The 224,652-nt window shown below is 69.0% G+C and carries 220 protein-coding genes, 1 tRNA gene and 1 riboswitch (1 of these 222 cut by a window edge); of the genes, 130 read left to right on the plus strand and 91 right to left on the minus strand.

The features are described 5' to 3' along the window. The 5 genes from ACZZZN_RS16630 to ACZZZN_RS16650 form a co-directional block, all read left to right on the plus strand. Positions 1–788, plus strand: the 3' portion of a protein-coding gene (locus ACZZZN_RS16630; RefSeq protein ID WP_431075175.1) for an ABC transporter permease. The gene continues 175 nt to the left of window position 1, outside the view; the window shows 788 of its 963 coding nt (coding positions 176–963); its start codon lies beyond the left edge, outside the window; its stop codon occupies positions 786–788. Beyond that, positions 785–2,359 (plus strand): ABC transporter substrate-binding protein, encoded by a 1,575-nt coding sequence (locus tag ACZZZN_RS16635; RefSeq protein WP_463506231.1) that lies wholly within the window; start codon positions 785–787, stop codon positions 2,357–2,359. Before ACZZZN_RS16630 ends, ACZZZN_RS16635 begins: the two co-directional genes overlap by 4 nt. Before the next feature lie 103 nt (positions 2,360–2,462). Beyond that, a complete protein-coding gene (locus ACZZZN_RS16640) occupies positions 2,463–3,332 on the plus strand; it encodes an ABC transporter ATP-binding protein (protein WP_463506232.1) in 870 nt (289 codons plus the stop codon). Then, positions 3,329–4,102 (plus strand): ATP-binding cassette domain-containing protein, encoded by a 774-nt coding sequence (locus tag ACZZZN_RS16645; protein WP_463506233.1) that lies wholly within the window; start codon positions 3,329–3,331, stop codon positions 4,100–4,102. Before ACZZZN_RS16640 ends, ACZZZN_RS16645 begins: the two co-directional genes overlap by 4 nt. A 4-nt stretch (positions 4,103–4,106) precedes the next feature. Further along, positions 4,107–4,553, plus strand: a complete 447-nt coding sequence (locus ACZZZN_RS16650; RefSeq protein WP_463506234.1) for a cupin domain-containing protein — start codon at positions 4,107–4,109, stop codon at positions 4,551–4,553. 16 nt (positions 4,554–4,569) lie between these two features. Here the strand turns inward: ACZZZN_RS16650 and ACZZZN_RS16655 are convergent, their stop codons facing one another. Together ACZZZN_RS16655 and ACZZZN_RS16660 are read right to left on the minus strand one after the other, a co-directional pair. Next, positions 4,570–6,471, minus strand: a complete 1,902-nt coding sequence (locus ACZZZN_RS16655; protein ID WP_463506235.1) for a helix-turn-helix domain-containing protein — start codon at positions 6,469–6,471, stop codon at positions 4,570–4,572. A gap of 97 nt (positions 6,472–6,568) precedes the next feature. After that, positions 6,569–7,417, minus strand: a complete 849-nt coding sequence (locus ACZZZN_RS16660; RefSeq protein ID WP_463506236.1) for an alpha/beta fold hydrolase — start codon at positions 7,415–7,417, stop codon at positions 6,569–6,571. A 208-nt stretch (positions 7,418–7,625) separates the two neighbouring features. Here ACZZZN_RS16660 and ACZZZN_RS16665 point away from each other — a divergent pair, with 208 nt between their 5' ends. The 9 genes from ACZZZN_RS16665 to ACZZZN_RS16705 are packed head-to-tail and all read left to right on the plus strand — an operon-like array spanning position 7,626 to position 17,900. Next, complete coding sequence (locus ACZZZN_RS16665; protein ID WP_463506237.1) at positions 7,626–8,906, plus strand: hydroxymethylglutaryl-CoA reductase, degradative; 1,281 nt, start codon at positions 7,626–7,628, stop codon at positions 8,904–8,906. Continuing rightward, positions 8,903–9,886 carry a hydroxymethylglutaryl-CoA lyase gene (locus tag ACZZZN_RS16670; RefSeq protein WP_463506238.1) on the plus strand — a complete coding sequence of 328 codons (984 nt, stop codon included), beginning with the start codon at positions 8,903–8,905 and terminating at the stop codon, positions 9,884–9,886. The genes ACZZZN_RS16665 and ACZZZN_RS16670 overlap by 4 nt, the downstream gene beginning before the upstream one ends. Then, complete coding sequence (locus ACZZZN_RS16675) at positions 9,883–11,112, plus strand: CaiB/BaiF CoA transferase family protein (RefSeq protein ID WP_463506239.1); 1,230 nt, start codon at positions 9,883–9,885, stop codon at positions 11,110–11,112. The genes ACZZZN_RS16670 and ACZZZN_RS16675 overlap by 4 nt, the downstream gene beginning before the upstream one ends. Next, on the plus strand, positions 11,109–11,939 hold the full coding sequence (locus tag ACZZZN_RS16680; RefSeq protein ID WP_463506240.1) for an FAS1-like dehydratase domain-containing protein: 831 nt from the start codon (positions 11,109–11,111) through the stop codon (positions 11,937–11,939). The genes ACZZZN_RS16675 and ACZZZN_RS16680 overlap by 4 nt, the downstream gene beginning before the upstream one ends. A 39-nt stretch (positions 11,940–11,978) precedes the next feature. Further along, the gene (locus ACZZZN_RS16685; protein ID WP_463506241.1) at positions 11,979–12,632 is read left to right on the plus strand and encodes an FMN-binding negative transcriptional regulator; all 654 of its coding nucleotides are present in this window, start codon (positions 11,979–11,981) and stop codon (positions 12,630–12,632) included. Continuing rightward, positions 12,629–13,657, plus strand: coding sequence for an ornithine cyclodeaminase (locus ACZZZN_RS16690; protein ID WP_463506242.1), 1,029 nt, complete (start codon positions 12,629–12,631; stop codon positions 13,655–13,657). Before ACZZZN_RS16685 ends, ACZZZN_RS16690 begins: the two co-directional genes overlap by 4 nt. 40 nt (positions 13,658–13,697) lie before the next feature. After that, a complete protein-coding gene (locus ACZZZN_RS16695; RefSeq protein ID WP_463506243.1) occupies positions 13,698–15,167 on the plus strand; it encodes an amidohydrolase in 1,470 nt (489 codons plus the stop codon). A 2-nt stretch (positions 15,168–15,169) separates the two neighbouring features. Further along, positions 15,170–16,753, plus strand: coding sequence for an amidohydrolase (locus tag ACZZZN_RS16700; protein ID WP_463506244.1), 1,584 nt, complete (start codon positions 15,170–15,172; stop codon positions 16,751–16,753). 10 nt (positions 16,754–16,763) lie between these two features. Next, the gene (locus ACZZZN_RS16705) at positions 16,764–17,900 is read left to right on the plus strand and encodes a CaiB/BaiF CoA transferase family protein (RefSeq protein ID WP_463506245.1); all 1,137 of its coding nucleotides are present in this window, start codon (positions 16,764–16,766) and stop codon (positions 17,898–17,900) included. Here ACZZZN_RS16705 and ACZZZN_RS16710 read toward each other — a convergent pair. Beyond that, on the minus strand, positions 17,897–19,375 hold the full coding sequence (locus tag ACZZZN_RS16710; protein WP_463506246.1) for a PucR family transcriptional regulator: 1,479 nt from the start codon (positions 19,373–19,375) through the stop codon (positions 17,897–17,899). The two genes, ACZZZN_RS16705 and ACZZZN_RS16710, sit on opposite strands and share 4 nt — an antisense overlap. Positions 19,376–19,449: 74 nt before the next feature. On the opposite strand from ACZZZN_RS16710, the gene ACZZZN_RS16715 reads away from it, so the two are divergent. From ACZZZN_RS16715 to ACZZZN_RS16765, 11 genes are all read left to right on the plus strand, one after another. Continuing rightward, positions 19,450–20,556: a DUF917 domain-containing protein gene (locus ACZZZN_RS16715; RefSeq protein WP_463506247.1), complete on the plus strand. Its 1,107-nt coding sequence runs from the start codon at positions 19,450–19,452 to the stop codon at positions 20,554–20,556. Next, positions 20,553–22,127 (plus strand): hydantoinase/oxoprolinase N-terminal domain-containing protein, encoded by a 1,575-nt coding sequence (locus ACZZZN_RS16720; RefSeq protein ID WP_463506248.1) that lies wholly within the window; start codon positions 20,553–20,555, stop codon positions 22,125–22,127. Before ACZZZN_RS16715 ends, ACZZZN_RS16720 begins: the two co-directional genes overlap by 4 nt. A 46-nt stretch (positions 22,128–22,173) precedes the next feature. After that, entirely contained in the window at positions 22,174–23,766 is a 1,593-nt protein-coding gene (locus tag ACZZZN_RS16725) for an ABC transporter substrate-binding protein (protein WP_463506249.1), read from the plus strand. A gap of 1 nt (position 23,767) precedes the next feature. Further along, positions 23,768–24,811 carry an ABC transporter permease gene (locus ACZZZN_RS16730; protein WP_463506250.1) on the plus strand — a complete coding sequence of 348 codons (1,044 nt, stop codon included), beginning with the start codon at positions 23,768–23,770 and terminating at the stop codon, positions 24,809–24,811. A 3-nt stretch (positions 24,812–24,814) separates the two neighbouring features. Beyond that, entirely contained in the window at positions 24,815–26,632 is a 1,818-nt protein-coding gene (locus tag ACZZZN_RS16735; protein WP_463506251.1) for a dipeptide/oligopeptide/nickel ABC transporter permease/ATP-binding protein, read from the plus strand. Beyond that, positions 26,629–27,396 (plus strand): ABC transporter ATP-binding protein, encoded by a 768-nt coding sequence (locus ACZZZN_RS16740; RefSeq protein WP_463506252.1) that lies wholly within the window; start codon positions 26,629–26,631, stop codon positions 27,394–27,396. The genes ACZZZN_RS16735 and ACZZZN_RS16740 overlap by 4 nt, the downstream gene beginning before the upstream one ends. Next, complete coding sequence (locus ACZZZN_RS16745; RefSeq protein WP_463506253.1) at positions 27,396–28,592, plus strand: M20 metallopeptidase family protein; 1,197 nt, start codon at positions 27,396–27,398, stop codon at positions 28,590–28,592. Before ACZZZN_RS16740 ends, ACZZZN_RS16745 begins: the two co-directional genes overlap by 1 nt. A 158-nt stretch (positions 28,593–28,750) precedes the next feature. After that, complete coding sequence (locus ACZZZN_RS16750) at positions 28,751–30,097, plus strand: MFS transporter (RefSeq protein WP_463506254.1); 1,347 nt, start codon at positions 28,751–28,753, stop codon at positions 30,095–30,097. After that, a complete protein-coding gene (locus tag ACZZZN_RS16755) occupies positions 30,094–31,359 on the plus strand; it encodes a CaiB/BaiF CoA transferase family protein (RefSeq protein WP_463506255.1) in 1,266 nt (421 codons plus the stop codon). The genes ACZZZN_RS16750 and ACZZZN_RS16755 overlap by 4 nt, the downstream gene beginning before the upstream one ends. Further along, positions 31,359–32,165, plus strand: coding sequence for an enoyl-CoA hydratase/isomerase family protein (locus ACZZZN_RS16760; protein ID WP_463506256.1), 807 nt, complete (start codon positions 31,359–31,361; stop codon positions 32,163–32,165). Before ACZZZN_RS16755 ends, ACZZZN_RS16760 begins: the two co-directional genes overlap by 1 nt. Before the next feature lie 39 nt (positions 32,166–32,204). Next, positions 32,205–34,118, plus strand: a complete 1,914-nt coding sequence (locus ACZZZN_RS16765) for a helix-turn-helix domain-containing protein (protein ID WP_463506257.1) — start codon at positions 32,205–32,207, stop codon at positions 34,116–34,118. On the opposite strand, the gene ACZZZN_RS16770 is transcribed toward ACZZZN_RS16765, so the two are convergent. The 3 genes from ACZZZN_RS16770 to ACZZZN_RS16780 all read right to left on the minus strand — a co-directional run bounded on the left by ACZZZN_RS16770 (position 34,115) and on the right by ACZZZN_RS16780 (position 36,541). After that, positions 34,115–35,467: an MFS transporter gene (locus ACZZZN_RS16770; protein ID WP_463506258.1), complete on the minus strand. Its 1,353-nt coding sequence runs from the start codon at positions 35,465–35,467 to the stop codon at positions 34,115–34,117. The genes ACZZZN_RS16765 and ACZZZN_RS16770 overlap by 4 nt on opposite strands. Before the next feature lie 142 nt (positions 35,468–35,609). Continuing rightward, the gene (locus tag ACZZZN_RS16775) at positions 35,610–36,179 is read right to left on the minus strand and encodes an SDR family NAD(P)-dependent oxidoreductase (protein WP_463506259.1); all 570 of its coding nucleotides are present in this window, start codon (positions 36,177–36,179) and stop codon (positions 35,610–35,612) included. Further along, a complete protein-coding gene (locus ACZZZN_RS16780) occupies positions 36,176–36,541 on the minus strand; it encodes an SDR family NAD(P)-dependent oxidoreductase (protein ID WP_463506260.1) in 366 nt (121 codons plus the stop codon). The genes ACZZZN_RS16775 and ACZZZN_RS16780 overlap by 4 nt, the downstream gene beginning before the upstream one ends. Positions 36,542–36,631: 90 nt before the next feature. On the opposite strand from ACZZZN_RS16780, the gene ACZZZN_RS16785 reads away from it, so the two are divergent. Continuing rightward, complete coding sequence (locus tag ACZZZN_RS16785) at positions 36,632–37,174, plus strand: TetR/AcrR family transcriptional regulator (RefSeq protein ID WP_463506261.1); 543 nt, start codon at positions 36,632–36,634, stop codon at positions 37,172–37,174. Here the strand turns inward: ACZZZN_RS16785 and ACZZZN_RS16790 are convergent. Next, a complete protein-coding gene (locus ACZZZN_RS16790; RefSeq protein ID WP_463506262.1) occupies positions 37,171–37,872 on the minus strand; it encodes a winged helix-turn-helix transcriptional regulator in 702 nt (233 codons plus the stop codon). The two genes, ACZZZN_RS16785 and ACZZZN_RS16790, sit on opposite strands and share 4 nt — an antisense overlap. Before the next feature lie 90 nt (positions 37,873–37,962). Between ACZZZN_RS16790 and ACZZZN_RS16795 the strand changes: the two genes are divergently transcribed. The 3 genes from ACZZZN_RS16795 to ACZZZN_RS16805 all read left to right on the plus strand — a co-directional run bounded on the left by ACZZZN_RS16795 (position 37,963) and on the right by ACZZZN_RS16805 (position 41,042). Further along, complete coding sequence (locus tag ACZZZN_RS16795) at positions 37,963–38,796, plus strand: class I SAM-dependent methyltransferase (protein WP_463506263.1); 834 nt, start codon at positions 37,963–37,965, stop codon at positions 38,794–38,796. A 41-nt stretch (positions 38,797–38,837) separates the two neighbouring features. Next, complete coding sequence (locus ACZZZN_RS16800) at positions 38,838–39,569, plus strand: alpha/beta fold hydrolase (RefSeq protein WP_463506264.1); 732 nt, start codon at positions 38,838–38,840, stop codon at positions 39,567–39,569. 186 nt (positions 39,570–39,755) lie between these two features. Beyond that, positions 39,756–41,042 (plus strand): ABC transporter substrate-binding protein, encoded by a 1,287-nt coding sequence (locus tag ACZZZN_RS16805; protein WP_463506265.1) that lies wholly within the window; start codon positions 39,756–39,758, stop codon positions 41,040–41,042. A 69-nt stretch (positions 41,043–41,111) separates the two neighbouring features. Here the strand turns inward: ACZZZN_RS16805 and ACZZZN_RS16810 are convergent, their stop codons facing one another. After that, complete coding sequence (locus tag ACZZZN_RS16810; RefSeq protein WP_463506266.1) at positions 41,112–42,119, minus strand: hydroxyacid dehydrogenase; 1,008 nt, start codon at positions 42,117–42,119, stop codon at positions 41,112–41,114. Continuing rightward, entirely contained in the window at positions 42,116–44,107 is a 1,992-nt protein-coding gene (locus ACZZZN_RS16815; protein WP_463506267.1) for a DUF2264 domain-containing protein, read from the minus strand. The genes ACZZZN_RS16810 and ACZZZN_RS16815 overlap by 4 nt, the downstream gene beginning before the upstream one ends. Positions 44,108–44,217: 110 nt before the next feature. On the opposite strand from ACZZZN_RS16815, the gene ACZZZN_RS16820 reads away from it, so the two are divergent. Beyond that, positions 44,218–45,288, plus strand: coding sequence for a substrate-binding domain-containing protein (locus ACZZZN_RS16820; RefSeq protein WP_463506268.1), 1,071 nt, complete (start codon positions 44,218–44,220; stop codon positions 45,286–45,288). 7 nt (positions 45,289–45,295) lie between these two features. Here ACZZZN_RS16820 and ACZZZN_RS16825 read toward each other — a convergent pair whose 3' ends face one another. Continuing rightward, entirely contained in the window at positions 45,296–45,913 is a 618-nt protein-coding gene (locus tag ACZZZN_RS16825) for a TetR/AcrR family transcriptional regulator (RefSeq protein WP_463506269.1), read from the minus strand. A 92-nt stretch (positions 45,914–46,005) separates the two neighbouring features. Between ACZZZN_RS16825 and ACZZZN_RS16830 the strand changes: the two genes are divergently transcribed. Continuing rightward, positions 46,006–46,632 (plus strand): hypothetical protein, encoded by a 627-nt coding sequence (locus ACZZZN_RS16830; protein ID WP_463506270.1) that lies wholly within the window; start codon positions 46,006–46,008, stop codon positions 46,630–46,632. Between the two features lie 7 nt (positions 46,633–46,639). Here the strand turns inward: ACZZZN_RS16830 and ACZZZN_RS16835 are convergent, their stop codons facing one another. Further along, the gene (locus ACZZZN_RS16835; protein ID WP_463506271.1) at positions 46,640–47,299 is read right to left on the minus strand and encodes a hypothetical protein; all 660 of its coding nucleotides are present in this window, start codon (positions 47,297–47,299) and stop codon (positions 46,640–46,642) included. A gap of 90 nt (positions 47,300–47,389) precedes the next feature. Here ACZZZN_RS16835 and ACZZZN_RS16840 point away from each other — a divergent pair, with 90 nt between their 5' ends. The 6 genes from ACZZZN_RS16840 to ACZZZN_RS16865 all read left to right on the plus strand — a co-directional run bounded on the left by ACZZZN_RS16840 (position 47,390) and on the right by ACZZZN_RS16865 (position 52,567). Then, positions 47,390–47,701, plus strand: a complete 312-nt coding sequence (locus ACZZZN_RS16840) for a DUF2277 domain-containing protein (RefSeq protein WP_463506272.1) — start codon at positions 47,390–47,392, stop codon at positions 47,699–47,701. Positions 47,702–47,805: 104 nt separating this feature from the next. Then, positions 47,806–48,744, plus strand: a complete 939-nt coding sequence (locus tag ACZZZN_RS16845; RefSeq protein WP_463506273.1) for an ABC transporter substrate-binding protein — start codon at positions 47,806–47,808, stop codon at positions 48,742–48,744. Continuing rightward, a complete protein-coding gene (locus ACZZZN_RS16850; protein ID WP_463506274.1) occupies positions 48,741–49,808 on the plus strand; it encodes an iron chelate uptake ABC transporter family permease subunit in 1,068 nt (355 codons plus the stop codon). Before ACZZZN_RS16845 ends, ACZZZN_RS16850 begins: the two co-directional genes overlap by 4 nt. Next, positions 49,805–50,869, plus strand: coding sequence for a FecCD family ABC transporter permease (locus tag ACZZZN_RS16855; protein ID WP_463506275.1), 1,065 nt, complete (start codon positions 49,805–49,807; stop codon positions 50,867–50,869). Before ACZZZN_RS16850 ends, ACZZZN_RS16855 begins: the two co-directional genes overlap by 4 nt. Continuing rightward, a complete protein-coding gene (locus tag ACZZZN_RS16860; RefSeq protein ID WP_463506276.1) occupies positions 50,862–51,716 on the plus strand; it encodes an ABC transporter ATP-binding protein in 855 nt (284 codons plus the stop codon). Before ACZZZN_RS16855 ends, ACZZZN_RS16860 begins: the two co-directional genes overlap by 8 nt. Next, the gene (locus ACZZZN_RS16865) at positions 51,713–52,567 is read left to right on the plus strand and encodes a siderophore-interacting protein (protein ID WP_463506277.1); all 855 of its coding nucleotides are present in this window, start codon (positions 51,713–51,715) and stop codon (positions 52,565–52,567) included. Before ACZZZN_RS16860 ends, ACZZZN_RS16865 begins: the two co-directional genes overlap by 4 nt. Positions 52,568–52,650: 83 nt before the next feature. Here ACZZZN_RS16865 and ACZZZN_RS16870 read toward each other — a convergent pair whose 3' ends face one another. From ACZZZN_RS16870 to ACZZZN_RS16885, 4 genes are read right to left on the minus strand one after another with little or no spacing between them, the layout of a single operon-like run. After that, positions 52,651–53,802 carry a Gfo/Idh/MocA family protein gene (locus tag ACZZZN_RS16870; RefSeq protein WP_463506278.1) on the minus strand — a complete coding sequence of 384 codons (1,152 nt, stop codon included), beginning with the start codon at positions 53,800–53,802 and terminating at the stop codon, positions 52,651–52,653. Then, entirely contained in the window at positions 53,799–54,740 is a 942-nt protein-coding gene (locus ACZZZN_RS16875) for a TolB family protein (RefSeq protein ID WP_463506279.1), read from the minus strand. Before ACZZZN_RS16875 ends, ACZZZN_RS16870 begins: the two co-directional genes overlap by 4 nt. Further along, a complete protein-coding gene (locus tag ACZZZN_RS16880) occupies positions 54,737–55,207 on the minus strand; it encodes a heme-degrading domain-containing protein (protein WP_463506280.1) in 471 nt (156 codons plus the stop codon). Before ACZZZN_RS16880 ends, ACZZZN_RS16875 begins: the two co-directional genes overlap by 4 nt. Before the next feature lie 28 nt (positions 55,208–55,235). Further along, positions 55,236–56,276: a Gfo/Idh/MocA family protein gene (locus ACZZZN_RS16885; RefSeq protein ID WP_463506281.1), complete on the minus strand. Its 1,041-nt coding sequence runs from the start codon at positions 56,274–56,276 to the stop codon at positions 55,236–55,238. Between the two features lie 139 nt (positions 56,277–56,415). Between ACZZZN_RS16885 and ACZZZN_RS16890 the strand changes: the two genes are divergently transcribed. Beyond that, the gene (locus ACZZZN_RS16890; protein WP_463506282.1) at positions 56,416–57,681 is read left to right on the plus strand and encodes an MFS transporter; all 1,266 of its coding nucleotides are present in this window, start codon (positions 56,416–56,418) and stop codon (positions 57,679–57,681) included. Positions 57,682–57,777: 96 nt separating this feature from the next. Here ACZZZN_RS16890 and ACZZZN_RS16895 read toward each other — a convergent pair whose 3' ends face one another. From ACZZZN_RS16895 to ACZZZN_RS16910, 4 genes are all read right to left on the minus strand, one after another. Next, complete coding sequence (locus ACZZZN_RS16895; protein ID WP_463506283.1) at positions 57,778–58,815, minus strand: LacI family DNA-binding transcriptional regulator; 1,038 nt, start codon at positions 58,813–58,815, stop codon at positions 57,778–57,780. Between the two features lie 68 nt (positions 58,816–58,883). Continuing rightward, positions 58,884–59,807: a DUF1295 domain-containing protein gene (locus tag ACZZZN_RS16900; RefSeq protein ID WP_463506284.1), complete on the minus strand. Its 924-nt coding sequence runs from the start codon at positions 59,805–59,807 to the stop codon at positions 58,884–58,886. A gap of 17 nt (positions 59,808–59,824) precedes the next feature. After that, complete coding sequence (locus ACZZZN_RS16905; RefSeq protein ID WP_463506285.1) at positions 59,825–61,678, minus strand: AMP-dependent synthetase/ligase; 1,854 nt, start codon at positions 61,676–61,678, stop codon at positions 59,825–59,827. 240 nt (positions 61,679–61,918) lie between these two features. Next, positions 61,919–62,233 (minus strand): hypothetical protein, encoded by a 315-nt coding sequence (locus ACZZZN_RS16910; RefSeq protein ID WP_463506286.1) that lies wholly within the window; start codon positions 62,231–62,233, stop codon positions 61,919–61,921. 66 nt (positions 62,234–62,299) lie between these two features. Here ACZZZN_RS16910 and ACZZZN_RS16915 point away from each other — a divergent pair, with 66 nt between their 5' ends. After that, positions 62,300–62,581: a hypothetical protein gene (locus tag ACZZZN_RS16915; RefSeq protein ID WP_463506287.1), complete on the plus strand. Its 282-nt coding sequence runs from the start codon at positions 62,300–62,302 to the stop codon at positions 62,579–62,581. Between the two features lie 25 nt (positions 62,582–62,606). On the opposite strand, the gene ACZZZN_RS16920 is transcribed toward ACZZZN_RS16915, so the two are convergent. After that, a tRNA-Gly gene (locus ACZZZN_RS16920) sits at positions 62,607–62,680 on the minus strand. A 93-nt stretch (positions 62,681–62,773) separates the two neighbouring features. On the opposite strand from ACZZZN_RS16920, the gene dcd reads away from it, so the two are divergent. From dcd to ACZZZN_RS16935, 3 genes are read left to right on the plus strand one after another with little or no spacing between them, the layout of a single operon-like run. Then, entirely contained in the window at positions 62,774–63,379 is a 606-nt protein-coding gene (gene dcd, locus ACZZZN_RS16925) for a dCTP deaminase (RefSeq protein ID WP_463506288.1), read from the plus strand. Between the two features lies 1 nt (position 63,380). Then, complete coding sequence (locus tag ACZZZN_RS16930; protein WP_463506290.1) at positions 63,381–63,839, plus strand: hypothetical protein; 459 nt, start codon at positions 63,381–63,383, stop codon at positions 63,837–63,839. Beyond that, complete coding sequence (locus ACZZZN_RS16935; RefSeq protein ID WP_463506291.1) at positions 63,827–64,045, plus strand: DUF2283 domain-containing protein; 219 nt, start codon at positions 63,827–63,829, stop codon at positions 64,043–64,045. The genes ACZZZN_RS16930 and ACZZZN_RS16935 overlap by 13 nt, the downstream gene beginning before the upstream one ends. A gap of 83 nt (positions 64,046–64,128) precedes the next feature. Here ACZZZN_RS16935 and ACZZZN_RS16940 read toward each other — a convergent pair whose 3' ends face one another. Next, entirely contained in the window at positions 64,129–64,926 is a 798-nt protein-coding gene (locus tag ACZZZN_RS16940) for a hypothetical protein (protein ID WP_463506292.1), read from the minus strand. Between the two features lie 105 nt (positions 64,927–65,031). Between ACZZZN_RS16940 and ACZZZN_RS16945 the strand changes: the two genes are divergently transcribed. Together ACZZZN_RS16945 and ACZZZN_RS16950 are read left to right on the plus strand one after the other, a co-directional pair. Next, a complete protein-coding gene (locus ACZZZN_RS16945) occupies positions 65,032–65,589 on the plus strand; it encodes a MarR family winged helix-turn-helix transcriptional regulator (protein WP_463506293.1) in 558 nt (185 codons plus the stop codon). Positions 65,590–65,776: 187 nt separating this feature from the next. Continuing rightward, complete coding sequence (locus tag ACZZZN_RS16950) at positions 65,777–67,141, plus strand: DUF222 domain-containing protein (RefSeq protein WP_463506294.1); 1,365 nt, start codon at positions 65,777–65,779, stop codon at positions 67,139–67,141. Between the two features lie 289 nt (positions 67,142–67,430). Here ACZZZN_RS16950 and ACZZZN_RS16955 read toward each other — a convergent pair whose 3' ends face one another. Both ACZZZN_RS16955 and ACZZZN_RS16960 read right to left on the minus strand, forming a co-directional pair. Then, entirely contained in the window at positions 67,431–68,351 is a 921-nt protein-coding gene (locus tag ACZZZN_RS16955) for a cation diffusion facilitator family transporter (protein WP_463506295.1), read from the minus strand. 45 nt (positions 68,352–68,396) lie between these two features. Beyond that, the gene (locus tag ACZZZN_RS16960) at positions 68,397–69,809 is read right to left on the minus strand and encodes an MFS transporter (RefSeq protein WP_463506296.1); all 1,413 of its coding nucleotides are present in this window, start codon (positions 69,807–69,809) and stop codon (positions 68,397–68,399) included. A gap of 81 nt (positions 69,810–69,890) precedes the next feature. Here ACZZZN_RS16960 and ACZZZN_RS16965 point away from each other — a divergent pair, with 81 nt between their 5' ends. Next, positions 69,891–70,463, plus strand: coding sequence for an ATP-dependent endonuclease (locus tag ACZZZN_RS16965; protein ID WP_463506297.1), 573 nt, complete (start codon positions 69,891–69,893; stop codon positions 70,461–70,463). A gap of 4 nt (positions 70,464–70,467) precedes the next feature. Here the strand turns inward: ACZZZN_RS16965 and ACZZZN_RS16970 are convergent, their stop codons facing one another. Further along, positions 70,468–71,358: a serine protein kinase RIO gene (locus ACZZZN_RS16970; RefSeq protein WP_463506298.1), complete on the minus strand. Its 891-nt coding sequence runs from the start codon at positions 71,356–71,358 to the stop codon at positions 70,468–70,470. Positions 71,359–71,637: 279 nt separating this feature from the next. On the opposite strand from ACZZZN_RS16970, the gene ACZZZN_RS16975 reads away from it, so the two are divergent. After that, positions 71,638–72,852 (plus strand): MFS transporter, encoded by a 1,215-nt coding sequence (locus tag ACZZZN_RS16975; protein WP_463506299.1) that lies wholly within the window; start codon positions 71,638–71,640, stop codon positions 72,850–72,852. Positions 72,853–72,889: 37 nt separating this feature from the next. Here the strand turns inward: ACZZZN_RS16975 and ACZZZN_RS16980 are convergent, their stop codons facing one another. After that, on the minus strand, positions 72,890–73,807 hold the full coding sequence (locus tag ACZZZN_RS16980; RefSeq protein ID WP_463506300.1) for a helix-turn-helix transcriptional regulator: 918 nt from the start codon (positions 73,805–73,807) through the stop codon (positions 72,890–72,892). A gap of 70 nt (positions 73,808–73,877) precedes the next feature. Between ACZZZN_RS16980 and ACZZZN_RS16985 the strand changes: the two genes are divergently transcribed. Continuing rightward, complete coding sequence (locus ACZZZN_RS16985) at positions 73,878–74,339, plus strand: DUF3817 domain-containing protein (RefSeq protein ID WP_463506301.1); 462 nt, start codon at positions 73,878–73,880, stop codon at positions 74,337–74,339. Between the two features lie 89 nt (positions 74,340–74,428). Here ACZZZN_RS16985 and ACZZZN_RS16990 read toward each other — a convergent pair whose 3' ends face one another. Together ACZZZN_RS16990 and ACZZZN_RS16995 are read right to left on the minus strand one after the other, a co-directional pair. After that, positions 74,429–75,130: a hypothetical protein gene (locus ACZZZN_RS16990; RefSeq protein ID WP_463506302.1), complete on the minus strand. Its 702-nt coding sequence runs from the start codon at positions 75,128–75,130 to the stop codon at positions 74,429–74,431. Between the two features lie 92 nt (positions 75,131–75,222). Next, entirely contained in the window at positions 75,223–76,065 is an 843-nt protein-coding gene (locus ACZZZN_RS16995) for an NAD(P)/FAD-dependent oxidoreductase (RefSeq protein ID WP_463506303.1), read from the minus strand. Between the two features lie 385 nt (positions 76,066–76,450). Here ACZZZN_RS16995 and dnaK point away from each other — a divergent pair, with 385 nt between their 5' ends. Genes dnaK through ACZZZN_RS17015 form a run of 4 tightly spaced genes read left to right on the plus strand, consistent with a single transcriptional unit; the run spans position 76,451 to position 80,443 of the window. Next, complete coding sequence (gene dnaK, locus ACZZZN_RS17000) at positions 76,451–78,313, plus strand: molecular chaperone DnaK (protein WP_463506304.1); 1,863 nt, start codon at positions 76,451–76,453, stop codon at positions 78,311–78,313. A gap of 2 nt (positions 78,314–78,315) precedes the next feature. Next, positions 78,316–78,972 (plus strand): nucleotide exchange factor GrpE, encoded by a 657-nt coding sequence (locus tag ACZZZN_RS17005; protein ID WP_463506305.1) that lies wholly within the window; start codon positions 78,316–78,318, stop codon positions 78,970–78,972. A 7-nt stretch (positions 78,973–78,979) separates the two neighbouring features. Beyond that, positions 78,980–79,969: a DnaJ C-terminal domain-containing protein gene (locus ACZZZN_RS17010; protein WP_463506306.1), complete on the plus strand. Its 990-nt coding sequence runs from the start codon at positions 78,980–78,982 to the stop codon at positions 79,967–79,969. 42 nt (positions 79,970–80,011) lie between these two features. Beyond that, positions 80,012–80,443, plus strand: coding sequence for a heat shock protein transcriptional repressor HspR (locus ACZZZN_RS17015; RefSeq protein WP_463506307.1), 432 nt, complete (start codon positions 80,012–80,014; stop codon positions 80,441–80,443). A gap of 32 nt (positions 80,444–80,475) precedes the next feature. On the opposite strand, the gene ACZZZN_RS17020 is transcribed toward ACZZZN_RS17015, so the two are convergent. After that, the gene (locus tag ACZZZN_RS17020) at positions 80,476–80,877 is read right to left on the minus strand and encodes a hypothetical protein (protein ID WP_463506308.1); all 402 of its coding nucleotides are present in this window, start codon (positions 80,875–80,877) and stop codon (positions 80,476–80,478) included. Between the two features lie 173 nt (positions 80,878–81,050). Here ACZZZN_RS17020 and ACZZZN_RS17025 point away from each other — a divergent pair, with 173 nt between their 5' ends. Beyond that, positions 81,051–82,478, plus strand: coding sequence for a flavin monoamine oxidase family protein (locus ACZZZN_RS17025; protein WP_463506309.1), 1,428 nt, complete (start codon positions 81,051–81,053; stop codon positions 82,476–82,478). A 25-nt stretch (positions 82,479–82,503) separates the two neighbouring features. On the opposite strand, the gene ACZZZN_RS17030 is transcribed toward ACZZZN_RS17025, so the two are convergent. Further along, positions 82,504–83,148 carry a Pr6Pr family membrane protein gene (locus ACZZZN_RS17030; protein WP_463506310.1) on the minus strand — a complete coding sequence of 215 codons (645 nt, stop codon included), beginning with the start codon at positions 83,146–83,148 and terminating at the stop codon, positions 82,504–82,506. Between the two features lie 223 nt (positions 83,149–83,371). Between ACZZZN_RS17030 and ACZZZN_RS17035 the strand changes: the two genes are divergently transcribed. Further along, positions 83,372–85,732: an arylsulfatase gene (locus ACZZZN_RS17035; protein ID WP_463506311.1), complete on the plus strand. Its 2,361-nt coding sequence runs from the start codon at positions 83,372–83,374 to the stop codon at positions 85,730–85,732. Between the two features lie 114 nt (positions 85,733–85,846). Continuing rightward, on the plus strand, positions 85,847–86,287 hold the full coding sequence (locus ACZZZN_RS17040; RefSeq protein WP_463506312.1) for a DoxX family protein: 441 nt from the start codon (positions 85,847–85,849) through the stop codon (positions 86,285–86,287). On the opposite strand, the gene ACZZZN_RS17045 is transcribed toward ACZZZN_RS17040, so the two are convergent. From ACZZZN_RS17045 to ACZZZN_RS17060, 4 genes are read right to left on the minus strand one after another with little or no spacing between them, the layout of a single operon-like run. Further along, the gene (locus tag ACZZZN_RS17045; protein ID WP_463506313.1) at positions 86,280–86,699 is read right to left on the minus strand and encodes an ATP-binding protein; all 420 of its coding nucleotides are present in this window, start codon (positions 86,697–86,699) and stop codon (positions 86,280–86,282) included. The genes ACZZZN_RS17040 and ACZZZN_RS17045 overlap by 8 nt on opposite strands. Further along, positions 86,689–87,021, minus strand: coding sequence for an STAS domain-containing protein (locus tag ACZZZN_RS17050; RefSeq protein ID WP_463506314.1), 333 nt, complete (start codon positions 87,019–87,021; stop codon positions 86,689–86,691). The genes ACZZZN_RS17045 and ACZZZN_RS17050 overlap by 11 nt, the downstream gene beginning before the upstream one ends. After that, positions 87,005–88,966 carry a glycosyltransferase family 2 protein gene (locus ACZZZN_RS17055; RefSeq protein WP_463506315.1) on the minus strand — a complete coding sequence of 654 codons (1,962 nt, stop codon included), beginning with the start codon at positions 88,964–88,966 and terminating at the stop codon, positions 87,005–87,007. The genes ACZZZN_RS17050 and ACZZZN_RS17055 overlap by 17 nt, the downstream gene beginning before the upstream one ends. Next, positions 88,963–90,123, minus strand: a complete 1,161-nt coding sequence (locus tag ACZZZN_RS17060) for a PP2C family protein-serine/threonine phosphatase (protein ID WP_463506316.1) — start codon at positions 90,121–90,123, stop codon at positions 88,963–88,965. Before ACZZZN_RS17060 ends, ACZZZN_RS17055 begins: the two co-directional genes overlap by 4 nt. 109 nt (positions 90,124–90,232) lie before the next feature. On the opposite strand from ACZZZN_RS17060, the gene ACZZZN_RS17065 reads away from it, so the two are divergent. From ACZZZN_RS17065 to ACZZZN_RS17085, 5 genes are all read left to right on the plus strand, one after another. Further along, complete coding sequence (locus ACZZZN_RS17065; RefSeq protein ID WP_463506317.1) at positions 90,233–91,258, plus strand: LacI family DNA-binding transcriptional regulator; 1,026 nt, start codon at positions 90,233–90,235, stop codon at positions 91,256–91,258. 96 nt (positions 91,259–91,354) lie between these two features. After that, entirely contained in the window at positions 91,355–91,693 is a 339-nt protein-coding gene (locus ACZZZN_RS17070; protein WP_463506318.1) for a WXG100 family type VII secretion target, read from the plus strand. A 32-nt stretch (positions 91,694–91,725) separates the two neighbouring features. Further along, positions 91,726–91,974: a WXG100 family type VII secretion target gene (locus ACZZZN_RS17075; RefSeq protein WP_463506319.1), complete on the plus strand. Its 249-nt coding sequence runs from the start codon at positions 91,726–91,728 to the stop codon at positions 91,972–91,974. A 4-nt stretch (positions 91,975–91,978) separates the two neighbouring features. Further along, positions 91,979–93,391: an endonuclease toxin domain-containing protein gene (locus ACZZZN_RS17080; RefSeq protein WP_463506320.1), complete on the plus strand. Its 1,413-nt coding sequence runs from the start codon at positions 91,979–91,981 to the stop codon at positions 93,389–93,391. Between the two features lie 11 nt (positions 93,392–93,402). After that, positions 93,403–93,852 carry a hypothetical protein gene (locus ACZZZN_RS17085; RefSeq protein WP_463506321.1) on the plus strand — a complete coding sequence of 150 codons (450 nt, stop codon included), beginning with the start codon at positions 93,403–93,405 and terminating at the stop codon, positions 93,850–93,852. Positions 93,853–93,891: 39 nt separating this feature from the next. On the opposite strand, the gene ACZZZN_RS17090 is transcribed toward ACZZZN_RS17085, so the two are convergent. Then, positions 93,892–95,178, minus strand: a complete 1,287-nt coding sequence (locus ACZZZN_RS17090; RefSeq protein ID WP_463506322.1) for a glycoside hydrolase 5 family protein — start codon at positions 95,176–95,178, stop codon at positions 93,892–93,894. A gap of 171 nt (positions 95,179–95,349) precedes the next feature. On the opposite strand from ACZZZN_RS17090, the gene ACZZZN_RS17095 reads away from it, so the two are divergent. Further along, the gene (locus tag ACZZZN_RS17095; RefSeq protein ID WP_463506323.1) at positions 95,350–98,343 is read left to right on the plus strand and encodes an alpha-mannosidase; all 2,994 of its coding nucleotides are present in this window, start codon (positions 95,350–95,352) and stop codon (positions 98,341–98,343) included. Between the two features lie 46 nt (positions 98,344–98,389). Here ACZZZN_RS17095 and ACZZZN_RS17100 read toward each other — a convergent pair whose 3' ends face one another. From ACZZZN_RS17100 to ACZZZN_RS17120, 5 genes are read right to left on the minus strand one after another with little or no spacing between them, the layout of a single operon-like run. After that, positions 98,390–99,178, minus strand: coding sequence for an SLC13 family permease (locus ACZZZN_RS17100; RefSeq protein ID WP_463506324.1), 789 nt, complete (start codon positions 99,176–99,178; stop codon positions 98,390–98,392). 23 nt (positions 99,179–99,201) lie between these two features. Continuing rightward, positions 99,202–99,951, minus strand: a complete 750-nt coding sequence (locus tag ACZZZN_RS17105) for an SLC13 family permease (RefSeq protein ID WP_463506325.1) — start codon at positions 99,949–99,951, stop codon at positions 99,202–99,204. Positions 99,952–99,983: 32 nt separating this feature from the next. Further along, on the minus strand, positions 99,984–101,492 hold the full coding sequence (locus ACZZZN_RS17110; RefSeq protein WP_463506326.1) for a leucyl aminopeptidase: 1,509 nt from the start codon (positions 101,490–101,492) through the stop codon (positions 99,984–99,986). Then, positions 101,489–102,172: a hypothetical protein gene (locus ACZZZN_RS17115; RefSeq protein ID WP_463506327.1), complete on the minus strand. Its 684-nt coding sequence runs from the start codon at positions 102,170–102,172 to the stop codon at positions 101,489–101,491. Before ACZZZN_RS17115 ends, ACZZZN_RS17110 begins: the two co-directional genes overlap by 4 nt. Next, positions 102,154–103,236: an MFS transporter gene (locus tag ACZZZN_RS17120; protein ID WP_463506328.1), complete on the minus strand. Its 1,083-nt coding sequence runs from the start codon at positions 103,234–103,236 to the stop codon at positions 102,154–102,156. Before ACZZZN_RS17120 ends, ACZZZN_RS17115 begins: the two co-directional genes overlap by 19 nt. A gap of 250 nt (positions 103,237–103,486) precedes the next feature. On the opposite strand from ACZZZN_RS17120, the gene ACZZZN_RS17125 reads away from it, so the two are divergent. Next, the gene (locus tag ACZZZN_RS17125) at positions 103,487–103,981 is read left to right on the plus strand and encodes a hypothetical protein (protein WP_463506329.1); all 495 of its coding nucleotides are present in this window, start codon (positions 103,487–103,489) and stop codon (positions 103,979–103,981) included. 122 nt (positions 103,982–104,103) lie between these two features. After that, the gene (locus ACZZZN_RS17130; RefSeq protein ID WP_463506330.1) at positions 104,104–104,514 is read left to right on the plus strand and encodes an MmcQ/YjbR family DNA-binding protein; all 411 of its coding nucleotides are present in this window, start codon (positions 104,104–104,106) and stop codon (positions 104,512–104,514) included. 11 nt (positions 104,515–104,525) lie between these two features. Here the strand turns inward: ACZZZN_RS17130 and ACZZZN_RS17135 are convergent, their stop codons facing one another. Both ACZZZN_RS17135 and ACZZZN_RS17140 read right to left on the minus strand, forming a co-directional pair. Then, positions 104,526–105,185: a hypothetical protein gene (locus ACZZZN_RS17135; protein WP_463506331.1), complete on the minus strand. Its 660-nt coding sequence runs from the start codon at positions 105,183–105,185 to the stop codon at positions 104,526–104,528. Continuing rightward, positions 105,182–105,640 (minus strand): MarR family winged helix-turn-helix transcriptional regulator, encoded by a 459-nt coding sequence (locus ACZZZN_RS17140; protein WP_463506332.1) that lies wholly within the window; start codon positions 105,638–105,640, stop codon positions 105,182–105,184. Before ACZZZN_RS17140 ends, ACZZZN_RS17135 begins: the two co-directional genes overlap by 4 nt. Before the next feature lie 165 nt (positions 105,641–105,805). Between ACZZZN_RS17140 and ACZZZN_RS17145 the strand changes: the two genes are divergently transcribed. Beyond that, a complete protein-coding gene (locus ACZZZN_RS17145; protein ID WP_463506333.1) occupies positions 105,806–107,446 on the plus strand; it encodes an HNH endonuclease signature motif containing protein in 1,641 nt (546 codons plus the stop codon). Positions 107,447–107,576: 130 nt separating this feature from the next. Here the strand turns inward: ACZZZN_RS17145 and ACZZZN_RS17150 are convergent, their stop codons facing one another. Then, the gene (locus ACZZZN_RS17150; RefSeq protein WP_463506334.1) at positions 107,577–108,167 is read right to left on the minus strand and encodes a hypothetical protein; all 591 of its coding nucleotides are present in this window, start codon (positions 108,165–108,167) and stop codon (positions 107,577–107,579) included. Positions 108,168–108,288: 121 nt separating this feature from the next. On the opposite strand from ACZZZN_RS17150, the gene ACZZZN_RS17155 reads away from it, so the two are divergent. Both ACZZZN_RS17155 and ACZZZN_RS17160 read left to right on the plus strand, forming a co-directional pair. Further along, complete coding sequence (locus ACZZZN_RS17155) at positions 108,289–109,503, plus strand: glycosyltransferase (RefSeq protein ID WP_463506335.1); 1,215 nt, start codon at positions 108,289–108,291, stop codon at positions 109,501–109,503. Next, positions 109,500–110,717 carry a glycosyltransferase gene (locus ACZZZN_RS17160; RefSeq protein WP_463506336.1) on the plus strand — a complete coding sequence of 406 codons (1,218 nt, stop codon included), beginning with the start codon at positions 109,500–109,502 and terminating at the stop codon, positions 110,715–110,717. Before ACZZZN_RS17155 ends, ACZZZN_RS17160 begins: the two co-directional genes overlap by 4 nt. Before the next feature lie 18 nt (positions 110,718–110,735). Here the strand turns inward: ACZZZN_RS17160 and ACZZZN_RS17165 are convergent, their stop codons facing one another. Together ACZZZN_RS17165 and ACZZZN_RS17170 are read right to left on the minus strand one after the other, a co-directional pair. After that, positions 110,736–111,260 carry a hypothetical protein gene (locus ACZZZN_RS17165; RefSeq protein ID WP_463506337.1) on the minus strand — a complete coding sequence of 175 codons (525 nt, stop codon included), beginning with the start codon at positions 111,258–111,260 and terminating at the stop codon, positions 110,736–110,738. Between the two features lie 52 nt (positions 111,261–111,312). Continuing rightward, the gene (locus ACZZZN_RS17170; RefSeq protein ID WP_463506338.1) at positions 111,313–111,474 is read right to left on the minus strand and encodes a hypothetical protein; all 162 of its coding nucleotides are present in this window, start codon (positions 111,472–111,474) and stop codon (positions 111,313–111,315) included. A gap of 91 nt (positions 111,475–111,565) precedes the next feature. On the opposite strand from ACZZZN_RS17170, the gene ACZZZN_RS17175 reads away from it, so the two are divergent. Further along, positions 111,566–112,540: a GlxA family transcriptional regulator gene (locus ACZZZN_RS17175; RefSeq protein ID WP_463506616.1), complete on the plus strand. Its 975-nt coding sequence runs from the start codon at positions 111,566–111,568 to the stop codon at positions 112,538–112,540. Between the two features lie 15 nt (positions 112,541–112,555). Here ACZZZN_RS17175 and ACZZZN_RS17180 read toward each other — a convergent pair whose 3' ends face one another. After that, positions 112,556–113,257, minus strand: coding sequence for an NRDE family protein (locus ACZZZN_RS17180; protein ID WP_463506339.1), 702 nt, complete (start codon positions 113,255–113,257; stop codon positions 112,556–112,558). Positions 113,258–113,326: 69 nt separating this feature from the next. On the opposite strand from ACZZZN_RS17180, the gene coaBC reads away from it, so the two are divergent. Continuing rightward, positions 113,327–114,541 (plus strand): bifunctional phosphopantothenoylcysteine decarboxylase/phosphopantothenate--cysteine ligase CoaBC, encoded by a 1,215-nt coding sequence (gene coaBC, locus ACZZZN_RS17185; protein WP_463506340.1) that lies wholly within the window; start codon positions 113,327–113,329, stop codon positions 114,539–114,541. Positions 114,542–114,618: 77 nt separating this feature from the next. Continuing rightward, positions 114,619–116,835, plus strand: a complete 2,217-nt coding sequence (locus tag ACZZZN_RS17190) for an ATP-dependent Clp protease ATP-binding subunit (protein WP_463506341.1) — start codon at positions 114,619–114,621, stop codon at positions 116,833–116,835. An 84-nt stretch (positions 116,836–116,919) separates the two neighbouring features. On the opposite strand, the gene ACZZZN_RS17195 is transcribed toward ACZZZN_RS17190, so the two are convergent. Continuing rightward, positions 116,920–117,507 (minus strand): nitroreductase family protein, encoded by a 588-nt coding sequence (locus ACZZZN_RS17195; protein ID WP_463506342.1) that lies wholly within the window; start codon positions 117,505–117,507, stop codon positions 116,920–116,922. A 150-nt stretch (positions 117,508–117,657) separates the two neighbouring features. On the opposite strand from ACZZZN_RS17195, the gene ACZZZN_RS17200 reads away from it, so the two are divergent. Further along, entirely contained in the window at positions 117,658–118,242 is a 585-nt protein-coding gene (locus ACZZZN_RS17200; protein WP_463506343.1) for a hypothetical protein, read from the plus strand. A gap of 71 nt (positions 118,243–118,313) precedes the next feature. On the opposite strand, the gene ACZZZN_RS17205 is transcribed toward ACZZZN_RS17200, so the two are convergent. After that, the gene (locus tag ACZZZN_RS17205) at positions 118,314–119,222 is read right to left on the minus strand and encodes a LysR substrate-binding domain-containing protein (RefSeq protein ID WP_463506344.1); all 909 of its coding nucleotides are present in this window, start codon (positions 119,220–119,222) and stop codon (positions 118,314–118,316) included. Between the two features lie 149 nt (positions 119,223–119,371). Here ACZZZN_RS17205 and ACZZZN_RS17210 point away from each other — a divergent pair, with 149 nt between their 5' ends. Next, a complete protein-coding gene (locus ACZZZN_RS17210) occupies positions 119,372–122,848 on the plus strand; it encodes a proline dehydrogenase family protein (protein ID WP_463506345.1) in 3,477 nt (1,158 codons plus the stop codon). An 85-nt stretch (positions 122,849–122,933) separates the two neighbouring features. Here the strand turns inward: ACZZZN_RS17210 and ACZZZN_RS17215 are convergent, their stop codons facing one another. The 4 genes from ACZZZN_RS17215 to ACZZZN_RS17230 form a co-directional block, all read right to left on the minus strand. Beyond that, a complete protein-coding gene (locus tag ACZZZN_RS17215; RefSeq protein ID WP_463506346.1) occupies positions 122,934–124,136 on the minus strand; it encodes a hypothetical protein in 1,203 nt (400 codons plus the stop codon). Between the two features lie 74 nt (positions 124,137–124,210). Further along, positions 124,211–125,350: a benzoate/H(+) symporter BenE family transporter gene (locus tag ACZZZN_RS17220; RefSeq protein WP_463506347.1), complete on the minus strand. Its 1,140-nt coding sequence runs from the start codon at positions 125,348–125,350 to the stop codon at positions 124,211–124,213. A gap of 82 nt (positions 125,351–125,432) precedes the next feature. Further along, positions 125,433–126,167, minus strand: coding sequence for a response regulator (locus tag ACZZZN_RS17225; protein ID WP_463506348.1), 735 nt, complete (start codon positions 126,165–126,167; stop codon positions 125,433–125,435). Further along, a complete protein-coding gene (locus ACZZZN_RS17230; protein ID WP_463506349.1) occupies positions 126,164–127,462 on the minus strand; it encodes a sensor histidine kinase in 1,299 nt (432 codons plus the stop codon). Before ACZZZN_RS17230 ends, ACZZZN_RS17225 begins: the two co-directional genes overlap by 4 nt. A 320-nt stretch (positions 127,463–127,782) precedes the next feature. On the opposite strand from ACZZZN_RS17230, the gene ACZZZN_RS17235 reads away from it, so the two are divergent. Genes ACZZZN_RS17235 through ACZZZN_RS17245 form a run of 3 tightly spaced genes read left to right on the plus strand, consistent with a single transcriptional unit; the run spans position 127,783 to position 129,159 of the window. Then, entirely contained in the window at positions 127,783–128,187 is a 405-nt protein-coding gene (locus tag ACZZZN_RS17235) for a VOC family protein (RefSeq protein WP_463506350.1), read from the plus strand. After that, on the plus strand, positions 128,184–128,480 hold the full coding sequence (locus ACZZZN_RS17240) for a winged helix-turn-helix transcriptional regulator (protein ID WP_463506351.1): 297 nt from the start codon (positions 128,184–128,186) through the stop codon (positions 128,478–128,480). The genes ACZZZN_RS17235 and ACZZZN_RS17240 overlap by 4 nt, the downstream gene beginning before the upstream one ends. Before the next feature lie 52 nt (positions 128,481–128,532). Further along, positions 128,533–129,159 carry a dihydrofolate reductase family protein gene (locus tag ACZZZN_RS17245; protein WP_463506352.1) on the plus strand — a complete coding sequence of 209 codons (627 nt, stop codon included), beginning with the start codon at positions 128,533–128,535 and terminating at the stop codon, positions 129,157–129,159. 14 nt (positions 129,160–129,173) lie between these two features. Here ACZZZN_RS17245 and ACZZZN_RS17250 read toward each other — a convergent pair whose 3' ends face one another. Both ACZZZN_RS17250 and ACZZZN_RS17255 read right to left on the minus strand, forming a co-directional pair. Then, on the minus strand, positions 129,174–129,983 hold the full coding sequence (locus ACZZZN_RS17250; RefSeq protein WP_463506353.1) for a Cof-type HAD-IIB family hydrolase: 810 nt from the start codon (positions 129,981–129,983) through the stop codon (positions 129,174–129,176). 38 nt (positions 129,984–130,021) lie between these two features. Continuing rightward, entirely contained in the window at positions 130,022–130,870 is an 849-nt protein-coding gene (locus ACZZZN_RS17255; RefSeq protein WP_463506354.1) for an exodeoxyribonuclease III, read from the minus strand. Between the two features lie 37 nt (positions 130,871–130,907). Here ACZZZN_RS17255 and pyrE point away from each other — a divergent pair, with 37 nt between their 5' ends. Both pyrE and ACZZZN_RS17265 read left to right on the plus strand, forming a co-directional pair. Next, on the plus strand, positions 130,908–131,468 hold the full coding sequence (gene pyrE / locus ACZZZN_RS17260) for an orotate phosphoribosyltransferase (protein WP_463506355.1): 561 nt from the start codon (positions 130,908–130,910) through the stop codon (positions 131,466–131,468). Next, positions 131,465–132,367, plus strand: coding sequence for an ROK family protein (locus ACZZZN_RS17265; protein WP_463506356.1), 903 nt, complete (start codon positions 131,465–131,467; stop codon positions 132,365–132,367). Before pyrE ends, ACZZZN_RS17265 begins: the two co-directional genes overlap by 4 nt. A 58-nt stretch (positions 132,368–132,425) precedes the next feature. Here the strand turns inward: ACZZZN_RS17265 and ACZZZN_RS17270 are convergent, their stop codons facing one another. Next, a complete protein-coding gene (locus tag ACZZZN_RS17270) occupies positions 132,426–132,731 on the minus strand; it encodes a hypothetical protein (protein ID WP_463506357.1) in 306 nt (101 codons plus the stop codon). Positions 132,732–132,932: 201 nt separating this feature from the next. Here ACZZZN_RS17270 and ACZZZN_RS17275 point away from each other — a divergent pair, with 201 nt between their 5' ends. Then, positions 132,933–134,090, plus strand: coding sequence for an anhydro-N-acetylmuramic acid kinase (locus ACZZZN_RS17275; RefSeq protein ID WP_463506358.1), 1,158 nt, complete (start codon positions 132,933–132,935; stop codon positions 134,088–134,090). A gap of 22 nt (positions 134,091–134,112) precedes the next feature. Here the strand turns inward: ACZZZN_RS17275 and ACZZZN_RS17280 are convergent, their stop codons facing one another. The 5 genes from ACZZZN_RS17280 to ACZZZN_RS17300 all read right to left on the minus strand — a co-directional run bounded on the left by ACZZZN_RS17280 (position 134,113) and on the right by ACZZZN_RS17300 (position 136,706). Further along, positions 134,113–134,283 (minus strand): hypothetical protein, encoded by a 171-nt coding sequence (locus ACZZZN_RS17280; protein ID WP_463506359.1) that lies wholly within the window; start codon positions 134,281–134,283, stop codon positions 134,113–134,115. Next, the gene (locus ACZZZN_RS17285) at positions 134,280–134,849 is read right to left on the minus strand and encodes a YdeI/OmpD-associated family protein (RefSeq protein WP_463506360.1); all 570 of its coding nucleotides are present in this window, start codon (positions 134,847–134,849) and stop codon (positions 134,280–134,282) included. Before ACZZZN_RS17285 ends, ACZZZN_RS17280 begins: the two co-directional genes overlap by 4 nt. Before the next feature lies 1 nt (position 134,850). Further along, on the minus strand, positions 134,851–135,660 hold the full coding sequence (locus tag ACZZZN_RS17290; RefSeq protein WP_463506361.1) for an HAD-IIA family hydrolase: 810 nt from the start codon (positions 135,658–135,660) through the stop codon (positions 134,851–134,853). Between the two features lie 79 nt (positions 135,661–135,739). Beyond that, complete coding sequence (locus ACZZZN_RS17295) at positions 135,740–136,372, minus strand: metal-dependent transcriptional regulator (RefSeq protein ID WP_463506362.1); 633 nt, start codon at positions 136,370–136,372, stop codon at positions 135,740–135,742. Positions 136,373–136,403: 31 nt separating this feature from the next. Next, complete coding sequence (locus ACZZZN_RS17300; RefSeq protein WP_463506363.1) at positions 136,404–136,706, minus strand: hypothetical protein; 303 nt, start codon at positions 136,704–136,706, stop codon at positions 136,404–136,406. 158 nt (positions 136,707–136,864) lie between these two features. On the opposite strand from ACZZZN_RS17300, the gene ACZZZN_RS17305 reads away from it, so the two are divergent. After that, the gene (locus tag ACZZZN_RS17305; protein ID WP_463506364.1) at positions 136,865–139,426 is read left to right on the plus strand and encodes a rhamnogalacturonan lyase; all 2,562 of its coding nucleotides are present in this window, start codon (positions 136,865–136,867) and stop codon (positions 139,424–139,426) included. Positions 139,427–139,518: 92 nt separating this feature from the next. Here ACZZZN_RS17305 and ACZZZN_RS17310 read toward each other — a convergent pair whose 3' ends face one another. Beyond that, the gene (locus tag ACZZZN_RS17310) at positions 139,519–140,823 is read right to left on the minus strand and encodes an Nramp family divalent metal transporter (RefSeq protein WP_463506365.1); all 1,305 of its coding nucleotides are present in this window, start codon (positions 140,821–140,823) and stop codon (positions 139,519–139,521) included. Between the two features lie 69 nt (positions 140,824–140,892). Here ACZZZN_RS17310 and ACZZZN_RS17315 point away from each other — a divergent pair, with 69 nt between their 5' ends. After that, a complete protein-coding gene (locus ACZZZN_RS17315; protein ID WP_463506366.1) occupies positions 140,893–141,552 on the plus strand; it encodes a TrmH family RNA methyltransferase in 660 nt (219 codons plus the stop codon). A gap of 9 nt (positions 141,553–141,561) precedes the next feature. On the opposite strand, the gene ACZZZN_RS17320 is transcribed toward ACZZZN_RS17315, so the two are convergent. Together ACZZZN_RS17320 and ACZZZN_RS17325 are read right to left on the minus strand one after the other, a co-directional pair. Beyond that, on the minus strand, positions 141,562–141,753 hold the full coding sequence (locus ACZZZN_RS17320; protein WP_463506367.1) for a hypothetical protein: 192 nt from the start codon (positions 141,751–141,753) through the stop codon (positions 141,562–141,564). A 116-nt stretch (positions 141,754–141,869) separates the two neighbouring features. Beyond that, entirely contained in the window at positions 141,870–143,189 is a 1,320-nt protein-coding gene (locus ACZZZN_RS17325) for an MATE family efflux transporter (protein WP_463506368.1), read from the minus strand. Positions 143,190–143,273: 84 nt separating this feature from the next. On the opposite strand from ACZZZN_RS17325, the gene ACZZZN_RS17330 reads away from it, so the two are divergent. The 4 genes from ACZZZN_RS17330 (at position 143,274) to ACZZZN_RS17345 (ending at position 147,391) form a co-directional block, all read left to right on the plus strand. After that, positions 143,274–143,831, plus strand: a complete 558-nt coding sequence (locus ACZZZN_RS17330) for a DnaJ family domain-containing protein (protein WP_463506369.1) — start codon at positions 143,274–143,276, stop codon at positions 143,829–143,831. Positions 143,832–143,894: 63 nt separating this feature from the next. Next, complete coding sequence (locus tag ACZZZN_RS17335) at positions 143,895–145,859, plus strand: M13 family metallopeptidase (protein ID WP_463506370.1); 1,965 nt, start codon at positions 143,895–143,897, stop codon at positions 145,857–145,859. A gap of 178 nt (positions 145,860–146,037) precedes the next feature. After that, positions 146,038–146,961, plus strand: a complete 924-nt coding sequence (locus ACZZZN_RS17340) for a serine hydrolase (protein ID WP_463506371.1) — start codon at positions 146,038–146,040, stop codon at positions 146,959–146,961. A gap of 34 nt (positions 146,962–146,995) precedes the next feature. After that, entirely contained in the window at positions 146,996–147,391 is a 396-nt protein-coding gene (locus ACZZZN_RS17345; protein ID WP_463506372.1) for a hypothetical protein, read from the plus strand. A gap of 19 nt (positions 147,392–147,410) precedes the next feature. Here ACZZZN_RS17345 and ACZZZN_RS17350 read toward each other — a convergent pair whose 3' ends face one another. Both ACZZZN_RS17350 and ACZZZN_RS17355 read right to left on the minus strand, forming a co-directional pair. Further along, on the minus strand, positions 147,411–148,853 hold the full coding sequence (locus tag ACZZZN_RS17350; RefSeq protein WP_463506373.1) for an MFS transporter: 1,443 nt from the start codon (positions 148,851–148,853) through the stop codon (positions 147,411–147,413). Positions 148,854–148,918: 65 nt separating this feature from the next. Next, positions 148,919–150,382, minus strand: coding sequence for a peptide MFS transporter (locus ACZZZN_RS17355; RefSeq protein WP_463506374.1), 1,464 nt, complete (start codon positions 150,380–150,382; stop codon positions 148,919–148,921). 91 nt (positions 150,383–150,473) lie between these two features. Here ACZZZN_RS17355 and ACZZZN_RS17360 point away from each other — a divergent pair, with 91 nt between their 5' ends. The 4 genes from ACZZZN_RS17360 to ACZZZN_RS17375 all read left to right on the plus strand — a co-directional run bounded on the left by ACZZZN_RS17360 (position 150,474) and on the right by ACZZZN_RS17375 (position 153,923). Next, a complete protein-coding gene (locus ACZZZN_RS17360; protein ID WP_463506375.1) occupies positions 150,474–151,163 on the plus strand; it encodes a GNAT family N-acetyltransferase in 690 nt (229 codons plus the stop codon). 80 nt (positions 151,164–151,243) lie between these two features. After that, on the plus strand, positions 151,244–152,629 hold the full coding sequence (locus ACZZZN_RS17365; protein WP_463506376.1) for a glycine--tRNA ligase: 1,386 nt from the start codon (positions 151,244–151,246) through the stop codon (positions 152,627–152,629). A 5-nt stretch (positions 152,630–152,634) separates the two neighbouring features. Continuing rightward, a complete protein-coding gene (locus tag ACZZZN_RS17370) occupies positions 152,635–153,387 on the plus strand; it encodes a hypothetical protein (RefSeq protein WP_463506377.1) in 753 nt (250 codons plus the stop codon). Between the two features lie 53 nt (positions 153,388–153,440). Beyond that, positions 153,441–153,923: a hypothetical protein gene (locus ACZZZN_RS17375; protein WP_463506378.1), complete on the plus strand. Its 483-nt coding sequence runs from the start codon at positions 153,441–153,443 to the stop codon at positions 153,921–153,923. A gap of 23 nt (positions 153,924–153,946) precedes the next feature. On the opposite strand, the gene ACZZZN_RS17380 is transcribed toward ACZZZN_RS17375, so the two are convergent. From ACZZZN_RS17380 to ACZZZN_RS17395, 4 genes are all read right to left on the minus strand, one after another. Continuing rightward, positions 153,947–154,372: a DUF1801 domain-containing protein gene (locus tag ACZZZN_RS17380; protein ID WP_463506379.1), complete on the minus strand. Its 426-nt coding sequence runs from the start codon at positions 154,370–154,372 to the stop codon at positions 153,947–153,949. Then, complete coding sequence (locus ACZZZN_RS17385) at positions 154,369–154,941, minus strand: HhH-GPD-type base excision DNA repair protein (protein ID WP_463506380.1); 573 nt, start codon at positions 154,939–154,941, stop codon at positions 154,369–154,371. The genes ACZZZN_RS17380 and ACZZZN_RS17385 overlap by 4 nt, the downstream gene beginning before the upstream one ends. A 38-nt stretch (positions 154,942–154,979) precedes the next feature. After that, entirely contained in the window at positions 154,980–155,369 is a 390-nt protein-coding gene (locus ACZZZN_RS17390; RefSeq protein WP_463506381.1) for a hypothetical protein, read from the minus strand. A 147-nt stretch (positions 155,370–155,516) separates the two neighbouring features. Further along, positions 155,517–156,824, minus strand: coding sequence for a glutamyl-tRNA reductase (locus ACZZZN_RS17395; RefSeq protein WP_463506382.1), 1,308 nt, complete (start codon positions 156,822–156,824; stop codon positions 155,517–155,519). A gap of 62 nt (positions 156,825–156,886) precedes the next feature. Between ACZZZN_RS17395 and hemE the strand changes: the two genes are divergently transcribed. The 10 genes from hemE to hemL all read left to right on the plus strand — a co-directional run bounded on the left by hemE (position 156,887) and on the right by hemL (position 165,717). Continuing rightward, positions 156,887–157,909, plus strand: coding sequence for a uroporphyrinogen decarboxylase (gene hemE / locus ACZZZN_RS17400; RefSeq protein WP_463506383.1), 1,023 nt, complete (start codon positions 156,887–156,889; stop codon positions 157,907–157,909). Positions 157,910–157,926: 17 nt separating this feature from the next. After that, positions 157,927–159,480 carry a protoporphyrinogen/coproporphyrinogen oxidase gene (locus tag ACZZZN_RS17405; protein ID WP_463506384.1) on the plus strand — a complete coding sequence of 518 codons (1,554 nt, stop codon included), beginning with the start codon at positions 157,927–157,929 and terminating at the stop codon, positions 159,478–159,480. 169 nt (positions 159,481–159,649) lie between these two features. Beyond that, the gene (locus ACZZZN_RS17410; RefSeq protein ID WP_463506385.1) at positions 159,650–160,087 is read left to right on the plus strand and encodes a hypothetical protein; all 438 of its coding nucleotides are present in this window, start codon (positions 159,650–159,652) and stop codon (positions 160,085–160,087) included. 1 nt (position 160,088) lies between these two features. Beyond that, entirely contained in the window at positions 160,089–160,496 is a 408-nt protein-coding gene (locus ACZZZN_RS17415) for a phage holin family protein (RefSeq protein ID WP_463506386.1), read from the plus strand. After that, a complete protein-coding gene (locus ACZZZN_RS17420) occupies positions 160,483–160,788 on the plus strand; it encodes a hypothetical protein (RefSeq protein ID WP_463506387.1) in 306 nt (101 codons plus the stop codon). The genes ACZZZN_RS17415 and ACZZZN_RS17420 overlap by 14 nt, the downstream gene beginning before the upstream one ends. Positions 160,789–160,897: 109 nt before the next feature. Next, complete coding sequence (gene hemQ / locus ACZZZN_RS17425) at positions 160,898–161,575, plus strand: hydrogen peroxide-dependent heme synthase (RefSeq protein WP_463506388.1); 678 nt, start codon at positions 160,898–160,900, stop codon at positions 161,573–161,575. Positions 161,576–161,583: 8 nt separating this feature from the next. Next, positions 161,584–162,597 carry a hydroxymethylbilane synthase gene (gene hemC, locus ACZZZN_RS17430; protein ID WP_463506389.1) on the plus strand — a complete coding sequence of 338 codons (1,014 nt, stop codon included), beginning with the start codon at positions 161,584–161,586 and terminating at the stop codon, positions 162,595–162,597. Then, the gene (locus ACZZZN_RS17435; protein WP_463506390.1) at positions 162,594–163,388 is read left to right on the plus strand and encodes a uroporphyrinogen-III synthase; all 795 of its coding nucleotides are present in this window, start codon (positions 162,594–162,596) and stop codon (positions 163,386–163,388) included. The genes hemC and ACZZZN_RS17435 overlap by 4 nt, the downstream gene beginning before the upstream one ends. Continuing rightward, on the plus strand, positions 163,385–164,362 hold the full coding sequence (hemB, locus tag ACZZZN_RS17440; protein WP_463506391.1) for a porphobilinogen synthase: 978 nt from the start codon (positions 163,385–163,387) through the stop codon (positions 164,360–164,362). The genes ACZZZN_RS17435 and hemB overlap by 4 nt, the downstream gene beginning before the upstream one ends. A gap of 32 nt (positions 164,363–164,394) precedes the next feature. Continuing rightward, positions 164,395–165,717 (plus strand): glutamate-1-semialdehyde 2,1-aminomutase, encoded by a 1,323-nt coding sequence (gene hemL / locus ACZZZN_RS17445; protein WP_463506392.1) that lies wholly within the window; start codon positions 164,395–164,397, stop codon positions 165,715–165,717. A 65-nt stretch (positions 165,718–165,782) separates the two neighbouring features. Here the strand turns inward: hemL and ACZZZN_RS17450 are convergent, their stop codons facing one another. Then, complete coding sequence (locus tag ACZZZN_RS17450; protein ID WP_463506393.1) at positions 165,783–167,090, minus strand: HNH endonuclease signature motif containing protein; 1,308 nt, start codon at positions 167,088–167,090, stop codon at positions 165,783–165,785. A 145-nt stretch (positions 167,091–167,235) separates the two neighbouring features. Between ACZZZN_RS17450 and ACZZZN_RS17455 the strand changes: the two genes are divergently transcribed. Next, complete coding sequence (locus ACZZZN_RS17455) at positions 167,236–167,685, plus strand: hypothetical protein (RefSeq protein WP_463506394.1); 450 nt, start codon at positions 167,236–167,238, stop codon at positions 167,683–167,685. Between the two features lie 83 nt (positions 167,686–167,768). Here the strand turns inward: ACZZZN_RS17455 and ACZZZN_RS17460 are convergent, their stop codons facing one another. After that, positions 167,769–169,436, minus strand: a complete 1,668-nt coding sequence (locus ACZZZN_RS17460) for an ATP-binding cassette domain-containing protein (protein ID WP_463506395.1) — start codon at positions 169,434–169,436, stop codon at positions 167,769–167,771. Positions 169,437–169,558: 122 nt separating this feature from the next. Between ACZZZN_RS17460 and ACZZZN_RS17465 the strand changes: the two genes are divergently transcribed. Next, positions 169,559–170,620 carry an enoyl-CoA hydratase/isomerase family protein gene (locus ACZZZN_RS17465; protein WP_463506396.1) on the plus strand — a complete coding sequence of 354 codons (1,062 nt, stop codon included), beginning with the start codon at positions 169,559–169,561 and terminating at the stop codon, positions 170,618–170,620. 20 nt (positions 170,621–170,640) lie between these two features. Here the strand turns inward: ACZZZN_RS17465 and ACZZZN_RS17470 are convergent, their stop codons facing one another. Together ACZZZN_RS17470 and ACZZZN_RS17475 are read right to left on the minus strand one after the other, a co-directional pair. Then, positions 170,641–171,090: a GntR family transcriptional regulator gene (locus ACZZZN_RS17470; protein ID WP_463506397.1), complete on the minus strand. Its 450-nt coding sequence runs from the start codon at positions 171,088–171,090 to the stop codon at positions 170,641–170,643. Next, entirely contained in the window at positions 171,087–172,148 is a 1,062-nt protein-coding gene (locus tag ACZZZN_RS17475) for a hypothetical protein (RefSeq protein ID WP_463506398.1), read from the minus strand. The genes ACZZZN_RS17470 and ACZZZN_RS17475 overlap by 4 nt, the downstream gene beginning before the upstream one ends. A gap of 266 nt (positions 172,149–172,414) precedes the next feature. On the opposite strand from ACZZZN_RS17475, the gene ACZZZN_RS17480 reads away from it, so the two are divergent. Continuing rightward, positions 172,415–174,142, plus strand: a complete 1,728-nt coding sequence (locus ACZZZN_RS17480; protein WP_463506399.1) for an ABC transporter ATP-binding protein — start codon at positions 172,415–172,417, stop codon at positions 174,140–174,142. Further along, positions 174,139–176,379, plus strand: a complete 2,241-nt coding sequence (locus ACZZZN_RS17485; protein WP_463506401.1) for an ABC transporter ATP-binding protein — start codon at positions 174,139–174,141, stop codon at positions 176,377–176,379. Before ACZZZN_RS17480 ends, ACZZZN_RS17485 begins: the two co-directional genes overlap by 4 nt. 83 nt (positions 176,380–176,462) lie before the next feature. On the opposite strand, the gene ACZZZN_RS17490 is transcribed toward ACZZZN_RS17485, so the two are convergent. Further along, the gene (locus tag ACZZZN_RS17490) at positions 176,463–177,974 is read right to left on the minus strand and encodes a D-alanyl-D-alanine carboxypeptidase family protein (RefSeq protein ID WP_463506402.1); all 1,512 of its coding nucleotides are present in this window, start codon (positions 177,972–177,974) and stop codon (positions 176,463–176,465) included. An 82-nt stretch (positions 177,975–178,056) separates the two neighbouring features. Next, a riboswitch (TPP riboswitch) is annotated at positions 178,057–178,166 on the plus strand. On the opposite strand from ACZZZN_RS17490, the gene ACZZZN_RS17495 reads away from it, so the two are divergent. From ACZZZN_RS17495 to ACZZZN_RS17525, 7 genes are all read left to right on the plus strand, one after another. Further along, positions 178,160–178,831, plus strand: a complete 672-nt coding sequence (locus ACZZZN_RS17495; protein WP_463506403.1) for an ECF transporter S component — start codon at positions 178,160–178,162, stop codon at positions 178,829–178,831. Its footprint overlaps the riboswitch before it by 7 nt. Next, on the plus strand, positions 178,828–180,288 hold the full coding sequence (locus ACZZZN_RS17500) for an ABC transporter ATP-binding protein (RefSeq protein ID WP_463506404.1): 1,461 nt from the start codon (positions 178,828–178,830) through the stop codon (positions 180,286–180,288). Before ACZZZN_RS17495 ends, ACZZZN_RS17500 begins: the two co-directional genes overlap by 4 nt. Then, positions 180,285–181,082, plus strand: coding sequence for an energy-coupling factor transporter transmembrane component T family protein (locus ACZZZN_RS17505; protein WP_463506405.1), 798 nt, complete (start codon positions 180,285–180,287; stop codon positions 181,080–181,082). Before ACZZZN_RS17500 ends, ACZZZN_RS17505 begins: the two co-directional genes overlap by 4 nt. A 211-nt stretch (positions 181,083–181,293) precedes the next feature. Then, positions 181,294–182,331, plus strand: a complete 1,038-nt coding sequence (locus ACZZZN_RS17510) for a TerC family protein (protein WP_463506406.1) — start codon at positions 181,294–181,296, stop codon at positions 182,329–182,331. A 94-nt stretch (positions 182,332–182,425) separates the two neighbouring features. Further along, entirely contained in the window at positions 182,426–183,724 is a 1,299-nt protein-coding gene (locus tag ACZZZN_RS17515; RefSeq protein ID WP_463506407.1) for a hemolysin family protein, read from the plus strand. Between the two features lie 67 nt (positions 183,725–183,791). Continuing rightward, positions 183,792–184,532 (plus strand): SDR family oxidoreductase, encoded by a 741-nt coding sequence (locus ACZZZN_RS17520; RefSeq protein ID WP_463506408.1) that lies wholly within the window; start codon positions 183,792–183,794, stop codon positions 184,530–184,532. Positions 184,533–184,537: 5 nt separating this feature from the next. Beyond that, positions 184,538–185,170, plus strand: coding sequence for a TetR-like C-terminal domain-containing protein (locus ACZZZN_RS17525; protein ID WP_463506409.1), 633 nt, complete (start codon positions 184,538–184,540; stop codon positions 185,168–185,170). A gap of 28 nt (positions 185,171–185,198) precedes the next feature. On the opposite strand, the gene ACZZZN_RS17530 is transcribed toward ACZZZN_RS17525, so the two are convergent. Continuing rightward, positions 185,199–185,939 carry a phosphotransferase gene (locus ACZZZN_RS17530; protein ID WP_463506410.1) on the minus strand — a complete coding sequence of 247 codons (741 nt, stop codon included), beginning with the start codon at positions 185,937–185,939 and terminating at the stop codon, positions 185,199–185,201. 138 nt (positions 185,940–186,077) lie between these two features. On the opposite strand from ACZZZN_RS17530, the gene ACZZZN_RS17535 reads away from it, so the two are divergent. The 3 genes from ACZZZN_RS17535 (at position 186,078) to ACZZZN_RS17545 (ending at position 188,533) form a co-directional block, all read left to right on the plus strand. Further along, positions 186,078–186,713, plus strand: a complete 636-nt coding sequence (locus ACZZZN_RS17535; RefSeq protein WP_463506411.1) for a roadblock/LC7 domain-containing protein — start codon at positions 186,078–186,080, stop codon at positions 186,711–186,713. A 196-nt stretch (positions 186,714–186,909) separates the two neighbouring features. Then, positions 186,910–187,671 carry an SDR family NAD(P)-dependent oxidoreductase gene (locus ACZZZN_RS17540; protein ID WP_463506412.1) on the plus strand — a complete coding sequence of 254 codons (762 nt, stop codon included), beginning with the start codon at positions 186,910–186,912 and terminating at the stop codon, positions 187,669–187,671. A 31-nt stretch (positions 187,672–187,702) separates the two neighbouring features. Continuing rightward, positions 187,703–188,533, plus strand: a complete 831-nt coding sequence (locus ACZZZN_RS17545; protein WP_463506413.1) for an SDR family oxidoreductase — start codon at positions 187,703–187,705, stop codon at positions 188,531–188,533. Positions 188,534–188,642: 109 nt separating this feature from the next. Here ACZZZN_RS17545 and ACZZZN_RS17550 read toward each other — a convergent pair whose 3' ends face one another. Genes ACZZZN_RS17550 through ACZZZN_RS17565 form a run of 4 tightly spaced genes read right to left on the minus strand, consistent with a single transcriptional unit; the run spans position 188,643 to position 191,243 of the window. Beyond that, a complete protein-coding gene (locus ACZZZN_RS17550) occupies positions 188,643–189,392 on the minus strand; it encodes a sulfite exporter TauE/SafE family protein (RefSeq protein ID WP_463506414.1) in 750 nt (249 codons plus the stop codon). 4 nt (positions 189,393–189,396) lie between these two features. Further along, positions 189,397–189,987 carry an ankyrin repeat domain-containing protein gene (locus ACZZZN_RS17555; RefSeq protein ID WP_463506415.1) on the minus strand — a complete coding sequence of 197 codons (591 nt, stop codon included), beginning with the start codon at positions 189,985–189,987 and terminating at the stop codon, positions 189,397–189,399. A 10-nt stretch (positions 189,988–189,997) separates the two neighbouring features. Next, positions 189,998–190,636: a bifunctional 4-hydroxy-2-oxoglutarate aldolase/2-dehydro-3-deoxy-phosphogluconate aldolase gene (locus tag ACZZZN_RS17560; RefSeq protein ID WP_463506416.1), complete on the minus strand. Its 639-nt coding sequence runs from the start codon at positions 190,634–190,636 to the stop codon at positions 189,998–190,000. A gap of 55 nt (positions 190,637–190,691) precedes the next feature. Then, the gene (locus ACZZZN_RS17565; protein WP_463506417.1) at positions 190,692–191,243 is read right to left on the minus strand and encodes a ribosomal protein L7/L12; all 552 of its coding nucleotides are present in this window, start codon (positions 191,241–191,243) and stop codon (positions 190,692–190,694) included. A 71-nt stretch (positions 191,244–191,314) separates the two neighbouring features. On the opposite strand from ACZZZN_RS17565, the gene rlmN reads away from it, so the two are divergent. After that, complete coding sequence (rlmN, locus tag ACZZZN_RS17570) at positions 191,315–192,604, plus strand: dual-specificity RNA methyltransferase RlmN (RefSeq protein ID WP_463506418.1); 1,290 nt, start codon at positions 191,315–191,317, stop codon at positions 192,602–192,604. On the opposite strand, the gene ACZZZN_RS17575 is transcribed toward rlmN, so the two are convergent. Further along, positions 192,553–193,233: an NAD(P)H-dependent oxidoreductase gene (locus ACZZZN_RS17575; protein WP_463506419.1), complete on the minus strand. Its 681-nt coding sequence runs from the start codon at positions 193,231–193,233 to the stop codon at positions 192,553–192,555. The two genes, rlmN and ACZZZN_RS17575, sit on opposite strands and share 52 nt — an antisense overlap. 66 nt (positions 193,234–193,299) lie before the next feature. Between ACZZZN_RS17575 and ACZZZN_RS17580 the strand changes: the two genes are divergently transcribed. The 3 genes from ACZZZN_RS17580 (at position 193,300) to ACZZZN_RS17590 (ending at position 196,668) form a co-directional block, all read left to right on the plus strand. Beyond that, entirely contained in the window at positions 193,300–193,866 is a 567-nt protein-coding gene (locus tag ACZZZN_RS17580; protein WP_463506420.1) for a TetR/AcrR family transcriptional regulator, read from the plus strand. A gap of 89 nt (positions 193,867–193,955) precedes the next feature. Beyond that, positions 193,956–195,593, plus strand: coding sequence for a DUF4407 domain-containing protein (locus ACZZZN_RS17585; RefSeq protein WP_463506421.1), 1,638 nt, complete (start codon positions 193,956–193,958; stop codon positions 195,591–195,593). Between the two features lie 61 nt (positions 195,594–195,654). Continuing rightward, positions 195,655–196,668 (plus strand): aldo/keto reductase family protein, encoded by a 1,014-nt coding sequence (locus tag ACZZZN_RS17590; protein WP_463506422.1) that lies wholly within the window; start codon positions 195,655–195,657, stop codon positions 196,666–196,668. 126 nt (positions 196,669–196,794) lie between these two features. Here ACZZZN_RS17590 and ACZZZN_RS17595 read toward each other — a convergent pair whose 3' ends face one another. Together ACZZZN_RS17595 and ACZZZN_RS17600 are read right to left on the minus strand one after the other, a co-directional pair. Further along, positions 196,795–197,451 carry a class I SAM-dependent methyltransferase gene (locus tag ACZZZN_RS17595; RefSeq protein WP_463506423.1) on the minus strand — a complete coding sequence of 219 codons (657 nt, stop codon included), beginning with the start codon at positions 197,449–197,451 and terminating at the stop codon, positions 196,795–196,797. A 25-nt stretch (positions 197,452–197,476) separates the two neighbouring features. Beyond that, a complete protein-coding gene (locus ACZZZN_RS17600) occupies positions 197,477–197,992 on the minus strand; it encodes a glycine cleavage system transcriptional repressor (protein WP_463506424.1) in 516 nt (171 codons plus the stop codon). A gap of 230 nt (positions 197,993–198,222) precedes the next feature. Here ACZZZN_RS17600 and ACZZZN_RS17605 point away from each other — a divergent pair, with 230 nt between their 5' ends. Both ACZZZN_RS17605 and ACZZZN_RS17610 read left to right on the plus strand, forming a co-directional pair. Further along, entirely contained in the window at positions 198,223–198,459 is a 237-nt protein-coding gene (locus ACZZZN_RS17605) for a hypothetical protein (RefSeq protein ID WP_463506425.1), read from the plus strand. Further along, positions 198,460–198,801, plus strand: a complete 342-nt coding sequence (locus tag ACZZZN_RS17610) for a hypothetical protein (RefSeq protein WP_463506426.1) — start codon at positions 198,460–198,462, stop codon at positions 198,799–198,801. A gap of 7 nt (positions 198,802–198,808) precedes the next feature. Here ACZZZN_RS17610 and ACZZZN_RS17615 read toward each other — a convergent pair whose 3' ends face one another. The 8 genes from ACZZZN_RS17615 to ACZZZN_RS17650 form a co-directional block, all read right to left on the minus strand. Further along, positions 198,809–199,867, minus strand: coding sequence for a PLP-dependent cysteine synthase family protein (locus ACZZZN_RS17615; protein ID WP_463506427.1), 1,059 nt, complete (start codon positions 199,865–199,867; stop codon positions 198,809–198,811). 20 nt (positions 199,868–199,887) lie between these two features. Then, positions 199,888–200,829 (minus strand): hypothetical protein, encoded by a 942-nt coding sequence (locus ACZZZN_RS17620; protein ID WP_463506428.1) that lies wholly within the window; start codon positions 200,827–200,829, stop codon positions 199,888–199,890. 16 nt (positions 200,830–200,845) lie between these two features. Further along, positions 200,846–201,310 carry a hypothetical protein gene (locus tag ACZZZN_RS17625; RefSeq protein WP_463506429.1) on the minus strand — a complete coding sequence of 155 codons (465 nt, stop codon included), beginning with the start codon at positions 201,308–201,310 and terminating at the stop codon, positions 200,846–200,848. Then, a complete protein-coding gene (locus tag ACZZZN_RS17630) occupies positions 201,307–201,588 on the minus strand; it encodes a WXG100 family type VII secretion target (RefSeq protein ID WP_463506430.1) in 282 nt (93 codons plus the stop codon). Before ACZZZN_RS17630 ends, ACZZZN_RS17625 begins: the two co-directional genes overlap by 4 nt. Beyond that, positions 201,585–201,926 (minus strand): hypothetical protein, encoded by a 342-nt coding sequence (locus tag ACZZZN_RS17635; protein WP_463506431.1) that lies wholly within the window; start codon positions 201,924–201,926, stop codon positions 201,585–201,587. The genes ACZZZN_RS17630 and ACZZZN_RS17635 overlap by 4 nt, the downstream gene beginning before the upstream one ends. Continuing rightward, complete coding sequence (locus ACZZZN_RS17640; RefSeq protein ID WP_463506432.1) at positions 201,923–203,050, minus strand: LXG domain-containing protein; 1,128 nt, start codon at positions 203,048–203,050, stop codon at positions 201,923–201,925. The genes ACZZZN_RS17635 and ACZZZN_RS17640 overlap by 4 nt, the downstream gene beginning before the upstream one ends. Before the next feature lie 66 nt (positions 203,051–203,116). Beyond that, on the minus strand, positions 203,117–204,118 hold the full coding sequence (locus tag ACZZZN_RS17645) for an acetylxylan esterase (RefSeq protein WP_463506433.1): 1,002 nt from the start codon (positions 204,116–204,118) through the stop codon (positions 203,117–203,119). Then, the gene (locus tag ACZZZN_RS17650; protein ID WP_463506434.1) at positions 204,115–204,663 is read right to left on the minus strand and encodes a CGNR zinc finger domain-containing protein; all 549 of its coding nucleotides are present in this window, start codon (positions 204,661–204,663) and stop codon (positions 204,115–204,117) included. The genes ACZZZN_RS17645 and ACZZZN_RS17650 overlap by 4 nt, the downstream gene beginning before the upstream one ends. Before the next feature lie 39 nt (positions 204,664–204,702). Here ACZZZN_RS17650 and ACZZZN_RS17655 point away from each other — a divergent pair, with 39 nt between their 5' ends. The 5 genes from ACZZZN_RS17655 to ACZZZN_RS17675 all read left to right on the plus strand — a co-directional run bounded on the left by ACZZZN_RS17655 (position 204,703) and on the right by ACZZZN_RS17675 (position 210,303). After that, entirely contained in the window at positions 204,703–205,683 is a 981-nt protein-coding gene (locus ACZZZN_RS17655; RefSeq protein WP_463506435.1) for an EamA family transporter, read from the plus strand. A gap of 73 nt (positions 205,684–205,756) precedes the next feature. Beyond that, complete coding sequence (locus ACZZZN_RS17660; RefSeq protein ID WP_463506436.1) at positions 205,757–206,425, plus strand: GntR family transcriptional regulator; 669 nt, start codon at positions 205,757–205,759, stop codon at positions 206,423–206,425. Continuing rightward, the gene (locus ACZZZN_RS17665; protein WP_463506437.1) at positions 206,422–207,948 is read left to right on the plus strand and encodes an MmgE/PrpD family protein; all 1,527 of its coding nucleotides are present in this window, start codon (positions 206,422–206,424) and stop codon (positions 207,946–207,948) included. Before ACZZZN_RS17660 ends, ACZZZN_RS17665 begins: the two co-directional genes overlap by 4 nt. Positions 207,949–208,264: 316 nt before the next feature. Beyond that, on the plus strand, positions 208,265–209,167 hold the full coding sequence (gene prpB / locus ACZZZN_RS17670; RefSeq protein WP_463506438.1) for a methylisocitrate lyase: 903 nt from the start codon (positions 208,265–208,267) through the stop codon (positions 209,165–209,167). 2 nt (positions 209,168–209,169) lie between these two features. Beyond that, positions 209,170–210,303, plus strand: a complete 1,134-nt coding sequence (locus ACZZZN_RS17675; RefSeq protein WP_463506439.1) for a bifunctional 2-methylcitrate synthase/citrate synthase — start codon at positions 209,170–209,172, stop codon at positions 210,301–210,303. Between the two features lie 584 nt (positions 210,304–210,887). On the opposite strand, the gene ACZZZN_RS17680 is transcribed toward ACZZZN_RS17675, so the two are convergent. Next, positions 210,888–211,319, minus strand: a complete 432-nt coding sequence (locus ACZZZN_RS17680; RefSeq protein ID WP_463506440.1) for an META domain-containing protein — start codon at positions 211,317–211,319, stop codon at positions 210,888–210,890. A 336-nt stretch (positions 211,320–211,655) separates the two neighbouring features. On the opposite strand from ACZZZN_RS17680, the gene ACZZZN_RS17685 reads away from it, so the two are divergent. The 9 genes from ACZZZN_RS17685 (at position 211,656) to ACZZZN_RS17725 (ending at position 223,013) form a co-directional block, all read left to right on the plus strand. Continuing rightward, positions 211,656–213,848: an Ig-like domain-containing protein gene (locus ACZZZN_RS17685; RefSeq protein ID WP_463506441.1), complete on the plus strand. Its 2,193-nt coding sequence runs from the start codon at positions 211,656–211,658 to the stop codon at positions 213,846–213,848. Between the two features lie 128 nt (positions 213,849–213,976). Then, a complete protein-coding gene (locus ACZZZN_RS17690) occupies positions 213,977–214,987 on the plus strand; it encodes a LacI family DNA-binding transcriptional regulator (protein ID WP_463506442.1) in 1,011 nt (336 codons plus the stop codon). Between the two features lie 175 nt (positions 214,988–215,162). Beyond that, a complete protein-coding gene (locus ACZZZN_RS17695; protein ID WP_463506443.1) occupies positions 215,163–216,485 on the plus strand; it encodes an ABC transporter substrate-binding protein in 1,323 nt (440 codons plus the stop codon). Between the two features lie 84 nt (positions 216,486–216,569). After that, on the plus strand, positions 216,570–217,475 hold the full coding sequence (locus ACZZZN_RS17700; protein ID WP_463506444.1) for a carbohydrate ABC transporter permease: 906 nt from the start codon (positions 216,570–216,572) through the stop codon (positions 217,473–217,475). 8 nt (positions 217,476–217,483) lie between these two features. Further along, positions 217,484–218,449 carry a carbohydrate ABC transporter permease gene (locus tag ACZZZN_RS17705; protein WP_463506445.1) on the plus strand — a complete coding sequence of 322 codons (966 nt, stop codon included), beginning with the start codon at positions 217,484–217,486 and terminating at the stop codon, positions 218,447–218,449. Between the two features lies 1 nt (position 218,450). Next, positions 218,451–219,767: an arabinan endo-1,5-alpha-L-arabinosidase gene (locus tag ACZZZN_RS17710; RefSeq protein ID WP_463506446.1), complete on the plus strand. Its 1,317-nt coding sequence runs from the start codon at positions 218,451–218,453 to the stop codon at positions 219,765–219,767. After that, positions 219,764–220,432 carry a YesL family protein gene (locus ACZZZN_RS17715; protein ID WP_463506447.1) on the plus strand — a complete coding sequence of 223 codons (669 nt, stop codon included), beginning with the start codon at positions 219,764–219,766 and terminating at the stop codon, positions 220,430–220,432. The genes ACZZZN_RS17710 and ACZZZN_RS17715 overlap by 4 nt, the downstream gene beginning before the upstream one ends. A gap of 62 nt (positions 220,433–220,494) precedes the next feature. Continuing rightward, positions 220,495–221,994 carry an arabinosylfuranosidase ArfA gene (arfA, locus tag ACZZZN_RS17720; RefSeq protein ID WP_463506448.1) on the plus strand — a complete coding sequence of 500 codons (1,500 nt, stop codon included), beginning with the start codon at positions 220,495–220,497 and terminating at the stop codon, positions 221,992–221,994. 5 nt (positions 221,995–221,999) lie between these two features. Then, complete coding sequence (locus ACZZZN_RS17725) at positions 222,000–223,013, plus strand: arabinan endo-1,5-alpha-L-arabinosidase (RefSeq protein ID WP_463506449.1); 1,014 nt, start codon at positions 222,000–222,002, stop codon at positions 223,011–223,013. Positions 223,014–223,103: 90 nt separating this feature from the next. Here the strand turns inward: ACZZZN_RS17725 and arfA (ACZZZN_RS17730) are convergent, their stop codons facing one another. Continuing rightward, entirely contained in the window at positions 223,104–224,627 is a 1,524-nt protein-coding gene (gene arfA, locus ACZZZN_RS17730; protein ID WP_463506450.1) for an arabinosylfuranosidase ArfA, read from the minus strand. Positions 224,628–224,652 lie beyond the last annotated feature (25 nt).

Raw genomic sequence — 224,652 nt, forward strand, 5'->3', positions numbered from 1 at the left:
TCGCGCCCCCGAGCCTCGAGCACCTTCTCGGCACCGACAACCTGGGCCGCGACACGTTCACCCGACTTGCGCTCGCCGCGCGGACCAGCCTCGTCATCTCGGGTGCGGCCGCCCTTCTCGGCGCGGTGATCGGCACCTTCTTCGGGCTGGTCGCCGGCTACGTCGGGGGATGGGTGGACTCCGTCATCATGCGCGTCGTCGATGCGATCCTCGCGCTGCCTGCGATCCTCGTCGCCCTCGTCGTCGGCGTCGTGATCGGCAACGGGCCCTGGCCGCTGATCCTCGCGCTCGGCCTCGTGTTCGCTCCCGGATTCGCCCGAGTGATGCGTGCTCCCGTCATCGCCCTCCGTGAGCGCGACTTCGTGCTCGCCGCCACCCTGAGCGGAGTCCGTCCGACCCGCGTGATCGTCGAGCACCTGCTGCCCAACGTGCTGACGCCGCTGTTCGTGCAGTTCGCGTCGGTCGCCTCGCAGGTCGTGCTGATCGAGGCTGCGCTGAGCTACCTCGGCCAGGGCGTGCAGGCACCCGAGCCGTCGGCCGGCCGGATGATCAGCGAGTTCACGCGCTTCATGCAGATGCAGCCTCTGCTGATCATCCTGCCGTCGCTCGTGATCATCCTCCTGTCCGCGGCCTGGAACCTTCTCGCCGACGGGATGCAGGACTACCTCGCCCCTCGCCGCGAACCCGCCTTCTCGCTGGGGCGGCGTGCGAAGCGCCGCGGCCCGGCGGCCCCCGAACGCACCACGACATCCACGCAGCACACCCGAACGGAGAAGAGGCCCTCATGAACAGACGACACTGGGCAGGGGCGGCGGCACTTGCCGTCGCGACCCTGGCGATCGCCGGATGCACGTCCGGCGGCACCACCGGCAGCGGAGAGCAGGACGCCGGTGAGCCGGTCGCGGGCGGAACCCTCACCTGGGGCGTTCCGGCAGAGCCCTCGGCAGGAGGCATCGACCCGATGGTCGCCTCGGCCATCGCGGCCGAGGTCATCGACTCGATCGCCTACGACACGCTGCTCACGCGCGACGACGACGGCACCGTCGAACCGGCGCTCGCGACCGAGTGGGATCAGCCGGACGAGCTCACCTGGGTGTTCCAGCTGCGCGATGACGTGACGTTCTCGGACGGGAGCCCCTTCGACGCGGGCGATGTCGTCTACTCCTTCGAGACCCGTGCAGACGGCGGCTCGAACGCCACCTACCTCAGCAGCATGGAGAGCGTGGAGGCCACCGGAGACCACGAGGTGACATTCCACTTCAGTCAGCCGGACGGCACCTTCCTAGACGCGGTCTCGGCCCGCCAGACCTTCTTCATCGTCAGTGAGGAGGGCTACGGCACCGCCACGGAGGAGGAACGCCAGACCACCACCGCCGGCACCGGGGCCTACCAGGTGACCGAGTGGAACCAGGGCGTCTCGATCACGATGGAGAAGAACGAGGACTACTGGGGCGAGGAGCCCTACCTCGACAAGATCGTGTTCGAGCTGTACCCCGACGAGAACACCCTTCTCGCGGCGGTGCAGCAGGGGAGCGTGCAGGCGGCGTCGTTCATCGACGGCAGCCTCGCACAGCAGGCCGCGAGCACGGGCTTCACCCTCGGAGACGCCGCGTTCCGTCAGAACCTGGCGATCTACATCAACCCCGAGGAGGGCCCGCTCGCGGACGTGAACGTGCGTCGCGCCTTCTCGCTGGCACTCGACCGGCAGGCCCTCGTCGACACCGCGATGCTCGGCAACGCCGGTGTCTCGTTCGTGCCGCCCGCCGGTGACCCGGGTGCTCCCGAGACCGCCGACCTGCCCTATTACACGCGCGACCTCGACGAGGCCAAGCGTCTCCTCGAAGAGGCCGGCGAGCCGAACCCCGAGATCACCCTCAGCTACATGGGCGACGTCGCCGCGGCTCATCACCCGGTGTACGAGATGATGCAGCAGCAGCTGGCCGAGGCGGGCATCACGCTGACGCTCAAGGCCACGCCGCTGGCCGAGATCTCGCCGATCTTCACGACCGGCGAATCGTGGACCGACCTCGTCGCGATCCCCGGCAGCCCCCGCGCCTCGGCCGTGTTCTACCTCGAACCGGTGCTGCTCGAAGGCGGCGTCTACAACCACTGGGACGGCAACCCCGACGCTGAGAAGGCGCGGGAGCTGCTCCAGCAGGCGAAGGCCGCCACGTCGCCCGAGGAGTACAACGACCTCGTCGATCAGCTCGCCACGGAGACCGCCGAGCAGGTGCTCGAGGTCGTGCCCGCGGCGGTTCCGGTCTACTTCGAGGTCTGGGACGCGAACAAGCTGCACGGCTACGAGAACGACGCGTTCTACTCGCGCTCGGCTCTCGACCGGGCCTGGCTCTCGCAGTGACACCCCGCCCGGGCGTCTTCGCGACGAGCACGCGCTCGCCGGAGGCGCCCGGGCACCCACCCCTCGCATCCCTCATCACTCTCCACAGAAAGCCGAGCCGCGCATGACCGACGCCACAGACGCCCTCCGCGTCGACGACCTCAGCATCGCCTACGGCACCGCGCCGCCCTCGGTGTCGGGAGTCTCGCTGCGGGTCCGCAAGGGCGAGATCGTCGGAGTGATCGGCGAATCCGGCAGCGGCAAGTCGAGCATCGCGTTGGCGATGATGGGACTCCTGCCCGACTCCGCACGCGTGACCGCGTCGACGATGGAGATCGCAGGGTCCGACATGAACGGCGCGACCGAGCGCGACTGGGGACAGGTGCGAGGGCTGAAGGCATCCATGGTCTTCCAGGAGCCGATGTCGGCCCTCAACCCCTGCATGCGCATCGGACCCCAGATCGCCGAGGTGCTGCAGATCCACGGCAAGGCCGACAAGAAGCAGGCGAGGGCGCGGGCGCTCGAGATCCTGCGGCTCGTGCAGATGCCGGATGCCGAGAAGCGACTCGACTACTACCCGCACCAGCTGTCCGGCGGTCAGCGGCAGCGCGTCGTGATCGCCATCGCCGTCGCCGCCGGCCCCGATCTGCTCGTCGCCGACGAGCCCACGACGGCGCTGGACGTGACGGTGCAGGCCCAGATCCTCGACCTGATCAAGGGCCTGCGCGACGAGACCGGCATGGGAGTGCTGTTCATCAGCCACGACCTCGGCGTGATCGGCCAGCTCTGCGAGCGCGTCGCCGTGATGTACCGGGGGAGGGTCGTCGAGACCGGCACCGCCCGACGCGTGCTGGAGGACCCGAAGCATCCGTACACGAGGGCTCTGCTCGAGAGCATCCCCCGCCCCTCCGTCCCCGTGCGCTCGCCGCTCGCGGTGATCCCCGCGGTGAACGACTTCGCCGAAGTGCCGGCCGTCCTCGAGGAGGCATCATGACCGACGACATGCTGCAGGTTCAGAACGTGACCCAGCGGTTCGGGCACGGCGACAACGCCATGACCGCCCTCGACGACGTGAGCCTGAGCGTGCCCCGGGGTGAGACCCTCGGCCTGGTCGGTGAATCCGGATCGGGGAAGAGCACGCTCGCTCGCGCGATCCTGCTCATGCGCAAGCCCACGCTCGGCACCATCGCCTTCGACGGGGCCGACGTCACCGGCTTGCGCGGCAGTGCGCTGCGTCGCCACCGCCGCCGCATCCAGATGGTCTTCCAGGACCCGAACGATTCTCTCGATCCGCGCTTCACCGTCGCGAGATCGATCGCGGAGCCGCTCGTCGCCGCCGGAATCGGCCAGAAGGAGCGTCGGCGCCGCATCGCGGACTCGCTCGATCGCGTCGGTCTGCCCATGGACTCGGCCGGCCGCTACCCGCACGAGTTCTCGGGCGGACAGCGCCAGCGCATCGCGATCGCGCGCGCCATGGCCGCAGAGCCCGAGTTCGTGGTGCTCGACGAGCCGACCTCGGCGCTCGACGTCTCGGTGCAGGCCCAGGTGCTGAACCTGCTCGTGCAGCTGCAGAAGGACACGGGCGTCACCTACCTCTTCATCACCCACAACCTGTCGGTCGTGCACCACATCGCCCATCGGGTCGCGGTGATGCATCAGGGCAAGGTCGTCGAGGAGGGGACCGGTGAGCAGGTCATGAACGCTCCGCAGCATGCGTACACGCAGAAGCTGCTCGAATCCATGCCGGTGCTGTACCGATCCTGACCCGGTGACCACGAGAGGCGAGACGATGCGCGTGCAGAGGCGGGGCGACAACGCCCACGACTGGGAGCTCTATCACGGTCAGGGGCGGATCGGCATCGAGTGGTACTTCCGGCAGACCACGGCGCTGCCGACCTCGGTGATGCTCTACCGCCTCGAGCCCGGCGCCGAAGAGGGCCAGCACCACCATCTCGACGGCGATCCCGACAGCTGCTCGCCGAACAGCTCCGATGAGATGTACATCGTCACGCGCGGCGAAGTGGTGGTCACGGCAGATGATGATCGTCGCGTGCTGGGCGTCGGCGACGCGTTCTACGCACCGGAGGGCATGCGGCACGGCGTGCGCAACGAGTCGGATGCCGTCGCAGAGCTCGTGCTCGTCTTCGGCCCGCGCGGCCCGCATCCGTTCGCCCAGACGGGCGCCGAGGAGTTCGACGCGGAGGCGGAGCGGTAGAGGACGGTGCGTCGCCCTATGCCCGCAGCCTTTCGCGCAGCTCGTCGAGGCGCACCGCGATGCCGATGCGGAACATGCGCTCGTCGTCACGCCACCCGGATCCGAGCACGTGGTCGAGTCGGTCCAGGCGCTGCAGGATCGTGTTGGTGTGGAAGTTGAGTGAGCGCGCGGTGCGGGTGGGACTGGCGTTGTTGCGCACGAACGCGCGCAGCGTGCCGAGCAGGTCGGCGTTGCGTTCGGCGTCGTACCGTCGCACGGCACCGATCGTGTCCGACAGGAATGTCGAGAGGCCCTGCGCGTCGGTGTCGAGAACCGCCGAGTACGGAAGGAAGTCCTCGACCCGTGCGGTGAGGTCAGTGAGCTCCAGGGCGGCGAGCAGCCGAGCCGTGCGTCGCGCGGCGAGGAACGACGAGGGCAGCGTGGCCTTCGCGAGCGGTGGCACGACGACGGTCACGGAGTCCTGCACCGCCGCCGCGATCTGCATCCGCAGACGTTCAGGGTCGATCTCGCGGCGCTGTCCTGAGACGGCGGCGACGACGAATCCGCGGTACTCGCCCACGAGTGCGCGATCGTCGAGCAGGCGCACGAGTGCCCGCGCCGCCGCGGTCTGCTGGTCGCCGGGCACCGAGAGCAGCAGGAGCGAGTCGAGAGCGTCGAGGTCGACACCGAGTCGTCGCGCTCGTCGCTCGACATCGGATCGCCGTTCGGGCACGTCGTCGAGCAGATCGGCGATGAGTTCGCTGCGCACGCGGTGGTCCGCTCCGGATGCTGCCTCCTGCTGCAGCTCGAGCAGTGCACCCACCTGTGCGGCGCGTTCGATCGTACGCAGGTCGACCGCACCGAGTTCGAACGCCCCGTCGCCGAGCAGGAGCGCACCGAAATGCCGGCTTCCCGCCGTGAGCGCCGAGACGGCACGCACACCGCGGCCGGCCACCGGCACGCAGTGACCGTGGCTGCGGCTCTCGGCCAGAGCCTCGCGCACCGGCTCGTCGAGTGACAGCATCCCCGGCGCGAGCGGCAGACCGGCTGCGGCGATCACGTTCTCCTGCGCGTCGATGATCGCGACGGCGCGTCCGAGCGCCGATGCGAGGGTCTCGGCGACGGGGCCGAAGCCGCCGCCTGCGAGCACGGCCTGCACGAGCTCCTGATGCACGGTGTTGGCGCGGTCCCGTTCGACGAGATGGGCCGTCAGGCTCTCGAGCGTGCGGCGGCTGGAGTCCTCCGAGACCTGCAGCTCGCGGAGCGTGTGGGTCGTCTGCAGGATGACCGACGCGTGATCGGCGAGGGCCGACAGCAGCGCGACCTCGTCGGGGGAGAACTCCTTCTTCTCGCGGTTGCCGACGAAGAGAACGCCGAGCACGTCGTCGCTCGAGAGCATCGGCACGCCCAGGAGCGACACGAGGCCCTCGGCCGAGACGGCGTCATCGATGCCGGCATCGTGTCGGTCGGCGGTGTAGGCGGTGTAGTCGGCCGCCCACTGGGCCGTGCGCGACTCGACGACGACGCTGGCGAGCCCGCGGCCGGGGGGAACCCGCAGCTGCTGGAAGGACGCGCTCACCGCACCGCTCGTCTCACGCACCCGGAGCTCGGACGTCTCGGGGTCGAACTCCGAGAGGTAGGCCAGGTCGACGCCCATCATCTCGCGTGCGCGCTGCACGAGACGGGCGAGCACCGCGTCGCTGTCGCGCAGCTCGGCGAGTTCGCGAGCGCTCGAGAACAGCGCGGTGAGCTCATGCTCCCGCCTGCGCAGTCGTGACAGCTCGCGCTGGGTGCGGGCGACGCGGTCGGCGAGCAGCGTCGCATCCGTCTCGCTCGCTCCGAGCTGACGCAGGGCGTCGCTGACACCGGTGGGGCCGACGAGATCGGGGTCGTAGGCCGCATCGAGGAGCGAGGCGATGGCCTCGTCGTGCTCGGGCATCTTCGTCCTTTCGGGAGAGGACGGCGCCGGCCGGCGCGTGACTTCAGTGTCGAGCATGAGCGCCACCGCCCTCAAATCGCGGATCTCGGCGCGGACCTCAGCGGAGCTCCTCGGCGCGCGCCGCGGTGCGCAGCAGCGCTGCGGCGAGGTCGGGCCAGAGCTCGTGCGGGATGAGGTGGCCCATGTCCGGGTGCACCTGCAGTTCGGCGCCGGGGATCGCCTCCGCGATGTCGACGGCCGATGCCCAGTGCAGCACATCGTCGTCGCGTCCGTGGAAGACGAGCGTCGGGGCGCTCACCGACCTCAGCGCCTCGAGTCGTTCGGGTGCGCGCCGCAGCGCCGCCCATTGGCGGGAGAAACCCTCGGGCGCGTACCCGCGGTCGTACGCCTCGCCGGCGGCGCGGATGTGCCAGTCGACCTGTGGATCGTAGCGACCCGGTTCGACGGACCGCACGGCCGCGGCGGCGAACGCGACCGCCTGCTCTCGGGAGATGCGCAGGGGCTTCTCGGCGAGTTCCGGCCGCTCGCCGTGCAGCACGTAGCGACGCGACTGTCCGGGGATGGTCGACAGCAGGCCGAGGCTGCGGATGCGCTCCGGATGCTCGATCGCGAGCATCTGCGCCATCATGCCGCCCATCGAATGCCCGGCGACGTGCGCCGAGTCGACTCCCAGATCGTCGAGCACGCGCAGGACGTCTTCGGCGAGGTCGATCAGGTCGTAGCCGCCCTCGACGTCGTCTTCTCCGCCGAAGCGCTGCGAGAATCCGGTGTCGCGGTTGTCGAAGCGCACGACGCGCAGGCCACCGGCGGTGATCAGGCCGATGAGTTCCTCGTCCCAGCTGAGCAGCTGTGCGCCGCCACCCGAGACGAGCACGAGGACAGGCGCCTCGGGGTCTCCGAAGACCTCGTAGTAGAGGCGCACATCGGCGTCGTCTGTGTAGGGCATCGGTTCTCCTCGCGCATCGGGGGCGGCCGCCGCGCTGCGGGCGTGCTGTGAGTCTAGGTTCGCTCGAGAGCCGGGGTGATGTGTCGACCACATACAGCAAGGCCTCTGCGATGAGTGTTCCACCCATCGTCCGCCCTGCCCGGCGCTCCTAGTGTCGTCCTTGACCACAGCGCCGATGATCCGGCCGCTGTCCTAAGGAAGGTGGCCGATGTCGATCAACAGCCGAATCTCCGGACTCCGTGACCACACCCCCGATGAGCGGCTCGCGCTCGTCGCGCAGGGTGCGGAGCTGGATGAGGATGCTCTGCACGCGCTGCGCCCGGACGGCGGTCTGTCGCTCGCGCAGGCGGATCACATGATCGAGAACGTCGTCGGCATGATCGGCGTTCCCGTCGGCGTCGCGACGAACTTCACGGTCGACGGGCAGGACCGCCTGATCCCGATGGCGACGGAGGAGCCCAGCGTGGTGGCTGCGGCATCGAACGCCGCACGGATGGCCCGCGGCCACGGGGGCTTCACCACCTCGTACACCGGCGATGTGATGATCGCCCAGATCCAGGTGCTCGACGCGGTCGAGCCGCACGGAACTCGTTTCGCGCTGCTCGAGGCCAAGGACGAGCTGCTGGCCCTCGCCAACGAGCAGGACCCGATGCTGGTGTCCCTCGGCGGCGGCGCCTTCGACATCTCCGTGCGGGTGCTCCCGACCCGCGCCGGGGTGCAGGTCATCGTGCACCTGCACGTCGACGTGCGCGACGCGATGGGGGCCAACGCGGTCAACACGATGGCCGAGGCGATCGCCCCGCGCATCGCGGAGCTCGCCGGCACCCGCACGCTGCTGCGCATCCTCACCAACAAGGCCGAGCTGCGGCTCACCCGCGCCCGTGCGGTGTTCGACGCCGAGATGCTCGGCGGCCCCCAGGTGGTCGACGACATCGTCGCGGCGAGCGCGTTCGCCGAGGCCGACCCGTACCGCGCGGCCACGCACAACAAGGGCATCATGAACGGCATCACCGCGGTGGTGCTCGCGACCGGCAACGACACACGCGCCGTCGAATCGGGCTGCCATTCGCACGCGGCTCGGTCCGGCGGGTACACCGCGCTGTCGCAGTTCGAGAAGGATGCCGACGGCAACCTCGTCGGCACGCTCGAGGTGCCGCTCGCTGTCGGGCTCGTCGGCGGAGCGACCCGCGCGCACCCGACCGCTCAGGCGGGTGTGAAGCTGCTGGGGGTGCAGACGGCGCGTGAGCTCGCCAGCGTGATCGCGGCGGTCGGGCTCGCCCAGAACCTCGCGGCCTGCCGGGCGCTGGCCGCGGAGGGCATCCAGCGCGGTCACATGACCCTGCATGCGCGCACGATCGCCGCGAGCGCCGGTGCAGACGTCGACGAGATCGGCGCGGTCGCCGCCCGGATCGTCGCAGACAGACGCATCCGCGTCGAGTACGCCCGCGAAGTGCTCGACGAGCTGCGCGGCGGCGGAGCGGACGCATGAGCACGGTGCTCCCGGCGCCGCGGGCCGTCGTCGAAGAGGGGCTGCCCGCCCGCGTCACGGTGTTCGAGGTCGGCCCGCGCGACGGACTGCAGGCCGAGACCGACATCATCCCGGCCCCGATCAAGACCCAGCTGTGCCGCCGACTGTTCGCCGCAGGCAGCCGTGATCTCGAGGTGACCAGCTTCGTCCCCCCGATGTGGATCCCCCAGCTCGCCGATGCCGAGGAGGTCGTCGCCGGCCTCGAGGTGCCCGAAGGCGCCAGGGCCGTCGGGCTCGTGCCGAACCTGCGTGGTCTGCAGCGCGCGATCGACGCAGGAATCCGCGAGGTGTCGGTGGTGGTCAGCGCCACGGAGTCGTTCGCGCAGGCCAACCTCAACACCACGCGCGCCGGTGCCATCGACCGTGCGGTCGAGGTCATCACCGCCGCGACCGCGCAGGGCATCCCCGTTCGCGGGTACGTGTCGATGGCGTTCGGGGATCCCTGGGAGGGCGGCGTCGACACGACGGCGGTCACCGAGGCCGCCGCCGCCCTCCACGCGGCCGGCAGTCGGACGATCGCCATCAGCGACACGATCGGCGTCGGCACGCCGGGGCACACGACGGCGATCATCGGCGAGACCCTCGCCGCAGGGATCCCCGTCGATGCGATCGCCCTGCACCTGCACGACACCTACGGGCAGTCGCTCGCGAACGTGCACGCGGCACTGCGTCTGGGCGTCTCGGAATTCGACTCGTCGGTGGGCGGCCTCGGCCGGTGCCCGTATGCCAAGGGCGCGACCGGTAATCTCGCGACAGAGGACCTCGTGTGGATGCTGCACGGCCTCGGTATCGAGACCGGACTCGACCTTCGAGCCCTGGCCGCCACCACGCTGTGGCTCTCGCGCATCCGCAACGTCCGCCCTGCCTCGAACGTGGCCCGCGCGTTCGCGGCAGCCGGACTCGACACCCCCGACACCGCACAGGAGGCCACGCTCGCATGATCGACACCACGCTCCCCGCACCCGGTGCGCTCGCCGGGGTCACCGTGATCGACCTCTCCCGTGTGCTCGCCGGTCCGTACGCGTCGCAGACGCTCGCCGACCTCGGCGCCACGGTCATCAAGGTCGAGAACCCGCGCGACCCTGACGTCTCACGCGGCTTCCCGCCGTATCTCACCCACGGCGACGAGGAGTTCAGCGCCTACTACGCCCAGTACAACCGGGGGAAGCTCGGAGTCGGCGTCGATCTCGCGACGCCGGAGGGCAAGGAGGTGCTCAAGGACCTGGTCCGCGGTGCCGACGTGCTGGTCGAGAACTTCCGTCCCGGCACGATGGAGAAGCTCGGCGTCGGCTACGAGGTGCTGCGCGAGATCAACCCACGCCTCGTCTACACCGCGATCTCGGGCTATGGCCGCACCGGCTCGCGCAGCAGGCGCCCCGCGTTCGACAACACGGCGCAGGCGGCCGGCGGCATCTGGTCGATGAACGGCTATGCCGAGCACCCGCCGGTGCGCGTCGGCGTCACGATCGGAGACCTCTCGGCCACGCTGTTCGCGGTCATCGGCACGCTCGCCGCCCTGCGGCACGCCGAGGCGACCGGCGTCGGTCAGGTCGTCGATGTGGCGCAGGTCGACAGCATCGTCGCGCTCACCGAGACTGCTGTCGTCGACTACACCGTGAACGGCACGGTCGCCTCGCCGCAGGGCAACGCCCACGCGTGGGTGCGCCCGTACGAACTGTTCGACTGCGCAGACGGGCAGGTGTTCTTCGGCGCGTACACCGACAAGCTCTGGAACGCGAGCTGCGACCTGTTCGGCACCCCCGAGCACAAGGACGATCCCGAGATCGACACCATGCGCAAGCGGTTCGAGACCGACGTGTACGAACGCCGGGTCAAGCCGATCGTCGCAGGTTGGCTCGCGTCGCGCACCAAGCAGGAGCTGGAGGATCTCGCCGGCGACGTCGTGCCCCTCACCGCGGTGAAGACGATCGGTGATGTGGTCGACGACCCCGGCACCGCCGAACGAGACATGATCGTCGAGGCCGACTACGGCGACCTGGGTGTGCTGCGCATGTTCGGTCAGCCCATCAAGCTCTCCGAGACCCCGGCCACCCCGGCCCGCACCGCGAACAGGTTCGCGGAGCACGCGGATCAGGTGCTCACCGAGTACGCCGGATACGACGCCGCACGCATCGCCGAGCTTCGCGCGGCCGGAGCACTGCCGTGAGCCCGGTGTCGCGAGTGGTGCGCACCGAGCGGATCACCGCATCCACCGTCGAGGCGTATCGCGGCACGTTCGCGGCCGACGATGCGGCGATCGTCGCCGATGCGACGCTGCCCCCCGCGTGGGAGGGCGTCTTCTTCCCCTTCGCGGTGCCGTTCGCCGACCTGCGCCCCGACGGCACGCCCGCTCGCGACGGCGTGGTGCCCGAGATCGACCTGCCCCGCCGTATGTATGCGGGGGAGACGACCGAGTTCCTCCGCCCGATCCGTCTGGGCGACGAGGTGACACAGACCACGACGCTCGGGGCGGTGGTCGAGAAGAACGGGTCGCGAGGCCGCCTGATGTTCGTCGATGTCGAACGCGAGTACGCGGTCGAGGGCGAGACGGCCGTGCGCAGCATCTGGCACGACGTGTTCCTCGAGGCGTCGGATCCGGATGCTCCCGCGCGCGCTCCGCGTCGCGATCCGTCGATCGCCGCCCACGCGGACTGGATCGAGGAGCTGACACCCGACGCACGGCAGTTGTTCCGCTTCTCGGCGCTCACGTTCAACACGCATCTCATCCACTACGACCGGGCGTGGGCGCGCGACGTCGAGGGGCTTCCCGATCTGCTCGTGCACGGTCCTCTCACGCGCATCCTCCTGATGGATGCCGCGCGACGCCATGTTCCCGACCGCACGCCCGTGCGACTCGACGTGCGCGCGATCGCACCGGTGCTGGTCGACCGACCGCTGCGCCTGGCGGGCGTGACCGACGGTGACCGCACCCGCGCGACGGCCGTCGACAGCGACGACGTGGTCCTCGCGACCGCCGACGTGACCTGGGCCTGACCCGACCGACCACTCCAGCCCCACCGACCAGGAGCCGCCATGAGGCACAATCCCGACTACGCCCTCGATGACGTCGAGACGGTGCGCGCCCTCGTGCGCGACAACCCCTGGGCCACCATCGTCAGCCATGTGCCGGGCGAGGGCCTCGTCGCGTCGCACTATCCGGTGCTGCTCGACGAGGATGCCGAGGGCGTCGTGCTGCTCAGTCACGTCGGGCGTCCGGACGAGCGTCTGCACCGGCTCGGCGAGCACGAGACGATGGTCATCGTCTACGGCCCGCAGGGATACGTGTCGCCCGGCTGGTATGAATCGTCACCGGCCGTGCCGACCTGGGACTTCGCCGTCGCGCACCTGCACGGCACCCCCGAGATCCTCTCCGACGCCGAGAACCTCGCGGTGTTGGATCGTCTGGTCTCGTGGTTCGAGAGCCCGCTGCCGAATCCGTTCCTCATGCACGGCACGCTCGAGAACACGGCCTACGCGGAGCGCATCGTGCACGGCACCGTCGGCTTCCGCCTGCGCGTCGACCGCATCGAGGCGAAGGAGAAGATGAGTCAGGACAAGTCGCCGGCGGTGATCTCGCGGGTGATCGATGCGCTGCGGCGTCCCGGCCCGTACGAGAACCCGAAGCTCGCCGACCGCATCGCCGCCGTGAACCATGAGGCGCTGCGCGCACAGGAGGAGACCGCATGACCGCCTTCGTCGGAGTGCAGGACATGATCGAGTGGATCGCGCGTCGTGGCGCCGAGACGATCATGACCGAGATGGCCGACACGATCGAGGCCGACTTCCGTCGCTGGGAGTCGTTCGACAAGAGCGAGCGGGTGGCCAATCACACGCCGTTCGGGGTGATCGAGCTCATGCCGATCAGCGACCCCGACGTGTACGCCTTCAAATACGTCAACGGTCATCCCTTCAACCCGGGGCGCGGCTATCAGACGGTGACCGCGTTCGGCGTGCTCGCCGACGTGCACAACGGGTATCCGGTGTTCCTCGCCGAGATGACGATGCTCACCGCGCTCCGCACCGCCGCGACCTCGGCGATGGTGGCACGACGCCTCGCACGCCCCGAGTCGACGACGATGGCGATGATCGGCGCCGGCAGTCAGGCGGAGTTCCAGGCACTCGCGTTCCGCGGTGTGCTCGGTGTCTCGCGGCTGCGCATCTACGACGTCGACCCCGCGGCATCCGCCAAGTTCGTGCGCAACCTCGGGTCGCGCGGGTTCGACATCACGGTGTGCGCATCGGCCGCGGAGGCCGCCGCCGGTGCCGACATCGTCACGACCTGCACGGCTGACAAGGCGGTGGCGCAGGTGCTGACCGATGCCGATGTCGCCCCGGGCATGCACATCAACACGATCGGCGGCGACTGCCCCGGCAAGACCGAGCTTGACCCGCGCATCCTCGAGCGAGGCCCGGTGTTCGTCGAGTACACGCCGCAGACCCGCGTCGAGGGCGAGATCCAGAACGTCGCCCCCGACTTTCCCGTGACCGAGTTCTGGCAGGTGCTCAGCGGCGCGGCTCCCGGTCGCGTCGCGCCCGAGCAGGTGACGATCTTCGACTCCGTCGGCTTCGCGATCGAGGACTTCTCGGCGCTGCGGCACCTGCGCGCCGACCTCGCCGGCACCGGGATCGACACGGAGATCGACCTCGTCGCCGCGCCGGAGGACCCGAAGGATCTGTTCGGGTTCGCGACATCCCCCGTACCCGTCGCCTGACCCCCGTCCCCGAGCGCCGACGGGCGCCGAGAGGAGCACCATGACCGAGTCCCTCACCCTTCGAGGCGTACGCCCGTACGACGGCGGCGTGCCGATCGATGTCGTCGTGCGCGACGGCCTGATCGCCGCGGTCGTACCGTCGGGCGCCGTCACCGCGCGCGGCGAAGTCGTCGAGGCGGACGGCCGCTGGATCGGCCCGGGGTTCTGGGACGCGCACGTGCACTTCACGCAGCACGTCATCCGCCGCCGTCGACTCGACCTGACCGAGACGAGCAGCGCCGATGACGTGCTGGCCATCGTGCGCCGCGCTCGCGCCGAGGGTGCACCGCTGACCGACGGGATGCTGATGGGCTACGGGTTCCGAGACGGGCTGTGGCCGGTCCCTGCCTCGCTGGCGGCTCTCGAGGCCACCGTCTCCGACATCCCGGTCGTGCTCGTGAGCGGTGACCTGCACTGCGGATGGATGAACCGCGCGGCCGCCGCCCGTCTCGGCGTCGAGACCGACGAGACGGGCCTGCTGCGGGAGGGGCCGTGGATCGGTCTGCTGCACTCGTTCGATGAGGCGTCTCAGCTGCCCGCCGGTGCCTATGCCGAGGCGGCGGACGCGGCAGCCGCGCGCGGAGTGGTCGGCATCGTCGAGTACGAGAAGACCGACAACGTCGCCGAGTGGTCTGCGCGCACGGCCGCAGGACTCACGAGCCTCCGCGCCGACATCGCGGTGTGGCCCGACCTCCTCGAATCCGCCGCCCTGGCGGGGCACCGCACCGGCGACATCGTCGACGACGCCGGCCTCATCACGTTCGGCCGCCTCAAGGTCGTCGTCGACGGATCCCTCAACACCCGCACCGCCTGGTGCTGGGATCCGTACCCCGGCATGGACCCCGGCCATCCGCACGCGTGCGGCATGGAGAGCGTGCCGATCCCCGAACTGCGGCGCCTGCTCGACCGCGCCCGCGGCGCCGGGATCGAGGCCGCGGTGCACGCGATCGGCGACCGGGCCAACACCGAGGTGCTCGACACCTTCGAGGAGCTCGGGATGAAGGGCGTGATCGAGCACGCGCAGCTCGTGCGCGACGACGACTTCGCCCGCTTCGCGCAGCTCGGACTCATCGCGAGCGTGCAGCCGGAGCACGCCATGGACGATCGCGATGTCGCCGACCACCACTGGGCCGGACGCACCGCACGCGCCTTCGCCTTCGGATCGCTGCACCGTTCGGGGGCGACGCTGCGGCTCGGCTCCGACGCCCCGGTGGCACCGCTCGACCCGTGGATCTCGCTCAGCGCCGCCACGGCCCGCAGCCGCGGCGACCGCGACGCGTGGCACCCCGAGCAGCGTCTTCCGCTCGATGTCGCGCTCGCCGCATCCGTACGCACCTCGCTCGAGGTCGGGCAGCCGGCCGACCTGGTGATCAGCGACCGCGACCCGTACGCGAGCGACCGGGATCAGTTGCGCAGCATGCCGGTCGCGGCGACTCTGCTCGGCGGGCGCTTCACCCACCGGGCTCTGTGATCGTGGGCGCCGTCACCTTCACCAACGCCCGGGTGTTCACGGGTGCCTCCGAGACGGCCTTCGCGTCGGCGTTCCGCATCGTCGACGGACTCGTCGACTGGGTGGGCGAGGCCGCGGACGTCACCGAGAACGACGCTGTCGACCTCGGCGGCCGCACGGTGCTTCCCGGACTCCTCGACAGCCACACGCATCCCGCGCTGCTCGCGGGCACGGCGGCGGCCGTGGAGTGCTTCCCGCCGGCGGTCACCAGCGCCGACGAGCTGGTCGAGACGCTGCAGCGACATGCGGCCACCGTCGCCGGCCCGGATGCCTGGGTGCTCGGGCGAGGCTTCGACGACACGAAGTTCCCCGAGGGGCGGATGCCGACGGCGTCCGACCTCGATCGCATCGACACCGATCGGCCGGTGCTGGTGTGGCGCTGCGACGCGCACTCTGCGGTCTGCAACAGCAGGGCTCTCGAGATCGCCGGCATCACGGCGTCGACGCCCGATCCCGACGGCGCGCGATTCGAGCGCGACGCCGACGGACGCCCCAACGGAGTGCTGACCGAGATCGCGGCCGTCAACGCCGTGGCCGCCTTCATCCCGGCGCCGAGCCGCGACGAGCAGATCGACGCGATCGTCGCGATCGGCGAGGAGCTGTCGTCGCGGGGCATCGTCGCCGTGTGCGACCTGCTGTCGTCGCGCATCGATCGTCCGCTCGAGACCTTCCGTGCCGCTGCCGAACGCGGACTGCGCACGCGGGTCGCCCTGTACCCCGGGTGGGACCCCGCCGCACCGCTCGCGGATCTCTCGGTCGACGACCGCGAGGGGCCGGTGCGCATCGCAGGGGTGAAGGTCGTGCTCGACGGCGCCTACTCGAACCGCACGGCCTGGGTGCACGAGGCCTACCCGGACTCGTGCGACCACGGCCTGCGGCTGGTCGACGACGCCGACGTGCTCGCGGCCGGCGACTGGGCGCGACGCAACGGCGTGCAGCTCGCCGTGCACGCGATGGGCGACAGGGCGCTCGACCGCGTCGTCGAGCTCTTCGAGGACGCGGAGCCCTGGCTCGACGGCATCCCGTCCGTGCGCATCGAGCACGCCACCATCGTGAGCGACGCCTATCTCGCGCGGTTGCGGTCGGCGCGCATGAGGTTCGGCATCGCGACGCACACGGTGTTCTTCTTCGCGGAGTACGACGGCTACGAGAGGGCGCTGCGGGTCGAGCAGGTGCCCGATGCCTACCCGATCGCTCGGCTCTACGCCGGGCTCGAACCGCTGGCGCTGTCATCCGACCGTCCCGCGACCGCCTGGAGCGGCGCCGACGATGTGATGCTGTCCGTCGAGGCCGCCGTGCGTCGCCGCACCTACAACGGCGTCGAGTTCGGCGCAGAGGCCGCGATCACCGTGCCGCAGGCTCTGCTGCTGTACACCTCTCGTGCCGCCCTGCTGTCTCCGCTGTCGGGAGTCGGTTCTCTGGCACCCGGCTTCGACGGCAGCTTCGCCGTGCTCGATCGCGATGTCTTCTCGGTGCCCGCCGATGAGATCGCCGCCGTGCGCGTCGCCGAGACGTGGATCCGCGGCGAGCGGGTCTTCCTCCGCTGAGGGACGGCTCATGACCGACACCGAGGAGTTCCGCCCGCTGCAGGGAGTGCGCGTCATCGACTTCACGCGCCTGCTCGCGGGGCCGTACGCGACGATGACGCTCGCCGAGCTGGGCGCCGACGTCATCAAGGTCGAACAGCCGGGCATCGGTGACGAGACCCGGCATTGGGGCCCGCCGTTCGTGCACGGGGCGAGCGCCTACTTCCACGCCATCAACCGGGGCAAGCGCAGCATCGCGCTCGACCTCGCCGATCCGGCCGACCGAGAGGTCGCCCACGCGCTCATCGGCACTGCCGATGTCGTGGTCGAGAGCTTCCGGCCGGGTGTCGCCGACCGGCTCGGCATCGGTGCCGGCGAGATGTGCGAGAGATTCCCTCGTCTCGTCTACGCGTCGATCAGCGGCTTCTCCCAGACGGGGCCGCTCGCGGCCGAGCCGGGCACCGCGGTGACGGTCGAGGCGGAATCGGGTCTCATGCATGTCACGGGCTATGAGGGCGCCGACCCCGTGCGGTCCGGGGTGGCGATGGTCGACATCGCGACCGGGATGTCGATGATCAACGGGGTGCTGGCAGCGCTCCTCGAACGCGGCCGCACCGGCACCGGCCGACGCCTCGAATTCTCGCTCTTCGCGACCGCTGTGAGCTCGCTCGGCACCGTGATCGCCGCGACGTCGGCGGGTGGTCCTCCGTCGAAGCCGTGGGGCAGCTCGCATCCGTCGATCGTGCCGTACCGTGCCTTCGCCGCGGCAGACGGACAGGTCGTGCTCGGCGCGACCAACGACGCGATGTTCGCGCGGCTGGTGACGGCGCTCGACCTCGGCGACGTGCTCGGCAGGCCGAGGTGGGCGGGCAATCAGGCGCGCGTCGAGGGCCGCGACGAGCTCGAGGCGGTTCTCGGATCGCGGGTCGGATCCCTGGCTGTCGACACGGTGGTCTCGTGTCTGCAGGAGGCGAGGGTGCTCGTCGCCCGTGTGCGCACTCCCGAAGACGCCGCTCGCGGGCCGCAGTCCCGCGCGCTGGATCTGATCGAGCACGATGACGGCGTCTCGATCGCGCGCTCGGCACTCGGCACGAACGGCACGGTGCGTCTCGCCCGCGCCCCGCATCTCGACGCCGACGGGGCGGCGCTGCGTGCCGAGCTCGCCTAGCCCGAGCCGAGAAGCCGCACCCGGCAGGCGAGTTCGACCGCGAAGCGCGCATCGGGGTCGCTCAGGTCGATGCCGAGCAGATCGCGGATCCGACGCATCCGATACCCGACCCCGTTCGGGTGCAGCATCAGCTCCTTCCCGGCATGCACGAGCGAGCCCTCATGGGCGAGGTAGACGAGCAGAGTGCGCACCGACTGCAGGGCGCGCTCCGGGCCGAGGTCGTCGAGCGGACGCAGGATGTCGTGCAGCAGCTCGCGGCTGATCGGCGAGGCGTAGAGGTCGAGCAGCACCCGGCGAAGGCCCGTGACGTCCGTCAGCTCGACGCCGCCCACGCGCCCGGCGGCGATCGCCGACTCGGCGGCGATGCGCGCCTCGGCCGCCGACTGCCGCAGGCCCAGCGCGCCGAGCTGCGGAGTGCCGAGCCCGAGCGTGTACGCCCAGTCCGTTCCGGCGAGCTCGCGCGCCTGTCGCTGCACGAGCACGGCGACCTCGCGCACGCGCCGCTGGTGGTCGCCGGCACCGTGCTCCTCGGTGCACACGAGCATGAGGTCGTCCTGCAGGAACGCGACGTGCCACATCTCATCGCGGGCCTCGACGAGCTGCAGTGCGAACAGCTCGAGTGCCGGCTGCACGCTGCGCGGCGCTCGGGCGTCGGGATCGCTCGGACGGGTCGGAGCGAGCCAGGCGACCGCGTGCGACTGCGAGAGCGGCAACCCGAGTCGGGCGGCCTGTGCGACGAAGCCCTCGGCGCGCGACGAGTCGGCGAGCACGAGCTCGACGAGCAGATCGGCTCGCGACTGGGTGGGGGCGTACCGATCGCGACTCTGCCTCTGGGCGACTCGGGAGAGCAGCGAGGCGATGACCGGCAGCGAGACCTCGGTGGCGCCGTCGCTGGGTGCGGCGACGAGTCGGCCGATGGGCACCTCGCCGATGAAGACGGCATCGGCGTCGGTCCACGAGACGGATGCGTCGGCGTCGATAGTCAGCTCGGTGCCCAGCGCCCCGCCGGCCGCCGCGAGGATGCTGTGGGTCGAGCTCCCCTCGGCGGCGGCTGTCTCGGTGGCGATCGTGATGGCGTGCGCACCCCGCATCATGGCCTCGGAGGCACCACCCGAGATCGCCCGATCGACGGTCTTGGCGAGGTCCGCCGCGCCCACGCCGGTCGCCGAGAAGACGGGGACTCCGCCGCGATCCGCGAGCACCCTGGCGGTCTCGGCGAGGGTGAGCGGTGCGGTGAAGACCAGGCCGGCGAGGCGGCGCGCGCTCGCCTGCCGCAGGGCCACGTCGATACGGAACGGCGGAGGCTGCTCGTCGCCGCCGATGATCGCGAGCGTGCCGGTCGCCAGAGCGTCGAGGCGGTCGATCGCGGCCAGGTCGACGCGGACGACCTGACGATCGTCGACGGGGCCCGCATGCAGACGCAGACCGAGCCTGTCGGCGTCATCGCGCAGATCACGCAGAGAGTACTGTGCCATCGGCACAGTATGCCTCGAAACACTGGATGCGCGAAACATTGTCCGCCGTCGGAAGCATCCGTACGGTGAGACACATGGCCCAGACTTCATCCGCCGCACCTCCTGCGGCGCGGATCACCGAGATCACGGCAGACGACATCGCCGCGCTCGGCATCGGCACCGCGATCTTCGGCACCGGCGGCGGCGGCGCCGTGTACACCGCTCAGATCATGGTCGAGAACGCGCTCCGCGCACACGGTCCCGTCCCGCTGGTGACGGTCGACGATCTGGGAGCCGACGACGTCGTCATCCTGATGTCCGGCATCGGTGCTCCGACGGTCGGCATCGAGATGCTCTCCGCCACGGGCCAGATCCACGCGCTCCTCGCCGAGGCCGAGCAGCTCCTCGGCCGCAAGGTCACCACCCTCATGGCGGCGGAGATCGGCGGCAGCAACGGCGTCCAGCCCATCGGCTGGGCCGCGCGACTCGGCCTGAAGGTGCTCGACGCAGACGGCATGGGACGTGCATTCCCCGACGCCGCGATGGTCGCCATGAACGTCGCCGGTGTCCCGTGCGAGTGGGCGGTGCAGAGCGACGTCGTCGGCAACATCTCGGTGATGAAGACGATCGACCTGCACTGGCTCGAGCGGCACGCTCGCGCCCTCACCGTGGCGAGCGGTTCGATCTGCATCGGCGCGCACTATCCGATGACCGCCGAGACCGTGCGGGGCGCCGTGATCGAGGGCACCGTGAGCGCGGCCATCCGCGTCGGTCACGCCCTGATGTCATCGTCCGAGCCGGTCGCGGCCGTCGCCGCAGAGCTCGACGCCCGAGTGCTCATGACGGGCAAGATCACCGACCTCGACCGCCGCACCGTCGGCGGCTTCGTGCGCGGCTCGGTCACGATCACCGGCACAGGCGCCGATCGCGGACGCCTGCAGCGTCTCGAACTGCAGAACGAGAACCTCCTGGTGCTCGAAGACGGCGAGGTGCTGGTGAGCGTCCCCGACCTCATCACGATCATCGACGCCGAGACCGGCCACGCCATCACGACCGAGATGCTCCGCTTCGGACAGCGCGTCTCGGTGCTCGCCTGGGCCTGCGATCCGATCTGGCGCACCCCCAGGGGGCTGCAGCTGGCGGGCCCCGCCGCCTTCGGATACGACCTGCCCTATGTCCCGTTCGAAGGAGTGTCCCGATGACCGCCCGTGATCTCTCGATCGGCGTCGACGTCGGCGGCACCAACACCGACGCCGTCGTGCTCGACGGCGAGGGGCGCGTGCTCGCCTGGACCAAGAGGGCCACGACCGACGACATCACCGGCGGCATCCGCGCCGGCATCAGCGATGTGCTGGCCGCGATCGGCGACGACCGCTCCCGCGTCTCCCGGGTCATGCTGGGCACCACCCATGCGACCAACGCGATCGTGCAGCGTCGCCAGCTCGACCGGGTCGCGATGATCCGCCTCGGTGCACCGGCTGCGACCGAGTACCCGCCGCTCACCGGCTGGCCGGACGACCTCGTGCGCATGGTGCTGGCGGGCTCGGCGATGCTCGGCGGCGGCCACATGGTCGACGGCACCCCCATCTCGCCGCTCGATCGCGACGGCATCCTGCGCTTCGTCGACGGACTCGGCCACTTCGACGCGATCGCCGTCGCCGGCATCTTCAGTCCGTCATCGCCCGAGCAGGAGCTCGAGGTCGCTGAGCTGCTGCGCGGCCATCTCGGCCAGGACGCGCGGGTCTTCCTGAGTCAGGACATCGGCCCCACCGGGCTGCTCGAGCGTGAGAACGCGACTCTGCTCAACGCGGCGCTGTACAGCGTCGCCCGTTCGGTGACCGAGGCGCTCGTCACCGTCGTCGCCGAGGAGGGGCTCGACGCGACCACCTTCTTCGCGCAGAACGACGGCACGCTGATGTCGCTCGACTACGCGGCGCAGTATCCCGTGCTGACCATCGGCTCCGGCCCCGCGAACTCCATCCGCGGTGCCGCCTACCTCTCCGGACACGACGACGCGATCGTGATCGACGTGGGAGGCACGACCTCTGACCTCGGGGTGGTCGTCGGCGGCTTCCCCCGCGAGTCGACGCTGCCGCGCGAGATCGGCGGCGTGCGCACGAACTTCCGGATGCCGGACATCCTCAGCGTCGGCATCGGCGGAGGCACGGTCATCGACGTCGCCTCCGGTCGGGTCGGCCCCGACTCGGTCGGATACCGCATCGACAGGGACGGGCTGCTGTTCGGCGGGTCCACTCCCACGCTGACGGACGCGGCGGCGCTGGCCGGGAGCCCGGTCGCCGGTCGCACTCTCCCGCCGCTGAGCTCGTCGGTGACCGAGGCCCTCGAGAGGGCGCTCGCCGTCGTCGCAGACCGACTGGAGGAGGCCGTCGAACGACTCTCCCTCGGCCGGATGGACATTCCGCTCGTCGTGGTCGGCGGTGGCGGGTTCCTCGTCCCCGACCGGCTCGCGAGCGCGGGCAGCATCCTGCGCCCCGATCATGGCGGCGTCGCCAATGCGGTCGGTGCGGCCATCTCGCTCGCCGGCGGCAGGGCCGACCAGATGGCACCGATGGGCGACCGTGAGGCCGCCATCGAACAGGCATCCGAGGCCGCGATCGCGAAGGCGATCCAGGCCGGAGCCGACCCGCTGCAGGTCTCGGTCGTCGAAGTCCTCGAGACCCACGTGCCCTACACGACACTGCCCACCGTGAACGTGACGGTCAAAGCCGCAGGGCCGCTCGCGCGGCTGTCGGCCGAGGTGCCCGTCCGCTGATCGACCGCTCCACAGCATCACCCCCACCCGAAATCAGGAGATCGCTATGAAACGCAGTACCGCAGTACCCGTGGCCGCCGCTCTCTCCGTCCTCGCGCTGACGCTGACGTCGTGCGCGGGCTCGACCGACGCGAACGGAGCCCCCGCCGAGGGTGACTTCGTCTCGGGTGGCACCTTCGTCACCGCCGTGAACGACGATCCGGGCGACCTCAACCCGATGAAGGCGATCTCCCCCGACACCTGGGGCGTCGTGAGCCTCGCCTACGAGTCGCTGATCTCGGTCACGCCCGACGGCGAGTTCGAGCCGTGGCTCGCCGAGAGCTGGGAGGAGACGGGCACCGAGGTCGTCTTCACCCTCAAAGACGGCATCACCTGCGCCGACGGATCGGAGTTCACCGCCCAGACCGTCGCCGACAACCTGAACTACAACGCCGACCCGGCGAACGCGACGTTCTCGTACGGCTCGGTGATCGACGAGAACGTCTCGGCGGTCGCCGACGGCAGCACCGTCACGGTGACGAGCACCGTGAACTCGCCGTTCCTCGCGGTCAACGCCGGCACCATCCTGATGGTCTGCGACGCCGGTCTCGCCGACCCGACCGCGCTGTCGGACACCACCGACGGCACGGGACTCTTCGGGCTGAGCGACGTCAAGCCGGGGGACACCTACACGTTCACCAAGCGCGACGACTACACGTGGGGTCCTGACGACGTCACCAGCGAGACCGAGGGACTTCCCGACACGATCGAAGCCCGCGTCGTCACCGACGAGAGCACGGCGGCGAACCTGCTGGTCTCGGGAGAGATCAACGCCGCGACGATCTCGGGCGCCGACCGTGCCCGTCTCGACGCGGCCGGACTCACCCATGTGGGTGTGCGCAATCCGGTCGGCATGATGCTCTTCAACGAGAAGGAGGGGCGCCCGTTCGCCGATCCGCTCGTGCGCGAGGCCCTGTCGATCTCGATCGATCGCGACGAGGTCGGCACGGTCATCGCCGACGGCGAGGGTCTCGATCCCGTCTCGCTCATCACCAAGACGCCGCTGCTGTGCGTGGCCGACGGCCCGAAGTGGGAGATGCCGGACACCGACGTCGACCGCGCGGGCGAGCTGCTCGATGAGGCCGGATGGATGCTCGAGTCCGACGGCCTGCGCTACAAGGACGGCGAGCCGCTGACCGTCAAGTTCGTCTACAACGCCCCGACCTCGACGCACGCCCCCGCGGCGGAGCTCGTCAAGGAGACATGGGACGCCCTGGGCGTGACGACCGAGCTCGCCGCGAACGACGCCGCCGCCTGGTCGGAGCAGCTCTGGTCGACGTTCGACTGGGACACCGGATGGATCCAGGTCGCCCCGGGTGGGCCCCTCGTGCTGTCGACGTTCTTCAACGGCGCCATGCCCACCGACGGCGGACTGAACTTCATGTGGGTCGACAACCCCGAGTACTCGGCGCTCGTCGACGAGGCCTCCAGCGCCAGCCCGGAGGACACGTGCGGCATCTGGCAGGATGCCGAGGCCGAGCTCATGGAGCGGTTCGACGTCTTCCCGGTGACCGACAACATCCTGCCCACCTATCAGTCCGGCGCGGTCTTCGACCAGCCGAACTACATCCAGCCCACCTCGATCCGGATGCTGGGCTGACATGACGATGACTCCTCCTCCCGCGACCGCCGAGGTGGTCGAGGCGACCACGGCCGCCCTGGCGGCGCGGGTGGAGGAGCGCCGCCTGCGCCGGGGGCTGTCGCCGCGCACCGCGTTCCTGATCCGCCGCCTCGGACGCCTCGTCATCTCCCTGGCCGTGGTGATCGTCGCCTCCTTCCTGCTCATGTACCTCGTGCCCGGTGACCCCGTGCGTGCGGCCCTGGGCCAGAGCGCGACACCGCAGCTCGTCGAGGCGACGAGAGCGCAGCTCGGGCTCGACCGACCGATGTGGGAGCAGTTCTTCCGTTTCGTCGGGGGGCTCTTCACCGGTGACCTCGGCACGTCGGTGCGACTGCAGCGACCCGTGGCCGACGTCATCGCACAGCGCTTCCCGACGACGCTGCTGCTCGCGGTCCTCGCGTTCGTCATCGCCGTGGTCGCCGCTCTGCCCGCCGGCATCGGGGCAGCGGTGCTCGCCAGGTCCGGTCGACGTCGTGGCCTCTCGATCACGCTCTCGGCAGTGCTCGGCATCCTCATCGCCGTGCCGAGCTTCCTGGTGGCGGTGGCTCTGATCTCGCTCTTCGCCGTGCAGCTCGGATGGCTGCCCGCAGCCGGGTGGGGTCAGCCGGCGGACGCCGTGCTGCCGGTCATCGCCCTCGCGATCGGACCGATGGCATACCTCGTGCGCATCGTGCAGGTCGAGATGCTCGCAGTGCTCGACACGACCTACATGACCACCGCCCGAGCCAAGCGCCTGCCGCGGCGACTCGTGTACCTGCGGCACGCGCTGCCGAACATCGTGACCGCGTCGCTCACCGTCGGAGGTCTGATCCTCGCCGGCCTCACAGCGGCGACCGTGCTCATCGAGACGGTGTTCGCCATTCCCGGTCTCGGCACGATCATGGTGTCGTCGGTCGGCGCGAAGGACTATCCGATGGTGCAGGGCGTCGTCATCGTCTACGCGCTCATCGTGCTCGGTGTGAACCTCGTCGTCGACGTGATCCTCGCCACCATCGATCCGCGCTCGTCGATCACGGAGGGCTGAGACATGTCCGTGCGCAAGAAACTTCTGACCCCCACCACGATCGCGGCCCTGGTCGGCAGTGCGCTGCTGCTCTTCCTCGCCCTCGCGGGCCCCGCGATCTGGGGTCCGGCCGCCGATACCACCGACGTCTCGTCGCGTCTGCTGGGTGCGAGCGCGGCCCATCCGTTCGGCACCGACGAGCTGGGTCGCGACATCCTGGCCAGGGTGCTCACGGCGACCAGACTCACTCTGCTGCTCACCCTGGGCTCGACGCTGATCGCCCTCGCGGGTGGCGTCGTCTTCGGGCTCGTGGCCAGCATCCTCCCGAAGCACCCGCGCCGCATGTTCACGGGCCTCCTCGACATCCTGCTCGCGTTTCCGTGGCTGCTCATGGTGCTCTTCTTCACCGTGATCTGGGGCGCGACGGCGACGGGTGCGATGCTCGCCATCGGCTTCGCCGGCGTGCCGTCGTTCGCCCGCCTCGTCTACAACCTCGCGTCGTCGGTGTCTGGTCGGGACTACGTGCGCGCCGCACGTGTCGTCGGCGTGGGGCCGGTCGGCATCCTGTTGCGGCACGTGCTGCCGAACATCGCGAACCCCTTCTTCGTCAACGCCGCCGCCACGGCGAGCGTCACGCTGCTCTCGTTCGCCGGTCTGTCCTTCCTCGGTCTCGGTGTCCAGGCACCGGCCTACGACTGGGGTCGGATGCTGCAGGAGGGGATCCTGCGCATCTACATCAACCCGCTCGCCGCGGTCGGCCCCGGCATCGCCATCGTGCTCGCCGGTCTCGTCTTCACCCTGTTGAGCGAGGCCGTCGCCGGAACGCGCGGAGCCGGGTTCCGTGCCGTCGCCGCACGGGCCGCCGGGGCCGTCACACTCGCCTCCCGCCGCCGAGGTGCGATCGGGGACTCCTCGGAATCGACCGCAGACATCGTCGCCGAGATCACCGACCTGCACATCGCCTTCGGCACCGCCGACGGCGGCGTCGTCGAACGGGTCCGCGGCGTGGATCTGCGGATCGCGCGCGGCGAGATCGTCGGCATCGTCGGCGAATCGGGCTCCGGGAAGTCGCTCACCGCGATGGCGCTCGCCGGGTTGCTCGGTGACGACGCGGTCATCACGACGGCATCCCACCGCTTCGACGACATCGACATGACCCGAGCGCTCACGGCCTCGGATCGCGCCCGACTGGGAGTCGAGCTGGGCATGGTCTTCCAGGATCCGCTCACCTCTCTCAACCCGGCCCTCACCATCGGCCGCCAGCTCACAGAGGTCCCCGAGGTGCACATGGGGCTGCGGCCGCGAGAGGCGCGTGCCCGTGCGGCCGACGCGCTGACCGCGGTCGGCATTCCCGATGCGGCCTCGCGACTGAGCCAATACCCGCACGAGTTCTCCGGCGGCATGCGCCAGCGGGCGATGATCGGCATGGCGCTCACCGGCGCACCGAGGCTGATCATCGCGGACGAGCCGACGACTGCGCTCGACGTCACCGTGCAGCGTCAGGTGATGGGCGTGCTGCACCGCGCGCAGGAGGAGACGGGGGCGGCGATCGTCTTCATCTCGCACGACATCGCCCTGGTCTCGGCGTTCTGCGATCGGGTGATCGTCATGAAGGACGGACGCATGGTCGAGACCCTCGACGCCGAGCGCATCCGCGAGGACGCGCAGCATCCGTACACGCAGGCGCTCATCGCCTGCCTGCCCGACATGACCAGTGATCGCACGCAGCCGCTGCCGGTGATCCCGCCGGAGCTCGTGCCCGAGGCGCTCGACGATGCCCGGCAGGTCGGTGCGGGTCAGCAGACAGGCACCCCCGCCCACGACCAGGAGGTACCGGTGTGAACGCGCTCGAGATCACGGACCTCTCGGTCCGCTACGGCCGCACCCGCGTGGTCGAATCGGTGAGCCTGACGGTCCCGAAGGGGCGCACCGTGGGGCTCGTCGGCGAGTCCGGCTCGGGCAAGAGCACGATCGCCGCCGCCGCTGTCGGGCTCGTGCGCCCCGAGGCAGGCTCGATCCGGGTCGACGGAGTCGAGACGATCGGTGGCGGCTCGGCCGCGCGGCGAGCGCGTCGACGCATGCAGCTCGTCTTCCAGGATCCGTTCTCGGCTCTCGATCCGCTCATGCCCATCGGCGATTCGATCGCTGAGGCGCTGCGTTCGACCGGTCGCCGCTGGACCCGTGACGAGCGCATAGCCCGGGTGCGCGGACTCCTCGCCCAGGTGCACGTCGACCCCGACCGCGCGGGCGAGCGTCCCGGTGCGTTCTCAGGGGGCCAGCGGCAGCGGGTCACGATCGCACGCGCGCTCGCCGGTGAGCCGTCGGTGCTCATCGCCGACGAGGTGACCAGCGCACTCGACGTGTCGGTGCAGGGCGCGATCCTCAATCTGCTGCGCGAAGTGCAGCAGGAGCTCGACCTGTCGATGCTCTTCATCTCGCACAACCTCGCGGTCGTGCGATACATCAGCGACGAGGTGTGCGTGATGCGTCACGGCAGGCTCGTCGAGGCGGGAGCGACCGAGGCTCTGCTCGCTCACCCCGCCGACCCCTATACGCAGGACCTGCTCGATGCGGTTCCTGTTCTCGGAGAGAGGATGCAGTTCTGATGGGTTCCCAGTTCGACACGGACTTCGAGGTCGCCGCCGAGGAGCTTCGCGACCGCCTGCTCGCGGTGCGGCGGGAGCTGCACGAGGTCGTGGAGATCGGTCTCGACCTTCCGCAGACGCAGCAGATCCTGCTGCGCGAGCTCGAGGGGCTCGGGCTCGAGATCACCACCGGCTCCTCCCTCTCGTCGGTGACGGCGGTTCTGCGTGGTGGACGCCCCGGGCCCGTGGTGCTGCTGCGCGGTGACATGGACGGTCTGCCGATCACCGAGGCGACGGGCCTGCCGTTCGCCTCGACGTCGGGCGCGATGCACGCGTGCGGGCATGACCTGCACATGGCGGGGGTCCTCGGAGCGGTGCGGCTGCTGGTCGATCGACGCGAGGAGCTTCCCGGCACGGTCGTCTTCATGTTCCAGCCAGGTGAGGAGGGGCAGGCCGGCGGGCGCATCATGATCGAGGAGGGCGTGCTCGACGCGGCGGGCGAACGCCCGGTCGCCGCCTACGCGATCCACGTCGACAGTGCGACACCGCGCGGTCAGCTCGTGACCCGAGAGGGAGCGATGATGGCGAGCGCCAGCGCGCTGCGGCTCACCCTGCACGGGACCGGCGGCCATGCCGCCTTCCCGCAGCTGGGCATCGATCCGGTGCCCGTGGCCGCACAGCTGATCCTCGCGGTGCAGACGTTCGCCGCCCGCCGCCTTCCGGCGACCGATCAGGCCGTGATCTCGATCACGCGTCTCAGCAGCGATTCCGAGGCGAGCAACGTGCTCGCGGCCACCGTGAGCCTCGAGGCGAATATCCGCACCCTCTCGACGGCGACGCTCGACACGGTGCGCGAACAGCTCCCCGTGCTCCTCACCGGCATCGCCGAGGCGAACGGATGCCGATTGGATGCCGAGTTCATCGCCTCCTACCCGGTCACCTACAACGACCCCGCCGAGACGCGCGAAGTGCTGGCCGTGCTCGATGAACTCGTCGGCCCCGAGCGCGTGACGCGGCTCGAGGCCCCGTCGATGGCATCGGAGGACTTCTCGTATGTGCTGCAGGAGGTGCCGGGAGCACTGGTCTTCGTCGGCGCGGCGCCGGACTCCGGCCCGATGCCTCTGCATTCCGAGCGTGCGGTCTTCGACGACGCGGTGCTGCCGCTGCAGGCATCCGTGCTCGCAGAGCTCGCCTGGCGTCGCCTCGCCCGAGGCTGACGGTCCGTCGGCTTCGCGTTCGTCGCGCCCTACTGCTGTGTGGTTGAGGGCCACAGCATGCAGCTGATTGTGTCTGCGGCAGACATGGTCCGGACGGGTCCGCCGCTGTCAGGCTGGCTCGATCCGGAGTCAGCGCAGACACCGGTGGAAGGGAAACAATGACCTCGGCATCCACCACGACGCAGCAAGCGCCCACGGCGGCACCGTCGCAGATCCGCACGATCGTCGCGTCCAGCGTCGTCGGCACCACCGTCGAGTGGTTCGACTTCTTCGCCTACTCGACGGCAGCGGCACTCATCCTCAACGGCCTTTTCTTCCCCGATTACGACCCGCTGGTCGGCACGATCCTCGCCTTCGGCGGCATCGCGGTCGGGTACTTCGGCCGGCCCCTGGGATCGATCGTGTTCGGGCATTTCGGTGATCGCATCGGGCGCAAGCGGATGCTCGTCATCTCGCTCGTGCTCATGGGCATCGCCACCTTCCTCATCGGTCTCCTGCCGACCTACGCGGCGATCGGGGTCGCAGCGCCGATCCTGCTCATGGTGCTGCGGTTCGTGCAGGGCTTCGCCCTCGGCGGCGAGTGGGGTGGGGCGGTCCTGCTCGTCGTCGAGCACGCCGAGCCTCGGCGTCGCGCGTTCCTCGGCAGCTTCCCGCAGGTCGGCCTCGCGCTCGGTCTGACGCTGTCGACGCTCGTGTTCCTGCCGCTCGTGGCGCTTCCGGGTGACGCATTCGCGGCCTGGGGGTGGCGGGTGCCGTTCCTGATCAGCGCGGTGCTGGTGCTGGTGGGACTCTTCATCCGCCTCAAGATCAGCGAGACACCCGAGTTCGAGAAGATGCGCGACGCCGGCAAGGCGGCGCGGGTTCCGCTGTGGGAGACGCTGCGGACGCATCCTGCACAGGTGATCCTCGCAGCCCTCAGCTTCGCGGTCATCGGAGCCGTCTTCTACATGCTCTTCACGTTCAGCCTCACCTACGGCACCCAGTTCGTGGGTCACACCCAGCCCGAGATGCTCACGATCGCCACGATCTGCTCGGTGCTGGCCCTGGGCGGGCTTCCGCTGGCGGGCCGCCTGGCCGATCGCTTCGGGGTCGCGAAGGTCTTCGCCATCGGGACCGTCGTGTCGGTGCTGCTCGCGTTCCCCGCCTTCTGGCTGATCGACACGGGCAGTCTCGCCGCGGCCTACGTCGCCTACATCGCCACGACGATCGGCTTCTGCGCCACCTACGGCACGCTCGGCGTGCTGTACGCGCAGTCGTTCGACGTGCGCATCCGGTACACGGGCATGTCTCTCGCACTCGGGATCGGGACGATCGTCGGTTCGGCCTTCGTGCCGATGATCTATCTCGAGCTGCTCGCCGTGTTCGGCGGCTCCTGGGCGATCTCCCTCTACATCGTGGTCGCCGGCCTCGTCACCCTCGTATCCGCGACCCTGCTCCACCGCACCACGCGGCGAGCCGCTCAGCGTGCCGCCGCCGACCCCACCCCGGAAGGAACCGCTCGATGATCGACGACACCACGCGTGCTCTGCTCAACAGCCTCGGAGGAGTGGATGCCGGGCCAGGCTCGCTCGCCGGGGTGGTGGTGGTCGATGTGACCAGGGTCGTCGCCGGTCCGTACTGCTCGATGATCCTCGCCGACCTCGGGGCCACCGTCATCAAAGTCGAGAACCCCGACGACCCGGACTACACCCGAACGTTCCCGCCGCTGCTGCCGCGGGAGGGCGAGGAGCCGCTGAGCGGCTTCTTCGCACAGTTCAACCGCAACAAGCTCGGGGTGACCCTGAATCTCAAGAGTCCCGGTGCCGCAGAGGTGCTCGACCGGCTCGTGGCGCGGGCCGACGTGCTGGTCGAGAACTTCCGCCCCGGCACCATGGACCGCCTCGGGCACGGATACGAGCGGCTGCGCACGGTGAACCCGCGTCTGGTCTACGCGGCACTCAGCGGCTACGGGCAGTCGGGGCCGTACCGGCTGCGCCCCGCGTATGACAACAGCGCCCAGGCCACCGGCGGACTGTGGTCGATGAACGGCGAGGCGGGCGGAGCGCCGACCCGTGTCGGCACGATCATCGGCGACCTCGCGGCCAGTCTCTACGGCGTGATCGGCATCCTCGCCGCGCTCCGCCACGCCGAGCAGACCGGCGAGGGCCAGCTCGTCGACATCTCCCAGCAGGACTCGGTGCTCACTCTCACCGAGAACGCCGTCGTGGCCTACACGGCCGACGGCGTGGTTCCGAAGCCCCTCGGCAACCAGCATCCGTTCGTGCGTCCCTACGAGTTGTTCCCCTGCCGCGACGGGTTCGTGTTCTTCGGCGGGTACACCGACAAGTTCTGGCGGATCTCCTGCGAGACGTTCGGCACTGCCGGCGACTGGGCGGAGAACCCCGACCTGCACGACATGGCGACCCGCTTCGATGCGGACGTCTACCGAGAGCGGGTCCGCCCCATGGTGGTGCGGTGGTTCGCCGATCGCACCAAGGCCGAGCTCGAGACTCTGGCCGGCGATCTGGTGCCGCTCAGCGCCGTCAAGGACATCGGCGAGGTGGTCGAGGACCCGCAGATCGCCGCCCGGGGCATGATCGTCGACACCGAGTATCCCGGCCACGGGTCGCTCCGCACGTTCGGGTCGCCGGTCAAGCTCGATCGCACGCCTCCGCACACGGCGGGCCTCGCACCCGACATAGGGCAGCACACCGCCGCGGTGCTGAGCGACTTCCTCGGATTCTCGGTCGACGAGGTCGAGGCGCTGCGCACCGGAGGCGCGATCTGATGGGCATCCGTCTCGATCGCACCGACCGTATCGGCGTCATCACGATCGACCGGCCCGAGAAGCTCAACGCGCTGACGCTGGCGATGTACGACGAGCTCGGCGCCGCGTTCGCCGAGGTCCGCGACGATCCGCGCATCGCGGTCGCCGTGCTCACCGGAGCCGGCGACCGCGCCTTCTGCGTCGGCGCCGACCTGGGCGAATCCATCCCGGCGCTCACCGCGGAGCGCTTCGACATCAGCGAGTGGGACGCCGCACACCAGAAGCACTCGACGCTCGAGAAGCCGGTGATCGCCGCGATCAACGGGCTCTGCCTCGGTGGAGGGTTCGAGATCATGCTGTCGACCGACATCCGCCTCGCCTCCGCCGGCGCAGAGTTCGCGCTGCCGGAGACCGGTGTGGGCGTGGTGCCGGCCGGCGGCACGCTCGTGCGGCTGATCCGTCAGATCCCCTACGCGTTCGCGATGGACCTGATGCTCCGCGGAACGCGGATCGACGCCGAGACGGCCCTGAGGTACGGGCTCGTCAACCGCGTCGTGCCGGCAGCCGCCCTGCACGATGAGGCGATGGGCGTCGCCGAAGAGCTGATCACGAAGAGCAGCACCGCGCTCGCCACGGTCAAGCGGGCGGTCCGCGCACTGGCCGATCTGCCCGAAGGCGAGGCATTCCGGCTCGAGGCGCGGCTGGGGCAGCAGGCGTTCGCCAGTGATGACGCGCGCGAAGGCCTGGCGGCGTTCGCCGAGCGCCGGGCACCCGTGTTCCCCTCCGGTGAGGCGGCGGCGCCCGCCGCCGGGATTCCGCTCTCGTAGACTGCGGAGACCCCGATGTCCGCTGCCCGAGGAGGCTCGTTGGCTGAGAACCGCGCGACTCCGTCCGCGCTGCTGCGCGAGGTCGTGGCTGCGACGCGTGCAGAGCCCGGCGAGCGCACGACGGCGCTCGCACAACTGCTCGCCGAGGCCGACCTCGCCGCCGCAGAGGTCGAGGAGCTGCTCGGCGTGGTGCGCGAGTCGCAGCAGGTGACTGCGCGCCTGCGCCGGCGGACGGTCGAGCTCGAGGCGCTCTTCTCGACGGCGCGTGAGCTGGTTCGGCTGCAGGACGTGACCGATGTGCTCAGGCGACTCGTCGACCGCGCGCACGAACTCATGGGCACCGACGTCACCTACCTCTCAGAGGTCGACAACGCGCGCGGTGACCTGCGAGTGAGATATTCGGCAGGCACGGTGACGCACGAGTTCCGTGACCTGCTCGTGCCCGCCGGGTTCGGCCTGGCGAGCTTGGTCGCGAGCGCGCGGGAGCCGGCGTGGGTGCGGGAGTACACGCACATGGCCGATGCTCCCCACGATCCTGGAATCGACGGAGCGGTCGCACGCGAGGGGCTGGTGTCGTTCCTCGGCGTGCCGTTGGCCGTCGGCGACGAGGTGCTCGGGGCGCTGTTCGCCTGCAACCGCTTCGCGCACGACTTCACTCCCGACGAGGTGCTGCTGCTCTCGGCGTTCGCCGACCATGCAGCCTCCGTGCTGCGCAGCGCTCGGGTGCTGGCCGAGAGCGCTGCCGCTCGCGCCCATGCCGAGGGCGCGTACCGAGAGCTCGAACGTCATCTCGCCGCGACCCAGATCGTGAGCGGCATCCACGAAGAACTCACGGCTGCCGTCGTCTCGGGGGCGACGCTGATCGATCTCGTCGGCACCGTGTCTGACCGACTCGAGCGTCGCGTGCGCGCGGTCGATGAGGCCGGGCATCCGCTCGGCACGGCGGCCGACGACCGAGCCGGTCTGCCGCGCCGCCGGCCGCTCGTCGATGCGATCCGCCAGAGCCGGACGAGCGGTCACGCCGTGTCGATCGACGCCGACGGGCGACGCTGGTTGGTCGTGGCGATCCTCGGGGTCGACCGGGTGCTCGGAGCCATGGTCGCCGACGACGACGACCCCCTTCTCGATGACATCGCGCGCCCCACGCTCGAACGAGCCGCGCATGTGGCTGCGCTCGTGACGTTCAAACGCGATGCCGTCTCGGCGATCCGCGCCGAGCGCCGAGCGAGATTGCTCGTCGACCTGCTCGACGGTGTGCTCGACTCCTCCGCTCTGACTGCCGAGGGGGTGGGCACCCTCGTGGCGTGCGCCGCGATCGACGTGCGCGGCAGCGACGCGGCGTTGATCGTCGCGGCGGAGGCCGTCGGGGACGACGGCCTGGTGTCATCCCGCGAGCACGGGCTGATCGTGGCGTGGGCGGTCGCGGATGCCGAGGTGGCGACCGAGCGTGTGCGGCGAGTGCTCGCCGATCGACTGAGCGAGCCCGAGGTGACGGCGGTCGTCGGGACGCTCGTCGACGGGATCGCCCCGTTGCGGTCGTCGGCCGCCCGGGTGATGCGTGACCTGCGGTTCCTCATCCCTCTCGGCATCCGCGGCGCGACGGTGCGATCGGCCGACTTCGCGCCATACCATGCGCTCACCTCCGGCGACCCCGAGGCGGCCGCCGCGTTCGTCGACGGGGTGCTGGGACCCGTGCGCGACTGGGACGATCGCCGCGGCACCGCTCTCGTCGAGACCCTCGGCGCCTACTTCGACAGTGCCGAGAGCCGGCAGGCGGCCGCCTCGGCGCTGCGGGTGCACACCAATACCGTGCAGCAGCGTCTCGACCGCATCTGGATTCTGCTCGAGGGCGATCCCGATGATGCGGAGTTCCGCTTCCGTCTGCAGGCCGCCGTGCGCCTCGAGCGTCTGCGCCGCGCCCTGCTCGCCCAGGAACCGCACGGCCCCGCCTAGGAGCGCGACCCGGTCGTCTCTTCAGCGGGGGTGGGCGCATCCGTCCGCTGCAGGGTCTCCGGCAGCACCGCGATCCCGATGAGGCCGATCACGCTCAGGCCCACGAGATAGCCGGCGACGAGCCACGGTGCTCCACCGGCGACGCCGACGAGAGCCGTCGCGACGAGCGGTGCCGTGCCGCCGACGAGCGCCGCAGGGATCTCACGGGAGATCGCGATGCCGCTCCAGCGCATGCGGGTCGGGAAGAGTTCCGCCAGCATCGCCGCGCTCACGCCGATCGTCGCACCCTGCACGATCGCGAGCCCGAGGACCAGGCCGAGGGCGACGAGAACGGAGTTCTCCGTCTCGAAGAGTATGAACATCGGGAACGCGAAGGCGATCGCGAAGATCGCCGCACCGAGGAGCACCGGCTTGCGTCCGATTCGATCGGCGAGACGTCCGAATCCGAGGGTCGCCGGGATGGTCAGCAGCTCGGCGACGATGAGACCGATGAGCGCGTGCGTCGGGTTCACCGACAGCGTTCCGGTCGTGTACGAGATCGAGAAGGTCTGCACGACGTACACCCACGGGAGCGCGAACACGAACAGTGCCATGCCGGCGAGGAGGGTGCGCCAGTGCGAACGGACTGCGGTGACCAGCGGAGCCCGCGACACCTCTCCGTCGCGCTCCGCGGCCTCGAACGCGGCGGTCTCCTTCACCCGCAGGCGGAAGTAGAGGGCGAAGGCGACGATGACGATGCTGGCGATGAACGGGATGCGCCAGCCCCATGCCTGGAACTGTTCGACCGGCAGCAGGCTGATGAGCGCGAAGGTGGCGGTGGCCAGTGCCATGCCGACGTAGACGGATGCGCCGGGGAACCCCGCGATGAACGCCCGGTTGCGGGTGTCGGCCGATTCGCTGGCCATGGTCATCGCGCCGGCGAACTCCGCACCGGCGCCGGCGCCCTGGAACAGTCGCAGGACGATCAGGCAGATCGGGGCCCAGATGCCGATGGTCTCGGCCGTGGGCAGAAGGCCGATCATGGTCGTGGCGATCCCCATCATCAGCAGGGTCGCGAGCAGGGTGCCCTTGCGGCCGATGCGGTCTCCGAAGTGCGCGAAGATCAGCCCTCCGACGGGCCGCGCGCCGAAGCCGACCGCGAAGGTGGCGAACGCGCCGAGCAGGCCGGCGAAGTCACCGCCGCCCGGGAAGAAGAGGGGTGCGAACACGAGCGCCGACGCCAGCCCGTAGAGCGTGAAGTCGTACCACTCGATGATCGTTCCGACAGAGCTTCCGATCACCGCGCGACGGCGTTGCGCGCGAGGGTCCAGTCCTGGTCGGTCGATGTCGTCAGCGATGTCGATGTCCATGGCACTCCTGTGTGTCGAGGTGGCGGCGCGCGCGCCGACGGGTCTCCGTCGGCGCGCGAATCTCCCTCAGGCTAGGCAGGACGCCCGCGTCGGGTTCATGTGCGCCGGGCACATGATCGACTGCTCGGAATGAGTGAAGGGCCTATGCGATGGTGAGGCGAACGCCCGCGAGCTCTTCGAGCTGGTCCCACACGCTCGAAGCGACCCCCGCAGGAGGAGTGCGGGTGCGCGCCGAGGGCTCGACCCGCACGGGCAGTCCGCGCAGTCGCCCGGCAGGGGAGTAGTACTCACCGCCCTGCGCTACGGGATCCGTGAGCGCGCGGACCGCTGCCCAGGCGGCGGTGTCCTTGCCCTGCGCCCAAGGTGTGTAGGGATTGCGCTGGTACGGCGTCGACGCATCGCGGATGCCGGCTCGCTCGGGGGTCTTGGCGTCGACGCCCACGCCGGGCCGCACGACGAGCGAAGCGACCGGAAGGGCCGTGCCCCGTAGGCGGCGATCCAGTTCGAAGGCGAACACCTCGGTCACCGTCTTCGCCTTGGTGTACGCGGCGATGGCGGTGCGCGGAGTCGCCCTGACGTCATCCACGTCGACTCGGAACTGCGACACGAAGCCGGTCGACGTGTGCACGATGCGGCTTGCGACGCCCTGGGCCTCTCCGGTGGCGATCAAAGAGGGCAGGATGCCGGCGAGCAGCCGGACGTTCGAGATCACGTGCGTTCCGAGGATCGGGGGAGGCCGTCGGCCGTGGGTGCACCGCGCCATCCGGTCATCGCGCCGCCGTTGAGGAGCACTCCGTCGAGGCGGGGGAGCGCGCTCAGCTCGTCCGCCGCGCGAGAGACGGAATCGAGGGAGGCGAGGTCGATCACGACGCTCCGCACGGAGGCTCCGCGCACCTGGTCGCGGATGGATGCCTCGGCGAGGCGCAGCTTCGACTCGGACCGCGACGCGAGCACGACCTCCGCGCCCGCCGCGGCGAGCTGCTCGGCGGCGAAGTAGCCGATGCCCGCGGTCGCCCCCGTGACGACGATCGTGCGTCCGGTCCGGTCGGGAAGACGGTCGGGATTCCAGTTCACTTCTGACCTCGTTCTCTAAGTGGATCATCTATCCGCTTAGACGCTAGCATAAACGGAATAGCTATCCGCTTGTGCTGCTAGGATCGGATCATGGGACAGCTACGGGCAGATGCGGCGCGCAGCCGAGCGCGGATCCTCGACGCCGCGCGTGCTCGGCCCTCGGGCAGCCTCCGACTGAACGACGTCGCGCGCGACGCCGGGCTCGGCGTCGGCACGGTGTACCGCCACTTCCCGTCGGTGCACGCGCTCACCGAGGCGCTCGCGGTCGAGACCCTGGAGCGCATGGTCGCGATCGCCCGGGCGGCGGCCGAGCATCCGGACACCGAAAGCGCTCTGGCCACGTTCCTCGGCGAAGCGCTGGCGCTGCAGCTGCAGGACGGCGGTCTTCAGGCCGTGCTGCTCTCACCCGACGATGAGGAACAGTCCGTGCGCGCCATGAAGATCGAGATCTTCGCCGCGTTCGAGAGTGTGCTCCAGCGAGCCCGCGAGGCGAAGCTCGTCCGGGCCGACCTGTCCATCGTGCAGATCGAGCACCTCGTGTGCGGCATCGAGCACGCGGTGCGCATCGGAGAGCCGGGAGACAAGCGGCTCTTCCTCGACATCATGCTCGCCGGCATCCGGCCGGCCGCCTAGACCCGACTCGCCCCCACCGCAGCGCCCACCCGCGGCACCGCCGCGTACCCCGGGCGGATGAACCACGACGGCAGCGCTCGCCGCAGGTGACTGGGTCCCGTCGTCGTCGCGTCTTCGGCGAGCAGCAGTGTCGTCCACTCGATGTCGCCGCGCCAGAACCGGGTCAACGCGCGCAGCGTGCACCGCACCTCGACCGACACGTCGTAGCCGGGGTCGGCGTCGCACACGTCGGCATCTCCGTCGTGGATCACCAGCCACCACCGACGCCGCGCCGGACCCGCATCCGTGAAGTGCAGGGCGATCACCGTGCGCGCATCAGGAACGCTCTCGTGGTCGATGTTGCGGTGCATGTCCCACAGCAGCAGTTTGGGGTCGAGGTCGGCGTCTCCGAGCTCGCCGATCCATCGCACGCCCCAGGCCGAGAGCTGCTCGACGACGGGGCGCAGTTCGGCACCCGCCGGGGTGAGCACGTAGCGGACGTCGGTGCCGTGGGCGATCCGCTCGATCAGTCCTGCGCGTTGCAGCTGATCGAGCCGATGTGAGAGCAGCGTGGGCGACATGCGGGGGAGGCCCCGACGCAGGTCGTTGAAGTGCTCGGTGCCGAGCAGCAGCTCGCGCAGGAGGAGCATCGTCCACCGCTCGTCCAGCAGCTCCATCGCCTTGGCGACGGGGCAGAACTGGTAATAGGGGGCGCCCACGAGCCTCACGATAGACCCGGTACAGATCGGATACTAGAGCGGTCTCTGCGGGGTTCGTAGCGTGAGCATCACAAGGCAGAGGAGCCCATCATGAACACCACCACCACCGACCTTCAGGCCGACGCCGATCGCGCGTTGAAGGCGAAGCACCGGATCGTCTGGGCGCTCGGCGACTACGCCGCCGTCGCGCGTGAGGTGATCCCTGAACTCGGCAGGGTTCTCGTCGCCGAAAGCGGCGTCGGGCCCGGCGACCGGGTGCTCGATGTCGCCGCCGGCACCGGCAACGCGTCGATCGAGGCCGCGCGTGCCGGAGCATCCGTCATCGCCAGCGATCTGACCCCCGAGCTGCTCGAGATCGGCAGGCAGGATGCCGCGCGGCAGGGCGTCGAGCTCACCTTCGAAGAGGCGGATGCCGAGGCGCTGCCCTACGACGACGACTCGTTCGACGCGGTGCTCTCGTGCGTCGGTGTCATGTTCGCCCCGCACCACGAGGTCGCAGCGCACGAGCTGACCCGAGTCGTCCGCCCGGGTGGACGTCTGGCGCTGATCAACTGGACTCCCGAAGGGTTCATCGGTCAGCTTTTCGCCACGCTCAAGCAGTTCGTCCCCGCGCCTCCCGCAGGAGTGCAGCCGCCGCCGCTCTGGGGCGGTGAGGACCATGTGCGCGAGTTGCTCGGAGACCGCGTGACCGACCTGACGATGGAGCGTCGGCGGCTGTCGGTCGACAGGTTCGCGTCGGGGGCTGCGTTCCGGGACTTCTTCCGGGACTTCTACGGGCCCACTGCTGCGGCCTACCGGGGGATCGGCGACGATCACGCGCGGCGCGATGAACTCGACGGCGCCCTGGCAGCGCTCGGAGATCGCCACCTCGAAGACGGTCGGATGCCGTGGGAGTACCTGCTCGTGACGGCCCGCGTCGCCTAGAGACCGCCAGCGCGAGCGATGCCGCCTGGCAGGATGGCGGCATGCACCTTCACACGACGACCACGGGAACGGGCGAGCGCCATGTCGGCCTCGTCCACGGTCTCGGCGCCGACGGCACGACCTGGCAGCCGTTGATCGAGCTGATGCTCGCCACGGGGGACTACACCGTGACGGTCGTCGATCTGCGGGGGCACGGACTCAGCGACCGCGCGTCGTCGTACTCGCTCGACGAGTTCGCCGGCGACGTCGTGGAGTCCCTGCCGCAGGGGCTCCACAGTGTCGTGGGGCATTCGCTGGGCGGCGCCGTGCTCGTCCGTGCCGTCGGCCGGCTGCGGCCGCAGCAGGCGATCTACCTCGATCCCGGCTTCGGCCTCGCTCTGCCCACGACCGGCCTCGCCGGCCGTGCCTTCTGGGCGATCCCCGCACTGACGCTGGGCGTCGTCGGGGCGCGGCAGGCGCGGCGCAGCGCGTCCCAGCGAGCGGTCTATCCCGAGAGCATCCGGGAATCGATGAGGGAGAGCCAGCGGCGCTTCGACGCGAAGATGGCGATCGGAGTGTTCCGCGAGATCGCGTTCCACCCGGTCACGATCGCAGCTCCCGCGGTGCCGTCGACCGTCGTGCTCTCCGACGAATCGCCCGCCGTGCTGCCCGACGCGATGGCGGCCGGGCTCGAACGCGAAGGGTGGGGCATCCGCCGGATCCCGGGCGTGCACCACGACATGCACCTCGAAGACCCCGAGCGGGTCTTCGGCGTCCTCGCGGACGTGCTCTGAGGGCGCCGCCTCGAGCACCGTCGAGGTGATCGGTTTTGTCCATTTGTCCGAAACGTGAGCGCCGCCCTCCTACAGTGGCCACGTCGCTGAGACGATGAGCGGAGACGAAGTCGCCTCCGCGGCTGCCCGGCCATGATGCGCGCAGGCAGCCGGCGTCCACGGCGCGAGACATGGAGGATCACTGCAATGACGCACACCGCACGCCTTCTGGGCATCGCCGCCGCCGGGGCGCTGGCCGTCGGAACACTCGCCGGTTGCTCGAGTTCGGGAGCCGGAGACGAGGCCGAGTCCGGGCCGGTCACCCTCGAGATCGCCTGGTGGGGCAACGACACCCGCGCCGCGATGTACAACGAGGCGATCGATCTGTTCGAGGCCGAGTACCCCGACATCACCGTGAAGTCGACGTTCGGCGACTTCTCGTCGTACTGGGATTCTCGTTCGACGCAGGCCGCAGCGCGCGATCTGCCCGACGTGATGCAGTTCGACCAGGCCAACCTCGTCGAGTACGGGCTGAACGGCGCACTGCTCGACCTGTCTCCGTACGTGGGCGAGCAGGTCGACATCTCGGGCATGGAAGACGTCGTCATCGACGCCGCCACCGTCGACGGCACGCAGTACGGGATGCCGATCGGCACGGGAACCCTCGGGCTGTTCGTCAACCCGGCTGTCGTCGCGGCTTCCGGCGTCGAGCCTCTCGACCCCGACTACACCTGGGACGACCTGAACGAGTGGATCGCCGAGGTCACCGCGGCCGGTGTCACCACGCCCGAGGGCAAGCCCGCATTCGGCGGCTTCGATCAGGGCCTGACGATGTGGTTCTTCATCCAGTGGCTGCTGCAACAGGGCGAGGAGCCGTTCGAGGAGGACGGATCGTTCGCCTTCACGGAGGACGACATGACGGAGTTCCTCGATGCCACCACGCCGCTGCGCGAGTCGGCCGCCTACTTCCCGCCGTCGCGCGGCACCGAGATCTCGCCCGCCGACGGATTCGCGATCGGCGAGGCCGCGAGCACTCTCACCTGGGACAGCTTCTTCTCGCGCTACACCGACGTCGAGGGCCTCGAGACCCTTCCGGTCCCGAGCGGCGACGATGGCGAGAAGGCCGTCTTCTACACGGTTCTCCACCTGGCCGGGGCGGCGAACACCGAGCACCCGGAGGAGACGGCGCTGCTGCTCGACTTCCTCGCCACCGACCCCGAGGTCTCCCAGGTCTTCGGAACGTCGAGGGGCGTCCCCGCCGATTCGGGTCAGCTCGAGGCGCTCGACTTCCCCGCCGACTCGCTCGAGGCCAAGTCGCTCGCGTACCGCGACTCGCTCGAGCAGTACGAGACCGTGAACACCCCCGCCCTGCCCGCTTCGTTCGCCACGCTCGAAGCGACCTGGGTGAGCCTCAACGAAGACCTCATGTACGGCACGATCACGGTCGACGAGTTCGTCGAGCGGTGGTGGGCCGAGGCCGAGGCCATCAGCTGACCGGCTGACACGAGACGTCGAAGGGCGGCGGTGCGATCTGATCGCATCGCCGCCCTCGGCCGTTCTGGGTCAGGCGATCGTCGCGAGGTCGCGGTGCCGCACTTCGAAGCCGAGCTCTCCCGTGGTCACGAACCGTTCGATCTCGTCGACCGTCTGGCTCCCCATGCGCTGCAGCTCGTTGCCGAGCGATCCGGCGATGTGCGGGGTCAGCGTGACGCCAGGAGCGGAGAAGAGCGGATGCCCTGAGGGCAGCGGCTCCGGGTCGGTGACGTCGAGCACCGCCCGCAGCCGGCCTGCCGTGAGCTCGTCGACCAGCGCGTCGGTGTCGACGAGCGACCCACGCGCGGTGTTGATCAGCGTCGCGCCGTCGCGCATGGTCTCGAGCTCCGTGGCGCCGATCATGCGGTGCGTCTCAGGCAGCAGTGGCGCATGCAGACTGACGATGTCGCTCACCCTCAGCAGGTCGTGCAGTGACACGAGCGTGGTCCCGAGCTCTGCCGCATCGGCCGTCGAGAGCGAGGGGTCGTAGAGCACCGTGGTGATGTCGAACGGGCGCAGCAGGTCGAGCACGCGCCGCCCGATGCGTGAGGCGCCGACGATGCCGACCGTGATGCCGTAGGCACCGACACCGACCCTGCCACGCGGGCGGGCGATCGCCATGTCGTGTGTGGCGCGGTACGAGACCGCGGATTCCAGGGCGTTCTTCGCACTGAGCAGGATCATCGCGAGCGTGTACTCGGCCACCGGAACGGCGTTCGCATCGGCGCTGCTCGAGACGCGGATGCCCCGCTCCCACAGCTCGGGCGACACGATCCGTTTCACTGTTCCGGCGCAGTGGAAGACGGCACGCAGGTGCGGCAGTGCGTCGAGCATCCTGCTGTCGAGCTGCGGCGCACCCCACCCGGTGATCAGGATCTCGGTGTCGGTCGCGGCGCGGAGCGCGCCGGGATCCGCGGGAGCGATGAGGCGGTCGTCGAGACGCACGAGCGCGCGCAGCCGAGCGAGGCTCTGCGGTGCGAAGAGCTGCGGGACGAGGGCCGCGTCATCGAGGGCGAACGTGGCGATCGGGGCGCTCATGCGCGCACCTCGCCGCCGGTCGGCACGACATCGACGTGTCTGTCCGCCCAGCGGACCCGCAGCTCGGCGACATCGACGTCGATCCCCGACAGCAACGAGTCGCCGTCCGCGACGGCGCCGTCCGGCGCGCAACCTGTCAGCACGACGAGCGCCGCCACGAACTCTCCCGCCTCAGCGGAGGTCGACTGCTCGGCCCAGGGGGTCAGAGAGCGCGCCGCGAACGGGTTCGAACCCCGGCGCACCTCGATGCCGCTGGCGTCGAGCCCGTGCACGGGGATCACAGAAGTCGTGAGCCCATCGGCACGCGAGGCGGATGCCATGTGGGCGTCACCGGGGGTGGTGTCGACGGCGTCGGACTCGTCGACGGGCAGCGGCCAACCGCCGAGACGGAACCGCCAGGGGCCCGGGTCGGTGGGCCAGGCGGAGTCGCCGTCGAGCGCGGCGACGGGATGCGGTTCGGGCTCGGCCGGCGTCCACCAGGCGATTCGCAGTTCATGGATGCCGTGCACGACCGACGCCGTGTGCACGACGGGTCCGCGGCGCAGCGATGCCCAGGCCGCGGCATCTGCGTGCTCCGTGTCGAGCCAGTGCACGCGCGATCGCGACACGGCGACGGTGTCGTTCTGGTGCACGCGCTCGATGGCGTCGCGGTGCGAGGGCCTGCCGTGAGAGTCGAGCAGGGCGACATGGGAGTCGAGGGGGGCGGCGATCGCTTCGGGCGACAGCTCGGGCGAGGTGAGGTTCGAGTACGCCGCGCGCTGATAGAACGGGTTGTCGGTGCGCACCCCGCCGGCGGGCCCGCGGAACCCGTCTGAGCCGTGATTCACGACCCGCACGATGCCGTCTTCCCCAGAGTTCACGACGAGCCAGCCCGGTGCGGTGAGAGATCGTGTCGTGATCTGTCGGCGCTCGACCGGCTCCGCGGTGGCGGTCCACTCCTCGTGTCCCTCGGGCAGCAGGAGTCCCAGGAACCCCTTGCTGGCCCAGTACGGTGACGATCCGCTCGTATAGAGCTGGCGCAGCGGCAGGAACTCGCGGTGCCACCCGATGGGGAGCAGCCCGTTCTCGTCGACGGCGCCCGCATCGAGGAAGTGCGACACCACGTCGGCCCCGAGTGCTCGCGTGGCCCCTGCGCGAAGCGGCGTCACTTCAGCGATCGCCGCCGCCCAGAACGGAGCGAGCATCGCGAAGCGATAGGTGAGGGAGCGGCCCTGGAAGAGCGGTGCGCCACGTGATCCGATGAGATCCTTCGCCTGATCGATGAAGGCGGCGAGGCGCTCACGGTGCACGGGCTCGAGCGCCTCGCCGCGGATGCGCGAGTGCATCAGCGGGTAGACGTGCCAGGCCCAGCCCGCGTAGTAGTCGAAGCTCTGTCTGATCCCGGTCGGGCCCGCGCCGTCGGAGTACCAGCCGTCGCCGATGTAGAGGCTCTCTGCGATCTCGGCGTTGCGGTCGAGGTCGCTCTGATCCCAGGGGCCGCCGACCTGGGCGAGGAAGGCCTCGATGACGTTCTGGAACCAGATCCAGTTGTTCGTGTACCCGGCGGTTCCCACGATCCCCGCGAGCCAGTCGACGACCTGCTGACGTTCGTGGTCGGCGAGCGTGTCCCACAACCAGGGACGCGTCTCCGAGAGTGCGATCGCGATGGAGGCGGCTTCGACGACGGCCTGTCTGCGTTCGGCGATCGTGGGCCAGCGCTCGGGGCTCGACGGATCCACGCCCGCGAGGAGGCCGGAGCGGAAGCGGTCGAGCAGCCCGTGCGGGTCGTCGCCCCCGGCGCCGCGAACTCGGAAGGCGGCGAGCAGGAACGTCCGCGCGAAACCCTCCATCCCGTCGCTCCACGGACCGGATGCGCTCGACGGGCCGGGAAGCCGGATGAGGGATCCCGTGGGGGAGGCATGCGACGAGGTCGCTGACAGCAGGGAATCGGCAAGGTGCTGCCAGGATCGGCGACTGCCGTCGAACCGCGGGCTGGAGTCGTCGTGCATCACCGTCACTCTCCGATCGTGCACTACGCTCCTGTACTCACGAGACACTTCGGACAATTTCGATCAATCTGCGACAGCGCAGGTTGCCGACTCGACGCGAGGGCGCGGAGATGACTGCACAGAACCTGTTACCGAGAGCGCGGCATGAGCATCTGCTCCGCCAGCTCGAGCTGCACGGCAGCGTCAGCGCGGCGCAGATCGCCGACGAACTCGGCGTCGCGCAGGTCACGATCCGCCGCGACATCCTCGAGCTCGAGAGATCCGGGCTGCTGGCGCGGGTGCACGGTGGCGCGATCGGGGTGTCGGCCCCGGCGACGCCGCAGTCCGCCCGCACCGACATCGGCGTCGTGGTCCCGAGCTCGGTCGGGCACTTCCCGGTGATCGTGAAGGGCATGGATGCCGCGTCGCACGCGGTGCACGCTCGGCTCATCCTCGCGACGTCGCAGTACCGGCACGACCTCGAGCGCCGACAGGTCGAGAGGCTCGTCGAGCTCGGCGTCGACGGGATCATCCTCGCGCCGACCCTGCGCGGCCGCACCGAGACCGACCTGCTCGACTGGGTGCGCACGATTCCCGTTCCGGTGGTCTTCCTCGAACGCAGGCTGCGCTCGACGGGGCTGGCCGCGTTCGACAGTGCGCGCACCGATCATGCGGGTGGTGCGGTGCTCGCCGTCGAGCACCTCGCGTCGCTCGGGCATCAGCGGGTGGCCCTCGCCCTGTTCGACCGCACCCCCACGGCGCCCCTCATCCGGGAGGGGCACGCGCGCGCCGTGGCCGATCTCGGTCTCGAGCCCGCTCCCGAGGTGGCGCTGCCGAAGGACGACGTCGACGACCTCGACGACGCGCTCGCCGGTCTCCTCGAGGCGTGTGCATCGACCGACACCCGGGCGGTGCTCGTGCACACGGACGTGCACGCAGCGCGTCTGGTCGAGATGGCGACGGACCTCGGCATCCGCGTTCCCGAGGATCTCGCGGTGATCGCCTACGACGACGACACCGCCGCGCTTGCCATGGTGCCGCTCACCGCGGTGACAGCCCCCGGTCGTGATCTCGGCCAGCAGGCGTTGCGCACCCTGATGGATCGGATCGCCGAGGACGGGCACGAGCGATCGGCGCCCCGGCACCTCATGATGCTGCCGGGATTGACCGTGCGCAGGTCCTGCGGCGCGACGAACGACTGACCCGAGGTCAGTTCGGAGCGGGGGCGACATCGCGGAACACCGCGTCGACGGCCATCGCGAGGGTGTTCGTCTCGGACTCCAGGATCGACTCGTCTGACGGAAGCGCCCGCTCGAGTGCCAGGCCGGCGAGGACGCTGTTGAGGAACCGGGCTCGACGCGCGTTGTCGCCGGGCGGCAGTTCGCCCTCCTCCTCGAGGATCGCGAGCCAGTGCTCGACCCGCCGCTGCCCCTCGCGCTCGTTCGCCAGGTAGGCGGCGCGCAGCTCGTCGGTCGGCTCGGGGGCGATGAACGCCTGATGGAGCAGAGCGGCCGCCTCTCGCGCCTGTGCGCCGACGCCCGAGGGGGCGAGTACCTGACGCAGGCACGCGGTCAGCCGTTCTCTCGCAGGAAGCGACTCGTCGTGGATCGGGTCGTCGGGCGCGATCACCTCGTAGACGATGCGGAGCACCTCATCGAGCAGGATCCGCTGCGTCGGGAAGTGGAAGCGCAGCGAACCGGTGCTGACGCCCGCCCGAGCGGCCACCGCGCGCACGCTGAGCTTCGCACCGCGGCTCTCGCCGAACATCGTGAGCGCCGCATGCAGGATGCGATCCCTGGTGGGGAGCGCGCTCGGATCGATCGTCATCGTCCCATTCTACGACGCGTACTGACACAGTGTGTTAGCGTGGCTGTCGCTTGGCACTAACACAGTGTGTCAGTGCATCGAAAGGCCCAGAAGTGAACGTCATCCGCAAGCCGCTCCAGATCATCCGAGAGAATCTGCGGGTCTATCTCCTCCTCAATGCCCTCGCCTACGGAACCTTCGTGATCGGGTTCGTCATCGGTCTGCTCTTCCCCGACCTCGTCGCCGGCCGCGCCCAGGCGCTGGAAGACGACGGGACCGCCGATCTGGTCACGTCACTGATCAGCAACCCCTGGCTCTTCGCACTGATGATCCTCGCGGTCAACACCCTGCGGCTCGGCGCACTGACGATCGTGCTGCCGTCGCTCGTGGTGCCCTTCCTGGGGCTCGCGACCTTCGCGGTGTGGTCGGTGACGACCGGTGTGACCCTCGTCCCCTCGAGCCCGGAGACATGGGTGGCTCTGATCCCGCACTCGCTCACACTCGTGATCGAGCTGCAGGCGTACATCCTGCTGCTGCTCGGAGCGTTCCTGCTCGGCAAGTACTGGGTGCGCCCGCAGGCGATCGGCGCGAAGAACCGCCGCCAGGGATACCTGCGCGGACTCCAGAGCATCGGGTGGCTCAGCATCCCGACTCTGATCCTGCTGGTCATCGGCGCGATCTACGAGGCGTTCTCGCTGCTGTACCTCGTGTACCCGCTGCAGCAGTGGCTGCTGGGGTAGGGCGTCATCAGTCCTCGCCGTAGAGCCCGCCGTCGAGCAGCCAGTTGTACCGGAGACGCAGGGCGCGCTCCGTGCTCGCGACGAGGGCTGCGACGATCAGCGAGATGTTCGCCCACGGTGGCAGGTGGATGGGACTCTCGAAGGTCCCCACGGCGTCCGCGACGGGCGGGATGCTGGTGATCTGCTCGGCCAGCTGCGGGATGCCGAGCACGAGCGCGACCACGAGCACGAGGATCGACACCGCGCCGATCGCACGGCTGAGTCCCGGTGTCCGCCGATGCAGGCGCGCCCGTCGCCCCTCGGCCGAGGCCGCATCGGGGGAGAGCTGTCGTTCGGTGCCGTCGTCGGCGATGAAGTGGGCGCGCTTCAGTCCGTACCCGCTGGCGGCGACCTCGATCACTCCGCCTGGCACCGGGAACGCTGCGGGGAGCTTCGACGTGGCCCGGTTCACACCGTCGCGGTAGAGCTGCGCCCGCACCACTCCGTTGTCGTCACCGCCGAGTCTGACGTCGACCGACCAGGTCTCGGGCCGCCCGTCGGCGGCGACCAGCCTCAGGTGCAGCAGTGACCGCGAGAAGGGCTGCCACCACCGGTATCGCTGCAGCGCGTGGCCGTCGCCGGGCTTCGCCCGTTTCGCCGCGCGCCGTCTTCTGCTCTCGGAAGCCATCGATCTCGACCCTAACAAGGGAGAGGTGATGACCGCAGCTGGCTCTCTGCCCCCCTTGACTCCGGCGCTCAGCGATCTAGCCTGACTGTCATGTGCCGCAACATCATCCCCCTCAACAACCTCGAGCCGCCGGCATCCGACGACGAGTGCCACGAGGCCGCCCTGCAGTTCGTGCGCAAGATCTCGGGCGCGAACGCCCCGTCGCGGGCGAACAGGGAGGTCTTCGATCGAGCCGTCGCCGAGATCGAGCACTCGGTGCGACAGCTTCTCGACGACCTCGTCACGACGGCGCCGCCGAAGAATCGCGATGAGCAGCGGGAGAAGAGGCAGGCGCGCTCGGCCGAGAGGTACGAGGCGATCCGCGTCTTCCAAGAGGCGAAGCGCGCCGCCCGGGTGGAGTGACTCGACGCTCGCTGTGCGGGCGCAGCGTTGCTGTTAGGGTTGCCTAACCAACATCGATCGTTTTTGGTGTGGTCCCCCTCCCTGGTCCCGAAAGGTCATTCCCCATGCCCTCCCGCCTCCGCCGCCGCGCCTCCGCGGCCCTCGCCGCCTCGGTCTGCGCCGTGCTCCTGTTCGCCGGATGCGCCGCCGAGCCGACCGCCGCCACAGACGAACCGACCGCCGCCGCGTCCGGCACGCACGAGGTCGAGCACGCCCGCGGGACCACCGAGGTCCCCGACGACCCGCAGCGCGTGGTCACGCTGGAGCCGCTCGAGCTCGACACCGCGGTCGCCGTCGGCATCGAGCCGGTGGGCGCCGCCGTCGCCAGCAACGTCACGGGTGCACCGGCCTACCTCGAAGCCGACGGCGTCGAGCCCGTCGGTACGGTGCCCGAGCCTGATCTCGAGGCGATCGCGGCGCTCGAGCCCGATCTGATCCTCGGCACCGAGGCGCGGCACTCCGAGCTCTACGAGCAGCTGGCGGCGATCGCCCCCACCGTGTTCATCGCGACCCAGGCCGACCCGTGGCGCGACAACGCACTGCTCATCGGCGAGGCTCTGGGGCGTGAAGACGAGGTCGCAGATCTGCTGGCGGCGGTCGATGACCGCTGCGAGGCGCTGGCAGACGAGTACGACGTCGACGGTCAGACCGCGCAGCTGATCCGTCCGCGGGACGAGACGACGCTCAGCCTCTACGGTCCGGTGTCGTTCTCGGGTAGCCTGTTGGAGTGCGTCGGGTTCACGATCCCCGCGCAGGACTGGGCAGACGGACTGCAGGCCGACCTCTCGCCCGAGAACATCCTCTCGGCGCAGGCCGATCACGTGTTCGTCACCGTGACCGATGTCGACGACGCCTCTGAGATCCCCGCGGCGATCACCCAGAACGCCGACGCCTTCCCGTCGGTGACCCCGGTCGACACCAGCTACTGGGTGTCGGGCGTCGGCCCCAAGGGCGCCCAGACCGTGCTCGACGACATCGAGACGTATCTCGAAGAGAGCCGTTGACCGCTCTCTCCCTGACCGAGACGCCGGCGCCGCCCACGCGGCGCCGGCGTTCTCCGCGCCGTGGCCTGCGTACGGTGGGGGGAACGATCGTCCTCCTCGCAGCCCTCGCAGCCCTCGCGCTGGCCGTCGTGCTCTCTCTCACGGTCGGCGCGAATCCGCTCTCACCGCAGGCGGTCTGGGCCACGCTGCAGGGCGGCGGGACCCCCGAGACCGACTACATCGTGTTCGATCTGCGCATCCCCCGCACCGTCACGGGTCTCGTGGCCGGTGCCGCGCTGGGGGTGGCGGGCGCTCTGATCCAGGCCTTCACCCGCAATCCGCTCGCCGATCCCGGCATCCTCGGCGTCAACGCCGGTGCCGCGCTCGCCGTGGCGCTGGGCGTCGCTTTCCTCGGTCTTCGCGATGTGTCGCAGTTCGTGTGGCTCGCCTTCCTCGGCGCTCTCGTCGTCACGGTGGCCGTGTATCTCATCGGGTCCTCGGGACGAGGCTCAGCCGACCCGCTGCGGCTCACTCTCGCCGGCGTCGCGCTCGGTGCCGTGCTCTCGGGCATCACCACCGGGCTCTCGCTGAGCGACCCGGACGCCTTCGATTCGATGCGCAGCTGGAACGCCGGGTCGCTTCTCGGTCGCGGCTTCGACGTCATCCTGCCGGTGCTCCCGTTCGTGGTCGCGGGCCTGGCCCTCGCGCTGCTGCTCGCGCCCGGGCTGAATGCCATCGGCCTCGGCGAAGATGTCGCCCGCGCGCAGGGCGCCAACGTCGCCGGCATCCGCGTCGGTGTCATCGCAGCCGTCACCCTGCTCGCCGGCGCCGCCACCGCCCTCGCCGGCCCGATCTCGTTCATCGGCCTCATGGTGCCGCACGTGATCCGCTGGACCTTCGGCGTCGATCAACGGCTCATCCTGCCCTTCTCCGCCGTGCTGGCGCCGATCATCCTGCTTCTCGCAGACGTCTTGGGGCGCGTGATCATCGCCCCGGCCGAGGTGCCGGTCGGCATCGTGGCGGCATTCGTCGGGGCTCCCGTGCTGATCGTGCTGGCGCGCCGGCGCAAGGCGAGTGCGCTGTGAGCTCGTCGCGAGTGACCGCGCTCACCGACGTCGGGTACCGTCGGCGGATCCTTCGTCTGGGCCCCCTGCGGATGCCGATGCGTCAGCGCAGCATCCTCGTGGGCGTCGCTGCGGTCGGTGTCATCGCGGTGCTTGCCGTGCTCGCTCTGGGTCTCGGCACCTATCCGCTGACGCCGCCGCAGGTCGTGCAGACGCTTCTCGGAGGCGGAGATGCGATGGATCGCACGGTCGTGATCGATTGGCGACTCCCGAGGGCGGTCGCCGCGATCACGGTCGGCGCGCTGCTCGGAATCGCGGGCGCGCTCTTCCAGACCGTGACCCGAAACCCGCTCGCGAGTCCCGACATCCTCGGCCTCTCCAACGGCGCCTTCACCGGAATGCTGCTCGCGCTGGTGCTCGTCTCGGGCAGTTGGCCGGTGCTGACCATCGGATCGCTCCTCGGCGGATTCGTCACGGCCGCGGTGATCTGGCTGCTGTCCGCCCGCGGCGGCGTGCAGGGATTCCGTCTGATCGTCGTCGGGATCGGTGTCTCGGCGATCCTCGCCTCGCTGAACACCTGGATGCTGCTGCAGATCGAGCTCGAGACGGCGATGTTCGCCTCAGCTTGGGGCACCGGATCGCTGAACGGTGTCACGGCCGGCCCGCTCGTGGGGGCACTCGCGTGCGCGCTGCCGTTCGTCGTCGGCGCCTTCCTGCTCGTGCCGCGGCTGCGTCAGCTCGGTCTCGGCGACGACATGGCCGCGTCGACCGGTGCCCGACCAGGCGCGATCCGCGCCGGCGCACTGCTGATCGGCGTCGCGCTGGTCGCCGCGGCCACCACGCTCGCCGGTCCCGTCGCGTTCGTGGCCCTCGCCGCGCCGCAGATCGCGCGCCTCGTCGCCCGCACCCCGCACCTGTCGCTCATGCTCTCGGGGCTCTTCGGCGGCGTGCTGCTGCTCGGCGCCGACCTCATCGCGCAGCACGTGCTGCCCACAGCTCTGCCCGTCGGCGTCGTCACCGTGTCGGTCGGCGGCGCCTACCTCGTTCTCATGATCATCCTGGAGATCCGTCGCCGTGCCTGACACCCCGTTCCCTGCCGAGCCCGCCGCCGCACCTCGCCTGAGCGCCGAGCGCATCTCGCTGTCGTACGACCGCACCGAGATCGTGCGCGACCTGTCGGTCGCAGTGCCGGACGGCGGCTTCACCGTCATCATCGGGCCGAACGCGTGTGGCAAGTCGACGCTCCTTCGGGGTCTGTCGCGGCTGCTCTCGCCATCGAGCGGACGAGTCGTGCTCGACGGGCAGACCATCGGCTCGTATCCGGCGAAGGAGGTGGCCCGCCGTCTCGGCCTGCTGCCGCAGAGCGCGACGGCACCCGACGGCATCACCGTCGCCGATCTGGTCGCGCGGGGCCGGTACCCGCATCAGAACCTGATGCGGCAGTGGTCCGAGGCCGACGACCGGGCCGTTCAGCAGGCGTTGGAGGCGACCGGGACCGCCGATCTGGCGGCGCGTCCGGTCGACGCGCTCTCGGGCGGGCAGCGCCAGCGCGTCTGGGTGGCGATGGTGCTCGCGCAGGAGACAGACCTGCTGCTGCTCGACGAGCCGACCACCTTCCTCGACGTCGCCCATCAGGTGGAGCTCATGGAGCTGTTCGCGCATCTCAACGCGCAGGGCCGCACGCTCGTCGCGGTGCTGCACGACCTCAATCACGCGGCTCGTTACGCGACCCACATCATCGCCATGCGCGAGGGGCGCATCGTCGCCGAGGGGCCGCCGCACGAGGTGATCACGAGCGAACGCGTGCATGAGGTCTTCGGTCTCGAGAACGTCGTGATCGCCGATCCGGTCACGGGTGGACCGCTCGTCGTGCCGCTGCGCGGTTCCGCGCCGGCGGCCATCTCCTCGCGCACCGGGGCGAGCTCATGACGGCAGAGCGGCCCTGGGCGTACAGCGCGTTTCCCGTCGAGGTGCGCAGCCGCACGATGCTGAGCCCCCGGTTTGTCCGGCTGACGCTCGCCGGAGAGAGTCTGCGGAACTTCGCCGATTGGGGCACGGATCAGCGCATCAAGGTCGTGCTGCCCCTTCCCGACGGCAGCATCGCCGACTTCGGGCTGCTCGACGAACCCACCCCGCATCCCTCCGATTGGTACACGCGCTGGAAGGCGCTGCCCGAAGACGAGCGCAACGTACTCCGTACCTACACGCCGTCGGCGATCAGGGCGGATGCCGGTGAGATCGACATCGACATCTACCTGCACGAACCGGCAGGGCCGGCGTCGGCGTGGGCGGCCGCGGCCCAGCCCGGTGATCACCTCGTGGTCAACGGGCCGGATGCGCGCATGGGATGGACCGGATACGGCCTGCACTGGCAGCCGGGGGCAGCGAAGCGGTTCCTGCTGGTCGCCGACGAGACGGCGTTCCCGGCGGTGCTCGGCATCCTCGACTCTTTGGACCCGGAGACGCAGGCCGAGGTCTTCCTCGAGTGCGCCGACCCCGAAGACGACATCGTTTCGGGGGCGGCGCCGGTCGACGCCCGCATCCATCTGGTCGAGCGGTCGAGCGACGCGCGAGAATCCGGCGTCGAGCGTGCGCTGCGGTCCTGGCTCGACGATCAGCGGGACCAGGTGCGCGACGACCCCGACCTCTATGTGTGGCTGGCGGGTGAATCGGGGGTCATCACGCGCCTCCGACGCCACCTCACGGCTGAGGTGGGCATCGCGAAGGAGCGCGTGTCCTTCCTCGGATACTGGAAGATCGGCGGGCCGCTCGTCGGGTGACGAGGTCGCTCACCGGGCGACCTCCTCGAACGGCATGTCGGCCCACTGCCCGGTGAACAACGTCACGGGTGCGCGGCCGGCGCTCATGCCGCCACCACGGCAGGCTCCAGCGCCTCGACGATCTCGGTCCACTCGCCCGAGCGCGCAGCGCGGAGGAACGAGTCGATGATCTCGACCGAGCGCACGCCGTCGGCGATGGTCGGGAGCCCCTCGGGGCTCTCCCCGCGCACGGCGGCGTACGTGTCGCGCAGGAAGGCCGCGAAGGCATCTGGCCATCCCTGCGCATGGCCGGCCGGTGTGAGGTTGAGACGTGCCTGATCCGGCGAGACCGCACCCTCACCGCGGCGGATGACGGTCGCACCGTTCTCCGAACCGAACCACACGGCGTCCGGCTGCTCCTGATCGAAGACCGCGGACTGCTCGGAGCCGTCGATCTCGAGCCAGAGACGGTTCTTGCGACCGGCCGACACCTGCGAGATCACCGTGTTGGCGAGCAGGCCCTGATCGGTGCGCAAGGTGACCACGGCGATGTCCTCGGTGCGGGTCTCGACGCGCTCCCCTCCGACGCCACCGCTGAACGACGGACCCGACGCGACCGGTCGCGTCGGATAGGCGATCGACGACGAGGCGGTGAGCGCGGTGAAGCGCTCGCCGGTGACGAACTCGGCGAGGTCGGCCCAGTGCGATCCGATGTCGGCGAAGGCCCGAGAGGCGCCGCCGGCCTGCGGATCGATCCGCCATGTCGAGGCATCGGCCGACACGAGCCAGTCCTGCAGGTACGACCCGTGCACGAGCAGCACGCGCCCGAGGTCGCCCGCGATCCGGCGCGCACGGATCTCCCGCACCAGCGGGTGGTAGCGGTACACGTACGGCACCGTGGCCACCGTTCCCGCCCGCTCCACTGCGGCGGCGAGTTCCCGAGCATCCTCGACGGTCGTCGCCACGGGCTTCTCGACCACGATGTGCAGGCCGGCGGCGGTGACCGCCTTCGCGTAGTCGAGGTGGGTGTTGTTCGGGGTGCAGATGTGTACGACATCCGGACGCGCCTCGATCAGGGCGTCGAGGTCGTCCCACGCCGCGGCGACGCCCCACGCCTCGGCGGCCTCTCGAGACCGCTCGGGGCGAGAGCCCAGGACTCCCACGACGGTCGCCCCGGCATCGCGTGCGGCGCGCACATGGGCGGTGGCGATCATGCCGGTGCCGATGATCGCGACGCGCAGCGGATGCGTGGTCATTGGGCGTCCTCCGCGGCGATCCGGTCGGCAGATACGGGGTAGTCGACGAAGCCGAACGCCGAACCGTCCGGCGACCAGCTCGGCACGTTGATGGTTCCCTGGCCGCCGGCGAGCGTGACGATGGTCTCAGGATGCGCCCAGTCGTCGCCCTCCACGAGCCGCAGCTCCACCGGCAGGTCGGCGGGGTGGCCCGTCGTGCCGGAGGGGTAGCTGAGGTACACGGTCACCTGTCCGGTCGGATCCGGGTGCGGGAACCAGTTGACGCGGTCGTCGAACGTGAGCTGCTCGAGGCCGGTGCCGTCGGGGCGGATCCGAGCGATCTGGGCGTGACCCGGGGAGTCCGAGAACTGCTCGGTGTTGAAGTAGATCCATGCGCCGTCGGGCGACCACTCGCATCCGTCGGCGGGCCCGGGGTGCGTGGTGAGCGCGACGTCATCCGTGCCCTCGGTGGAGATGGTGTGGATCGTGGCGGACGCCCACCAGTTCTCCCCGTCGGGGTCGAGCCGCACATACCCGAGGGTCTCGCCGTCGGGGCTGACGCCGTGGAGGAAGTGCATGCCGCCGTCGTCCGGCGTGATGCGGCGGGCGGGGCCGCCGGCGAGCGCCACAGCCCAGATGTGCCAGTCGTTCGCCGACGCGTACACGGTGGAGCCGTCGGGGGAGAGCACGTGGTCGTTGTTCACGTCGGGCAGGCCCGGTGCGTCGATGCGGGTCGGGGCTGCCGAACCGTCTGCGGGCAGAGTCCAGAGACCGCCGTCGCCGTTGACGAGCAGGCGGTCGTCTCGGGTCCAGTTCGGCGCCTCGAAGAGACGATCGGTGCTTTCGAACACGGTGCGGGTCGAACCGGACTCGCGGTTCCAGACGCGGATGCGGGCGGACTGCCCCGGGCCGAGCACGCGCTGCGGCACTTCGGTCGTCTCGCCGGTGTTCTCGCTCATCGTCCTGCTCCCTCTGCCAGGTGCGCCCGAATGCCCTGCACGATCAGATCGTGATCGTCCATCGACGAGAGACCCGAGGCGGTGGCAGCGGCGACGACTCCCGTCCCGCGCACGCGGATCGGGAACGATCCGCCGGTGACGGCGTAGTCGGCGCCGAGCCAGCCGATCGCGGCGGGGTCGATGCCCGCCGCCGACAATTGGGCGTCGACCAGCGCGCTGCTCTTCTCCATGCGCAGGACGACGTTGGCCTTCCGGCCGATCCACACCTCCTGGTCGGGGGTGATGCCCGGCAGTGCGGAGCGGAAGAGTGTGAGCCCCGGACGTCGGATGTCGATTCCGACGGCGTGCCCCGCCTCGCGCGCCGTCTCCGTGATGCGGCGGCCGAGAAGCCAGGCCTGCTCGTGGTCGAAGGAGTCGAAGACGAGCTCTTCCTCCTGGCGTGTCAGTGTCTCGATGAGATCAGTCATGAGTGTTCCCTCCGTCGGGTGTTCCTCTTCAGTGTCCGCGTCGCGCGAGCTGAGCGCGAGCGACGTCGATGGTCGCAAGGATCGAGATCGTCTCGTCGTGGGTGTGCACAGGCGACTCGATGCGTCCCTCGCCGACCAAACGCGCAAGGGCGTTCGCCTCCCACGAGAGACCGGCGAAGCCTCGGATGTCCGTGGGATCGCTCCAGGTCAGCGGGGTCGAGAAGTAGTCGGCCCCGAGCAGGCTGAATGTCGTCGGATTGTAGAACGGGCCGTCCAGCACGATGCTCGCCTCGGAACCCGCGATCACCCCGGCCATCGGGGTGCGTGCCCTGATCGAGGAGTGCAGCGTGGACTGCGCTCCTCCCTCATGGGTGAGCACGAGGGTCGAGTACGCGTCGACTCCGGTGTCGGTCATCATTCCGGATGCGATGATCTCGGTCGGCGCTCCGAGCACCATCGACGAGAACTGCACCGGGTAGATGCCGAGGTCCAGCAGCGCGCCGCCGCCGAGCTCAGGACGCAGCAGTCGGTGTGTGGGGTCGGTGGTGATGGACTGGCCGTGGTCGGCGATCACAGCCGTGATCTCGCCGAGGGCTCCGTCGTCGAGGAGCTGCTGGATCACGGACGTCTGGGGGAGGTAGCGCGTCCACATCGCCTCCATGACGAGCACGCCTGCGGCCCGCGCGGCGTCGGTGAGTTCCCGGGCCTCGGCCGCGCTCACGGTGATCGGCTTCTCGATCAGCACGTGCTTGCCTGCGGCGATCGCGGCGAGCCCGGTGCTCAGGTGATCGCTCGGGGGAGTCGCGACATACACGACGTCGACCTCGGGGTCGTTCACGAGCGCGTCGAGCGAGGAGTGGATGCGGTCGATGCCGTGTGCCGCGGCGAACTCTCCGCCGCGCTCGGCTGAGCGGGAGGAGACGGCCACGAGACGCTGATCCGTGTGCGCCCGAAGCGCCTTCGCGAACTCTCCCGCGATCCATCCGGGTCCCACGATCCCCCACCGGAGGGAGGGTTCGCCGGCACTGGCGCTGTAGAGAGTGGGGGAGGGCAGAGCATCGGGGAGCATGTGGCGTCTTCCGTTTCGACATCGTTGTGGATTTTCCACTTAGCACGAGCTAAAGTAGCGGACATCGCTCAGGTTAGCACGTGCTAATCCATCCCAGACAACGATGTTCCGGGCGACAAACGACTCAAGGAGGCGTCGGATGACCACAGAACTGCCCGCACATCCGTATACGACGGTGACCCCGGTCGCCCAGGTGCGACCCATGTACTTCGTTGCTCTCGGACTCGCCCAGTTCGGGATCTTCATCGCGATCCTCGCGCCGGTGATCATCAGCATGCAGCTCAAGGCGCAGGAGATGAACCCCGCCGACCCGGCATCCGTGGTGGGAAGCGTGCTTCCCATCGGTGCGCTCGGCGCCCTGATCGGCAACCCGGTCTTCGGTGCGCTGAGCGATGCGACGCGCACACGCTGGGGGCGCCGCAAGCCGTGGCTGCTCGCCGGCATCCTGGGTCTTCTCGGCGGCCTCTTCTGGGTGTCGGTCAGCTCGAGCGTGCTCGAACTGACCTTCGCATGGCTCGTCTGCCAGCTCGCGTCCAACGCGGCTTCCGCAGCGCTCATCGCGAGCTTCGCCGACAACGTCCCCGAGAACCAGCGCGGTCGCGGGTCGAGCATCTTCGCGCTCGCCCAGAACGTCTCGATCCTCGCCGGCATCTACGGCGCCGTGCTGCTGGCCGACAACCTGCCGCTGCTGTTCCTGCTGCCCGGCGTCGTCGGCGTCGCGCTCGTCGCCGTCTACGTCTTCGTCACACCCGACCGGCTGCCCGAGATCGAACCGCGGCCGTTCTCCCTGGGCCGGATCCTCGGCACGTTCTGGACCAACCCGTTCCGGTTCCCGGACTTCGGGCTCGCCTGGTGGTCGCGGTTCCTCATCACCTTCGCCTCGATGCTCTTCACGACCTACCGGTACCTCTACATGCAGGATCACCTCGGGCTGGATGCCGAGGTCGCTCTGATCGCGGTGGCGAACGGCGTGCTCTTCTACACGATCGCGCTCATGGTGGCAGGACTCCTCTCCGGCTGGCTCTCCGACAGGCTGGGCCGCCGCAAGGTGTTCGTCGCGGCGTCCACCCTGCTCTTCGGCGTCGGGCTCGTCTTGCTGGCGTTCGCGGGCACGGTCGAGATGTTCTATCTCGCAGAGGTCGTCATGGGCCTCGCCTACGGCGTGTACACCGCCGTCGACACGGCGCTGGTCGTCGATGTGCTCCCCGACCCGAAGAAGCCGGGCAAGGACCTCGGCGTGATCAACATCGCGAACTCCCTGCCGCAGTCGCTCGCGCCGGCCGTCGGTCTGCTGCTGCTGGGCATCGGGGGCAGCACCGGCAACTACGTCGCGCTGCTGTGGGGTGCGGGGGCGATCGCCGTGATCGGCGCGCTCGTGGTGCTGCCGATCCGCGGGGTCCGTTGACCTGCGCTCCGGGCGTGACCCGCTGACGCGGCGCGACCCGCTGACGAACCGAGCGGCCGCCGACTCCCTGATCACCCGGGGAGCCGGCGGCCGTCGTCATGCAGAGCGTGCAGGTCCGGTCGTGGCGCGCACGACCAGCGTGGCCGGTGTGGCGATGCGCGTCGGCGGGCGATCGACGTCGTCGAGTCGAGCGAGCAGAGCATCGAGCGTCGCATCCGCTGTCGCATCGACGTCTTGATGGACGGTCGTCAGCTGGGTGTACGAGAGTGAGGCGACATAGCTGTCATCGAAGCCCACCACCGAGATGTCCTCGGGGACGGCGAGCCCCGCCTGCGCGAACACCGTCAGTGCTCCCACCGCGCTCAGGTCGCCCGAGCACACGAGCGCTGTGGGGCGCTCTGCCCGGCCGACGATCTCGCGGGCCGCGGCGGCGCCGTCTTCTTCGAAGAATGATCCACGGATCACCTCGCTGTGCTCGCCCAGGCCGTGACTCTGCATCGCCCGCTGGTACGAGTCCGCGCGGGCCTGCCCGACGAGTCCTCCCTCGCCGCCGACGTAGGAGATGTCGCGGTGGCCCAGCTCGGTCAGGTGCTCGATGACCAGGCGGAGCCCTTCGTCGTCGTCGACATGCACGTTGTCGCTGTGGGCGTCATCGTTCCATTCGCCCAGAAGGACCATGGGTATCCGACTCGACGCCTCGCGGAATTCGGGGGAGTCCGGGTCGATGTTGAACGCGAAGAGCGCCTCGACCCGCTCTTCCATCAGCTGATCGATGACGGCATCGGTCGATCGATCCGGAGTGGTCGGCCCGAGGGCGATGCCGTACCCGTGGTCGGCGGCAGCGCGGAAGAGCCGCTCGACCACCCGCACCTGAAAAGGGCTGCCCATCCAGAAGATCGCGCCGATGAGTCTCGTGCGGTTGCGGCGCAGCAGACGCGCCGAGGCGTTGGGGCGGTAGCCGAGCTCGCGCGCCGCGGCGAGGATGCGCTCCCGAGACTCCTGCGACGGTCCCGGCTTGTCGCGCATGACCATCGACACGAGCGGGCGGGAGACTCCGGCGCGCTCCGCGACGTCGGCCATCGTCGGGTGCGCCACCACGCGGGGGGCGCTCGACGCCGTGCTCTCCTCAACCACAGATGAAGTCTTGCACGCCGTCACGTCGTCGACGGCAGGGCGCTGCGGCCCGCACCGCTTCGCGCTCGCTACGCCGCGGTCTCCCGCACAGCGGGCCGCGTGAGACGCGGGATCAGCGAGGGAGTGCTCTCGCGGTACGCGATGTAGTCGGCGCGGTCGCCCCACTTCTTCTCGGCGCGTGCCTCGAGCAGCGGGATGCCGCTCACTCGGGTGAGCAGCAGGATCACGAACAGCGGCGAGAGCACCGCGACCCACTGCCAACCGGCGAGCACGGGTGCGGCGGTGAGGAAGACACCCACCCAGATCACGATCTCGCCGAAGTAGTTGGGGTGGCGCGAGCGCGACCACAGTCCGGTGCGGATGAACTCGTGCTTGTTGGCCGGGTCGGCGCGGAACGCCGACTTCTGTGCGTCGGCGACGATCTCGATCACCATGCCGAGCGCCCACACGACGATTCCCACCACGGTCAGCCAGCCGATCGGCGCCCGCGCGCCGGCATCCGTGCTGATCGCGATCCACGCCGCTGCCGCCGTGATCGACACCCACGCGCCCTGGATCACCCAGACCTGCAGGAATCGCACGGGTGAGCCTTTGATCTCGTCGAAGCGACCGTCGGACCCGGCCTTGTGCACGCGCATCGCGAGGAACGACCCGAGACGGGCGGCCCACAGGACCACCATCGCCGCGAGGATCCAGCTGCGGGCGTCGGGCATCGGCGTCAGCAGCACGAGAGCTATGGAGATCGCCAGGAACGTCAGGCTGCCGGTGAGGTCGAAGAACCGCTCGGTGCGCAGCAGCATCGCCGGGATGAAGGCGAGGATCTGGATCGCGTAGGCCGCGGCGACGGCGAGGGCGAACAGCGGGATGCCGCCGAGTGCCGCCCCGCCCTGACTGCCGGCGAGTGCGACGAGTGCGCCGATGACGAGCGCGACGATGATCGCGATGAGCGAGGAGCGCGAGGACTTCGGCTTCGTGGGAGTGGGGGAGGACATGGTTTTCTTTCCGGTTCTCAGAGGTACAGGTCTTCGACGGTGACGGCCGCGCGATCGAGCACGACGCTCCGCTTGAGCTTCATGGTGGGTGTGACCAGGCCGCGGTCTTCAAGGTCGGCGAAGACCACGCTGAAGCGGCGCACCTGCTCGCTGCGGGCCACGAGGGCGTTGGCGGCATCGACGGCGCGCTGCAGGTGTGCGCGCAGCGCCGGATCGGTCACCGCGCGGATGTCGGGCTGCGGGGTCAGGGGGATGTCGACGCCCTCGGCATCCGCCCATGTCTTGGTCTGCTCGGGGTCGAGCACGAGAAGAGCCGAGAGATAAGGCTTGCCCTCGCCCACCATGACCGCGTGCGAGACGAGCGGATCGGCTTCGACCGCGCTCTCCCACCGGGTCGGCACGATCGTCTTGCCGTTGGAGGTCACGATCACGTCTTTGAGGCGACCCTCGAGGATCAGCCTGCCCTGCTCGTCGAGTCGGCCGAGGTCGCCCGTGCGGAAGAAACCGTCGACGAAGGCATCCTCGTCGTGCGCGGGGTTCCGATACCCGGCGAAGACGCCGATGCCGCGGGCGAGCACTTCGCCCTCGTCGCTGATGCGCACGGTCAGACCGGGCAGAGGTGGGCCGACGGTGCCGGAGGCGATGCGACCGGGCAGGTTGCCGGTGAGCGGCGCCGTCGTCTCGGTCAGTCCGTACCCCTCGATGACGGGCACGCCGATGCCGCGGAAGAACAGCGAGAGGTCGGTGTCGAGGGCTGCCCCGCCCGAGAGGATGTACCCGACGCGTCCGCCCATCACGGTGCGCAGGCGCCGGTAGAAGAGGGCATCGAAGAAGCGGTGGCGCAGCACGAGATCGAGATCCTTCGAGATGCGACGACCCGCGTCGATCCGCTCCTCACGGCGCCCCCAGGCGAGAGCCGTCGACCGGGCCTTCGCCCAGACGGCGCTCAGACCCTTGTCGGCAGCCTTGTCGGCTGCGGCGGCCTGGATCTTCTGCAGCACCCGGGGCACGACGACGAGGAACGTCGGTCGCAGCGTGTCGAGAGTGGCGACGACCGTCGACGGATCCGACAGGTGCGCGATGCGCATGCCGCTGGCCAGGCAGATGAGCTGCAGGCCGCGGGCGAGCACATGGGCGAGCGGCAGGAAGATGACGGTGTTCCCGTCTTCGTTCACGATCTCGCGGTACGCGGCAGCGATGTTCAGGACCTGGCCGAGGAAGTTCCGGTGGGTGAGCACGACACCCTTGGGCTCGCCCGTGGTTCCCGAGGTGTAGACGATCGTCGCGGGGTCGTCCTGGGTCGCCGAGGTTCGGCGGGCCTCGAGCTCCTCGTCGGCGATGTCGATGCCGAGAGCGACCAGATCGGAGAGGGTGCCAGCTGCTGCGGCATCCATCGTCCATGCTCCGAGGGTGTGGTCAGAGGTCCGCGCCAGTGCATCGCGCAGCAGCGCCACGTGCTCTGCGGTGCCGCCGATCGCCAGGCGCACGCCGGCATCCGCGACGATGGCGTCCACCTGTGACGGGGAGGAGGTCTCGTAGATCGGCACGACGACAGCGCCGGCGAACCAGGATGCCAGGTCGGCGACCGCCCATTCGTAGCGCGTCGGCGCCATGATCGCGATCGGGTCACCGATCTGCACGCCCTGGGCGATGAAGCCCTTCGCCAGCGCGCGCACCTGATCAGAGAACGCTCGCGTCGTGATCGGGCGCCACGATGCGGATGCTTCGGCATCCGACCCCGCGACCTCGACTGTCCCTGCGACCTCGAAGGCGACATGGTCGGGAGCCTCGGCGACGCGCGCGATCAGGAGGTCGGTGACGTTGCGGTACCTGTCGAGGTCGGCAAGCGGCGGGGTCGATGACTCGATCATCGGGGCTCCTTTCGGTCGTGCGGGTCGTCGGGCGTGCAGGTCGTCTCGCAGACGGCTCTGCATGTTCCCGCAGGTGTCGAGCGACGACACATGCGGGCGCACGAAAGACAGCTGTGCACTCTTGTTCGGAGCGGGCGCCGATTCGGATGGGCGGGGAATCCCGAGGACTCCCTACAGTCTTGCAGTGAAAGAGGGTGTGACACCCCGGGTGCCGCTGATGACGTCGTCGAGTTGCCCGAACTACCCGTCGTCGGTCGACACGGCATTGCCCCAGACCCAGCAGCGGAACGTGGTGTCACCGGCGCGGAACTCGATTCCTGCGGCTGACGGAGTGGAGCGGGCGAGCTTGGCATCGACGCGGATGGCCTCCGGCCCGAACCGCACCCAGGCCCGGATCATTCGGTACGGCTGCGGGTAGATGGTGACCGGATGCTCTCGCAGGGCGAGCTCTCGGTCGGTGAGGGATTGGAGGGGGCCGGATCGAGCGGCGGCGAGAATCGCCTGATGCTGGGAGCGCATGTCGTAGTGATCGGCCAGGCGTTTACTCGTGCCCATGCCGGCTCCCTTCTCCGGCCTGGATCCAGGGTAGCAACATTCGAAGCTTTGTTCTATTCTGGGATCATGCGACCGGCGACCGATCACCTCCCCACGACCCTATGGGTGGTCGACGACATTCCTTCGCGCATGGTGTTCGCGGGGCGCCGGTGGAGAGTGTCGGACACGCCCGCGCGCCTGCGTCCCTCGATCTGGGCCGCGTCGCCTGATCAGGACCACGGCCTTCACGGGTGGCGATTCCAGGGCGCCGACGACGACGGTCGGTCGCTGGTGTTCGACGTGTTCGAGAGCGAAGACGGCTGGCACGTGCACAGAAGCTATGACGAGAAGGCGCGTGCTCCGACGTGATTCGAAACGTCGGGCGACGCCCATGTGGAGGGGCTGACGGGAATCGAACCCGCGCTATCTGCTTGGGAAGCAGAAGTTCTGCCATTGAACTACAGCCCCGTACCTGCATCCGAGGAGCGGGTGAACGCAAGCCTACCCGCACGATCCGTCATGGCCAAAGTGTCGGCGGCGCGTGGTGACTAGGCTGGTGCCGTGCTTCTCAGCGACCGCGACATCAGAGCAGAACTCGCCGCCGGCCGTATCGGCCTGGCACCGCACGAGCCGGAGATGATCCAGCCGTCGAGCATCGACGTGCGCCTGGACCGCTACTTCCGCCTGTTCGACAACCACAAGTACCCGTTCATCGACCCGTCGGTCGATCAGCCGGAGCTGACCCGTCTGATCGAGGTCGACCCCGACGAGCCGTTCATCCTGCACCCGGGTGAGTTCGCGCTCGGCGCGACCTTCGAGCAGGTCTCGCTGGCAGACGACATCGCCGCACGCCTCGAGGGCAAATCGTCGCTCGGGCGTCTGGGACTCATCACGCACTCGACGGCCGGCTTCATCGACCCCGGCTTCACGGGGCACGTGACGCTCGAACTCGCGAACGTGGCGACCCTGCCGATCAAGCTGTGGCCGGGCATGAAGATCGGCCAGCTGTGCTTCTTCCGGCTGACGTCTCCGGCCGAGAACCCGTACGGCTCCGGCCCGTACGGCAACCGTTATCAGGGGCAGCGCGGCCCGACGGCATCCCGGTCGTTCCAGAATTTCCACAAGACGGACGTCGGCACGACCGACGTCGGAGCCGTAGGGGGCTGACATGAGCGGTGACAGCAACGACCCGTACATCCGCCCGGAGGATGCTGTCATTCCGCCGCCTCCGCGCGAGGTGCCGATCCCGGAGGGACTGCTCTCGCCTCCGTCGACCGAGTCGTCGGTCCCGGATGCCGTGATCCCGCCGGCCGATGCGGTGATCCCGCCACCTCCGCCCGAGGCGATGCTGCCCGAGACGCGACGGTCCCGACCGAAGCCGGCGATCCTCACGGGTGACCAGCCCGCACCGGTGGCGGCCGACTGGTCGCAGCCGTCGGTGGCGCCCGAGGTGCCGACATCCGGCGGGTACCGCGCGCTGACCTTCGTGATCTTCACGGTGCTGTTCGTGGTGCTGGCAGCAGCGGTGGCGGCCGCGGTCTACCTCGGTGTCACGACGCTCGGCTCTCCGGCGGGCGGAGACTTCGGTGCCGCTCTGGCTGCGGGCCGCGTGGCGTGGGGGATCTGAGGTACGACGCCGAGGTCGATGCGGCATACGCGACGATCGGTGAGTCGATCAGGCCCGGCGAGGCGGCGCGGCAGGTTCCGGTCGCCCTTCCCGACGACCTGGCGGGCGAGGTGATCCTCGACTTCGATCGCGAGGGGCGTCTGCTCGGCGTCGAGATCCTCGGAGCGTCCGCGCTGCTGCGGCCGGTGGACCGGCGAGGTCACTAACGCATCGGAGCGCACCGCGCAGAGCATGCAGAAACGCCCCACCCGACGGGAGTCGGAGGGGGCGTTCTGGTGATCGGATGCCGTCAGGCGTCGCGGCCGCGGGAGAAGCCGGCATCGAAGCCGCGCTCGTAGGCGTGCTGCGCCGCACGCGCGGTGCGGTGCTCGCCGTGCTCGGGGCGGCCGTGGTGACCGTGGTGACCGTGGTGACCGGCGTGGTCGTGCTGGCCCTGCTGATCGTGACGGTCGTGACCGCGGCCTCGGCCGTGGTGGGCGCAGTCGTGGCCGCCGAACTCGGCATCCGCGTTGCGCTCGTGATCCGGACCGAAGTCGGGCGCGAAGCCGCGACCGCGTCCGAATGGGCGTCCGTGGCGACGTCCGAAGCCCTGGTCCGGTCCGAAGCCTCGGTGTCCGACACCGTGGTGTCCGGAACCGTGGGATCCGAAACCGTGTCGACGACCGCGTCCGCGGGGGAGCGGCGTCTCCTCGTCCCAGCCGAAGGCGCGGGCGATCTGCTCGAGCGAGCGGAGAGTGGTCTCGAGGTCTTCGGGGCTCACGGTGTCGGTGACCTTGGCACGGATGCCGTCGACGATGCCGCCGAGGCGGTCTTTGGCCGCGTGGCCCTCGTCAGTGAGCGTCCAGCCGTCGCCGTCGGCGATGACCCATCCGCGCTCGACCGGGCCGTGCAGCTTGTGGGAGTTCAGCGGGCGGCGCGCAGGCGCCGTGCCGTCGACCACGTTGAGGATCCGCCAGTCTCGGCGGCTCGCGCGCTCGCCTTCGAAGGCCGAGGCGAACTCGGCCGCCATGAGGCGGTCGACTGCCTTGATCCAGAAGCCGAAGGGGCGAGAGGTGCTGTCTGTGTTCTGAGTGTCAGAGGTGTTCATGAATGAAGTCCTTAGATGTCATGGAGCATGTGCTTGTCACTATGCATGTATATGTAGTGTGACATGCAGTCGTGATGCATGTCAAGTCGCATGTAAAATCGAAGGGTGAGTGCCGCAGAGAACGATCCCGCCGAGGCCATTGCCCGCGCACTGTCCCGCCTGCGCGGACGACGCCCTGGCGAGCGAGGTCGCGGTCCGCGAGGAATGGGTGGTCCTCACGGCTGGCACGGCGGTCCGCACCCCGATCACTTCGAGCACGGCGACGGCCATCGTCATGCCGGGCATCCGGGCATGCCGCCGTGGGCGAGTGACCCGTCAGGGCGATTCGGGGGACCGGCGCGGATGCGGATGCTCGAGGCGCTCGCCGCAGCATCCGCTCCTCTCAGTGTCAGTGACCTCGGGGCGGCGATCGGGGTCGATCAGCCGCGCGCCTCTCGTCTCGTGCAGCAGGGGGTCGCTCACGGTTTCGTGCGGCGTGAGGCGGATCCGGATGACGCGCGGCGCACGCGCATCGCACTGACGGATGAGGGTCGCACAGTCGCTCGCGGCATGCGGGGTGAGCGGCGAGAGGCGCTCGGCAAGGCGCTCGCCGCATTTACCGATGATGAGCGAGAGCAGCTGGCGACCCTGCTGAACAAGCTCGCCGACAACTGGGAGAGCTGAGCGCTCGGAGTGCCTGTCTGCGCCGGTGTCCCGAGGGGCCGGCTGTGGGGTTCGGGCTGTGCGACTGCGTGCGGCTCATCGGTGTTCCGGCACTCTGTCGCGATGTTCCAGAATATGCTCCTGATCCGGAATTATTCGGGGTGATCTGGGGTCTCGAATGTCGGTGGTGGCGTGTTGACTTGCGGGTATGAACAGCACTGCGGAGCTTCTGGATCGGGTCGTCGCCGACCTCGATGCGGTGCTGTCCGACGACGCGTTGGCGGGGCTGACCGACGCGGATCGGGTCACGGTGTTGCAGGGTGCGGGCGCCGCGTTCCGGCGGGTCGAAGCGGTGATCGTCGAGACGGTCGCGACCGGCGACGCGGGTGATTTCCCGCATTCGGCGGGGTGCCGGGGTCTGAATGAGTTGTTGCAGCGGACGGTGTTGGTGGATGTGCGGGGTGCGTCCCGGGTCGACAAGGTCGTCGATCTGGTCAGGCGTCCGGTGAGTCTGGCGGGGGAGCGGATGCCGGCGCGGTGGTCGGAGATGCGCCTGGCGTTGTTGGACGGAGTGCTCGGGGTTGCGGGGTTCCTCGCGGCGACCGGCCCGATCGAGAAAGTGTGGGATCGGCTCACGGTCGATCAGCGGTTGGCGGCGGATGTCGCGTTGGCGGGGTGCGCCCGCGGGCACGGCCTCGAGGCCGACGATGCTGATGGTGACGATGCGGCTACTGAGGATCTGGACGAAAGCACGCCGGGTCCTGCGCCGACGGCGCAGGACCTGAAAGCGCTCGCGGAGGATCTCGCGTCGATGTTCGACCCGGATGGGGAGGAACCGAAAGACGAGGACGCGCGGCGTCGCCGGGGCATCACGATCGGCCGGCTCAAGGATGGCGTGCATGCGATCCGTGGGTATCTGACCCCGGAGGTCGCGGCGCAGTTGCAGCTGATCATGGACGCGATCCTCAACCCCAAGGGGGAGGGGCCGCCGATGCCCGGGGTGCACTTCGCTCCTAGTGACGGCACCGATGTCGACGCTGACGCTGACGCTGACGCTGACACGGATGCGGAGGGGGAAGCGGACGCGGACGCGGATGCCGGCCCGGACGAGGAGGCCGATGCGGCGGCGGATGCCGGCTCGGTCGTGGATGCGGATGACGCTGATCCGTTCAATTCGGATCCGCGGTGTGTGCTCGATGATCGCACCGCGTCGCAGAAGCGCCACGACGCGCTCGCGATGGTGTTCGCGATCGCGGCCCGACACAACGCCATGCCCACCCTCGGTGGCGCGTCACCGGTGCTCGTCGTCACCGTCGACGCGAAAGACCTCGCCGCTCACTCCGCCGGTGTCGCCGGTGCCGCCTTCGGGCTGTCCCGCGGCACTGGGGGTGGGCGACGATCCCCGGATCCGGCGCCCACATCCCCGTCTCCGTCGCCGCGCACGTCGGATGTGCGGGGACGATCCAACGCGTTCTGTTCGATGAGGGGCGGATCATCGGGATCACGACCACCGACCGGATCTTCACCGTGCATCAACGCCGCGCGATCGTCGCCCGCGACAAAGAATGCCTGATCCCCGGATGCCACGTCCCCGCATCGTGGTGCGAGATCCACCACGTCACCGAACACGCCAAGGGCGGGCCGACACACACCGACAACGGTGTTCCGTTGTGCTGGTGGCACCACAGATCCCTCGGCACCTCCGGATGGGAGATCCGAATGAACCACGGCGTCCCGCAAGTGCGCGGACCGAGCTGGTGGGACCCCGAACAACGATGGCGCACCCCACGACTCAGCATTCCGGCAAGAGCGAAGGTGCGCGGTGCACCGCCACTCTCACGCACAGGATGATCGACGTGGAATCATGCATCCGCGCCGAACGCGAGCGACTTCTCGTCGTCGACCGACAGCGACAGAACCACGGTCTCGACGACCTCGTGCGCCTCGATCTGCTGCTCGATCGCACGCAGGCTCCGGGCGACGTCGTGTTCGCGGGCATCACCGGTCAGATCCACCTCGGCCACGATGAACAGCCGGTTCGGGCCCACGTACTCGATGTGCAGGTAGGTGAGGCGCTGGATCTGTGGCGACCCGAGCAGTGCACGTCCCACCCGGTCACGCAGCTCCGGCGACGCGTTCGAGCCGACGAGGAAGGCGATGTTGCGTCCGATCAGGATGATCGCCACCACACCCAGCAGGATGCCGACGAGAATCGATCCCACCGCATCCCAGGCGGCGACCCCCGTGATCTGGTGCAGAGCGATCGCCCCCGCCGCGAGGAGGAGTCCGATCAATGCGGCCATGTCCTCGAAGAACACCGCACGCAGCGTCGTGTCGCTCGTGTCGAGCACGTAGTCCCACGTCGACGATCCGCGCTCTCGCGCAAGCCGCCGCGACTTCACCATCGCCTGCGTGAACGACGCTCCCTCGAGAACGAACGCGATGCCGAGCACCGTGTACGCCACGACAGGGCTCTCGACCGGCCCGGTCGCCGACAGCTCCTGCACGCCATGCATGATCGAGACGATCGACCCGGCGGTGAAGATCCCGAACGCGGCGATCAGCGACCACACGAACGCCGCGCGCCCGTACCCCAGCGGATGCCGTGCATCCTTCGTCCGCGCGCCCCGGCGGTCGGCTATGAGCAGAAAGATCTCATTTCCGGCATCCGCCCACGAATGCGCAGCCTCCGCCACCATCGACGCCGACGAGGTCAGCACGGCCGCGACGGTCTTGGCGATCGCGACGAGGATGTTGGCGAGGAAAGCGATGATGACCGTCACGCGGTCAGGCTACTCCCGCCGCGTCGCTCAGGCCCGCCGCGTCGCTCAGGCCCGCTGCGTCGCCTTCACCGGCAGCAGCAGCACGAAGCCGGCGATCAGAACGATCACGATGCCCAGGATCCCGTAGGCAGTCGAACCCGACAGTACGATCAGCAGTGTCCAGGCCCCGGACGCCATCCAGCTCGCCGCCCGCCCGGTCGTGGCATACAGGCCGAAGATCTCGCCCTCGCGCCCGGCCGGGGTGATGCGGGCGAGGAACGACCGCGATGCCGCCTGAGCAGGGCCGACGAAAGCGCAGAGCAGCAGGCCGCCGATCCAGAACACGATCGTTCCCGCATCCACCAGGAAGAAGACCGCGAGCCCGGAGATGACCATGGCGGCGAGCGAGACGAGGATGATGCGCTTCGGGCCGAACCGGTCGTCGAAGCGACCGGCGATGATCGTCGAGATCCCGGCGATCAGGTTCGCCGCGATGCCGAAGATCACGAGATCGAGGAACTCGAAGTCGAAGACCTGCCCGGCGATGATCGCGCCGAACGCGAAGACGCCACCGAGCCCGTCACGGAACACCGCGCTCGACAGCAGGAACCAGAACGTCTGACGGGTGTCGGGATTGCGGTACAGGCCCACGACGTCCTTGACGAGGAGGCCGTATGAGGCGAAGAAGCCCACCTTGCGCTCCGGGCGCCCGAGCGAGGGCTCCGGCACGTTGAGGAAGATCGGGATGGAGAAGACGATCGCCCAGATCGCACAGCCGACCGCGATGATGCGGAACGGCAGCCCGCCGTCCTCCGGCAGGCCGAACCAGTCGAGCATGTAGAAGACGACGACCAGGACGAGTGCGATGATGCCGCCGATGTAGCCGAAGCCCCAGCCGAGACCCGAGATGCGTCCGACGGTCTTCGGGTTCGCGATGCCGATCAGCATGGCGTTCGAGTTCACGGCGGCGATCTCGCCGAACACCGAACCGGCCGAGATCAGCGCCACACCGAGCCAGAACAGCGTCGGCGTCGGCTCGACGAACCACAGACCGAACATGCAGGCGATCAGTGCGCCGGTGCCGATCCCGAGCCAGAGCTTCTGACGCCCCGCGGCATCCGCGCGCTGGCCGAGCACCGGAGCGATCAGGAGGATCGCGATGCCGGCGATCGTCGACCCGAGGCCGAGACCCGAGGCGAGCTCGGCCTCAGCCGCTTCGCGGATCGGGTCCTTCGCGTCGAGGCCTGCGATCGACGCCGGGAGGAACGCCTCGGTCGTGAGGTACAGCGCCGTGAAGATGAAGGTCAGGATGACGGTGTTGAAGGGCTGCGTCGCCCAGTCCCACAGCGCCCACGAGTAGACCTGCTTCTTCGGGGCCGGTGTCTCGCCACGCAGGTCGAGGCCGATCACACCGACCGCGCCGCTGTTGGCCGTCGCGGCCGGCTCGGGAACAGCGCCGCGCTGGGGGGAATCGCTCATGCTCGCAGTCTGTCGGCGTGCGGTGAACGGACGGTGACGACGCGCCGCGCTCCCGTACCCCGCCTCGGCTACGGTCGAAGCATGTCGACGACGCAGGCGGTGCCGCGCACCGTCGTGCTGTTCGAGGGGCGCAGCGACAGCCTCGCCTTCCTCGCCTTGGCCCGGCGCCGGGACATCAGCAGCGACGATCTCCACCTGGTCGACCTCGACGGCATCACCAACCTCCGAAAGCGCCTGACGGCGCTGCGCGATCAGGCGCATCCCCCGCGGATCCTCGGCCTGTACGACGCGGCCGAGGGTGACTACGTCATCGCCGTGCTCGTCGACGTCGGCATCCTGGTCGCCGGGTCCGCTCCCGAGAGCATCGGCTTCTTCGGCTGCGACCGCGATCTCGAAGACGAGGTGATCACCGCGGCCGGCCCCGAGCTCGTGCTCGACACGCTCGCGGCGCGGGGCGAGCTCGCGCGGTTCCGGATGTTCCAGGGGCAGCCCGCCCAGCGCGAGCGCACCATCGACGAGCAGCTGCACCGCTTCGCCGGCACGGCCGCCGGGCGGAAGGCCCGGTTCTCGGCCGACGTGATCGACGCCCTGCCGTTGGAGCGGATGCCGCGACCTCTCGATGCTCTGCTCGACGCGGCCCTGCGGGTGCGGTGAGGCATCACGTGTACGACGCCGCGAGCATCTGGGCGAACAGCTCTTCGGCATCGCGCTCGACACGGTGGCGCGTGAACCAGTCGCAGATGTTGACGCAGTCGCGATGCAGCAGGTCGAGGCCCTGCGGGTTCGCGACGATGTCGACGATCTGCGGCAGATCGATCACTCGCACCCGTCCCTCGTGCACGAGAAGGTTGTATGCCGAGAGGTCGCCGTGCGCGAAGCCCGCAGCGGCGAAGACGCGCATGATCGCGACGATCTGGTCGTAGAGATCCGCGAGTTCGTGACGATCGCTGCGCACAGCCGCGAGCCGGGGCGCGGCGACACCGTTCGCATCGCCGATGAACTCCATCAGCAGCTCGGTGCCGTTGACCTGCACCGGGTACGGCACGGGCGCACCGAGCTCCCACATGCGACTCAGCGCGTCGAACTCGGCGAACGACCATTGCAGGGCGGCGACCGCGCGTCCATGACCCGACTTCTTCGCCAGTGCCCGCGCATCGCGGGTGTTCCGTGTGGTGCGGCCCTCGGTGTAGACGCCCGATCGGTGGAAGCTGCTGTGGTCGGTGTCGCGATAGCGCTTGGCGGCGAGCAGGGTGCGCTGCGCGGGGTCGTCCGGCACTGCCCGCTCGAGCAGGAACACGTCGGCCTCCTTGCCGGTCTTGAGGATGCCGAGTTCGGTGTCGAGCGCGCCGGCGCTGGTCACCACCCACTCGGGCCATGGCAGGGGACCGCGCTCCGACGGGGTGATGACCGGCCAGGTGGTCCAGCGCTGGTTCTCACCGGGCTCGACATCGGCGAACGAGGGAACGGATTCGAAAGGAGTGGCGTCGAACGTCGACGCAGGGGAAAGACGGGAAGAGGATGCTTCAGCTGAAGCGAAGAGATCAGGCACGGTGTGTGGCTCCGGGATGGGAGGCCACCGCGGATCAGGTGCGGGCGGCCTCGAGAGGAAGGATGTCGGCGAGAAGCTCGACAAAGACGGTGTTCATGTCTTCGGCTCCTCTCGCTCTGGCCTTCCGGGAGAACCCCGGCGCATCGCCGAGCCTAGAGCGCGGGGGCGGATGCTGTAAAGCCCCGGCTCCGTCGCACAAGCCAGACTCTCCGGACGAACGGTCGGATGCCGTGGACGCCGCGTCGGGCGCGGTGATCGCGCGCCTGCGAGTGTTGAACCATGACGACGACCGCGCCCGTTCCCGTGACGACCGCCCGCACCGAGAGCGCCGCGGGCATCCGCTACGGCGGTCTCATCGTGCTGATGCTGATGGGATTCCTTCTCGTCACCGCTGAGTTCCTGCCCAACGGCGTGCTCACCGAGATGGCCGACGCGCTGGGAGTGACGCCCGGTCAGGCGGGGCAGACCGTCACGGTCACCGCGCTCGTCGGCCTGATCGTCGCCCCGACGATCGGTCTGATCTTCCCCCGCCTCGACCGTCGCTCGCTTCTGATCTGGATGGCGCTCGCCGCCGCCGTGTCGAACCTCATCGTGGCGATCGCACCGAACCTCCTCATCGTGCTGCTCGCGCGGTTCCTGCTGGGTGCCGCGATCAGCGCCTTCTGGGCGATGTCGATCACGGTCGCCGCGCGACTCGCGGGCCCTGCACACCTCGGACGCGGCGTCATGTTCACCTCAGCGGGCGTCTCGCTGGCGACGGTCGCCGGTGTGCCCCTCGGCGTGATGCTCAGCGAGATCGTCGACTGGCAGACGGTCTTCGCCATCGCGGGAGTTCTCATGGTGCTGCTGGCCGTGGCGCTGCGATTCCTGCTGCCGCGGGTGCCGGCAGAACAGGCATCGAGCATCCGACTCCTCGTCGACACGGTGCGTCGCCCGGGCATCGGACTCGGCATGGTCGGACACGTGCTCGTCGTGCTGGGACACTTCCTCGCCTACACGTACGTGCGGCTGGCGCTCGAGCGCATTCCCGAGGTGGAGCCGTCGACGATCATCCTGCTGCTCGCGCTCTTCGGCGTCGGCGGCCTCGCCGGCAACCTCGGACTCGGCTTCTTCATCGACCGCACGTTCGCGTTCTTCGCGGTGTTCGCGCCACTCGTGATCGCCGTGTCGGTGCTCGCGATGATCTTCTTCTCCGGCTCGGTCTTCGGCATCGCAGTCGTGGTGGTCGTCTGGGGCTTCTTCTTCTCGTCGTGGCTGCTCGTGATCAACACCTGGGTGGGGCACCGCACGCCCGATCGGCTCGAGGCCGGCGGCAGCCTGGTCGTCGTCGGATTCCAGGGTGCCATCACGATCGCCGCAGGGGTGGGCGGACTCCTCGTCGACACCCTCAGCGTCGAGGTCGTCTATGTGATCGGTGCGATCTCGCTGCTGGTCGGTGCTGTGCTCTTCGGACTGTCGAACCGCAGGAGCACTCAGGCGGCGGCCCTCGCCTGAGCCGCCTCGTCGCATCCCCGGCCGTGAGAGTGCCGTTTCAGGCGGGAACGGCGATGAGCTGGGATGCGCGCCATGTCGACGGGGTCATCCCCGTGCGGCGGCGGAACGCTCGGCTGAATCCTTCGTCCGAGGCGTAGCCCAACTCGCGTGACGTCTCGCTGACCGAGCGCCCGGCGCTCAGCATCCGCTTCGCCGCGTCGACGCGCACTTCGGTGACGTAGTCGGCGGGCGAACGGCCGATCGCGCTGCGGAACCGCTCGGCGAACACCGACCGAGACATGGCCCCCACGCCGGCGAGGCGCTCGACCGTCCAGTCGCGGCCCGGCTGCTCGTGGATCGCCTCGACCACGCGGTCGAGGAACGGATCCTTCGACACGGAAGGCCAGCCGGCCGGCGCGCAGCCGTTCGCGGCCCACGCGCGGATCACCGAGAGCAGCACGGTCTGCGCCATCATCCGGCAGATCACCGGGTCGCCCTGGCGCGCGGGACACGTGGCGGGATCGGTGGGTCCCATGCTTCCGGCGAGTGCGGCCGCAGCCGGTTCCAGCGCGGCGAACGACATGACGGTGATCGGATCGGGCAGAAGCGCGGCGATCATCGCGGCGCTGTCCGAGAACTCCAGATCGACGACGACGAGGTCGGTCGCCCCATCGGCTTCGAGGGCGATCGAGGAACGGCCGAGCGTCAGGAACGCATCTCCGGCGACCAAGTTCGCGTGCAGCGGTCGATCGTCGACTGCGACGATCTGCGCCGCGGGGTCGACGTCGAGGCGGCATCCGGTGGTCAACGGCGGATGCCCGTGCACCGAGCCCGCTGCGATGTAGACGAGGGTGGCCGAGCCTGTGGGAATCGGCAGAAGACCGCCGGCGACGAGAGGCACGCGTCGCGCGATGCCGACACGCAGATCGACGGAGTCGAGAACCTGCCCGAGAGCTGCGGAATCGACTGTCACCATGCCTTCGGCAACGCCCGGGAGCTCATAGCTATTCCGGATACGCTGAACGGACCCCCACCTGAGGAGTCCCGTGTTCCGCACACCCGACCGCCTGTTCCGAATCCTCGCGATCGCGGAGGCGATCACCTGGACCATCCTCATCTCGGCGATCATCGCCCGCGCAGTCGGGGCCCCCGGTGTCGTCGTGACGGTGGGCGGAGGCATCCACGGGTTCGTGTTCCTCGCCTACGCGGCGACCGCCGTGCTCGTGGCGCTCAACCAGCGGTGGCACCTCGGGGTCGCGATCCTCGCCGTGGTGAGTGCGATCGTGCCCTACGCCACCATCCCGATGGAGATCTGGCTGCACCGCACCGGCCGCCTGGCGGGTCAGTGGCGTCTCGAACAGGGCGCCGATCCGCGAGACGCGCGCTGGTACGACCGTCTCATGCGCTGGTTCCTGCGGCGCCCGTGGGCGCTCGCGATCCTGCTCGTGGTCGGCATCGTCGCGCTCTACGTGATCCTGCTGCTGGTCGGTCCTCCCGGCGGCAAGTGACGACTGCGCGTCACTGAGAACGACTGCGCGTCACTGAGAACAACTGCGCGTCACTGAGAACGACTGCGCGTCACTGAGAACGACTGCGACTACTGGATGACGATGGCGTTCTTCTCCACGACCTGAGCCATGGTCGCCTCGACGTCTCCACCCGTGCAGTCGACGATCACGTAGAGACCGACACCCGTCGCGGTGAAGGCGCGGGCCGCCATGATCCATCGACGGTCGCCCTCGCCCTCGCCCAGGAGCCGCCTGTTCTCCACGTCGGCGTTGCCGCCGATCTGGTAGCTGAACGCACCCGTCGTCGCCGCTGTCGAGATGGCCGCGACGTCGCTCTCGCCGAGGATCACTGCGAGCATGGCGTCGGAGCTGGCGCTGTCATCACCCGGCACCGTCGGCACATCGGGGATCAACCCCTGCCAGAACTGCGCCGTGCAGGTGTCGTCGACCGTGCCGTATGTCCAGCCGCCGTTGCCGTCGTCGGGCGCGACAGTCTTCCAGCCGTCGTCGACGAGCAGACCGTCACCCCACTGGATGTACGCCGTCGCCGGCAGTGCGGCGCCGTCTGCGAACGACATCGACGAGGGCAGGTCGCCTGTGGGCGGAGCCGACGGCTCGTCGGAGGGAACAGCCGACGAACTGGCGCTGGGTGCCGGCTCGGGGCCCTCACCGCTGGGCGCGTTCTCCGGAATCTGCGCGTAGAGGCATCCACTCAGCGGCAGCACCGCGAGGGCGACCACCGCAGCGGCGGCCAGACGGAGCGGCCGAGGGGCGTGCGAGAGACGCGTCATGCCGGTCAGCCTACTCGGCCGGTCACGCGCGGATCGGAGTGGGTCTGCGCCGAGTCTGCGCCGGGCCTGCGCCGAGTCCGGGCGGGCCCTGCTCAGTGCGCCGTCGCGACGCCGACGGCATCCTGCACCATCACCGACGCGACCCGCGCCCCGGCGCCGGCGGCGACGATGAGCTGCTGCGGTCCGGGGATCGCCGCGTCGCCTGCGGCGTAGAGTCCCGGCACGTCGGTACGCCCCGAGCGATCTGTCACGAGGTGGCCGTCGGCGTCGACGGAGGGCGCGAACCCGTGCAGGAACGAGAGATCCGTCTCCCACTCCGGGCGGACGAACCCGCCCTCGACGGCGACGGTCGAGCCGTCCGTCAACCGGATCGACTCGATGCGGCCGCGCTCGCCGAGCAGCTCGGAGATCGGATGCCGACGCACCGCGACCCCCGCCTGCGCAAGGTCGGCCTCCTCAGCGGCTGTGACGGTGTCGGCACCGAGGGTGAACACCGTGAGACTCTCGGTCCAGCGCGAGATCAGCCGGGCGCGTTCGGCGATGTCGGGGGTCTCGCCGATCAGGGCGAGCCGCCGCCCCCGCATCTCCCATGCGTCGCACGCCGCGCAGCTGAAGAGGCTGATCCCGTAGAAGCCGCGCAGGTTCGGCACCTCGGGCAGCGTCTCGCGCAGCCCGGTCGCGAGCAGCACGGATCGGGCGGCGACCACCTCGGTCGGGTCCTTGCGGCCGATGGATGCCGTGAATCCGGCGTCCATCTGGCGGAGCTCGAGCACGCGGACGCGCGTGCGCACCTCGATGTTCGGGTAGGCGGCGAGCTCTTCACGGGCGATCCGGCGGAGTTCGTGCGGCGGTACGCCGTCTCGCGTCAGGAAGCCGTGGGAGTTCAGAGTCGCCGCGTTGCGGGGCCGGTCGGCATCGACCAGCAGCACCCGCATGAGCGATCGTCCCAGATTGAGTGCGGCGGAGAGCCCGGCGGGGCCGCCCCGATCACGAGCACGTCGTAGGCATCTGTGTCAGTCATGCGCACCCCTCGGCGAGAAGGGCGGTGTCTGCCGTGCGGCCGACGCGGGGGCGCCGATCCTGGCGACGCCGCCGGCGGGGCGCTCTTCGGGCGAGCAACCATCCGCTGTATCCAGTCTGCCATCTTCGAGCTGAGGGTCGCCTAACCTCGTGCCGGAGATTCAAAGTTGAGCCGCTTCATATCAACTTTGTTTGACAGCATCCGGACGTCGGAGTACAGTTGAGCCATCGCGACTCAGGTTTCCCTGATCGCCCCGGATTTCCAGACCCACATCAACCTCAGCAACAAAGGAGAATCACATGGCACGTGCTGTTGGAATCGACCTCGGTACGACGAACTCCGTCGTCAGCGTCCTCGAGGGTGGCGAGCCGAAGGTCATCGCCAATGCCGAGGGCTTCCGCACGACCCCCTCGGTCGTCGCCTTCACGAAAGATGGCGAGGTGCTCGTCGGCGAGACCGCGAAGCGCCAGGCCGTCACGAACGTCGACCGCACCATCGCATCCGTCAAGCGCCACGTCGGAACCGACTGGTCGTTCGACGTCGACGGCAAGAAGTGGACGCCGCAGGAGATCTCCGCGCGCATCCTCCAGAAGCTCAAGCGCGACGCCGAGTCGTACCTGGGCGACACGGTGACGGATGCCGTCATCACCGTCCCCGCGTACTTCAACGACGCCGAGCGTCAGGCCACGAAGGAGGCCGGCGAGATCTCGGGCCTCAACGTCCTGCGCATCATCAACGAGCCCACCGCCGCTGCTCTCGCCTACGGCCTCGACAAGGGCAAGGAAGACGAGCTCATCCTGGTCTTCGACCTCGGTGGCGGAACGTTCGACGTCTCGCTGCTCGAAGTGGGCAAGGACGACGACTTCTCGACGATCCAGGTGCGCTCGACCTCGGGTGACAACCGCCTCGGCGGTGACGACTGGGACCAGCGTCTCGTCGACCACCTGATCAAGCAGTTCAAGGAGACCACGGGCGTCGACGTCTCGGGCGACAAGATCGCCCTGCAGCGTCTCAAGGAGGCTGCAGAGCAGGCCAAGAAGGAGCTCTCCTCCTCGACCTCGACGAGCATCAACCTGCCGTACCTGTCGCTGACCGAGTCGGGCCCCGTCTCGCTCTCCGAGACCATCACCCGCGCGAAGTTCGAGGACCTCACCAAGGACCTGCTCGACCGCACCAAGAAGCCCTTCGAAGACGTCATCCGCGAAGCCGGCATCAAGGTCGCCGACATCGACCACATCGTGCTCGTGGGTGGATCGACCCGTATGCCCGCCGTCGCCGAGCTCGTCAAGCGCGAGACCGGCAAAGAGGCGAACAAGGGCGTCAACCCCGATGAGGTCGTCGCCGTGGGCGCAGCCCTCCAGGCCGGTGTCCTCAAGGGTGAGCGCAAGGACGTGCTGCTCATCGACGTCACGCCCCTCAGCCTCGGCATCGAGACCAAGGGCGGCATGATGACCAAGCTCATCGAGCGCAACACGGCCATCCCGACCAAGCGCAGCGAGACCTTCACCACGGCAGACGACAACCAGCCGTCCGTCGCGATCCAGGTCTTCCAGGGCGAGCGCGACTTCACCCGCGACAACAAGCCGCTCGGAACGTTCGAGCTCACCGGAATCGCCCCGGCTCCCCGTGGCATCCCGCAGATCGAGGTCACGTTCGACATCGACGCCAACGGCATCGTGCACGTGTCCGCCAAGGACAAGGGCACCGGCACCGAGAAGTCGATCGTCATCTCCGGCGGCTCGTCGCTGTCGAAGGAAGACATCGAGCGCATGGTGCGCGAGGCTGAGGAGCACGCGGCGGAGGACAAAGCGCGCCGCGAGGCCGCTGAGGTCCGCAACCAGGCCGAGACGCTCGCGTACTCGATCGACAAGCTGATCACCGAGAACGACGACAAGCTGCCCGAAGACGTCAAGACCGAGGTCAAGGCCGACGTCGACGCGCTCAAGACGGCTCTGGCCGGCGAAGACGACGAGGCCGTGAAGACCGCGTTCGACAAGCTGAACCAGTCGCAGGGCAAGATCGGCGAGGCCATCTACGCACAGTCCCAGGCAGAGGGCGCTCCGAGCGCCGACGCCGCGGGCGAGGCGCCGGCCGATGACAGCTCCTCCGACGAGGACGTCATCGACGCCGAGGTCGTCGACGACGAGGACGAGAAGAAGTAATCATGACGGACAAGAACTTCGAAGGTGACGACGAGGTTCGCAGCGAGGGGTCGGATGCTCAGGCATCCGGCCCCGCGCCGCAGAATCCCGACTCGCGCGAGGCCGCGGCGGCCGAAGGCTCCGACGAGACACCGGTCGACGGTGCCGCGACTCCTGAGCCTGCCGAAGGGCTGACGGTCGACGACATCCTCGGCGCCACCCAGACCGGCGAGGCCGCGGCAGAGGATGCCGTGCTCGCCGACCTGGAGTCGACGCTGCTCAACGACCTCAAGCGCCTCCAGGCCGAGTACGCCAACTACCGCCGCCGCACCGAAGAGCAGCGTCAGGTCGAGATCGAGCGTGCGAAGGGCGAGGCCGCCAAGGGCCTCATCCCCGTGCTCGACGATCTCGACCGTGCCGCTCAGCACGGTGACCTGGTCGAGGGCACGCCCTTCGCCGTCATCGCCGGCAAGGTGCGCACGGTGGTCGAGCGGCTCGGTGTCGTCTCGTACGGCGAGAAGGGCGAGGAATTCGACCCGCAGCGCCACGAGGCGATCTTCCAGCAGCCCACCCCGGGCGCCGACAAGACCACGGTGCTCGAGGTCGTCGAGGTGGGATACCGCCTCGGTGACGTCGAGCTGCGCCCTGCGAAGGTCGTCGTCGCCGTCCCTGCGGAGTAGGTGATCGATGGCTAGCCAGGACTGGTTCGACAAGGACTTCTACAAGACCCTCGGGGTCTCGAAGGACGTCAGCGACGCCGATCTCAAGAAGACGTACCGCAAGCTCGCCCGCAAGTATCACCCCGATTCCAATCAGGGTGATGAGAAGGCGGAAGCGAAGTTCAAAGAGGTCAGCGAGGCGTACTCGGTGCTCTCCGACGCTGAACAGCGCAAGGAGTACGACGAGATCCGCGCGATGGGCTCGGGCGCACGCTTCACGGCGGGCGGTGCGGGTGCGGGCGGCTTCGAAGACGTCTTCAGCCGGTTCGGGCAGCAGGGGCGCGGGCAGCAGCAGTCCGCCGATTTCGAGGACATCTTCGCGATGTTCAATCAGGGGCAGGGCGGCTCGTTCGGTTCCGGCCGATTCGGGCAGACCTCGGGAGGGTTCCGCGGCTTCGGCGGCCCGCAGAAGGGTGCCGACGTCACGGCTCGCACGACCCTCGACTTCGTCACTGCCGTGCAGGGAGAGACCATCACCCTGCAGGGCGACGACGGCAAACCTTTCAAGGTGAAGATCCCCGCGGGCGTCGCGGACGGACAGAAGATCAGGCTCCGCGGACGCGGGCGCCCCTCGCCGGACGGCGGAGAGCGCGGCGACGTCGTGGTGCAGATCGCTGTGCGACCGCACCCGGTGTTCACCCGCGAAGGGCTGAACCTGCGAGTGGTCGTGCCGGTGACCTTCACCGAGGCCGCACTCGGAGCGACCATCGAGGTTCCGACCCTCAGCGGCGACACGGTCAAGCTGCGTGTCGCACCGGGCACCCCGTCCGGACGCGTGCTGCGCGTCAAGGGACGCGGGGTGACGACGGCCAAGGGCACCGGCGACCTGCTTGCCGAGTTGCAGATCGCGGTGCCTGCGCACCTCGATGACGCGGCGAGAGAGGCGCTGGAGAAGTTCCAGTCCCTCGAGCCCGCAGAGAATCCGCGCGCTGATCTGATGGCCAAGGCGCGTCGGTGACGATGACCGTGATGACGAGCGCGAACACCGGAGGTGAAGGGCATGGCTGACAACCGCCTGGACTCTGACACCCCGGTGTTCGCGATCGCCGTCGCGGCGCAGCTCGCCGGGATGCACCCGCAGACTCTGCGTCAGTACGACCGCATCGGTCTGGTCGTTCCCGGACGCACCTCGGGTGGATCACGTCGCTACTCGACGCGCAACATCGAGCAGCTCCGCGAGGTCGCCCAGCTCTCTTCCGAGGGGATGAGCCTGCCCGCGATCGCCCGTCTGCTCGACCTCGAAGACGAGAACCGGATGCTGCAGCGCCGCGTCGCCGAACTCGATGCCGCACTGCGCGCCGAGCGCGAGAACCGGCCCGGTGTGCGCGTCTTCGCCGCCGGATCTTCTGGCGTCATTCCGGTGCCGGGCGGTCGACGGCTGCGCCGTTCGGCCGAGGTCGTGCTCTGGCGTCCGGGGACGACTCGGGGCTGAGCGCCCGCGACCGACAGCTCCCGGCGAACACGCTAGGACGCGCCGAAGAACCGGGTCGCGATGTCGGCCACTTCCTTGTCGAGTGTGTCGATGCGAGCGGACAGCTTCGAATCGAGAGTGTCGATCTTGCCGTTCAGCCTCCACTCGAGAGTCTCGATCTGGCCGCTGAGGCGGTGGTCGAGGGCTTCGATCTGGCCGCTGAGGCGATGGTCGAGGGCTTCGATCTGGCCGCTGACGCGGTGGTCGAGGGCTTCGATCTTGCCGGTCAGCCTTCCATCGAGAGCTTCGATCTTGCCGGACAACGTTCCCTCCACGCGACCGATCTCGGACCGCACGACCTTGCCGAAGTGCGTCGTCACGAGCGTGAAGCCGCCCAAGAGCGCCGCGCCGAACACACCTATGAGCGTCCAGACCTGAGGCTCGTTCATCGTCATGCCTCCATCCTGTGAACGTCGGGCCAGAATGGCAGTGTTGTGTCGTCGAACGCGGACCGACTGAGCATGATCCTGCGCGTCGGGGGACAGACCGAACGTGATCCGCCTCGGTGCAGGAGGGGTCGTCGCACCCGGCCTCCATCTGCGCGCGGTATCGTTGCGACACGATGAGGATGACGCGTCGCACACTGCTGATCGGCGCCGGAGCCGGTGTCGTGGGAATCCTGTTGGCCTCCTGCACTCCCGAGCCGGCGCCCACGCCCACGCCCGACCGCTCGCCGACCCCGAAGCCGACCGCCGACAGCATCACGCCTGCGGCCTTCGCCCGCAGCTCGTGGTCGAACGATTCCTTCTCGCTCGGTGCGGCGAGCTTCACGCCGGTCGGCATCCAGGCCGCCGCCCGTGACGCGCTGGCGGAGCCCGTCGACGACCGTCTCTTCATCGCGGGGGAGGCGACCGATGTCGACGCGCCCGGGACGATGGCCGCAGCGCTCCGCTCCGGCGAACGCGCAGCCGACCTCCTGCGTCGGGCCGCGGACGACGGTGAGCGGGTGGCGATCATCGGCGCAGGTCTCGCGGGCGCCGCAGCAGCCTCCCGTCTCGTCGCCGACGGACTGGAGGTCACGGTGTTCGAAGCCCGCGACCGCGTCGGCGGGCGCGTCCACTCCGTCGTCGATGACGAGAACTGGCCCGTTCCGGCGCAGCTGGGCGGTTGGCTGCTCGGAGCATCCGACGGTGTGCTGTTCGAGGCACTCGAAGGGCTCGATGTGCGCACCGCAGCGCTCACCGGTGCGCTCTGGCGGTCGGCCGACGGCGACGTGGCACCCGTGACGACCGAGCCGGTGCAGGCCGCCATCGCAGCAGCGCAGCAGGGGCTGACCGACACCTCTCTCGACGATGCCCTGACTGCGGCCGGTGCCGATCCCACCGAACCGGGACTTCAGGCGCTGCTCGCCTCGATCACGGCATGGTCCGGGGCCGATGCGGCAGATGCCTCCACCTGGTTCCCGCCGACCCTGCCGCCCGACGACGCCACCGCCGTGCTCGGTGACCTCACACCGGTCATCGAGGGGATGCTCGAGGGCGCGCGTCTGAGTCTGTCGTCGCCGGTGAGCCGCGTCGCCTACGACGAGGCGGGGGTCAGTCTCGGCCTCGCCTCGGGAGAATCCCTGTCGTTCGATCGCGTGCTGATCACCGTGCCGCTGGGTGTGCTGAAGAGCGAGGGGCTGCAGTTCGCGCCCGCTCTGCCGTTCACTCATCGCGGAGCGATCGCCGAACTGGGCATGGGGCAGATAGAGACCGTCTGGATGCGCTTCGAGGAGCCCCTGTTCGCCACGACGCCGGAACCGGACGCCGAGGCCGGTTCGGATTCCGGATCGGAGGCCGAAGACGAGGCCGCTCCCGAACCCTCGATCTGGCACGTCGTCGGTGGCGACGCGCTGATCCGGACCTGGGTCGACCTCGCACCGACCACGGGCGAGAACATCGTGGTGGGCATCGTCGGAGGCGATGCTGCGGGAGAGTTCGCGGAGCTCGACGATCAGAAGGCGCTGGCGGCGGCGATCGATTCGCTCGCGCCGTTCCTCGCGCCGTCGGACTGAGCCCCGCTCGCCGGCTGAGTCTGCCTCACACCTCGGGTCGCGGTCGACCCCGTCGCTGCATCCGGCTCACCAGCACGATCACCGTCGCGACGAGAGCGAAGATCGCCAGGGCGATGCCGCTCGTGATCAGGAACTCCGCGGGCCCTGACACCTGTCGGGGATCGAGGAAGTAGTAGGGATACCACCCCACAGACGGGCCGCGCCACAGGGTGACGCCGCCCCACGCCAGCGGGAAGGCGAGTGCGGTGGGAACGACCCACCACGGCACGCCCCGGTGCCCCGGGGTGAGCACCCAGGCGAGGGCGGTGCAGGCCGGCAGCCAGAAGTGCAGCACCTGATCGGACCACGGCACATCGACACGGATGCCGCGCAGGCCCGCCTGCCACACGATCAGCGCGAAGGCGAGGCCGGCGGTGATGGTCCAGGTGAGCACGAGCGCCAGCGCGACCGTGAACCAGCGCGGGTCCGTGGCGCGCGCGAAGGCGAGCACCGCCCCGATCAGCAGCACGACCACGAGTGCGCAGTTGGATTGCACGGTCAGATAGGCGAAGAAGTTCTCGCCCGCGATGGTGCGCGAGCTCAGGCCCCAGAACAGTCGATGCACGAGGGCGACGGTGCACACGGTGGCTGTGGCCAGGCGCAGCACGCCGAACGCCGATCGTGCCCTCACCGTCGATTCCGCCCCTTCCCGGTTGCGCGCGATGATCCCGTATATCGCGCATCACGCCATCCGGCGAGTCTACGGAGTGTGGCTGAGGCAGGCTCGCGCCCGAGCCGATCGCGCAGACGCCATCACCCCCCTCGGGTGATGCGACGGATCCGCCGTGAGCGGGTCGGCCATACCGTCGACATCAACGTGCGGGCGTCCGGTTCCGCAGAGATCAGTGGGAGTGATGATGTCCGACGTGCAGCGTTCTGTTCTTCCGATTCCGGATCTGGCGTACACCGGTACCGTGACGTTCGATGCGACGGATCCCGACACGAGGTTCCCGCCGATCACCCCCGTGCGACCGCCGGAGGGCGCACCGAACGTGCTGGTGATCCTGATCGACGACACCGGGTTCGGGGCATCCAGCGCCTTCGGGGGACCGGTCGACACGCCCCACTTCGAGCGCGTCGCAGCAGCCGGGCTGAAGTACACGCGGTTCCACACGACCGCCCTGTGCTCGCCGACCAGGGCTGCGCTGCTCAGCGGACGCAACCATCACACCGTCGGCATGGGCGGCATCACCGAGATCGCGACCTCAGCCCCCGGATACAGCTCGGTGCGACCCAACACCTGCGCCCCCCTGGCGGAGACCCTGAAACTCAACGGGTACAGCACCTCGCAGTTCGGCAAATGTCACGAGGTGCCGGTCTGGCAGGCGAGCGCGATCGGGCCGTTCGGCGGATGGCCGAGCCCCGGCAACGGCTTCGAGTACTTCTACGGATTCCTCGGCGGCGAGACGAACCAGTGGTATCCGGCGCTCTACGAGAACACGTCGCCGGTGGAGCCGTGGGGAACGCCGGAGGAGGGATACCACTTCATGGGCGACATGACCGACAAGGCGATCGCGTGGACCCGCGAGCAGAAGTCGCTCGCTCCTGACGTGCCGTTCTTCACCTACTTCGCCCCGGGGGCCACCCACGCCCCGCATCACGTTCCGGCCGAGTGGGCGGACCGGTACAAGGGGCGCTTCGACCAGGGCTGGGACGAGGTGCGCAAGGAGACCTTCGCGCGCCAGCTCGACCTGGGCGTCATCCCCGCCGACGCCGTGCTCACCGAGCGCAGCCCCGGCATCCCTGCCTGGGACGAGATGAGCGACCTCATCAAGCCCGCTCTCGCGCGCCAGATGGAGGTCTACGCGGGATTCCTGGCGTACGCGGACCACCATGTCGGTCGCCTGCTCGACGCCTACGAAGAGCTCGGCATCCTCGACGACACCCTCGTCTACGTGATCATCGGCGACAACGGCGCGAGTGCCGAGGGGTCGATGCACGGCACCACGAACGAGGGCTTCACGATCAACCACCTGAACGAGCTCGAGACCGAGCAGTACGTCGCCGATCACGTCGACGACATCGGCACGCCGGGCTCCTACAACCACTACGCGGTCGGCTGGGCGCATGCGATGGACACCCCCTACCAGTGGACCAAGCAGGTCGCCAGCCACTGGGGCGGAACCCGCAACGGCACGATCGTCAGCTGGCCCAACGGCGGCGTGCAGAAGGGCGGCATCCGTCACCAGTTCAGTCACGTCATCGACGTCGCGCCCACAGTGCTGGAGGCCGCCGGCATTCCCGAGCCGAGCACCGTGAACGGCGTGACCCAGCGTCCCTATGAGGGAACACCGATGAACTACACCTTCACGGATGCCGATGCGGATGCCGCTGAGCGCCACGAGACGCAGTACTTCGAGATGCTCGGCAACCGTGCGATCTACCACAAGGGCTGGACCGCGGTCGCGAAGCACAAGGATCCGTGGGCCGGTTCGTCGCACGGCCTCGACGACGACGTCTGGGAGCTGTACGACGTCGAAGCGGACTGGACGCAGTCGAACGACCTCGCGGCGGCCGAGCCCGAGCGGCTCGCCCACCTGCAGCGGCTCTTCCTCATCCAAGCGGCGCGCTTCAACGTGCTCCCGCTCGACATCCGCTCTGCGGAGAGGATGAACCCCGACATCGCCGGGCGTCCGCAGCTGATCGTCAGCGACTCGCAGAAGTTCTATCCCGGCATGAAGCGCCTGAGCGAGAACACCACGATCAACATCAAGAACAAGTCCTGGACGGTGACCGCGCAGGCATCGGTGCCCGACGAGGACGCCGGCGGCGTGCTCATCGCACAGGGCGGCGCATACGGAGGGTGGTCGTTCTACATGAAGGACGGCGGGCTCGCCTTCGCGTACAACCTGCTCGGCATCGGCGTCGACATCGTGCGCTCCGACACGGCGGTGCCGGTGGGCGATCAGGAGGTGCGTGCGCATTTCGCGTACGACGGCGGTGGCCTCGGCAAGGGCGGCACGGTCACTCTCTTCGCCGGTGACGAGAAGATCGGCGAAGGCCGCGTCGATCGCACGCTGCCCTTCCAGTTCACGTTCGACGAGACCGTCGATGTCGGGCAGGACCTCGCCTCGCCGGTCTCTCCCGACTACGGGGCCACCGGCAACGCCTTCACCGGAACGATCGGGTGGGTGCGCATCGACCTCGGCGACGACGACCACTCGCACCTGATCGACGACGAGCATCGACTCGCGGTGGCGATGCTCAAGCAGTGATCGAGGCGGCGCGCATTCAGGAGATCGAAAAGTGGTCTTCCCTAGCGTGAAAGCAGGGATAGCCCCTGCTCCGCGCCTGGCGCGCGGTGTCCTGCCACGAAGGAACACCTCCTCATGACGAACACCACCGCCCCCTCTGCCGGCCCGTCGCTGGGACTCCTGGTCCTGCGCATCGTGGTCGGCGCGATCTTCGCCGCCCATGGGGCGCAGAAGATCTTCGAGTACACGATCGCCGGAACCGTCGGCAGCTTCGCGGGAATGGGGATCCCCCTCCCCGAGATCGCCGCGCCCGTCGTCGCGTTCGTCGAGCTCATCGGCGGCATCCTGTTGGTGCTCGGGCTCTTCACCCGGCCCGTCGGCATCCTGCTCGCGATCGACATGGTCGTGGCGCTCGTCGCCGTGCACCTGCCCGCCGGCCTCTGGGTGGGTGAGGGCGGCTACGAGTTCGTCGCCGTGCTCGGCGCGGGTGCGCTCGCCCTCGCGTTCACCGGCGCAGGCCGCTTCTCGCTCGACGGCGCGTTCCTGCGCGGTCGCGCCCCGGCCTGGCTCAGCTGAGCCGGCGGCGCAGCACCCAGGTGTTGCCCGCGCCGCCGCCGGTGTGCTCGAAGTCGTCGAGCGCAGCGGTGGCGATGGCGAGGCCCCGCCCGCTCTCGCTGTCCTGATCCGGCATCGACACGCTCTCCCAGTCGATGCTCGCCGGGTGCGCGGTGTCGACGATCGTGGCGAGCAGCGCGTCCGTGGTGACCCGGAGCGCGACATCGACGCTGATCTCGGCGTGCGCGAAGGCATCCGCATGCTGCACGATGTTCGTCACCACCTCGCTGACCGCCAAGGTGAAGAGGGTGCGATCCTCGGCGGTCACCTGCGGCGACTCCGACCAGAGGGCGTCGAGGGCGTCGAGCACCTCGTCGATGAGGGCCGGCGCGGCCGGCCCGATGACACGCTTCGTGCCCGGTTCAGTGCCCATCGAACGCCGATTCCGGCGTGGGGTGATCGCGCAGCACGCGGTCGAGATTCGTGAGGTGCAGCACCGTGCGCACGGCCTCGGGCACCGCGGCGATTCGCAGGTCACCGCCGGCCACGCGTGCGCTCTTCAGCGCGCCGACCAGGGCCCCGAGACCCGACGAGTCGACGAACTGCAGCGCTGCCATGTCGATGACGATCCGCGAATCTCCCGAGGCCACGAGGTCGGTCACCGCCTTTCGCAGCAGTGGTGCACCGGTCGCGGTGAGACGACCCGAGAGCGCGATCACGGCGTATCCGTCGCGGATGTCAGTGCTGATGTCCATGGGACTCCTCCTCGAGGGTTCGGGCCGGTCCGCGGTAGCGGGCGGCTTGGATGATGACGCTGAGCACGACGAGGTCGTACAGCACCCACACGGTGTTCACCAGTGTTCCCGTCCCGTCGCCGGTGCCGATGATCACGCGCGTCACGCCGATCACGAGCGCCACGGCGAGCACGACCATCGCGGTGAGCTGCGGCCAGATCTCGCGCCACGGCACGCCTCGCGGGTCGCGCCCGTCCTTGCGGGTGACTGCGAACGAGAGGGGACGTCCGAACACGACGTTCGCGACTGCCGTCCAGCACGCCCTGATCCACACCGGGAACAGGGCCAGCGAGTACTGCTGCCCTCGCCAGGTCCTCAACCCCTTCGCGACGACGAGGAACAGGATCTGGTTGACGAGGAAGTAGGGCAGGAACCGCACGAAGAAGTCCACCGACCATGCTGTGACCGGCAGCACGCCGAACACGAGGTAGACGACCGGAGCGGTGAGGTACACGATGGCGGCGAAGCCCGACAGATAGCTCCACATCGTTGCGAAGTACATCAGTCGCTGCCCGATCGACAGACCGCGCTTGGCGAGCGGGTTGTCGCGCAGCATCACCTGCAGGGTTCCCTGAGCCCAGCGCAGACGCTGGGTCAGCATCGTGCGCAGGTCTTCGGGAGCGAGGCCCTTCGCGAGGATCTCGTGGTGGTAGACGCTGCGCCAGCCGAGCGAGTGCAGCTGCATGGCGGTGGCCATGTCCTCCGTCACCGAGATCGTCGCGAGCGGCAGGATCGGCTGCGCCTCGTCGCCCCGGTCGAGACGCAGTGCGTCGAGCAGAGCCCGGATCGCGTCGATGGCGGTGATGGGCGAGAGATCGGATGCCGCGAGTGCGGCGAGGCCCGCCTCGTCGACGACGATCGCATCGAGCTCTGCATCGTGCTCGATCGGCAGGGCGCCGAGTTCGGCGAGGTCGGCGCGGATGCCGGCGATGTCCTTCGCGACGAGGATGACGGATGCGTTGTCGACCGCTGCGCGCACCCCGGCCGCGACGTCGGCCACCGGTGCGCCGGCCGCGAGGTCACGACGTCCCGAGCGGATCGCGGCTTCGATGGCGAAGAGCTCACGGTGCAGATCGGGGTCGGAGGTGGTGCGCAGCTCCTTGCCGATCAGGTCTTCGGAGGCGCGGAGCGCGCGGGCCGCACTGTCGGTGACCTCGCGCACATACCCGATGATGCCCAGCTGCATGAGAGCTTCGCGGCGCAACACGGCGTTCGAGCCGCAGAAGAAGGCCGCGTTCCAGCCGTCCTTGCCCTGCTGGATGGGGCCGTAGAAGAGAGGCGCCTGAGCGCCGAGCGGATCGGCTTCGTCGACGTTCATGAACCACTGCGGCGTCTGCACCACAGCCACCTCGGGGTCGTCGGCGAAGTAGCCGAGTGTGCGATGGAGGATCAGCGGATCGGGGATCTGGTCGGCATCGAGGATCAGGAGGAACTCTCCGTCGGTCTCGAAGAGCGCGCTGTTGAGGTTGCCCGCCTTCGCATGGCGGGGCTTGCCGATCCAGTCATCCGATCGCGTGAGGTACCCGATTCCGGCGTCCCGGGCTGCCTGCGCGAGCTCGGGACGAGCGCCGTCGTCGAGGATCCACGTCGTGTGCGGGTAGGCGATCCGGTGCGCGGCGCGCGCCGTGATCATGACCAGCTCGATCGGCTCGTTGTACGTCGCGATGAAGACGTCGGCAGTGCCCTGCGGAGGCGATGCGGGCGCGGGTCGCTCCTTCGCCCGCCACATCGTCAGGCAGAACAGGAAGGTGTCGATGAGGCTGTAGGTCTCGGCGATCACCAGCGGCACGGCGATCCACCACGCCGACCAGTTCACCGACTCGAGCCAGCGCCATGCGACGTAGTTCGTGCCGAGGAGCACGGACAGCAGAGCGATGATGCGAATCGCTGCGAAGCGAGTGGTCATGCATCTCTCCGCACGACGACGACGGTGACGTCGTCGGTGGCTACATCGCCCGCGGCCAGACGCAGGGCCTCGCTGATGGCTCCGTCGGGGCCGAGCGTCCTCAGCACGCGGTAGACGTGCCCGTAGGGGTCATCGGGGTCGAGCACGTCGAGGAGCCCGTCGCTGCAGCAGACGAATGCGTCGCCGGGACCGAGAAGCGTCGTGCGCGGCTCCCGTATCTCTGACGTCGACAGGCCCAGGCTCATGCCGAGCGGCAGACTCGTCGAGCGCAGGTGCTCCCATGATCCGTCGGCGCGCAGGATGAACGCGAGGCTGTGACCGGCATCGATGATCTGCAGTTCGCCACTCTCGGGTTCGAGCTCGGCATGCACCGCGGTCACGAACATCGAGGTGTCAGCGAAGTCCGCCTCGAGCAGGCGATCGGCCTCGGCGATGGCCTCGGCGATCGAGCGCTCGGGGGCGGTTCGCAGCGAGGCGCGCACGCTCGCCGCGATCAGCGCCGGCCCCGTGCCCTTGCCCATCGCATCCGCCAGGGTGATCCGCAGCGATCCGCCCTGCAGGCCGAGGTCGTAGAAGTCGCCGGCCAGGCGGCCCCGCGAGGCTGCACCTCCCGCGATCGTGTATCCGGGCAGCGTCGGGTGCGTGTGCGGCCGCAGCGCGCTCTGGATCACGGCTGCGTGGTCGAGCTCTGCGTCGTTCGCGAGTTCGGTCTGCACCCAGAACGCCAGATCGCGCAGCAGGTCGCGCTGCTCGTCCGTGAACTCGTGGGGCTCGGTGTCGAGCACGCAGAGGGTTCCCACCGGCTCGCCGCCGGGCGCATGCAGCGGGTGACCCGCGTAGAAGCGCAGGTGGGGGTCGCCGATCACGAACGGGTTGTCGGCGAACGTCGCCGTCGCGGTCGCATCCTCGACGACCACCGTGCGGTCCTGCCGCACCGTGTAGTCGCAGAAGGAGTCCTGCCGAGGGGCCTCGGAGCCGCCGAGGCCGATCTCGGACTTGCGCCACTGGCGATCGTGGTCGAGCAGCGACACGCTCACCATGGGCACGCCGAACATCTCCTTCGCCAGACGTGCGACACGGTCCACTCGCTCGTCGCGGGGCGTGTCGAGGATGTTCATCGCATCGAGCGCTCGCTGTCTCGTGAGCTCGTCAATCATTGGGGCTCCCCTCCCGCAGTTCTGGTGCCATCCTTCCATCGAGTGCGCGATCGCGGGAGCGTGAGTCGTGCATCGGATCGACGGAGTGCTATATCGCTACAGTTGGGGAATGGCGAGACCGAAGCGCGTGACGATCACGGACATCGCGCGGCTGGCGGGAGTCTCGCCCGGAGCCGTGTCTTTCGCGCTCAACGGGCGGCCGGGTGTCAGCGAGCAGACCCGCCGGCGCATCCTCGAGATCGCCGAGGAGCATCAGTGGCAGCCGAGCTCCGCCGCCAGGGCGCTGGTGGGTGCTCGCGCGGGTGTGATCGGCTTCGCGGTCAACCGGCCCGCCGACACGCTCGGCACGGAGGCGTTCTTCACCGACCTCATCGCCGGAGCCCAGTCGGCGCTCGCCGACCATCGGATGGCGATGCAGATGGTCCTCGTCTCCTCCATCGACGAGGAGGTCGCGACGTATCGGCGCTGGTGCAGTGCCAACCAGGTCGACGGCGTCATCGTGATCGACCCGCGCGACGACGACCCTCGACTCGCTGTGCTGACCGACCTCGGTCTTCCGGCCGTGGTGATCGGCAGTTACGCCTCGACCGAGGCCGAGCCGCCGACGATCTGGCTCGACGACAGCCAGGTCGCGCACTCGCTCTTCGACCACCTCAGTGCGCTGGGGCATCGCTCGATCGCGTACATCGCCGGTCCCGCCGAGTTCCAGCACACTCGTCTGCGCACCGATGTGCTCTCGGAGCTCGGGGATCGGGAGGTGATCGGCGAGACCATGACCACCGATTTCTCTCCCGCTGCGGCCGCCGCGGCTACGAGACGGCTGCTGAGCCGATCCGAACGGCCGACAGCGATCGTCTACGACAACGATGTGATGGCGATCGCAGGACTCCGTGTCACGCAGGAGATGGGGCTGTCCGTGCCGGGCGATCTGTCGCTCGCATCGTTCGACGACTCCGTCGTGGCCGGTCTCGTGCATCCGTCGCTCACCTGCATCACGCGAGACACCTTCGGCCTCGGTGCTCAGGCCGCGGCCTTCCTGCTCGAGCAGATCGACGACCCCGAGCGTCTCGCCGACCGGGTGGGCCCGGTGCCGACGCTCACGGTGCGCGAGAGCACAGCGGCCCCCGCGCGCTGACCCGCGTGTGAGTCGGTGGAGGTCGCGCCGACAGAACACCGGAATACGTCTGTGAGTGTCGTCGAATGACGACGCATCGACTGCTAGCGTCGCCACGTGATCATCCGGGGGGATTTCGGCACACTTGCCAGTGAGGCGGGCCGGCTCGACGACGTCGCCGACCGCATCGACGGTCGCCTGGCGGCAGCGCAGCGCGACATGGACGACTTTCTGGCGTCGGGCTGGGTGGGGTCTGCGTCGACCCGGTTCCAAGCGGCCTTTGACCGCTGGCTCGACGCCGCGACCGCCGGTGTCGCTGAGCTGCACGAACTCGTCGAGGCGGTGCGCGGTGCGACGAACGACCTCGCGATGACGGAGCAGGCCAATGCGGAAGTGTCGCTGTCGGCAGCGCCCGCTGTCAGCGATGCGTTCTCCCGGCTGATGGGCGCGCGCTGATGTTCGCATTTCACGTCGCCCGAGCCGAACAAATGCTCGACGACCTCATGCGCATCGGAACTGCCCTCGTCGCGGCTCTCGACGATGCCGACGCGACTGCCGATCGGGTGGGGATGGCCTGGGAGGGCTCGACCGCGAATGCTCAAGGCGCGGCGCATGAGCACTGGCGCGAGGACGCGCGGCGCATGGCCGCTGCTCTCGACGAGATGCGTCATGCACTGCAGGGCGCGCACGCGAACTACTCGTCCGCGGCATCCATGAACCTCGCGATGTGGGAGTGAGCGCGTGCTGATCTGCGTCGACCCGACGGCCTATGCCTCGGCCGCTGAGACGTTCGGAGACCACCTGGCGAGCGACGTGCGCCGCGTGGTCGACAGACTCTCCGGCGAGCTGTCGGGCATGGGTGCGGTGGCCGGGCATGACCCGGCGGGTAGGGCTTGGGCGGAGTCGTACGATGCCGTCGCGCCGCAGACGCTGCAGGCGATCGACCAGCTCAGTCGTGCGAGCGTCAACGTCGGCGCACTGCTGCAGCAGGCCGGCTTCAACCATGCCCGTGCCGAGGCGTACTCCGATGTCACGGGAGGCGGCGAGGTTCCGCCCAAGACGCTGTCGTTCGAGCCCGGTGCGGCGATGGCGGTCGATCTGCCGAGCGCCGAGGGTGGCGCGATCGCGGAGCCGCCCGCCGGGTGGGAGTGGCTGCAGGATGTCTCCGGGCTCATCTGGCCCGATGGCGACCCCGGCCGACTGCGCGAGATGGGCGCGGCGTGGACACGCGCCGCCGATGATCTCGACGCGGGATGGATGCTCGTCTCGCAGGGCATCACGGCGCTCGACGAGCAGGATTCCCCCGAGATCCAGAGCGCGCGCGGCGTGTGCCGCCTGCTCGGTGAGACGCTGAGCGAGCTGGCCGCCCAGTGCCGCGCGATCGCTGCCGCCTGCGACGACCTCGCCGGTCACATCGAGTCGACGCGCTCTGAGCTGATCACCGAGGTCAACCTGATGCTCGCCTCGATCATCGCGATCGAGCTCGCGGCGGGGTTGGCTGCCGCGGCGACGGCGGGCATCGGGGCAGTTGCGTTGCAGGGCGCGGCTTACGGGGCGGTGCTCACGGCGGGCGCGCGCATGTCGTTGATCATCTCGCGGTTGCTGAACATGGCGACGCTGACCGGCTCATCGCTCGTGTGGAGGAGCGCGGATGCGGTCGGAGACAACCTGCGCAAGATCCTGGTACTGACACCGCGAGCGGCTGAGGTGGTGCCGGTCGCCGGAACGCTCAAGGCACTCGACGACCTCGCGAATCGGCTGTCGAACTCGGCCTGGCCCCTGCCTCCGTCGCCCCGAGGATTCGCGATCGAGACGCGGCTCGGTGGCAACCTGCCGCCGGGGTTCCCGACGATCGACAAGTGGGACTGGCAGCACGGCATCGCCACGAGCATCAAGACGGTGGATCTTGCGGCGAAGAGCTATCAGAACCCGGCGAGATTGGAGAGTTTGGTGAAGAGGCACATCGACAAAGCCGCTGGGTTCACAGACGCGGAGTGGCTCGGTGTGAACATCGAGCCGTGGATGGTGAACGAACGGGAGTTGCTCCTCGGGGTCCCGCGCACGGGTTCGCTGGAGCAGGATGCGGTACTCGCCTCGATGATCGATTATGCACACGGCCGTGGCGTCACGCTGACTGTCGAGTTCGTGCGATGAGGGATCATCTCGTGAGCGTCCATCTGCTCAGGGACGAACGCGTCTTGGTGCAGCCGATCTCGCGGAGTGTCAACGGGATCATGATCTCTGATGGACTGCCTCTCGGACTGCCTGCGGGTCTCGACTCCGTAGCGTGGGGCGAGGCAATCGTCCGTGCTCTCGGGGAATCGAACCGACGGACGCTGCCATCTCGAGATCTGCGTCTGGATCCGCCCGATCGCGAGTTGCTGGCGTGGTTGGGCCTGAAGTCGTACGCGCAGTACGCGAGAGGGGTCAAGTCCGTGAGCGTGTACGCGAACTACGACGAAGAGATTGCGACGGTTCTGATAAGTCCGAAACGAAACACCGGACCGCGAGGAGGCTTCAGGGGAATCGAGGAGGCGCAGGTCGTCCTCGACTTCGAAAGTCCTGCACAGCTCGGTCAGGCTGTGCAGGAGGCGATGAAGAATGCGACGGCGTGACGGACCGGCGTCAGCGGGACCGGCCGGGTGTACCTGAACTCACACCACCGTGTTCTGGGATTCGTACGACCACGGCTCGACCGCTGGGCGGACGAGCTCGGTGATGCCGCGCGCTGCGAGAGCAGCAGGATCAGCGGCATCCTTCGAGGTCACGAAGGCAGGGTCCGCGCCGGCCTCGCAGGCATCCACCCACGCCTGGAAGATCGAGCCGCCGGGGCTCATCGCGCCGCGGCTGACGGGAGTCTCGGCCTCGTCGACCTCGACCACGATGCCGAGGGTGCGCGCAGGGGTGGGCTGGCGCTCACGCAGCTCGGGGATGAGCTCGGCGAAGCGACGTCCGATCGGCTTCGCCTCGCCGTTCTGGTCGACGAGGCCCAGCGTGTATTCGAGCTCGGGGAAGTCCGCGAGGCTGCGGCTCACGTCGTGCGAGCACCACCAGGTGACACCCCAGAGGTTCTCGGTGCGGGCCACCGAGCGCACCGTCGCCTCGAGGAAGTCGGGTGTCTGCTCGGGTGTCAGGCAGTTCGACGGAGCACCGACCTCCTGCAGCCAGATCGGCTTCGCCGGGTCCGTGGCGAACGCGCGAGCGAGCTCGATCATGTACTCGGCATGGCGATCGGATGCCACCGAGCGGCCGCCGTACTTCTGTGCCGTGCCGTTGAAGATCCACGAGTGCACGGTGGTGATGTCGCCGAGACGCGAGGCGAGCGCCGGGGTGAATCCGTGACCGTCCATGTACCACGCGGCATCGTACTCACTGTGCACGTGCTGCTGCGCGGGAGCTGCGGCGTGCGCAGCATCCAGCAGTGTCGTGATCCAGTTCGCCGCCTCCGTCTCGCTGACCGGCCAGGGAGAGGGATGCGTCTTGGCGGAGAACTGATTCGTCTCGTTGCCGAGTGTGAATCCCAGGAAGTTGTCGGCGTCGCTGAGGCGCTCGCCGAGTCTCTTCACGAGCTCGACCTGCCCGCTCAACGCATCGGGGTGCGTGAACATGTTCTTGTCGTGCCACGTGAACAGCCACGACGGGATGAAGTCGAAGCTCGACAGATGCCCCTGGATCACGTCGACGCTCGCATCGAGCCCGAACTCCGCGGCGATGTCGACCACCGCGCGCACGTCGTCGACGGCTTCGGGGCGGATCAGCGTGCGGTTCGGCTGCAGCACCGTCCACAGCGGGAAGATCCGCAGGTGGTCGAGCCCCAGCTCCGCCAGCGCGGCGAAGTCGCGGCGGACCTCGTCGAGATCGAGCGACATCCATGCGTGCATCCACTGCGATCGCGGGGTGTAGTTCGCGCCGAAGCGGAGGGGTGTTGCGGGGGTGGGCATCGTCGTCCTTTCGAAAGCCGGTGGAGCCCACTCAGGAATGGACGCTCATCGCTGCGTTGTCGCACGCCGACACCACTATATCGTTTTAGTATCGGCCGGCATCACCCCGCGATGCGCCGGACCGGGTTAGTCAATTAGCCTGAGCAAACCCGATTCGATGGAGATTCCTGCATGCACGACGACACCTCGCTCACCGTCGGCCGCGTCAAGCGCGTCCTCGATGAGCGCATCCGGCCGGCGATCCACTCGGCATCCGTACCGCTCGACGTCGAGGTCAACGAGCTTCCGGGTGAGCCGATCAGTCCGACCGACGGATTGGCTCTCGACTTCGCCGAGACGGCGGTGCCGAGCATGTGGGGGCCCGCCTGGTCGACGACGTGGTTCAAAGTCGCGGGTCGAGTCCCCGCCGAGTGGGCGGGTCGCCGCGTCGAGGCCGTGATCGATCTCGGGTTCGACATCAACATGCCGGGCTTCCAGTGCGAGGCGCTGGCCTATCTCCCCGACGGAACGCCGGTCAAGAGCATCAACCCGCGCAACCAGTGGGTGCCGATCGCCGAGCATGCCCACGGCGATGAGCCCGTCGAGCTCTACCTCGAGGCGGCCGCCAACCCGGTGCTGCTCGACTACCACCCCTTCCTCCCCACGCAGGAGGGCGACGTCCGCACGTCATCCCGCGAGCCGCTGTACCGCACTCGACGCATCGACCTCGCCGTCTTCGAACAGGAGGTCTTCGAGCTCTCCCTCGACCTCGAGGTGCTGTTCGAGCTGCAGGCCGAGCTGCCCGCGACCTCGCCCCGACGCATGCGGATCCTGCAGGCGATGGATGACGCGCTCGATGTGCTCGACCTGCAGCGCATCGCCGCGACCGCCGCCGCCGCTCGCGCGCAGCTCGCCGACGTGCTCGCCGCCCCCGCCGAGGCCAGCGCGCACCGCATCTCGGCGATCGGTCACGCGCACATCGACTCCGCGTGGCTGTGGCCGGTGCGCGAGACGATCCGCAAGGTCGCCCGCACCACCTCGTCGATGGCGACGCTCATCGACGAGCAGCCGGACTTCCTCTACGGCATGTCGAGCGCCCAGCAGTATGCGTGGCTCAAGGAGCACCGCCCCGAGGTCTACGCGCGCGTCAAGGCGGCCGTGGCCGAAGGACGATTCCTGCCGCTCGGTGGCATGTGGGTCGAGTCCGACACGGTGATGCCGTCGGGCGAGTCGCTCGTGCGCCAGTTCTCGTATGGACAGCGGTTCTTCGAGCGCGAGTTCGGCATCCGCTCGAAGGGCGTGTGGCTGCCCGACAGTTTCGGATACTCGCCGGCCCTCCCGCAGCTGATGCGCCGCGCGGGGTTCGAGTGGTTCTTCACGCAGAAGATCTCATGGAACCAGCAGAACGTGTTCCCCCACCACAGCTTCCTGTGGGAGGGCATCGACGGCTCGCAGGTCTTCACGCACTTCCCCTCGATGGACACCTACAACTCCCAGCTCAGCGGCATGGAGGTGGCCAAGGCCTCGCGTCAGTTCAAGGAGAACCGCGTGACCTCGCGGTCGATCGCTCCGGTCGGCTGGGGCGACGGCGGCGGCGGCACCACGCGCGAGATGACCGGCAAGGCGAAGCGCCTCGAGAACCTCGAAGGCAGCGCGCAGGTCGTGTGGGAGCATCCCGACACCTTCTTCGAGGCGGCCCGCGCCGAGCTGCCGAACCCGGCCGTGTGGGTCGGCGAGCTCTATCTCGAGCTGCATCGCGGAACCCTCACCAGCCAGCACGCCACGAAGGCGCTGCATCGCTGGGCCGAGCACGCACTGGTGGAGGCCGAGCTGTGGGCGGCGACGGATGCCGTGCGCACCGGCGCCGCGTATCCGCAGGCCGAGTTCGACCGACTCTGGGAGACCGTGCTGCTGCACGAGTTCCACGACATCCTGCCCGGGACGTCGATCGCCTGGGTGCATCGTGAAGCCGTCGAGGTGCTCTCCGGTGTGCTCTCTGATGCGCAGGAGCTGGCGGATGCCGCGCGCCGGTCGCTCGCGGGCGAGGGTGATCGCGAGCTGCGCTTCGTGCCGAGCTCTGTCGGAGGCGGACGCGCGCTCGGGGCCGGCTTCGTCGAGGAGCCCGGCCCGGCATCCGTCCTGCTCTCCGGCGAAGACGGCGGGTGGCGCCTCGAGAACGAGCTCGTCTCGGTGCTGATCGCAGCCGACGGGCTCATCGTCTCGGCAGTCGACAAGACGTCGGGTCGCGAGGCGGTGGCCGAGGGTTGCGCCGCGAACCTCTTCCAGCTGCACCAGGACTTCCCGAACATGTGGGATGCGTGGGACATCGACAAGTACTACCGCAACAGCGTCGAAGATCTCACGGCGGTCGCGTCGATCACGGCATCCGTCGTCGACGGGGTCGCGACCGTCGTCGTGACCCGGTCGTTCTCGGAGTCGACGATCGAGCAGACGATCGTCCTCGCGCCGGGCCAGCGCACCGTGCTGCTGCACAACGACATCGACTGGCACGAGACCGAGAAGCTGCTCAAGCTCGCCTTCCCACTCGACATCCAGGCCTCGCACACCGAGGCCGAGACGCAGTTCGGCTACCAGTCGCGGGTGACGCACACGAACACCAGCTGGGAGGCGGCGAAGTTCGAGACCTCGATGCACCGGTTCGTGCTCGTGCGCGAGCAGGACTTCGGCGTCGCCCTGGTGAACGACTCGATCTACGGCTACGACACCTCGCGCGAGGTCTCGGATGACGCGGTGACGACCACCGTGCGACTGTCGTTGCTCCGGGCGCCTCGGTTCCCGGATCCCGACACCGACCACGGTCACCACCAGATCGAGATCGGCTTCGTGGTCGGCGCGGATGCCGAGATCGCGACCGCCGAGGGCATCCGACTCAACTCGATGCCGACGCTCGTGCGCGGCGCTCGTGAGGTCGCACCGCTGGTATCCGTGCAGGGCGAGGGCATCGTGATCTCGGGGGTGAAGCTCGCGGATGACGGCTCGGGCGACGTGATCGTGCGTCTCTACGAGGCGCTCGGTCGCCGCACGACGGGCCTGCTCGAGGCCGACTTCGACCACCGGGAGATCCGCGAGGTCTCTCTGATCGAGGACGCGCTGGACGACGGACGAGTGGGGGGAGAGCTGAACCTGCGCCCGTTCGAGGTGCGGACGCTGCGCGTCGTGCGCTGAGACCGGCATTCTCGAAACCCCGCGGCCGCGTCGATCGGGCGCGGGGTCAGAACGGCCAGATGAGGGGCACGACCCACGTCGCGACGACGATGAACAGTGCCGCGAGGGGGAGGCCGAGCTTCCAGTAGTCGCCGAAGCGATACCCGCCGGGCTCCATCACCATCAGGTTCGCGGGGGTGGCGACGGGGGTCAGGAAGGATGCGGCGCCCGCCACCGCCAGCGCCATCATGAACGGCTGCACCGATGTGCCGAGGGTCACGGCGATCGAGACCGCGATGGGAGCCATGATGAGCACCGTGGCGGTGTTGCTCACCATCTGGCCGAGCAGCACGGTGAGCAGGCAGACGGTCAGGAGCGCCACGTGCGGGCCGAACTCGCCCACGAACCCGAGCAGCCAGTCGGCCACGAGGTCGGCAGTCCCGGTCGTCGTGAACGCGGTCGACAGCGGGATCATCCCCGCGATCAGCACGACCGTGGTCCAGGAGACCGAGCGATACGCCTGAGCCGCCGTCACGGTGCGGGTGACGACGAGCGCCGCGGCGGCGAGCAGCGCCGCCACGGCAGCGGGAACCACCCCGGTGGCGAGCAGGGCGACCATCACGACGAGGATGACCACGGCACGCACCCACCCGCGTCCGAGAGGCACCCCCCGCCGCAGTTCCTCGGTCGAGTCGACGGCCAGCACGTCGCGTCCGCCCGTGTGGCGAGCGAGGTCGTCCCACGCGCCCTGCAGCAGCAGGGCGTCGCCTGCGCGCAGGGTGACGTCTGCGCCGTCGAGGTGCTCTTCGCCACGGCGGGCTCCGAGAATCACGAGATCGCCGCTGGGGGTGGTCATCCCGGCGAAGACGTGCAGCCCGATCAGAGCGGAACGAGGGGGACGACCACTTCGGTGATGCCGCGCCCCGCGCCCAGCAGGGAGTCGGTGTCGGTGGTGACCCGGTACTGGGAGCGCAGCGCGCTGGCGAGCAGCCGGAGGTCGGGAGGCATGGCTGCAGCCGACCGGTGCGGCAGCAGCTTCGTGCCGAACAGCAGCATGATGATCACCACACCGACGACGAGCGGGATGCCGACGAGTCCGAACTCGAAGAAGCCGAACGCTCGGCCGCCGTTCTCCGCGGCCAGGTCCGACACGATGATGTTCACCGGTGTGCCGGTGAGGGCGAGCATCGAGCCGGCGTGTGCCGCGAACGCGAGCGGCAGAAGCAGCTGCGAGGGGGCGATCCTCGCGCGGGTCGCCACGACCACGACGAGCGGGAGCAGGGCGGCGACCGCGCCGTTGACGCTGATCAGGGCGGTGAGCACGGCGACCAGGAGGCAGACGACCACCAGCAGCAACGATCGGCGCTTTCCCGCATGCGCGATGACCTTCTGCCCTGCCCAGGCGGTCACCCCGGTCGAATCGAGCGAGTCGCTGACGATGAACAGCGAGGCGATGAAGATGACGGTCGGATCTCCGAAGCCCGCCAAGGCGTCAGGCAGCGCCAGCACCCCGGTGAAGTACAGGGCGAGCGAGACGCCGATGGCCACCACACCCAGCGGGATGCGATTGCTGACGAAGGCCACCACTGCGAGAGCGAGGATGCCGAGAGTCGCGACGACGGGGTCCATGCGCGACTCCTAGCCGCCGCCGGGTGGCGACGTCACGAAGCGGTCCCGAAACCCGCGGCGGTCTCGAGCAGGAGGCGCGCGCCGAAACCCGTCGCACCCTTCGAGCGCCAGGCGTCGTCTTTCTCCGACTGCATGGTGCCCGCGATGTCGATGTGCGCCCAGGGCGTGTCATCGACGAAGTGCTCGAGGAAGAGCGCTGCGGTGGTGGCACCCGCGAAGGGGCCTCCGAGGTTCGCGATGTCGGCGATGTCGGAGTCGAGCTGTGTGCGGTACTTCTGCTCGAGCGGCATGCGCCACAGGGGTTCGCCGGTCGCGGCGGATGCCGCGAGCACAGCCTCGGCGAGTGCGTCGTCATTCGCGAACACGGGCGCAGTCGCGGTTCCCAGCGCCATGAGCGCAGCCCCGGTGAGGGTCGCGATGTCGACGATGGCATCCACCCCCTCCTCGTCGGCGAGCACGAAGGCGTCCGACATGACGAGGCGGCCTTCCGCATCGGTGTTCTTCACCTCGATCGTCGTCCCGCCGCGGGCGGTGAGCACGTCGCCGAGCTTGTACGACGTGCCCGAGGGCATGTTGTCGGTGCACATCAACCACCCGGTCACCTCTGCAGGAACCCCTGACTCCCGGAAGCCGGTGAAGGCGCCGAGCACTGCGGCCGCACCGCCCATGTCCATCTTCATCAGCAGGTGCATGGGGTCGGAGGGCTTGAGGCTGATGCCGCCGGAGTCGTACATGATGCCCTTGCCGATGAGCCCCAGGTGGCCGGTGCGAGCGCCGGCGGGAATGTAGTGCAGCTTGATCATGCGCGGTTCTTCGACGCTGCCCTGATTCACGCCGAGAAGGCCACCGCATCCGAGCTCGATCAGAGCGGCCTTGTCGAAGAGCTCGACCTCGAACCCGAACCGTTCACCCAGCTGCACCGCGATGTCGCCCATGTCGGATGCGGTCAGATGCCCCGGGGGTGTGTTCGCGAGGTCGCGCGCGATCACGGCGGCCCTGGCGGCGATCGCCGCGCGCGCGAGGGCGCTGCCGTCGTGTTCGGACTGTGCGTCGCCGATCACGACCGACACCGCGGCCAGCGCTGCGTCCTTGGGCTTCGCAGTGAGAGGCGTGTACCGGTAGCGCCCGAGCAGCATCCCCTCGTACGCGGCCTGCACGCACGCGGCGTCGACGGTTCGTTCGATCGAGGGCAGGACGAGACGGAGGGATGCTCGCCTCGCGCTCGCCCTGGCGAATGCGGCGCCTGCGTCGCGCAGGATCGCCGGAGTGAGGGCCGCGGTCTCGCCCAGACCCACGACGACGACGTCGGGGCCGTGCGGCTGTGGCAGGACGAGTGTCTCGCCCACCTTCGAGTCGAACCCCGCGTGGCGGAGTGCGTCTCGAGACAGCGCGACGTCGTCGGGCACCGCGGCGTCGGTGAAGACCCCGTAGCCGATGGCCTCGACGTCGCCGTCAGAGCCGAGCGTCACGCTGTCGAGTGCGGTGAGGCCGGGGACGGTCGGGAAGTCGGCGGGGATGAGCTTGTTCGGACTGCGTGTCATGCCGAGGGCCTTCCGTTCGCGGCGGTGTTGGTGCTGGTGCTGGTGGTCGTGCGGATGCCGATGGCGGCGCTGGCGGCCGGGCTCTCCGCGTGCGGGTTCAGGGGCACGCTCTCGTCGATCAGGTCGTTGTCGTCCGGTTCGAGGCGGGCAGGCAGTTCGCCGGCGATGCGTCCCGGCATCCTGGTGGCCGGCACGATGGCGAGCAGCGCGAGTCCGGCGAGTGCGAGCAGCGACAGCTGCAGGGCGCGCAGCCGGGCCGCCTCGTTGATCTCCATCGCCGCGGCGGCCTCCGTCTCGGTCGCCGAGGTGCCGGCGAGGACTTCCTCGAGCTGGCCGTTGGTGAGGAAGTCGGCGTTGTCGATGTTGACCTCACTGATCAACTCGGCCGAGATCTCGGGGTGCTCGTCGGCGGCGGTCGCCACGGACGAGGCGAGCAGAGCCACGGCGAAGGCGCTGGCGACCGCGATGCCGATCGATCCGGAGAGGTTGTGCACCAGACCGCGCCAGGCGCCCACGTCTCCTGCGAGCTCCTTCGGCGCCGACGAGAGCAGCGTGTTGAACACCAGTGCGACGATGGAACCCTGGCCGAGGCCGAGCAGCACCAGCCCGATGACGATGAACGCCTGGCCCCACGAGCCGCCCACCGTGAACGCGATCAGGGTCAGTGCCGCAGCGACCACGACGAATCCGGTCGCGGCGAGGATCCGCGGGGGAACGACTTGTACAGGTAGGCGACGAACGTCGACGCGAGGAAGATCGAGATCGTGTACGGGATGATCGAGAACGACGTCTGGATGCCGGTCAGTCCCTGTACGACCTGCATGTAGAGCGGGATCAGGAAGTTCGCGGCCGTGCCGACGAACAGCATGATCGCCATGCACGCGGTGATCGCCAGTTCGGTGCTGCTCGCGAGCACCCGCAGGTCGAAGATGCGTGCCTGCTTCTTCTGCTGACGGGAGCGGATCCAGACGAAGAAGAGCTGGCCGACGATGAGCCCGACGATGATGAGGATCGGAGCGGGAGAGAGGCCGAGCACCGTGAACGGCGCCTGCTCGGTGGCCTCCCAGATGCCCCAGGAATTGAGGCCCGAGAAGCCGAAGCTCAGCAGGATCACGGCGGTCGCGGCGATGAACGCCCCCGCCCAGTCGATCGACAGGTTCTTCTGCGCGGGAACCTTCGGCACCCTGAAGCTCAACAGCAGGTTGAGCGCGCCGAGCGCCACCATCAGGGCGAATGACCACCGCCATCCGATGGTCTCGGCGAACCATCCGGCGAGCAGCAGGGCGAGGATGCCGGCGAGCGGGATGGCGGCCGCGAGGAGTCCGATCGCCTTCGCCTGGCGGTCGCCCTGGTAGTTCGACGCGATGAAGACGGTGAGAGCGGGGGCGATGAGCGCGATCACCGCTCCGGATGACGCCTGGGCAATGAACAGCATCGTCGGGCTCAGCGAGAGAGCGACGCCGGCCATCGCGGCGGCATGCACGGCGACGGCGATCTGGAACACCCCTCGTGTCCCGAAGCGGGCGCCGACCTTGGCCCCCAGGAGGATGAAGGCGGCCATGGCGAAGGTGCCGGCGGTGATCGCCGTGCCGACCGACGTCGCCGGGGTGTCGAGGTCGGTCGTGATGCCCGCCATCGACACCGTGAGGGCGTTGACGGCGAACGACGCCTGGATCTGAGTGAGCACGACGACGATGAGCGGCAGCCAGGAGCCCCTCGCCGATGTGGACGGCGCTGTACTCATCATGCGGTCCTCTCCGATCGTGCACGACGGGTGAGCCGGTGATCCGTCACCTGTCCTCGGTCATCGCACTGCGGTCATCGCACTGCCTCGGCAGGGCGATGCGCTCAAGATAGCCCCTCCCGGAGGCTCGCGGATAGATGTTCCGGAGACAGGATCCTCGTCGACGAAGAGCCTCTGGTGCAGAGCCCGCTCCGCCTGCATACTCGGTTGCACCACTGGCGATGGGGAGCCTCGACCGAAGGAGCACGAGATGGAGCAGTACCTGTGGGTTCTCAAGGACAAGGAGCGCGACCTCATCCGCGAACTCGAGCCCGATCGACTGGCCGAGCTCGACGAAGACGGTCTGCTTGCCCTGCACAAGCGCGTCAGGCGCGCACGCAACAAGCACACGACCAACTACCGCCGCGGCGCCGCCGAGCGGGTCGAGCAGGCGGGCGGACGGGGCGCCGCAGCCGCAGGCTCGGACAAGGCCCGGGGTCGGGCATATGTGTTCGAGGAAGCGCTGTCGATCATCAGTGCGGAGCTCGCTCGAGTGGCGCACGAGGAGGCGGAGGCGCTCAAAGACGAGAGGCTGGCTCGCGCGCGTGAGGGCAAGTGGAGTGGTCCCGCATCCGACGCGCCGTTCGATGAGGGCGTGTCGTCCGGCCGGGCGAGGGAGCACCAGCAGACGACCGGCGGCGTCAAGAGAGACGCGTCCAGTCGCGCTCAGGGCGCGCGCAGGCAGGCGAAGCGCGACTCGCGCTGACCGGTCCTGGTGGTCGGCAGCATGCCACGTCGCCGCGCTGTGACGTCGATGTCGATGGTCTGACCGGCATCGGACACGCTGTCGGCATTGTGGCAGTCGCGCCGTGAGAGGACTATGGGCGCATGGTGACCGTCGATGACGTCCGAGAGATCGCTCTCGCGCTGCCCGGTGTGACCGAGCGCGTCGGCGGTCACACCGGTGAACCCTCCTGGCGGCTGCCGAGCGGACAGATCGCCTGGATCCGCGGACCCAGCAAGGTGGATCTCCGTCAGCTGGCCGACCTCGGACTCGAGTGGCCCGAGGGGCCGGTGCTCGGGGTGCGGGTGGCGAGTCTCGAGGAGAAAGCGGCGCTCCTCGCCGCGGAACCGGATGGATTGTTCTCCATTCCGCACTTCGACGGGTATCCGGGGCTGCTCGTGCAGCTCGACACCGTCGAGAAGGATCGGCTCGCAGAGATCATCGCGGATGCCTGGCTCGTGCGCGCCCCCGTGCTCGTCGCGAAGCAGTGGCTCGACGAGCGCGGGCTGAGCTGATCAGGAGTCGATCACGCCTCGAGCAGGAACGGCCGGGCGGCGTCGAGGAAGGCCCGCGGGTCGTCGGCCCAGAGACGGATGCGGTCGACCCGGTGCTCCCCGCCTTTGGGAGTGAGGCCGGGAAGCCTGATCGTGATCGGGCGTTCGAGCTCGATCACGATGTTGGTCTCGTCCTGCATCCGCTCGGCGTACTCGGACTCCGTGACCCGCGGCTGTTTGGGTTCATCGACGCGGCGATCGATCGCGATCGACGCGATGTCGGCCCAGCCGACCGGCACATCGACTTCGAGTCCGCTGCGCACGCGAATTCCGTCGGGCCCGACGGAGTGCGGGCGCATGATCATCGCGCAGAGCAGTCCGACCATCCAGGTGACTCCCCAGATGCCGAGGATCAGCAGCGTGATGCGCGCCGCCGGCCACTGATGGAAGATCAGGTCGAGGATCGGGATCTCGACCGCCGAGAGGCCGATGAAGATGAACAGCACGGTCAGCACCGGGCGGTGGTAGCCGACGCCCGTGCCTCCCTTCGGCACAGCCGGGCGTCTGGCGATCGCGCGGGCGATGCTCGAGTAGACGCGGAGTTCGGCGATCCATGCGCGATGGAGGAAGTTCAGGGCGCGTGCGATCGGGGTCGGTGCGGCGGTGGTGTGGTCGTGCAGCTGCTCGGTCATGGCGACTCCTCGGGCTCGGTCGACGCAGCAGTGGTGACGAGGTGCTCGAGGTGAGCCGTGACAGCTGTCAGACCGCGCTCGACGGCCGCGCGATCGTCGGGGGCGATCGCACCGAGTAGCGCCTCGTTGAGCTGGGTGTGCTCCTCATGCATCTGCGCCATGGTCTCGACCGCGGTCGGGGTGAGCTCGACCAGGACGGCACGGCGATCGGATGGGTGCGGGGCGCGGCGCACGTGCCCCGACTTCTCGAGCGCGTCGACGAGAGCGGTGATGTTGCGTGGCGTGACCTCGCAGAGGGCGGCGAGCGTCTGCTGGGTCGACGGACCGGCGTGCTGCAGGACCCAGAGCAGGTGCACACGAGTGGGCGTGAGATCCGTGCCGGCGAATGCGCGGGCCATGTCCTTCTGAAACAGGTCGGCGATCTGAAGCAGGCGGTCGACGAAGAGGGGGTCCATGATCGTGATAGTACTACATTATTACCTATGTTCACTAGTGATCTCGGGTGTGGATCGGGCGCTCTTGGTGCGAGATTCCGGGAGATTGGAATACGGATCTGATCTGGGGTTATTCGGGGTGATCTGGGGTCTCGAATGTCGGTGGTGGCGTGTTGACTTACGGGTATGAACAGCACTGCGGAGCTTCTGGATCGGGTCGTCGCCGACCTCGATGCGGTGCTGTCCGACGACGCGTTGGCGGGGCTGTCAGATGCGGATCGGGTCACGGTGCTGCAGGGTGCGGGCGCCGCGTTCCGGCGGGTGGAGGCGGTGATCGTTGAGACCGTCGCGACCGGCGATCCGGGCGATTTCCCGCATTCAGCGGGCTGCCGGGGTCTGAATGAGTTGTTGCAGCGGACGGTCTTGGTGGACGTGCGGGGTGCGTCCCGGGTCGACAAGGTCGTCGATCTGGTCAGGCGTCCGGTGAGTCTGGCGGGGGAGCGGATGCCGGCGCGGTGGTCGGAGATGCGCCTCGCGCTGCTCGACGGAGTGCTCGGGGTTGCGGGGTTCCTCGCGGCGACGGGCCCGATCGAGAGGGTGTGGGATCGGCTCACGGTCGATCAACGGTTGGCGGCGGATGTCGCGTTGGCGGGGTGCGCCCGCGGGCACGGTCTTGTGGCCGACGTCGATGATCAGGATGCTGACGTGGACGAGGAATCGGGTCCTGCGCCGACGGCGCAGGATCTGAAGGGCCTTGCGGAGGATCTCGCGTCGATGTTCGACCCGGATGGGGAGGAACCGAAAGACGAGGACGCGCGGCGTCGCCGGGGGATCACGATCGGCCGGCTCAAGGACGGGGTGCATGCGATCCGGGGGTATCTGACTCCGGAGGTCGCGGCGCAGTTGCAGTTGATCATGGACGCGATCCTCAACCCCAAGGGGGAGGGGCCGCCGATGCCCGGGGTGCACTTCGCTCCTAGTGACGGCACCGATGTCGACGCTGACGCTAACTCTGGCTCGGATGCGGATGCGGATGCGGATGCGGATGCGGATGCGGATGTGGATGCGGATGTGGATGCGGATGCGGATGCGGAAGCTGGCGCGGCGGATGCCGGCTCGGTCGCGGATGCGGAGGGTGAGGACCCGTTCAATTCGGATCCGCGGTGTGTGCTCGATGATCGCACCGCGGCGCAGAAGCGCCACGACGCGCTCGCGATGGTCTTCGCGATCGCGGCCCGACACAACGCCATGCCCACCCTCGGTGGCGCATCACCGGTGCTCGTCGTCACCGTCGACGCGAAGGACCTCGCGGCTCACTCCGCCGGTGCTGCCGGTGCCGCCTTCGGGCTGTCCCGCGGCAGCGGCAATGGTGGGTGGGCGACGATCCCCGGATCCGGCGCCCATGTGCCCGTCTCGGTCGCTGCGCACGTCGGGTGTGCGGGGACGATCCAACGGCTCCTGTTCGATGAGGGACGGATCATCGGGATCACGACCACCGACCGCATCTTCACCGTGCACCAACGCCGCGCGATCGTCGCCCGCGACAAAGAATGCCTGATCCCCGGATGCCACGTCCCCGCCTCATGGTGCGAGATCCACCACGTCACCGAACACGCCAACGGCGGTCCGACACACACCGACAACGGTGTTCCGTTGTGCTGGTGGCATCACCGATCCCTCGGCACCTCCGGATGGGAGATCCGGATGAACCACGGCGTCCCACAGGTACGGGGACCGAGCTGGTGGGACCCCGAACAACGATGGCGAACACCACGACTCAGCCTCCCCACACGAAAGAAGGTGCGCGGTGAACCGATGCGGGTCTGATTTGACGGCGTCGACAGGAGCGGAACAGAGTCATGAGCACAGACGTCACGGGCATCGGCGCCCGCATCCACGACCCCGAAGGTCTCGCGATTGAAGTTCGGCAACCGCCCACCGCGCAGTAGATCCGAGATCAGGCGGGCCCGAGCCGCAGGACGTCGGGAGATTCGCCGCCGGTCAGCTCGTCGGCGATCCGGATGCTGCGTGCCAGCTCGTCGAGCGCACCGTCGAGAGTGCCGAAGCGCTCGCGGTCGCTGCACACTGCGGTCAGCGTCACCAGATGGGTGCCGGTGTCCCACGTGTACGTCGCGAACGGCGGCGATGTGGGCGTCGGCGGCATCGCCACGACGAGCTTCTCGCCGGCGCCCAGAAAGCTGCTCGAGAACGATCGGGTGTCGTCGTGATCCATCGGCATCGACGCGCGCGCGATGCGCACCTCGGGCGTGAGCGCCTGCACGGTGGCCATCGCGACGACCAGCTCGGGGTCGGCCTTCCAGGTCCACACCAGCACGCGGCCATCAGCCCGACGCATCAGCATCGGTGCCGCCTGGCTCATCGCCCACGCTCCGAGCTTCGAGCCCGGGCGCTCCGTCGCGCCGACCGCGGAGTTCACCTGCCCCAGCAGCATCCGGATGGCCGCCTTGCGATGCCGGCGTCCCTTCCACCCGAGCGAGTCGGTGACGGGGATCCACTGTCGGGGGTCGGCGTCGGCAGTCAGTCGCATGGCCTCCACGCTAGAGGGTGAGGCTGGGGGATGGCGGTACGCCTCGGCGGCTCGGTCAGGGGCCTCCGGTAGAGTGGCCAGCGCCCGACCGGGCTCCCTGGCCGCCGTACCGTAAGGCAGAATGTCTTCCTCTCCCTCCGATTCGACGAGTGCTCCCGAGACCGGGCCGCGTCCGTTGCGCATCCTGATCGGATGCGACACGTTCGCCCCCGACATCAACGGAGCCGCACGCTTCGCCGAGCGCCTCGCGGCGGGACTCGTGCAGCGCGGGCACGACGTGCACGTCGTCGCCCCGAACCTCGTGTACCGACGCACCCCCGCGCGCACCGAGGTGATCGAGGGCGAGCCGATGACCCTGCACCGTCTTCCGTCGGTGCGCTGGGCTCCCCACGACTGGCTGCGCTTCGTGTGGCCCTGGCGCGTGAAGCACTACGCCCGCGGCATCATCGACAGCGTGCAGCCCGACGTCGTGCACATCCAGTCGCACATCGTGATCGGTCGCGGCCTCTCGCGCATCGCGCATGACCGCGGCATCCCGGTGATCGCCACGAACCACGTGATGGCCGAGAACATCCTCGACCACACCACGATGCCGAAGGTCATCGATGACCTGGTGCTGCGCTGGGCGTGGGGCGATGCCAAACGCACCTTCGCACTGACACGCGCCATCACGACGCCCACGCGCCGCGCCGCGGACTTCCTCGAGCGCACCGTCGAGGTCGAAGGCGTGATCCCGGTCAGCTGCGGCATCGATCGCAGCCAGTACACGCCCGTCATCGCACCGCGCGACACGAACCGCATCATCTTCGTCGGGCGACTGACCGCAGAGAAGCAGGTCGAGGTGATCCTCGAGGCCATGACGAAGCTCGACCCCGCGCTCGACGCGACTTTCGACATCGTCGGCGGCGGCGACCAGCGCAAGCAGCTCGAGAACCTCGCGAACGACCTCGGCATCGCCGACCGTGTGACATTCCACGGGCGCACGAGCGATGAAGACCTCCGCGCTCTCCTGTCGCGCGCCTCGGTGTTCACGATCGCCTCGATCGCCGAGCTGCAGTCGATCGCGACCATGGAGGCCATGGCGTCGGCGTTGCCGATCGTCGCGGCAGACGCGGTGGCGCTTCCGCACCTCGTGCACGACGGCGAGAACGGCTACCTGTTCGAGCCCGGCAATGTCGATGCGCTCGCCGCCCGCCTCACCGATGTGCTCACCGCATCGCCGGCGGAGTACGAGCGCATGCAGCGCGCGTCGCTCGACGGCGTCGCCATCCACGACATCAACCGCACCCTCGACACGTTCGAGGCGCTCTACCGCGACGAGTCGCTGCCCGAGTGACCGGAGCCGCCATGCACGTCGTCTTCTTCGGCGATCAGCACCTCGACTCCCTCGGCGGGGCGCAGGTCTCGATGCGGCTGCAGCGGGAGTTCCTCGAGCGGGCGGGCCACACCGTCACGGTCGTGGCACCGCGGATGCACGGCCCTCGCGCCACTGCGCCGAAGCGCGGCGATGTCGATCTCCCGTCGATGCCGATCACGCTCGACCGCGAGTACTCGATGAGCTGGCCGGGGCGTGCCACCGATCGCTTCCTCGATCGGGCGATGACCCACCGCCCGAAGATCGACCTGGTGCATGTGCAGGCCGACTTCTGGGGGGCGTTCATCGGTCACCGGTTCGCGGCACGGCACGGCATCCCCGTGGTGCACACCATGCACAATCGGGTCGACGTCGGCATCGCCGCGGTCACGCCCCTGCATCGTCCGGTGCTGTCGGTGCTCAACGTCTGGCGTCGGTCCGCGATGCGTGCCCTCGGCGAGCCGGTGGGCGGCAGTGACGGCTGGGCGTATCTGCGCGGGATCGCGACAGGGGCATCCGCCGTGACCGCGCCGTCGACGCACTTCGCACGTCGGCTCGAAGAACACGGTGTCTTCTCGCCGGTCGATGTCGTGTGGAACGGCATCGACGACGACATCCGCGAGCAGACCCTCGCCGCCGCATCCGATCAGCGCGAGCCCGGCCGCCCGCGCTTCGTCTGGCTGGGACGCATGAGCCCCGAGAAGCGACTGCTGCCCTTTCTCGAGGCGTTCGTCGAATCCGGCGTCGACGCCGAACTCGAGATCATCGGCGGCGGCGCCCAGCGCGCGGCAGCCGAGAAGATCGTCGCCCGGATGCCGAACGTGCGCTTCGCGGGCAAGCTCACCTACTCGCAGACCCTCGCTCGTATCGCTGCGGCGGACGCGCTCGTACAGACGTCGATCGGGTTCGAGACGCAGGGGATGACGCCGTTCGAAGCAGCGACGCTCGGCACGCCGTCGGTGATCAGCGATCCCGACATCGCGGCTGAGCTGGGCGGCGGGCTCTGGGCTGTGCCCGGGGCCGCGGGCACGGAGGCTCAGCGCCGGGCCGGTCTCGTCGAGACGCTGCGCCGTGCGGCATCCGACATCGTGGCGGGTGATGCACCCACACCGATGCGCGAGGTGTCGGATGCCTTCCGGCAGTCCTCGCGCACGGCCGCGATGATCGAGATCTACGAGCGGGTGCTCGCGGGCTGATCCGCGCCTGTCGACTGCTCAGAAGGGCAGCGCGTAGAAGAGGTTCGAGATCCAGGAGATCAGGATCCCCGCGAGCTGTGCGGCGGTGATGCCGATCGCGATGCCGGGGAGCAGCTTCGAGCCGGGTCTTCTCGCAGCCACGACGCCGAGCAGCAACCCCGCGAGAGCGACGACGAAGACCAATCCGTTGCCGATCACCCCGAACGCGCCGATCGTCACCGGGTCGTAGGACCACCGGAAGATCAGCGGGTAGGTGACGGTGGTCAACAGCGCGATCCCGAGCGACGCCAGCGCGACGATGAACGCGAGGCGCCCTGCTCCCGCCGCCGGGGCGGCTCTCTCCGGCGATGGGTACTGCGGGGCTGCGGCGTACTGCGGGGCTGCCGCATACTGCGCAGGCCCAGGATTCTGCGGGGCGGGTGGGTACTGAGCCCCCTGCGGCTGCCCGTGCTGCGGCGGCTGCTCGTGCTGCTGCTCGTGCTGCTCGTGCTGCGGCGGGGGAGTCCCGTACGGAGATGCCGGTGGCTGCTGAGGGTCGCTCATGCAGTCGAGCGTAGCCGCGAGCCCGCGCGAACGGGAGGAGGCTCGAGTGTGTTCAGCGGTACGCGCGCCCGGACTCTGCGCTGTCGAGCGCCGAGTGCGCGCCGGCCCGCGACCAGTCGGTCGGCACCTGGCGGTAGCCGTCGCGACGCACTTCGCGCACAGTCGAGATCGTGGCCCAGATCGCGAGGGCGAGGAGGATGAGGAAAAGGATCATGGCAGAAACGCTACGTTCGCTCTTGATCCGCCACGAGTGGGAGAATAGACTGTGAGCATACGAAAACTGCCAATCGTCGGGAGCAGCCATGATGAAGACCGTCGCCTGTGTCGTCCAAGACGGGTTCGCTCCGTTCGAGTTCGGTCTGGCCTGCGAGGCTTTCGGTCTCGACCGGTCGAACGACGGCGTCCCCAACTTCGACTTCCGCGTCATCGCGCCGCATCCGGGTGTGGTGCAGTCCAAGCTCGGTTTCTCGATCAACGTCGAGCACGACCTGTCGTTCGCGTACGAGGCCGACCTCGTCGTCTTCTGCCCCGTGCCGCGGGAGTACTGGCCGCAGATCGATCCGCTGCTCCTCGACCTCGCCCGGGATGCGGTGGCGCGAGGCGCCTGGGTGCTGACGATCTGCAGCGCCTCGTTCATCCTCGGTGCGGCAGGCGTGCTCGACGGTCGTCGCGCGACCACGCACTGGATGTACTCCGACATCATGGCCGAGATGTATCCCGAGATCGACATCGACCCCGACGTGCTCTTCGTGCAGGACGGGCGCATCATCACGAGTGCGGGAACTGCCGCGGGCATCGACGCGTGCCTGCACCTGCTGCGTCAGGAGCTCGGCGCCGAACTCACCAATCGCATCGCCCGTCGTATGGTGGTGCCGCCGCAGCGCGACGGCGGCCAGGCGCAGTTCATCGATCGACCGATCCCGGTGGTCCCCAGCGATTCGCTGGCCGCGGTCGCCGACTGGGCCGTCGAGCATCTGCGCGACGACCTGGGCGTCGATCAGCTCGCAGCGCGGGCGCTGATGTCGCCGCGCACCTTCGCCCGCCGGTTCAAAGCTGAGTACGGCGCGACCCCGGCTGCCTGGCTGGCGCGGCAGCGGGTGCTGCACGCCCAGCGACTGCTCGAACGCAGCGACCTCGCGCTCGAGCAGATCGCCGACGAATGCGGCTTCGGTTCGGCCGCTGTGCTTCGCCAGAACTTCTCGAGGGTGCTCGGGACGACCCCGACCGCCTATCGGGCGCGGTTCTCATGCGTCGACGAGACCGAGTCGTCGGCGGCCTGAGGCGCACGCTGCGCGTCAGTGATCCCAGTGTCCGGGGCTCGGCAGTGCCCTGTAGTCGACCTCGACCCCCGCGGGGGTGACGGATGCCGTGCAGTACAGCAGTGACTGCGTGGGATACCCGTGCGGGCGGTTGTCACGGATGATCGCCCGGTCGTCTTCGGGATCGAGCCGTGCCGACGAGCCGAGCAGGGTCGTCCACTCCGACGACCAGGCCTCGCTGTGCGCCGTCGGCCCCAGAGCACGGAACTCGGGCAGCCAGGCGGCGATGCGCGGGGTGCCGAGGTCGTCGAGATCGTCGTGGGCGATCATGTGCACGCCATCGCCGATCGATGTCTCGCGCAGCTCGGCGCCGTCCCAGCTCAGCACGCGCCCCCCCTCGGGCCGCACCTCGAGCAGGTTGAACCCGTGCATGGGCAGCGGCGCGACCGGCGACCGTCCGGCCACCGACTCGAGGGCGAGCGAACCGCGCGACACGGCGACGTCGGCGGCGAGGTCGACCACGTCGGCGCGGTTGAGCAGTACGGCGAGACGGCGTTCCGCCGGATTCACCGCGAGCCAGGCGCCGCCGGCGCGCCGATCGCGGATGCCCGAGACCCCGGGGTGCGCGTCCGGCCACCATTCGCCGAGAGCATCCCATTCGCGCTGAGGATCCTCATCGCGCACCGCGAGCAGACGCGCAGTGTCGGAGCCTGCCACATCGATCACCACGGTGCACACGGCATCAAGTCTAGGAGCGACGGAGCAGCTGCCGACCCGCGGCGCCACGTGCTGGGGCAGAATCGAACCGTGAACATCGTCGTCGGGGTTACGGGTGGCATCGCCGCATACAAGACAGTGCACCTGGTGCGCCTGCTGACCAAGGCGGGGCACGATGTGACCGTCGTCCCCACCGAAGACGCCCTGCGGTTCGTCGGTACTCCGACCTGGGAGGCGCTGAGCCGGCGTCCGGTCACGACGAGCGTGCACGACGATGTCGCGCGCGTGCGGCACGTCGCCCTCGGGCAGAACGCCGACCTCGTGATCGTCGCCCCGGCCACTGCGAACACCATCGCCAAGATCACGGCGGGCATCGCCGACGACCTGCTCGGCACGACCCTGCTGGCGACCGAGGCGCCGGTGCTGCTCGCACCCGCCATGCACGCCGAGATGTGGCGCAACGCGGCCACGCAGGCGAACATTGCGACCCTTCGCGACCGCGGTGTGCACCTGGTGGGACCCGCCGACGGCGAGCTCGCCGGAGGCGACAGCGGACCCGGGCGCATGGCCGAGCCGGAGGAGGTCCTCGAGGCCGCGCTCGCTCTGCTCGCCCCGCAGGACCTCGCCGGTGTGCAGGTGGCCGTGTCGGCCGGCGGAACGCGCGAGCCCATCGACCCCGTGCGGTTCCTCGGCAATCGCTCGAGCGGCCGACAGGGCGTCGCGCTCGCCGCGGAAGCCGCCGCACGAGGGGCGGTCGTGACGCTGGTCGCCGCCAATGTGTCGGGTGACGTGCTGACCGATGCGCGGCATCCGTCCGTCCGGGTGGTTCCGGTCGGCACCGCTGCAGAACTCGCCACCGCGATGAAGGATGCCGCGGCTGCGGCCGACATCGTGATCATGGCGGCGGCGGTCGCGGACTACCGGCCCGCATCCGTCTCGGAGCACAAGCTCACCAAGGAGCAGGGTGTGCTCACGCACCTCGACCTCGTCGAGAACGAGGACGTGGTGGCGGCGCTCGCCGTCGGGCGCCGCGACGGTGCGGCGCCCGCGGGGCAGACGATCGTCGCCTTCGCCGCCGAGACGTCGGAGTCGGTCGACGAGCGCCGCGACCGCGCACGGCGCAAGCGGGAGCGCAAGGGCGTCGATCTGCTCGCCGTGAATCTCGCGAACTCCGAGCACGGCTTCGAGCGTCACGACAACGCGGTCGAGATCATCGGCGGCGACGGTGAGATCGTTGCGGCGGCAACCGGTGCGAAGCGCGAGGTCGCACGAGCGATCCTGGACGCCGTGATCGCCGTGCGCTAAACTTGAGTCACGTCCACTCAACTTTGTGGACGGTGACCACAGACAGCAACCAGAAGGAGTCTCCTCAGGAGGAGCACATGCCAGGCCCACAGAGCACGAAGAACGACGACCAGCAGTCCGCCCTCGAGCAGTTCGGGATCAACCTCACCGACCGTGCCCGCCAGGGCAAGCTCGACCCCGTGATCGGCCGTGACAGTGAGATCCGTCGCGTCAGCCAGGTTCTCACCCGCCGCACGAAGAACAACCCGGTGCTCATCGGCGAGCCCGGTGTGGGCAAGACGGCCGTCGTCGAGGGGCTCGCTCAGCGCATCGTCGCGGGCGATGTCGCGGAATCGCTCAAAGACAAGCAGCTGGTGTCGCTCGACATCTCGGCTCTCGTCGCCGGAGCCATGTACCGCGGTCAGTTCGAGGAGCGGCTGAAGAGCGTGCTCAAAGAGATCACTGAGTCCGAGGGCCGCATCATCACCTTCATCGACGAGCTGCACGTGCTCATGGGGGCCGGTGGCGGCGAGGGATCGGTGGCCGCGTCGAACATGCTGAAGCCGATGCTCGCTCGGGGTGAGCTGCGCCTGATCGGCGCGACGACGCTCAATGAGTATCGCGAGTTCATCGAGAAGGACGCTGCGCTCGAGCGGCGCTTCCAGCAGGTGTACGTCGGCGAGCCGACGGTCGAAGACACGATCGCGATCCTCCGCGGACTCAAGGGGCGGTACGAGGCTCACCACGGAGTGACGATCTCCGACAGCGCGCTGGTCGCCGCAGCCTCGCTCTCGAATCGCTACCTGCCGGCGCGGCAGCTGCCGGACAAGGCCATCGATCTGATCGACGAGTCGATGTCGCGGCTCAAGATGGAGATCGACTCGTCCCCGGTCGAGATCGACCAGCTCAAGCGCCAGGTCGACCGCATGAAGCTCGAGGAGCTCGCGCTCAAGCGCGAGAAGGATGCCGCATCGAAGGAGCGCCTGGCGGCGCTCCGCGAGCAGCTCGTCGGGATGGAGAGAGATCTCGCCGAGCTCGAAGCCCGCTGGGCGCGTGAGCGCCAGGGCCTGAACCGCGTCGGCGACCTGAAGAAGCAGCTCGACGAAGCGGTCACGCAGCGCGATCTCGCGATGCGTGAGGCCGACTACACCCGTGCGTCCAAGCTCGAGTACGAGACCATCAAGCGCCTCGAACGCGATATCGCCGAAGCCGAGCAGGCCGAGGCGACGGCGTCGTCGGAGCCGCGCATGGTCAACGAACAGGTCACGGATGAAGACATCGCGGCCGTGATCGCCGCCTGGACCGGCATCCCGGTCGGTCGGCTGCTGCAGGGCGAGAGCGAGAAGCTGCTGAACCTCGAGTCCGAGCTCGGGCGACGCCTGATCGGACAGAAGGATGCCGTCAAGGCCGTGTCCGACGCGGTGCGACGATCGCGCGCGGGCATCAGCGACCCCGGCCGGCCGACCGGATCGTTCCTGTTCCTCGGACCGACAGGTGTGGGCAAGACCGAGCTCGCGAAGGCTCTCGCGCAGTTCCTCTTCGACGACGAGCACGCCATGGTGCGCATCGACATGTCGGAGTACGGCGAGAAGCACTCGGTCTCGCGGCTCGTCGGCGCCCCTCCCGGGTACGTCGGGTACGAGCAGGGCGGTCAGCTCACCGAGGCCGTGCGTCGGCGCCCGTACAGCGTCATCCTGCTCGACGAGGTCGAGAAGGCGCACCCCGAGGTGTTCGACGTGCTGCTCCAGGTGCTCGACGACGGCCGTCTGACCGATGGCCAGGGCCGCACCGTCGACTTCGCGAACGTCATCCTGATCCTCACCTCGAACCTCGGCTCGCCGATCCTGATCGATCCGACGTTGTCGCCCGATTCGAAGCGCGAGCAGGTGATGGGGCTGGTGCACCAGGCGTTCCGGCCGGAGTTCCTCAACCGCCTCGACGACATCGTGATGTTCCAGCCGCTCAGCCAGGACGACCTCGCGCAGATCGTCGAGCTCTCGATCGACCAGCTGCACGACCGGTTGCGCGATCGGCGACTCACCCTCGCCGTCACGCCGGACGCCCGGGCATGGCTCGCCGAGCGCGGATACGACCCGATGTTCGGGGCCCGCCCGTTGCGCCGCCTCATCCAGTCCGAGGTGCAGAACAAGCTGGCGACCGCGCTGCTGTCGGGTGGCGTGCACGACGGCGACACCGTGCGCGTCGACGTGGCGGTCGACGGCGCGGGGCTCGTGCTCACCTCGACCGCACCCGAGCCCGACATCGATTCTGATCCCGATGACGACGTGATCGAGGCCGAACTGCTCGACGAGTAGAGCCACGCACGGCAGAGGGGCGGATGCCGCAGCATCCGCCCCTCTGTCGTGCGTGCTCGAGGTCATGTGTGCTCGAGCGGAACCTCAGGCGCTGAGGATGACCGTCTCGCCGATCGGGCGACGAACGCGCGGAGCGGTCTCACCCTGCTGCAGACCCTCGGGAAGACCTGCGGCGTCACCGAGCTCGCCGACCGCGATCACGGTGATGGCCGAGAAGCGAGGCGACAGGTCGGCGAACTCGCGGACGACCTCGGGGTCGAAGCCGCTCATCTGGTGCACGAGGAGACCCTCGTGGTGGGCCTGCACCGAGAAGTGCGCCACGGCCTGGCCGAGGTCGTAGACCGCGTGGCTGATGGCCTTGCCCTCTTCGGACTCGGTCTCGGCGATCGCGACGATCAGGGCCGAGGCCTTCGAGGCCCAGAGCTGGTTGAACTCGACCAGCGAGTCGACGACCTGGTCGAAGAGCGCGGTGCCGCGGTGCGCGACGATGAAGCGCCACGGCTGCAGGTTGTAGGCCGACGGCGACCAACGTGCGGCCTCGAGCGCGGCGTTCAGCTTGGCGTCGTCGATCGTGTTCTCGGCGTCGTAGGCGCGCGGGCTCCAGCGCCCGGCGAGGACGTCGAGGACGGGGTGCTCGGTGGGGGCGGTGCGATCGACGACGGGAGTGCTCATGGAAGTGCCTTTCGAGAAGGAGATGAATCGGACTCCTTCGTCCGGGCTACAACGAGTGTAAACAGGTGCATGCGGGCGCATATTCCCGGCATCTCGGAATGTATCCACATGGCGACGAAAAGCCATCCTGCGAACAAGTAGAGTTCCCGGATGCTGACAGTCCATAAAGGTCACAGAGCGCCGACGCCGTCCGAACCGCTGCTGCCCGGGCTCACGCGGGCATATGCGACAGCGGTGCTCGATGCCCTTGACGACCGCACTCGGGTCGACGCCGAGCGGCATCTGCTGGAGGGACTGAAGCTCGTGGTGCTGACTGATCGGTTCGGGCTCCCGGTCGAGGTGTCGCAGGAGGTCGAGACCGTGCGCTGTGCCCTTGCCGCGCATCCTGACGCCTTCGCGACACTGCGGGAGGCGCTCGCCGGGCAGTCGTGCGAGGTCGATGTCGACGGCTTCCGAGAGCAGGGCGACGCGCACTCTGACCCCATCCGATGCGCTGCCGCGTACGTCCAGGCATTCGGGCCCTTCACGGCGCGCACCGCGGCACTGTGGCCCGACGCGCAGGCGGTGATGGCCGAGCTGCGGCTCGGAGTCGCGGGCCTCAACGACCTCGCTGCCGGCTGGCGAGAGCAGGCCGCCGACCCGTGGGCATCGATGTGGTCCTCGCCGTGGCGAGGTCTGGGCTCGGTGTCTCGGGTCTCCGAGCTGGCGACGATGCGCGAGGAAGCCGTGATGTGAGTGTGGGCGTGGGTGCGAATGTGGTGTGAGAGTGCACAGATGTGAGCGGCCCTCGGCAGGAGGGTGCTGTGTCAGTCGGGGAGTATGCGCGTCGCGGCTCCCGCGAGCGCTCGACGCACGGCGCGGATCGACGGCGCCGCAGCCGAGACCCGTCTCGCAGACGAGAAGATCTCTCGGCGAGGGGATGTGGGCAGGGCGGTGAGGTCGACCGTGGGGGTGTCGCCGGCCCAGACGAGCTCCGGCAGCAGGCCGACGGCGAGACCCGCATGGATCAGTCGCACGTGCGCCGTGAGGTCGGCGACCTCGAACCTCACATCGGGTTCGAATCCCGCGGTGCGGCAGAGCTGCTCGGCCCAGGCGCGCGACGCGGTGCCGGCAGGTTCGAGCACCCACGGCTGCTCGCGGGTCTCCCACAGCGCGGCCACGGAATCGGATCCACGATCGGAGGCGGGATGCCGGGCGAGGGCGATCGCGTCGTGGGCGAGCACCACCCGGTCGAGGTCTGCATGGATCGGTCGCGTGTGCCCCGGGTACTGCTCGGCGAGGATCAGATCGTAGTCGCGGCTCGAGACGCCCACGAGTCCTGTCTCGGGGTCGCACTCGGTCACCTCGACGCGCAGGGCAGGATGCTCGCGCCGCAGCGCATCGAGCGCCTGTGGGAGCAGGGAGTGCGCGGCCGACTGGAACACCGCGACGTGCACGGTGCCGGTGACCTCGGTGAGCGACTCGGCCACGGCCACCTCCGCCTGCTCGAGTCGATCGAGGATGCCGATCGCCTCGGCCACGAGCACGTTCCCCTGCGAGGTGAACTGCACGCCTCGGCCGACTCTCCGCAGCAGAGGCACGCCCACCTCGCGCTCGAGCGCGCTGAGCTGCTGCGACACCGAGGCCTTGCTGTACGACAGTGCGTCGGCGACCGCCGAGAGGGTGCCGCGGCGGGAGAGTTCCACCAGCAACCTGAGTCGATTGACGTCGAGCATCCGTCGTCGTCTCCCTGCCTTTGGATCGTTAAGTGAAACCGAACAGAAAGCGTGCAGTTCGGTTGATAGACGTAGCCTACTCATGCGTCTGAGAATGATCGAGCCGCACACGTTTCCCGGGTGTGCGTTCCCCCGAAAAAAGGCCCCCGATGACCGTCGCCGCTGACACCACTCCCGACACCACGCCGCGCACCGAAGAGGTCGCCGCCCTCGTGCAGCGCTGGCTCGCCGAGAGTGAGACCCACCCCGTCGAACCTGCTGCACAGCGCCTGGCCGAGGTCCTCAAGGACCCGAACGGCCTCGCCTTCACCGTCGGTTTCGTCGACGGCGTGATGCGTCCGGAAGACCTCGGTGTCGCCGGGCGCAAGCTCGCGGAGATCTCCGACCTCACTCCGTCGCTCCTGCCCGGGTACCTGCGGGCGGCCATCAAGACGGGCGGCTTCTGGGCTCCGAAGCTCCCCGGCGTCGTGGTGCCGATCTCGCGCCGGGTGCTGCGCGCGATGGTGGGGCACCTCGTGCTCGATGCCACCCCCTCGAAGCTCGGTCCGGCGATCGCCAAGCTGCGCAAGAGCGGCAACCGACTCAACCTCAACCTGCTCGGCGAGGCCGTGCTCGGCGAGCGCGAGGCCGGACACCGTTTGCAGGGCACCTACGACTTCCTCGCTCGCAAGGACGTGGACTACGTCTCGATCAAGGTGTCCAGCGTCGTCAGCCAGCTGTCGATGTGGTCGTTCGACGAGGCTGTCGCAGACGTCGTCGAGAAGTTGACGCCGCTCTATCGCCTCGCCGCGTCGTCGGAGGCCGCGGGCAAGACCAAGTTCATCAACCTCGACATGGAGGAATTCCGCGACCTCGATCTGACCATCGCGGCGTTCACCAGCATCCTCGACCAGCCGGGTCTCGAGAACCTCGAGGCCGGCATCGTGCTGCAGGCGTACCTGCCCGACGCGCTCGGCGCGATGCAGCACCTGCAGGAATGGGCAACGGTTCGCCGGGCCAAGGGCGGAGCGCCCATCAAGGTGCGCGTGGTCAAGGGCGCGAACCTCGCGATGGAAGAGGTGGACTCGAAGGTCCACGACTGGCCGCTCGCCACCTACGGCACCAAGCAGGACTCCGACACCAACTACAAGCGCGTGCTCGACTGGTCGATGACGCCGGAGCGTCTGGATGCCGTGCGCATCGGTGTCGCGGGACACAACCTCTTCGACATCGCCTACACCTGGCTGCTCGCGAAGGCGCGCAACGTCACGGATGCCGTCGAGTACGAGATGCTCCTGGGCATGGCGACGGGCCAGGCCGAGGCGGTCCGCAAGGACGTCGGTCAGCTGCTGCTCTACACACCGGTCGTCAACCCTGCCGAGTTCGACGTCGCGATCGCCTACCTCGTGCGTCGCCTCGAAGAGAACGCGAGCCCCGAGAACTTCATGTCGGCCGTGTTCGAGCTCGCGTCGAACCCGACGCTGCTGACCCGTGAGCGCGAGCGCTTCGAGCGTTCGCTGGCCGCGCTCGAGGCCGACCGCAGCGTCCCCGCCTCGAACCGCGTGCAGGATCGTGCGGCCGAGGCCGACGGGCGGGTCCCTGAGCCTGTCGAAGGGTTCCACAACCAGCCCGACAGCGACCCGGCGATCGCCGCGAACCGCGCGTGGGGCCGTGAGATCCTCGCGCGCTCCACTTCCTCGACGCTCGGGCTCGACTCGATCGCCCTCGCCAAGGTCGAGACGACCGACGAGCTCGACGGCATCTTCTCTGCTGCATCCGCCGCCGCCACCCGCTGGGCCGCACTGCCCGCCACCGAGCGCGCCGCCGTGCTGCACCGCGCCGGTGACGAGCTCGCCGCGCGCCGCGGCCGGCTGATCGAGATCATGGCTCATGAGGCGGGCAAGACCATCGCCGAGGCCGACCCCGAGGTCTCGGAGGCGATCGACTTCGCGCACTACTACGCCGAGCGTGCCCTCGACCTCGAGAACATCGTGGGTGCCGAGTTCGTGCCCTCCAAGGTCACCGTGGTCACTCCGCCGTGGAACTTCCCCGTCGCGATCCCCGCCGGTGGCGTGCTCGCGGGCCTCGCATCCGGCTCGGGTGTGATCATCAAGCCGGCCAAGCTGACTCAGCGCTGCGGCGCGGTCATGGTCGAGGCGCTGTGGGCCGCGGGTGTTCCGCGCGACCTGCTCGCGCTCGTCGATCTCGCGAACCGCGACCTGGGCACCCGTCTGGTCGCCAGCCCCGAGGTCGACCGCGTGATCCTCACGGGTGCCTACGAGACGGCACAGCTGTTCCGCTCGTTCCGCTCCGACCTGCCGCTCCTCGCCGAGACGAGCGGCAAGAACGCGATCATCGTGACGCCGTCGGCCGACCTCGACCTGGCCGCCGCAGACGTCGCCCGCAGCGCCTTCGGCCACGCGGGGCAGAAGTGCTCGGCGGCATCCCTCGCGATCCTCGTCGGCTCGGTCGCCGACTCGAAGCGGTTCGAGCGTCAGCTCGTCGACGCCGTCACCTCGATGCGCGTCGGACTGCCCGACGACCCGGCCACCCAGATGGGGCCCATCATCGAGCCGGCGAACGGCAAGCTGCTGACCGCACTGACGACCCTCGAGAAGGGCGAGCGCTGGCTCGTCGAGCCGAAGAAGCTCGACGACGAGGGGAAGCAGTGGACGCCGGGTGTGAAGATCGGCGTGGCCCCGGGATCGACCACGCATCTGACCGAGTTCTTCGGTCCCGTGCTCGGCATCATGCACGCGAAGGACCTCGACGAGGCGATCCGCCTTCAGAACGCCGTCGATTACGGCCTCACCGCCGGCATCCACTCGCTGGACTCCGCCGAGGTCGCGACCTGGCTCGACCGCGTCGAAGCCGGCAACCTCTACGTGAACCGTGGCATCACCGGTGCCATCGTGCAGCGTCAGCCGTTCGGCGGGTGGAAGCGCTCCGCCGTGGGCGCCGGCGCCAAGGCAGGAGGACCGAACTACCTGTTCGGCCTCGGCGACTGGGCTCCGGCCGAGCTGCCGGCCGCGGCGACGGGTGCGGCCATCAGCGCGCCGATCGATGCTCTGCTGACGGCTGCGGGCTCCGATCTCGACGCCGTCGAGATCGAGTGGCTGCACCGAGCGACCGCAGCCGACGAGCGAGCGTGGGTCGAGGAGTTCGGCGCCGTGAGCGACAAGTCGGGCCTCGGGGTGGAGCGCAACGTGTTCCGCTACCGTCCGGTCGAGACCGATGTGCGCATCGCCGAGAACGCGCCGCTGGTCGACGGCATCCGTGTGATCGCCGCCGCCCTGCGCAGCGGCAGCCCGTTCACGGTGTCTGCGCCCGCGCTGCCGTCGAAGGTCGAGAAGGCGCTGCGTGCGCACGGTGTGTCGGTCTCGCACGCGAAGGATGCGGCGTGGGTCAAGGCGTACACGAAGGCAGCGGCGAAGGCCGCGCACAGCTGGAAGCGCCTTCGTCTCGTCGGCGGCGACGCCTCGGCGCTCTTCGAGGCTCTCGGCGGAACTCCGGATGTCGCGGTGTGGTCGCACGCGGTCACGGGCGCCGGTCGCGTCGAGATGCTGCCGTTCCTGCACGAGCAGGCCGTGTCGATCACGAACCACCGGTTCGGCAACCCGACGACCCTGTCCGACGGCCTGATCTGACCCTGGCCCGACCCGGGGCGAACCCTGGCCCGACCCGGGTCGAACCCTGGCCCGACCCGGGTCGAACCCTGTCTGCCTGGTGCGTTCAGCCGAGGAACAGGAACGCGAAGATGCCGAGCGCGAACGGCGCCGTCGTCACGACGAACACCACGCCCAGGACGATTCCCACGATCATCCACGGGCTGCGGCGGCGCAGGCGTTGGCCGGGCAGAGCGACGCCGGGAGGCGGGGTGAGCAGGGCGGCGGGGGCGGCGAACGGCAGCGGCTGCACGCCGGCGGTGCCGGGCGCGGCTGCGACCGGCGACGAGATGCCGGGGAGCGGCGGATGCTGCACCGCCAGGCGCAACCGGTCGTCGCGCCACCTCGCCCACTGGTCGAGTTTGGTGAGCAGCGCGCCGACGGCCCCGAACAGCCAGGCCCACGTCGCGGGATCGAGCGTCGACACCTCGCGTCGCGTATAGAGGAACAGCCAGTCGTCGACGATCTCCACGTCGAGCTGCGCCGCATGGTCGATGAACCGCGCCATGACGTCGGGCGTGAACAGATACAGGGCGTCGGCCTCGTACCCGGCCGGGCAGTACAGCGAGAAGAAGCGGTCGAAGTCGCCTTCGAGCGACAGTCGCTGGTCTCGGCTGAATGCGAGCGCGAGGGTGTTGCCGAGCGTGTTGTTGCCGAGCGCGTCGAGCACGATGTTCGGCAGCGGCACGTCGAGTTTCACGGCCACGTAGCCCCATCTGTGGGTCTGCGTCTGCTTGCCGTTGCTCGTCGTGTACTGGTAGTTGCCGAACTCCACGAACCGCGGCTCGCTGCCCCGCAGCACGTCGGTCGACATGCGGCTCGACCCGCTCGAGAAGATCATGCCGGGCAGGGGTGGGGTGTCGATGCGGTCGAGATAGGTCATCGCGTTGGCGCCGGCGAACCGCGAGAGCCGGAACCGGGTCAGCGTGCGCAGACGCATGCTGCGACGCGCGAGCATCACGATGCCGACGACGAGTCCGGCGAGGAGCACCAGACCGATGAGCGCGGCGACGGCGACGCCCGCCTCCTGACCGATCGCATAGCCGAGCCCCAGGATCATGATCCCGAGTATCGGCACCACGCACAGGATCGCGAATCCGACTGCCACCCATGCGATGATCACGCCCGCTGACGTGGGACGGGCGGCGCGCTGCGCACGGGCGAAGGCGTCGACCTCGGCCGGATTCACGGGGTCGAGCAGCGGGCGGGCGTCGAAGAATCCGGTCGGCGCGCCGCGCGACGGCACCGGAGCGGGCGAGGGAACTGTCACGCGTCCACGGTAGCCGAGGGCACCCGGTGCGGCGCTGTGCGGTGCAGTGCATCGCACTCCAGTGCGGCGCTGTGTCAGCGGCGCCCGGCGTGCAGGACCGTGCGCACGAGCAGCCCGGCGACGAGCGCCCAGAACGCGGCGCTCACGCCGAGCAGCGAGACGCCGGATGCTGCGACGAGAAAGGTGACGACCGCGGGGATGCGCTCGCCGGGGTCGTCGATGGCCTGCTGCACCGACGATCCGAAGGCTGCGAACAGCGCGAGTCCGGCGACCGCGGGAATCACGGCCGCGGGGGCGAGGAGCACGAGTGCCGCGAATGCCGCGGAGAAGGCCCCGAGCACGAGATATGAGGCGCCCGTCGAGACGCCCGCGACCCACCGGCGCTTCGGGTCGGGGTCGGCGTCGGGCGAGGCCGCGAGCGCCGCACTGATCGCGGCGAGGTTGATGGCGTGCCCGCCGGCGGTCGCGCCGAGGGCCGTGCCGACGCCCGTGACGAGCATCGAGGGCCGCCAGGGAACCTCGTAGCCGAAGCTGCGCATGATCGCGATGCCCGGCACGTTCTGCGAGGCCATGGTGACGATGAAGAGAGGGAGGGCGATGCCGATGAGCGCGCCGACCGTGAACGAGGGTGCGGTGAACTCGAGGCGGGGGAGCAGCAGGCCGGCATCCACCGGCGCCCCGGCCTGCACCAGTGAGATGCCGACGACGATCGCCGCCGCGACGAAGGCCAGCGGCACCGCCCAGCGCGGGGCGAAGCGCGCGAAGATCAGCCAGGTGACGACGACCGGGATCACGCCCCAGGGGTTCGTCACGAGTCCGGTGATCGGAGCCAGGCACAGCGGCAGCAGAACGCCCGCGAGCATCGCCTGCGCGATCGACGGAGGGATGCGCGCGATCAGCGCGCCGAGGGCGGGCCAGACGGCGGTGAGCAGGATCAGCGCGGCAGCGACGAGGAACGCGCCGACAGCGGCCGACCACCCGCCGTCGACGATTCCGGTCGCGGCGAGCAGGGCCGCGCCGGGGGTCGACCAGGCGACGGTGATGGGCATCCGAAATCGCCACGCCAGCACGATGCACGCGAGCCCCATCGTGATGCTGACGGCGAGCAGTCCGCTGGCCGCCTGTGCCGGAGTCGCGCCGACCGCGCTGAGCCCCGTGAGCACGACCGCGAACGAGCTCGTGAACCCGACGAGCGCCGTGACGAGGCCAGCCATGATCGGACGGGACAGGGGAGCGGAGGGCGCGGGAGCGGACGGCGCGGGAGCGGACACCATCCGAGAGTATCGATGACCCGAGCTAGGCGAGCCCCATCCGATGCGCGAGAACGACCGCCTGCACACGATCGCGGGCGCCGAGCTTCTGCAGGATGCGCGAGACATGCGTCTTCACGGTCGCCTCGCCGATGAACAGGGCGGTCGCGATCTCGGCATTGCTGCGGGCGTCCGCGAGCAGGGCGAGCACTTCGGCCTCGCGGTCGGTGAAGGGCTCGACGAGCGCTACCGGCGGCGCGGATGCGGATGCGGATGCGGATGCGGATGCGGATGCGGATGCGGGCGCGGATGCCGTCGCGCTTCCCGTGTCCGGCGCAGGTGCCGCCCCGAACCGCGCGAGCACCCGGCGGGTCACCTCGGGTGCCAGCATCCCGTCGCCGACGGCGAGCGCCCGCACGGCGGTCAGGAGGTCTTCGGGGCCGGCGTTCTTGAGCAGGAATCCGCTGGCTCCGACATCCAGTGCCTGGTACAGGTAGTCGTCGCGATCGAACGTCGTGATGATCGCGATCGCCGCCGAGATCTCGGGGTCGGCGACGATGCGGCGCGTCGCCTCGATGCCGTCCATGTCGGGCATCTGCACGTCCATGGTGATCACGTCGGGGCGCAGCCGCGTGGCCTGCGCGACGGCCTCGGCCCCCGTGGAGGCTTCACCGACCACCGTGATGTCGGCCTGCGTGTCGAGTATGGTGCGGAATCCGGCGCGGAGCATCGCGTGGTCGTCGACGAGCAGCACGCGGATCGGCGGGGAGGTCTCGGTCATCGGGGCGTCTCGCTCTCGTCCAGGGCTCGGGAGTCGTCGGTCGACGTGAGCGTCGAGCCGTCGAGCGGCACCCGGGCGCGCACCCGCAGGCCTCCGGTGGCGCGGGGTGTCACCTCGAGAGTGCCGCCGGATGCCGCGGCGCGTTCGCGCATCCCGAGTTGGCCGAGACCGGGTCGCAGCACCGCGGCCGTGCGTCCGGTGTTCACGACCTCGACCTCGACACCGGTGTCGTCGTAGCGCACGCGAACGTCGGCCATCGCGCCGACGCCTGCATGGCGGCGCGCGTTCGTGAGCGACTCCTGGGCGATGCGATACAGATTCACGGCGACGACCGACGGCACCGGCAGGGGATCGCCGATCACGGCGTAGTCGGTGGGGAGCCCCGCCTCGGTCGACGCCGCTGCGAGGTCGGCGATGTCGTCGAGGGTCACCGTCGACGAGGCATCCGTCGTCTCGCCGCCAGGAGTGCGCAGGGTCTCGAGCAGCTGCCGAAGCTCGTGGATCGCGTCGCGCGCAGAACCCTCGATGCCGGTCAGGATGCTCTTCGTCTTCGCAGGGTCCTGATCGATCACGAGCCGCGCGGCACCCGCCTGCACCCCCATGACCGACACGTGATGCGCCACGACGTCGTGCAGCTCGCGGGCGATGCGCACCCGGTCGAGGGCGACCGCCTGTGCGGCTGTCACCTCCCGCTGCTGCTCGAGCTCGGCTGTGCGCTGCTCGAGCACCGAGCGCTCCCGCGCCGAATGCCACGAGCGCTCGCCGAAGTAATACGCCCCGGCGAAGTAGAGCACGTTCAGCAGCAGCTGGATCATCATGAACGCCAGGTAGGGAGAGAGGAGCCCGGCGGCGACCTCGGCCTTCTCGGCCTCTTCGATCGCCGTGCGATACATCGTGACGAGCAGCCAGATGAACATGCCGACGATGATCGCGACGCGCACGATCATCGCGGCGCGACGGTCGTTCATCCACGCGCCGACCGTGTACAGCGACACGAACATCGCGATGTTGCCGACGTAGATCTCAGGCACCTGGAAGGTGATGGCGAGGAAGTAGGCGACGCAGACGGCGATCGCGACGGCGGCCGGCCAGCGGCGCCGCCAGCCGAGCGGAGCCGTGACCGCGAGCGCGTACACGAGGGCCGTCCACTCGGGCGCCCTCGTGTCGCCGTAGATGTCTGCGACGGTCGAGAGTGCAGCGCTGAGGATCGCGCCCACGAACATGATCGCGGCCAGTACGAGGTCGCCGCGCTGCTCGCTGGAGCTGGGGGTGCGGGTGAACGGCGCGGCGGGCATCTCTCCACCGTACGGGGGCCCGGATGCGGCGGCATCCCCCGCGCGGCGGACTGTGTGCCTGCCCCCCTGCCCTCTGCCCCCCTGCCCTCTGCCCCCCTGCCCTCTGCCCCCTGCCCCCGTGCCCCCTGCGCTGTGTGCCGTCATGGGCGGCGATCTCCGCGATGGGCGGAGCTTTCGTGGCCGAGCATCCGCCCGTCACGGAGTTCTCCGCCCGACGCGCACCCGACGCGCACCCGACGCGCACCCGACGCGCACGCTGGGGCTGCGGCGGCGTGACAGAAGCTCTTGACGCCGCACTTGTATTTTGCAAGTGTTGGCGCATGAGCCTCTTCATCACCTGCCCCGTCGAGAGCGTCGACCGGGCCACCGAGTTCTACACCGCCCTCGGCTGGACCCTCAATGCCGAGATGTCGGATCACAACGTGTCGTGTTTCGCGATCGCGCCCGAGCAGTACGTCATGCTCGGCAGCCGCGAGATGTACGCGAGCGTCGGCGGTACGGAAGACGTGATCGGCGGACCGGACACTCCGTCGAAGGTCACCGTGTCGTTCGACCTCGGCAGCCGTGAGGCGGTCGACGAGCTCGTCGACCGCGCCGCAGCCGCAGGTGGGCGCGTCGGTGACACCGACGACTACCCGTTCATGTACCAGCGCCAGTTCGACGATCCCGACGGCTACCACTACTCGCCGTTCTGGATGAAGCCGGACTCCGACCAGACCGCGTGAGTGACCTCGCTGCAGCGCTCGACGTCGTCGGTGCCCGATGGGCACTGCTCATCGTCGAGAAGCTGCTCGACGGGCCGCAGAGGTACGGCGACCTGCAGCGCGCGCTCGGTGCGCCGACGAACATGCTCGCGACCCGTCTGCGCGAACTCGAAGAGGCCGGGGTGCTGAGCCGTCTGCCACTGAAGCACAACACGCGCGCCTACGTCCTCACCGACCGCGGCCTCGCACTGCGTGAGGCGGTCGAGGCGCTCGGTCGCTGGGCAGCGGCGGCGCAGACCTCCCCTGTGGTGTGATGCGAGCGCATACTGTGAACATCGCCGACCTCTCGTGCGAAGGAGCACTCTGATGACCGGACGCATCCTGATCGACCTCTTCATGACCCTCGACGGCGTCGCGCAGGGGCCGGGAGGCACCGACGAAGACCCGTCCGGCGGGTTCGAGTTCAGCGGCTGGCAGGCCGGATATCCCTCGTCCGGAATGGGGGAGACGGTCTCGACGGGGATGCGGCAGCTCGACGCACTGCTGCTCGGACGCCGCACCTACGACATCTTCGCCGCGTACTGGCCGCATCACACCGACGGCCCGTCGGGGGAGATCGGCAGGCTCTTCGACCGCGTCCCGAAATACGTCGCGACACGGGACGCCGACCTCGAACTCTCGTGGACGGGCAGCGTGCGAGTCGGGGGTGACCTCGAGCTGGAGATCGCCGAGCTGCGCCGGGTGCACCAAGAGGTGCACGTCATCGGCAGCATCGACCTCGTGCACTCGCTGCTCGCCGAGGGACTGTTCGACGAGCTCAACCTGTGGGTCTATCCGATCCTGCTCGGCAGGGGCAAGAAGGTCTTCGATGACGGCGCCGTGCCTTCTGTGCTTCGGCTGCTCGAGCCCCCGGTCGCGGACGACAGCGGTGTGATGCTGCTGCGCTACGGACGCACGGATCGGGTGCCCGCGGTCGCGACTTTCGAGGACTGAACGTCAGGAGCGGGTCAGCCGAGCATCCGCTCGATGATCCGCGCCACCCCGTCATCGTCGTTCGAGACGGCGGTCTCGTCAGCGGCATCCTGCACGATGTCGTCCGCGCCGGCCATCGCGACGCCATGGCCCGCCCAGCGCAGCATCTCGACGTCGTTGAGGGCGTCGCCGAAGGCCACGACGTCAGCGCGATCGATGCCGAGGTGCTCGCACAGGCGCGCCAGCCCCGAGGCCTTCGTGACGCCCTCGGCCATGACCTCGACGAACGGGGCGCCGGACAGGGTCGCCTCGAAGCCGGTCAGGTCGAGGTCGCGCAGCGTCTCGAAGAGGGCTGCCGGCGCGAGCTCGGGATGCCTGATCACGAACTTCAGGCTCGGAGCGCCCACGACCTGGTCGAGCGTCACGCCGCCCATGGTCTTCGGATCACGCTTGTGGTCTGAGAGATCGGCGATCGCCGCGTACCCGTGCTGAGCGACGAACGTCTCGCCGCCCTCGCGCACGCTCGCGAACAGCAGGCCGGGGATGCTCGTGCGAAGCGCCTCGGCCAGGGTGCGGATCGTCTCTGCGGGAAGCTCTTCGGTGAACAGCATCCGCCCGTCCGTGAGGTGCGTCGCGTAGGCGCCGTTGCTGCACAGGGCCCATGCGTCGAAGCCGGCGCCGCTCGCGATCGCGCGCAGGCCGATCGGCTGGCGAGCGGTGACCGGCACCACGTGGATGCCGCGTGCCCGCGCCGCGTCGAGAGCCGCCCGCGTGCGCAGGGAGACTTCGGAGGCCGACGTCAGCAGAGTGCCGTCCAGGTCGGTGGCGATCAGGCGCAGGGTCATCCGTTTCGTCTCGCTTCGCTCGCTCAACGACCGGAAAGTCAGGAGAAGATCATCGGCAGGTCGTCGTCGTCTTCGGCGCCACCGCCGAGATCGAACTCCACGACGACCGGCACATGGTCGCTGGGCTGCTCGCCCTTGCGCTCGTCGCGGTGGATGGAGGCGCCTGTCACGGCATCCGCGAGCGTCTTCGACCCGAGCACGAAGTCGATGCGCACGCCCTCGTTGCGGGGGAACTTCAGCCGCTGGTAGTCCCAATAGGTGAAGCCCTCGGGGATCAATGGGCGCACGACGTCGGTGAGGCCCGCGTCGGCGAACGCGAAGAACGCCTGACGCTCCTGCGGCGAGACGTGCGTCGAGACGCCCTCGACGATGTCGGGGTCGCCGTTGTCCTTGTCGAACGGGATGATGTTGAAGTCGCCGACCAGGGCGAGGGGCAGATCGGGATTCGCCGCGAGCTCGGCCGCGGTCGCCTTCTTCAGCTCTTCGAGCCAATGCAGCTTGTACGTGTAGTGCGGGTCCTCGAGCGATCGACCGTTCGGAACGTACAGGCTCCAGACGCGCACGCCGTCGACGAGCACGCCCAATGCGCGGGCCTCGAGCGGAGCATCCGGCCCCTCATGCCCCTTGGCGAAGCCCGGCATGCCGTCGAAAGACGTGCGCACGTCGGTGATCGGCAGGCGGCTCGCGATCGCGACGCCGTTCCACTGATTGAGGCCATGCACCTCGACGTGGTAACCGGCTTCTTCGAACGGCCCATAGGGGAACTGCTCGGGTTTGCACTTGATCTCCTGCATCGCCAGCACGTCGATGTCTTCACGGACGGCGAACTCGACGGTGCGGGTGACACGGGTGCGGATGGAGTTGACGTTCCAGGTGGCCAAGCGCATGCGTCAAGCCTAGGGCCCACCTCCTACACTGGATGCCGTGACCGCACTCGACGCAGACCGCCAGACCCTCCTCGCCCTGATCAAGGACGAGGCCGTGTTCCACGGAGACTTCACGCTCTCGAGCGGCAAGAAGGCGACGTACTACGTCGACATGCGCAAGCTCACACTCGATCACCGCGCGGCACCGGCGATCGGTCGCATCATGCTCGACCTCATCGGCGACCTCGATGTGGTCGCAGTGGGTGGCCTGACGCTCGGTGCCGACCCGATCGCCAACTCGGTGCTGCACGCGTCGGTCGCCGCAGACAGGCCGCTCGACGCCTTCGTCGTGCGCAAGGAGCCGAAGGACCACGGTCGAGGCCGCCAGATCGAGGGCGCAGACGTCAAGGGCAAGCGAGTCGTCGTGCTCGAAGACACCTCGACCACCGGCCAGTCCGCGCTCAAGGCCGTCGAGGCGCTGCGCAAAGAAGGCGCTGAGATCGTCGCCGTCGCCGTGATCGTCGACCGCAAGACCGGCGCGCAGGCCGCGATCGAAGCCGAGGGCCTCGAATGGCGTGCGGCCTTCGATCTCGACGACCTCGGACTCGACCCGCAGTGACCCGCTACGCCCTGGCCGTCGACGTCGGCGGCACCAAGATGGAGGCCGCTCTCGTGAGCGAGCTCGGCGTGCTGGTCGACGGCAGCCGTTCTCGTCAGGCGACCGGCCGCGCGGCGACGCTCGAGTCGCTGACCGCCGCTGTCGTCTCGATCGTGACGCATGCTCTGGCCGCGCTGCCCGCGGATGCGGAGCTCGTGGGCGCAGGTGCAGGCAGCGCCGGTCCCATCGACCGCGGCGCCGGCGCGATCATGCCGGTGAACATGCCGCTCGCGCGAGGCTTCGGTCTCGCGGAGTCGGTGCGCGCCGCTGCATCCGCTGCGCTCGGACGCGAGGTGCCGACCACTCTCGGCCATGACGGCGGTGCGCTGGCACTGGCCGAGTCGTGGCTCGGTGCCACGCAGGATGCCGGTGCATCGCTGTCGATCGTCGTCTCGACCGGCGTCGGCGGAGGGTTCGTCGTGAACGGGGCCTACATCCCCGGCGCCACCGGCAACGCCGGACATCTCGGTCAGGTGCGCCGCGAAGGCGGGCTGACCCTGGAGGAGATCGCCTCGGGGCCGGCGAGTGCCGCCTGGGCACGGGGGCAGGGCTGGACCGGCGAGACGGGCGAGGACTTGGCTCGGGATGCCGCCGCCGGCGACGCCATCGCACGGGCGGCCATCGAACGCTCGGCGAAGGCCGTGGGCGAGGCGCTCGCTGACGCGGCGACCCTCGTGGACCTCGACGTCGTCGCGATCGGCGGCGGATTCTCGCGGGTCTCGGCCGACTACATCGACCTCGTGCAGCAGGCTCTCACCGCGAGCGCCGCGCACGAGTACTCCCGCCGCACGCGCGTCGTGCGCTCGGGGCTCGGCGACGAGGGGCCGCTCATCGGCGCCGCGGCGCTCGTCCTGCGCTGACGCCCGCGTTCGCTCGCAGCAGGGCAGGGCAGGGCAGGGCAGGGCAGGGCAGGGTAGGTCAGCGCGACGCGACGATCAGATGGCGTTGTGGTCCTTCGAGTCTGGCCATCGCGACCTTCAGTTCTGTCGTGTCGGCGGAGACTGCATCGATGCGTGCTCCCAGCGATCGTTCGACGTCGGCGAGGTCGGTTCGCACTGCATCGATGCGTGTTCCCAGCGATCGCTCGACCTGCACGAGATCTGCTCGAATGGCATCGCTGCGGCGGATGCACCAGGCAAAGCCCGCGAACATGAGGCCGCCCTGCGTCAGCAGGAGGCCGACGGCGCTGAGGACGATCGCGACGATCTCTGCGGACACGAACATGCTCCCATTCTGCGGGTGGAGGGTGGGGTCTCGCAGAATGCTACGCAGGCATCGAGCCGAGGCCGCCGGGGCTGCGATGCGTGCTCGGGCGCTGTGGAGGTTTCGGCTCAGCAAGCGGCGGTGCAGGAGAGAATCTCCCCTTCCGTTCGCCTCCCTAACAAATCAGGCCTACGCTCGTAGCAGGCGACGGAAGGAACACGCATGCGCGTACTCGGACTGCTCTCGGGCACCTCACACGACGGCATCGACGTCACGGTCGTGGACTTCGAGGAGAGCGACGGCGCGCTGCGCGGCACGGTGCTCCATGAGGACAGCGTTCCGTACGATCCCGCGCTGCGGGCTCGCCTCATCGCCGCGCTGCCGCCCGCACCCACGACCTTCGCCGAGGTCTGCGAGCTCGACACCCTGATCGGTCAGGCCTTCGCCGAGGTCGCCGCGGCGGCATCCGACGCGGTCGGGGGAGTGGATGCCGTGTGCACGCACGGGCAGACCGTCTTCCACTGGGTCGCCGACGGCCACGCGCTCGGCACTCTGCAGATCGGCCAGCCCGCATGGATCGCCGAGCGGGTGGGTGCGCCCGTCGTCTCCGACGTGCGCATCCGCGACATCACCGCCGGCGGCCACGGGGCACCGCTCGTGTCGTTCCTCGACGAGCTGCTACTGCGCGGCCGCGCCGGGGTCTCGGCTGCGGTGAACCTCGGCGGCATCGCCAACATGACGGTGGTGGGGCCGGACGGTCTGTCGGCCTACGACATCGGTCCGGCGAACGCCCTGGTCGACGCGGTCGTCGTGGCCGAGGGACTGAACGATCGCGGGTACGACGCGGATGCTGCCATCGCCCGCACCGGAACGGTCGATGAGGATCTCCTCGCAACACTTCTCGCCGACCCGTACTACGCGCTGCGGGCGCCCAAGAGCACCGGCAAGGAGCACTTCCACCTCGACTACGTGCGCGGCCACGTCGACCGGATGCAGCCCGACATCGCAGCCGCAGACCTCGTGCGCACCCTCACCGAGCTCACGGTGCGCACGGTCGCGCAGGACGTGCGATCCGCCGGCATCCGATTCCTCGCGGTCTCGGGCGGCGGATGCCACAACCCGCTGATCATTCAGGGGCTTCGCGACGCCCTTCCCGATGTCGAGGTCGTGCTCGCCGACGAGCTCGGTGCGTCGGTCGACAGCAAGGAGGCGATCCTGTTCGCCCTCATCGGCTGGTGCACGATGCACGGCGTGGCCGCAGTGACGCCCGGAGGAACGGGCGCTCGCGATCCGCGCATCCTCGGCACGATCACGCCGGGCGCGGGACCATTGCGGATGCCGGATCCCGTCGAGCGCGTGCGCAGCCTGACGCTGGGCTGACCCGGAGGCCGAGGAGACCGACTCAGCGCTTGCGGTCGTCGTCGTCCCAGGGTCCTTCCCACCAACCGGCACGGCCGTCGCCCTCGCCGCCTCCGCCGCGACGGCGTGAGCGCCAGAACTGCACGACGAACACGGTCAACGTGCTGAGAAGGATCAGGAAGACCACCAGGAACAGCGCATCCGACTGGTTCATGGGCGTTTCCCCTCCGCGGCATCCGCCACGATCTTGGCGATCCGTGCGGATCGCGTCTCGGCACGCTTCGCCATCGCGATGTGCGTGAGGCCGAATTTCTTCACCGACTTCGGGAAGGCATCCCAGTTCGCGCGGGCCGCCGGCACGGCATCCAGCGCCTCGCTCAGCTCCGGTGGCTCGAGGCCTGCTTCGGGGCCGTCGAGCAGAGTCCACGATCCGTCGGCTTTCGCGGACTCGAGCACGCGGATGCCGGCCGGTGCGAGCAGTCCGGCGGTCTCGAGGTCGATCAGTCGGGCCTTGTTCGTCGCCGCCCATCCGCTTCCGCGCCGCCTGGGCGAGAACCACTGCCCGACGGTCTGGTCGTCGAAGGTCCGCACCGGACCGTCGATCCACCCGAAGCAGAGCGCCTGGCGCACGGCATCCTCATATCCGACGCCGCCCGCGGTCTTGCCTCGCACGCTCAACAGCCAGACCCCGGCGGTGCGCTCGTGGTGCTCCTCGAGCCAGGTGCGCCAGACCGCAGCATCCGCTGCGACGAACCGCTCTCCCTCGTCGAGCGCTCCCATGTCAGTCCTCGTCGAGCGTCGGGATCGACTCGGTGACCGTGGGCAGCAGGTCTGCGACCGAGTCGACGATCTCGTCGGGGCGGAACGGGTACTTCTCGACCTCTGCCAGATCGCTGATTCCGGTCATGACGAGCACGGTGTGGAGGCCCGCCTCGATGCCGGCGATGATGTCGGTGTCCATGCGGTCACCGATCATGCCGGTCTTCTTCGAGTGAGCGCCGATCTTGTTCAGAGCGGAGCGGAACATCATCGGGTTCGGCTTGCCGACGACATACGGCTCCTTGCCCGTGGCCTTGGTGATGAGGGCGGCGATCGCGCCGGTGGCCGGCATCACGCCGTCGGCGGACGGACCGGTGGCATCCGGGTTCGTGACGATGAACCGCGCACCCTTGATGATGAGGCGGATCGCCTTGGTGATCGCCTCGAAGGAGTAGTTGCGGGTCTCGCCGACGACCACGAAGTCGGGGTTCGTCTCGGTCATGATGAACCCGGCCTCGTGCAGCGCCGTGAGGATGCCGGCTTCGCCGATCACGAAGGCCGAACCGCCGGGCAGCTGCTGCGCGAGGAAGTCGGCGGTCGCGAGGGCCGAGGTCCAGATGCGCTCCTCCGGCACGGTCAGGCCGCTGGCCCGCAGCCGGGCAGAGAGGTCGCGCGCGGTGAAGATCGAGTTGTTCGTGAGCACCAGGTACGGGATCTCGTTCTGCTCCCACCCGGCGAGCAGCTCGGCGGCTCCGGGGATGGCGTCGTTCTCATGGACGAGCACGCCGTCCATGTCGGTCAGCCAGCATTCGATGTCGTCGCGGTGTGCCATGTGCACAGCCTATTGGCCCGCGGTTACGGGCAGGTGTCAGGTTCTGATGGGGTTCCCAGGCGCCGGATCAGGCACTCGATCAGGCGCTCAGCCAGACGACCTCTGCGGCACCGTCGGGAAGGGTGGTCGCGGCCCCGTCGAGTTCGATGCCGGATGCCGTCGTGGCGACGGTCGCCGCGACGACCACCCCTGCCGCCTCGAGCGCGCGCAGCAGCTCGGGATCGCGGTCGCTGACACGCAGCACGCGCCCGACATGTCCTGCCGGGGCGTCGGCGAGCAGCACGAAGGGTTCGCGATCGACGGATCCCTCGGCGTCCGGGATCGCGTCGCCGTGCGGGTCGAACCGGGGTCGTCCGAGGCGGACGTCGATGCCCTCGAGCAGCCTGTCGCTGATCGTGTGCTCGAGCACCTCGGCCTCGTCGTGCACCTCGTCCCAGCCGTAGTCGAACTCCTGCACGAGCCAGGTCTCGATCAGCCGGTGCCGCCGCACCATCGCGAGGGCGCGCTGCGTGCCGGCATCCGTCAGCCGCACCGCGCCGTACGGCACGTGCGAGACGAGCCCGGCCGCGGCGAGCTTCTTGACCATCTCGGTCACCGACGACGGGGCGATGCCGAGCTTCGCCGCGAGCACGGAGGGGGTGATCGGCGCGTCCTGCCACTCGGTGTGCGCGTAGACGGTCTTCAGGTAGTCGTCTGCTGCCGGGGATGCCACTGGTCCAGCCTAGATCAGGGGTTGGCCACTCTTATGGGTTGGCCACGTCGACGAGGATGCCGAACGCGACCTGCCCCGCGAAGAACACGATGAGGAACCCGAGAAGGGCTGCGAAGAGCGACAGGCGCCCGTCGAATCCCTCGATCTCGGCGATGCCGACCTTGCGCGCCCGGAACGCCAGCACGAGCGTCGCGATGCCGAGCACGAGCTGCACCCACGGGCCGCCGACGGGCAGCACGGTCGGGAAGGCGACGAGCAGTCCGCCGATCACCCCGGTGGCGATGCCGATCCACGTGAGGATGCGGACGGTGCGGCGCGCGGGTTCGGCAGACATGCTTCGAGCCTAATCGTCGGTCCCGGCGTCGCAGACCGCCTGTGAATCGTCTCAATCGGTCGCGGATCCTTGACGGGCCGCGGCGTCGCGGGTAGCTTCGACCGGGCACGGGAAAACGCTATCCGAGCGGGCTTGATGCCCAGAGATGGATTTCGACGATGAACATCCGACACCAATCGCTCCGCGCCGTCGTGGCGGTCGCCGCGGCCGGCTGCCTCCTCGTGGGAGGCGCGCAGACCGCGACCGCCGCCTCACCCACGGCGCCCGCGACCGGTCGCCATGACCACGGAGCGAAGACGCCGCAGCTCGAGACCCTCGACCGAGGTCTCGTCGCCGTCTCGACCGCCGACGGGGTCTTTCTGAGCTGGCGGCTGCTGGCCACCGAGGCGACCGGCGCGACCGACACCGGTCTCGCCGGCCCCGACTTCGCGGTCTACCGCGACGGCGCTCGGGTGGCGACCGTCACTGACAGCACCAACTATGCGGATGCCGACGGAGCTGCGACCTCGGAGTACTCCGTGGTCCCGATCGTGAACGGCGTCGAGCTGACGGCATCCGCCTCGGCATCCGTCACCGCCTGGGCCGAGGGCCACCACGACCTGCCGCTGCAGAAGCCTGCCGACGGCGTCACCCCGAAGGGGGAGGCGTACACGTATTCAGCGAACGACGTCTCGGTCGGCGACGTCGACGGAGACGGACAGTACGAGTACGTCGTGAAGTGGGACCCCTCGAACTCGAAGGACGTCTCGCAGCGCGGCTACACCGGCCCGGTCTATCTCGACACGTACGAGCTCGACGGCACCCTGCTGAACCGACTCGATCTCGGCGTGAACATCCGCGCGGGTGCGCACTACACGCAGTTCCTCGTCTACGACTTCGACGGCGACGGCCGATCCGAGACGATGCTGAAGACGGCACCCGGCACCAAATCGGTGCAGTACGCCGCCGACGGCTCGGTGGCGAGCGAGTCGTACATCACGCTGCCCAAGGCCGACCGCAAGGCCGGCTACTCGAACGACGACGACTACCGCCTCAGTGCCGCCGACTACGAGGCGCACCTGGTCGAGATGTTCCTCGGCTGGAGCGAGCGCGACGAGGTCGTGTCCGGGCAGTGGCCGGCCACTCTCGAAGAGGCATGGGGGATGCCCGTGACCCACGAGTACCCCCTCTCTCAGGAGAGCGCGCAGGAACTGGCGACCACCTTCATCGACGTGTACGCGCCGAGCCGCAGTGCGCGCAACCTGCTGCGCGAGTTCGAGGGCTTCATCGTCGACGGACCCGAGTACCTCACTGTCTTCGACAGTGCGACGGGCGCGGAGTTGCAGACCATCCCGTATCCGACCGAGCGAGGGGATGACGGCCTGCTGTGGGGCGACTACGCGATGTCGCGCATCGAGCCGGCGAACCGCGTCGACCGCTTCCTCTCGGGTGTCGGATACCTCGACGGCCAGCATCCGTCGGCCGTCTTCGCCCGCGGCTACTACACGCGCACGACTGTCGCCGCCTTCGACTGGGACGGCACGCGTCTGACGCAGCGGTGGGACGTCGACAGCGGCCACGCGCCCATGTCGAACCCGTTCAACGACTCCCCGCACGGCCGCGACGGCACCGACCCCGAGTTCGGCACGATCACGACTCAGGGCGATCATTCGCTGAGTTTCGCCGACGTGGATGCCGACGGAAAGCAGGAGCTCGTCTACGGATCGGCCACGATCGACGATGACGGCAGCCTGCTCTACAGTTCGTTCGACGTGCTGCCCGAGGGCAGTGCCGCTCCGGGCGCGACCGTGCGACTCGGTCACGGAGACGCGATGCACGTGACCGACATCGACCCGGCCCGTCCGGGGCTGGAGATCTGGAGCGCCCATGAGGGTGCCACGAGCGCGCCCTACGGATCGGTGATGCGCGACGCCGCGACGGGTGAATCCCTCTTCGGCGCGTACTCCGGGCGTGACACCGGCCGGGCCATGATCGGCGACGTGCGTTCTGACGTGCCCGGCATCGAGGTGTGGTCGAGCATGCCCGGCGGTACAGAGGGCAGCGGTCTGCTGAGTGCGACCGGCGAGGTGCTGCAGGCCGAGACGCCGGGCACGAACATGTCGATTCGCTGGGCGGGAGACATGACCACCCAGCTCGTCAACGGCAGCGGCGACCAGACGCCCACGATCGACGACTGGACGCGTGGCACCGTGCTGACCGCCGCGGGCACTCTCACCAACAACGGCACCAAGGGCAACCCGTCACTGGTCGCCGACGTGCTGGGTGACTGGCGGGAGGAGCTGCTCGTGCGCACGGCGGATTCGAGCGCGCTGCGGTTCTACACGACCACCGAGCCCACCGCGCACAAGCTCACGACCCTCATGCACGACGTGCAGTACCGGGTCGAGACGGCTCGCCAGCAGACGACGTACAACCAGCCGGCGTACACCTCGTTCTACCTCGCGAGTGATCTCGACTGGGCGAACGTCCCGGTGTCGACGGCGCCGACGACGCCCAAGCCCCCGACCTTCACCGACAAGCCGGGCACCTCGCGCGACGAGGTGAAGGTGCCGACGAACATCGAGGGCATCACCTACTACGTCAACGGCGAGAAGGTCGAGGCGCGTAACGGAAAGGTGCGCGTCACCGGCGAGGTGACCGTCGTCGCGGTGCCGGACGCCGGCTACCGGATCGCCGAGGGTGCGACCTCGCAGTGGACGCAGACCCTCCGCACGCGCTGACGCCCGCGGTGACAGACCGCCGCCCCGAGCCGACTCTTCCCGTGCCGGCTCGGGGCGGTTCTGTGCTGTCCTCGAGTGCGTGAGCGCGCCTGTCAGGCGCCGGTGAGTACCAGCCAGAGCAGGGCGCCGTTGAGGGCGATGAGCAGGACGGATGCCACGATGCCGGCTGCCGTCGTCCACGCGCGATTCGCCCAGACGCCGAGCGTGCGGCGCTGCGCCGTGAGCGCGACGAGCGGGATCAGCGCGAACGGGATGCCGAACGACAGCACGACCTGGCTGAGCACGAGCGCCAGCGTGGGATCGAACCCGATGCCGAGGATCACGAGCGCCGGGATGAGCGTCACCAGGCGGCGAACGAGCAGCGGGATGCGCACGTGCAGCAGCCCATGCATGATCTCGGCTCCGGCGTAGGCGCCCACCGATGTCGAGGCGAGTCCGGAGGCCAGCAGCCCGACCGCGAAGAATGTCGCGACGACGGGGCCGAGCCCGGCGGCCAAGGCGGCATGGGCGCCCTCGAGCGAGTCGGTGCCCTCGACGCCGGCGAGGTTGGCTGCCGCGAGCAGCAGGATGCCGAGGTTCACGGTGCCCGCGATCACCATCGCGATCGAGACGTCCCAGCGGGTCGCGGTGAGCAGGCGGCGGATGCGCGACGTCTCGGTGCGCGCGGCTTCGGTCGGGGCGTGCGCCGCCGTCGATCCGAAGCGGTCGCGGGTCAGCGACGAGTGGGCGTAGATCGCGTGCGGCATGATCGTCGCGCCGAGGATGGATGCCGCGAGCAGCACCGATCCCGTGTCCTCGAAGCGCGGCACGAGGCCACCCACGATGCTCGCCGCGTCAGGGGGTGCGACGAAGAGCCCGGCGACGAAGCCGACCGCGATGATCACCATGAGCCCGATGATCACGAACTCGAAGGGTCGGGCGCCCCGTCGGCTCTGCACCGCCAGCAGGATCATCGACACCGCGCCGGTGATGATTCCACCGAGCAGCAGGGGGATGTCGAACAGCAGATAGAGCGCCACCGCACCGCCGATGACCTCGGCCAGGTCGGTCGCCATCGCGACGAGTTCGGCCTGCAACCAGTAGGCCCGTCTGGCCCACGGTTTCGTCAGGCGTGCGCCCAGGACCTCGGGGAGGCTCTGGCCGGTGACCACTCCGAGCTTGGCCGACAGGTACTGGATCAGCCAGGCCATCACGTTGCCGGCCACCACGACCCACACCAGCAGGTACCCGTACTGGGCGCCGGCGGTCATGTTGCTGGCGACGTTGCCGGGATCGAGGTAGGCGACCCCGGCGACGAGCGCGGGGCCGAGCAGCCACAGGCTGCGCGGAGGGGTCGCCCTCACGGACCGTGCGGCGGAGGCGTCGTCGACAGCGGCGGCGGCGGAATTTTTAGGCATACCGAAATCGTAGTGGATTTTTCGGTGGACCTAAATATCGACCGGCGACGCGGCGGATACTCTGGCGGGATGGATGAGCAGACGCCCTCGACCCCGACAGAAGTCGGCGACGCGTCTCCTCAACCCGGTTACGGCGTGGGCCCCTGGCCCGGGGGAGAAGCCGCATGGCCGCAGGGGGAGCGCTACGACCCCGAACTGCTCGCCGTGGGCGACACCCGCAACGTGATCGATCGCTACCGCTACTGGCGGATGGAGGCGATCGTCGCCGACCTCGACACGCAGCGGCATCCGTTCCACGTCGCCATCGAGAACTGGCAGCACGACATGAACATCGGCTCGATCGTGCGCAGCGCCAATGCGTTCCTCGCCGACACCGTGCACATCATCGGCCGCAGGCGCTGGAACAAACGCGGGGCCATGGTCACCGACCGGTACCAGCACGTCGTGCACCACGAAGACGTCGAGACGTTCGCGGCCTGGGCGGCGACCCACGGCATCCCGATCATCGCGGTCGACAACGTCGACGGCGCGGTGCCCGTCGATCGCGCCGAGCTGCCGCAGAGCTGCGTGCTGCTGTTCGGTCAGGAGGGGCCGGGGCTCTCGGATGCTGCGCTCGCCGCGGCATCCGCTCACATCGAGATCACCCAGTACGGCTCGACCCGATCGATCAACGCGAGCGCGGCCGCCGCCGTGATCATGTACGAGTGGTGCCGGAGATACGCGGGCTGAGCGGCGTCCTCAGTCGCGATCGATGCCGAACGTGTTCCGGTGGATGGCGCTCACAGCGCGGTCGAGTGTGTCGATCCGGCGATGCACGCTCTGGATCTCCGTCTTCACGACATGGATGAACAGGGTCGAGACGACCGTGACCATCCCGAACATCGCGGCAGCGACGACGCCGATCAGGACCCATACCTGAGGCTCGTTCATGGTCAGCACGCTCCGATTGTCGTTCGCCTCCGATGAGAAGGCCAGGACTGGAGCGCGAGAGTTCCCGAGATTCCGGGATACGTGAGGAACTCCGGATCCGCAGACCACGTGCAGTGTCAGATGCCCGCCGTGACCCAGCGTCCCGAGCGCACGCGCCATCCGAGCGTCAGCAGGCGGGCGAGCAGGTAGACGCCGAAGAACGCCACGGCGAGCCAGATGAGACCGGCCGCACCGTCGACCCCCGTCGCGGCGATGATCCAGAGAGCCGGTAGGAAGGGCAGGAGATTCAGCCCGCCCGCGATCGCGAGGTAGCGCGCGTCGTTCGCGCCCATCAGCACGCCGTCGAGCACGAACACCACCCCGGCGATCGGCTGCGCGATCGCGAGGATCAGCAGCGCCGGCTGCACGAGGGCGGCGACCGCAGGGTCGCCCGTGAACAAGATGCCGAGCACACCGGACGACGCGGCGATCACGGCCCCGACGGCCACGCCGAACCACGCTCCCCAGGCGACAGTGCGTCTCAGCACCCTGTGCACCTGCTGCTCGTCGCCCGCGCCGAGCTCCTTGCCGATCAGCGCCTGCGCGGCGATGGCCAGAGCATCGAGCGCGAATGCCGCGGCCGAGAAGATCGTGAACGCGATCTGCCACCCGGCGAGTTCCTCGGTGCCGATACCCGTCGCGACCGCGACCGTCGCGAGCAGAGCCACGCGCAGGCTCACGGTGCGCAGGAACAGCCAGCCGCCGGAACGTGCAGTGCTGCCCATGCCCTCTCTCCGCGCTCGCAGCGAGGCATCGTGCTTCGCGGCGAGACGGCGGATCACGAGCACGTAGGCGCCGACCATGCCCCACTGCGCGACCACGGTGCCGGCGGCGGAACCGGCGATGCCCCAGCCGAGGCCGTAGATGAAGACGACGTTGAGCAGGGCGTTCGCGCCGAACCCGAGCCCTGCGATCCGCAGAGGCGTCATGGTGTCCTGCATCCCGCGCAGCAGTCCGGTCGCCGCGAAGACGATCAGCATGGCGGGAAGGCCCCACATCGAGACGACGAGGTAGTCGTTCGCCTGGGTGGCCACGGCGTCGCTCGCACCGAACAGCGACACGAGCCAGGGAGAGGAAGCGGCGCCCGCCGCCGCCAGAACGGCACCGATCGCGAGTGCCAACCACATGCCGTTGATGCCGACCGAGACGGCGTCGCCCGGCCGGCCGGCGCCGAAGAGCCGGGCGACCGCGGGCGTCGTCGAGTACGCGAGGAAGACCATGAGGCCGACGATCGTCTGCAGCACGGCGCCGGCGATGCCGAGGCCTGCGAGCGGGGTGGTGCCGAGGTGGCCGATGAGCGCCGCGTCGACGATGAGGAAGGCGGGTTCGGCGATCAGTGCACCGAGAGCGGGGACGGCGAGGCGCAGGATCTCGCGGTTGAGGGTGCGCTCGGTCATCCTCTGAGCCTATTCGCTGGTGCCGGCCGCCCCGCCCGCCGCCGGTCGTACCCTGGAGGAACCCGGATGCGACGGAGGTGCATCATGACGGATCCACGCGAAGCAGCGGCGCGATATCGCGCGACGCAGCAGAGCGACGGCCCGGAGGAGGATGCCGAGTCCGGCGCCGCCCCGGGAATCGCCGCCGCGACCGATCGGGCGGCGTTCATCGAGACGGCGATCCAGATCGCGATCCGTCGGGGCGACTTCGACGATCTGCCCGGTGCCGGCAAGCCCCTCGAAGGACTGGGCACCCATCACGACCCGGACTGGTGGATCCGCCGCAAGATCGAGCAGGAGAACCTCACGGGTCTCGGCCCGCCCGCGATCCTGCTGCGCACCGAGGACCGGGAACTCGACGGTCAGCTCGACCTGCTCGGGCGCGAGGCCGACGTGCGCGACGTGCTCGTGGACTTCAACCGTCGGGTCCTCGAGGCTCGTCGCCAGCTGCAGGGCGGGCCGCCCGTCGTGACGGCTCCCCGCGACATCGACGCCGAAGTGGCCGCGTGGGCGGAGCGCCGGGCATCCCGGTTCGCGGCACGTGCGCCGGAGCCAGCCGAGCAGCCGCGACGACGACGCTTCGGCATCCGCCGCAGGGACTGAGCGTCGGGGAGGCGGTCTCTCGCACTCCCGCCCGAATGTCGGAGCGACGCATAGGCTGTTCGCATGACCGACGTGCTTCCCTCTGGCCTTGAGACCTCCGAGTTCAGCTCCGACATCCGCCCGCAGGACGACCTCTATCGCCACGTCAACGGCGCGTGGCTCTCGCGTACCGAGATCCCCGGAGACAAGGCGCGATGGGGCTCGTTCCACCTGCTCGCCGAGCAGGCCGAGAAAGACGTCCGCGCGATCATCGAAGAGTCGCAGGATGCCGAAGACGGCACGCTCGCTCGCAAGATCGGCGACCTGTTCGCGAGCTTCATGGACACCGAGCGGATCGCGGCCGCAGGGGTCGCTCCTCTCGCCGACACCCTCGCCGAGATCGACGCGATCGGCGGCATCCCCGCCTTCCTCCGCACCGTGGGCGCGTACGACCGCGACGGCCGCGCGCACCTGATCGGCTTCTACGTCGACGGCGATCCCGGAAACCCCGAGCGGTACCTTCCCGTCGTCGTGCAGTCGGGTCTCTCGCTGCCCGACGAGAGCTACTTCCGACTCGACACGTTCGCCGAGACGCGTGCGGCCTACCGCGCCCACCTCGAGCGCCTGCTGGCGCTCGCCGGCATCCCGGACTCTGCCGGCACCGCCGACCGCGCGATCGCGCTCGAGACCGAACTCGCCGGCCACCACTGGGACAACGTGCGCAGCCGCGACGCGGTCGCCACCTACAACCTCACATCGTGGGCCGAGCTGCAGGAGCTCGCAGGCGTCGACCTCGAGCCGTGGCGCGATGCCGTCGCACCCGAGCACCCCGAGGCTTTCTCCGAGATCGTCGTCTCGCAGCCGAGCTTCCTCGAGGGGCTCGGGTCGCTGCTCACCGCCGAACGCCTCGATGACTGGAAGGCGTGGCTGCGCGCACAGGTCGTGCATGCCGCGGCTCCGTACCTGACAGACGACTTCGTGCAGGAGAACTTCTCGTTCTACGGCACCGAGCTCACCGGTGTGCCCACGATCCGCGAGCGCTGGAAGCGCGGCGTCTCGGTCACCGAGAGCGCGCTGAGCGAGGCGATCGGCAAGGTCTACGTCGAGCGCCACTACCCGCCGACGGCGAAGGCTGCGATGGACGAGCTCGTCGCCAACCTCATCGAGGCCTACCGGCAGAGCATCACCGATCTCGAGTGGATGACCGCCGAGACCCGCGAGCGGGCGCTCGCGAAGCTCGACTCGTTCACCCCCAAGATCGGCCACCCCACGGTCTGGCGCGACTACTCGACCCTCGTGATCGAGCGCGACGACCTCTTCGGCAACGTGCGTCGTGCAGCGATCTTCGAGCACGATCGCAACGTGGCGAAGGTCGGGAACCCGATCGACCGCGACGAGTGGCACATGCCGCCGCAGATGGTGAACGCGTACTACAACCCCTCGATGAACGAGATCGTGTTCCCCGCGGCGATCCTGCAGTACCCGTTCTTCGACGCGACCCGCGACGCGGCCGCGAACTACGGCGGTATCGGAGCCGTGATCGGTCACGAGATCGGTCACGGGTTCGACGACCAGGGCAGTCGCTACGACGGCGCCGGCAAGCTCGAGGACTGGTGGACGGATGCCGATCGCTCGGCTTTCGAAGAGCGCACCAAGGCCCTCATCGCGCAGTACGACGAGCTGGTGCCCGAAGGTCTCGACGCCGAGCACCACGTGAACGGCGCGCTGACGATCGGCGAGAACATCGGCGACCTGGGCGGCCTCGGCATCGCTCTCAAGGCCTACGAGCTCTCGCTGGACGGCGCCGAGGCTCCTGTCATCGACGGGTACAGCGGCGTGCAGCGACTGCTGCTGTCGTGGGCGCAGGTCTGGCAGCAGAAGAGTCGCGAGGCCGAGACACTGCGTCTGCTGACGATCGACCCGCACTCGCCGAACGAGTTCCGCTGCAACCAGATCGTCCGCAACATCGATGCGTTCTACGAGGTGTTCGACGTGACGGAAGCCGATGCGCTGTGGTTGCCGCAGGAGTCGCGCGTCACGATCTGGTGAGCTCGTCTTCCTGACCTCTCAGGCATGGAGGGGTGCCCTGTCGTCTCCTGAGTGACGATCTGATGACCGTATTCCGGAGTACATAGGGCATCCTCACCTGGCGGGGTTACGATATCCGTGCTGCGGCGGATGGACTCCGCAGCATCCCGCCAATCCAACCCCCTCTTAAGGATCACGCGTGGGTGCTTCCGAGCCTGCCGACGGCCTGCCACTGGCCTCGCTGCGCCGCTCTCAGCGGACCAGCCGACGCTTGCCGCGTCGTGCCGCCGCGGGCCGGCGTTCGTTCACCTCGACCATGCGAGCGCTCGAGCATCTCGTCGAGTCCGGAGCCCAGGTGTCGGTGCACGTCGTCGACCTCGACAACCACGTGCACGTGCTCTCCGGTGACGACCACGTCACCATGCCCGTCGCGGGACTCGGTGTCGTGCCCCTGCTCATCGAGGTGGCGTCGGGATTCGCCTCGGGAGAGCTCGACCCGCTCGAGATCGTCGAGCGGAGCACGGTCGACTCGGTCTCGACATCCGGAGTGTGGCGGCATCTGCACGCCCCGGCCCTGCCGCTCGAAGACCTCGCGGTGCTCGCAGCCACCTCCGGAGACCCGATCGCGGTCAACGCGCTGCTGCAGAAGGTCGGCCACGGCCGCGTACGCGAGCGCATCGAGGCTCTGGGCCTGCGTCGCACAGCGCTGCTCGACAGATTCCGCGACGAGCGTGGTCCGGACGATGCACCGCAGGTGGCGGTCGGCTCGGCTCGGGAGTTCGCCGGGCTCTTCTCGGCGCTCGTGAATTCGCAGGTGGTCGACGCTCCGGTCAGCGCCCAGGTATCGGAGTGGTTGAGCCTGAACCAGGACCTCAGTCTCGTCGCCGCGTCGACCGGGCTCGATCCGTTCGCTCACGACCACGATGCGCACGGCCTGCTCTTCATCAACAAGACCGGGCGTGACCGCGGCGTGCGAGCCGAGGCCGGTGTGCTCGCCGGGCCGCGGGCGGGCGTCGCCTACTCGCTGATCGTCTGCTTCGACGACCTGTCGATCACCCACCGGCTCCGCGCCCATGATGCTTTCCGGGTGCTGGGTGTCGAGCTCATGGAGTACACGCACTAGCGAGCCCGGCTCGTCAGGTGGGTAGCATCGGGGAATGCCCCGCCCCGACTGGACCCCTCATCGCCGAGAAGACGGTGAGCTGCTCGGATGGATCCATCCCGACGGCGACGACTGGGTCGCCGTCGATCTGCTCGGGCGCATGGTGGCCGGTCCCACGCAGTGGCTCGACGCCGAGGACGCCCTCGACCAGCATGGGATCGCGTGGCTCGCGGACCCCTGGATGCTGGACGGCGAGTCCGAGCGCGCGCTGCGCGTCCGCATCCTCGAGGTCACTCCGGATCGCGACGGTTCAGACGGCCGCATCGTGGTGAAAGTAGATGACTTCGGCGACGTCACCCGCCCGCCCACGCAGCAGTACGTCGTCGCCTGGCCGATACCCGATCGGCTCCGTCAGCCGCGGCCCACGGATCCAGATCCGCGCGTGATCTGAGCCGACGCCCTGACCCCCCTCACCCGGGGAGTGAGGGGTGCTGCTCGGCAGCGCGCTGACGTGGGATGAAGAGCGAGAGCACCAGAGCGACGATGCCGGCCGCGATGGCCAGCCAGAAGCACACGTCGAATGCCGCGCGGGTGGGCACCGAGGCGCCGCCGACATCGATGCTCATGGCCGCGAGCACTCCGCCCATCACTGCCGAGGCGCTCGAGGTGCCGACCGAGCGGAAGAGGGCATTGAGTCCGTTCGAGGCGCCCGTCTCGTTCGCGGGCACCGAGCGCATGATGATCATCGGCATGGCGGCGAACGTGAACCCGATGCCCACGCCGATCAGCAGGTTGCCGACGAGGATGTGCCACACCTCGCTCGACCACAGCAGCACGAAGACGTAGGCGAGCACGATCGCGCCGGCGCCGACGGTGAAGAGCGGTCGGGGCCCGACCGTGCGCTCGAGAAAACCCGACAGCGGTGAGATGACCATCATCACGAGACCCGCGGGCATGATCACGAGCGCGGCCGAGACCATGTCGAGCCCGAAGCCGGCGCCTGAAGCGGCGGGTCCTTCGAGCAGTTGCGGGAAGGTGACGTTCGATGCGAAGAGGGCGAATCCCATGCCGATCGCCGCGATGTTCGTGAAGAGCACGGCCGGGCGCGCAGCGACCCGCAGATCGAGAAGCGGATCCTTCGTGCGCAGCTGGTACCAGCCCCACACGAGCAGCACGACGATTCCGCCGATGATGCAGGTCAGCGTCAGCGGTGCCGTCCATCCCCATTCGGCACCGCGGGAGACGAAGAGCAGGATGCCGGTGAGGCCGATCGCGAGACCGATGGCCCCTGGCACATCGAGGCGTCCGGGAAAGCGCAGGACGTCTTCGGGGACGATCAGCAGCACGAGCAGCAGCCCCGCGACGCCGAGACCCGCGGCGAGCCAGAACAGCCAGTGCCAGTCGGCGTTCACGGCGAGCAGCGCCGCGATCGGCATTCCGATCGCGCCACCGACTCCCATGGTGGCGCTCATCAGCGCCACGGCCGTGCCGAGCCGGTCGGTCGGCAGCACATCGCGCATGATCGCGATGCCGAGGGGTACGACGCCCGTCACCGCTCCCTGCAGAGCGCGCCCGATGATCACCCCGACGATCGACCCCGAGAGCGCGGCGATGACCGACCCGACGATCAGCAGCGTCAGCAGCACGAGCACGACTCGTCGCTTGCCGTACATGTCGCCGAGGCGGCCCGAGATCGGCGTGGCGACGGCTGCGACGAGCAGGGTGATCGTGACGACCCAGGTGGTGTCCTCGCGGGAGGCGTTCAGCAGCCGCGGCAGCTCCGCCTGAAGCGGCACCACGAGCGTGAACATGAACGACGAGCAGAGCCCGGCGAAGGCGAGCACCGCGACGATCGCCCAGCGCGGAGCCTTTCGGGAGAGTCTTCTTCGTGCGCGATCGTCGTTCTCTCCCATCGCCTCAGGCTATCGGCGATCCGGACACCGGGGCCGCGTCGAGACCCTGCGCGAGGTGTCAGTGCTCAGCTCACGCCCTTCATGAGTCGGAGAACCGGCTTCGCGCACAGCAGCAGGCCGACGCCCACCACGATGGCGATGCCACCGAGGATCGAGAAGTAGGGCACCTCGTTCTTCGGGTCGTAGAACTGGACGAGCCAGCCCGAGATGGCGGTGCCCAAAGCCACGGAGAGGAAGAAGAGGGCGACCATCTGCGTGTGGAAGACCCGCGGCGCGAGCTTGGTGGTCACCGAGAGGCCGACCGGGGAGATCAGCAGCTCGGCGATGGTGAACACCAGCAGGATGCCGACGATGGCGAGGAGCGGTGTCGAGTTGGCGGCGCCGTTCGCGAAGGGCAGGAAGAGCAGGAAGGCGGCGCCCATGATCATCGCACCGAGGGCGAACTTCACCGGGGTCGACGGCTGACGGGGGCCGAGACGTGTCCAGATCGCGGCGAAGACGCCCGAGAGGATGATGATGAAGACAGGGTTGATCGACTGCACCCAGGAGATGGGCATCTCGAAGCCGAACAGATCGCGGTTCAGCCGCTCGTCCGAGTAGACGGTGAGAACCGTGAACTGCTGCTGGTAGAGCGACCAGAAGGCGACGCTCGTGACGAACAGCGGCAGGAACCCCCACACCCGGGAGCGCTCGGTGCTGTCGATGCGACGGCTCGTGAGGATGACGGCGAAGTAGGCGATCGAGGCGACGACCGTCGCGATGATCACGATGGTCGCGAGGTTGTCGGCGGTGATGACCCCGACCAGCACGAGCACGGCGATCAGCACGACGGCCGCGATCGCGATGCCGGCGACGAGCGGGTAGCGCGATCGCGGCAGCGGGTTCGGAACGTTGCGTGCCGCATCGGGAAGAGCTCGTCGACCGAACGCGTACTGCACGAGGCCGAGGGTCATGCCGATCGCGGCGAGGCCGAAGCCGAAGTGGAAGCCGAGGGTGGACTGCAGGATGCCGGTGAGGATCGGGCCGAGGAACGCGCCGAGGTTGATCCCGAGGTAGAACAGCGAGAATCCGGCGTCGCGACGCGTGTCCTCGGGGCTGTAGAGGGTGCCGACGACCGCCGTCGCGTTCGCCTTGAGGCCACCGGATCCCAGCGCCACCAGCACGAGACCCACACCCACGCCGAGGAAGCCGGGCAGCAGTGCGAGCGCCACGTGGCCCGCGACGATGACGATCGCACTGAGGAACAGCACGCGCTCCGAACCCAGGATGCGGTCCGCGACCCATGCGCCGAGGATGGTCGAGAGGTAGACGGAGCCGCCGTACGCACCGACGATGCCACCGGCGACGGCCTGGGAGAGGCCGAGCCCGCCCTCGGTCACCGAGAAGTAGAGGTAGATCAGCAGGATGCCCTGCATGCCGTAGAAGCTGAACCGCTCCCACATCTCGACGCCGAAGATGTGGACGAGAGCCCAGGGCTGCCCGAAGAACCGGGTGTCGGACTTCTCGGCTGTGGTGTCGCTGGATGCCATTCCTCCACGGTACGCCTCGTCAGGGCGGCGAACCCAGCCCGATCGCGTCGCGCGATTCCGAAATCCGGCACGGGAGGGGCAGACTGGGGGCGTGCGAACCATCCGTGATCTCGACACCGTTGAACTCATCATCGACGCGCAGAGCCTGCTGGACTCGATCCGCGGCCCCGAGCGCGTCATCGACGCCGGGACCCTGCGCGCCCTGCAGCAATCCGGCAACTACGTCGTCGGCCTCTTCGACGCCGACGAGGGGGAGGAGCGCATGGTCGGTGCCTCGATCGCCTTCTTCGGCGCCCCCGCGCGGCGTGCGATGCACTCGCACATCACGGCGCTGCTTCCTGAATACCGCGGCCGGGGATGGGGGCGCGAGCTCAAGGAGCACCAGCGTCAGTGGGCGTTCTCGCGCGACGTCGGTCGCATCAGCTGGACGTTCGACCCTCTCGTCGCTCGCAACGCGCACTTCTTCCTGACGGTGCTCGGAGCCCGAGTGACCGGATACTCCGTCAATCGATACGGCATCTTCGGCGGCGGCGACGCCGGAGATGAGAGTGATCGACTCGACGTCGAGTGGGCGCTCGCCGACATCGCGAAGCAGCCGGCATCCGATTCCATCGTCGAGACGCTCGAGATCCCCAGCGATATCGAGGCGATGAGGGACACCGATGCGGATGCTGCGCACGAGTGGCGCCTTCGCCTGCGCGCGCAGATGGAGGGGCTGCTCGGCAGCGGCCTCACCCTCTCGGGTTTCGACGTCGCGAAGGGCTACCTCTTCTCGGCCTGAGAGTTGCGCTCCAGGCTGCGCCGATAAGATTGGTGTGCCCGTGATCACGGGCTTTCCCACATGCGACCATTGGAGCCACCGTGGCCGAACAGTCCCGTCTCGACAAGGTCATCGCCCTTGCCCGCCACCGCGGGTTCGTCTTCCAGGCGGGTGAGATCTACGGCGGTTCGAGGTCGGCGTGGGACTACGGGCCCCTCGGCACCGAGCTCAAGGAGAACATCCGCCGCCAGTGGTGGCAGACGTTCGTGCGCGGCCGTGGCGACATGGTGGGCCTCGACTCCAGCATCATCCTGCCCAAGCGCGTCTGGGAGGCATCCGGCCACGTCGCCACCTTCACCGACCCGCTGGTCGAGTGCCTGAGCTGCCACAAGCGCTTCCGGGCCGACAACCTGGTCGAGGACTTCGAGGCTCGCAAGGGACGCAAGGCCGAGAACGGTCTCGCCGATGTGCCGTGCCCGAACTGCGGCACCAAGGGCCAGTACACCGAGCCGAAGTCGTTCTCGGGTCTCGTCAAGACCTACCTCGGTGTCGTCGACGACGAGTCGGGCCTGCACTTCCTGCGCCCCGAGACGGCACAGGGCATCTTCGTGAACTTCTCGAACGTGCTCACCGCCAGCCGCAAGAAGCCGCCGTTCGGCATCGGCCAGGTCGGCAAGGCGTTCCGCAACGAGATCACGCCCGGTAACTTCATCTTCCGCACGCGTGAGTTCGAGCAGATGGAGATCGAGTTCTTCACGCCGCCGGCTGACGCCCAGGAGTGGTTCGAGCACTGGGTCGAGGCCTGCTGGAACTGGTTCATCGATCTCGGAATCGATCCCGAGAACATGCGGCAGTTCGATGTGCCCGAAGACGACCGCGCGCACTATTCGGCCGGCACGATCGACGTCGAGTACCGCTTCGGCTTCACCGGCAAGGAGTGGGGCGAGCTCATGGGTGTCGCCAACCGCACCGACTACGATCTCTCGAGCCACAGCGAGGCATCCGGCCAGAGCCTGACCTACTTCGACCAGGCCACCGGCGACCGCTACACGCCGTTTGTGATCGAGCCGTCGTTCGGCCTCACCCGCGCCATGATGGCGTTCCTCGTCGACGCGTACCGCGAAGAGGAGGTGCCGAACGCCAAGGGCGGCACCGACGTGCGCACGGTGCTCAAGCTCGATCCGCGTCTGGCCCCCGTCAAGGCCGCCGTGCTGCCGCTCAGCCGCAACGAGCGCCTGTCGCCGCTGGCACGCGAGGTCGCCGACACGCTGCGCAGCTCGTGGGCCGTCGACTTCGACGACGCGGGCGCGATCGGTCGTCGATACCGCCGTCAGGACGAGATCGGAACGCCGTTCTGCGTCACGGTCGACTTCGACTCGCTCGATGACCGCGCCGTCACCGTGCGCGATCGCGACACCATGGCCCAGGAGCGCGTCTCGATCGACGAGCTGCCCCAGTACCTCGCGGAGCGCCTCAAGGGCGCCTGACTCTCATGAGGTCGCCGGGGGGACGGACTCACGAGGAGCAGATCGCCGCGACCCGCGCGGTCGCGGCGATCGTGATCGGCGCGCTCGCGATCAGCTGGATGCTGCTCGCCGTGCTCGACCTTCAGGACAACGACGGAGCCGCGCCGATCATCGCGATGTTCGGCATTCCCGCGATCGCGTCGGCTCTGGTCATCCAGATCGTGATGACGCGGCTCGGGAAGCGGAAGAGAGTGCCGAAGCCGGTGCTCTGGCTCATGCTCGCCGTCCTGCCGCTCGGAACGCTGCTCGGCTTCGTCGTGGCGATCGTTCGTGAGCCCGACTACTTCATCGGGGACGACGGCCCGTGGATGCTCGTCTGGGTGCCGATCTTCATCTGCGTCGGTGTGATGCTCGGTGCTCTGGTGTGGTTCTTCTTCGTGTTCCCGTTGGCGACGCTCGCACGCGTGGTCCGGGCGATCTCGCGAGGAGAGGCGAGACCCACTGCGTTGATCATGCCTGTCGTCCTCCTCTCCCTCGGTGTGGTGTGCATCGTCGGCGGCATGTCGGTCTCGAGCGGCGAGGTCGGGCGCAGGGCCGAAGCGCAGATCATCGCGGCGTTCTTCGGCATCCCCGGTACATATGAGGTGATCTGGGCGCCGGGGCTCTGGATCGTCCGCGGCATCATCGCAGCGATCGTGCTCCTGTTCGCGGTTCCGGCCGTCCGGTATCGTGCCCGTGCGGCGTCAGCAGCGCGATCCGCGGGCACCGTCGACGTCTGAGAGCGACCACCCTCTCTAGCTCGGCTTCGGTGCGCGGGGCCTATGCTGACCCCATGATCGAGCAGTGGAGCGAATTCAACGTCGCGATGGGGGGTGCGACGGCGGCATTGGCGGGCCTCGTGATCGTCGCGGCGAGCGTCAACATCGGCGAGATCGTGAAGTCGCGCACCCTCACCGCCCGGCTCCTCGCGGGCATCGCGGCGCTCGTCCTCGCGCTCACGGTGTCGGCGCTCGGTCTCGTCCCGGGTATCGACGAGGTCTGGCTCGGGATTCTCACGATCCTGGTGGCAGTGCTCGCGTGCTCGTTCCAGATTCACGCGACGACCTTGATCGCCCGGGACACCGACCCGGCCGATCGGGCGCGGCCCCTCAAATACCTGATCGGCTTCCTGCCGATCGCGGGCTATCTCACGGCGGGCATCTTCGTCGCTCTGGGTCATCCCGCGGGGCTGTATCTCGCGGCAGCCGGGTGTCTGCTGGCGATCGTGTCTGCGATCGTCGTGTCCTGGGTCGCGCTCGTCGAGGTCCTGCGATGACGGGCCTCAGGCGTCGTCCCTCTTCAGCTCGTGACGGTCAACTGCACCTGATCGGTGCCGCCTGCTTCGACCCAGGCGAGTGAACTCTCGAGGATTCCGCGGAGCACGTCGAGGTCGATCTTCTCGAGGTCCTTGATGTACAGGCATCCGACCCCTGTCGTATGCGGGCCGAGCTTCTCGAGCGCATCGCTGTGCGCGTCGACCCCGTCGAACAGGTAGATCGTCGTGGCGGCTTTTCGAGGTGCGAAGCCGAGCAGACCGCTGTCGCCCTCGGTGCCGGTCGGATAGCGGTAATGGCAGCTGCCGAAGCCGATGATCGTTCCCCAGGTCTGCGGCTCGCGGCCTGTGATCTCCTGCATGAGTGCGGTGAGGGTCTCGGCATCCCGGCGGCGTGCGGCGGGGCTGGAACGAGCGATGAGTCCGGCGACGTCATCGCCGGTGGGTCTCATGCTTTCGCCTTCGCCGCGGCCTTCATCGCCTTCTTGTGCTCGCGCACCTTGGTCAGCGACTCGGGCGAGACGATGTCGGCGACACTGCGGTACGAGCCCTCGATGCCGTAGTCGCCCGCTGCCTCGCGCCACCCCTCTCCGGTGAAGCCGTATTGCTTGCCCAGCAGCGCGACGAAGATCTTCGCCTTCTGCTCACCGAATCCCGGCAGGGCCTTGAGGCGCTTCAGCACCTCGGCACCTGAGGGGTCGCCCTCGGTCCAGATCGCTGAGGCGTCGCCGCCCCACTGATCGACGATGTCCTGGCACAGGGTCTGCACCCGAGTGGCCATGGAGCCGGGGAAGCGGTGCACAGCCGGCGTCTCCTTGAACGCTGCGAGGAACTCCTCGGGATCCATGTGCGCGATGGCTGACGCATCCGCAGCGCCCGTGCGCTGCTCGATCTTGAGCGGGCCTGCGAACGCGGTCTCCATCGGCACCTGCTGGTCGAGCAACATGCCCACCAGCAGTGCCAGCGGGTTGTCGGTGAGCAGGGCGTCGGCGGCGGTGTCTCCGGTGATGTGAAGGGCCATGCCTTCAGTCTGGCACCACCACTGCTCCTTCGGCGGTGTCAGATGCGCTGGAGCTTGGGCAACGGCCCTTCGAGCCTCGCGATCGAGACCCGCACGTCGGCGATGTCCGCTTTGAGCTCGGTCTTGACGTCGTGGATCTCGGTCTTGAGCTCGGTGCGGAGGTCGGCGATGTCCGCTTTGAGTTCGGTGCGGAGGCCGGCGATGTCCGCTTTGAGTTCGGTGCGGAGGCCGGCGATGTCGGCTTTGAGTTCAGTGCGGAGGCCGGCGATGTCGGTCTCGACCCTCGTGAAGCGCTCGTCGATCCTGTCGAAGCGAACGTCGAGACCCCGAGACTGCCGCGCGAGCATTCGGGAGACCCCTCCGAGCACGGTGGCGGTGAAGGCGAAGAGGGCGATGATGATGCCGATCACGTTCGGGTCCACGAGCATGCTCCCAGTCTGCGCCGAGGGTCGGACGCTGTCATGCATTCGACGATATGAAGCGTGGGGTACGCGGCGCGCCCTGCATGCAGGAAACACGCGGTCAGGCGGGAGAGATGCCCGCAGAGCCTCTCCGGTGCAGAGAGAGCGGACGCGTCAGGCGGTCGCGGCGTCGTCCGAGATCGCGGGCTGAGCGATCTCGGCGGGCGAGATGCCGTAGAGCGTCGACAGCGCCGCGGAGAACTCGTCTGCACGACCGGTCGCGGCGAGTTCGTGCGCGCGCGTGGTCGGCGTGTGAAGAAGAACTCCGGTGAGGTGGCGAAGAGCCTGTTCGACCTTGCCGTCTTCATCGCCGCGTGCGCGGGCGCGGCCGATCTCGGCCTCCAGCAGCGCGAACATGTGCGACCGCAGTGCGACGACCGAGGGGGTGACGCTCTGGCGGCTTCCGACGACGTGGAAGGTGTCGGCGGCTTCGCGGACGACGGTGCGCGCGGCATCCGTCGCCTGCAGCTCGTCGAGTGGAGCGTGCAGGCTGATGGTCTCGAGGTCGAGCAGTGCGACGCCCTCGACCGCGGCGACCGCGGGGTCGACGTTGCGGGGCATGCCGAGGTCGACGACCAGCTGGCTGTGCGAGGCGACGGGGCAGCCGGCGGAGGCGATGCCCGTCGGCGCCTGCAGGTGCGCGGGGGTGAGCACGGGCTCGGTCGCAGTGGTGCAGGTGATCAGCAGACTCGAGCGCGAGGCGATGCGCGCGTAGTCGTCGGCCGCGACCGGGCGGATGCCGTGCTTCGCGGCGAACTTCTCGGCGCGGCCCGACGGCGAGTACACCGAGATGTTGACGGCGCCGCGCTCGCGCAGCGTGGCCAGGGTGACGGCGGCGTAGGCGCCTGTGCCCACGAGCAGCACGCGCTCCGCAGACCAGTCGGCGATGCGGCTGTCGGCGAGTTCCAGGGCCAGACGCACGAGCGAGCGACCGGCGCGACCGAGGGCTGTGACGTTCTTGACCTTGCGTTGCGCCTGGCTCGCGCGCTGGAACAGCCGCTCGAGTTCGGGCGAGGTGGTGCCGTCCTTGCGTGCCGACTTCAGCGCGCGGCGCACCTGGCCCGCGATCTCGCCTTCGCCGGAGACCACGGATTCGAGGCCAGACGCCACGGAGAAGAGGTGTTCGGCGACGCGGCGCCCCGAGTGCACGTCGTACGCGCCGTCGAGCTCGGCGGTCGGGATGCCGGTGGCGGATTCGACCGCTTCGAGCACGGCTTCGACGCCGATCGCACCCGCCGCGGTGACGGGCTCGTCCATCTCGACGTACGCCTCGAACCGGTTGCAGGTAGCAAGAACGACCGCACCCTGCACGCACGACGCCGTGTCCACGATCGTGGAGGCGACATCGTCGGGGGTGCGGCTCAAGCGTTCGAGCAAATCGAAGGAGGCGGTCTTGTGACTCGCCGTGACACACAGCAGCACACATCGATTCTACCCCTCCTCGCGCACAGGTCGGCCCGAGGGGGAGATGGGAGGATGGAGGCATGCCCCTCTCCGACGCTCCGCTGCTGCGCGCCCTCACCGGACCCCGCCCCGAGCATGCCCCCGTGTGGTTCATGCGACAGGCCGGACGATCGCTGCCGGAGTACCGCGAGCTGCGGGTGGGAACGCGCATGCTGGATGCCTGCCTGACCCCCGACCTCGCGGCCGAGATCACCCTGCAGCCGGTGCGCCGGCACGGGGTGGACGCCGCGGTGTTCTTCAGCGACATCGTGATTCCCCTTCGCCTCGCCGGCGTCGAGGTCGAGATCGAGCCCGGGCGCGGCCCCGTCTTCGCCGACCCCGTGCGCACGGCGGCCGACGTCGACCGCATCACGGCGATCGATCCCGACTCGCTCGACGGCACGGCCATCGCCGAGGCGGTGCGTCTGGTGACCGCCGAACTGGGAGACGTTCCGCTGATCGGCTTCGCCGGAGCGCCGTTCACGCTCGCCGCCTACCTCGTCGAAGGCGGCCCCTCGAAAGAGCATCTGCGTGCCCGCGCCATGATGCACGCCGACCCCGATGCCTGGCATCGCCTCGCCGGATGGCTGGCGCAGATCTCCCGGCGCTTCCTCGAGACGCAGCGCGACGCCGGAGCATCTGTCGTACAGCTCTTCGACTCGTGGGCGGGGTCGCTCAGCACGGCCGATTACCGCGCATTCGTGGCGCCCCACTCGCACACGGCGCTCGAGGGCTTGGGAGTTCCGAGCATCCACTTCGGAGTCGGCACCGGGCCGTTCCTCGCGGACATGCGACTCGACGGCATCGCCGATGCCGTCGGTGTCGACTGGCGGATGCCTCTGGACGAGGCGGCCGCGATCGTCGGGCCGGACGTCTCGGTGCAGGGGAACATCGACCCGGCTCTCCTCGCTGCGCCATGGCCCGTGCTCGAGGCGCACGTGCGCGACGTGGTCGAGCGGGGCCGCGCCGCCCGCGGTCACATCGTCAACCTCGGGCACGGGGTGCCGCCCGAGACCGACCCCGACCAGCTGACGCGAATCGTCGAGCTCGTCCATTCCCTCTGACGGCAAGGACCCGACCCATGACCTCTGAGCCCCACAGTGCGGCCTCCCGCGCCGAGCTGGCAGCCCGCGCAGAGCGTGCGGCGCAGAAGCATGTCGTCGTCGTCGGCGGAGGCATCGGCGGCCTGATCGCGGCGCGTGAGTGCGCCAAGGTCGGCATGCGGGTGACGCTGCTCGAGAGCACGGATGCCGTGGGCGGCGCACTGCAGCGCGCCGAGCTCGACGGTGTCGTGCTCGATGCGGGTGCCGAGAGCTACGCCACGCGCGGCGGGCACGTGCGAGCGCTGATCGACGACCTGGGGCTCACCGACCGCATCGTGGCCCCCGCGGCCGGCGGAGCGTGGCTCGCGGGCGTCCCCGGCATCGGCGCCGCACCGCTTCCCGTCGGGGGGATCCTGGGCATCCCCGGGAATCCGTTCCAAGAAGACGTCCGTCGCATCCTCGGGTGGTCGGGCGTCTGGCGTGCCTACCTCGACCGGGTGCGGCCGCCGCTCACGATCGGGCACAACCAGAGCCTGGGCAGGCTGGTCGCCTCGCGCATGGGGTCGAAGGTGCGGGATCGCCTCGTCGCTCCGGTGACCACCGGCGTGTACTCGGCCTCGCCCGAAGACGTCGACGTCGATGTCGCGGCTCCGGGGCTCAATGCCGCGCTGACTCGAGTCGGATCCCTGTCGGGAGCAGTTCTCGCGCTGCGCGACGAGAGCGCGTCGCGTGCCGCGAAGGCCCAGTCGCCGGGCGCAGCGGTCGAGGGCCTCGACGGCGGTATGACGGTGCTGATCGATGCGCTCGTCGCAGACCTCGAGAAGCTCGGCGGCGTCGTGCGCACCGGAGTCAGGGCGACGGCGGTCGCGAAGTCCGGAGACTCGTGGACGGTGGCCACCGAGGGCCCCGTCGAGCGTGTGCGGGAGGACTCCCCGTCGGTCGACGGTGTCGGATCGGCTGAGGCCGGTCTCTCAGACGAACGCATCCTGGCGGCCGACGGAGTCGTGATCGCGACCCCCGAGGCATCGGCGCGGATTCTGCTGTCCGCAGTCGCTCCCGCGCTCGCTTCGACAGACGCGGCCGAGTCGCCGGAGATCGAGCTCGTCACGCTGCTGCTGGCTCCTTCGGCGCTCGACGGCGCACCCCGCGGCACGGGGGTGCTGACCGTGCCGGGCAGCCACACGGCGAAGGCTCTCACCCATTCCACGGCCAAGTGGGAGTGGGTGCGCCGGGCTGCAGGAGATCGGCACGTGGTGAGGGTCTCGTTCGGTGCACAGGGTGAGCCGGCCGCGACTGCGGGTCTGGACGACGCCGCGGCGGCACGCCTCGCGGTGCGCGAGGCATCCGCCCTTCTCGGTGTCTCGCTCGCGCAGAGCGACGTCGTCGCGGCGCACCGCTCGCGTTTCGTGCAGTCGCAGCCCGCGTCGATCATCGGCTCCGGCGAACGCCGCAGCGAGGCGCGAGCCGCGGTGCAGGCGGTCGCGGGTCTGGCCGCCGTCGGGGCCTGGCTCGCCGGAACCGGACTCGCGCAGGTCGTGCCCGACGCGCAGCAGGAAGCCGACCGTCTGCGGCGCGCGCTGCTCTGGGACTGAGCCGACCGGGGGTCTCGCCTCGGGGCGACCCCTATCCGGCGCGCGCTGTCAACCCTCTGAGGTTTAGATGCCGAAATCGGCATACGGCGTTACGCTGGACACTTGGCAGGCGACCCCGAGTCGTCGGTTCGCCCTAGGCGTTCACACCGGAACAACGTGAGGAGACCCCATGAAGGGGAAGATCGGACTCGTCGTAGGACTCGGCGTGGGATATGTCATCGGAACGCGCGCAGGACGCGAGCGCTACGAGCAGATCAAGACGCAGTGGCTCAAGGTCTGGAATCTCGACCAGGTTCAGGACCAGGTCGTGAAGGTCAAGGGCTACGTCGGCGACAAAGCCGCAGCCGTGCCGGGTGCGATCTGGACCGGCGTGCAGAAGGTCGTCAAGTCGGCGGGCGGTGGAGACAAGACCGCCGGACAGCGCCTGGATTCCGCCGTCGCCGCAGGCCGTAAGGCAGCGGAAGACATCGTCGACGCGACGGAAGACGCGGTCGACGAGGCCAAGGACGCGGCCAAGAAGGATGCCGCGAGCAAGCCCGCGGCCAAGAAGCCGGTTGCCAAGAGCTCGCCGTCCGCACGTTCCACCGCCGCGAAGTCCGGAGACTGACATGCCCCGCGGATACCGCGACCGCGCCGAAGACAGTCTGCTGTCGCTGATCGGCGACCTGCCCGAACTCATCGGGAACCTCATCAAGGCCGAGATCGACGCGGCGAAGACGTGGGTGTCGAGAACCGCGAAGGATGCCGGCATCGGCTCCGTCTGGTTCCTCGTCGCTCTGTTCTTCCTCTTCTGGGCCGTGCCGGTGATCCTCGTGTTCGCGATCGCGGGGCTGTCGTCGTGGTGGCCGGTCTGGCTGTCCGCGCTCGCCGTGCTCGGCATCCTGATCATCGCCGTGCTGTTGTTCGCACTGCTCGGCATCCTGAAGTTCCGCAAGGTGCTCCGCCGCCAGAATCCCGCTCAGGCGGTCGGCGAGGACATCCGACTCGTGAAGGAAGCCGGCGATGACGAACTCTGACCTCACCCCCCTGCAGAAGGCATCAGGCCTCACCTCGCTGCCCAAGACCGCGGTGCCGGCCGGCATCGCCGACCCCGTCGCATCGGCTCGTGCCGAGTTGAAGGCCGCGCTCGCCGCGATCGAGGTCAAGGGCAACGTGCCGCGTCGCCTCGACAAGGCCTCGAAGCGCGCCGCGGCGAAGGCCCGGGTGTTCGCCGACCGCAACCCGGTCGCGGCTGTGGCCGCCGCCGTCGCAATCGCCGCCGCGGTCGGCGGCGTGGTGTGGGTCGCTGCTCGAGCTCTCTCGCGCTGAGGTCTTCTCGCACTGCTGACGTCGATCTCGCGCTGACGCCCGTCTCCCGAGCCTGTCAAGCGGGCCCGGGGGATTAGCCACGACTGGGCAAAGGGGGCAGACTGGATCCATGTCCGATGAGCGCGAAGAGAACCCGTCCGGCTTCACCCTGTGGGCCGTCTGGCGACGAAACCCCGACGTTCCGGTCACCGAGTCCGACTCGACGGAGCTCGAGACGATCGTGTCGTACATCGAGGATTCCGGCGTCACGATCCGCGGCTTCTACGACGTCTCGGGGCTCAAGGCCGACGCCGACCTCATGGTCTGGCTGCACGGCGACACGGCCGAGGAACTGCAGAAGGCTCTGCGCAGACTCCGCCGCGTCGAACTGCTGCGCTCGCTGCTCCCGGTCTGGAACGTCATGGGCGTGCACCGCGACGCCGAGTTCAACCGCGCACACGTGCCCGGGTTCCTCCGCGGTGTGGAGGCGAAGGACTGGCTCTGCCTGTACCCCTTTGTGCGCACGCCCGAGTGGTACCTCGCCCCGGAGGAGGAGCGTCGCAAGATGCTCGCCGATCACGGGCGTAAGGGTGCCGCCTTCACGGGCGTCATCGCCAACACCGTCGCGGCGTTCGCGCTGGGCGACTACGAGTGGCTGCTCCCGCTCGAGGCCGATGATGTGACCGAGCTCGTCGACCTCATGCGCGACCTGCGCTACACCGATGCGCGTCTCTTCGTGAAGGAGGAGATCCCCTTCTACACGGGCCGCCGTCTCCGCTTCGACGAGATCGCGGACGTGCTGCAGTAGGCCGCGCCATGACGATTCCGATGAACCGGTCCACCCCGATCCGGCTGGGCACGCGCCGCAGCGCGCTCGCTCAGGCGCAGTCGGGCCACGTCGCCGCTGCTCTCGAGAAGGTGTCGGGACGCCGTGTCGAGCTCGTCCCGATCACCAGCGAGGGCGACACGAATCGTGCCTCACTGTCGGAGATCGGCGGACAGGGCATCTTCGCCACCCGACTGCGGGAGGCGCTGCTGGCGGGAGAGTGCGACTTTCTCGTGCACTCGCTCAAAGATCTTCCGACCGCGATTCCGGCGGGACTCGTCATCGCCGCGACACCCGTGCGCGAAGACGCCCGCGACGTGGTGATCACCCGTGAGGGCACGCCGCTGCACGAGCTGGGAACGGGCAGCACGGTGGGCACCGGCTCTCCGCGACGCATCGCGCAGGTCCACCGACGGGCTCCCCATGCCGAGATCATCGACATCCGCGGCAACGTCGACTCGCGGTTGCAGCGGGTCGCATCGGGTGACCTGGATGCGGTGATCCTCGCCGCGGCGGGCCTGTCGCGCCTCGGTTCCGACTCGCCGCTGCGCCGCGAGGAACTGGGCCTCGCAGAGTGGCCGACGGCTCCGGGGCAGGGTTCGCTCGCTGTGGAGACCCGCGACGATGCTCCTGAGGAGCTCCTCGCGGCCCTCGTAGAACTGGACGACGAGACGACGCGTCTGGCTGTCACGGTCGAACGCGCGGTGCTCGAGGGTCTCGACGCGGGGTGCCAGGCGCCGATGGCCGCGCATGCGACTTTCGACAGGGGAGAGATCCGCGTCAGGACGGTCGTCTACGCCCCGGATGGGGGTCGCCGGATCGGGCTCGACGTCACGGAGGCACTGAACGGGGAGTATATTCAACGGAACGGCAGTGGCAATGGAGCGGATGCTGCCGATGGTGCAGTCCCGATGCGCGCGGCTCGCGAGCTCGGGTTGAGTGTTGCCCGTCGGCTGCTCGATCAAGGGGCGGCTGACCTTGTTTCCCGAGAGCATTCTTCATGACGAATTCCAAGCAGGACCGGCCGCTGGACGGCTGGCGGATCCTGGTACCGCGCGGTGGCCCGTGGGGTGACGGGGTGGCCGCGAGTCTTCGCGACCGTGGAGCGGTGCCCGTCGTCGCGCCGCTGATCAACTTCGCGCCGACCACCGATCAGGCGGCGCTCGACACCGCACTTCGGCGGCTCGCGGCGGGTGAGTACGACTGGCTGACGGTCACGAGCGCGACCACGGTCGACGTGATGTTCGCGCATCGCGCCGTGGTGCCTCGCTCGACGAGGATCGCGGCGGTCGGCGAGACCACGGCAGCGGCGCTGCAGGCTGTGGGCTACGAGGTCGCGATCGTCCCCGAAGAAGACAACTCCGCCGCGGGGATGGCAGAGCAGCTCATCGCGCTCGAGACCCAGGCGCGTCGACGCATCCTCGCCCTTCGCAGTGAGATCGCGAAGCCGGTGCTGAGCGTGATGCTGCAGGACGCCGGTCATGACGTCGACAGTGTCGTGGCGTACCGCACTGTCGGTGTGCCGGTGACGGATCGCATCAAGCGCGATGTCGAGAACGGTCGCATCAACGCGATCCTCATCACCAGCGGCTCGGTGGCAGAGCAGGTGCGTGAGCAGTTCCCGCAGATCCCCGACGAGACGCTGTTGGCGGCGATCGGTCCTCGCACCGCGAAGGATGCCGACAGGGCCGGACTCCCGATCACGGTCGTGGCTGACCGGCAGACGGTCGACGCACTCATCGATGCGGTGTCGAGCTTCACCCTTCCGCACGCGTCGGATGAGCTGGCACCGTGAGCTTCCCCGATGTGCGGCTGCGCCGATTGCGGCAGTCTCCGGCGATCCGCGGACTGGTCCGTGAGACGTCGCTCGAACCGCGCAATCTGGTGCTCCCGATGTTCGTGCGGGAGGGGCTCTCGGATCCGTCGCCGATCGGCTCGATGCCGGGCGTCGCGCAGCATTCGCTCGACTCGCTTCGCGCCGCCGCAGTGGATGCGGCGGAGGCGGGTGTCGGCGGCGTGATGCTGTTCGGGGTGCCCGCTGTGCGTGACGCGCAGGGTTCGGGTGCCGACGATCCGAAGGGCATCCTGAACGTCGCGACAGAGGTTCTCGCCGCCGAGGTCGGCGACGCTCTGGTGTTGCAGACGGATCTCTGCCTCGACGAGTTCACCGACCACGGACACTGCGGTGTGCTCGCCGCCGACGGTTCGGTCGACAACGATGCCACGCTCGTGCGGTACGCGTCGATGGCACTCGCGCAGGCGCGTGCGGGGTCGCAGCTGCTCGGGCTCTCGGGCATGATGGACGGCCAGGTCGCGGTGATTCGCGCGGCGCTCGACGCCGAAGGCTTCACTGACACTCTGCTGCTCGCCTATGCCGCGAAGTATGCGAGCGCTTTCTACGGGCCCTTCCGTGAGGCCGTCGACTCGCAGCTGAAGGGCGATCGTCGCACCTACCAGCTCGACCCCGGCAACCGTCTCGAGGGTGTGCGCGAGGCCGTCGTCGATCAGCAGGAGGGCGCCGACATCGTCATGGTCAAGCCGGCGATGGCATTCCTCGACGTGTTGCGCGAGGTGCGCGACACCGTCGACATCCCGGTCTGGGCCTACCAGGTGTCGGGCGAGTACGCGATGATCGAGGCCGCCGCGGCGAACGGCTGGATCGACCGCCGTGCATCGATTCTGGAGTCGCTGCTGTCGATCCGCCGTGCCGGCGCCGACGCAGTGCTCACCTATTGGGCGACCGAAGCCGCCCGCTGGCTCCGCGGCTGATCCGCCGCGTCGCCGTCGCTCTGGAGGGACCAATGACCGACCGCAATGACGACCTGTTCTCCGCTGCCCGCACGGTGATCCCGGGCGGCGTGAACTCGCCGGTGCGCGCCTATGGATCGGTCGGCGGCACGCCGCGATTCCTCGCGTCAGCCTCGGGCGCGAGGGTGACGGATGCCGAGGGTGTCGAGTATGTCGACCTCGTCGCCTCGTGGGGGCCGGCGTTGCTCGGTCATGCCCACCCCGAGATCGTCGCCGCTGTGCAGGACGCTGCGGCTCGCGGACTGTCTTTCGGGGCGCCCACCGAGGGTGAGGTGGAGCTCGCGGCGCTGATCGCGGACCGCGTGCGCTTCGGCGAGGTGCGCCCGATCGAGCGTGTGCGCCTCGTGTCGACGGGCACCGAGGCGACCATGACCGCCATCCGCCTCGCTCGCGGAGCGACGGGACGTGACCTGCTGGTGAAGTTCGCCGGCCACTATCACGGACACTCCGACGGCCTGCTGGCTGCGGCGGGCTCGGGAGTCGCGACACTGGCGCTGCCCGGATCTGCCGGTGTGCCGGCTCCGATCGCCGCGCAGACCCTCGTGATCGACTACAACGACCGGGATGCTCTCGAGGCGGTCTTCGCCGAGCACGGTTCGCGTATCGCGGCTGTGATCGTCGAGGCGTCGGCCGCGAACATGGGCGTCGTCGCACCATTGCCTGGGTTCAACCGATTCATCGCAGACACCGCGCACGCGCACGGTGCGCTGATGATCATCGACGAGGTGCTCACGGGCTTCCGGGTGCATCCCGCCGGGTATTGGGGGCTTCAGGCTGCCGCCGGCGAGGAGTACCTGCCCGACATCTTCACGTTCGGCAAGGTCGTCGGCGGGGGGATGCCGCTTGCAGCTCTCGGCGGGCGTGCTGAGGTCATGGATCTGCTCGCCCCGCTCGGTCCGGTCTATCAGGCGGGAACCCTGTCGGGCAATCCGCTCTCGGTGGCGGCCGGCCTCGCGACCTTGCGGCTCGCCACTCCGGAGGTCTACGCGACCGTCGATGCGGCGGCTGCTCGGGTGGCGGCCGCAGTGACGGCGGCGCTGACGGAGGCGGGCGTGACGCACTCCGTGGCGAACGCGGGCAGCCTCTTCAACCCGTCGTTCCGGGCATCTGCACCTCGCGATTACGCTCAGGCGCAGGCTCAGGACGCGTTCCGGTACGCACCGTTCTTCCATGCCATGCGCGAGCAGGGTGTGGCGCTTCCGCCCAGTGTCTACGAGGCGTGGTTCCTCACGGCGGCCCACGGCGAGGAAGACCTGCAGCGCATCGAGGCCGCCCTGCCGATCGCAGCGGCTGCGGCAGCTGCGGCTCGCGCCTGAAGGGGCGCGGCTGAGGTCTCGTGCCTGAGGTCTCGTGTCAGGTCTCGCGTGGGAGATCTCGCACATCAGACGAACATCACGCGCGGACGTGGAGTGTCTCGATACCTGCGCCCGAGCGGGCTGAACCAGTCGATGGTTCCGTCGGGAAGCTGATGTGCCGTCCATCGATGCGCATCCGCCATGTCGGGGTGTTTCAGCGCGTGATGCCGGACGCAGAGGTGGGCGAGATTGTGAATCTCGGTCTTCCCTCCCTTGGCGTGGTCGAAGGTGTGATCGATCTGGCACCTATGCGCCGGCATTCTGCATCCGGGGAATCGGCAGTGCTGGTCACGGGCGCGAAGGAACCTCCGCATCGATTCGGTGGGTGAGTAGTTGTCGGTCTCGACGACCATTCCGTGAGGGTCGAGGAACAGGCGTGCCCACCCGCCGTTGCGCCCGGCGAGATCGCGGGCGATGTCGGGGTGGAGCGGGCCGTGGCCGTCAAGCTGGGCTGATCGGTCGTCGCAGCCGGCGAGCGTCGTGGCGGCGACCGTGACCTGGATGCGCGCGACGATGTTGTCGAGCCCTGACCCGTTCGCGGCGCTCGGATCGGAGGCGAGGAGCAGATCGATGAGCAGATCGGCACGCACCTGGTCGATCGTGCGGTCATCCGCGGGGATGTGCTCGTTGACGGGGTCTGTGGTGAACGTGCCGTCGCCGAAGATCGCGTGATCGTCGCGCCCCGCGATGACGGCGCGTGCAAGCTGGGTCAGGCGATCCATGATCGCCGTCGCGAGGTACTCGGGCAGTACGACCGTCAGGACCGCGAGGCCGTCGCCCGCCGCTCGCATCGTGACCGTGCGCTCAGATTTCGCCTGCGCATGACGTTCGTTCGTCGTCGCCCCGGCGAGCACGGCGGCGAGCTCGCGCAGATGCGTGCGGGTGCGAGCGGGCGTCTCGGTCTCGGCGACGATCACGGCGACCGTGTCGTAGAGCGGCAGCACGTCGGCATCCGCCTTTCCGTTGTTGACGGCTTCGCGCACCACGCCCGCGGCCCGCACGATCTCGCGGACGTGCGCGGCGGTGATCGCCCCGCGTCGGAAAGCCTCTCGCACTCCAGGATGGCTCGTCTCGAGGAACCGGGCGTCGGAGAAGGCATACTCGACGCTGCCCTGGGTCATGCGACCCGCCGCCGAATACTCGGAGACCATCGATCGTCGGATCGCGTCGCGGTGGTATGGGTTCTCGTCTTCTTCGGCGGCGCAGAGTCGCAGGCGCTCGGCGAGGAGCGCGGAGGCCTCAGCCTCGAGGGCAGCGATCTGTCGCCGCTTCTCCACCCAGGAATCGAGCAGCATGGAGCGCTGCTCGACGTCGTGTGTGGTGGTCTGCGTCATGCTCCGAGTCTAGTAGATTTGTTCGAATAAACGAGTGGAACATCGGAATGAAGGAAAGCGCGATGGAGAGATCAGACAACGGATCGTTGCCGTCCTGTGAGCAAGAAGCAGACAACTCGCAGGGCGCCGCTGGCAGACTTGAGGCATGGTGACGTTGCTGCTGGACCAGACGCAACTCGAGATCGTGCTCTCGCCGATCGAGCGTGCGGCGAGCTTCCACCGGGACAATCTGCGCATCGCGCGGAGCACGATCACCAAGGTGCAGCTCATCGACGACGCGTGGACCTGGCTACGCGGGGTTCCGAACCCCGGCACGCACATCCCCGGCATCCTGGCGTCGGGCACGTGGAAGGCCGCGGGCAGCGTCGACTTCGTACTGATCCGTCGACGTCGTCCGAGCGTCGTGATCGATCTCGAAGGCGACGAGCAGTATCGCCGACTGATCCTCACCACGAGCCACGGTCTGGCGCTCACGCAGGCACTGCGTCTCGAGGTCTCGCACGAGCCCGCCGATGTCGAGGAGATCGTCGCCACCGCCCCGACGTCGACCTCGAAGGGGCGGCGGCGCCCGGTCATCCGGCCGCGACCGGCCTGATCCGCGCAGAGGACTCTCTTACGCGCAACGCCCTCCGAAGCCTGTCGGCGCGGAGGGCGTTCGCATGGGAGCGGTGGTGCTGGTCAGCTCTCGCGCTGCTCGCCGTCATGGTGGTCGTGGTGCTCGCCCTCGGCGTGGTGCTCGTTGTGCTCGGCCTGCTCGTGGGCCTCGCTCTCGGCGTGCTCGTGGGCCTCGCCCTCGGCGTGCTCGTGCTGCTCACCGGTCTCGTCGCCACCCTCGGCGGACGCTTCTTCTCCGCCTTCGGAATCGCCTTCGCCTTCGCCGAAGGGATACTGTCGGGGCTCGTCGTCGTAGTACGCACGCGCAGCTGCGGCCAGCATCGAGCTGACGGCTGCGGAGCGCGGGTCGTCGTCGTCATCGTCCGCCGGGGTGGGGGACGCGTCGTCGTGGTCGGAAGACTGCGCCGCGACCTCGGTGCCGCCGTCGTCCTGCCCGGCGGTGTGCGGCGCGTCATCATCCGGGTGCAGATCGGAGAAGGTCTCGATGCCCGCATGATCGGCGACCTGTGCATCCTCGGGCTCGGAACCCTGCACAGTGTCGGTGTGCTCGGTTCCGGTGCCGAACAGGATGTCGTCGAAGGACGGCTGGGAAGGGGGCGAAGCGACAGCGAGACCAGCGTCCGATGCCTCGGCATCCGCCGCATCGGCGTCATTCGCATCCTCGGCCGGAACTTCCTCGGCGGGAGCCTCGTCGGCCGGAACTTCGTCCGCCACAGCCTCGTCAGCGACAGCCTCGTCAGCCACAGCCTCTTCAGTCACAGCCTCGGTAGCGACGGCGGCATCGTTCACCACCGGCGGAACGACGTCTGCCGAACCGGGGATCGCGCGCGGTGCATGCTTGCCGCCGCGGACGAGCTCGATGAAGATGTCCTCGAGGGTGGGACCGCGCTGCACCAGCGTGGTCAGGGCGACCCCCGCATCGGCGGCGATCGCGCCGACGGTCCCGGCGTCGCCACCGCGAACGGTGAGGCCGGAGCGCAGCACCTCGACCTCGAAACCCGCTGCGGAGAGCGCGGCGGTGAGGGCCGAGCGGTCTGCCGCGTCGACCACGACGGCGCCGGACGACGGGTCTGCCAGCGTCTCGATGCCGCTGGAGAGCATCAGCTGACCGCGTGACAGCACGAGCACGTTGTCGGCGACCTGTTCGACCTCGCTCAGCACGTGCGAGGAGACGAGGACGGTGCGGCCCTCATCGGCGAGTCGACGCATGAGGAGGCGCATCCACCGGATGCCTTCGGGGTCGAGGCCGTTCGCCGGCTCGTCGAACACGAGGGCGCCAGGGTCGCCGAGCAGTGCGTGGGCGACGCTCAGCCGCTGGCGCATGCCCAGGGAGAAGCTGCCGATGCGCCCCTCGGCCTCGTCCTCGAGACCCACGAGCGACAGCACCTCAGCCACGCGGGAGAGCGGGATGCCGTTGGCCTTGGCCGCGATCGTCAGCTGGCGGGCCGCAGAGCGGCGCGGCCGGTAGACCGTCTCTTCGAGCACCGAGCCGATCGTTCGCAGGGGGTTGCGCAGCTCCGAGTAGGCGACGCCGCCGATCGTTGCGGTGCCGCTCGTCGCGCGCACCTGGCCGAGCAGGATGCGCAGGCTGGTGGTCTTGCCGGCGCCGTTCGGGCCGAGGAACGCGGTGACCGCTCCCGGTTCGATCCGCGCGGAGAAGTCGGAGACGGCCGTCACCTCATTGAAGCGTTTCGTCACGCGCGTGAACTCGAGCACCTGTCCGTCGGGCATCCGCGACCTCTCCTTGAAAATGGGCAGTTCCGTCTATCCTGCCGGAAAAGCGCCCGGATCGCGCATTTACCTCATCATTCGGCCCCCTCGCAAGACCCGATCGAGCGGGTAGCCTGGCACGCGTGACCGATTCCACCGCCTCGCCCCGTGTCCTCGTGCGCACGGAAGGCGCCCTCGGGCGGCTCACCCTGAACCGCCCCGAGGCGATCAACGCTCTCGACGTCGACATGATCCGCCTGCTCGCCGACACGCTCGATCGGTGGCGCACCGACAGCGACGTGCAGATCGTCGTGATCGACGGCGAGGGCGAGCGCGGCATGTGCGCCGGCGGCGACGTGCGAGCCCTGCATGCGCAGATCGTGGCGGGAAGGTCGGCCGAGACGACCGAGTTCTTCCGGGCCGAGTACGCGCTCAACGCGATGATCGCGGAATACCCCAAGCCGGTCGTCTCGATCGCCGACGGCATCACCATGGGCGGCGGCGTGGGCCTGTCCGGTCACGCGGCCATCCGCATCGTCACCGAGCGCTCGAAGCTCGCGATGCCCGAGACCCGCATCGGCTTCACCCCTGACGTCGGAGGCACCTGGCTGCTCGGCCGTGCTCCCGGCCGGCTGGGGGAGTACTTCGGGCTCACGGGCGGCACGATGAGCGCTGCGGATGCCGTGCTGCTCGGCTTCGCCGATCACGTCGTGCCGTCGGATCGTCTCGATGCTCTGCGAGAGGCTCTCGCGTATCGTGCGGACCCGACCGGGCCCGCGGAGATCGTCCTGCTCTTCGACGAGACGCCGGAACCCTCCACGCTGCCCGCATCGCGCGCCTGGATCGACGAGGCGTTCTCCGCCGACACCGTCATCGACATCGTCTCGCGCCTGCGCGATCGGGACGAGGCGGATGCTGCGGCGACGGCCGATCTGCTCGAAGCACTGGGGCCGACCGGCCTCGCCGTGACTCTCGATGCAGTGCGGGAGGCTCGCGCGCTGCCCGACCTGCGAGCGGCCCTCGAGGGCGAGTACCGCAGGGTCATGTGGTTCGTGACGCAGCATCCCGATCTCGTCGAGGGCATCCGGGCGCAGCTCGTCGACAAGGACCGGAATCCGCGATGGGATCCACCCACTCTGGGAGACCTCGCACCCGACGCCGGGTCGCCGGCGCGCGAGTATGTTCCGGAGCGCCCGCTGTTCTGAGTCAGGGCGCAGCCGCCGCCTCAGCGGGTCTCGGTCTCGGTCTCGGCCTCGGTCTCGGCTTCGGGAGACCCCGATGACGCGGCCGAGGAGCGGGCGACCACACGCAGCACATCGATCACATCCTCGATCGTGCTGCCCGCGTCTTCGGCCGCGGCCACCAGCTCCCTGATCTGGCGGATGACGGCTCGCGGGACGACGCCCGCCGATTCCGCCACCCGAGTGCCCGCCGCAGTGCGGGTCACGACGAGCCCATCGCGCTCCAGCTGTCGGTAGGCGCGGGCTGCCGTGCCCGCGGCGACGCCGAGGTCGCTGGCCGTCTGCCGCACGGTGGGCAGACGTTCGCCCGCTCCCCACTGGCCGGAGACGATGAGGCCGCGGAACTGGCGATAGATGTCGATCGCGGGGCTCGACTCCTCCGTGGGGCTCTGAGCGGCGGCCGGTGGCGTGTTCGGGCGGGGATGGGTGGTCATCGATCGCGCTCCGCGAGTGACAGGATCGGGTCGTCGGCAGTCTGCGATTGCGCCGGGGAGGGTCGTCGATCGGGCGTGCGGATGCCGGTCGCGAAGATGAGCAGAAGGAAGGCGCAGACCTCGATCACGGGTGCCGCCCACCCCGCCATCCCGGCGAACTCCGCATAGCGCCAGGCGACCTCGTAGGTGCCGGTGCCCTCGATCGTCAGCCCGGTCGTCGTGCCGGACTCCGCGATGAAGCGCCAGGCGGCCGCGAGCGACAGCATCGTGGCCGCGGCCACGATGCGGAGGATGCCGGACGCCACGGTCGAGCGCTGCATCCGCTCGGCGCGGAGCGTCTCGGGAGCGATGTAGGGACGCGCGGCGTTGCATCGCAGCGTCGCGATGCCGACGGCGACCAGCGCCACGAGGCTGAGGAGCACCGGGACCCCGTAGGCCCAGCCGAAGAACCAGGGCCGGAGCGGATCGATCGACGCGTTCTGGATCGGCACCTCGAGCCACACGTACCGTCCTTTCGGGTCGGGTGAGGAGGCGAGTCCCGCCGCGAGCGTCGTCAGCAGGAGGGCGAGCGCGGCGACCGCGGCGCCGTAGAGATCGCGGCGCGTTCCGAAGGTCGTCCACGTGCGGCGGCCCGCGAGCGGGACCGGGCGTCGCGGCATCGAGGATCCCCGGATCACGATCATGCCGAGGAGTACGAGGAGCGAGGCGGCACCGGCGAGGATCGTCGCGGCATAGCGCCACCATGAGACCGTGTCGCCGTCGGGCGGCAGCAGCGTGGCCGCGGCGTTCTCCACGACGAGAACGGCGATGACAGCGACTGCGGCGACCCGTACCGCCGCCCTCTCGGGCCGATACCGGTCGCGGACCGTCTCGTCGAGACCGGTCGGGGTCACGCCGCCCGCAACGCCGCCCGCCGCGACGCGGCGTCGAGCGAGAAACCGCCAGATGACCGCCACGAGCGCGGCGACCGCCAGAGAGAAGAGCGGCTGCGAGAGCAGTGCCAGAAGGATCTCCGCCGGTTCGGCGGAGAGCAGAGCGATCAGTCGGTCCATGATCATCGACCCCCATCCAGATGTTTGTACTCAATGTCTAGCACAAGTTGTATCACGATGGTGATACAAAGTGCATCGATGCCCGCCCCGTCAGGGTGAACCGAGTGCAGAAATAGCCGATCACGCCGCGTAATGGTTCGCTGTGAGCGAAGGTCCGCCTCGAGGGGGATCCGAAAGTCGGTGGTTCGTGGCACGCTTGCATTTGCGCGATCGTCGGCCTGCGTCCGCCCGCCGGGAGATCTCCCACTTCATCCTTCCTAGAAAGTCCGCCTGTGCTGGGAAAAATACTCGTCCGCTATCTCACTCGATATAAGTGGCTGCTCCTGGCCGTGCTGGTGTTCCAGTTCGCCAGCGCGATCGCGACCCTCTACCTGCCCCGCCTCAACGAAGACATCATCAACAAGGGCGTCGCGCAGTCCGACACCGACTACATCTGGCGCACCGGCCTACTCATGCTCGCGGTGTCGCTCGGCCAGATCATCGCCTCGATCATCGCGACCTACTTCGCCGCACGGGCGTCGATGGGCGCTGGTCGCGACATCCGTGCCGACGTCTTCGGCAAGGTCAGCGGGTTCTCCGAGCGCGAGGTCTCGCAGTTCGGCGCAGGCTCGCTCATCACCCGCAACACGAACGACGTGCAGCAGGTGCAGATGCTGGCGATGATGGGCGCGACGATGCTCGTCACGGCTCCGCTGCTCGCGATCGGCGGCATCATCTTCGCCGTGCAGACGAACATCGGTCTCAGCTGGCTGATCGCCGTCTCCGTGCCGCTGCTGCTGATCGTCGCAGGTCTCGTCGTGAGCCGCATGGTGCCTCTGTTCCGCAGCTACCAGGGCAAGCTCGACACGGTCAACCGCGTCATGCGCGAGCAGCTCACCGGTGTGCGCGTGGTGCGTGCGTTCGTGCGCGAGCGTATCGAGGAGGAGCGCTTCCGCGAGGCCAACACCGACATCATGGTGGTCGGTCGCAAGGTCGGCTCGCTCTTCGTCCTGCTGTTCCCGCTGTTCATGCTCATCCTCAACGTCACGATCGTGGCCGTCGTCTGGTTCGGCGGCATCGAGGTCAACAGCGGCACGGTGCAGGTGGGCACGATCTTCGCGTTCATGCAGTACATCGGCCAGATCATGGGCGGTGTCATCATGGCCAGCTTCATGGCGATCATGATCCCGCGCGCCGCGGTCTCGGCCGAGCGCATCGGAGAGGTCCTCGACACGACGTCGAGCATGGAGCGTCCTGCGAACGGCGTGACCGACTTCACGACACCCGGATCGGTCGCATTCGACGACGTCGAGTTCACCTACCCCGGGGCCGAATCCCCGGTGCTCACGGGTATCAGCTTCGCCGCTGAGCCCGGCGAGACCGTCGCGATCGTCGGCTCCACGGGTGCAGGCAAGACGACCCTCGTCTCGCTGATCCCGCGTCTGTTCGACGCCACGGGCGGCGCCGTGTTCGTCGGCGGCACCGATGTGCGCGAGGCCGACGTCGAGTCGCTGTGGGCGACCATCGGCCTGGTGCCCCAGCGCCCCTTCCTCTTCACCGGCACCGTGGCATCGAACCTCCGCTACGGACGCGAAGAGGCCACCGACGAAGAACTCTGGCACGCGCTCGAGATCGCCCAGGGCCGCGATTTCGTCGAGGAGATGCCCCAGGGGCTCGAGTCGCGCATCACGCAGGGCGGCACGAACGTCTCGGGCGGTCAGCGTCAGCGCCTGGCGATCGCCCGTGCGATCGTGCGTCAGCCGCAGATCCTCGTCTTCGACGACTCGTTCTCCGCTCTCGACCTCACCACCGACGCTCATCTGAGACAGGCTCTGTGGCGCGAGCTGCCGCACGTCACGAAGATCGTGGTCGCTCAGCGAGTGTCCTCCATCACGGATGCGGATCGCATCGTCGTGCTCGAAGGGGGCACCATGGTCGGCGTCGGCACACACGCAGAACTGCTCGAGACGAGCGAGACCTATCGAGAGATCGTCGAATCGCAGCTGGGGGTGGACGCATGAGCGAGCAGAACACGCCGAAGACCCGCCACGGTCGAGCGGCCGGCACCGCACCCGCCGCCACGGTCGAGCGCGAGCTGACCGACGAGGAGAAGTACGAGGCCGAACTCGCCGAGAAGGCGCGTCAGGACGGCGGCGGCTGGGACAGCGTCGCACCGGGCAAGGCCGACAACTTCGGCAAGAGCTTCAGCCGGATGATCGGCCTGCTCAAGCCGTCGGCGGTGTGGTTCATCCTGGTGTCGATCGCCGGTGCGGTCGGCGTCGTGCTCACGGTCGCCGCGCCGAAGGTGCTCGGTGAGGCGACGAACCTCATCTACAAGGGCTTCATCTCGGTGCAGCTCGGACAGCCGAACGGAGACTTCCCGGGGTTCCCGTCAGGCACATCTCAGGAAGACGTCGTCGCGGCTCTGCGCCAGGGCGGACAGGATGACTTCGCGAACCAGGTCGCAGCCCTCGGCAGCTTCCAGGTCGGCGACGGAGTCGACTTCGAGGCGCTGCGGTGGGTCATCATCGCGGTGCTGGCGATCTACATCGTGGCGGCCTTCCTCAGCTGGATCCAGGGCTACGTCATCAACGTCATCATGGTGCGCACCATGTGGCGCCTGCGCGAGTCGGTCGAGGCGAAGATCAACCGCCTGCCGCTGTCGTACTTCGACAAGGTGCAGCGCGGTGACCTGATCTCGCGTGTGACCAACGACATCGACAACATCACCCAGACCATGCAGCAGTCGCTGTCCGGCGCGATCACCGCCGTGCTCACGGTCGTCGGCGTGCTGGTACTGATGTTCTCGATCTCGTGGCAGCTCGCCCTCGTGGCTCTCGTCGCGCTGCCGCTCATGGGCGTGATCTTCGGCGTCATCGGTCCGCGGTCGCAGAAGGCGTTCGGGATGCAGTGGCGCAAGGTGGGTCGACTGAACGCCCGCGTCGAAGAGGCCTTCTCGGGCCACGCGCTGGTCAAGGTCTTCGGCCGAGAGCAGGATGCCCTCGACAAGTTCAAGGACGAGAACGAGGAGCTGTTCCAGGCGAGTTTCCGGGCGCAGTTCCTCTCCGGCATCATCATGCCGGCGATGACCTTCGTCGGAAGCCTCACCTATGTGGGCATCGCCGTGCTCGGCGGTCTCATGGTCGCCAGCGGGCAGTTGCGTCTCGGTGACGTGCAGGCGTTCATCCAGTACTCGCAGCAGTTCACGCAGCCGCTGTCGGAGCTGGGCGGCATGGCCGCGGTCGTGCAGTCCGGAACCGCGTCGGCCGAGCGCGTGTTCGAGCTGCTCGACACCGAGGAGCAGGAGGCCGATGCCTCTGACGCTCCGAAGCTGGCAGGCGGTCAGGGTGTCGTCGAGTTCGAGAACGTCGCGTTCTCGTATACGCCGGAACGACCGCTCATCACCGACCTCTCGTTCCAGGTCGAGCCGGGGCAGACGGTCGCGATCGTCGGACCGACGGGCGCGGGCAAGACGACGCTCGTCAACCTGATCATGCGGTTCTACGAGCTGAACGGCGGGCGCATCCTGCTCGACGGTCAGGACATCTCGAAGATCACGCGCGACGAGCTGCGTTCGCGCACGGGCATGGTCCTGCAGGATCCGTGGCTGTTCGCCGGGAGCATCCGCGAGAACATCCGGTACGGCCGCTCCACGGCGACCGACGACGAGGTGCTCGAGGCCGCGAAGGCGACGTATGTCGACCGCTTCGTGCACGCGCTGCCCGAGGGGTACGACACCGTGCTCGACGAGGACGCGTCGAACGTGTCGGCGGGCGAGCGCCAGCTGATCACGATCGCCCGCGCGTTCGTGGCGCAGCCGTCGATCCTGATCCTCGACGAGGCCACGTCTGCGGTCGACACCCGCACCGAGCTGCTGCTGCAGAACGCGATGGCGGCGCTCCGTCAGGGGCGCACGTCGTTCGTGATCGCGCACCGCCTCTCGACGATCCGCGACGCCGATCTGATCCTCGTGATGGAGCATGGCGACATCGTCGAGAAGGGCACGCATGACGAGCTGATCGGCGCGCAGGGCGCCTACTGGCGTCTCTACCAGTCGCAGTTCGAGCAGGCCGCGACCGACATCGACGCCGAAGACGCGCTCACAGGATCGACCCCCGTGATGGTCAGCGGCGACGCCGAGGATGCCGCGACCGCAGCCCAGGTCGGTGCCGCCGTCGGGGCATCCGCGCCCGCTGCGGCCGCCTCCGAAGCGCAGGCAGTCGTGGAACGCCCCCAGTCAGACGGCTCGCAGGCCTGACATCGCGAGACCGCGTCCACAACGGCGCCTCGCCCTCTCACGGGGGTGGGGCGCCGTTCTGCGTGCGGACTGCGGATTGCGCGTCAGCGCTGGGCGTCAGACAGGCCGAAGAGCTCGAGCGGATGCGTCAGGCGCCACCACGGACTCGGGCCATCGACGTCATCGGAGAGAACCAGGGGGGTCGTCGCCGTGTTCAGGGGGCCGACGCTCGTGAGCGTGCCGACCTGATCGCCCGATTCGCGGTCTTCGCCGAGCTCGAACGACGGCGTCACCTCGGCGGCGGCGCCGTTCCAGAGCACGACCTCGGCATCGTCGTCCGTCACGATGTCGACCGCCGCGCCCCAGATCGTCGACACCGTGCCCACGACGGTGCCCTTCGCGAGCACCGGGGCCTGCGCGTCGAGCGCGGTCTCCACCTGCGCGAACAGCGCGCGGGTCTCGGCGAGACGCTGTTCGTCGTCGATCTGACCGAGCACGCTCGCGAAGACGTGCACGGTGGTGTCGTCGACGGTGATGTCCTTCGCGGTCAGCAGATTCCAGCTGTCGCCGAGGGTGCCCGTCTTGACGCCGACGACGCCGGCGTCTGCGAGCATCCCGTTCGTGTTCACGACCGTGCCCGCACCGGGCAGCTCGACAGCCGGAGTCGCGACGATCTCGGCGAACACCGGATTCTGCATCGCGATCTCCGCCAGCGCGATGAGCGACTGCGGGCTCGCCGTGTTGCGGTCGTCGAACCCCGACGGGGTCACGATGGTGATGTCACCGAGACCGCGATCGCTCAACCAGGTCTCGGCCGCATCGGCGAAGGCCGCGTTCGACCCCCAGATCTCCTGTGCGAGCCGGTCGATGTAGTTGTTCGCCGAGCCGAGGAGTGTCCCCTGCAGCAGCTGATACTCGGTCAGCACCCCGCCCACGGGTACGTCGAGCGCCGACTGGTCGAGCCGTCGATACTCCCAGTACTCGAGATTGTCGGCGCCTGTGAAGGAGTACTCCGGGCCCTGCTCGCCGACCGCGAGCGGCAGGCGATCGAGCACCATCAGGCTCGAGACGACCTTCGTGATGCTCGCGATCGCGGCAGGGTCGGCAGTCGACGCGGTGGTGCCGAGGCCGGTGATGCCCACGGCAGCGCTTCCCTGCGCGGGCCACAGCGTGTCGGCGGGTGCCGCCGCGACCGCTGTCGTCTGAATCGCCTGCACGGTCGGTTCGACCTCGTGCAGCGGCCACAGCAGGGTCGACCCCGCGTATGCGCCGACGAGCCCGACCACGAGCGCCAGGGGCACGAGAACTGCGGGTGTCGCGATGCGAGGGCGCAGATGGGCGTCACGCAGCAGGGCTGCTCCGCCCACGGCACGATCGGTGTCATCGTCGAGAGCGGCCGTGGCCGACTGCTGACCGATCGCGACCGGATCGATCCAGGTGAGAGCGGTCGCCCCCCGCCCGGTCTCGGCCCACCGGGCATCCGGCTCGTCGTCGGACGGAGCATCCGATGCGGCACCGAAGGCCTCATCGAGGTCGTCGTCCTGACGATCTGCGTCGACGGGCGCGTCGGGAACGGGCGCGTCGGGAGTGGCCTCGGTGGAGTCTGGAGCGGTCACCTCCTCACGGTACCGAATCACAGGCGGGATTCCGGGCGCTGCAACAGGAGACCGCGTGAGTGTCGGCACTGGGTAAGATCGGGAGGACAACCACGGGAGTCCGGCGAGCCGGGCTGAGAGGGAGCGAATCGCGCTTCGACCGTCGAACCTGATCTGGGTCATGCCAGCGCAGGGAGGAGCATTCAATGAGCACATCCATGTACGGACCCGGCAACGGATCGGCATCCGCAGCGGCAGCATCCACGACCTCCGCGTCGAGGGGCCTGGGTCGTCCCGATCTCTGGCGCTGGCGCGTCGTCGACATCGTGGTCGCCAGCGTCATCGCCGTCGCCTGCGCCGTGATCTTCCTGCTGTGGAACGTCGGCTACGAGCTTCCGAGTACGTTCCTGACGCCGCTCCTCCCCGGTGTGCAGGGCCTGCTCGCCGGTCCCTGGCTCATCGCCGGCGTGCTGGGTGGACTCATCATCCGCAAGCCCGGTGCGGCGCTCTACACCGAGCTCGTCGCCGCCATCATCTCGGCGCTGGTCGGCAACGCCTGGGGGCCTCTCACGATCGTGTCCGGACTCGTGCAGGGCCTCGGCGCCGAGCTGATCTTCCTCCTCTTCCTCTACGGCGTCTGGCGTCTGCCCGTCGCGATGCTCGCGGGAGCGGGCGCGGGCCTCGCGTGCGGCATCAACGACCGCATCCTCTGGTATGCCGGCGCCGACACGCTCTTCACGACCGTCTACATCGCCTCGACCACCATCTCCGGTGCCGTGATCGCGGGCCTCGGAGCCTGGCTCATCGCTCGAGGTCTCGCGGCGACGGGAGCGCTGAGCAGGTTCGCCGCCGGGCGCGAGGTCACCGCACGAGTGTGACCGCGGTCACGAGCGCCGCCGCCCTCGAAGCCCGCGGGTGGGGGTGGCGGTACGCGACGCGGCTGCGGTGGGCCGTACGCGAGGTCGATCTGCGCATCGAGCCGGGGGAGCGGGTGCTGCTGCTCGGCGCATCGGGCTCGGGCAAATCGACCCTGTTGCAGGGCTTCGGCGGAGTCCTCGGCGGGGCCGACGAGGGGGAGACCCACGGCGCGCTGCTCGTCGACGGCATCCCGCCGACCGATGCGCGCGGTCGAGTCGGCATGGTTCTGCAAGACCCCGACACGCAGACGATCCTCGCCCGAGTGGGCGACGACGTGGCCTTCGGCTGCGAGAACCTCGGTGTGCCGCGGGAGGAGATCTGGCAGCGCGTGCGGCACGCACTGGATGCCGTCGAGCTCGACGTCGCCCTCGACCGTTCGACAGCCGCGCTGTCGGGCGGACAGAAGCAGCGGCTGGCGCTCGCTGGGGTGCTCGCGATGCGACCCGGCGCGATCCTGCTCGACGAGCCCACGGCCAACCTCGATCCGCAGGGGGTGGCCGATGTGCGGGATGCCGTGGCGGCGGCGCTCGACGCGACCGGTGCCACACTCGTCGTGATCGAGCACCGCATCGACATCTGGCTGCCTCTGGTGACGCGGGTCATCGTGCTGGGCGCAGACCCCGAGGGCACGATCGTGCTGGCGGACGGCACGCCCGAGCAGGTGCTCGGTGCGCGGGGGGCCGAGCTCGCGGCATCCGGTGTGTGGGTTCCGGGCCACCCGCCCGCCGCGCCGCCCGCACCCACTCAGCGACCAGGCGAGATCCTCATCGAGACCCGGGGGCTGGCCGTCGCGCGACGCAGGGGCCTCGCGGTCGCCGGCCCGTTCGACCTCGACGTGCGGGCGGGCGAGGTGCTCGGAGTCACCGGCGCGAACGGGGCGGGCAAGTCGACGCTCGGGCTCACTCTCGCTGGGCTCATCCCCGCCGAAAGCGGTGCGGTGACGGCGCTCCCCGCGCTGGCTGCGGGCGAGAAGGCCGATCCGTTCCGCTGGTCGTCGCGCGCGCTGCTCACCCGCATCGCCACCGTGCTGCAGACGCCCGAGCACCAGCTGCTCGCGAAGACCGTGCGCGAGGAGCTGTCGGTCGGCCCGCGGGCACTGCGCCTCGGCCCGGACGAGATCGAGGCGCGCGTCGACGATCTGATGGAGAGGCTGCGGCTGACGGCATTGGCAGACGCCAACCCCTACACGCTCTCGGGCGGCGAGAAGAGGCGGCTCACGGTCGCCGCAGCCCTCGCCACCCGTCCCCGGATGCTGGTGCTCGACGAACCCACCTTCGGCCAGGACGCCACCACCTGGGCCGAGCTGGTCGGGCTCATCGCGCGAGTGCGCGACGAGGGCACCGCCGTCGTCGCGATCAGTCACGACGAGGCCGTGCTCGACGCGCTGCACGCCCGCCGCATCGAGGTCGGGCGATGATCGATCCGCTCACCGCCCGCGTCGAACGATCGGGACCGATCGCGCCACGCTCGGCGCTGGCGAAGCTCGCCGCGGCGCTGCTCATCGCGCTTCCGCTCGTGCTGTCGATCGACGTCGTGTCGGCATCCGTCGCACTGCTGCTCGAGATCCCGCTGCTGCTGCTCGCCGGTCTCCGCGCGAAGGAGTTCTGGGTCCGGACCGCCGTGCTGTGGATCGCCGCGCCACTCGGCGCCGTGACGATCGCGCTCTACGGCGTGACGAGCGGCACGATCCATTTCGAGTGGTTCGTCATCCGCATCAGCGACGGATCGCTCGCGCTCGCCGCGGCGACGGCGGTGCGCGTGCTGGCGATCGGTCTGCCGGCCGTGGTGCTGTTCGTCACCGTGGATCCCACCGACCTCGCCGACGGTCTGGCGCAGCGGGTGCGGCTGCCTGCACGATTCGTCGTCGGCGCGCTCGCGGGCATGCGGATGCTGGGACTCCTCACCGAGGACTGGCGAGCCCTGGCACTGGCCAGGCGGGCACGCGGTGTCGCCGATCAGGGGCGGATCCGTCGGGCGTTCGGCATGGCGTTCGCGTTGTTCGTGCTCGCGATCCGTCGCGGATCCTCCCTCGCCACGGCGATGGAGGCGCGGGGGTTCGGCGGACGCGGACCACGGTCGTGGGCCAGGGAATCGGTGTGGGATCGACGCGACACGATGCTCGTGGTGGTCGCCGCGCTGATTCCGATCGTCGCGATCGCCGCAGCAGTGCTGACGGGGGCGTGGAACTTCATCCTCGGCCCCACGGTCTGACGGGCGATCGGAGCTGACAGTTCATACTCAGCGTTCTCATAGCTGGAATGCCGATGTATTCGCTAGCATCGAGTGAACCCAAGGGGAGTACTCCACCACGGGCGGCTCGTCATTACGGATGTCCCTGCATCCCGGGTCCCCGGTCCTCGTTCTCGAGGATGGAGAAGACCTTGGCGTCGACATCGTCACGCCTTCGTCTCTGGAGACCTCCTTGAACATCACCCCCCTCGTGTGGATCATCACGATCGCCGTCACGATCGCCTTCTTCGTGTACGAGTTCTTCGCGCACGTCCGCAAGCCCCATGAGCCCACCATCGGCGAGTCCGCCCGCTGGTCGGCGTTCTACATCGGTCTCGCGCTGCTGTTCGGCGTCGGCATCGGCACCGTCTCGGGCTGGACCTACGGCGGCGAGTACTTCGCCGGCTATCTGACCGAGAAGGCACTGTCGATCGACAACCTCTTCGTCTTCCTGATCGTGATGACCGGCTTCGCCGTGCCGCGCATGTATCAGCAGAAGGTGCTGATGATCGGCATCGTGATCGCGCTGATCATGCGCGGTGGGTTCATCGCGCTCGGCGCCACCCTGATCGAGAACTTCTCCTGGATCTTCTACCTGTTCGGCGCGCTGCTGCTCTTCCTGGCGTACCGCCAGGCATTCGCGCAGGGTGACCACAACCCGGCGAACGGGCGTTTCATGCGCTTCGTGCGCCGCATCCTGCCGGTGAGCGACGAGTACAACGGCGACCGCCTCACGGTGAAGCGCGACGGCAAGCGCTTCTTCACCCCGATGTTCCTCGTGATCATCGCGATCGGCTTCGTCGACCTGATCTTCGCGGTCGACTCGATCCCCGCGATCTACGGTCTGACCGAAGAGGCGTACATCGTCTTCACCGCCAACGCCTTCGCGCTCATGGGTCTGCGCCAGCTGTACTTCCTCATCGGCGGTCTGCTCGAGCGTCTCGTGTACCTCGCGCAGGGCCTCGCGGTCATCCTCGCCTTCATCGGCGTCAAGCTCGTGCTGCACGCGATGCATGTCAACGAGCTGCCGTTCATCAACGGCGGCGAGCCGATGCTGTGGGCGCCCGAGATCCCGATCTGGTTCTCGCTGGTGTTCATCGGTGCGACCATCGCGGTCGCCACGGTCGCGAGCCTCATGAAGACGCGACGCGACGACCGGCGCGACGCCCTCGACAACTCCTCCTCCAGCTCTGCATCCCTCACCTCCGACACCCAGAAGGAACATTCGTGAACCAGTCGCGCCGCTCCGACGCGTCCGCAGACCCTGACAGACCCGGCGCCCGAATGACCTCGGGCGCCCCTGCACCTCGCGAGGTGACCCGCTGATGGGCGACCTCGCGCTGAACATCGCTCTGGTGTTCGTGTTCGTCCTCGTCGGTGGCGTGTTCGCCGCCACCGAGATGGCCCTCGTCACCCTGCGCGAGAGCCAGCTCAACGCGATCGCCGCCCGTGGCCGGCGCGGCGAGAAGGTCGCGAGCCTCGCCCGCAACCCCAACACCTTCCTCTCGGCGGTGCAGATCGGTGTGACGGTCGCGGGCTTCGCCTCGGCAGCCTACGGTGCGACCTCCATCGCCCCCTCGGTCGCACCGCTGCTCGAGAACCTCGGTGTCGCGGCCCCGCTGGCCCTGACGCTGGCGACCGTGCTGCTGACGCTCGTGATCGCATACCTGTCGCTCGTGCTCGGTGAACTCGTGCCCAAGCGGCTCGCCATCCAGCGCAACGCGCAGTTCGCCTATGCCGTCGCGCCCGTGCTCGACGGCTTCGCCACTGTGATGCGACCGGTCATCTGGCTGCTCTCGGTGTCGACCAACGCGGTCGTGCGGCTGCTCGGCGGTGACCCGCACAAGGCGGCCGACGAGCTCAGCGACGAAGAGCTGCGTGACATCGTCGCGACGCACCAGAGCCTCCCCGACGACGAGCGCCGCATCCTCGACGACGTCCTGTCGCTGCGCGGCCGTCAGGTCAGCGAGGTCATGCGACCGCGCCCCGAGGTCATCGCGCTCGACGGCGCGGCGACGCTTCGCGACTCCATCGCCCAGGTGAGGGAACTGCCGTTCTCGCGGTACCCGGTGATCGACACCTCGCTCGACGACATCGTGGGCTTCGTGCACGTGCGCGACCTGTTCGAGGCGGCCGCCGACGACTCGTCGCGTGCGGTGCTGGGGCTCATGCGTCCCGTCGAGTACGTGCCCTCGACCGCCGGTGTGCTGCCGACGCTGACCCGCATGCGCGCGGCGGGCCACCAGATCGCGGTCGTCGTCGACGAGTACGGCGGCACCGACGGCATCGTGACCCTCGAAGACCTCGTCGAGGAGGTCGTCGGCGAGATCTTCGACGAGTACGACACGGAAGAGCGGATGCCGGATGCCGGCGGCGCACTCGACGGTCGCCTCAACCTGCAGGATTTCGCCGAGATCACCGGAATCGACCTGCCTCGCGGCGCGTCGGACACGGTCGCGGGCTTCGTCACCGAGATGCTCGGACGCCTCGCCGTGGTCGGCGACGCGGTCGAGGTGCCGGGGGCGACGATCCGTGTGACGGCCGTCGACCGGCGACGGATCGCGGAGATCCGGGTCACCGTGCACGACGATGTCGAGCCGGATGCCGCATCGCGCCTCGAATGATATGGACAGATCGTTCATTTCCTGGTTATATGAACTTGGGTTCATATAACCAGGAAATGAGAAGCTCATGAGCACGACATCAGACAGGCGCGTCGCACTCGTCACAGGTGGTTCCGGAGGAATCGGGCAGGCGGTCGTCGAGCGGCTCGCTGCAGACGGCTACGCGGTCGCCGTGCACTATGCCGGAAATCGAGCGAAGGCCGAAGCCGTCGTGCAGCGGATCCTCGCCGCCGGCGGTGCGGCGACGGTGATCGGCGGCGACGTGGCGGACGAGCTGGCGATGGAGGCCGCGTTCGACCATGTCGACGCCGTCTTCGGCGGCATCGACGTCGTGGTGAACACCGCCGGCATCATGGTCCTCTCGCCGATCGCGACCATGGACCTGGCCGACCTCGACCGGATGCACCGCACCAACATCCGCGGCACCTTCGTCGTCTCGCAGCAGGCGGCACGGCGTGTGCGGCCCGGCGGCGCGATCGTGAACTTCTCGACGAGCGTCACCCGCACGAGCTTCCCCACGTACGGGGCGTATGCGGCCTCGAAGGCAGCTGTCGAGTCCCTGACCCTGGTGCTGGCCCGCGAGCTGCGCGGCAGGGACATCACCGTGAACGCCGTGGCTCCCGGGCCCACGGCCACAGCGCTGTTCCTCGACGGGAAAGACGAGAAGACGATCGAGAATCTCTCGCACGCCGCTCCGCTCGAGAGGCTCGGCGCGCCGGAGGACATCGCCGAGAGCGTCGCCTTCCTCGCAGGGCCCGCCCGATGGGTGAACGGCCAGGTCATCTTCGTCAACGGCGGAATGGCCTGATCGCAGTGACCAGCCACACGATCGGCGGAGTCCCCGACGGGGACGGCGCACCGGCTGCTCGCCGCGGACGCGGGCGGCGGCCGGCCGAAGCGGTGCGCGCCGATGTCCTGACCGCGGTCGGAGGGATTCTGCTCCGCGAGGGGCTGCCCGGCCTGACCTTCGAACGTGTCGCCCGCGAAGCGCCCGTCAGCAAGACCACGCTCTACAAGTGGTGGCCGTCGGTGGGCGCATTGGCGCTCGAAGGCTACTTCCAGAGCGTCGAGGTGGCGTTGACGTTCCCCGACACCGGTGATGTCCGAGCCGACGTCACGGCGCAGCTCCGCAGCTTCGTGTCGCTGATGACCACGTCTCCGGCAGGACGCATCCTGGCGGAGCTGATCGGGCAGTCGCAGACCGATCCGGTCCTCGCCGCCGACTATCGCCGGCTGTACTCGTCGCACCGCAGAGGACTCGCCGCGGATCGGTTCGCCATCGCCCAGCGCGAGGGGCAGATCAGGTCGGACATCGATGTGCAGGTTCTCGTCGATCAGCTGTGGGGGGCGGTCTATCACCGGATCCTGGTGCCGGACGAGCCCGTGACCGAGGCCTTCGCGACAGCCCTCGTGGGCAACCTGTTCGACGGCATCACTCCGCGGTGATCGGCCGGGGCCTCGGGGCCGGCGTCGCTCAGGTCTCGTTCCAGAGCCGCCGGTAGTACTCCAGTCGCTCCCGGTCGGGTGTGATGCCGTACGCCTCGATGAGCGCGTCCTCCCACCCGGGGCCGAAGTTCCACTCGGTGCTCATCGAGGCGACGGCGATGTCGGCCCAGCGATCGGCGACTCCGAGCGCTGCGAGGTCGACGTGCGCGAGCGGACGTCCGTCGTCGTCGAGCAGGGTGTTCGGCATGCAGGCGTCGCCGTGGCAGACGACGAGCCTGTCGTCGGACGGCGAGGTCATCAGGTCGGGCGGCACGACGACCCCACGCTCCCCGGCGTTCGCGATCCGGGATGCGGGACTCCACGTCCACGGGCAGTCGTCGACCGGCAGGGCGTCGTGAAGCGCGCGCAGGGCGGCGCCGACCGCGCGCACCGCGATGTCTGGGGTGTCGCGCCAGCGGCCGTCGACGGCACTGTGGCCGGGGAGCGCGGCGGTGACGAGCCACTCGTGATCGGCATCCGACCCCTGGTCGAGCACTTCGGGAACCGCGATCCACCGTCGCGCCCACCGCATGCGCTCGGCCTCGTCTCGCATGTTCGCCTCGAGGTCGTGCGGCCCCCACTTGATGTAGCGCGCGTCGTCGGTGCGGAACGTGAGTCCGCCGATGCCGTTGAGCCACACCGGCTCGAGTGCCGCCCCCGCGGCGAGGCGGCGGACGACATCGGGAACCCGGGTGGATGCGGGGGGCACGGATGCGAGCGGGAGGTTCACGTGACCATCCTGACATCCGATGCTGGAACGTATATCGGTATACGTGAATACTCCCGGATTTCCCCTCTGACCCCGGGTTAGTCTCGATCCCGGTCGCGCTCTGCGGCCGCACCAATCATTCACACACCAGAGGTCTCCGTGCGCGTTTCGTCCCGGTCACAGTGGTGGCGACGGAGCGGCAGCGATGCCGATGAGCCGTCGTCCGCCCCCGCGATCGTCGACGCCGACGCCTCAGAACGACTCACGGTCGACCTCCCGACGGCGACGGCGGTCTCGCCGCCCGATGCCGACGAGCAGGATCTCGATCAGTTCGTGAAGTGGATCCAGGCTGAAGCCAGTGCTCCCACGATCGCGCCCGAGTCGGCGCACCCCGAGACCATCCTGATCACAGAGGAGTACCCGAACATGAGCTCACTGGACGACGCGCTGCAGCAGCTGCTCGCCATCGAGGGCGCCACCGGCGCCGCCATCGTCGACTACGCGAGCGGCATGGCGCTGGCGCAGGGCGGCAACCCTTCGTTCGACCTGGGCATCGCGGCCGCCGGCAACTCGAACGTCGTGCGGGCGAAGCTCGTCACGATGCGCGACCTGGGCGTCACCGACGAGATCGATGACATCCTCATCACGCTGACCTCGCAGTACCACCTGATCAACGTGCTCAACACGCAGAACGCGAACGGGCTCTTCATCTATCTGGTGCTCACCAAGTCCTCGGCGAACCTCGCACTGGCTCGCCACAAGCTCAAGGCGATAGCCGCGCAGATCGAGGTCTGATCGGCAGTCTGGGGCGGCGCGTCCTTCAGAGGCGCGCCGAATCGAAGGGGGAGGCCCGTGGGGGGTCTTCCCCTTCGGTGCGCCTGAGATCGAGTCGGCGTAGGCTCGGTGGCGCCGGCCCCGATCACGCTCGCCCGTCGCTGGGACTGCGGATCAGTTAGGCTGACACTGAGTCGCACGTTCGAAGGAGAACCGCATGCAGATCCAGGGCTCGAGTGCTCTCGTCACCGGTGGCGCGTCAGGGTTGGGCCTCGCCACCGCGCGCAGGCTCGCCGCAGCAGGCGCGGTCGTCACGATCCTCGACCTTGCGTCGTCGGCCGGTGCAGAGATCGCCGCCGAGCTCGACGGCGTCTTCGCCGGGGGAGACGTGACCAGTGCCGAGGACGCCGCTGCGGCGGTCGCCGCAGCGCAGAGCCGGGCTCCGCTGCGTGCCGTCGTGAACTGCGCCGGCATCGCTCCGCCGGCCAAGGTCCTCGATCGGGACGGCACTCCTGCGGTGCTCGCCGATTTCGAGCGCGTCGTGCGGATCAACCTCGTCGGCACCTTCAACGTGCTCTCGCAGGCATCCGCCGTGATCGCGAAGAACGACCCGACGGCCGACGGCGATCGCGGAGTCATCGTCAACACCGCGAGCGTCGCAGCGTTCGACGGCCAGATCGGCCAGCCGGCGTACTCCGCCTCGAAGGGCGGCGTGCACGCGATGACGCTTCCCGTCGCGCGTGAGCTCGCCCGCCACGGCATCCGCGTGTGCACGATCGCTCCCGGCATCATGGAGACCCCGATGCTCATGGGGCTTCCGCAGGCCGCGCAGGACTCGCTCGGCCAGCAGGTGCCGTTCCCCTCGCGCCTCGGTCGGCCCGAGGAGTACGCCTCCCTCGTGCAGCAGATCATCGAGAACGGCTACCTCAACGGTGAGACGATCCGCCTCGACGGCGCCATCCGCATGGCGCCGAAGTAGACCCGAAGCCCCCACGTTCCAAGGAGAATCCATGTCACTGGCCGGCAAGACCATCCTGATGTCCGGCGGCAGCCGCGGCATCGGCCTCGCGATCGCCCTGCGCGCCGCCGCCGACGGCGCGAACATCGCGATGCTCGCGAAGACCGACACCCCGCATCCGAAGCTCGAAGGTACGGTGCACTCCGCGGCCGAGCAGATCAGGGCGGCAGGCGGCCAGGCGCTGCCGATCGTCGGAGACGTGCGCGACGACGACGACATCACCGAGGCCGTGCTGAAGACGCAGGGTGAGTTCGGCGGCATCGACATCGTCATCAACAACGCCAGCGTCATCGACCTGTCGCGCTCGCTCGACCTCGGCGCGAAGAAGTACGACCTGATGCAGGACGTGAACGTCCGCGGCACGTTCATGCTCTCGCGCGCGGCGGTTCCGATGCTCAAGGATGCCGCGAATCCGCACATCCTGTCGCTCTCGCCTCCTCTGAACCCGACGCCGAAGTGGCTCGGTGCACACACCGGATACACCCTCGCGAAGTTCGGCATGACGATGGTCACGCTCGGCCTCGCCGCCGAATTCGGGCGCGACGGCATCGCCGCGAACACCCTGTGGCCGCGGACGACCATCGCCACCGCTGCCGTGCAGAACCTGCTCGGCGGCGACAAGGTCATGGCCGCGAGCCGCACGCCCGACATCTACGCCGACGCCGCCTACGCCGTGCTGCTCAAGCCTGCGGCCGAGTACACGGGCCAGACCCTCATCGTCGAAGACGTGCTCGAGGCCGACGGTGTGACGGACTTCTCGCGGTACGCCGCGGTGCCCGGAACGCCCGACGACCGGCTGTTCCCCGACATCTTCCTCGACTGAGGCGGGCGCCGGTCGGAAAACGGAGACGGGATGCGCTCGGCCCCGCGCGTCGCTCGATGACGCGCCGAACTGACCCCCTTCCGTCTGCGTTTTCCCGAGGGAGCGCGGCTCAGAACAGCAGGTAGACGGCGCCGGCGATCGTCAAGACGATCACGATGCGGTCGAACAGCACCTGGTTCATGCGCTTCGCGAGGCGGATGCCGACGAGGGCGCCGAGCACGACGAGCGGCGCCAGCACGGCATCCATCAGCAGCACGTGCCCCTCGAACAGGCCGAGGCCCGCGAGGAACGGGATCTTCACGAGGTTGATGATCGCGAAGAACCACGCCGAGGTGCCGAGGAACACCTGCACGGGGGTGCGCGTCGCGAGGAAGTACATCGACATCACAGGCCCGCCGGCGTTCGCGACCATGGTCGTGAATCCGCCGAGGGTGCCGTAGACGCCCGAGAGCACGATGCCGCCGGGTGCGGGTGCCACGGCATCCGCCCTGTTCTGTCGCCATCGCCGCCACAGGGTCACCGCGATCATGGCGAGCAGGATCACGCCGATCGCCCGCCGCACGATGCCGTCGCCCGCGAGCGCGAGGAACGCGAAACCCGCCACGAGGCCGGCGATCACCGCCGGGGCGAGGCGCAGCAACGTGGGCCAGTGCGCGTGACGGCGATAGGTGATCAGCGCGAACACGTCGCCCACGATGAGCAGCAGGAGCATCGCCGCCGTCGACGTGCGCGCGGGCAGCACGGTCGCGAACAGAGCGATCGCCAGGATGCTGCCACCGGGGAGTGCGGTCTTCGAGATGCCGATGGTGACGGCGGCGAGGCCGAGCGCCGCCCAGGCGAGGGGAGCGAGGTCGATCACCGCGTCATCGTCTCTCCAGCAGGCCGACGATCTCGTCGTAGCCGCGGGCGGCGGCGAGGTCGCGAGGGAGCACGCCGTCTCCGTCGCGGATCGTGACGTCGGCCCCGCCGTCGAGCAGCGCGCGCACGACGGCGACGTAGGCCTCGGATCCGTCTCCGAGCACGATCGCCTCGTGCAGGGCGGTCCAGCGCAGGTTGTTGATGTGGTTCGGGTCGACGCCCGCCTCGAGCAGTATGCCGATGGTCGACAGCAACCCGCGCTCGGATGCCGGGATCAGCGCAGTGCCGCCGAAGCGATTGGTGCTGGCGAGATCGGCTCCGTGGTCGAGTGCCAGTTGCAGGATCTCGTCGTGTCCCCGAGCACCGGCGTAGAGGTAGGCGGAGTCCTGGATGTCGTCCTTGGCGTTCACATCGGCGCCGGCCTCGATCAGCATCCGGGCCGCGTCGATGTCGTTCGCCTTGGTGGCCGTGACGAGTGCGGTCATGTCGTCGTCGCCACGGGCTTCGATGTCGGCCCCGGCGTCGAGGGCGGTGCGCACGGCATTCGCGTCACCCGCGGCGGCAGCGGCGAGAAGGTCGCGAGTGCTGTCTGACATGAGCGGCGGATCAGGCGCGGGTCGCGGCGAGAGCTGCGGCGAAGCGAGCCGAGCGCTGTTCGATGTCGGCCCAGTCGGATGCCGCGAGCGAGGCGCCGTTGGCGAGGTCGCCACCCGCACCGACGGCCACGGCTCCGGCGCGGAACCAGTCGGAGAGGTTGTCGGGCGTCACGCCGCCGGTCGGCATGAGCGGCGCATCGGGGAAGGGGCCGCGCAGCGCGCCGAGGTACGAGGGGCCGCCCAGCGAGGCGGGGAAGATCTTCACCACGTCGACGCCGAGCTCGAGTGCGCCCATGACCTCTGTGGGGGTCATCGCACCCGTCATGACGACGCGGCCGGTGTCGAGCATCGCGCGGGTGAGGGCGGGGAGGGTGCCGGGGCTCACGAGGAACTCGGCCCCGGCATCCGCCGCGGCCGCGGCCTGTTCGACCGTGGTCACGGTGCCGGCGCCGATGTGCGCCGCGTCGCCGTGGCGGGCGATGAGCTCGCGGATCACTGCGGGCGCGTCGGGCGTCGAGAACGTGACCTCGATGCCGGTCACCCCGCCGCGGATGATCGCCTCTGACGCCTCGAGCGCGAGTTCGGGTGACGGGGCACGCAGAACGGCCAGCACTCCGGTGCTGCGGGTGCGGGCGAGACGGTCTGACATCGGGGCTCCTTCATCGGGGGATGCCCTCATTCTCCCGGACTGCGCCCCGCGAGGATCACAGGCGGTGCGGATGCGGCCACGACTCGACGAGGTCCTTCGATTCCTTGAGTCCGAAGCCGGTGTGCTCGCGGACCAGCTTGATCGCATGGATCTTCTGGTCGGTCGCGACGAGTCGGTCGATCTCGGCGGCGACGGATGCCGGCAGCTCGCCGCGCACCGACGAGGCCGTCGCCGTGATCGAGGAGCGGGCGACCGACGCGTTCGAGACGGCGGCCGTGTGTGGAGCCGTCGTGCTGACCGACCAGTGGTCGATCCTGTCCTTCGCGTCCTGCAGACGCACACCCGTGTGCTGGCGGTAGACCTTGATGGCTCGGATCTTCTGGTCGGCGGTCACGAGGCGGTCGATCTCGGCGATCACGTCGGGCGTCAGGCCGGATGCCGGGCTGATCGTCGAGGTCGCGGGAGCCGAGCCCTGTCGCGCGGGCGAGGGGTGGTAGACCTGGGCGTCCGGCACCTTCGGGCTCATGCCGCGCAGCGCCGCGGCGATGATCACCGCTCCGACGGCGATGACCACGAGGACGATACCGATCCACAGGATGAGCTCCATGGCCTCAGTCTAGGGACGCGGTCTTCGGTGCCCCAGCCGCCTCCCACCCGGCACCGCGTACCCTGGAGGGTATGACCGAGACTCCCCGCACGCGCGAGACGCGCCCCGCCACGGCACCCGCGTCGTCCCGTTCGGGGGCTGTCCGTTCCACCGGCACCCCGCAGGTGCGCCCTACGACCGAGGGATGGACGCAGCAGAAGGACGCCGAAGGGCGGCCGCTGCTGCAGTTCGCGAGCCCCAAGCGCGGCAAGCCGCCGGTGCACCTCGCCGACCTCACCCCGGCCGAGCGGGTCGAGAAGGTCAAGGAGCTGGGCCTGCCCGGATTCCGTGCGAAGCAGCTCTCGACCCACTACTTCCGTCACTACACGTCGGATGCTGCCGAGATGACCGACCTCCCGGCCGACACCCGCGAGCAGCTCGTCGCCGGCATGCTGCCGCCGCTGCTCACCGAGGTGCGTCGCCTCGAGACCGACCGTGGCGACACGATCAAGTTCCTGTGGCGTCTGCACGACGGCGCGCTCGTCGAGTCGGTGCTCATGCGCTACCCGGGCCGCATCACCCTGTGCGTGTCGTCGCAGGCCGGATGCGGCATGAACTGCCCGTTCTGCGCCACCGGCCAGGCCGGCCTCACGCGCAACATGTCGACGGCTGAGATCATCGAGCAGATCGTGCGGGCGAACCGTCTGATCGCCGAGGGCGGCCTCGGCGGCAAGAAGGCCGACGACCACTCGATGGAGCGCGTCTCGAACATCGTCTTCATGGGTATGGGCGAGCCGCTCGCCAACTACAAGCGTGTGATGGATGCGGTTCGCTCGATGGTCGCACCGCAGCCCGACGGCCTCGGCATGAGCGCTCGCGGCATCACGGTGTCGACGGTCGGACTCGTGCCGGCGATCAAGAAGCTCGCCGACGAGGGCATCCCGGTGACCTTCGCCCTGTCGCTGCATGCGCCCGACGACCACCTGCGCGACGAGCTCATTCCGGTGAACTCGCGCTGGAAGGTCGACGAGGCGCTCGACGCCGCCTACGACTACTACGCCAAGACCGGTCGCCGTGTCTCGATCGAGTACGCGCTGATCAAGGACATGAACGATCATGCCTGGCGTGCCGACCTGCTCGCCGACAAGCTCAACGAGCGCGGTCGCGGGTGGGTGCACGTCAACCCGATCCCGCTGAACCCGACGCCCGGGTCGATCTGGACCTCGTCCGAGCCCTCGGTGCAGAACGAGTTCGTGCGTCGGCTCAACGACGCAGGCATCCCGACGACCCTCCGCGACACCCGCGGCAAGGAGATCGACGGAGCCTGCGGTCAGCTCGTCGCGACGACAGAGGACGAGGCGGCGTCGGCCGCGATGGCCTGAGTTCCTGCGTTGGGCGGAGTTTCCGCGGTCGCCTGAGCGTCTGAGCCACGGCGCTGGCCCTGGTCACGGATGCCGTCTCGGCGGCCCAGGGTCTCTGCGCGGTCGAGCCACGATGCGATGCGCGCGGGGCTGGCGTCCTTGACGCCCAGCATGCGTGTGGTGCGCACCGAGCGGATGCCGCAGAAGCGCATCGTGCCTCGGGCGACGTGCGTCTGCGCGGGCAGCCCGGTGAACGGTGTGAGGAACCACGGGGTGTCGGCGAGCAGGAAGAGACGGCCGTTCGCTGCGGTCAGCAGACCCTCGGGCATCCCGAGCTTCGAGTACCGATACTCCTGCTGGGGGAGCAGGGCTCGGTCGAAGAACCCCTTGAGCAGTGCGGGCACCGACCCCCACCAGAGCGGGGTGAAGACCACGACCGTCTGCGCCTCGGCGAGCGCGCGCTTGGCATCGACCAGGTCGGGCTCGAGCTGCATGCGCTGGCGGTAGCCGAAGCGCAGCGACGGATCGAAGTCGAGGTCTCGCAGCGCGAGGATGCGGGCGTCGCCGTGCGCCGCGGCGTAGCGCCGGGCGAGTTCGGCGGTGAGGGATCGAGCATCCGGGTGGCCGTCGATGATCAGTGCGGAAGACATGCGAGCTCCTATGTTGACAGTGTCAAGCAGTGGTGGACACTGTCAAGATAGGCAACAATGTTGCTTGTGTCAAGTTCCCGATCCGGCTATCACCACGGCGATCTCGCCCACGCTCTCGAGGCTGCGGCGATGCAGCTGCTCGCCGAGAAGCCGGCAGGCGAGATCAGCCTGCGCGAGGTCGCTCGCTCCGCCGATGTGAGCCACAACGCGCCGTACCACCACTTCTCGGATCGTCGAGGGCTGCTCACAGTGCTCGCCGAGCGAAGCATGGCCGATCTCGTGGCCGCGGTGCGCACGGCGATCGAGGGGCAACCCGATCCGCGATCCGCAGCGATCGAGGGCGGTGCCGCGTACATCCGCTTCGCCGTCGAGCATCCGCACGGCTTCGACGTGATCTACGACCCCACCGTCTGCATCCCCGGGGAGCCGAGTGAGACCATGGCACCGCTGATCGCCGAACTCGAAGAGCTGCTGTCCGAGGCATCCGTCGCCGCCGGCCTCGACCCGCAGAGCGTCACCGGGGTCTGGGGCTTGGTGCACGGGCTCGGCACCCTGTGTGCCGCAGGGCACTTCTCGCTCGACGAGGCGCTGGCTGCGAGCTCGGATGCGCTCACCCGGATGCTGTCGCGCTGAGTGTCACGCCGACGATGAACAGCGTCACAGAGGCGGAAACACAGGGTTCGTGCACGTTTTCCACAGGCGACGTTTCGTAGATTGTCGGGATGCCCTATTCTGCCCACCGCCCCGGACGGTTCGATTCGCAGGGTCGGATCATCCTCGACAGCGACCCGAACGCTGACACGGACGATCTCGACTTCCTCCGCGAGTACGAGCCCACAGGTGCCGATCTGCAGGCGCCGGAGCGCGCCCACGAGGCGCCGCGGACGGAGCAGGACCCCGCGCAGGATGCCGCAGCATCCGCCGCCCCCACGCCCGCGCGCGAGCCGAAGCCCCGCCGCCAGCCGCGTGAGCGCAAGCCCGCCGTGCCCGGTTCGCGACTGCGCAAGCTCGCGATCCTCGGAGGCGCCGAAGGGGAGATCCTCGACCGGGTGCCCGGCGAGACTCCGCGGTTCGTGCAGATGTTCTTCGTGCTCGCCGGCACCGCGCTGGTCTCGGCGATCTCGATGCTGTTCGCGCTGACCACCGGTGTGCAGGCGGCGATCTGGGTCGCTGTGCCACTGGCCGTCGTGTGGGCGCTGATCATCTTCAACCTCGACCGGTTCCTCACCTCGACCATGACGTCGACGCGGAACGTCTGGAAGCTCATCGGCCTCGCCATCCCGCGTGTGGTGATGGCCGCGATCATCGGCTTCGTCGTCGCAGAGCCCCTCGTGCTGCAGATCTTCCACAACGACATCGCGCGCGAAGTCGCCTCGACCAACATCACCCAGGCGCAGGCCGACCAGGATGCGCTCGAGACAGGCCCCGAGCGCAAGGCACTCGATGCGGCGTCAGACCGAGTCGCCACGCTCGAGAACCAGGCGGCCACCGGCGTCGTCGCGGGCACCGACACCTCGTCGGCGACCGAGTCGGCCGCACAGGCGACGGTCGACGACCTCACCGCCAAGATGACCGCCCAGCAGGCCGTCATCGATCAGGCTCGGGTGCTGTACCAGTGCGAGCTCACAGGCGACGGCGCGGGCACGGTGCCCGGCTGCACCGGCGTGAACGGCGAGGGCGCGAGTTCGGATGCCGCACAGGCCCAGCTCGCCGAGGCTCAGCAGACCTATGACGCTCTCGCCGCGCAGCTGCGCACCGCCAACGAGGAGCTCGCCGAGGCCGGCACCGCCGCCAAGGAGAACACCAGCACGTCGGAGGCGCAGAACCGCGAGGAGGCGCAGTCGCAGCTCCCCGCCGCACGCGACAGCTACGACACCGCGCTCGCCGCCTATAACGCGCGCGCTGAATCGGTGGCATCCGGAAACGCGGGTGCCATCGGTCTGCTGAGCCAGATCAGCGGCCTCAACCGTCTCAGCGAGAAGGAGCCCACGATCCTGTGGGCGCACATCCTGATCGCGGCGCTGTTCTTCATGATCGAGCTGCTGCCCGTGCTCGTGAAGGTGCTCACCTCGTACGGCGACCCGTCGCTCTATGAGAAGGCCGCAGCCATCCGCAAGCAGGTCGCTCTCGACAAGGTGACCGCCGAGGGCTTCCGCGACCGCGCCGCGATCGTGACCACGCAGTCGCAGGGCATCGAGGCGCAGGCCGGGACGGGCGAACCCCAGACCCGGGCGGAGCGCAAGGAGGCCACGCAGGCAGCCGAGGAACGCGACGCCGCGCAGGAGCGCGAGCGCGCCGAGAAGCGCGCGCAGGCGCAGACGCTCGCCGAGCAGGAGCAGCTGGTCGAACCTCGCGTCTGACGTCGGTTCCGGGTCACGGTGATCCCGCCCCGGTGTCTGCTGCGGCCGGTAGCGTGGTGCCATGGTCAACTATCGCTATCTCGGCAACAGCGGTCTCAAGGTCTCTGAGATCACCTATGGCAACTGGGTCACCCACGCATCGCAGGTCGGCGACGACGCCGCCGTCAAGACCGTGCACGCGGCGCTCGACGCCGGCATCACCACTTTCGACACCGCGGACACGTACGCGAACACCGCGGCGGAGGTCGTGCTCGGCACGGCTCTCGAGGGTCAGCGTCGCGAGAGCCTCGAGATCTTCACGAAGGTCTACTTCCCGACCGGCCCCAAGGGACCGAACGACACCGGACTCAGCCGCAAGCACATCCTCGAATCGATCAACGGGTCGCTGACGCGGCTCGGCACCGACTACGTCGACCTCTACCAGGCGCACCGTTTCGACTACGAGACCCCGCTGGAAGAGACGTTCCAGGCGTTCGCCGACGTGGTTCGTCAGGGCAAGGCCCTCTACATCGGCGTCTCGGAGTGGACGGCCGAGCAGCTGCGGGAGGGGCACGCACTCGCGAAGCAGCTCGGCGTGCAGCTCATCTCGAACCAGCCTGAGTACTCGATGCTGCACCGCGTGATCGAGGGCAAGGTCGTGCCCGCGTCGGAGGAGCTGGGCATCTCGCAGATCGTCTGGTCGCCGATGGCGCAGGGAGTGCTCTCGGGCAAGTACCTGCCCGGCCAGCCGGTTCCCGCAGGCTCCCGCGCGACCGACTCCCACAGCGGTGCGGAGTTCATCAAGCGGTTCATGCAGGATGACATCCTCACCGCAGTGCAGAAGCTCAAGCCGATCGCCGCGGAGGCGGGCCTGTCGATGCCGCAGCTCGCGATCGCCTGGGTGCTGCAGAACAAGAACGTCGCCGCGGCCCTGGTCGGAGCATCCCGCCCCGAGCAGCTCGCCGACACGGTCAAGGCCTCGGGTGTGACGCTCGATGCCGACACGCTCGCCGCGATCGACACCGCTCTCGGCGACACGGTCCACAGCGATGTCGAGGCCACCTACTCGAGGTCGCCGAAGGCGCGCATGGTCTGAGGTGTGGTGACCGGAGTTCTCCGGTCGCACTTCGTGCCGCTCAGGGGCGCTCGCAGCGGCACGAAGTGCGACGGGAACCTCGTGCGGCGGCACTGACTGCGACCGGAACCACATGCGTTGGCGCGATCACGCAGGATGGATCGGCGCCTGCCACCAGGCGGTATAGCGCCAGAAGAGTCTGCGGCGCATCCGGATGCCGGGGAGCAGATCGCCGGCGATCGCGCGGATCTCCTCGAACGATCGGCTCGCCTCCGTGGTCGGCGCCCGCATGTGCGCGGGAGGTTGAGTCGCGCGCGAGGGGTGACGGATCAGCCCGATGAGCGGGTTCAGCAGCAACGAGATCGCTGAACGGAGCGCATCCCTCGGAGTCTCCCGGGCGAGGCCGACGATCACGATTCGACCGCCGGGGCGCAGTGCCGTGCGAGCATCCTGCAACGCGCTGTGCAGAGGCATGTGATGCAGCGACGCCACGAACACGATCACGTCGTACGCGGCCTCCGGCTCGGATCCGAAGATGCGTCTTTCGATCCGAACGCCCGAACCGGTGAACCGTCGGGTGGCGGCGGCCGCCGTCGCGGCATCCGGTTCGATTCCGACCGTGATGGGAAGAACTTCTGACAGTTCGCCGAGCAGATCACCCATGCCGCACCCCACGTCGAGCGCCGTATCTCCGCCGGCCCGACGCACGGCACGGGCGTGCCTGAGCACGAAGCCCGAGTAGGCGTCGTTGTGCGACCAGGGGTGAGCGGCGTTCACCCGGTTCGCGGCATCGACAAGGCCCATCCGCTGCGCTTCCGAATGCTGCGGGTCAGGCGACGGTGATGTCGACCTGCACCTCGGTGGCGATGCGCTCGAGGTCGCGGCGCAGCGCGTCGAGGTCGACGGAGGCAGGCACGCGGGCGATGACGGATGCTTCGAAGAGGCGGCCGCCGGCCATCGCGGCGTCACGCGTCTCGGTCGCGAGCTCTTCGATGCTGAGCTCGTGGGAGTTCAAGACGTTCGACACCTCGCGGACGATTCCGGGGCGATCGTTGCCGAGCACCTGGATCTCGAGGACCCGGTCGTCGGCGTCCGACTCTGCTGAGGCGCCCGTGAGCACGGCGAGCGTGAGAAGGCCTTGGCCCTGGAGTTCGCGGAGGGCGGCCTGCAGACCCTCGGAGTGCTCGGGAGCGACCGACACCTCGATCACGCCGGCGAAGGTTCCGGCGAGCTCGGCCAGCGAGCTGTTCTCCCAGTTTCCGCCGTGGGCATCGACGACATCGGCGACGGCTGCGACGAGACCGGGGCGATCGGCACCCGCGACAGTGAGGATGAGAGTTGTCATGCGGCCAGCGTAGCCGTCGCCGCGTCGGCGCTCGCCGGTCGTTGAACCGCCAGGCATGACTGTTTTTTTGAATGACTCAAAACAAGCTACGATGGAAGCACAACGTGGTGCCGGGGTTGCAGCCCCGGCACCACTGTCCGTGAAGCACCACCATCCCGACAGAGGAGGCTCGAATGAGTCACGAACACGCCAAAGATAGCCCATCGCGAGCACTGCCGATGGAGCAGTCGATGGGGCGCGCAGCCCGCGAACGCATCGTTCGCGAAGCTCTCGAGCGCATCGACGGAGCGCCGGCGCCGACGGTCGACATGATGCAGGCGGCGATGGGATCCGAAGCGCAGATTCGCCTCGTGCACGACGTCGTCCGTGCCTACCTCGACGAACACGACTTCGCCGACATGAAGGCGTGGGCGCAGACTCGGCATGAGCGCTCACAGAACCCCGTCGCATCTGCGAGCGTGATCTGAATGAGCGCCGCATCGATCGCGCAACTCCCGGTGTCCCCGTTCGACGGACGGCACACTGTGCAGCACGTCGCCCAGTCGGACCTGCTCTCGACGCCGCCCCGCGGCATCCACTCGTCGAGTGTGGTGGCGCGCGTCGAATCCGGAGGGCTCGGTCGTCCGAGTTTCGTGGTCGTCGAGTGCTCAGACGGCCGGATCCCGGCCGCGCTGGTGCTCGAGTACGGAGACGCGGATGCCGAGCAGGCGAGGTCGGCCCGCGTGTGGAGCCGCGCGGGCGGCAGGGGAAGTGCCCCGCTGTACCGTCTCAGCAGCGACAGCTCTTCGGGGGGCTACGTCACCGCGTGAGGATGGATCACTCGACCCAGTCGCCGGTCTCCAACAGGTGATCGAGCCGGGCGCGGTGCGGGGCGAGGTCCCAGCCCTGCTCCGCGACCCAGTCGTCGTTGAAGTACGTGCCGGCGTAGCGGATGCCGCTGTCGCAGATGAGTGTGACGATGCTGCCGGTCTCGCCCGCGGCCCGCATGCGCGCGATGAGCTGGAACGCTCCGTACAGGTTGGTGCCTGTCGAGCCGCCCGCGAGATGCAGTGTGCGTTCGCGCAGCATCCGGATCGCGGCGATCGACCCGGCGTCCGGCACGCGGATCATCTCGTCGATCACGCTCGGCACGAACGACGCCTCGACCCGGGGCCGACCGATGCCCTCGATGCGACTGGGGCGTCCGGCGGGTGGGTCGACCGTGCCCGCCCATCCGTCGTAGAACGCCGAGCCCTCGGGGTCGACGACGGCGATCTGCGTCTCATGACGGCGGTACTTCACATACCGCCCGAACGTCGCGCTCGTACCGCCGGTGCCCGCACCGACGACGATCCAGCGCGGGATCGGATGCCGTTCCTGAGACAGCTGGCTGAACACGCTCTCGGCGATGTTGTTGTTGCCGCGCCAGTCGGTCGCGCGCTCGGCGAACGTGAACTGGTCGAGGTAGTGGCCGTGGCATTCGGCGGCCAGGCGCTGCGCCTCGGGAGACATGTCTTCGGCGCGGTCGACGAAGTGGCAGCGACCGCCGTAGAACTCGATGAGGTCGATCTTCTCCTGGCTGGTCGACCGTGGCACCACCGTCACGAACGGCAGCCCCAGCATCCGTGCGAAGTAGGCCTCCGAGACGGCCGTCGAGCCGCTCGACGATTCGACCAGCGTGGAATTCTCCGTGATCCGCCCGTTGACGAGCCCGTAGAGGATGAGCGAGCGGGCGAGGCGGTGCTTGAGCGAGCCGGTCGGATGCACCGACTCGTCCTTCAAATACAGATCGATGCCCCACTCCGGCGGCAGCGGGAAGAGGTGCAGGTGCGTGTCTGCACTGCGGTTCGCGTCGGCTTCCAGCAGGGCGATCGCGGTGCTGGTCCAGTCGCTCATCCTTCGAGCGTATCGCTCCTCTACTTCGGCGTGTATCCGCCCGCGCCCGTCTCGCCGTCATAGGTGAAGACCTTGTCTTCGAGCGTGATCTCGATGTCGTCGCCGAGCGGCTGCTGAGCGAGCAGACGCTCCTCGAGCATCGTCATGCGCTGCTCGTACTCGTCGGCTGTGGCGGCGTCGACGCCCCAGATGGTCGCGACCTTCATGTCGGTGAGGAAGTAGAGGAAGGCGCTGACGGCAGTGCGGTTGAACTCGGTGTCAGGGATGCTCTGCCACAGTTCGCCAGAGTCGCGGAGGCGCTTGTACTCGTCGATCTTCTGCTCGAGGCGGTCGGCGATGGCCGTGCCGGCCTCGGGATCGGCGGGGGCGTCTGAGCCGGCGTCGGCGTCGGCATCGGGGTCGGCGTCGTCGGGGCCGGCGCTCGGCTCGTCGGGCTGGACGGCGGTCGGGCTCGGCACCGCGATCGGCGTCGGCGGCGTGGCGCCCAGGAACAGGCCGACGGCCACCGCGACGCCGACCACCCCGAGCACGACGAGTCCGCCGACGACGCCGAGAATCACGGCGAGGGTGCGCCCGCCGGAGCGTGGGGGAGGCGGAGCCGACGAGGTGAGCGGGTAGGCGCCGGCGCCGGCGCCGTAAGGCGCGGGCTGCGGGTAGTTCTGCTGCGGATAGTTCTGCTGCGGGTAGCCGGGTTGCGGGTACCCCGGTTGCGGGTAGTTCTGCTGGGGGTATCCGCGCGGCGGATGCTGAGGGTATTCGCTCGCGTATGGCGGCACTGCGCCCGGAGGACCACCCTGCACGGGCGCTCCCGGCCACTGCGGCGGCGGCGGGCCGGCGGGTGAGCCGAGCGATGGGGCGAGCGGGACGGCGGGCTCGGCCGCATCGACGGGAGTCGGTGGAACGACGTGCTCGGGCGCGCCGACGTGTTCTGGCTGCGCCGCAGCATCCTGCTCGTTCGTCATCGAGGCTCTCCCCGCGTCATCGGTCGCACGTGAGGTCGATGGTGAGCGAGCCGTCCACCTCGATGGCGTTCTCGGTGTCGAAAGAGCCAGTGCCGGGTTGGTCGCCCGGCTCGGCCTCGGCGATGGTGACCGTCCCCGGAGCCGCGTCGATGCGGATGCGGTCCCCGTCCACCTCGATGTCGATGTCACGCGCCTCGAACAGGTGGATGCGCTCGTCGTTGACCCAGGCGCTGACGGAGGACTGCTGTGCGCCGTCGCCGAACTGCACGGTGACCCCGGTCTGGGGTGCGTCGGTCGCGATGCCGCTCGCACTCGTGGTCGTGCACCGCACGGACGCCGGGTTCCCGGAGACAGTCGTCTGGCCGTCGCCGTCGTCGAACGAGATCGAGACCCCGGCGGAGGCAGACGCGCACCCGGCGAGCAGCAGCACCGCACCGACGATGCCGGACGCGAGGGCGAGTCCGGCGCGGAGGCGGCTCATCGCGCCCAGGCGCCGGCGCGGCGCGCATCGAAGTCGTCCACGTCGTCGATGTGTCTCGTCGCACGCTCGCGCGCGGAGGCTGCGAGTGCGCGGAGCGCGCGGATGTCGGCGTTCCAGCGCCGCTGGGAGACGTGGAACGCCTCACGCGCCTCTCCGTTCCACGCGCCCTCGAGGCGGTCGAGGTGGGCTTCCAGGGCATCGAGCTGCTCGGCGATGCCGTCGAGTCCCGCCTGCACCTGGTCCAGGGCCGCGATCGCGGAACGGGAGACCTTGATCATTCGGGTGTTCCTTCCTCGGCGCCCTCGATGCTCTCGATGACGTCGCGGGCGTCCTCCGGGATGGCGTCGCCGTGTGGGATCGGGAGGAGATCGTCCCTGAGAAGCGCGCTCAGGGACTGCTGTCCGGCGAGAACCGCTCGGATCCGCTGCCGGAGCTCGGGGCTCGCGTGCGCGGTGTCCGCCGCGCGCTCGAGCTCGGCGCGGACCTCGCGGATGAGGGGCGACGAGGCCGGGATGCTGCCCACGAGCGGCCGATCGTCCGCTGCAGCGAAGGGCGAAGGACGGAGCGCATCCCCGAGCCTCGCCTCCATGGCTGCGACGCGTTCTTCTCGGGTCATCCTGTCGTCTCCATCGTCGGGATGTGCAGATCGGTGGTGACGTCGCTGAGATCCGCGGAGAGATGTCGCACGGCGTCGAGGAGCGTGAGGATCGTCAGGGCGTTCTGAATGCCGTCCCACACTTCCTTCGCGCTCTTCAGCGCCCAGAGGAGTGAGACGCCTGCCGTGCCGTAGCCGACGACGGGGCCGACGCCGCTCGGAGCCGTCGCGGTGCCGGCTGCGGCAGCAGCCGCCGCGACGAGGATCGCGTCGATGAACCCGTGCGCGGACCCGGCGAGCGCTTCGAACTCGAGCTCGACGCCCTGCAGGAACTGACTGAACTGCCCGGCTGCATCCCCGATCTCCGAGCTCGCATCGCGGAGCTGCTCGAGGAGGTGCTCGAAGTAGTCCTGCGCGCTGTTCGCGGCGTAGCCCTGCCAGTACACGGACAGGGCGCCCTTCGCGGACTCCAGGTTGTCGGCGACCTCGCTGAGCATCGTGCTGATGCCCTCGAGCATGAAGCGGAACTCGTAGAGCTCCGACCAGCGCCCGCCGAAGACCTCGAGGAGGTCTTCTTTGATGCTCTGCGCGCCGATCCATCCCATGACCGTCCAGACCCACTCCGACGGACTGAGGAGGTCGCCGGGCAGCAGCGCGGTGCCCTGCTCGTCGAGGTTGTCGTACTGTCCTCCCGCATCGCAGTAGAAGGCGATGCCGCCCCCGTTCAGCGGGTAGACGGGGAAGAGCTCCCCGTCGTCCGTGCGGTCGGTGGACGGGGCGAGCTCGGCGTCGCTCCGGCGCCCCGGCGCATCGGGATCGAAGTCGTTGTACTCGTCCGGGTCGTACGCGTCGAGCTCGGCGGCGGACATCATGTCCATGGTGTCGGCCTCGGCGGCGACGTCCCGCAGTTCGGTGCCGACCCCGACGAGCACCTCCTGGACGTGTCCGAGGAAGACCGAGAGGCCGTCGCTGATGTCGATGGCCTGCTCAGCCGCGCCCGAATACAGCGGGTACTCGCTCGAGTCGCCGACTGGGTGCTCGTCCACCCATGTCTTGCCGTCGCCGACGAGCTGCGCGCACTGATCGAAGGCGCGCGCCTGATCGATGAGCCCGCCCGGTGTGATCCAGAAATCGGTATCGGACATGTTCCCCCCTCGGATCCGATGGTGTCATCGTATGTCACCGGCCGCCCCCTGCGCTTCGAGCTCCCGTCAGGCGAGACGGCGGCTCCAGGACTCAGCAGGCTGCGAGAGCGAGCTCGAGGTGCGCGCGACCGCCTCGGATCGCTGCCGCCGTGACGGCATCCGACCCGGGTAGTCCGCATGTCCGGCGGGCAGGACCTCGAGGTCGAGCGTGCCGACGGCGTTCGCCACCGCGAACTGGCCCTGGGGCGGCACGTACGGATCCCACAGCGCTGCCTCGACGCGCACCGGGATGCGGGTGAGGGTCATCGCACTCGAAGCGTCGAACCAACGCAACGTCTCTCGGGCCTCGGGGTGCGCGGCGACGTGCTCGCGCACGGCCTCGCCGCTGCCGACGCACGACACCGCGAGCCGCTCGTCGTACTGTCCGAAGCTCGGCACGATGAGCGTCGCCCCGATGTAGCGGTCGTCCCAGGGCAGCGCGAGCGAACCGATGCCGCCGCCGAAGCTCTCACCCACGTAATAGAGAGGCGCATCGCCGGTCAGGGTGAGCAGCGCGTCTGCCGCGAGCCACAGGTCGCGGGCGCACAGTCCCAGCACGTAACGGTCGGGATCGTCGATGCCCGCGAGCACGTGCTCGTCTCTCGGCTCGGGAGCGCCCACACCGGCATTCAGCGTCGGCAGGCCTCGCGCGACGGGGAAGATCGCGGCCGCGTCATCGGGGACTCGCGCGAGGTCGATCGCATCGCGTCCGCCGTATCCGTGGCTGTGCACCACGCCGACGCGAGCCGCGCCCGACGCAGGCTCGACGAACCACGCACGCAGACGAATGCCGTCGACACCCGAGTACTCGATGACCGAGACGCGGCGGCCCGCCTCGGAATCGACTGACAGAACGACCGGGGCGTCATCCACCTGCCGTGCCTCGTCGCGCCACCGCATCCAGCGCTCCGCGAAGCCCTCGGGCGGTGCGATCGGAGCAGTGCCGCGCAGCGTCTCAAGACTGTGGCCGTAACTGGCGTCGAAGGGGGCATCGGGGAACCAGGAGTCGTAGGGAGAGGCGAAGGTCATGCGTGAGTGTCGCTCCGGGTGCGGCGGGCGCGGTACGCGGCCACCGCATTGCGGTTGGTGCAGGTGATCGAGCAGTAGCGCTTCGAGCGGTTTCGCGAGAGGTCGAGGGCGAGAGCCTGGCACGTGTCGTCGGCGCAGATGGAGATGCGGGACCCCTCATCGGCACGGATGACGTCGATCAGCGCCATGGCGGTCTCGATCAGCACGCGTTCGGCCAGCGGTCGCTCGTCGGCCACCGCGTGCAGGTGCCAGTCGACTCCGTCGTGGCGTACGAGCCTCGGGGCGAGGTGAGCCTCGGCGAGGGCGGCGTTGACGTGCTCGGCCATCGCGTCGCGGGGCGCGAGCAGCATGGCGCGCAGGCGCGGGCGCAGGTCTCGGATCGAGACGAGTTCGACCTCGTCGCGATCGAGTCGACCCGAATAGGGGAAGTCAGCGAGGAAGGCGTCGTAGTCGGCGAGCGTCTCGAGCGTCTCGGGGTCCTCCGCCGAGTTCACCAGCCAGACGGCCGAGCGAAGAGCCTCTTCCGTGTCATCGGTGAAGTTCATGTTGACACCTTACATTGCACGCGAGTAGCGTCACCTGTCATGAGCAAGGTTGCAAATGACATCACCGCGCAGGGTGTGCGCTTCGGTCTGCCGCTGGCGATCGGCGCGGCCTTCGCGTTCGGGATGTCCGGCGCCTGGGCACGGGGACTCATCGATGCGGGGTGGACACCCGGTGCCGCCGTGACCGCGCGGGTCTGGGTCGCGGCGCTCGTGCTGCTCGTGCCGACGATCCTGTCGCTGCGGGGGAGGTGGGGCGTGCTGCGGAAGAACGCCGGCATGGTCGCCGCCTACGGTCTGCTCGCCGTCACCGCCACACAGCTCTGCTACTTCCAGGCCGTCGCCGTGATGGACGTCGGCCTCGCACTGCTCATCGAATACACCGCGCCGATCGCCGTCATCCTGTGGCTGTGGCTGCGTCGAGGTGAACGCCCGAGTCGGCGCAGCGTGATCGGCGCCGCCATCGCCTTCGTCGGCCTCGTGCTGATGCTCGACATCATCACCGGCGCCGAGGTGAACGTCGCCGGCATCCTCTGGGCGCTCGCCGCGATGGTCGGCGCGGCGACCTACTTCCTCCTCTCGGCCAAGGCTGACACCGGGCTGCCGCCGATCGCGCTCGCCGGAGGAGGGCTGCTGCTCGGCGCGATCGCATTGACGATCGCCGGCCTCGTCGGCATCCTGCCCATCGCCTGGACGACCGACGACATCGCCTACCGCTTCGGCACCGTGCCGTGGTTCGTCCCGGTGCTCGCGATCGGGCTCATCGCGACGGCCCTCGCGTACGTGCTCGGCATCGCCTCGACCCGGATGCTGGGCTCGCGCCTCGCCTCGTTCGTCGCGCTCGCCGAAGTCGTCGCCGCGCTGCTGTTCGGATGGCTGCTGCTCGGACAGCTTCCCGACCTGCTGCAGGCCCTCGGCGGCGCGTTGGTGCTGGTCGGAGTGGTCGTGGTGAAGCTCGGCGAGCCGCGGCCCGCGGAGTTCGTCGAACCTGTGCCGGATGCCGTGGAGCAGCCGCAGCGTTAGCGCAATGTATACGCGAGGCACTCGGCGCTCACTCGAATGACCTCTTTGCGGTATTTGTGTATACACTGAGGGCATGAGCTCCGTCGCCGATCGCATCACCGCGAGCGATCGAGCGCACGCGGCGCTGCTGGAGGAGATCCAGTCAGGCACCCTCCCCGCCGGCTTCGTGCTGGGCGAGGTCGAGCAGGCCGCCCGGCTCGGCATCAGCCGCACCCCGATGCGCGAGGCGCTGCGCCGCCTGGCAGCCGACGGCCTCGTCGTGCAGCAGTCGCCGCGGGTCACGGTGGTCGCGGATCTGGATGCCGAAGACATCCGCGCGCTGTTCGAGATCCGCCGCGCGCTGGAGGAGACATCCGCCCGTCTCGCCGCCCAGCGAGGGGACGCCACCCTGTTCGCCGCGCTCGCCGACGAATTCGCTCACGTGGATCTCGCCGCCGTCGAAGGACGCGACGCGTACTACTCCCTCATCGCCCGCTTCGACGCCGCTCTCGACCAGGCGGTCGACAACGACTACATCGCCTCGGCGCTGCGCACCGTGCGCACCCACCTCGTGCGGGTGCGCCGGATGGCCCGCGACAAGCCCGACCGCCTCGCCGCCTCCGCCGCCGAGCACCGCACGATCGCGGCGGCACTCGGCGCCCGAGACGGAGATCTCGCCGCCCACGCCACGCACGTGCACCTGCACAACGCGCTCGCCGGCATCCTCGACTCCCTGACAGCCAACCCAGAAGGTGTGAAATGACCGTCACCCACCACGTCCGTGTGCACCGCAGCGATGAGAACCTCGCCCGAGAAGACCAGCTCGCCTGGAAGATCGCCGAGGTCGCCGCCGACCCGGTCGAGGTCGAGCAGGACGTCACCGACATGATCATCAACCGCATCATCGACAACGCGTCGGTCGCCGCGGCATCCCTCACCCGCGGCCCCATCAACGCGGCCCGCGCCCAGGCGTTCAGCCACCCCGTCTCGACCGGCGGCATCGGCGCCACGGTCTTCGGTGCTGCTCTCGATCACCGCACCAGCCCCGAGTGGGCGGCGTGGGCCAACGGTGTGGCCGTGCGCGAGCTCGACTACCACGACACGTTCCTCGCGGCCGAGTACTCGCACCCCGGTGACAACATCCCGCCGATCCTCGCCGTCGCCCAGCACGTGCAGGCCGACGGTCGCGCACTGCTGCGCGGCATCGCCACCGGCTATGAGATCCAGATGGACCTCGTGCGCGCGATCTGCCTGCACAAGCACAAGATCGACCACGTCGCCCACCTCGGCCCGTCGGCCGCCGCCGGCATCGGCACCCTGCTCGGCCTCGACGTCGAGACGATCTACCAGGCCGTCGGCCAGGGACTGCACACCACCACAGCCACCCGCCAGAGCCGCAAGGGCGAGATCTCGACCTGGAAGGCGCACGCCCCGGCGTTCGCCGGCAAGCTCGCGGTCGAGGCCGTCGACCGGGCGATGCGGGGCCAGACCAGCCCCGCCCCGATCTACGAGGGTGAAGACGGCGTGATCGCCTGGATGCTCGACGGCAAGGACGCTGCCTACGAGGTGCCGCTGCCCGCCGCGGGCGAGGCAAAGCGCGCGATCCTCGACTCGTACACGAAGGAGCACTCGGCTGAGTACCAGGCGCAGGCGTGGATCGACCTCGCCCGCAAGCTCGGCACCGAGAACCCGGCGCTGCGCGACCCCGCGAACATCGAGGCCGTCGTGCTGCACACCAGCCACCACACGCACTACGTGATCGGCTCGGGCGCGAACGACCCGCAGAAGTACGACCCCACGGCATCGCGCGAGACGCTCGACCACTCGATCCCGTACATCTTCGCGGTCGCCCTGCAGGACGGCGGCTGGCACCACGTCGACTCGTACACTCCCGAGCGTGCGGGCCGCGAAGACACCGTCGCGCTGTGGCACAAGATCACCACGGCCGAGGATGCCGAGTGGACGCGCCGCTACCACTCGGAAGATCCCGACGTGAAGGCGTTCGGCGGTCGCGTCGAGTTCCGCCTGATCGACGGCACGACCGTCGTCGACGAGATCGCCGTCGCCGACGCGCATCCGCTCGGCGCCCGACCGTTCGCCCGCGACAACTACATCGCGAAGTTCCGTCTGCTGGCCGAGCCGGTGCTCGAGCCCGCCGAGATCGAGCGTTTCCTCGAGCTGGTGCAGCGTCTGCCCGAGCTCACGGCGGCCGAGGTCGGCGAACTGTCGATCATCGCGAAGCCCGGTCTGCTCGAGGGCGCCGACGCCCCGAAGGGCCTGTTCTGATGCTGCCTCACCGCGTTTCGTCTCCGGCCGCTTCGCGGGCGTCGCTCAACGACCAAGCCTGGAATCCCCGGTCGTTGAGCGAGCACGGCGGATTCGGGTCGTGGAATCCCCGGTCGTTGAGCGAGCACGGCGGATTCGGGTCGTGGAATCCCCGGTCGTTGAGCGAGCACGCTGGATTCGGGTCCTGGAATCCTCGGTCGTTGAGCGAGCGCGGCGGATTCGGGTCGTGGAGTCCCCGGTCGTTGAGCGAGCGCGGCGGAGCCGAGCGAGACGAAACGCGGCATGAAGCCGCAGACACACTGAGAGGGATGTTCTGATGCTGTACTCCCACGTCACCCCGGCCGAGAAGCGCCGTCTGTTCCGCGAGCGCCTCGCGAGCGGTGAGCTGCTGCGGTTCCCCGGAGCCTTCAACCCGCTGAGCGCCCGACTGATCGAGCAGAAGGGCTTCGACGGGGTCTACATCTCGGGCGCGGTGCTCTCTGCCGACCTCGGGGTGCCCGACATCGGCCTCACCACCCTGACCGAGGTCGCAGGCCGCGCCAAGCAGATCGCGCGGATGACCGACATCCCCGCGATCGTCGACGCCGACACCGGCTTCGGCGAGCCGATGAACGTCGCCCGCACGATTCAGGAGCTCGAAGACGCGGGCCTCGCCGGCACGCACATCGAAGATCAGATCAACCCGAAGCGCTGCGGTCACCTCGACGGCAAGAGCGTCGTCGACGAGAGCACGGCGATCCGTCGCATCCGCGCAGCCGCCGATGCCCGTCGCGACCCGAACTTCCTGGTCATGGCGCGCACCGACATCCGCGCGGTCGAGGGGCTCGATTCCGCGATCGATCGCGCCAAGGCGCTGGTGGATGCCGGGGCCGATGCCGTCTTCCCCGAGGCGATGCGCACGCTCTCCGAATTCGAGGCGATGGCAGAGGCGCTCGACGTGCCGATCCTCGCCAACATGACCGAGTTCGGCAAGAGCGACCTCTTCTCGGTCGACCAGTTGCGGGATGCCGGGGTGAACATGGTCATCTGGCCGGTGTCGCTGTTGCGCATCGCGATGGGCGCGGCGGGCCGAGCGCTCGATACGCTGAACGAGGAGGGGCATCTCACCTCGAAGCTCGGTGAGATGCAGCACCGTGCAGATCTCTACGACCTGATCGACTACGAGTCCTACAAGGAATTCGACTCGGGCGTCGCAGGCTTCACCGTGACGAAGGAGTGAGCATGACCGAGCCGGACATCAAGAAGGGCCTCGCGGGAGTCGTCGTCGACACCACAGCGATCTCGAAGGTCAACCCCGAGACGAACAGCCTGCTCTACCGCGGGTATCCCGTGCAGGAGCTGGCGTCGACCCAGTCGTTCGAGGCGGTCGCGTACCTCCTGTGGCACGGCGAGCTGCCGGATGCCGCGCAGCTGGCAGCCCTGCGTGCGACCGAGCGCGAGCACCGTGCGCTGACCGATACCGTCAAGGCGGCGATAGACCTGATCCCCGTCGAGGCGCATCCGATGGACGAGGTGCGCACGGCGGTCAGCGTGATCGGCGCCGCTGACACGAACGCGGGTGGGTCTGTGTTGGATGCCGGAGGCAGCCCCGAGGAGAACCTCGAGCGCAGCATCCGCCTCTTCGCCGCGCTGCCGGCGATCGTCGCCTACGGTCAGCGCCGTCGTCGTGGGCAGGAGCCGATCGCGCCGCGCGACGACCTCGACTACTCGGCGAACTTCCTCTGGATGACGTTCGGGGAGGAGCCTGACCCGGTCGTCGTCGACGCGTTCAACCGCTCGATGATCCTGTACGCCGAGCACTCTTTCAACGCCTCGACGTTCACGGCCCGCGTGATCACCTCGACGCTCAGCGACCTGTACTCGGCCGTCGTCGGCGCGATCGGCGCGCTCAAGGGACCGCTGCACGGCGGGGCGAACGAGGCCGTGCTGCACATCTTCGACGAGATCGGCGACGCCTCGAACGTGGTGCCGTGGCTTGATGCGGCTCTGGCGGAGAAGCGCAAGATCATGGGCTTCGGCCACCGCGTCTACAAGAGCGGCGACTCCCGCGTGCCGACCATGAAGGCGGCACTCGACACGCTCGTCGAGCACTACGACCGGGCAGAGGTGGCCGAGCTGTACGACGCGCTCGAGTCGGAGTTCGTCGTACGCAAGGGCATCTACCCCAACCTCGACTATCCGTCGGGCCCGGCGTACAACCTGATCGGCTTCGACACGCTCACCTTCACGCCGCTGTTCGTCGCGGCGCGGGTCACCGGGTGGACGGCGCACATCATCGAGCAGGCCGGCGCGAACGCGCTGATCCGCCCGCTGTCGTTCTACGACGGCGTCGACGAACGACACGTCGAAGGCTGACTCCGTTTCGTCTCGCTCGGCTTCGCCGGGCTCGCTCAACGACCGGGGAGGGTGCTGGTCGTTGAGTGAAGACGACGGAGTCGCCTGAGTCGACACGTGGTGGGGCGATATGAGGACGTCACCGCGTTTCGTCTCGCTCGGCTTCGCCGGGCTCGCTCAACGACCGGGGAGGGTGCTGGTCGTTGAGTGAAGACGACGGAGTCGCCTGAGTCGACACGTGGTGGGGCGATATGAGGACGTCACCGCGTTTCGTCTCGCTCGGCTTCGCCGGGCTCGCTCAACGACCGGGGCGGGTGGTGGTCGTTGAGTGAAGACGACGGAGTCTCCTGAGTCGACACGTGGTGGGGCGATAGGAGGACGTCACCGCGTTTCGTCTCGCTCGGCTTCGCCGTTCTCGCTCACCGACCGGGGCGGGTGGTGGTCGTTGAGTGAAGACGACGGAGTCGCCTGAGTCGAAACGTGGTGGGGCGATCCGAGGACGTCACCGCGTTTCGTCTCGCTCGGCTTCGCCGGGCTCGCTCAACGACCGGGGGCGTTTCGTCTCGCTCGGCTTCGCCGGGCTCGCTCAACGACCGGGGGAGTGGTCAGCTGGAGCGGGTGAGGTTGCCGAGCTCGGCGCCCGATGCATCCATGATCACGAGCACGTCGCCGTCGAGTTCGACGGCGCGCACGCCGCGCATCCAGTCGTCGACGCCGGGGCAGGCCTTGAGCGTCGAGGCGAACCGAGCGAGGTCGACGCGGTCACCGTTCACCGAGTAGGTCGTGGTGACGCCGTTGCATCCGTCGCTGCCGGTGACCGTGCCGTCGGCGGCGAACTCCAGGTGCGGCTGCCCTGCGGCGTTCTCTCCCCAGAGTCCGACGAGCTTCTCGACGACGGCCGCCTCTTCGCTGTTCGGCTCGGGAGTCGATGTCGGGGCGTCGCCCGGGGTGCCGGTCGCACAGGCCGTGCCCAGCAGGGCGAAGGCTCCCAGCATCGCGAGGCCGACGAGGTTTCGTGCTCTGCGGTGGGTGCTCATGCTGGTCATGGTAACCGGGTCGGCAGCCGAAATACTGAGTTCTCAGCGGATTCGACGGTGCGGAAGGTGAATGTCGGGCCGCGGCGCCTCGCGCGTATACCCCGCAAACGAGTGCCAGGTCAAATGGCAAAATTCTGGTAAACAATTCTCCCATTCTGTGGATTTACTGGGTACTCTGCTTGAGATCCCTGTTCGTCCCGACGGGCAGGATCCTGCTTGTCGGGGGGCCAGCGTCGCAGTTCACGCCTCCACCGGGAGGCGGCCGGTTCTGTGCTCCGTGCGCGTGCCGGAACTGAAACTGACTGACGATCCGTGACCAGCAAGGACATACATCACATGAAGCACAGAGTGACAGGTCGACGCCCTCTGGCGTTGACCGCCGCCACGACGCTCGCGCTGTCGGGCATCTTCCTCGGAGCGCCTGTCGCGTTCGCAGAGGACGGATCTGCACCGGCCCCCGAGCCGACGGAGGCGTCGAGCCAGAGCGGCCCCGACGCCGAGATCCTCGAGGCCACGAAGCAGGCTGCCGACGAGGGCGTCGAGGTCGTCGCATTCGGCAAGAAGGCCGACGGCACCGGAGTCGTCGTCGTGACCGCCGAGAGCCCGACCAGCGGCGCAGCGATCGACAACGTCGCAGCCAAGGCCGAGCTCGCCAATCCGTCGGTCGTCACGGTCGAACGCACCCTTTCGGCTTTCGCCGAGGGTGACGTCGTCGGTGGACAGGGCTACCTGTCGGTCTCTCCCGACCTTCCCGGCTTCCTCGCGAACGAGCCCGGCAACGCCGCATGGTCGTGCTCGCTCGGCTTCGCGGCATTCTCGCCCGCCGGTGACCCGGCGCTCCTGAGTGCAGGACACTGCGCCTTCGGTGAGAACGACGAGCGCCTCACCGACACCACCCTGACCGTTCCCAGCAGCGAAGCAGCCGCCGGTAGCGACCAGGTCGCACTGCCGAGCTCCATCGAACTGCTCGGAAAGTTCAGCTTCGCCCAGTTCGGTGGCGCCAACGGCAGCCTCGGCACGAACGGCGACCCGAACGCGACCGACATCTCGGTCATCGACATCGCCGAGGGGTCCGGATGGAACCCGGTTCCCGCCGTCACCGACTGGACGACGGCCGGAGACTCGCTCAGCTCGCTGGCTGACAGCGTCATCGAGATCAAGTCTGTCGCCGCTCCTTCGCTCGGCGAGGTGCAGAAGAGCGGTCGCACGACCGGCTTCACCACCGGCGCAGTCGACGCGGATGACGTCCTCGACGGATGGGCGAGCATCGACGGTCACTGGGTGCAGGGCTTCTCGAGCAACACGCTCGCCGGCCCCGGCGACTCGGGTGGAGCCGTCATCCAGGGCAACGCAGCTGTCGGCCTCATCAGTGGTGGCTCGCCTGCGAGCCCGACCCAGGAGCAGTTCACCTGGTCGGCATCGCTCGTCACCGCGCTTCCCAAGACCGATGGCTACACGGTCGCACTCGACCTCGACGCACCGGTCGTCAACGACCTGGCCAGCGGCGATGAGGTCAACCCCGGAGCGACCATCACCGGCACCGCTCCCGGATCCGACACCGTGACCGTCACCGGACTCGGCGCAGAGCAGACCGTCGACGTCGTCGACGGAGCGTTCTCGTTCGTCGGACCCGTCGACCTCGGTGCCGCGGAGATCACCATCACCGGTGTGAACGGCTTCAGCACCTCGCCGACCACCACGCTGAACCTGACGGTGGTTCCCGCTCCGCTCCTCGCACCGGTCATCACGTCGCCTGCCGACGGCTCCACGGTCAACGCGCCCGTCACCGCGGTCTCCGGCACCGGACTCCCGACCGCCGAGATCACGGTCAGCAACGTCAAGGGCGAGACCCTCGGCACGGCCGTCGTCGCCGCTGACGGAAACTGGACTGTCGACGGACTGAAGCTCGGGTACACCCCGCAGCACAAGATCGTCGTCACCCAGACCCGCACCATCGAGGGTGTCGACGAGGTCTCGCCTGAGGCGACCTCGACCTTCGCGGTCGTCCCCGCCGCGCCCGCTGTGACCTCGGTCGCCAACGGCGCGGAGTTCCCGCACGACGGGGGACCCTCGGTCCTCTCGGGTACCGGCATCAGCGGTGCGACCGTCACCGTGACGCTCACCGGCGCCGAGCCGGCACCGGCGGCAGGAACGACGGCGGCCCTCGCGGCATCCTTCGCCGCAGCCAGCGGCACGTTCACGGCCACGGTCGAGAGCGGATCGTGGGCTGTCGACTTCGGTGCGGCTCTGCAGCCCGGCACGTACACCGTGTCGGTGACGCAGTCCATCGGCGGTGCCGCCTCGGCTCCGACCGACGTGGCCTTCTCGGTCCTCGCGGCTCCGGTCGTCGGTGGCGGCGGAGCTGCTCCGGCTCCGGGTGAGGGCGGCGCAGCCGCTCCCGGTGACGGCGGCCTCGCCAACACCGGTGGCGACGTGATCGTCCCGCTCACCGCAGCGGCGATCGCTCTCGCACTGCTCTCGGGTGGATTCCTGCTCCTCGCTCGTCGTCGTCAGACGATCGAGAGCTGATCACCTGATCGCGATCTGACATGAGGAAGCCCGGCATCCCACGGATGCCGGGCTTCTTCTGTGTAGGGTGATGACGCGGTGGGACAGCATTTCTGCAACGTCGGCACCGCACTGATCCTGGAGGCGACATGGCGGTGACGCTGCACGACGTGGCGCGCCTCGCGAGCGTCTCGATCAAGACGGTGTCGAACGTCATCAACGACTACCCGCACATCCGTCCGGCGACGCGCGAGAAGGTCGAGGCGGCGATCGCCGAGCTCGGCTACACACCCAACCTCACGGCGCGCAATCTCCGTTCGGGACGCACGGGTGCGATCGCCCTCGCGCTGCCGGATCTCGGGCTGCCGTACTTCGCCGAGCTCGCGGCTCTCGTGATCCAGGAGGCGGAGGCTGCGGGAGTCGTGGTCCTCGTCGAGCAGACCGGCGCAGACCGCACTCGCGAGCTCGATCTGCTGCGCAGCCCCCGGCTCAAGCTGACCGACGGTCTGATCTTCAGCCCGCTGGGCATGGGGCAGGAGGATGCCGCGGCGCTGGACGTGTCGTTCCCGCTGGTGCTGCTCGGCGAGCGCATCTTCGACGGTCCCGCCGATCACGTCACCATGCGCAACGTCGAGGCGGCTCGCGCGGCGACCGAGCATCTGCTCGCGCAGGGCAGGCGCCGCATCGCCGTGGTCGGCGCGCACGAGGGCGAGGTCATCGGCTCTGCGGCGCTGCGTCTGCAGGGCTATCGTGCGGCGCTGGATGCCGCGGGCATCGCCTACGACGAGACGATCATCGGGTACACGACCCTGTGGCATCGGGCCAACGGTGCCGATTCCATGCGCGAGCTGCTCGCCCGAGGCGGCGAATTCGATGCGGTGTTCGGGCTCAACGACACCCTCGCGCTCGGTGCGATGCGGGTGCTGCAGGAGTCGGGACGTCGAGTGCCCGACGACGTCGCGGTCGTCGGCTTCGACGGGTTGGATGAGGCCGCCTACTCGATCCCGTCGTTGACGACGGTGGATCCGGGTCGCGCGTGGATCGCCAAGACGGCGGTGTCGACACTGCTCGCGCGGATCGCCGGGGACGCCGGTGCCCCGCCGCGCACGCTTCTCGCCGACTACCGCATCCTCGAGCGGGAATCCGCTCCCTCGGTCTGATCCTCCCCGCAGCGGACGATCCGACCGCCTCCGGAACTGGTGATTGACAGTTCTGGCAAACCGGGTCACAATACTTTTACAACGTTTACTACAACGTTGTAAATCAATGGGATCGCTCACGCGGAGTAGCCGAGCGACGACAACGCAGTCACCTCCCGAGAGGAATCACAGCACAATGAAGTCACGGATCCTGGCCGTCGCCGGCGTCATCGCCCTCGCCTCGGCAGCACTCACCGGATGCTCGAGTGGCGCCGCAGCAGGCGGCGACAGCGACACCCTCACCTTCATGTTCCGCGGCAGCGACGCGGAGAAGGCGGCGTACACCGCGGCGATCGAGCAGTTCGAGAAGGACAACGACGTCACGGTGAAGATCATCATGACGACGGCAGACGAGTACAGCACCAAGCTCAAGGCGGCGATCACCGGCAAGCAGATCCCCGACGTCTTCTACGTCGACCCAGGCAGTGTGCAGGCGTACGTGAAGTCCGGGATCATCAAGGACATCACGACGGAGGTCGAGGCCTCTGTCGATCTCGACAACGTCTGGCAGTACGGCGTCGACAGCTACCGCTTCGACGGATCACTCATGGGGCAGGGCCCGATCTACGCGATGCCCAAGGACGTGGGCCCCTTCTCGTTCGGCTACAACAGGACCATGTTCGAAGCAGCGGGCATCCCGCTGCCCTCGGCCGACGATCCCTACACCTGGGACGAGTTCATCGACGTCGCGAAGAGGCTGACACTCGACACCGACGGCGACGGCGTTCTCGATCAGTGGGGCACCGGACTCAACGTGCAGTGGAACCTGCAGTCCTTCGTCTGGTCGAACGGCGGCGACTGGCTGAACGAGGACCGTACCGAGGTCACGGTCGACAGCCCCGAGTTCGCCGAGGCCCTGCAGTTCTTCGCAGACATGCAGAACGTCGCGCAGGTGACGCCGTCGGTGACCGATGCGCAGACCCTCGACACCTACCAGCGATGGATGCAGGGCGAGATCGGGTTCTTCCCCGTCGGCCCGTGGGACGTGCCCACCTACGAGACGCTGGACTTCGACTGGGATCTGATCCCGTACCCGGTCGGCTCGACCGGCGAGACCTCCACCTGGATCGGGACGCTCGGCATCGCGGTCGCCGAGTCCTCCAAGAATGCCGACCTCGCGACGAAGCTCGCCATCTACCTCTCCACCGACGAGACCGCGCAGCAGTCGCTCGTCGACGCCGGGGTGCAGGTTCCGAACCTCAAGGACATGGCCGACACCTGGGTGGCCTCTGCGACGCTGCCTCCCGCCAACAAGCAGGAGTTCCTCGACATCGTCAACGAGGACGGTCGCGCCCTGCCCGCGAACACGACTTACAGCGCCGAATGGTACGACGAGCTCTTCAAGAACATCCAGCCCGTGCTCGACGGCAAGCAGACCGCCGCCGACTACCTCTCCGAGGTGCAGCCGCGCATGCAGGAACTCCTCGACAAGGCCAACGCCGACGCCGGCATCGGCTGATCATCCTGCGGGGCCGTGCCTGTGCGCGGCCCCGCTGCCACCCTTCGGCTCCATCCGTCCCCGTTCTCTGAGAAGAGGTGACCCATGTCGACGACGATGACATCCCGTCGATCCCGACTGCACCGCCGTGAACATCTCGTCGCGGCCGCGTTCGTCGCGATCCCCGTGCTCGGCTTCCTGATCTTCATCGCGTACCCGCTGCTGTTCTCGTTCTACGCCTCGTTCACCAAGTGGAACGGTCTGAGCGACCCGGTCTTCAACGGATTCGACAACTACGTCGAGATGTTCAACGACCCGTACTTCTGGCAGGCGATGGGCAACACCGTCTTCCTGATGATCGGCATCCCGATCGGACTCGTCCTTTCGCTGCTGCTCGCTCTCGCGCTCAACCGCAAGATGCGCGGCACGACCTTCTTCCGCACCGTCTATTACGTGCCGGTGATCTCGTCTCTCGCCGCCGTCGCGATCCTCTGGCAGTGGGCGTACAACGGCGACTTCGGGCTCATCAACCAGGTGCTGGCGATCGTCGGCATCGACGGCCCGAACTGGCTGCAGAACGCCGACACCGCGAAGCCCGCGATCATCATCATGTCGGTCTGGAAGGGACTCGGCTTCTCGATGCTGCTGTACCTCGCGGCGCTGCAGTCGGTGCCCAGGCACCTCTATGAAGCAGCGGCCATCGACGGGGCGAACGCGTTCCAGCAGTTCCGCCACATCACGATCCCGATGCTCAGCCCCGTGACGTTCTTCCTCGTCGTGACGAGCATCATCGGCGGAGCGCAGATCTTCATCGAGATCAACATCATGACCCCGACCGGTGGTCCCGAGTTCTCCACGGCATCCATCGTCTGGTACATCTGGCAGAAGGCATTCAACTACCTGCAGATGGGTTACGCCACGGCGATGTCGGTGGTGCTCGGGCTCCTGGTCTTCGTGATCACCGCGATCCAATTCCGGATCAATCGCCGCTTCCAGTTCTCGATCGACTGAGGCCCATCATGAGTCAGCTCGTATCCGAGACCGCCGACGACACCGTCGCGGTCACCGTCCCCACCGCCCGTCGTCGCCGCACGCTCCGCGGAGGCGTGGGGCGTCCCACCGGCAACGGCGTGACGACGGGTCGGTCGCGCACCGCCCGTCGCCGCCTCGTCGACGCCATCCTCCTCACAGTGCTGTCGCTCGGCGGCGTGATCATGATCGCGCCGCTGCTGTGGACCTTCAGCACCTCGCTCAAGACCAAGGAGGCGGTCTTCGCGCTGCCGCCGCAGTGGATCCCCGATCCGGTGCAGTGGGAGAACTACATCCGGGTCTGGTCTGCCGGTCCGCTCGCGAGCGGCATCGTGAACAGCCTCATCGTGTCGGTGAGTGTCACGATCGTCGGCACCGTGAGCTCCGCGATCGCGGCGTTCGCGTTCGCGAAGATGCGGCTGCCGTTCAAGAACGTCGTGTTCCTGTCGCTGCTCGCAGCGATCATGATCCCGTTCCCGACGATCATGATCCCGCAGTTCACGATGTTCGCGAACGCCGGACTGGTCGACACGCTCTGGCCGCTGATCCTGCCGGGGATCTTCGGCAACATCGTCATGATCTTCTTCCTGCGCCAGTACCTCGATTCGGTGCCGGACTCGATCATCGAGGCGGCGAAGCTCGACGGCGCCGGGTACCTGCGCATCTTCGGGACGCTCATCTTCCCGGCCATCCGGCCGGCCATCGCCGCGCAGTTCATCCTGTGGTTCATGGCCGTGTGGAACGACTACCTCGCACCGATCATCTACCTGAACACCCCGGAACGTCAGACGCTGCAGCTCGTGATCGCCAGCTTCAACGCCACCTACGCCAGCCAGACCGACTACCCGCTGATCATGGCGGCGTCGTTCATCGCGCTGATCCCGGTGCTCACCGTGTTCGTGGTGTTCCAGAAGCAGATCATCGAATCCGTGGCGCTCACCGGAGCGAAGGGCTGACATGCACGCCGATATCGACATCGACACCTCGACCTGGGGTGCCAGGCACGCACACGATCCGACCGTCGTCCGCGGCGACGACGGGCTCTGGTACATGTTCTCCACGGATGCCGTGGCCGGCGCCGATCGGGTGCCGGCCGGAGCCCACGTGCGCACGTCGCCCGACCTGGTGGAGTGGACGTATCGGGGCACCGCGCTCGACGGAGTGCCCGATCAGGCGCGGGAGTGGAGCGGGGCCTCTGGACTGTGGGCTCCCGAGGTCGTGCGCTGGCCGACCGCTGACGGCTCCCGCCTTTGGCACATGTACTACTCGGCGTCGACCTTCGGGTCCCGCACCTCGGCCATCGGCCTGGCGACGGCGACCGATCTCGCGGGGCCCTGGGTCGACCGTGGCATCGTGATCTCCACGAGTCACGATCGCGACGGATGCAACGCGATCGACGCCGCCGTCATCGTCGACAGGACGGGCGCGCCGTGGATGCTCTACGGATCGTTCTTCGACGGCATCCGTGCGGTCGAGCTGTCGCGCGAGACGGGTCTGCGTCTGCGCGACGAGCCCGGCGTGCTGATCGCCCGGCGGCCGCAGAGCGTCGACGGTGCGATCGAGGGGGCATACGTGCTGCACCGCGATCAGGACGACCGCTACGTGCTGTTCGTCTCGTTCGACTCGCTGGTCGACACCTACAGCGTGCGCGTCGGAGTGGCAGACGAGATCACCGGTCCGTATCGGGACCATCAGGGGCGCGACCTGACCTCGCCGTGCGACGACGAGGCGCTCGTCACCGGCACGAAGATACTCGGTGGACTGCGATTCCCCGGCGGCGTCGGCCTCATCGCGCCGGGACACAACTCGATCTTCCACGACGGCGACGCGACCTTCATGGTGCACCACGTGCGCTTCGCCGACGATCCGACGCTGCACGAGGCGCAGGTGCGGCGCGTGCACTGGACCGCATCCGGCTGGCCCGTCGTCTCGCCGCATCCGTTCGCCGGACTCGGCACCGAGCGGCTGGCCGTGGCCGAGCCGGTCGCGGGGGAGTGGGATGCCGTGCGCTTCGCCCCCGAGACGTCGACGATGGTCGATGCTCGTCGCGTGCACTGCGAGTCGACGCTGTCGTGCGACGGGGATCCGGTGGCCGCCTCGCTGATCCTGCGGGTGTCGGCGGATGCGGATGCGGATGTGGATGCCGAGGCCGTGGTGCTCGAGGCCGTCGTGTTCGGCGCCTGGGATCCCGTCGCCCGCCGCACGGTGCTCGCCTTCAGTGGCATCGACGAGCGCGGCGTCGTCTGGAGCGGTTCGCAGGCGGTGCGCTCGTGAGCGCCGATGCGCAGGTGGGACTCGGCTGGACCGGCCGGATCATGCAGGTGCTGCAGGCCGTCTGCACGCTGGTGCTGGTGAACCTGCTCTTCGCGGCGGGAGTCGTGGTCGGCCTCGGGGTGCTCGGGCTCATGCCCGCGAGCGTGGCCGCGGCGACCGTACTGCTCCACGGCGCCGGTGCCGGCGACGGCGACGACGTGGGGGCCGGCACCGTGCGTCGATTCATCCGCGCGTACCGCGCATCGTTCGTCCGGGCCAACCTGACCGGCATCCCGTTCCTCGCCGCGGGCGTGCTGCTCGCCGCGGACGCCGTCGTGCTGCCGAGACTCGACGGCCCGCCGGCGGCCGTGCTGACCGTGCTGACCTCGGTCACAGCGCTCGCGGTGCTGCTGATGTGGATCGTGTGCGTGACGCTGCTCGTGCGCTACCGCGACGCCCCTCTCGCCGTGCTGCGCTACGCGCTGCCCCTGGTGCTCTCCACCCCGCTCACCGGCATCGGGGTGCTCGTGGTGCTCGTCGCCTTCGCGGTGATCGCCGCTGTCTTCCCGGTCGTCATCCCGCTCGTCGGAGCCTCACTTCCGCTCGCCGTCGTGGTGCACATGATCGATCGGCGCCTGGCGGCGATCGATTCTCGCGACGCCGAGACCACCGATTCCCCGTACTGATCTCTCCCCACCGACCCCTACGCCTGCTCGCCGAGTCGGCCCGTACAGAGAAGGAAACCCCTGTGACCAAGGCACGCATCTCCATCGACCGCGAGGCGGTCGTCGCGACGATCGACCGACGCATCTTCGGCTCATTCGTCGAGCACCTCGGCCGCTGCGTCTACGACGGCATCTACGAGCCCGGGCATCCGACGGCCAATGAAGACGGCTTCCGTCTCGACGTCGTCGACCTCGTGCGCGAGTTGGGCTCGACCACGATCCGCTATCCCGGCGGCAACTTCGTCTCGGGCTTCCGCTGGGAGGACTCGGTGGGACCGCGGGATCAGCGACCGGTGCGCCGTGATCTCGCCTGGCACTCGATCGAGACCAATCAGGTCGGCGTCGACGAGTTCTCCCGCTGGCTCGCACTCACCGGATCCGAGCTCATGATGGCCGTGAACCTGGGCACCCGCGGTATCGAGGCAGCCCTCGACCTGCTCGAATACTGCAACCACCCGTCGGGAACCGCGCTCAGCGACCAGCGCATCGCGAACGGCACCGTCGAGCCGCACGACATCCGCATGTGGTGCCTCGGCAACGAGATGGACGGCCCCTGGCAGACGGGATATATGACGGCCGACGACTACGGCAAGATCGCCGCCCGCACCGCGCAGGCCATGAAGGCCGCCGACAAGGATCTCGAGCTCGTCGTGTGCGGGTCGTCGGGGTCGTCGATGCCGACGTTCGGCGACTGGGAGCGCACGGTGCTCGAGCATGCCTACGAGCACGTCGACTTCATCTCGTGCCACGCGTACTACCAGGAGCGGGGTGGCGACCTCGCGTCGTACCTCGCCTCGTCGCTCGACATGCAGTACTTCATCGAGACGGTGGTCTCCACCGCCGATCACGTCGGCAACAAGCTCAAGTCGTCGAAGAAGATCAAGCTCTCGTTCGACGAGTGGAACATCTGGTATCTCGACGAGCATCAGGCCTCCGACGAGGTCAACGACGAGTGGCGCGTCGCGCCGCGTCAGCTCGAGGACGTCTACTCGGTGGCAGACGCCGTGGTGCTCGGCAACCTGCTCATCACCCTGCTGAAGAACCACGACCGCGTGGCGTCGGCCTCGCTCGCACAGCTCGTCAACGTCATCGCCCCGATCATGACCGAGCCGGGCGGCGCCGCCTGGCGTCAGACCACATTCTTCCCGTTCTCGGTGACGTCGCGACTCGCGAAGGGCGAGATCGTGAAGCCGCGCATCGACGTGCCGACCTATGAGACGGCGGTGCACGGATCCGCTCCGCTCGTCGACTCGGTGGTGACGACCGACGGCACGGCGTCGGCGGTGTTCCTCGTGAACCGCAGCCAGACCGAGGCGATCGAGGTCAGCATCGCGGTGTCCGAACTCGGTGCGACCCGCATCGACGAGGCGGTCACCGTGTGGGACGACGATGTGTACGCCAAGAACACGCTCGCAGACCAGGAGCGCGTCGGGTTGAAGAGCCTCGACGGCGCGGTGATCGCCGACGGCGTGCTCACCGTCACCCTGCCTCCGGTCTCGTGGTCGGCGCTCGCCCTCGGCTGATCGGCATGATCCGCCTCGCACGCCTGGCCGGCGCCGCCGCAGTCTTCACTCTCGCGGCGGCGCTGGCCGGCTGCGGGTCTCCGCCGGGGGCAGCGGCCCCGGCGGAGACCCTCTCGGGCGACGTGTTCGTGCACGACCCCGCCTACGCGCGGGATGGGGACGACGCATTCATCTACTCGACGGGCAACGGGCAGATCGGCGACGGCACCGTGCAGATCCGGCGGTCCGACGACGGGATCGCGTGGGAGTACGTCGGCGAGATGTGGGCCGAGAAGCCGGAGTGGCTGACAGAAGCGGTGCCGGGTGTCGACAATCTCTGGGCCCCCGAGCTCTACGAGCATGACGGCATCTGGTACCTCTATTACTCGGCATCGACCTTCGGCTCCAGTACGTCGGTGATCGCACTCGCGACCAACACCACGCTCGACCCCGAGAATCCGGAGTACGAGTGGGTCGACCGCGGCGAGGTCATCGCCTCGGCAGGGACCGACTTCAACGCGATCGATCCCGGGATCGTCGAAGACGAGAACGGTGTGCCCTGGATGTCGTTCGGGTCGTTCTCGTCGGGCATCCGAATGGTGCAGCTGTCGTGGCCGAGCGGTCTGCGTGCCGACCAGGACGAGCCTCTGCGTCTGGCCGACCGCGGGCTGATCGAGAACGCCATCGAGGCCCCGTTCATCGTCGCGCACGACGGCACCTACTATCTGTTCGCCTCCCGCGGCTTCTGCTGCCGCGGCGTCGACAGCACCTACGAGATCATCGTGGGCAGGTCGACCTCGGTCGGCGGTCCGTATCTGGATGCCGACGGCGGCGCCCTGCTCGACGACGGCGGCACCGTCGTGCTCACCACCGACGGCGAGCGGATCGGGCCGGGTGGGCAGTCGGTCTTCGACGGCACGCTCGCGTTCCACTATTACGACGGTCGCGCCGACGGGGTCGCCACGCTCGGCCTGCTGCCGATCACGTGGAAAGACGGCTGGCCCCGCGTCGAGTGGCCGGCTGACGACTCATCGGAGTGATCGACGGCCAGGAAAACCCACCGGTCATGACACGACAAAGCCCGGTATCGATCGATACCGGGCTTCGTCGCGTTCAGGGGTGCTGGGCGCTCAGGCCAGCTCGATCACCGACCACGACAGCGGCGGGAGCGTCGCGCGCACCGCGCCGTCGACGACCTCGGCGGCCGCCAGCGGAACCATGTGCACGGCATCCTGCGTGGTCTCGAGGTTCGCGGTCTTGCGGTCGCCGCCCTCGGGGATCGTCAGCGTCTCGGCCTTCACGACCCGCAGACCGGTGAGTCCGCGGAGCTCGACCGTCAGGTCGCTCTCCTCGTCGAGCGAACGGTTCGCGACGAAGACGACGACGCGTCCGGTCTCTTCATCCCACGTGGCTGCGGCATCGACCGCGTCGACCCCGCCGTAGCGCTTGGTCTCGATCTGGGGCGCCGACACCGCGAGGCGCAGGATGCGTCCCTTGGCCAGTCGCGCCATGCGCTCGAAGGGCCAGAAGCTCGTCTGGCGCCAGGCCGGACCGTTCTCCTCCGAACGGATCGGCGCGATCACGTTGACGAGCTGCGCCTGGTTGGCGATCTTCACGCGGTCGCCGTGGCGCAGCAGGCTGTTGAGCAGCGTGCCCACGACGACGGCATCCGTCACGTTGTAGGTGTCTTCGATCACACGCGGATGCTGCTTCCAGCCCGCCTTCGCGATCTCGACCGACTCGACGTCGTTGAATTTCCGCTGATCCCACACGTTCCACTCGTCGAACGAGATGTCGACCTGCTTGGTGTGCTTGCCTGCGGCCTTCACCGCGTCGATGGTCGCGATGACGCCGTCGATGAAGGCATCCATGTCGACCGCCTCCGCCAGGAACGACTCGGCGTCGCCGTCGTGCTCCTGGTAGTAGGCGTGCATCGAGACGAAGTCGACCTCGTCGTAGGCGTGGGTGAGAACCGTGTGCTCCCAGGTGCCGAACGTGGGCATCGACCGCGCCGACGAACCGACCGCGACGAGCTCGATGGTCGGGTCGACGAGCTTCATCGCCTTGGCCGACTCCTGTGCCAGACGCCCGTACTCGGTCGCCGTCTTGCCGCCGATCTGCCACGGTCCGTCGAGCTCGTTGCCCAGGCACCACAGCTTGATGTCGAAGGGCTGCTCGGCACCGTTCTTGCGACGAAGGTCAGACCAGTACGTGCCGCCGGGGTGGTTCGCGTACTCCACGAGCGACCGCGCCTCTTCGACACCGCGGGTGCCGAGGTTGATGGCCTCCATGACCTCGACGTCGGCCGCCTTCGCCCAGTCCATGAACTCGTGCAGACCGAACGCGTTGGTCTCGATCGTGTGCCACGCACCGTCGATCCGCACCGGGCGGTCCTCGACTGGGCCGACCCCGTCTTCCCAGCGGTAGCCCGAGACGAAGTTGCCCCCGGGGTAGCGCACCACGGTCGGACCCATCTCCTTCACCAGGGCGAGAACGTCCTGACGGAAGCCGCGCTCGTCGGCCTGCGGGTGCCCCGTCTCATAGATGCCGGTGTACACGCAGCGCCCCATGTGCTCGACGAACGACCCGAAGAGCCTCCGGGGGACGTCGGCGATGGTGAAGTCGCGATCGATGGTGATGCGGGCCTGAGACATTGCTCTCCTGTATCTGGCTGTGCGG

Source organism: Microbacterium sp. AC145 (genome assembly GCF_979258505.1).

Coding starts and splice junctions, on each gene's coding strand:
- ACZZZN_RS16635 (WP_463506231.1), top strand. CDS start 785: ATGAACAGACGACACTGGGCAGGGGCGGCGGCACTTGCCGTCGCGACC.
- ACZZZN_RS16640 (WP_463506232.1), top strand. CDS start 2,463: ATGACCGACGCCACAGACGCCCTCCGCGTCGACGACCTCAGCATCGCC.
- ACZZZN_RS16645 (WP_463506233.1), top strand. CDS start 3,329: ATGACCGACGACATGCTGCAGGTTCAGAACGTGACCCAGCGGTTCGGG.
- ACZZZN_RS16655 (WP_463506235.1), bottom strand. CDS start 6,471: ATGCCCGAGCACGACGAGGCCATCGCCTCGCTCCTCGATGCGGCCTAC.
- ACZZZN_RS16660 (WP_463506236.1), bottom strand. CDS start 7,417: ATGCCCTACACAGACGACGCCGATGTGCGCCTCTACTACGAGGTCTTC.
- ACZZZN_RS16665 (WP_463506237.1), top strand. CDS start 7,626: ATGTCGATCAACAGCCGAATCTCCGGACTCCGTGACCACACCCCCGAT.
- ACZZZN_RS16670 (WP_463506238.1), top strand. CDS start 8,903: ATGAGCACGGTGCTCCCGGCGCCGCGGGCCGTCGTCGAAGAGGGGCTG.
- ACZZZN_RS16675 (WP_463506239.1), top strand. CDS start 9,883: ATGATCGACACCACGCTCCCCGCACCCGGTGCGCTCGCCGGGGTCACC.
- ACZZZN_RS16685 (WP_463506241.1), top strand. CDS start 11,979: ATGAGGCACAATCCCGACTACGCCCTCGATGACGTCGAGACGGTGCGC.
- ACZZZN_RS16690 (WP_463506242.1), top strand. CDS start 12,629: ATGACCGCCTTCGTCGGAGTGCAGGACATGATCGAGTGGATCGCGCGT.
- ACZZZN_RS16695 (WP_463506243.1), top strand. CDS start 13,698: ATGACCGAGTCCCTCACCCTTCGAGGCGTACGCCCGTACGACGGCGGC.
- ACZZZN_RS16705 (WP_463506245.1), top strand. CDS start 16,764: ATGACCGACACCGAGGAGTTCCGCCCGCTGCAGGGAGTGCGCGTCATC.
- ACZZZN_RS16710 (WP_463506246.1), bottom strand. CDS start 19,375: ATGGCACAGTACTCTCTGCGTGATCTGCGCGATGACGCCGACAGGCTC.
- ACZZZN_RS16715 (WP_463506247.1), top strand. CDS start 19,450: ATGGCCCAGACTTCATCCGCCGCACCTCCTGCGGCGCGGATCACCGAG.
- ACZZZN_RS16720 (WP_463506248.1), top strand. CDS start 20,553: ATGACCGCCCGTGATCTCTCGATCGGCGTCGACGTCGGCGGCACCAAC.
- ACZZZN_RS16725 (WP_463506249.1), top strand. CDS start 22,174: ATGAAACGCAGTACCGCAGTACCCGTGGCCGCCGCTCTCTCCGTCCTC.
- ACZZZN_RS16730 (WP_463506250.1), top strand. CDS start 23,768: ATGACGATGACTCCTCCTCCCGCGACCGCCGAGGTGGTCGAGGCGACC.
- ACZZZN_RS16735 (WP_463506251.1), top strand. CDS start 24,815: ATGTCCGTGCGCAAGAAACTTCTGACCCCCACCACGATCGCGGCCCTG.
- ACZZZN_RS16745 (WP_463506253.1), top strand. CDS start 27,396: ATGGGTTCCCAGTTCGACACGGACTTCGAGGTCGCCGCCGAGGAGCTT.
- ACZZZN_RS16750 (WP_463506254.1), top strand. CDS start 28,751: ATGACCTCGGCATCCACCACGACGCAGCAAGCGCCCACGGCGGCACCG.
- ACZZZN_RS16755 (WP_463506255.1), top strand. CDS start 30,094: ATGATCGACGACACCACGCGTGCTCTGCTCAACAGCCTCGGAGGAGTG.
- ACZZZN_RS16760 (WP_463506256.1), top strand. CDS start 31,359: ATGGGCATCCGTCTCGATCGCACCGACCGTATCGGCGTCATCACGATC.
- ACZZZN_RS16770 (WP_463506258.1), bottom strand. CDS start 35,467: ATGGACATCGACATCGCTGACGACATCGACCGACCAGGACTGGACCCT.
- ACZZZN_RS16785 (WP_463506261.1), top strand. CDS start 36,632: ATGGGACAGCTACGGGCAGATGCGGCGCGCAGCCGAGCGCGGATCCTC.
- ACZZZN_RS16795 (WP_463506263.1), top strand. CDS start 37,963: ATGAACACCACCACCACCGACCTTCAGGCCGACGCCGATCGCGCGTTG.
- ACZZZN_RS16800 (WP_463506264.1), top strand. CDS start 38,838: ATGCACCTTCACACGACGACCACGGGAACGGGCGAGCGCCATGTCGGC.
- ACZZZN_RS16805 (WP_463506265.1), top strand. CDS start 39,756: ATGACGCACACCGCACGCCTTCTGGGCATCGCCGCCGCCGGGGCGCTG.
- ACZZZN_RS16810 (WP_463506266.1), bottom strand. CDS start 42,119: ATGAGCGCCCCGATCGCCACGTTCGCCCTCGATGACGCGGCCCTCGTC.
- ACZZZN_RS16815 (WP_463506267.1), bottom strand. CDS start 44,107: ATGCACGACGACTCCAGCCCGCGGTTCGACGGCAGTCGCCGATCCTGG.
- ACZZZN_RS16820 (WP_463506268.1), top strand. CDS start 44,218: ATGACTGCACAGAACCTGTTACCGAGAGCGCGGCATGAGCATCTGCTC.
- ACZZZN_RS16825 (WP_463506269.1), bottom strand. CDS start 45,913: ATGACGATCGATCCGAGCGCGCTCCCCACCAGGGATCGCATCCTGCAT.
- ACZZZN_RS16835 (WP_463506271.1), bottom strand. CDS start 47,299: ATGGCTTCCGAGAGCAGAAGACGGCGCGCGGCGAAACGGGCGAAGCCC.
- ACZZZN_RS16840 (WP_463506272.1), top strand. CDS start 47,390: ATGTGCCGCAACATCATCCCCCTCAACAACCTCGAGCCGCCGGCATCC.
- ACZZZN_RS16845 (WP_463506273.1), top strand. CDS start 47,806: ATGCCCTCCCGCCTCCGCCGCCGCGCCTCCGCGGCCCTCGCCGCCTCG.
- ACZZZN_RS16865 (WP_463506277.1), top strand. CDS start 51,713: ATGACGGCAGAGCGGCCCTGGGCGTACAGCGCGTTTCCCGTCGAGGTG.
- ACZZZN_RS16870 (WP_463506278.1), bottom strand. CDS start 53,802: ATGACCACGCATCCGCTGCGCGTCGCGATCATCGGCACCGGCATGATC.
- ACZZZN_RS16875 (WP_463506279.1), bottom strand. CDS start 54,740: ATGAGCGAGAACACCGGCGAGACGACCGAAGTGCCGCAGCGCGTGCTC.
- ACZZZN_RS16880 (WP_463506280.1), bottom strand. CDS start 55,207: ATGACTGATCTCATCGAGACACTGACACGCCAGGAGGAAGAGCTCGTC.
- ACZZZN_RS16885 (WP_463506281.1), bottom strand. CDS start 56,276: ATGCTCCCCGATGCTCTGCCCTCCCCCACTCTCTACAGCGCCAGTGCC.
- ACZZZN_RS16890 (WP_463506282.1), top strand. CDS start 56,416: ATGACCACAGAACTGCCCGCACATCCGTATACGACGGTGACCCCGGTC.
- ACZZZN_RS16900 (WP_463506284.1), bottom strand. CDS start 59,807: ATGTCCTCCCCCACTCCCACGAAGCCGAAGTCCTCGCGCTCCTCGCTC.
- ACZZZN_RS16905 (WP_463506285.1), bottom strand. CDS start 61,678: ATGATCGAGTCATCGACCCCGCCGCTTGCCGACCTCGACAGGTACCGC.
- ACZZZN_RS16910 (WP_463506286.1), bottom strand. CDS start 62,233: ATGGGCACGAGTAAACGCCTGGCCGATCACTACGACATGCGCTCCCAG.
- ACZZZN_RS16915 (WP_463506287.1), top strand. CDS start 62,300: ATGCGACCGGCGACCGATCACCTCCCCACGACCCTATGGGTGGTCGAC.
- ACZZZN_RS16930 (WP_463506290.1), top strand. CDS start 63,381: ATGAGCGGTGACAGCAACGACCCGTACATCCGCCCGGAGGATGCTGTC.
- ACZZZN_RS16940 (WP_463506292.1), bottom strand. CDS start 64,926: ATGAACACCTCTGACACTCAGAACACAGACAGCACCTCTCGCCCCTTC.
- ACZZZN_RS16950 (WP_463506294.1), top strand. CDS start 65,777: ATGAACAGCACTGCGGAGCTTCTGGATCGGGTCGTCGCCGACCTCGAT.
- ACZZZN_RS16960 (WP_463506296.1), bottom strand. CDS start 69,809: ATGAGCGATTCCCCCCAGCGCGGCGCTGTTCCCGAGCCGGCCGCGACG.
- ACZZZN_RS16965 (WP_463506297.1), top strand. CDS start 69,891: ATGTCGACGACGCAGGCGGTGCCGCGCACCGTCGTGCTGTTCGAGGGG.
- ACZZZN_RS16975 (WP_463506299.1), top strand. CDS start 71,638: ATGACGACGACCGCGCCCGTTCCCGTGACGACCGCCCGCACCGAGAGC.
- ACZZZN_RS16980 (WP_463506300.1), bottom strand. CDS start 73,807: ATGGTGACAGTCGATTCCGCAGCTCTCGGGCAGGTTCTCGACTCCGTC.
- ACZZZN_RS16990 (WP_463506302.1), bottom strand. CDS start 75,130: ATGACGCGTCTCTCGCACGCCCCTCGGCCGCTCCGTCTGGCCGCCGCT.
- ACZZZN_RS16995 (WP_463506303.1), bottom strand. CDS start 76,065: ATGCGGGTGCTGCTGGTCGATGCCGACCGGCCCCGCAACGCGGCGACT.
- dnaK (WP_463506304.1), top strand. CDS start 76,451: ATGGCACGTGCTGTTGGAATCGACCTCGGTACGACGAACTCCGTCGTC.
- ACZZZN_RS17005 (WP_463506305.1), top strand. CDS start 78,316: ATGACGGACAAGAACTTCGAAGGTGACGACGAGGTTCGCAGCGAGGGG.
- ACZZZN_RS17010 (WP_463506306.1), top strand. CDS start 78,980: ATGGCTAGCCAGGACTGGTTCGACAAGGACTTCTACAAGACCCTCGGG.
- ACZZZN_RS17015 (WP_463506307.1), top strand. CDS start 80,012: ATGGCTGACAACCGCCTGGACTCTGACACCCCGGTGTTCGCGATCGCC.
- ACZZZN_RS17020 (WP_463506308.1), bottom strand. CDS start 80,877: ATGACGATGAACGAGCCTCAGGTCTGGACGCTCATAGGTGTGTTCGGC.
- ACZZZN_RS17025 (WP_463506309.1), top strand. CDS start 81,051: ATGACGCGTCGCACACTGCTGATCGGCGCCGGAGCCGGTGTCGTGGGA.
- ACZZZN_RS17035 (WP_463506311.1), top strand. CDS start 83,372: ATGATGTCCGACGTGCAGCGTTCTGTTCTTCCGATTCCGGATCTGGCG.
- ACZZZN_RS17040 (WP_463506312.1), top strand. CDS start 85,847: ATGACGAACACCACCGCCCCCTCTGCCGGCCCGTCGCTGGGACTCCTG.
- ACZZZN_RS17045 (WP_463506313.1), bottom strand. CDS start 86,699: ATGGGCACTGAACCGGGCACGAAGCGTGTCATCGGGCCGGCCGCGCCG.
- ACZZZN_RS17050 (WP_463506314.1), bottom strand. CDS start 87,021: ATGGACATCAGCACTGACATCCGCGACGGATACGCCGTGATCGCGCTC.
- ACZZZN_RS17055 (WP_463506315.1), bottom strand. CDS start 88,966: ATGACCACTCGCTTCGCAGCGATTCGCATCATCGCTCTGCTGTCCGTG.
- ACZZZN_RS17060 (WP_463506316.1), bottom strand. CDS start 90,123: ATGATTGACGAGCTCACGAGACAGCGAGCGCTCGATGCGATGAACATC.
- ACZZZN_RS17065 (WP_463506317.1), top strand. CDS start 90,233: ATGGCGAGACCGAAGCGCGTGACGATCACGGACATCGCGCGGCTGGCG.
- ACZZZN_RS17075 (WP_463506319.1), top strand. CDS start 91,726: ATGCTCGACGACCTCATGCGCATCGGAACTGCCCTCGTCGCGGCTCTC.
- ACZZZN_RS17090 (WP_463506322.1), bottom strand. CDS start 95,178: ATGCCCACCCCCGCAACACCCCTCCGCTTCGGCGCGAACTACACCCCG.
- ACZZZN_RS17095 (WP_463506323.1), top strand. CDS start 95,350: ATGCACGACGACACCTCGCTCACCGTCGGCCGCGTCAAGCGCGTCCTC.
- ACZZZN_RS17100 (WP_463506324.1), bottom strand. CDS start 99,178: ATGACCACCCCCAGCGGCGATCTCGTGATTCTCGGAGCCCGCCGTGGC.
- ACZZZN_RS17105 (WP_463506325.1), bottom strand. CDS start 99,951: ATGGACCCCGTCGTCGCGACTCTCGGCATCCTCGCTCTCGCAGTGGTG.
- ACZZZN_RS17110 (WP_463506326.1), bottom strand. CDS start 101,492: ATGACACGCAGTCCGAACAAGCTCATCCCCGCCGACTTCCCGACCGTC.
- ACZZZN_RS17120 (WP_463506328.1), bottom strand. CDS start 103,236: ATGAGTACAGCGCCGTCCACATCGGCGAGGGGCTCCTGGCTGCCGCTC.
- ACZZZN_RS17125 (WP_463506329.1), top strand. CDS start 103,487: ATGGAGCAGTACCTGTGGGTTCTCAAGGACAAGGAGCGCGACCTCATC.
- ACZZZN_RS17130 (WP_463506330.1), top strand. CDS start 104,104: ATGGTGACCGTCGATGACGTCCGAGAGATCGCTCTCGCGCTGCCCGGT.
- ACZZZN_RS17135 (WP_463506331.1), bottom strand. CDS start 105,185: ATGACCGAGCAGCTGCACGACCACACCACCGCCGCACCGACCCCGATC.
- ACZZZN_RS17140 (WP_463506332.1), bottom strand. CDS start 105,640: ATGGACCCCCTCTTCGTCGACCGCCTGCTTCAGATCGCCGACCTGTTT.
- ACZZZN_RS17145 (WP_463506333.1), top strand. CDS start 105,806: ATGAACAGCACTGCGGAGCTTCTGGATCGGGTCGTCGCCGACCTCGAT.
- ACZZZN_RS17150 (WP_463506334.1), bottom strand. CDS start 108,167: ATGCGACTGACTGCCGACGCCGACCCCCGACAGTGGATCCCCGTCACC.
- ACZZZN_RS17155 (WP_463506335.1), top strand. CDS start 108,289: ATGTCTTCCTCTCCCTCCGATTCGACGAGTGCTCCCGAGACCGGGCCG.
- ACZZZN_RS17165 (WP_463506337.1), bottom strand. CDS start 111,260: ATGAGCGACCCTCAGCAGCCACCGGCATCTCCGTACGGGACTCCCCCG.
- ACZZZN_RS17170 (WP_463506338.1), bottom strand. CDS start 111,474: ATGATCCTTTTCCTCATCCTCCTCGCCCTCGCGATCTGGGCCACGATC.
- ACZZZN_RS17175 (WP_463506616.1), top strand. CDS start 111,566: ATGAAGACCGTCGCCTGTGTCGTCCAAGACGGGTTCGCTCCGTTCGAG.
- ACZZZN_RS17190 (WP_463506341.1), top strand. CDS start 114,619: ATGCCAGGCCCACAGAGCACGAAGAACGACGACCAGCAGTCCGCCCTC.
- ACZZZN_RS17195 (WP_463506342.1), bottom strand. CDS start 117,507: ATGAGCACTCCCGTCGTCGATCGCACCGCCCCCACCGAGCACCCCGTC.
- ACZZZN_RS17200 (WP_463506343.1), top strand. CDS start 117,658: ATGCTGACAGTCCATAAAGGTCACAGAGCGCCGACGCCGTCCGAACCG.
- ACZZZN_RS17205 (WP_463506344.1), bottom strand. CDS start 119,222: ATGCTCGACGTCAATCGACTCAGGTTGCTGGTGGAACTCTCCCGCCGC.
- ACZZZN_RS17210 (WP_463506345.1), top strand. CDS start 119,372: ATGACCGTCGCCGCTGACACCACTCCCGACACCACGCCGCGCACCGAA.
- ACZZZN_RS17220 (WP_463506347.1), bottom strand. CDS start 125,350: ATGGCTGGCCTCGTCACGGCGCTCGTCGGGTTCACGAGCTCGTTCGCG.
- ACZZZN_RS17225 (WP_463506348.1), bottom strand. CDS start 126,167: ATGACCGAGACCTCCCCGCCGATCCGCGTGCTGCTCGTCGACGACCAC.
- ACZZZN_RS17230 (WP_463506349.1), bottom strand. CDS start 127,462: ATGCCCGCCGCGCCGTTCACCCGCACCCCCAGCTCCAGCGAGCAGCGC.
- ACZZZN_RS17235 (WP_463506350.1), top strand. CDS start 127,783: ATGAGCCTCTTCATCACCTGCCCCGTCGAGAGCGTCGACCGGGCCACC.
- ACZZZN_RS17245 (WP_463506352.1), top strand. CDS start 128,533: ATGACCGGACGCATCCTGATCGACCTCTTCATGACCCTCGACGGCGTC.
- ACZZZN_RS17250 (WP_463506353.1), bottom strand. CDS start 129,983: ATGACCCTGCGCCTGATCGCCACCGACCTGGACGGCACTCTGCTGACG.
- ACZZZN_RS17255 (WP_463506354.1), bottom strand. CDS start 130,870: ATGCGCTTGGCCACCTGGAACGTCAACTCCATCCGCACCCGTGTCACC.
- ACZZZN_RS17270 (WP_463506357.1), bottom strand. CDS start 132,731: ATGTTCGTGTCCGCAGAGATCGTCGCGATCGTCCTCAGCGCCGTCGGC.
- ACZZZN_RS17275 (WP_463506358.1), top strand. CDS start 132,933: ATGCGCGTACTCGGACTGCTCTCGGGCACCTCACACGACGGCATCGAC.
- ACZZZN_RS17280 (WP_463506359.1), bottom strand. CDS start 134,283: ATGAACCAGTCGGATGCGCTGTTCCTGGTGGTCTTCCTGATCCTTCTC.
- ACZZZN_RS17285 (WP_463506360.1), bottom strand. CDS start 134,849: ATGGGAGCGCTCGACGAGGGAGAGCGGTTCGTCGCAGCGGATGCTGCG.
- ACZZZN_RS17290 (WP_463506361.1), bottom strand. CDS start 135,660: ATGGCACACCGCGACGACATCGAATGCTGGCTGACCGACATGGACGGC.
- ACZZZN_RS17300 (WP_463506363.1), bottom strand. CDS start 136,706: ATGTCTGCCGAACCCGCGCGCCGCACCGTCCGCATCCTCACGTGGATC.
- ACZZZN_RS17305 (WP_463506364.1), top strand. CDS start 136,865: ATGAACATCCGACACCAATCGCTCCGCGCCGTCGTGGCGGTCGCCGCG.
- ACZZZN_RS17310 (WP_463506365.1), bottom strand. CDS start 140,823: ATGCCTAAAAATTCCGCCGCCGCCGCTGTCGACGACGCCTCCGCCGCA.
- ACZZZN_RS17315 (WP_463506366.1), top strand. CDS start 140,893: ATGGATGAGCAGACGCCCTCGACCCCGACAGAAGTCGGCGACGCGTCT.
- ACZZZN_RS17320 (WP_463506367.1), bottom strand. CDS start 141,753: ATGAACGAGCCTCAGGTATGGGTCCTGATCGGCGTCGTCGCTGCCGCG.
- ACZZZN_RS17325 (WP_463506368.1), bottom strand. CDS start 143,189: ATGACCGAGCGCACCCTCAACCGCGAGATCCTGCGCCTCGCCGTCCCC.
- ACZZZN_RS17330 (WP_463506369.1), top strand. CDS start 143,274: ATGACGGATCCACGCGAAGCAGCGGCGCGATATCGCGCGACGCAGCAG.
- ACZZZN_RS17335 (WP_463506370.1), top strand. CDS start 143,895: ATGACCGACGTGCTTCCCTCTGGCCTTGAGACCTCCGAGTTCAGCTCC.
- ACZZZN_RS17345 (WP_463506372.1), top strand. CDS start 146,996: ATGCCCCGCCCCGACTGGACCCCTCATCGCCGAGAAGACGGTGAGCTG.
- ACZZZN_RS17350 (WP_463506373.1), bottom strand. CDS start 148,853: ATGGGAGAGAACGACGATCGCGCACGAAGAAGACTCTCCCGAAAGGCT.
- ACZZZN_RS17355 (WP_463506374.1), bottom strand. CDS start 150,382: ATGGCATCCAGCGACACCACAGCCGAGAAGTCCGACACCCGGTTCTTC.
- ACZZZN_RS17370 (WP_463506377.1), top strand. CDS start 152,635: ATGAGGTCGCCGGGGGGACGGACTCACGAGGAGCAGATCGCCGCGACC.
- ACZZZN_RS17375 (WP_463506378.1), top strand. CDS start 153,441: ATGATCGAGCAGTGGAGCGAATTCAACGTCGCGATGGGGGGTGCGACG.
- ACZZZN_RS17380 (WP_463506379.1), bottom strand. CDS start 154,372: ATGAGACCCACCGGCGATGACGTCGCCGGACTCATCGCTCGTTCCAGC.
- ACZZZN_RS17385 (WP_463506380.1), bottom strand. CDS start 154,941: ATGGCCCTTCACATCACCGGAGACACCGCCGCCGACGCCCTGCTCACC.
- ACZZZN_RS17390 (WP_463506381.1), bottom strand. CDS start 155,369: ATGCTCGTGGACCCGAACGTGATCGGCATCATCATCGCCCTCTTCGCC.
- hemE (WP_463506383.1), top strand. CDS start 156,887: ATGCCCCTCTCCGACGCTCCGCTGCTGCGCGCCCTCACCGGACCCCGC.
- ACZZZN_RS17405 (WP_463506384.1), top strand. CDS start 157,927: ATGACCTCTGAGCCCCACAGTGCGGCCTCCCGCGCCGAGCTGGCAGCC.
- ACZZZN_RS17410 (WP_463506385.1), top strand. CDS start 159,650: ATGAAGGGGAAGATCGGACTCGTCGTAGGACTCGGCGTGGGATATGTC.
- ACZZZN_RS17415 (WP_463506386.1), top strand. CDS start 160,089: ATGCCCCGCGGATACCGCGACCGCGCCGAAGACAGTCTGCTGTCGCTG.
- ACZZZN_RS17420 (WP_463506387.1), top strand. CDS start 160,483: ATGACGAACTCTGACCTCACCCCCCTGCAGAAGGCATCAGGCCTCACC.
- hemQ (WP_463506388.1), top strand. CDS start 160,898: ATGTCCGATGAGCGCGAAGAGAACCCGTCCGGCTTCACCCTGTGGGCC.
- hemC (WP_463506389.1), top strand. CDS start 161,584: ATGACGATTCCGATGAACCGGTCCACCCCGATCCGGCTGGGCACGCGC.
- ACZZZN_RS17435 (WP_463506390.1), top strand. CDS start 162,594: ATGACGAATTCCAAGCAGGACCGGCCGCTGGACGGCTGGCGGATCCTG.
- hemL (WP_463506392.1), top strand. CDS start 164,395: ATGACCGACCGCAATGACGACCTGTTCTCCGCTGCCCGCACGGTGATC.
- ACZZZN_RS17450 (WP_463506393.1), bottom strand. CDS start 167,090: ATGACGCAGACCACCACACACGACGTCGAGCAGCGCTCCATGCTGCTC.
- ACZZZN_RS17455 (WP_463506394.1), top strand. CDS start 167,236: ATGGTGACGTTGCTGCTGGACCAGACGCAACTCGAGATCGTGCTCTCG.
- ACZZZN_RS17460 (WP_463506395.1), bottom strand. CDS start 169,436: ATGCCCGACGGACAGGTGCTCGAGTTCACGCGCGTGACGAAACGCTTC.
- ACZZZN_RS17470 (WP_463506397.1), bottom strand. CDS start 171,090: ATGACCACCCATCCCCGCCCGAACACGCCACCGGCCGCCGCTCAGAGC.
- ACZZZN_RS17475 (WP_463506398.1), bottom strand. CDS start 172,148: ATGATCATGGACCGACTGATCGCTCTGCTCTCCGCCGAACCGGCGGAG.
- ACZZZN_RS17485 (WP_463506401.1), top strand. CDS start 174,139: ATGAGCGAGCAGAACACGCCGAAGACCCGCCACGGTCGAGCGGCCGGC.
- ACZZZN_RS17495 (WP_463506403.1), top strand. CDS start 178,160: ATGAGCACATCCATGTACGGACCCGGCAACGGATCGGCATCCGCAGCG.
- ACZZZN_RS17505 (WP_463506405.1), top strand. CDS start 180,285: ATGATCGATCCGCTCACCGCCCGCGTCGAACGATCGGGACCGATCGCG.
- ACZZZN_RS17515 (WP_463506407.1), top strand. CDS start 182,426: ATGGGCGACCTCGCGCTGAACATCGCTCTGGTGTTCGTGTTCGTCCTC.
- ACZZZN_RS17520 (WP_463506408.1), top strand. CDS start 183,792: ATGAGCACGACATCAGACAGGCGCGTCGCACTCGTCACAGGTGGTTCC.
- ACZZZN_RS17540 (WP_463506412.1), top strand. CDS start 186,910: ATGCAGATCCAGGGCTCGAGTGCTCTCGTCACCGGTGGCGCGTCAGGG.
- ACZZZN_RS17545 (WP_463506413.1), top strand. CDS start 187,703: ATGTCACTGGCCGGCAAGACCATCCTGATGTCCGGCGGCAGCCGCGGC.
- ACZZZN_RS17555 (WP_463506415.1), bottom strand. CDS start 189,987: ATGTCAGACAGCACTCGCGACCTTCTCGCCGCTGCCGCCGCGGGTGAC.
- ACZZZN_RS17560 (WP_463506416.1), bottom strand. CDS start 190,636: ATGTCAGACCGTCTCGCCCGCACCCGCAGCACCGGAGTGCTGGCCGTT.
- ACZZZN_RS17565 (WP_463506417.1), bottom strand. CDS start 191,243: ATGGAGCTCATCCTGTGGATCGGTATCGTCCTCGTGGTCATCGCCGTC.
- rlmN (WP_463506418.1), top strand. CDS start 191,315: ATGACCGAGACTCCCCGCACGCGCGAGACGCGCCCCGCCACGGCACCC.
- ACZZZN_RS17575 (WP_463506419.1), bottom strand. CDS start 193,233: ATGTCTTCCGCACTGATCATCGACGGCCACCCGGATGCTCGATCCCTC.
- ACZZZN_RS17585 (WP_463506421.1), top strand. CDS start 193,956: ATGCCCTATTCTGCCCACCGCCCCGGACGGTTCGATTCGCAGGGTCGG.
- ACZZZN_RS17590 (WP_463506422.1), top strand. CDS start 195,655: ATGGTCAACTATCGCTATCTCGGCAACAGCGGTCTCAAGGTCTCTGAG.
- ACZZZN_RS17595 (WP_463506423.1), bottom strand. CDS start 197,451: ATGGGCCTTGTCGATGCCGCGAACCGGGTGAACGCCGCTCACCCCTGG.
- ACZZZN_RS17600 (WP_463506424.1), bottom strand. CDS start 197,992: ATGACAACTCTCATCCTCACTGTCGCGGGTGCCGATCGCCCCGGTCTC.
- ACZZZN_RS17605 (WP_463506425.1), top strand. CDS start 198,223: ATGGGGCGCGCAGCCCGCGAACGCATCGTTCGCGAAGCTCTCGAGCGC.
- ACZZZN_RS17610 (WP_463506426.1), top strand. CDS start 198,460: ATGAGCGCCGCATCGATCGCGCAACTCCCGGTGTCCCCGTTCGACGGA.
- ACZZZN_RS17615 (WP_463506427.1), bottom strand. CDS start 199,867: ATGAGCGACTGGACCAGCACCGCGATCGCCCTGCTGGAAGCCGACGCG.
- ACZZZN_RS17620 (WP_463506428.1), bottom strand. CDS start 200,829: ATGACGAACGAGCAGGATGCTGCGGCGCAGCCAGAACACGTCGGCGCG.
- ACZZZN_RS17625 (WP_463506429.1), bottom strand. CDS start 201,310: ATGAGCCGCCTCCGCGCCGGACTCGCCCTCGCGTCCGGCATCGTCGGT.
- ACZZZN_RS17630 (WP_463506430.1), bottom strand. CDS start 201,588: ATGATCAAGGTCTCCCGTTCCGCGATCGCGGCCCTGGACCAGGTGCAG.
- ACZZZN_RS17635 (WP_463506431.1), bottom strand. CDS start 201,926: ATGACCCGAGAAGAACGCGTCGCAGCCATGGAGGCGAGGCTCGGGGAT.
- ACZZZN_RS17640 (WP_463506432.1), bottom strand. CDS start 203,050: ATGTCCGATACCGATTTCTGGATCACACCGGGCGGGCTCATCGATCAG.
- ACZZZN_RS17645 (WP_463506433.1), bottom strand. CDS start 204,118: ATGACCTTCGCCTCTCCCTACGACTCCTGGTTCCCCGATGCCCCCTTC.
- ACZZZN_RS17650 (WP_463506434.1), bottom strand. CDS start 204,663: ATGAACTTCACCGATGACACGGAAGAGGCTCTTCGCTCGGCCGTCTGG.
- ACZZZN_RS17655 (WP_463506435.1), top strand. CDS start 204,703: ATGAGCAAGGTTGCAAATGACATCACCGCGCAGGGTGTGCGCTTCGGT.
- ACZZZN_RS17660 (WP_463506436.1), top strand. CDS start 205,757: ATGAGCTCCGTCGCCGATCGCATCACCGCGAGCGATCGAGCGCACGCG.
- ACZZZN_RS17665 (WP_463506437.1), top strand. CDS start 206,422: ATGACCGTCACCCACCACGTCCGTGTGCACCGCAGCGATGAGAACCTC.
- prpB (WP_463506438.1), top strand. CDS start 208,265: ATGCTGTACTCCCACGTCACCCCGGCCGAGAAGCGCCGTCTGTTCCGC.
- ACZZZN_RS17675 (WP_463506439.1), top strand. CDS start 209,170: ATGACCGAGCCGGACATCAAGAAGGGCCTCGCGGGAGTCGTCGTCGAC.
- ACZZZN_RS17680 (WP_463506440.1), bottom strand. CDS start 211,319: ATGAGCACCCACCGCAGAGCACGAAACCTCGTCGGCCTCGCGATGCTG.
- ACZZZN_RS17685 (WP_463506441.1), top strand. CDS start 211,656: ATGAAGCACAGAGTGACAGGTCGACGCCCTCTGGCGTTGACCGCCGCC.
- ACZZZN_RS17690 (WP_463506442.1), top strand. CDS start 213,977: ATGGCGGTGACGCTGCACGACGTGGCGCGCCTCGCGAGCGTCTCGATC.
- ACZZZN_RS17695 (WP_463506443.1), top strand. CDS start 215,163: ATGAAGTCACGGATCCTGGCCGTCGCCGGCGTCATCGCCCTCGCCTCG.
- ACZZZN_RS17700 (WP_463506444.1), top strand. CDS start 216,570: ATGTCGACGACGATGACATCCCGTCGATCCCGACTGCACCGCCGTGAA.
- ACZZZN_RS17705 (WP_463506445.1), top strand. CDS start 217,484: ATGAGTCAGCTCGTATCCGAGACCGCCGACGACACCGTCGCGGTCACC.
- ACZZZN_RS17710 (WP_463506446.1), top strand. CDS start 218,451: ATGCACGCCGATATCGACATCGACACCTCGACCTGGGGTGCCAGGCAC.
- ACZZZN_RS17725 (WP_463506449.1), top strand. CDS start 222,000: ATGATCCGCCTCGCACGCCTGGCCGGCGCCGCCGCAGTCTTCACTCTC.
- arfA (WP_463506450.1), bottom strand. CDS start 224,627: ATGTCTCAGGCCCGCATCACCATCGATCGCGACTTCACCATCGCCGAC.